Annotated in this window: 197 protein-coding genes and 1 pseudogene (2 of these 198 running past the window's edge); 99 read left to right on the top strand and 99 right to left on the bottom strand. The window is 68.2% G+C overall.

Going from position 1 to position 229,219, the window contains the following annotated elements; genetic code table 11:
* From pcaQ to U5A56_RS05825, 3 genes are all read left to right on the top strand, one after another.
* Positions 1 to 836, top strand: the 3' portion of a protein-coding gene (gene pcaQ, locus U5A56_RS05835) for a pca operon transcription factor PcaQ (RefSeq protein WP_321921317.1). It extends 178 nt beyond the left edge of the window; only the last 836 of its 1,014 coding nucleotides appear in the window; its start codon lies off the left edge, out of view; it ends in the stop codon at positions 834 to 836.
* 107 nt (positions 837 to 943) lie between these two features.
* Positions 944 to 1,303: a type II toxin-antitoxin system RelE/ParE family toxin gene (locus tag U5A56_RS05830; RefSeq protein WP_321811183.1), complete on the top strand. Its 360-nt coding sequence runs from the start codon at positions 944 to 946 to the stop codon at positions 1,301 to 1,303.
* A 70-nt stretch (positions 1,304 to 1,373) separates the two neighbouring features.
* Positions 1,374 to 1,670 carry an XRE family transcriptional regulator gene (locus tag U5A56_RS05825; RefSeq protein ID WP_044842919.1) on the top strand — a complete coding sequence of 99 codons (297 nt, stop codon included), beginning with the start codon at positions 1,374 to 1,376 and terminating at the stop codon, positions 1,668 to 1,670.
* Positions 1,671 to 1,766: 96 nt separating this feature from the next.
* Here U5A56_RS05825 and U5A56_RS05820 read toward each other — a convergent pair whose 3' ends face one another.
* The 3 genes from U5A56_RS05820 to U5A56_RS05810 all read right to left on the bottom strand — a co-directional run bounded on the left by U5A56_RS05820 (position 1,767) and on the right by U5A56_RS05810 (position 8,509).
* Positions 1,767 to 3,041 (bottom strand): APC family permease, encoded by a 1,275-nt coding sequence (locus tag U5A56_RS05820; protein ID WP_124484993.1) that lies wholly within the window; start codon positions 3,039 to 3,041, stop codon positions 1,767 to 1,769.
* A 138-nt stretch (positions 3,042 to 3,179) separates the two neighbouring features.
* Positions 3,180 to 7,685 (bottom strand): DEAD/DEAH box helicase, encoded by a 4,506-nt coding sequence (locus U5A56_RS05815; protein WP_321921315.1) that lies wholly within the window; start codon positions 7,683 to 7,685, stop codon positions 3,180 to 3,182.
* A 299-nt stretch (positions 7,686 to 7,984) separates the two neighbouring features.
* The gene (locus U5A56_RS05810; protein ID WP_044842922.1) at positions 7,985 to 8,509 is read right to left on the bottom strand and encodes a metal-dependent hydrolase; all 525 of its coding nucleotides are present in this window, start codon (positions 8,507 to 8,509) and stop codon (positions 7,985 to 7,987) included.
* Between the two features lie 401 nt (positions 8,510 to 8,910).
* Here U5A56_RS05810 and ggt point away from each other — a divergent pair, with 401 nt between their 5' ends.
* Positions 8,911 to 10,632 (top strand): gamma-glutamyltransferase, encoded by a 1,722-nt coding sequence (gene ggt / locus U5A56_RS05805; protein WP_321921312.1) that lies wholly within the window; start codon positions 8,911 to 8,913, stop codon positions 10,630 to 10,632.
* 125 nt (positions 10,633 to 10,757) lie between these two features.
* Here the strand turns inward: ggt and U5A56_RS05800 are convergent, their stop codons facing one another.
* Positions 10,758 to 11,681 (bottom strand): alpha/beta fold hydrolase, encoded by a 924-nt coding sequence (locus tag U5A56_RS05800; protein ID WP_321921310.1) that lies wholly within the window; start codon positions 11,679 to 11,681, stop codon positions 10,758 to 10,760.
* Positions 11,682 to 12,007: 326 nt separating this feature from the next.
* Here U5A56_RS05800 and U5A56_RS05795 point away from each other — a divergent pair, with 326 nt between their 5' ends.
* Positions 12,008 to 12,457, top strand: coding sequence for a helix-turn-helix domain-containing protein (locus tag U5A56_RS05795; protein ID WP_321921418.1), 450 nt, complete (start codon positions 12,008 to 12,010; stop codon positions 12,455 to 12,457).
* A 214-nt stretch (positions 12,458 to 12,671) separates the two neighbouring features.
* Entirely contained in the window at positions 12,672 to 13,622 is a 951-nt protein-coding gene (ppk2, locus tag U5A56_RS05790; protein WP_044842926.1) for a polyphosphate kinase 2, read from the top strand.
* Positions 13,623 to 13,677: 55 nt separating this feature from the next.
* On the opposite strand, the gene U5A56_RS05785 is transcribed toward ppk2, so the two are convergent.
* Together U5A56_RS05785 and U5A56_RS05780 are read right to left on the bottom strand one after the other, a co-directional pair.
* Entirely contained in the window at positions 13,678 to 13,965 is a 288-nt protein-coding gene (locus U5A56_RS05785) for an H-NS family nucleoid-associated regulatory protein (protein WP_044842927.1), read from the bottom strand.
* 221 nt (positions 13,966 to 14,186) lie between these two features.
* On the bottom strand, positions 14,187 to 14,774 hold the full coding sequence (locus U5A56_RS05780; RefSeq protein ID WP_321921308.1) for a YigZ family protein: 588 nt from the start codon (positions 14,772 to 14,774) through the stop codon (positions 14,187 to 14,189).
* A 735-nt stretch (positions 14,775 to 15,509) separates the two neighbouring features.
* Between U5A56_RS05780 and U5A56_RS05775 the strand changes: the two genes are divergently transcribed.
* Positions 15,510 to 16,607, top strand: coding sequence for a porin (locus tag U5A56_RS05775; RefSeq protein WP_321921306.1), 1,098 nt, complete (start codon positions 15,510 to 15,512; stop codon positions 16,605 to 16,607).
* 120 nt (positions 16,608 to 16,727) lie between these two features.
* A complete protein-coding gene (locus U5A56_RS05770; protein ID WP_044842930.1) occupies positions 16,728 to 17,648 on the top strand; it encodes a LysR family transcriptional regulator in 921 nt (306 codons plus the stop codon).
* Positions 17,649 to 17,804: 156 nt separating this feature from the next.
* Here U5A56_RS05770 and U5A56_RS05765 read toward each other — a convergent pair whose 3' ends face one another.
* From U5A56_RS05765 to U5A56_RS05730, 8 genes are all read right to left on the bottom strand, one after another.
* Positions 17,805 to 18,098 (bottom strand): putative quinol monooxygenase, encoded by a 294-nt coding sequence (locus U5A56_RS05765; protein ID WP_124484984.1) that lies wholly within the window; start codon positions 18,096 to 18,098, stop codon positions 17,805 to 17,807.
* Positions 18,099 to 18,231: 133 nt separating this feature from the next.
* Positions 18,232 to 19,404: a pyrroloquinoline quinone biosynthesis protein PqqE gene (gene pqqE, locus U5A56_RS05760; RefSeq protein ID WP_415749095.1), complete on the bottom strand. Its 1,173-nt coding sequence runs from the start codon at positions 19,402 to 19,404 to the stop codon at positions 18,232 to 18,234.
* Complete coding sequence (gene pqqD, locus U5A56_RS05755; protein ID WP_044842933.1) at positions 19,376 to 19,651, bottom strand: pyrroloquinoline quinone biosynthesis peptide chaperone PqqD; 276 nt, start codon at positions 19,649 to 19,651, stop codon at positions 19,376 to 19,378. The genes pqqE and pqqD overlap by 29 nt, the downstream gene beginning before the upstream one ends.
* Positions 19,648 to 20,400 (bottom strand): pyrroloquinoline-quinone synthase PqqC, encoded by a 753-nt coding sequence (gene pqqC, locus U5A56_RS05750; RefSeq protein WP_044843142.1) that lies wholly within the window; start codon positions 20,398 to 20,400, stop codon positions 19,648 to 19,650. The genes pqqD and pqqC overlap by 4 nt, the downstream gene beginning before the upstream one ends.
* 103 nt (positions 20,401 to 20,503) lie before the next feature.
* Positions 20,504 to 21,415: a pyrroloquinoline quinone biosynthesis protein PqqB gene (gene pqqB, locus U5A56_RS05745; protein ID WP_321921303.1), complete on the bottom strand. Its 912-nt coding sequence runs from the start codon at positions 21,413 to 21,415 to the stop codon at positions 20,504 to 20,506.
* 84 nt (positions 21,416 to 21,499) lie between these two features.
* Entirely contained in the window at positions 21,500 to 21,571 is a 72-nt protein-coding gene (gene pqqA / locus U5A56_RS05740) for a pyrroloquinoline quinone precursor peptide PqqA (RefSeq protein WP_124485082.1), read from the bottom strand.
* Positions 21,572 to 21,970: 399 nt separating this feature from the next.
* Positions 21,971 to 24,172: a glycoside hydrolase family 3 C-terminal domain-containing protein gene (locus U5A56_RS05735; RefSeq protein WP_321921301.1), complete on the bottom strand. Its 2,202-nt coding sequence runs from the start codon at positions 24,170 to 24,172 to the stop codon at positions 21,971 to 21,973.
* 504 nt (positions 24,173 to 24,676) lie between these two features.
* Positions 24,677 to 25,936, bottom strand: a complete 1,260-nt coding sequence (locus U5A56_RS05730; protein ID WP_124484981.1) for an oligosaccharide flippase family protein — start codon at positions 25,934 to 25,936, stop codon at positions 24,677 to 24,679.
* Between the two features lie 580 nt (positions 25,937 to 26,516).
* Between U5A56_RS05730 and U5A56_RS05725 the strand changes: the two genes are divergently transcribed.
* On the top strand, positions 26,517 to 28,373 hold the full coding sequence (locus U5A56_RS05725) for an alpha/beta hydrolase (RefSeq protein WP_321921298.1): 1,857 nt from the start codon (positions 26,517 to 26,519) through the stop codon (positions 28,371 to 28,373).
* 161 nt (positions 28,374 to 28,534) lie between these two features.
* Here the strand turns inward: U5A56_RS05725 and U5A56_RS05720 are convergent, their stop codons facing one another.
* On the bottom strand, positions 28,535 to 29,092 hold the full coding sequence (locus U5A56_RS05720) for a hypothetical protein (RefSeq protein WP_321921296.1): 558 nt from the start codon (positions 29,090 to 29,092) through the stop codon (positions 28,535 to 28,537).
* Here U5A56_RS05720 and U5A56_RS05715 point away from each other — a divergent pair.
* The 4 genes and pseudogenes from U5A56_RS05715 (at position 29,082) to U5A56_RS05700 (ending at position 35,295) form a co-directional block, all read left to right on the top strand.
* Positions 29,082 to 30,308: a polysaccharide biosynthesis/export family protein gene (locus tag U5A56_RS05715; protein ID WP_321921294.1), complete on the top strand. Its 1,227-nt coding sequence runs from the start codon at positions 29,082 to 29,084 to the stop codon at positions 30,306 to 30,308. The two genes, U5A56_RS05720 and U5A56_RS05715, sit on opposite strands and share 11 nt — an antisense overlap.
* Positions 30,309 to 30,366: 58 nt before the next feature.
* Positions 30,367 to 32,640: a polysaccharide biosynthesis tyrosine autokinase gene (locus U5A56_RS05710; protein WP_321921292.1), complete on the top strand. Its 2,274-nt coding sequence runs from the start codon at positions 30,367 to 30,369 to the stop codon at positions 32,638 to 32,640.
* A pseudogene (locus U5A56_RS05705) lies at positions 32,637 to 34,038 on the top strand (oligosaccharide repeat unit polymerase). Before U5A56_RS05710 ends, U5A56_RS05705 begins: the two are co-directional and overlap by 4 nt.
* A gap of 87 nt (positions 34,039 to 34,125) precedes the next feature.
* A complete protein-coding gene (locus U5A56_RS05700) occupies positions 34,126 to 35,295 on the top strand; it encodes an acyltransferase (protein WP_321921290.1) in 1,170 nt (389 codons plus the stop codon).
* Positions 35,296 to 35,354: 59 nt separating this feature from the next.
* Here the strand turns inward: U5A56_RS05700 and U5A56_RS05695 are convergent, their stop codons facing one another.
* The 3 genes from U5A56_RS05695 to U5A56_RS05685 form a co-directional block, all read right to left on the bottom strand.
* The gene (locus tag U5A56_RS05695; protein WP_321921288.1) at positions 35,355 to 36,434 is read right to left on the bottom strand and encodes a glycosyltransferase family 1 protein; all 1,080 of its coding nucleotides are present in this window, start codon (positions 36,432 to 36,434) and stop codon (positions 35,355 to 35,357) included.
* A 27-nt stretch (positions 36,435 to 36,461) separates the two neighbouring features.
* The gene (locus U5A56_RS05690) at positions 36,462 to 37,610 is read right to left on the bottom strand and encodes a glycosyltransferase (protein WP_321921286.1); all 1,149 of its coding nucleotides are present in this window, start codon (positions 37,608 to 37,610) and stop codon (positions 36,462 to 36,464) included.
* Positions 37,611 to 38,049: 439 nt separating this feature from the next.
* Complete coding sequence (locus tag U5A56_RS05685) at positions 38,050 to 39,099, bottom strand: glycosyltransferase family A protein (RefSeq protein ID WP_321921284.1); 1,050 nt, start codon at positions 39,097 to 39,099, stop codon at positions 38,050 to 38,052.
* 371 nt (positions 39,100 to 39,470) lie between these two features.
* On the opposite strand from U5A56_RS05685, the gene U5A56_RS05680 reads away from it, so the two are divergent.
* Positions 39,471 to 40,760, top strand: a complete 1,290-nt coding sequence (locus U5A56_RS05680; RefSeq protein WP_321921413.1) for a right-handed parallel beta-helix repeat-containing protein — start codon at positions 39,471 to 39,473, stop codon at positions 40,758 to 40,760.
* A 125-nt stretch (positions 40,761 to 40,885) separates the two neighbouring features.
* Here the strand turns inward: U5A56_RS05680 and U5A56_RS05675 are convergent, their stop codons facing one another.
* A complete protein-coding gene (locus U5A56_RS05675) occupies positions 40,886 to 42,460 on the bottom strand; it encodes a mannose-1-phosphate guanylyltransferase/mannose-6-phosphate isomerase (RefSeq protein WP_321921282.1) in 1,575 nt (524 codons plus the stop codon).
* Positions 42,457 to 43,041, bottom strand: a complete 585-nt coding sequence (locus U5A56_RS05670) for a drug:proton antiporter (protein ID WP_321795991.1) — start codon at positions 43,039 to 43,041, stop codon at positions 42,457 to 42,459. The genes U5A56_RS05675 and U5A56_RS05670 overlap by 4 nt, the downstream gene beginning before the upstream one ends.
* 1,296 nt (positions 43,042 to 44,337) lie before the next feature.
* Between U5A56_RS05670 and U5A56_RS05665 the strand changes: the two genes are divergently transcribed.
* Entirely contained in the window at positions 44,338 to 45,729 is a 1,392-nt protein-coding gene (locus U5A56_RS05665; protein WP_044842946.1) for a sigma-54 dependent transcriptional regulator, read from the top strand.
* A gap of 57 nt (positions 45,730 to 45,786) precedes the next feature.
* Here U5A56_RS05665 and U5A56_RS05660 read toward each other — a convergent pair whose 3' ends face one another.
* The 6 genes from U5A56_RS05660 to U5A56_RS05635 all read right to left on the bottom strand — a co-directional run bounded on the left by U5A56_RS05660 (position 45,787) and on the right by U5A56_RS05635 (position 52,673).
* Positions 45,787 to 48,261: a glycosyl hydrolase 2 galactose-binding domain-containing protein gene (locus U5A56_RS05660; protein WP_321921281.1), complete on the bottom strand. Its 2,475-nt coding sequence runs from the start codon at positions 48,259 to 48,261 to the stop codon at positions 45,787 to 45,789.
* Positions 48,258 to 49,313 (bottom strand): DUF1839 family protein, encoded by a 1,056-nt coding sequence (locus U5A56_RS05655; RefSeq protein ID WP_321795250.1) that lies wholly within the window; start codon positions 49,311 to 49,313, stop codon positions 48,258 to 48,260. Before U5A56_RS05655 ends, U5A56_RS05660 begins: the two co-directional genes overlap by 4 nt.
* The gene (locus U5A56_RS05650; protein ID WP_044842949.1) at positions 49,310 to 50,281 is read right to left on the bottom strand and encodes an amino acid--[acyl-carrier-protein] ligase; all 972 of its coding nucleotides are present in this window, start codon (positions 50,279 to 50,281) and stop codon (positions 49,310 to 49,312) included. The genes U5A56_RS05655 and U5A56_RS05650 overlap by 4 nt, the downstream gene beginning before the upstream one ends.
* Complete coding sequence (locus U5A56_RS05645; protein WP_124519607.1) at positions 50,278 to 51,474, bottom strand: acyl-CoA dehydrogenase family protein; 1,197 nt, start codon at positions 51,472 to 51,474, stop codon at positions 50,278 to 50,280. Before U5A56_RS05645 ends, U5A56_RS05650 begins: the two co-directional genes overlap by 4 nt.
* Positions 51,471 to 51,722, bottom strand: coding sequence for an acyl carrier protein (locus tag U5A56_RS05640; protein WP_044842951.1), 252 nt, complete (start codon positions 51,720 to 51,722; stop codon positions 51,471 to 51,473). The genes U5A56_RS05645 and U5A56_RS05640 overlap by 4 nt, the downstream gene beginning before the upstream one ends.
* A 168-nt stretch (positions 51,723 to 51,890) precedes the next feature.
* On the bottom strand, positions 51,891 to 52,673 hold the full coding sequence (locus U5A56_RS05635; protein ID WP_321921278.1) for a Crp/Fnr family transcriptional regulator: 783 nt from the start codon (positions 52,671 to 52,673) through the stop codon (positions 51,891 to 51,893).
* A gap of 904 nt (positions 52,674 to 53,577) precedes the next feature.
* Between U5A56_RS05635 and U5A56_RS05630 the strand changes: the two genes are divergently transcribed.
* Together U5A56_RS05630 and U5A56_RS05625 are read left to right on the top strand one after the other, a co-directional pair.
* Positions 53,578 to 54,360, top strand: coding sequence for a Crp/Fnr family transcriptional regulator (locus U5A56_RS05630; protein ID WP_044842952.1), 783 nt, complete (start codon positions 53,578 to 53,580; stop codon positions 54,358 to 54,360).
* Between the two features lie 32 nt (positions 54,361 to 54,392).
* A complete protein-coding gene (locus U5A56_RS05625) occupies positions 54,393 to 55,784 on the top strand; it encodes an undecaprenyl-phosphate glucose phosphotransferase (RefSeq protein WP_193759903.1) in 1,392 nt (463 codons plus the stop codon).
* A 73-nt stretch (positions 55,785 to 55,857) separates the two neighbouring features.
* On the opposite strand, the gene U5A56_RS05620 is transcribed toward U5A56_RS05625, so the two are convergent.
* Entirely contained in the window at positions 55,858 to 56,067 is a 210-nt protein-coding gene (locus U5A56_RS05620) for a hypothetical protein (RefSeq protein WP_044842953.1), read from the bottom strand.
* A 306-nt stretch (positions 56,068 to 56,373) separates the two neighbouring features.
* Between U5A56_RS05620 and U5A56_RS05615 the strand changes: the two genes are divergently transcribed.
* A complete protein-coding gene (locus tag U5A56_RS05615) occupies positions 56,374 to 56,766 on the top strand; it encodes a TraR/DksA family transcriptional regulator (RefSeq protein ID WP_044842954.1) in 393 nt (130 codons plus the stop codon).
* 167 nt (positions 56,767 to 56,933) lie between these two features.
* On the top strand, positions 56,934 to 58,718 hold the full coding sequence (gene polX / locus U5A56_RS05610; RefSeq protein WP_321921275.1) for a DNA polymerase/3'-5' exonuclease PolX: 1,785 nt from the start codon (positions 56,934 to 56,936) through the stop codon (positions 58,716 to 58,718).
* A gap of 33 nt (positions 58,719 to 58,751) precedes the next feature.
* On the opposite strand, the gene ald is transcribed toward polX, so the two are convergent.
* Positions 58,752 to 59,867, bottom strand: a complete 1,116-nt coding sequence (gene ald / locus U5A56_RS05605; RefSeq protein ID WP_321921274.1) for an alanine dehydrogenase — start codon at positions 59,865 to 59,867, stop codon at positions 58,752 to 58,754.
* A gap of 352 nt (positions 59,868 to 60,219) precedes the next feature.
* On the opposite strand from ald, the gene U5A56_RS05600 reads away from it, so the two are divergent.
* From U5A56_RS05600 to U5A56_RS05580, 5 genes are all read left to right on the top strand, one after another.
* Entirely contained in the window at positions 60,220 to 60,636 is a 417-nt protein-coding gene (locus U5A56_RS05600) for a DUF3995 domain-containing protein (protein WP_321921273.1), read from the top strand.
* 640 nt (positions 60,637 to 61,276) lie between these two features.
* Entirely contained in the window at positions 61,277 to 62,014 is a 738-nt protein-coding gene (locus U5A56_RS05595) for a gluconate 2-dehydrogenase subunit 3 family protein (RefSeq protein ID WP_321921271.1), read from the top strand.
* Entirely contained in the window at positions 62,014 to 63,792 is a 1,779-nt protein-coding gene (locus U5A56_RS05590) for a GMC family oxidoreductase (RefSeq protein ID WP_321820410.1), read from the top strand. Before U5A56_RS05595 ends, U5A56_RS05590 begins: the two co-directional genes overlap by 1 nt.
* Complete coding sequence (locus U5A56_RS05585) at positions 63,789 to 65,216, top strand: cytochrome c (RefSeq protein ID WP_321921269.1); 1,428 nt, start codon at positions 63,789 to 63,791, stop codon at positions 65,214 to 65,216. The genes U5A56_RS05590 and U5A56_RS05585 overlap by 4 nt, the downstream gene beginning before the upstream one ends.
* 209 nt (positions 65,217 to 65,425) lie before the next feature.
* The gene (locus U5A56_RS05580; RefSeq protein ID WP_321811220.1) at positions 65,426 to 67,141 is read left to right on the top strand and encodes a cation:proton antiporter; all 1,716 of its coding nucleotides are present in this window, start codon (positions 65,426 to 65,428) and stop codon (positions 67,139 to 67,141) included.
* 195 nt (positions 67,142 to 67,336) lie between these two features.
* Here U5A56_RS05580 and U5A56_RS05575 read toward each other — a convergent pair whose 3' ends face one another.
* Both U5A56_RS05575 and U5A56_RS05570 read right to left on the bottom strand, forming a co-directional pair.
* Positions 67,337 to 69,229, bottom strand: coding sequence for a peptidoglycan D,D-transpeptidase FtsI family protein (locus tag U5A56_RS05575; RefSeq protein ID WP_321921267.1), 1,893 nt, complete (start codon positions 69,227 to 69,229; stop codon positions 67,337 to 67,339).
* Between the two features lie 387 nt (positions 69,230 to 69,616).
* Positions 69,617 to 69,964: a DUF3564 family protein gene (locus tag U5A56_RS05570; protein WP_044842963.1), complete on the bottom strand. Its 348-nt coding sequence runs from the start codon at positions 69,962 to 69,964 to the stop codon at positions 69,617 to 69,619.
* Positions 69,965 to 70,604: 640 nt separating this feature from the next.
* Between U5A56_RS05570 and U5A56_RS05565 the strand changes: the two genes are divergently transcribed.
* Entirely contained in the window at positions 70,605 to 71,816 is a 1,212-nt protein-coding gene (locus U5A56_RS05565; protein ID WP_321921264.1) for an SDR family oxidoreductase, read from the top strand.
* An 82-nt stretch (positions 71,817 to 71,898) separates the two neighbouring features.
* Here the strand turns inward: U5A56_RS05565 and hpaR are convergent, their stop codons facing one another.
* Entirely contained in the window at positions 71,899 to 72,339 is a 441-nt protein-coding gene (gene hpaR, locus U5A56_RS05560; protein ID WP_124665820.1) for a homoprotocatechuate degradation operon regulator HpaR, read from the bottom strand.
* Between the two features lie 153 nt (positions 72,340 to 72,492).
* Between hpaR and U5A56_RS05555 the strand changes: the two genes are divergently transcribed.
* The 9 genes from U5A56_RS05555 (at position 72,493) to U5A56_RS05515 (ending at position 79,545) form a co-directional block, all read left to right on the top strand.
* Positions 72,493 to 73,182: a fumarylacetoacetate hydrolase family protein gene (locus U5A56_RS05555; RefSeq protein ID WP_044842966.1), complete on the top strand. Its 690-nt coding sequence runs from the start codon at positions 72,493 to 72,495 to the stop codon at positions 73,180 to 73,182.
* Positions 73,179 to 73,943, top strand: a complete 765-nt coding sequence (locus U5A56_RS05550) for a fumarylacetoacetate hydrolase family protein (protein WP_321921262.1) — start codon at positions 73,179 to 73,181, stop codon at positions 73,941 to 73,943. Before U5A56_RS05555 ends, U5A56_RS05550 begins: the two co-directional genes overlap by 4 nt.
* 22 nt (positions 73,944 to 73,965) lie before the next feature.
* Positions 73,966 to 75,429: a 5-carboxymethyl-2-hydroxymuconate semialdehyde dehydrogenase gene (gene hpaE, locus U5A56_RS05545; RefSeq protein ID WP_321921260.1), complete on the top strand. Its 1,464-nt coding sequence runs from the start codon at positions 73,966 to 73,968 to the stop codon at positions 75,427 to 75,429.
* Positions 75,430 to 75,483: 54 nt separating this feature from the next.
* Complete coding sequence (gene hpaD / locus U5A56_RS05540) at positions 75,484 to 76,332, top strand: 3,4-dihydroxyphenylacetate 2,3-dioxygenase (RefSeq protein ID WP_321921258.1); 849 nt, start codon at positions 75,484 to 75,486, stop codon at positions 76,330 to 76,332.
* Between the two features lie 29 nt (positions 76,333 to 76,361).
* The gene (locus U5A56_RS05535) at positions 76,362 to 76,754 is read left to right on the top strand and encodes a 5-carboxymethyl-2-hydroxymuconate Delta-isomerase (RefSeq protein ID WP_321921256.1); all 393 of its coding nucleotides are present in this window, start codon (positions 76,362 to 76,364) and stop codon (positions 76,752 to 76,754) included.
* Positions 76,755 to 76,774: 20 nt separating this feature from the next.
* Positions 76,775 to 77,578 carry a 2-oxo-hept-4-ene-1,7-dioate hydratase gene (gene hpaH / locus U5A56_RS05530; RefSeq protein ID WP_124484945.1) on the top strand — a complete coding sequence of 268 codons (804 nt, stop codon included), beginning with the start codon at positions 76,775 to 76,777 and terminating at the stop codon, positions 77,576 to 77,578.
* Between the two features lie 12 nt (positions 77,579 to 77,590).
* Positions 77,591 to 78,397: a 4-hydroxy-2-oxoheptanedioate aldolase gene (gene hpaI / locus U5A56_RS05525; protein WP_321921254.1), complete on the top strand. Its 807-nt coding sequence runs from the start codon at positions 77,591 to 77,593 to the stop codon at positions 78,395 to 78,397.
* A gap of 108 nt (positions 78,398 to 78,505) precedes the next feature.
* Complete coding sequence (locus U5A56_RS05520; RefSeq protein WP_257772489.1) at positions 78,506 to 78,973, top strand: helix-turn-helix domain-containing protein; 468 nt, start codon at positions 78,506 to 78,508, stop codon at positions 78,971 to 78,973.
* Positions 78,970 to 79,545, top strand: a complete 576-nt coding sequence (locus U5A56_RS05515) for a PIN domain-containing protein (RefSeq protein ID WP_321921251.1) — start codon at positions 78,970 to 78,972, stop codon at positions 79,543 to 79,545. The genes U5A56_RS05520 and U5A56_RS05515 overlap by 4 nt, the downstream gene beginning before the upstream one ends.
* 53 nt (positions 79,546 to 79,598) lie before the next feature.
* On the opposite strand, the gene U5A56_RS05510 is transcribed toward U5A56_RS05515, so the two are convergent.
* Positions 79,599 to 80,378, bottom strand: a complete 780-nt coding sequence (locus tag U5A56_RS05510) for a helix-turn-helix transcriptional regulator (RefSeq protein WP_321921249.1) — start codon at positions 80,376 to 80,378, stop codon at positions 79,599 to 79,601.
* Between the two features lie 95 nt (positions 80,379 to 80,473).
* On the opposite strand from U5A56_RS05510, the gene U5A56_RS05505 reads away from it, so the two are divergent.
* Together U5A56_RS05505 and U5A56_RS05500 are read left to right on the top strand one after the other, a co-directional pair.
* Positions 80,474 to 80,725, top strand: coding sequence for a hypothetical protein (locus U5A56_RS05505; protein ID WP_044842974.1), 252 nt, complete (start codon positions 80,474 to 80,476; stop codon positions 80,723 to 80,725).
* A gap of 46 nt (positions 80,726 to 80,771) precedes the next feature.
* Positions 80,772 to 81,734 carry a quinone oxidoreductase family protein gene (locus tag U5A56_RS05500; protein ID WP_044842975.1) on the top strand — a complete coding sequence of 321 codons (963 nt, stop codon included), beginning with the start codon at positions 80,772 to 80,774 and terminating at the stop codon, positions 81,732 to 81,734.
* Positions 81,735 to 81,909: 175 nt separating this feature from the next.
* Here U5A56_RS05500 and U5A56_RS05495 read toward each other — a convergent pair whose 3' ends face one another.
* The 4 genes from U5A56_RS05495 to U5A56_RS05480 all read right to left on the bottom strand — a co-directional run bounded on the left by U5A56_RS05495 (position 81,910) and on the right by U5A56_RS05480 (position 87,214).
* Complete coding sequence (locus U5A56_RS05495) at positions 81,910 to 83,004, bottom strand: porin (protein WP_321921246.1); 1,095 nt, start codon at positions 83,002 to 83,004, stop codon at positions 81,910 to 81,912.
* A 153-nt stretch (positions 83,005 to 83,157) separates the two neighbouring features.
* A complete protein-coding gene (locus tag U5A56_RS05490; protein WP_124484940.1) occupies positions 83,158 to 84,225 on the bottom strand; it encodes an ABC transporter ATP-binding protein in 1,068 nt (355 codons plus the stop codon).
* Positions 84,218 to 85,990, bottom strand: coding sequence for an iron ABC transporter permease (locus U5A56_RS05485; protein ID WP_321921243.1), 1,773 nt, complete (start codon positions 85,988 to 85,990; stop codon positions 84,218 to 84,220). Before U5A56_RS05485 ends, U5A56_RS05490 begins: the two co-directional genes overlap by 8 nt.
* A gap of 123 nt (positions 85,991 to 86,113) precedes the next feature.
* A complete protein-coding gene (locus U5A56_RS05480; RefSeq protein WP_044842979.1) occupies positions 86,114 to 87,214 on the bottom strand; it encodes an ABC transporter substrate-binding protein in 1,101 nt (366 codons plus the stop codon).
* Between the two features lie 125 nt (positions 87,215 to 87,339).
* On the opposite strand from U5A56_RS05480, the gene U5A56_RS05475 reads away from it, so the two are divergent.
* Both U5A56_RS05475 and U5A56_RS05470 read left to right on the top strand, forming a co-directional pair.
* Positions 87,340 to 88,014, top strand: a complete 675-nt coding sequence (locus U5A56_RS05475) for a response regulator (RefSeq protein WP_044842980.1) — start codon at positions 87,340 to 87,342, stop codon at positions 88,012 to 88,014.
* Between the two features lie 196 nt (positions 88,015 to 88,210).
* On the top strand, positions 88,211 to 89,611 hold the full coding sequence (locus tag U5A56_RS05470) for a sensor histidine kinase (RefSeq protein ID WP_321921241.1): 1,401 nt from the start codon (positions 88,211 to 88,213) through the stop codon (positions 89,609 to 89,611).
* Between the two features lie 173 nt (positions 89,612 to 89,784).
* On the opposite strand, the gene U5A56_RS05465 is transcribed toward U5A56_RS05470, so the two are convergent.
* From U5A56_RS05465 to U5A56_RS05430, 8 genes are all read right to left on the bottom strand, one after another.
* Positions 89,785 to 90,651, bottom strand: a complete 867-nt coding sequence (locus tag U5A56_RS05465) for an MOSC domain-containing protein (RefSeq protein WP_124485076.1) — start codon at positions 90,649 to 90,651, stop codon at positions 89,785 to 89,787.
* A 98-nt stretch (positions 90,652 to 90,749) separates the two neighbouring features.
* Entirely contained in the window at positions 90,750 to 91,709 is a 960-nt protein-coding gene (locus tag U5A56_RS05460; RefSeq protein WP_124665831.1) for an ABC transporter substrate-binding protein, read from the bottom strand.
* Between the two features lie 37 nt (positions 91,710 to 91,746).
* Positions 91,747 to 92,931: a cytochrome c gene (locus U5A56_RS05455; protein WP_321921238.1), complete on the bottom strand. Its 1,185-nt coding sequence runs from the start codon at positions 92,929 to 92,931 to the stop codon at positions 91,747 to 91,749.
* Between the two features lie 50 nt (positions 92,932 to 92,981).
* Positions 92,982 to 93,806: an ABC transporter ATP-binding protein gene (locus tag U5A56_RS05450; RefSeq protein WP_124484935.1), complete on the bottom strand. Its 825-nt coding sequence runs from the start codon at positions 93,804 to 93,806 to the stop codon at positions 92,982 to 92,984.
* Entirely contained in the window at positions 93,800 to 94,906 is a 1,107-nt protein-coding gene (locus U5A56_RS05445) for an ABC transporter permease (RefSeq protein WP_321921236.1), read from the bottom strand. The genes U5A56_RS05450 and U5A56_RS05445 overlap by 7 nt, the downstream gene beginning before the upstream one ends.
* 4 nt (positions 94,907 to 94,910) lie before the next feature.
* Positions 94,911 to 95,945, bottom strand: a complete 1,035-nt coding sequence (locus tag U5A56_RS05440; RefSeq protein WP_044842987.1) for an ABC transporter substrate-binding protein — start codon at positions 95,943 to 95,945, stop codon at positions 94,911 to 94,913.
* Between the two features lie 35 nt (positions 95,946 to 95,980).
* Positions 95,981 to 96,826 carry a class II aldolase/adducin family protein gene (locus tag U5A56_RS05435; protein WP_044843147.1) on the bottom strand — a complete coding sequence of 282 codons (846 nt, stop codon included), beginning with the start codon at positions 96,824 to 96,826 and terminating at the stop codon, positions 95,981 to 95,983.
* 20 nt (positions 96,827 to 96,846) lie between these two features.
* Positions 96,847 to 97,932: an LLM class flavin-dependent oxidoreductase gene (locus tag U5A56_RS05430; protein WP_044842988.1), complete on the bottom strand. Its 1,086-nt coding sequence runs from the start codon at positions 97,930 to 97,932 to the stop codon at positions 96,847 to 96,849.
* Between the two features lie 451 nt (positions 97,933 to 98,383).
* Between U5A56_RS05430 and U5A56_RS05425 the strand changes: the two genes are divergently transcribed.
* A complete protein-coding gene (locus tag U5A56_RS05425; protein WP_321921233.1) occupies positions 98,384 to 99,739 on the top strand; it encodes an acyl-CoA dehydrogenase family protein in 1,356 nt (451 codons plus the stop codon).
* A 79-nt stretch (positions 99,740 to 99,818) separates the two neighbouring features.
* On the opposite strand, the gene U5A56_RS05420 is transcribed toward U5A56_RS05425, so the two are convergent.
* Complete coding sequence (locus U5A56_RS05420) at positions 99,819 to 100,742, bottom strand: LysR family transcriptional regulator (RefSeq protein ID WP_321921232.1); 924 nt, start codon at positions 100,740 to 100,742, stop codon at positions 99,819 to 99,821.
* 74 nt (positions 100,743 to 100,816) lie between these two features.
* On the opposite strand from U5A56_RS05420, the gene U5A56_RS05415 reads away from it, so the two are divergent.
* Positions 100,817 to 101,383 (top strand): cysteine dioxygenase, encoded by a 567-nt coding sequence (locus U5A56_RS05415; protein ID WP_044842991.1) that lies wholly within the window; start codon positions 100,817 to 100,819, stop codon positions 101,381 to 101,383.
* A gap of 122 nt (positions 101,384 to 101,505) precedes the next feature.
* Entirely contained in the window at positions 101,506 to 103,131 is a 1,626-nt protein-coding gene (locus tag U5A56_RS05410; protein ID WP_321921230.1) for a rhodanese-related sulfurtransferase, read from the top strand.
* 92 nt (positions 103,132 to 103,223) lie between these two features.
* On the opposite strand, the gene U5A56_RS05405 is transcribed toward U5A56_RS05410, so the two are convergent.
* Positions 103,224 to 104,369, bottom strand: a complete 1,146-nt coding sequence (locus U5A56_RS05405) for a glycerophosphodiester phosphodiesterase (RefSeq protein WP_321921228.1) — start codon at positions 104,367 to 104,369, stop codon at positions 103,224 to 103,226.
* Positions 104,370 to 104,796: 427 nt separating this feature from the next.
* Here U5A56_RS05405 and U5A56_RS05400 point away from each other — a divergent pair, with 427 nt between their 5' ends.
* Positions 104,797 to 105,861 carry a phytoene/squalene synthase family protein gene (locus U5A56_RS05400; protein ID WP_321921226.1) on the top strand — a complete coding sequence of 355 codons (1,065 nt, stop codon included), beginning with the start codon at positions 104,797 to 104,799 and terminating at the stop codon, positions 105,859 to 105,861.
* 511 nt (positions 105,862 to 106,372) lie between these two features.
* Positions 106,373 to 107,593 carry a porin gene (locus U5A56_RS05395; protein WP_044842995.1) on the top strand — a complete coding sequence of 407 codons (1,221 nt, stop codon included), beginning with the start codon at positions 106,373 to 106,375 and terminating at the stop codon, positions 107,591 to 107,593.
* A 226-nt stretch (positions 107,594 to 107,819) separates the two neighbouring features.
* Here the strand turns inward: U5A56_RS05395 and U5A56_RS05390 are convergent, their stop codons facing one another.
* The 8 genes from U5A56_RS05390 to U5A56_RS05355 form a co-directional block, all read right to left on the bottom strand.
* Positions 107,820 to 109,310, bottom strand: coding sequence for an efflux transporter outer membrane subunit (locus U5A56_RS05390; RefSeq protein ID WP_321921224.1), 1,491 nt, complete (start codon positions 109,308 to 109,310; stop codon positions 107,820 to 107,822).
* A 10-nt stretch (positions 109,311 to 109,320) separates the two neighbouring features.
* Positions 109,321 to 110,475, bottom strand: a complete 1,155-nt coding sequence (locus U5A56_RS05385) for an ABC transporter permease (RefSeq protein ID WP_321921222.1) — start codon at positions 110,473 to 110,475, stop codon at positions 109,321 to 109,323.
* Entirely contained in the window at positions 110,472 to 111,443 is a 972-nt protein-coding gene (locus tag U5A56_RS05380) for an ABC transporter ATP-binding protein (protein ID WP_321921220.1), read from the bottom strand. Before U5A56_RS05380 ends, U5A56_RS05385 begins: the two co-directional genes overlap by 4 nt.
* On the bottom strand, positions 111,440 to 112,405 hold the full coding sequence (locus U5A56_RS05375) for an HlyD family secretion protein (protein WP_321921218.1): 966 nt from the start codon (positions 112,403 to 112,405) through the stop codon (positions 111,440 to 111,442). Before U5A56_RS05375 ends, U5A56_RS05380 begins: the two co-directional genes overlap by 4 nt.
* Entirely contained in the window at positions 112,402 to 113,100 is a 699-nt protein-coding gene (locus U5A56_RS05370) for a TetR/AcrR family transcriptional regulator (RefSeq protein ID WP_321921410.1), read from the bottom strand. The genes U5A56_RS05375 and U5A56_RS05370 overlap by 4 nt, the downstream gene beginning before the upstream one ends.
* Before the next feature lie 452 nt (positions 113,101 to 113,552).
* Entirely contained in the window at positions 113,553 to 113,984 is a 432-nt protein-coding gene (locus U5A56_RS05365) for a cupin domain-containing protein (protein WP_321921216.1), read from the bottom strand.
* Positions 113,985 to 113,996: 12 nt separating this feature from the next.
* On the bottom strand, positions 113,997 to 114,434 hold the full coding sequence (locus tag U5A56_RS05360; protein WP_044843002.1) for a carboxymuconolactone decarboxylase family protein: 438 nt from the start codon (positions 114,432 to 114,434) through the stop codon (positions 113,997 to 113,999).
* Between the two features lie 94 nt (positions 114,435 to 114,528).
* The gene (locus tag U5A56_RS05355) at positions 114,529 to 116,013 is read right to left on the bottom strand and encodes a PLP-dependent aminotransferase family protein (protein WP_321921214.1); all 1,485 of its coding nucleotides are present in this window, start codon (positions 116,011 to 116,013) and stop codon (positions 114,529 to 114,531) included.
* Between the two features lie 297 nt (positions 116,014 to 116,310).
* Between U5A56_RS05355 and U5A56_RS05350 the strand changes: the two genes are divergently transcribed.
* Positions 116,311 to 117,228: a LysR family transcriptional regulator gene (locus U5A56_RS05350; RefSeq protein ID WP_321921212.1), complete on the top strand. Its 918-nt coding sequence runs from the start codon at positions 116,311 to 116,313 to the stop codon at positions 117,226 to 117,228.
* A gap of 144 nt (positions 117,229 to 117,372) precedes the next feature.
* The gene (locus U5A56_RS05345) at positions 117,373 to 118,122 is read left to right on the top strand and encodes an SDR family oxidoreductase (RefSeq protein ID WP_321921210.1); all 750 of its coding nucleotides are present in this window, start codon (positions 117,373 to 117,375) and stop codon (positions 118,120 to 118,122) included.
* 70 nt (positions 118,123 to 118,192) lie between these two features.
* Here the strand turns inward: U5A56_RS05345 and U5A56_RS05340 are convergent, their stop codons facing one another.
* Positions 118,193 to 119,848 (bottom strand): glycoside hydrolase family 32 protein, encoded by a 1,656-nt coding sequence (locus U5A56_RS05340; RefSeq protein WP_321921206.1) that lies wholly within the window; start codon positions 119,846 to 119,848, stop codon positions 118,193 to 118,195.
* 204 nt (positions 119,849 to 120,052) lie between these two features.
* A complete protein-coding gene (locus tag U5A56_RS05335; RefSeq protein ID WP_321921204.1) occupies positions 120,053 to 121,615 on the bottom strand; it encodes a glycoside hydrolase family 68 protein in 1,563 nt (520 codons plus the stop codon).
* Between the two features lie 167 nt (positions 121,616 to 121,782).
* Between U5A56_RS05335 and U5A56_RS05330 the strand changes: the two genes are divergently transcribed.
* From U5A56_RS05330 to U5A56_RS05310, 5 genes are all read left to right on the top strand, one after another.
* Positions 121,783 to 122,817: a substrate-binding domain-containing protein gene (locus U5A56_RS05330; protein WP_321921408.1), complete on the top strand. Its 1,035-nt coding sequence runs from the start codon at positions 121,783 to 121,785 to the stop codon at positions 122,815 to 122,817.
* 375 nt (positions 122,818 to 123,192) lie between these two features.
* Positions 123,193 to 123,879 carry a type 1 glutamine amidotransferase domain-containing protein gene (locus U5A56_RS05325; protein ID WP_044843008.1) on the top strand — a complete coding sequence of 229 codons (687 nt, stop codon included), beginning with the start codon at positions 123,193 to 123,195 and terminating at the stop codon, positions 123,877 to 123,879.
* A gap of 145 nt (positions 123,880 to 124,024) precedes the next feature.
* On the top strand, positions 124,025 to 125,134 hold the full coding sequence (locus U5A56_RS05320; RefSeq protein ID WP_321795358.1) for an NADH:flavin oxidoreductase/NADH oxidase: 1,110 nt from the start codon (positions 124,025 to 124,027) through the stop codon (positions 125,132 to 125,134).
* Between the two features lie 159 nt (positions 125,135 to 125,293).
* Positions 125,294 to 126,364 carry an AI-2E family transporter gene (locus tag U5A56_RS05315; protein ID WP_321921202.1) on the top strand — a complete coding sequence of 357 codons (1,071 nt, stop codon included), beginning with the start codon at positions 125,294 to 125,296 and terminating at the stop codon, positions 126,362 to 126,364.
* 223 nt (positions 126,365 to 126,587) lie between these two features.
* Positions 126,588 to 126,962: a hypothetical protein gene (locus tag U5A56_RS05310; RefSeq protein ID WP_044843011.1), complete on the top strand. Its 375-nt coding sequence runs from the start codon at positions 126,588 to 126,590 to the stop codon at positions 126,960 to 126,962.
* A 39-nt stretch (positions 126,963 to 127,001) separates the two neighbouring features.
* Here U5A56_RS05310 and U5A56_RS05305 read toward each other — a convergent pair whose 3' ends face one another.
* The gene (locus U5A56_RS05305; protein WP_321921200.1) at positions 127,002 to 127,796 is read right to left on the bottom strand and encodes an SDR family NAD(P)-dependent oxidoreductase; all 795 of its coding nucleotides are present in this window, start codon (positions 127,794 to 127,796) and stop codon (positions 127,002 to 127,004) included.
* Positions 127,797 to 127,957: 161 nt separating this feature from the next.
* On the opposite strand from U5A56_RS05305, the gene U5A56_RS05300 reads away from it, so the two are divergent.
* Entirely contained in the window at positions 127,958 to 128,806 is an 849-nt protein-coding gene (locus U5A56_RS05300; protein WP_321921198.1) for an AraC family transcriptional regulator, read from the top strand.
* Positions 128,807 to 128,866: 60 nt separating this feature from the next.
* Here U5A56_RS05300 and U5A56_RS05295 read toward each other — a convergent pair whose 3' ends face one another.
* From U5A56_RS05295 to nthA, 4 genes are all read right to left on the bottom strand, one after another.
* Positions 128,867 to 129,472 (bottom strand): LysE family translocator, encoded by a 606-nt coding sequence (locus tag U5A56_RS05295; protein ID WP_321921196.1) that lies wholly within the window; start codon positions 129,470 to 129,472, stop codon positions 128,867 to 128,869.
* A 184-nt stretch (positions 129,473 to 129,656) separates the two neighbouring features.
* Entirely contained in the window at positions 129,657 to 130,919 is a 1,263-nt protein-coding gene (locus U5A56_RS05290) for a GTP-binding protein (protein ID WP_321921194.1), read from the bottom strand.
* Positions 130,916 to 131,569 carry a nitrile hydratase subunit beta gene (gene nthB, locus U5A56_RS05285; RefSeq protein WP_321795371.1) on the bottom strand — a complete coding sequence of 218 codons (654 nt, stop codon included), beginning with the start codon at positions 131,567 to 131,569 and terminating at the stop codon, positions 130,916 to 130,918. The genes U5A56_RS05290 and nthB overlap by 4 nt, the downstream gene beginning before the upstream one ends.
* A 47-nt stretch (positions 131,570 to 131,616) precedes the next feature.
* Entirely contained in the window at positions 131,617 to 132,216 is a 600-nt protein-coding gene (gene nthA / locus U5A56_RS05280; RefSeq protein ID WP_321921192.1) for a nitrile hydratase subunit alpha, read from the bottom strand.
* A gap of 512 nt (positions 132,217 to 132,728) precedes the next feature.
* Here nthA and U5A56_RS05275 point away from each other — a divergent pair.
* From U5A56_RS05275 to U5A56_RS05260, 4 genes are all read left to right on the top strand, one after another.
* A complete protein-coding gene (locus U5A56_RS05275) occupies positions 132,729 to 133,625 on the top strand; it encodes a transporter (protein WP_321921190.1) in 897 nt (298 codons plus the stop codon).
* Positions 133,626 to 133,720: 95 nt separating this feature from the next.
* Positions 133,721 to 134,779 carry a phenylacetaldoxime dehydratase family protein gene (locus U5A56_RS05270; RefSeq protein WP_321921188.1) on the top strand — a complete coding sequence of 353 codons (1,059 nt, stop codon included), beginning with the start codon at positions 133,721 to 133,723 and terminating at the stop codon, positions 134,777 to 134,779.
* 54 nt (positions 134,780 to 134,833) lie between these two features.
* Positions 134,834 to 136,360 carry an amidase gene (locus U5A56_RS05265; RefSeq protein WP_321921186.1) on the top strand — a complete coding sequence of 509 codons (1,527 nt, stop codon included), beginning with the start codon at positions 134,834 to 134,836 and terminating at the stop codon, positions 136,358 to 136,360.
* A gap of 143 nt (positions 136,361 to 136,503) precedes the next feature.
* Positions 136,504 to 137,544: a helix-turn-helix domain-containing protein gene (locus tag U5A56_RS05260; RefSeq protein WP_044843148.1), complete on the top strand. Its 1,041-nt coding sequence runs from the start codon at positions 136,504 to 136,506 to the stop codon at positions 137,542 to 137,544.
* A 72-nt stretch (positions 137,545 to 137,616) separates the two neighbouring features.
* On the opposite strand, the gene U5A56_RS05255 is transcribed toward U5A56_RS05260, so the two are convergent.
* The 6 genes from U5A56_RS05255 to U5A56_RS05230 form a co-directional block, all read right to left on the bottom strand.
* Positions 137,617 to 139,065: a heavy metal sensor histidine kinase gene (locus U5A56_RS05255; protein ID WP_321921184.1), complete on the bottom strand. Its 1,449-nt coding sequence runs from the start codon at positions 139,063 to 139,065 to the stop codon at positions 137,617 to 137,619.
* Positions 139,062 to 139,757: a heavy metal response regulator transcription factor gene (locus tag U5A56_RS05250; protein WP_044843022.1), complete on the bottom strand. Its 696-nt coding sequence runs from the start codon at positions 139,755 to 139,757 to the stop codon at positions 139,062 to 139,064. Before U5A56_RS05250 ends, U5A56_RS05255 begins: the two co-directional genes overlap by 4 nt.
* 21 nt (positions 139,758 to 139,778) lie before the next feature.
* The gene (locus tag U5A56_RS05245; protein ID WP_321921407.1) at positions 139,779 to 141,284 is read right to left on the bottom strand and encodes an efflux transporter outer membrane subunit; all 1,506 of its coding nucleotides are present in this window, start codon (positions 141,282 to 141,284) and stop codon (positions 139,779 to 139,781) included.
* Positions 141,285 to 141,289: 5 nt separating this feature from the next.
* Complete coding sequence (locus tag U5A56_RS05240) at positions 141,290 to 142,522, bottom strand: efflux RND transporter periplasmic adaptor subunit (protein ID WP_321921182.1); 1,233 nt, start codon at positions 142,520 to 142,522, stop codon at positions 141,290 to 141,292.
* 28 nt (positions 142,523 to 142,550) lie between these two features.
* Entirely contained in the window at positions 142,551 to 145,718 is a 3,168-nt protein-coding gene (locus U5A56_RS05235; protein ID WP_321921180.1) for an efflux RND transporter permease subunit, read from the bottom strand.
* A 238-nt stretch (positions 145,719 to 145,956) separates the two neighbouring features.
* Positions 145,957 to 146,733 (bottom strand): Crp/Fnr family transcriptional regulator, encoded by a 777-nt coding sequence (locus tag U5A56_RS05230; protein WP_124519520.1) that lies wholly within the window; start codon positions 146,731 to 146,733, stop codon positions 145,957 to 145,959.
* A gap of 196 nt (positions 146,734 to 146,929) precedes the next feature.
* On the opposite strand from U5A56_RS05230, the gene U5A56_RS05225 reads away from it, so the two are divergent.
* Entirely contained in the window at positions 146,930 to 148,582 is a 1,653-nt protein-coding gene (locus U5A56_RS05225) for an acyl-CoA synthetase (protein ID WP_321921178.1), read from the top strand.
* A 150-nt stretch (positions 148,583 to 148,732) separates the two neighbouring features.
* Here the strand turns inward: U5A56_RS05225 and U5A56_RS05220 are convergent, their stop codons facing one another.
* Positions 148,733 to 149,164, bottom strand: a complete 432-nt coding sequence (locus U5A56_RS05220; RefSeq protein WP_321921176.1) for a YqaA family protein — start codon at positions 149,162 to 149,164, stop codon at positions 148,733 to 148,735.
* An 89-nt stretch (positions 149,165 to 149,253) separates the two neighbouring features.
* Positions 149,254 to 149,901 (bottom strand): LysE family translocator, encoded by a 648-nt coding sequence (locus tag U5A56_RS05215; RefSeq protein ID WP_321921174.1) that lies wholly within the window; start codon positions 149,899 to 149,901, stop codon positions 149,254 to 149,256.
* Between the two features lie 283 nt (positions 149,902 to 150,184).
* Here U5A56_RS05215 and U5A56_RS05210 point away from each other — a divergent pair, with 283 nt between their 5' ends.
* The gene (locus U5A56_RS05210) at positions 150,185 to 150,667 is read left to right on the top strand and encodes an Lrp/AsnC family transcriptional regulator (protein WP_006755380.1); all 483 of its coding nucleotides are present in this window, start codon (positions 150,185 to 150,187) and stop codon (positions 150,665 to 150,667) included.
* An 846-nt stretch (positions 150,668 to 151,513) separates the two neighbouring features.
* Here U5A56_RS05210 and U5A56_RS05205 read toward each other — a convergent pair.
* Positions 151,514 to 153,166 (bottom strand): IclR family transcriptional regulator, encoded by a 1,653-nt coding sequence (locus tag U5A56_RS05205; RefSeq protein WP_321921172.1) that lies wholly within the window; start codon positions 153,164 to 153,166, stop codon positions 151,514 to 151,516.
* 177 nt (positions 153,167 to 153,343) lie between these two features.
* Between U5A56_RS05205 and U5A56_RS05200 the strand changes: the two genes are divergently transcribed.
* The 3 genes from U5A56_RS05200 to U5A56_RS05190 all read left to right on the top strand — a co-directional run bounded on the left by U5A56_RS05200 (position 153,344) and on the right by U5A56_RS05190 (position 157,303).
* Entirely contained in the window at positions 153,344 to 154,303 is a 960-nt protein-coding gene (locus U5A56_RS05200; RefSeq protein ID WP_044843030.1) for an MBL fold metallo-hydrolase, read from the top strand.
* Between the two features lie 182 nt (positions 154,304 to 154,485).
* Complete coding sequence (locus U5A56_RS05195; protein WP_321921170.1) at positions 154,486 to 155,859, top strand: MFS transporter; 1,374 nt, start codon at positions 154,486 to 154,488, stop codon at positions 155,857 to 155,859.
* An 88-nt stretch (positions 155,860 to 155,947) separates the two neighbouring features.
* On the top strand, positions 155,948 to 157,303 hold the full coding sequence (locus U5A56_RS05190) for an MFS transporter (RefSeq protein ID WP_321921168.1): 1,356 nt from the start codon (positions 155,948 to 155,950) through the stop codon (positions 157,301 to 157,303).
* Between the two features lie 83 nt (positions 157,304 to 157,386).
* On the opposite strand, the gene U5A56_RS05185 is transcribed toward U5A56_RS05190, so the two are convergent.
* From U5A56_RS05185 to U5A56_RS05175, 3 genes are all read right to left on the bottom strand, one after another.
* Entirely contained in the window at positions 157,387 to 159,177 is a 1,791-nt protein-coding gene (locus U5A56_RS05185) for a diguanylate cyclase (RefSeq protein WP_321921166.1), read from the bottom strand.
* A gap of 424 nt (positions 159,178 to 159,601) precedes the next feature.
* Positions 159,602 to 160,363, bottom strand: a complete 762-nt coding sequence (locus U5A56_RS05180; RefSeq protein ID WP_321921164.1) for an SDR family oxidoreductase — start codon at positions 160,361 to 160,363, stop codon at positions 159,602 to 159,604.
* Between the two features lie 11 nt (positions 160,364 to 160,374).
* The gene (locus tag U5A56_RS05175) at positions 160,375 to 161,175 is read right to left on the bottom strand and encodes an SDR family NAD(P)-dependent oxidoreductase (RefSeq protein WP_044843034.1); all 801 of its coding nucleotides are present in this window, start codon (positions 161,173 to 161,175) and stop codon (positions 160,375 to 160,377) included.
* Positions 161,176 to 161,310: 135 nt separating this feature from the next.
* On the opposite strand from U5A56_RS05175, the gene U5A56_RS05170 reads away from it, so the two are divergent.
* A complete protein-coding gene (locus U5A56_RS05170; RefSeq protein WP_321810880.1) occupies positions 161,311 to 162,270 on the top strand; it encodes a GlxA family transcriptional regulator in 960 nt (319 codons plus the stop codon).
* A 76-nt stretch (positions 162,271 to 162,346) separates the two neighbouring features.
* Positions 162,347 to 163,495, top strand: coding sequence for an epoxide hydrolase (locus U5A56_RS05165; protein WP_321810879.1), 1,149 nt, complete (start codon positions 162,347 to 162,349; stop codon positions 163,493 to 163,495).
* 125 nt (positions 163,496 to 163,620) lie between these two features.
* Here the strand turns inward: U5A56_RS05165 and U5A56_RS05160 are convergent, their stop codons facing one another.
* Both U5A56_RS05160 and U5A56_RS05155 read right to left on the bottom strand, forming a co-directional pair.
* On the bottom strand, positions 163,621 to 164,112 hold the full coding sequence (locus U5A56_RS05160) for a 2,4'-dihydroxyacetophenone dioxygenase family protein (RefSeq protein ID WP_044843036.1): 492 nt from the start codon (positions 164,110 to 164,112) through the stop codon (positions 163,621 to 163,623).
* A 105-nt stretch (positions 164,113 to 164,217) separates the two neighbouring features.
* Positions 164,218 to 165,183: a LysR family transcriptional regulator gene (locus U5A56_RS05155; protein WP_257772540.1), complete on the bottom strand. Its 966-nt coding sequence runs from the start codon at positions 165,181 to 165,183 to the stop codon at positions 164,218 to 164,220.
* 105 nt (positions 165,184 to 165,288) lie between these two features.
* Here U5A56_RS05155 and U5A56_RS05150 point away from each other — a divergent pair, with 105 nt between their 5' ends.
* Both U5A56_RS05150 and U5A56_RS05145 read left to right on the top strand, forming a co-directional pair.
* A complete protein-coding gene (locus tag U5A56_RS05150) occupies positions 165,289 to 166,647 on the top strand; it encodes an aspartate aminotransferase family protein (protein ID WP_321921162.1) in 1,359 nt (452 codons plus the stop codon).
* 49 nt (positions 166,648 to 166,696) lie between these two features.
* Positions 166,697 to 168,214 (top strand): CoA-acylating methylmalonate-semialdehyde dehydrogenase, encoded by a 1,518-nt coding sequence (locus U5A56_RS05145; protein ID WP_321921160.1) that lies wholly within the window; start codon positions 166,697 to 166,699, stop codon positions 168,212 to 168,214.
* Positions 168,215 to 168,375: 161 nt separating this feature from the next.
* On the opposite strand, the gene U5A56_RS05140 is transcribed toward U5A56_RS05145, so the two are convergent.
* The 3 genes from U5A56_RS05140 to U5A56_RS05130 form a co-directional block, all read right to left on the bottom strand.
* Entirely contained in the window at positions 168,376 to 168,750 is a 375-nt protein-coding gene (locus U5A56_RS05140; RefSeq protein WP_044843040.1) for a hypothetical protein, read from the bottom strand.
* 329 nt (positions 168,751 to 169,079) lie between these two features.
* On the bottom strand, positions 169,080 to 170,012 hold the full coding sequence (locus U5A56_RS05135) for an AEC family transporter (protein WP_321921158.1): 933 nt from the start codon (positions 170,010 to 170,012) through the stop codon (positions 169,080 to 169,082).
* A 164-nt stretch (positions 170,013 to 170,176) separates the two neighbouring features.
* Positions 170,177 to 171,061: a LysR substrate-binding domain-containing protein gene (locus U5A56_RS05130; RefSeq protein WP_044843041.1), complete on the bottom strand. Its 885-nt coding sequence runs from the start codon at positions 171,059 to 171,061 to the stop codon at positions 170,177 to 170,179.
* 412 nt (positions 171,062 to 171,473) lie between these two features.
* Here U5A56_RS05130 and U5A56_RS05125 point away from each other — a divergent pair, with 412 nt between their 5' ends.
* Positions 171,474 to 171,851 carry a nuclear transport factor 2 family protein gene (locus tag U5A56_RS05125; protein WP_321921156.1) on the top strand — a complete coding sequence of 126 codons (378 nt, stop codon included), beginning with the start codon at positions 171,474 to 171,476 and terminating at the stop codon, positions 171,849 to 171,851.
* Positions 171,852 to 171,872: 21 nt separating this feature from the next.
* Here the strand turns inward: U5A56_RS05125 and U5A56_RS05120 are convergent, their stop codons facing one another.
* Positions 171,873 to 172,811 (bottom strand): helix-turn-helix domain-containing protein, encoded by a 939-nt coding sequence (locus tag U5A56_RS05120; RefSeq protein ID WP_321921154.1) that lies wholly within the window; start codon positions 172,809 to 172,811, stop codon positions 171,873 to 171,875.
* 219 nt (positions 172,812 to 173,030) lie between these two features.
* Between U5A56_RS05120 and U5A56_RS05115 the strand changes: the two genes are divergently transcribed.
* A complete protein-coding gene (locus tag U5A56_RS05115) occupies positions 173,031 to 174,338 on the top strand; it encodes a cytochrome P450 (protein ID WP_415749098.1) in 1,308 nt (435 codons plus the stop codon).
* Between the two features lie 18 nt (positions 174,339 to 174,356).
* On the opposite strand, the gene U5A56_RS05110 is transcribed toward U5A56_RS05115, so the two are convergent.
* Positions 174,357 to 175,157 (bottom strand): helix-turn-helix transcriptional regulator, encoded by an 801-nt coding sequence (locus tag U5A56_RS05110; RefSeq protein WP_321921150.1) that lies wholly within the window; start codon positions 175,155 to 175,157, stop codon positions 174,357 to 174,359.
* 132 nt (positions 175,158 to 175,289) lie between these two features.
* Here U5A56_RS05110 and U5A56_RS05105 point away from each other — a divergent pair, with 132 nt between their 5' ends.
* Positions 175,290 to 176,696: an APC family permease gene (locus U5A56_RS05105; RefSeq protein ID WP_044843045.1), complete on the top strand. Its 1,407-nt coding sequence runs from the start codon at positions 175,290 to 175,292 to the stop codon at positions 176,694 to 176,696.
* A 44-nt stretch (positions 176,697 to 176,740) separates the two neighbouring features.
* Positions 176,741 to 177,850 (top strand): P1 family peptidase, encoded by a 1,110-nt coding sequence (locus tag U5A56_RS05100; RefSeq protein ID WP_321921148.1) that lies wholly within the window; start codon positions 176,741 to 176,743, stop codon positions 177,848 to 177,850.
* 147 nt (positions 177,851 to 177,997) lie between these two features.
* On the opposite strand, the gene U5A56_RS05095 is transcribed toward U5A56_RS05100, so the two are convergent.
* Positions 177,998 to 178,210 carry a hypothetical protein gene (locus U5A56_RS05095; RefSeq protein ID WP_044843047.1) on the bottom strand — a complete coding sequence of 71 codons (213 nt, stop codon included), beginning with the start codon at positions 178,208 to 178,210 and terminating at the stop codon, positions 177,998 to 178,000.
* Between the two features lie 158 nt (positions 178,211 to 178,368).
* Positions 178,369 to 180,552, bottom strand: coding sequence for an FUSC family protein (locus U5A56_RS05090; RefSeq protein WP_321921146.1), 2,184 nt, complete (start codon positions 180,550 to 180,552; stop codon positions 178,369 to 178,371).
* Positions 180,553 to 180,743: 191 nt separating this feature from the next.
* On the opposite strand from U5A56_RS05090, the gene U5A56_RS05085 reads away from it, so the two are divergent.
* Entirely contained in the window at positions 180,744 to 181,691 is a 948-nt protein-coding gene (locus U5A56_RS05085; RefSeq protein ID WP_044843049.1) for a LysR family transcriptional regulator, read from the top strand.
* Positions 181,692 to 181,840: 149 nt separating this feature from the next.
* Here the strand turns inward: U5A56_RS05085 and U5A56_RS05080 are convergent, their stop codons facing one another.
* The 3 genes from U5A56_RS05080 to U5A56_RS05070 form a co-directional block, all read right to left on the bottom strand.
* Positions 181,841 to 182,143 carry a DUF4148 domain-containing protein gene (locus U5A56_RS05080; RefSeq protein WP_321921144.1) on the bottom strand — a complete coding sequence of 101 codons (303 nt, stop codon included), beginning with the start codon at positions 182,141 to 182,143 and terminating at the stop codon, positions 181,841 to 181,843.
* 223 nt (positions 182,144 to 182,366) lie between these two features.
* Positions 182,367 to 183,518 carry a porin gene (locus U5A56_RS05075; RefSeq protein ID WP_321921142.1) on the bottom strand — a complete coding sequence of 384 codons (1,152 nt, stop codon included), beginning with the start codon at positions 183,516 to 183,518 and terminating at the stop codon, positions 182,367 to 182,369.
* 117 nt (positions 183,519 to 183,635) lie between these two features.
* Positions 183,636 to 183,806: a hypothetical protein gene (locus U5A56_RS05070; protein ID WP_321921141.1), complete on the bottom strand. Its 171-nt coding sequence runs from the start codon at positions 183,804 to 183,806 to the stop codon at positions 183,636 to 183,638.
* 21 nt (positions 183,807 to 183,827) lie between these two features.
* On the opposite strand from U5A56_RS05070, the gene U5A56_RS05065 reads away from it, so the two are divergent.
* The 4 genes from U5A56_RS05065 to U5A56_RS05050 all read left to right on the top strand — a co-directional run bounded on the left by U5A56_RS05065 (position 183,828) and on the right by U5A56_RS05050 (position 188,665).
* Positions 183,828 to 184,292, top strand: coding sequence for a VOC family protein (locus U5A56_RS05065; RefSeq protein WP_321921139.1), 465 nt, complete (start codon positions 183,828 to 183,830; stop codon positions 184,290 to 184,292).
* A 75-nt stretch (positions 184,293 to 184,367) separates the two neighbouring features.
* Positions 184,368 to 185,609, top strand: a complete 1,242-nt coding sequence (gene codA / locus U5A56_RS05060) for a cytosine deaminase (protein ID WP_321921137.1) — start codon at positions 184,368 to 184,370, stop codon at positions 185,607 to 185,609.
* Positions 185,610 to 185,807: 198 nt separating this feature from the next.
* Complete coding sequence (locus tag U5A56_RS05055; RefSeq protein ID WP_321921136.1) at positions 185,808 to 187,142, top strand: chloride channel protein; 1,335 nt, start codon at positions 185,808 to 185,810, stop codon at positions 187,140 to 187,142.
* A gap of 200 nt (positions 187,143 to 187,342) precedes the next feature.
* The gene (locus U5A56_RS05050; protein ID WP_321921134.1) at positions 187,343 to 188,665 is read left to right on the top strand and encodes a TIGR00366 family protein; all 1,323 of its coding nucleotides are present in this window, start codon (positions 187,343 to 187,345) and stop codon (positions 188,663 to 188,665) included.
* Positions 188,666 to 188,729: 64 nt separating this feature from the next.
* Here the strand turns inward: U5A56_RS05050 and U5A56_RS05045 are convergent, their stop codons facing one another.
* From U5A56_RS05045 to U5A56_RS05030, 4 genes are all read right to left on the bottom strand, one after another.
* A complete protein-coding gene (locus U5A56_RS05045; protein ID WP_321921132.1) occupies positions 188,730 to 190,058 on the bottom strand; it encodes an MFS transporter in 1,329 nt (442 codons plus the stop codon).
* Between the two features lie 231 nt (positions 190,059 to 190,289).
* Positions 190,290 to 191,222 carry a 3-keto-5-aminohexanoate cleavage protein gene (locus tag U5A56_RS05040; RefSeq protein ID WP_321921131.1) on the bottom strand — a complete coding sequence of 311 codons (933 nt, stop codon included), beginning with the start codon at positions 191,220 to 191,222 and terminating at the stop codon, positions 190,290 to 190,292.
* A gap of 35 nt (positions 191,223 to 191,257) precedes the next feature.
* Positions 191,258 to 192,064: an SDR family oxidoreductase gene (locus U5A56_RS05035; protein WP_321921129.1), complete on the bottom strand. Its 807-nt coding sequence runs from the start codon at positions 192,062 to 192,064 to the stop codon at positions 191,258 to 191,260.
* A gap of 72 nt (positions 192,065 to 192,136) precedes the next feature.
* Positions 192,137 to 192,847, bottom strand: coding sequence for a GntR family transcriptional regulator (locus U5A56_RS05030; protein WP_321921127.1), 711 nt, complete (start codon positions 192,845 to 192,847; stop codon positions 192,137 to 192,139).
* A gap of 299 nt (positions 192,848 to 193,146) precedes the next feature.
* Here U5A56_RS05030 and U5A56_RS05025 point away from each other — a divergent pair, with 299 nt between their 5' ends.
* The 3 genes from U5A56_RS05025 to U5A56_RS05015 all read left to right on the top strand — a co-directional run bounded on the left by U5A56_RS05025 (position 193,147) and on the right by U5A56_RS05015 (position 194,912).
* The gene (locus U5A56_RS05025; RefSeq protein ID WP_321921125.1) at positions 193,147 to 193,647 is read left to right on the top strand and encodes a type VI secretion system amidase effector protein Tae4; all 501 of its coding nucleotides are present in this window, start codon (positions 193,147 to 193,149) and stop codon (positions 193,645 to 193,647) included.
* On the top strand, positions 193,644 to 194,087 hold the full coding sequence (locus tag U5A56_RS05020; RefSeq protein ID WP_321921124.1) for a type VI secretion system amidase immunity protein Tai4: 444 nt from the start codon (positions 193,644 to 193,646) through the stop codon (positions 194,085 to 194,087). Before U5A56_RS05025 ends, U5A56_RS05020 begins: the two co-directional genes overlap by 4 nt.
* A gap of 93 nt (positions 194,088 to 194,180) precedes the next feature.
* A complete protein-coding gene (locus U5A56_RS05015; protein WP_321921122.1) occupies positions 194,181 to 194,912 on the top strand; it encodes a class I SAM-dependent methyltransferase in 732 nt (243 codons plus the stop codon).
* A gap of 24 nt (positions 194,913 to 194,936) precedes the next feature.
* Here the strand turns inward: U5A56_RS05015 and U5A56_RS05010 are convergent, their stop codons facing one another.
* Positions 194,937 to 196,355 (bottom strand): cytochrome-c peroxidase, encoded by a 1,419-nt coding sequence (locus U5A56_RS05010; protein ID WP_321921120.1) that lies wholly within the window; start codon positions 196,353 to 196,355, stop codon positions 194,937 to 194,939.
* A 111-nt stretch (positions 196,356 to 196,466) separates the two neighbouring features.
* Positions 196,467 to 198,140: an alkaline phosphatase family protein gene (locus tag U5A56_RS05005; protein ID WP_321921118.1), complete on the bottom strand. Its 1,674-nt coding sequence runs from the start codon at positions 198,138 to 198,140 to the stop codon at positions 196,467 to 196,469.
* 344 nt (positions 198,141 to 198,484) lie between these two features.
* Between U5A56_RS05005 and U5A56_RS05000 the strand changes: the two genes are divergently transcribed.
* Positions 198,485 to 199,396 (top strand): EamA family transporter, encoded by a 912-nt coding sequence (locus U5A56_RS05000; RefSeq protein WP_321921116.1) that lies wholly within the window; start codon positions 198,485 to 198,487, stop codon positions 199,394 to 199,396.
* Between the two features lie 48 nt (positions 199,397 to 199,444).
* Here the strand turns inward: U5A56_RS05000 and U5A56_RS04995 are convergent, their stop codons facing one another.
* Entirely contained in the window at positions 199,445 to 199,918 is a 474-nt protein-coding gene (locus tag U5A56_RS04995; protein ID WP_044843065.1) for an Lrp/AsnC family transcriptional regulator, read from the bottom strand.
* Between the two features lie 318 nt (positions 199,919 to 200,236).
* On the opposite strand from U5A56_RS04995, the gene U5A56_RS04990 reads away from it, so the two are divergent.
* The 6 genes from U5A56_RS04990 to U5A56_RS04965 all read left to right on the top strand — a co-directional run bounded on the left by U5A56_RS04990 (position 200,237) and on the right by U5A56_RS04965 (position 204,571).
* A complete protein-coding gene (locus U5A56_RS04990) occupies positions 200,237 to 201,622 on the top strand; it encodes an amino acid permease (RefSeq protein ID WP_124484873.1) in 1,386 nt (461 codons plus the stop codon).
* Positions 201,623 to 201,665: 43 nt separating this feature from the next.
* Entirely contained in the window at positions 201,666 to 202,868 is a 1,203-nt protein-coding gene (locus U5A56_RS04985; protein ID WP_124484872.1) for an amino acid aminotransferase, read from the top strand.
* 131 nt (positions 202,869 to 202,999) lie between these two features.
* Positions 203,000 to 203,398 carry a DUF488 domain-containing protein gene (locus tag U5A56_RS04980; RefSeq protein WP_124484871.1) on the top strand — a complete coding sequence of 133 codons (399 nt, stop codon included), beginning with the start codon at positions 203,000 to 203,002 and terminating at the stop codon, positions 203,396 to 203,398.
* 103 nt (positions 203,399 to 203,501) lie between these two features.
* On the top strand, positions 203,502 to 203,792 hold the full coding sequence (locus tag U5A56_RS04975) for a DUF1488 domain-containing protein (RefSeq protein WP_044843069.1): 291 nt from the start codon (positions 203,502 to 203,504) through the stop codon (positions 203,790 to 203,792).
* A 16-nt stretch (positions 203,793 to 203,808) separates the two neighbouring features.
* Entirely contained in the window at positions 203,809 to 204,048 is a 240-nt protein-coding gene (locus tag U5A56_RS04970) for a UDP-glucose 4-epimerase (protein ID WP_124519488.1), read from the top strand.
* A 169-nt stretch (positions 204,049 to 204,217) separates the two neighbouring features.
* Positions 204,218 to 204,571 (top strand): hypothetical protein, encoded by a 354-nt coding sequence (locus U5A56_RS04965; RefSeq protein ID WP_044843071.1) that lies wholly within the window; start codon positions 204,218 to 204,220, stop codon positions 204,569 to 204,571.
* Positions 204,572 to 204,591: 20 nt separating this feature from the next.
* Here U5A56_RS04965 and U5A56_RS04960 read toward each other — a convergent pair whose 3' ends face one another.
* From U5A56_RS04960 to lhpI, 3 genes are all read right to left on the bottom strand, one after another.
* Positions 204,592 to 205,371, bottom strand: a complete 780-nt coding sequence (locus U5A56_RS04960; RefSeq protein ID WP_321921113.1) for a helix-turn-helix domain-containing protein — start codon at positions 205,369 to 205,371, stop codon at positions 204,592 to 204,594.
* A 17-nt stretch (positions 205,372 to 205,388) separates the two neighbouring features.
* A complete protein-coding gene (locus tag U5A56_RS04955) occupies positions 205,389 to 205,796 on the bottom strand; it encodes a response regulator transcription factor (protein ID WP_124484869.1) in 408 nt (135 codons plus the stop codon).
* A 184-nt stretch (positions 205,797 to 205,980) separates the two neighbouring features.
* A complete protein-coding gene (lhpI, locus tag U5A56_RS04950; RefSeq protein ID WP_124551064.1) occupies positions 205,981 to 206,916 on the bottom strand; it encodes a bifunctional Delta(1)-pyrroline-2-carboxylate/Delta(1)-piperideine-2-carboxylate reductase in 936 nt (311 codons plus the stop codon).
* 261 nt (positions 206,917 to 207,177) lie between these two features.
* Here lhpI and U5A56_RS04945 point away from each other — a divergent pair, with 261 nt between their 5' ends.
* The 8 genes from U5A56_RS04945 to U5A56_RS04910 all read left to right on the top strand — a co-directional run bounded on the left by U5A56_RS04945 (position 207,178) and on the right by U5A56_RS04910 (position 216,097).
* Positions 207,178 to 207,915, top strand: a complete 738-nt coding sequence (locus U5A56_RS04945) for a FadR/GntR family transcriptional regulator (protein ID WP_044843075.1) — start codon at positions 207,178 to 207,180, stop codon at positions 207,913 to 207,915.
* 121 nt (positions 207,916 to 208,036) lie between these two features.
* The gene (locus U5A56_RS04940; protein WP_257772573.1) at positions 208,037 to 209,158 is read left to right on the top strand and encodes a branched-chain amino acid ABC transporter substrate-binding protein; all 1,122 of its coding nucleotides are present in this window, start codon (positions 208,037 to 208,039) and stop codon (positions 209,156 to 209,158) included.
* A gap of 60 nt (positions 209,159 to 209,218) precedes the next feature.
* Positions 209,219 to 210,226: a trans-3-hydroxy-L-proline dehydratase gene (gene lhpH / locus U5A56_RS04935; RefSeq protein WP_321921111.1), complete on the top strand. Its 1,008-nt coding sequence runs from the start codon at positions 209,219 to 209,221 to the stop codon at positions 210,224 to 210,226.
* Positions 210,227 to 210,421: 195 nt separating this feature from the next.
* On the top strand, positions 210,422 to 212,968 hold the full coding sequence (locus U5A56_RS04930) for a penicillin-binding protein 1A (RefSeq protein WP_321921109.1): 2,547 nt from the start codon (positions 210,422 to 210,424) through the stop codon (positions 212,966 to 212,968).
* A 78-nt stretch (positions 212,969 to 213,046) separates the two neighbouring features.
* Positions 213,047 to 213,922, top strand: a complete 876-nt coding sequence (locus U5A56_RS04925) for a PilZ domain-containing protein (protein ID WP_321921107.1) — start codon at positions 213,047 to 213,049, stop codon at positions 213,920 to 213,922.
* Between the two features lie 296 nt (positions 213,923 to 214,218).
* A complete protein-coding gene (locus tag U5A56_RS04920) occupies positions 214,219 to 214,548 on the top strand; it encodes a DUF4148 domain-containing protein (RefSeq protein WP_321795489.1) in 330 nt (109 codons plus the stop codon).
* A gap of 215 nt (positions 214,549 to 214,763) precedes the next feature.
* Positions 214,764 to 215,474, top strand: coding sequence for a hypothetical protein (locus U5A56_RS04915; RefSeq protein WP_321921106.1), 711 nt, complete (start codon positions 214,764 to 214,766; stop codon positions 215,472 to 215,474).
* 218 nt (positions 215,475 to 215,692) lie between these two features.
* A complete protein-coding gene (locus U5A56_RS04910; protein ID WP_321921105.1) occupies positions 215,693 to 216,097 on the top strand; it encodes a lysozyme inhibitor LprI family protein in 405 nt (134 codons plus the stop codon).
* A gap of 68 nt (positions 216,098 to 216,165) precedes the next feature.
* Here the strand turns inward: U5A56_RS04910 and U5A56_RS04905 are convergent, their stop codons facing one another.
* Together U5A56_RS04905 and U5A56_RS04900 are read right to left on the bottom strand one after the other, a co-directional pair.
* Positions 216,166 to 216,813, bottom strand: coding sequence for a response regulator transcription factor (locus tag U5A56_RS04905; protein ID WP_124484860.1), 648 nt, complete (start codon positions 216,811 to 216,813; stop codon positions 216,166 to 216,168).
* A complete protein-coding gene (locus U5A56_RS04900; protein ID WP_321921103.1) occupies positions 216,810 to 218,852 on the bottom strand; it encodes a PAS domain S-box protein in 2,043 nt (680 codons plus the stop codon). The genes U5A56_RS04905 and U5A56_RS04900 overlap by 4 nt, the downstream gene beginning before the upstream one ends.
* A gap of 63 nt (positions 218,853 to 218,915) precedes the next feature.
* Between U5A56_RS04900 and U5A56_RS04895 the strand changes: the two genes are divergently transcribed.
* The 6 genes from U5A56_RS04895 to U5A56_RS04870 all read left to right on the top strand — a co-directional run bounded on the left by U5A56_RS04895 (position 218,916) and on the right by U5A56_RS04870 (position 224,803).
* Positions 218,916 to 219,068, top strand: a complete 153-nt coding sequence (locus U5A56_RS04895; protein WP_321810853.1) for a hypothetical protein — start codon at positions 218,916 to 218,918, stop codon at positions 219,066 to 219,068.
* A 174-nt stretch (positions 219,069 to 219,242) separates the two neighbouring features.
* Entirely contained in the window at positions 219,243 to 219,713 is a 471-nt protein-coding gene (locus U5A56_RS04890; protein WP_044843084.1) for a universal stress protein, read from the top strand.
* Between the two features lie 350 nt (positions 219,714 to 220,063).
* Complete coding sequence (locus U5A56_RS04885; protein WP_124519479.1) at positions 220,064 to 220,570, top strand: cupin domain-containing protein; 507 nt, start codon at positions 220,064 to 220,066, stop codon at positions 220,568 to 220,570.
* Positions 220,571 to 220,758: 188 nt separating this feature from the next.
* Positions 220,759 to 221,784, top strand: a complete 1,026-nt coding sequence (locus U5A56_RS04880; RefSeq protein ID WP_044843086.1) for a DedA family protein/thiosulfate sulfurtransferase GlpE — start codon at positions 220,759 to 220,761, stop codon at positions 221,782 to 221,784.
* 442 nt (positions 221,785 to 222,226) lie between these two features.
* A complete protein-coding gene (locus U5A56_RS04875) occupies positions 222,227 to 223,609 on the top strand; it encodes an amino acid permease (protein ID WP_321795500.1) in 1,383 nt (460 codons plus the stop codon).
* Between the two features lie 258 nt (positions 223,610 to 223,867).
* The gene (locus U5A56_RS04870; RefSeq protein WP_321921101.1) at positions 223,868 to 224,803 is read left to right on the top strand and encodes a universal stress protein; all 936 of its coding nucleotides are present in this window, start codon (positions 223,868 to 223,870) and stop codon (positions 224,801 to 224,803) included.
* Between the two features lie 530 nt (positions 224,804 to 225,333).
* On the opposite strand, the gene U5A56_RS04865 is transcribed toward U5A56_RS04870, so the two are convergent.
* On the bottom strand, positions 225,334 to 225,744 hold the full coding sequence (locus tag U5A56_RS04865; protein WP_044843090.1) for a hypothetical protein: 411 nt from the start codon (positions 225,742 to 225,744) through the stop codon (positions 225,334 to 225,336).
* A 598-nt stretch (positions 225,745 to 226,342) separates the two neighbouring features.
* Between U5A56_RS04865 and U5A56_RS04860 the strand changes: the two genes are divergently transcribed.
* Together U5A56_RS04860 and U5A56_RS04855 are read left to right on the top strand one after the other, a co-directional pair.
* Positions 226,343 to 226,597 carry a DUF3562 domain-containing protein gene (locus U5A56_RS04860; protein ID WP_124484851.1) on the top strand — a complete coding sequence of 85 codons (255 nt, stop codon included), beginning with the start codon at positions 226,343 to 226,345 and terminating at the stop codon, positions 226,595 to 226,597.
* 242 nt (positions 226,598 to 226,839) lie between these two features.
* Positions 226,840 to 228,639, top strand: a complete 1,800-nt coding sequence (locus U5A56_RS04855) for a methyl-accepting chemotaxis protein (protein ID WP_124484850.1) — start codon at positions 226,840 to 226,842, stop codon at positions 228,637 to 228,639.
* Positions 228,640 to 228,673: 34 nt separating this feature from the next.
* Here U5A56_RS04855 and U5A56_RS04850 read toward each other — a convergent pair whose 3' ends face one another.
* Positions 228,674 to 229,219: the 3' portion of a sigma-54 dependent transcriptional regulator gene (locus U5A56_RS04850; RefSeq protein WP_321921405.1), read on the bottom strand. It continues 492 nt past the right edge of the window; the window shows 546 of its 1,038 coding nt (coding positions 493-1,038); the start codon falls outside the window, past its right edge — the gene reads right to left on this strand; the stop codon is at positions 228,674 to 228,676.

Below are 229,219 nucleotides of genomic sequence, written 5' to 3'. Positions count from 1 at the left end.
GGCGGCACGGCGCGCAGCCGACCCGCGAAGCGCAGCTGTTCATCCCGCACGCGAACGCGTGCGTGCTGGCGCTGCGGCAGGGTGTCGGGCTGCTCGCGCGCGAAGGCGGCGCGGCCGCGGCGACGCTCGAAATCGGCATGCTGCCGACGGTCGCGGCATCGCTCGCGCCCGCGCTGATGAAGGCGCTGACCGCACGCTGGCCGCGCATCGTGGTGCGGATCGCGACGGCTGCCAATACCGAGCTGCTGGAGCGTCTGAAGGCAGGGGCGATCGAATGCGCGATCGGGCGCCTGTCGGAGCCGGAACGGATGATCGGGCTCGCGTTCGAGCAGCTGTACAACGAACCGCTCGTCGCGGTCGTGCGCGCCGGCCATCCGCTGCTGGCGAGTGCCGCGCCGGCCGCCGAGCTCGCGCGCTATCCGGTCGTGCTGCCGCCGTTCGGCACGCTGATCCGCCAGTCGGCCGAGCAGCTGCTCGGCGCGTGCGGCGCGCCGCCGCTGGATTCGTTCATCGAGGTGCTGTCGGTGTCGGTCGCGCGTGCGCTCACGCTCGAGAACGACGCGGTCTGGTTCGTGCCGCTCTATGCGGCCGAATACGACTTGTCGGCCGGCGCGCTCGCGCGGCTGCCGCTGCCGTCCGCGGGCACCGACGAGCCGGTCGGGCTCGTGCTGCGCACCGATGCGCAACCGTCTCCCGTCGCCCGGACGCTGATCGACGCCGTGCGCGACATCGCGCAGGCGCGGTTCGGCGATGCGCACGCCCATCGCGCCCCCCGTGGCGCGCGCAAGCCGGCTCGCCGCCAGCGTCGAGACGCCGGGAAGGGCGTGGACGGATGACGTCCGGCTGCCGCTCTTTCACCGTCATTCGTTAGCCATTCGGTCAGTAGCGGGTGTCGTCGTGCTTGGCGTATCGTACCGTTTTTGATACACTCGATGACACGACGATGGCGAGACAGCAGATTCAGATCACGCTCGACGTGCGGTTCTTCCGCACCGCGCGTGGCAACGAGCCGGTGCGCGAATGGCTCAAGGCGCTCGGGCAGGTCGAGCGCAGGGTGATCGGCGAAGAGATCAAGACCGTTCAACTCGGCTGGCCGCTCGGCATGCCGCTGGTCCGGAAGATGTCGCAGGATCTGTGGGAAATCCGCGTGATGTTGCCGCAGCGAAGCGCGCGCGTGCTGTTCACGGTCGTCGGCGACACGATGGTGCTGCTGCACGCGTTCTTCAAGCAGTCGCAGGCCACGCCGTCCGACGATCTCGACGTGACCGTCGCGCGGCTGAAAGCGTTGACGCGCGCCATCTGAATTCCTCCGGCTGCGCCGGCACATGCGATCGGCGATGTGCCGGCCGGCCACGCCATGCACTGGAGTACCCATGACGACCACGAACAACCCGCATATCGGCAGCGATTTCGACAGCTTCCTCGAGGACGAAGGCCATCTCGAAGCGGCCACCGCCACCGCGATCAAGCGCGTGATCGCGTGGCAGATCGGCCAGGAAATGAAGGCGCAGCACATTACGAAGACCGCGATGGCCGCGCGGATGAAGACCAGCCGCGCCGCGCTCAACCGGCTGCTCGACGAAACCGACACCAGCCTCACGCTCGCGACGCTCGCGAGCGCGGCCACCGCACTCGGCAAGCGGCTCAGCTTCGAACTGGTGCCGGCCTGACACCCGCGGCGCAGCGGTGCGCGGCCGGTTCGCGGTGTGCCGGCGCAGCGCGGCGAGCGCCCGTTTGCTCGTCCGCACACGGGCGCCGGCACGCGTTCACGTGCGTCGCCCGGCCATCCGCAGATAAAGCAGCGCACCGCCCGCAAGCAGCAGCGGGCACAAGATGAACCACCCCGTCGTCAGGAACAGCCCGGCGACGGCGACCAGCGAAATCCACGCGCAGCGATATGCGATGCCGCCGCGCGGCAGCAGTTTCAGCGCGGCCGCCGCGCCGAGTCCGTACACCATCACGAAGCATCCGGACGTGACGAGCACGAGCGGCTTCGGCCCGACGTCCGAGAGCGTCGTCGCGGCCAGCGCGACGACGGCCAGCACCGCGATCACGCCAAGACTTCGGCGCGGCACGCCGCCGACCTGGCTGCCTTGTGCGAGCCACGCAGGCAGTGCGCCGTCGCGCCCGAGCGCTGCGCCGAGCTTCGCCGCGCCCGCGAAATACGCATTCATCGTGCCGAGCGTGAGCAGCAGCGCGGCCGCTGCCGCCAGCACCTGCGCGTGACCGCCGATGCCGCCCGCGATCAGTTCCGCGAGCGGCGCACCCGACGCGCCGGCCGAAGGCCCGAGCACCGTGACGCTCGCGGCCGCGACCGACAGATACAGAAAGCCGACGACCACGACCGCGATCCCGGCCGAGCGCGGCATGTCGTGCGCGGGCCGGCGGAACTCTGCCGCGAGGTGCGTGATCGCTTCCCAGCCCGCGAAGCTCCACACGAGCAGTGCGGCAGCCTGGCCGACCGCGAGCCAGCCATGCGGCGCGAACGGATGCAGGTTCACCGTGCTTGCATGCGGCGCGGACGCGAGCACGGCGGCCAGCAGCAGCGTGACGAGCAGCGCCGACAGCACGAGCTGCATGCGGCCCGACACCGTGACGCCGAACGCATTCGCGGCCGACACCGTGGCGATCAGCGCGGCAGCCGTGACGATCACCGTGACGTGTCCGCCGCCCGTGACGGCGGCGACGTACGCGCCGCCGAACATCGCGGCGGCCGGCGCGCCGGCCGGCACCGCGAAATAGAAACACCAGCCGACGATTGCCGCGGCCTTCGGCCCGAATGCGCGTCGCGCGTAGGTCGATACGCCGCCCGCGTCCGGATAGCGCGCGCCGAGTGCGGCGAAGGTGGCGGCAAGCGGCCCCGACAGCACGACGAGCGCGGCCCACGCCAGCAGCGACGCAGGGCCTGCAACCTCGGCCGCGAGCGCGGGCAACGCAATGACGCCGGTGCCGAGCACCGCGCCGATATACAGCGCGGCGCCCTGGAAAATCGTCAGCGAGCCCGCGTGATGAACGGCGGGCGAATCGGCATGCGAGGGCATGAAAGGCAGTCTCCTGAAGGCTCGTTATGGTCACGCTCGGGCGCGCAATGAATCGTTCGATGCTACCCGAACGTACGCGGTGCTGCCGCGCGGCGTTTAGTAGTCCGCGATGTGCCGTGTGTCAGCCGATGTCAGGAGTCAGTGGCGGCGTGCGAGCCGCAGGCGTGCATCCTCGCGCGCGACGGGCGACAGCTCGGGCGCGTAATGGAACGTGCCCGCCACGAGCGACGCGACCGGCACGCCGTCGCGGAACAGCACGCGATTGCCGGCCAGCGCGGGCACCTTGTCGCCGGGCAACAGCGTGCCGGCAAGGTTCAGCGGATCGGCGCCCGTCACGCATACGTACTGGCCGTCGCCCGGTTGGCGACGCAGCTCGCGCAGGACCGGGATCGCTTCCGGCAGCGCGAACTGCTCGCCCGCGAGCCCCGCGACGAAGCGGCCGCCGCGAATCTCGCCGCGCGCTTCGAGACGTTGCAGCACCCGCACGAGTTCGCGCCAGCTCGGCAGCCAGTCGGCTTCGCGTTCGAGCAGCCGCCAGAACACCACGCCATAGCGGCGCAGCAGCGTCCACGCGATGTGTTCGAGCGCATCGGGATCGGTCGCGGGCGCACCGCGCTTCGGTGCCGCGGTTGGCGCATCGTCCGGTGGCGACATGCGTTGCACGAGCGCCCAGCGGCCGGCGTCGTCCATCCCGCCGATCAGTGCGCCACCGCGCCGCGTGCGCGGCGCATAGGTCGCGCTGCGCTTGACCGCGGGCTTCAACAGCGCGCGCAACCCGGCGAAGCTGTCTGCATTCACGAGGCCGGCCGACACGAGTTCTCCGAGCGCCTGCTCGAGTTCGACCGGCAGCATGTGCAGTTCGTCGAGCAGCGCGTCGAAGAACATCGCGCCGTGTGCGGCAAGTGCATCGCGCACCTGCGTCGCACGCGCGGATAGCGCCGGCTGCGCGTCCGGGTCGCGCAGCGCCTGCCATGCGCCGAGGTGGCGGCGCGGCAGCAGCACGACCGGCGTCGTTTTCACGGGCGTGCCGGCCGCGCGCGCCGGCGCGCCGATGCGGGTCCACACGAGTTTGCCCGAGCGGCACAGCTCGTCGAGGCCGCCGGCCGTGTAGTCGGTCAGGCGCGCGGGCAGCAGCGCGTCTTCCCATGCGCTCGCCGCGGCTTCGTAGCCTTCGAGCTGCTCGACGACGGCCGCGAGCGCGTCGCGGCCCGCGCCGCGCGTGTCGGGTGTCAGGTGCTGCCAGTGGAACAGGAAGCGCATGAAATCGGCGCGCTCGACCGGTTCGATCTCGCGGCGCAGCCGCTTGACCGTGTAGCGATGAATGCGCGCGAGCAGGTGGCGTTCGCACCATTCGTCGGTCGTGGCGCCCGGCGTGAAGCGGCCATGCATCACGTAGCCTTCGCGCTCCAGTGCGGCGAGCGCGGTCGCGATCGCCGCGGACGGCAGGCCGAGCGGCCGCGCGATGGCGTCGAGCGTCGATGGCCCGAAGCCGGTGAGCCGCGCGCGGATCACGTCGACGAGCGCGGCATCGGCTTCCCAGGGTTGCGCGCACGCGGCCGGCACCTTCAGCGCGGGCGCGACGCGTGCGTCGGGATGCAGCGCGCGCATGCAGACCAGCCGTTCGACCGGCACCCACAGCACGGCGCCGTCCGGCGTGACGAATTGCGTCGCACGACGGCGCTCGGCCAGTTCCGCGAGCCGTTCGGGCCAGCCTTCGTGCGCGTGCGCTTCGCCGTCGGCGACGCACGCGAGCGTGAGCAGGGCGTCGTGCATTTCGTCGGCATCGCGTACGAGCGGCCACGCTTCGTCGCGCACCGCATCGATGGCATCGGCGTCGAGCGCGCCGAGATCGTCGGCCGATTCGGGATCGCTCCAGCGGCGCGACTGCACGGCCTGCGTGCGGCGCTCCTCGAGCGGCGCGTCGTCGAGGAACGCATAGGGCTTCGCGTTCAGGATCTCGGCCGCGAGCGGCGACGGCGCGGGCAGGTCGCGCGCGATCAGTTCGATCGCGCCGCTTTCGATCCGGCGCAGCAGCGCGAGCCAGCCGTCGGTATCCATCGCGTCGTGCAGGCAATCGTCGAGCGTCTGGTCGACGAGCGGATGGTGCGGAATCTCGCGTTCGCCGACGACGTTCTCGACGCACGCGACCTGGTCGGGGAACACGGTCGCGAGCAGGTCGTCGCTCTTCATCCGCTGCAGTTGCGGCGCGGTGCGCCGGCCGCCGGTGAAGCGCGGCAGCGCGAGCGAGGTCGTCGCGTTCCAGCGCCAGCGCACGCCGAACATCGGCGCGTCGAGCAGCGCCTGCACCAGCACGTGCTCGGCGCTCGCCGAGCGCAGGTAGCGCCACACTTCGTCGAGCGCGAAGCTGTGCGCGAGCGACAGCGAAAGAATGATCGCGTCGTCGGTCGCGGCGGCCTGCAGCTCGAAGTTGAACGTGCGGCAGAAGCGCTTGCGCAGCGCGAGCCCCCACGCGCGGTTGATGCGGCTGCCGAACGGCGAATGGATCACCAGCTGCGTGCCGCCCGATTCGTCGAAGAAGCGCTCCATCACGAGCGTGTCCTGCGTCGGCAGGGCGCCGAGTGCTGCGCGCGTGCGCGCGAGGTAGTCGGCGATCTGGCGGGCCGCATCGGGCGACAGGCGGAGATCGTCGACGAGCCAGCGCAGCGCCGGCGCAAGGCGGCTTGCGGGCGGGGCGATCGCGGTGCCGGCGGGATCGCGTCGCGAGTCGGCCAACGCGTCGGCTTCGGCGGCCGCCTTGCCGGTTTTGCCGCGCGTGCCCGTCTTGCCCGCTGCGTCGTCGTTCGCGCGTTTGCGTGCTCCGGCCTCGGAGTGCCGATCGCCTTCGGCGAACAGCCCATCGAGCCGCGCCCGCAGCCGGCCGACCGCCGCCGACAGCTCGTCGCTGCGCCCAAGCCCCTCGCCGAGCCAGAACGGAATGCCCGGCGCTTGACCTTGCGCGTCCTCGACGCGAACACGGCCGGTTTCCACGCGAATGATCCGGTAAGACTGATTGCCGAGCTGGAACACGTCGCCCGCGAGGCTCTCGACCGCGAAATCCTCGTTGACGGTGCCGACCTGGATACCCTGCGGTTCGAGCAGCACCGCGTAGTCGGCCATGTCGGGAATCGTGCCGCCCGACGTCGTCGCGGTCATCATCGCGTTGCGGCGCCCGCGCACCGTGCCGCCGACCACGTCGCGATGCAGGTACGCACCGCGCACGCCGCGGCGGCTCGTGAAGCCTTCGGCGAGCATCTTCATCACGTCGTCGAAGCGTTCGCGCGACAGGCGTGCGTAGGGCGCCGCGCGCGTGAAGCTCGCGTACAGCGCGTCCTCCTGCCATTCCGCACAGGCGACTTCGGCGACGATCTGCTGCGCGAGCACGTCGAGCGGTGCCTCGGGAATCCGCAACGCGTCGAGCTCGCCGCGTTGCACGCAATCGAGCAGCGCCGCGCATTCGACCAGCTCGTCGCGCGACAGCGGGAACAGGCGGCCCTTCGGCACGCCGCCGACATGGTGCCCCGAGCGGCCGACGCGCTGCAGGAACGGTGCGATCCCGCGCGGCGAACCGACCTGGCACACGAGATCGACGTCGCCGATGTCGATGCCGAGTTCGAGCGACGCGGTCGCGACGAGCAGCTTCAGCTCGCCGCGCTTGAGCCGCTGTTCGGCGTCGAAGCGATGCTCCTTCGCGAGACTGCCGTGGTGGGCGGCGATCGCGTCCTTGCCGAGACGGTCGGCGAGATGGCGCGCCATGCGTTCCGCGGTGCGCCGCGTGTTCACGAACACGAGCGTCGTGCGATGCGCGGCGGCAAGCGCGGCGATCCGGTCGTACACCTGTTCCCACACGTCGGTCGCCATCACCGGCTCGAGCGGCACGTTCGGCAGTTCGAGCGCGAGGTCGCGTTCGCGCGTGTGACCGGTGTCGACGATCGTGCATTCGCGCGGCGCATCGGCCGGGCCGCCGACCAGGAAGCGCGCGACCGCGTCGATCGGTTTCTGCGTGGCCGACAACCCGATGCGCGGCAACGCGCGGCCCGTCAACGCGTCGAGGCGTTCGAGCGACAACGCGAGGTGGCTGCCGCGCTTGGACGACGCAAGCGCGTGGATCTCGTCGACGATCACCGAACGCACGTTCGACAGCATCTGCCGCCCCGACGTGGACGACAGCAGCACGTACAGCGACTCGGGCGTCGTCACGAGGATGTGCGGCGCGCGCTTGCGCAGCGCCGCGCGTTCGGCCTGCGTGGTGTCGCCGGTGCGCACGGCGGTGCGGATCGCCGGCACCGGCAGGCCGAGCTGCGCGAGCGAGTCGGCGATGCCGGCGAGCGGCGCGTCGAGGTTCACGTGGATGTCGTTCGACAGCGCCTTCAGCGGCGACACATAGACGACGAGCGTCGCGTCGGGCAGCGCGCCGTCGTGCGCGAGCGCATCGCGCACGAGGTCGTCGAGCGCGCACAGGAACGCGGTGAGCGTTTTGCCGGAGCCGGTCGGTGCGGCGACGAGCGTCGACCGGCCGGCCTTGATGTGCGGCCATGCGAGTGCCTGCGCGCCGGTCGGCGCGGCAAACGTGCGGCGGAACCACGCGGCGACGGCCGGGTGGAACACGTCGAGCGCGTGGGCGGGGCGGGTGGCTGTGACGTCCATCGGAGCGTTGAAATGGGGTGCGAGCGCGCGGGCGGCCGCGCGCGAATCGTCAGTGTGCCAGACGTCGCGTGCGCGTGCCGGGCACCGCGCGCGCGGGGGACCGCGCGCCGGAGATTCAGATGAGGCGCGGCGCCGGCATTTCAACGGGCGTGCGTGAGGACCGGCACGCGTGCGTTCGCGGGTGCCGGATCGGGAGAGGGAAGGAGTCGGGTTCGACGTGGGCGGGGCGGGTGCGGCGCCCGGCCGCGACGACATGCAACGACAAGCAAAGATACGCGCCTGCGCGCCACGACGTGTCACTACACGCGATGCAGCCAGCCGAGCCAGTGTTCGAGGAACGGCGCGCGCGTCCACAGCGATTGCGCGAGCCACAGCGTGCCGCCCCAGGCGGCGGCCACGACGATCAGGTCGCAATGTCCGCTGTTCCACAGGTTCAGCGAATGGCGCCGCCAGATCCACGGCACGCCGAGCGGATTCGGCCAGTCGGCGAGCAGGTGCATCACGCCGCCGCACGCGAAGCCGAACAGCGGCGCGGCCCACAGCGGATGCGGATGATGCGTGAGCCCGTGCCAGCCCAGCGCAAGCAGCGCGATCCAGCCGATGCCCCAGTGCGTGATGGTGCGGTGCGTGATCCACAAGCGGCGCTTGCGGGTCCACCACGCGACTTCGAGCCAGTCGGGCGCGGTGCCGCCCGCGACGCCGGCCGCGAACGCGGCGAGCAGGCCCGCGTGCCAGGGGCCGGTCGCGCCGGTTTGCGCGACGAGGACGGCGGCGGCGACGCCGGCCGCGAAGCCGGACGCGTGATGCGCATTGTGTGATGCCATAGGAAACGAGACGAAGAAGCGTGAAGCGGCCGCGGACGAGCGCGAACGATCGGGCGCGAAAGCGGGGCGCTATCTTCTCAGATCGGCCTGCGCAGCGGGCGGTTCGATCGCATTTTTTTACATGTGCCGGAGCCGCGCAAGCGGCGCGTGCAGTGAATCTCCGATTGCGCGGTGCGCTGCGAATCCGCCGCATGCCATTTCGACTGATCCGTCGGCCCATTTTTTGCTCCGCCGTGTGACCGACCGCACACGATCCACGGCAATTCGTAGTGTGCGGCGAGTTTTCCGGCCGCATTCCCCGATTCACTACGAAACCGGCATAGGGCCGACCGTGCGTCAGCGGCTATAAGCGGATCAGGGGCTATTTCCAGCCCGCCGGAGACCTACATGGGGGACATGCAATGACTATGCTGAATCGCTTCAAATCATCCGCCGTCATGCTCGCGACGGTGGCCGGCATCGGCTTCCTGCCGAACTCGCCGGCCTATGCGAAAGGGCCGCAGCCGGCGGTCCTGACGAGCTCGGCGGTCGCGGTGGCCGACAAGTACAGCGCGGATGCCGCCGAGCGGATCTTCAAGGAGGGCGGCAACGCGATCGACGCGGCTGTCGCGATCGCGTTCACGCTCGCCGTCACGTACCCGGAAGCCGGCAACATCGGCGGCGGTGGCTTCATGACGATCTACAAGGACGGCAAGCCGTATTTCATCGACTATCGCGAGCGCGCGCCGCTCGCCGCGACGAAGGACATGTATCTCGACAAGGACGGCAACGTCGTCAAGGGCATGAGCCTGTACGGCCCGCGCGCGGCCGGCGTGCCGGGTACGGTCGCCGGCATGTGGGAAGCGCAGAAGCGTTTCGGCAAGCTGAAGTGGAAGCAGGTGCTCGCGCCGGCGATCCACTATGCACGCGACGGCTTCGTCGTCGACGAGCAGCTGGCGCAGCGCGGCGTCGACGCGTCGAAGGAATTCGGCGGCAAGACCAATTTCGACAAGTACTTCGCGTCGATGAAGGCCGGCGCGAACTTCAAGCAGCCCGATCTCGCCGACGTGCTCACGCGCATCGCGAACGACGGCGCGAACGGCTTCTACAAGGGCAAGACGGCGCAGCTGATCGCCGCGTCGATGAAGACCGGCGACGGCAACGGGCTGATCACCACCGAGGATCTCGCGCAATACCGCGCGGTGTGGCGCCAGCCGGTGCAGGCGAAGTGGAACGGTTACGACGTGATCACCGCGCCGCCGCCGAGCTCGGGCGGCATCGGCCTCGTGCAGCTGCTGAAGATGAAGGCCGATCTCAAGCAGGACTTCGACGGCGTGAAGCTCAACTCGCCGCAATACATCCACCTCGTCGCCGAAATCGAGAAACGCGTATTCGCGGATCGCGCGCAGTATCTCGGCGACCCCGACTTTTACAAGGTGCCGGTCGCGCAGCTGACCGATGACGCGTACATCGCGAGGCGCGCAGCCGAAGTGAGCCCGACGCAGATCGCCGACACCAAGAGCGTGCAGCCGGGCCTCGGCACGTCGATGCCGGAGAAGGCGGAGACGACCCACTTCTCGGTCGTCGACAAGTGGGGCAACGCGGTGTCGAACACGTACACGATCAACGGCTATTTCGGCTCGGGGGTGATCGCCGACGGCACCGGGATCGTGCTGAACGACGAGATGGACGACTTCTCCGCGAAGCCGGGCGTCGCGAACATGTTCGGCGTGGTCGGCAGCGACGCGAACGCGATCGAGCCGAAGAAGCGTCCGCTGTCGTCGATGTCGCCGACGATCATGACGAAGGACGGCAAGGTGTCGCTCGTGATCGGCACGCCGGGCGGCTCGCGGATCTTCACGTCGATCTTCCAGGTGATCAACAACATCTACGACTTCAGGATGCCGTTGAAGGAGGCTGTCGGCGCGATGCGTTTCCACCATCAGCTGCTGCCGCCGAACACGATTTTCTGGGAACCGTACCACCCGATCGAAGGCGAACTCGCGAAGCAGATCGAGGCACGCGGCTACACGCTGACGGGGCAGGACTTCAGCGGCGACATCCAGGTGATCAAGATCGACGGCAGGACGCCGGAGGCGATGGCCGATCCGCGTGGGCGCGGGGTCACGCGGATCATTCGGTGACGTCGAGTAGCGGGTGAGTGAACGCGTGCGCGAAAGCGGTCGCGCACGCGGTTGCGCGGCCGGCATGCAGTCCGGTGCCGGCCGGGCAGCCGCGTCGGATGGCTCGGACGCGCGGTGCAACGCGCTCAGGCGGTGGCGCGGATGAATCCGGCGATCCGGTCGGTCACCGCGTCGGGCGCATCCTCGAAGCAATAGTGCCCGACGCCGGCCAGCCGCTCGACGGGCGCCGACGGAAACAGCGCAGTGAACAGCGGCAGGAAGTGCTCGGCGCCGAGGGTGCGATCGGCGTCTCCCCAGATCGCGAGCGCGGGCTTGTCGCGTATCGCGCGTACCGCTGCCGCATCGGGCTCCTCGAATCGACGCGTGCCGTCGGCAAATCCGCGCGCCCATCCGATTGCGCCCAGACAATCGGCCGGCCGCGCGAACGGCGCGCCGTACGCGGCAATCCATGTCTCGGTGACGATCGCGTGATTCTCGAAACCGTTGAGCTTCAGCGTACTCAAGATGTTGAAGCCTAGCTGCCCGAGCACCGTTTCGAGCGTGTCGTCTGCCGCCGCGCGCACGATCCACTGGAACCACGGTGCGTCGCGACCGTTCGCGGTCAGGCGCTCGACGAGGTCGGGCTGACCGAACGGCGTCGGCCCGTTCGCCGACACGATGCGCCGGATCCGGTCCGGATGTCGGGCCGCGAGCCCCATGCCGACCGGGCCGCCGAAGTCGTGCATCACGAGCGTCACGCGCTCGAGGTCGAGCGCGTGAACGAAGCGCTCCAGGTTGTCGATATGGTCCTGCAACCCGTAGCTGCGATCCTGCGGCGTCGCGCTTTTGCCGAATCCCATGTGGTCGGGCACGACGATGCGGTGTGTCGGGCTCAGTGCCGCGATCAGGTGGCGGAACAGGTAACCCCAGGTGGGCTCGCCATGCAGGCACAGGACCGTTTCGCCGTCGCGCGGGCCTTCATCCACGTAGTGCATCCGGAAACCGGGTGCGTCGCTGAAGTGCGGAGCGAATGGAAAGGTGCCGTCGAACGTGGCATCGGATGAAATCATCGGGCGCTCCTTCGTATGGTCGTGAATGGTGGTTTCATGTTGAAACCATTTCGGAGCGTAGGCGACGAGGTTTCAAGTTGCAACTGAATGAGTGATCAGGATACGCTCGAACGCCTCGGCGACGGGATGACTTCAGATAAGAAAAATTGGAAATTCGGCAGTTTTTAGCCTCGAGGTGCGTGAGCCGACAAACCAATTCCGATGACGAACCCGGTTTCGCTCGCGCTCCTCGAACAGTGGATGCAGGGCGATTGATTCTCAGTATTGTTGGTTTTATAGTGAAACCTTATTTGTCAACCGAGCCCTCCGCGGTTCAACCTGCATCGATGACCAGACGAACCACCCACGAAGATTCCCCTTGCGGCGTTGCCCGCCCGCTGGATGCGATTGGCGACTGGTGGTCGCTGCTGATCGTCCGCGATGCGTTCGACGGGCTGCGCCGTTTCGGCGAATTCCAGAAAAATCTCGGCCTGGCGAAGAACATCCTGGCCGCGCGTTTGCGCAACCTCGTCGCGCACGGAATCATGGACATGGTGCCGGCCGCGGACGGCGGCGCGCATCACGAGTACGTACTGACCGAAAAGGGGCGAGGCCTGTTTCCGCTGCTCGTCGCGCTGCGGCAGTGGGGCGAGGATTTCTTCTTCGAACCGGACGAGGCGCACGTGCTTCTCGTCGACCGCAAGACCGGCTTGCCCGTCAGGAAACTGGAGCTTCGCGCGCAGGACGGCCGCGTGCTCGGGCCCGAGGACACGGTCGTGCTGCCGCCGCCCGGTTGATGCATCGCCAGCGGGCGGGCGTCACCGCCCCAGTGGCGTATGTGCGCGCCCGTTCTGCTCGGGAGCGGTTAGACCGCGTTCGAGTACGATCTCGGCGAGCGCGCGGCCCGGATTCCGCTTCAGAGGGGCGGATCGACCCCTTTTTCATCAAATTGACGCGAGACGCTGGGATAATGGTGGTGTTTAGCTGCGTCAATTGAAGGAAGGAGGCCCCATGGGCGATAACGATACCCGCACCGAGACCGACGACTTCACCGATACGGCATCGCTCGAATCGCGCCAGCGCCGTTTTGAGGAAGACCTCGTCGACGCGTACGACGAAGAGCTCGAAATGGAGCTCGACGACCGCCGCTTCGACAACGACGAGGATCTGCTGTTCTCGCCGGAGCGCCGCGAAGCGCGCAAGCAGTATTTCCGCGAGCTGTTCCGGCTGCAGGGCGAACTCGTGAAGCTGCAGGACTGGGTCGTGAGCACGGGGCACCGGCTCGTCGTGATTTTCGAGGGGCGCGACGCGGCAGGCAAGGGCGGTGCGATCAAGCGCATCACGCAGCGCCTGAACCCGCGCGTGTGCCGCGTGGCGGCGCTGCCGGCACCGAACAATCGCGAACGCACGCAATGGTATTTCCAGCGCTATGTCGCGCATCTGCCGGCCGGCGGCGAGATCGTGCTGTTCGATCGCAGCTGGTACAACCGCGCAGGCGTCGAGCGCGTGATGAATTTCTGCACCGACGACGAATACGAGGAGTTTTTCCGCTCGGTGCCCGAGTTCGAGAAAATGCTCGTGCGCAGCGGGATCCAGATCGTCAAGTACTGGTTCTCGATCACCGACCACGAGCAGGAGCTGCGCTTCCAGAGCCGGATCGAGGATCCGTTGAAGCAGTGGAAGCTGAGCCCGATGGATCTCGAGAGCCGCCGCCGCTGGGAAGCGTATACGGCCGCGAAGGAAGAGATGATGCTGCGCACGCACATCCCCGAGGCGCCGTGGTGGGTCGTGCAGGCGGTCGACAAGAAGCGCGCGCGCCTGAACTGCATCCATCACCTGCTGACCCAGGTGCCGTATCACGAGGTGCCGCGGCCGACGATCGACCTGCCGCAGCGCGAGCATCACGAGGACTACATTCGCCGTCCGACGCCGGACAGCATGATCGTCCCGGACGTTTATTGAGCGGTTCGGGTCGACTGCATCGACCACGGAGGCGCGCCGTGCAATGCGGCGCGCGTTACTCCCGGATCAGGAACGCGGCGCGGTCGCGCCCGGCGATCCAGGCGGGCGCACGGCCGCGGCCGCTCCAGGTGGCGCCCGTCGCCGGATCGCGATATTTCGTGCCCATCGTGAACAGCTTTGCGCGATCGCTGTAACCCTGCCCGAAGATTTCCCGCGCGGTCAGCGCATGGTCCGTCACGAGCTGGCGTACCTGCACCAGTGCCGCTTGGCGTTCATGGCGGCGCGCCGCCCGGATGCGTCGATCGAGTTCCGCGAGCTGGGCTTGCAGTTTTTGCAGTTGCATGCGTCCGATATCCCCGTAGCTGAATTCTGATTGTTGGCGATCGTTGGCGACGCGCGGTGTGCCGCATGTCTGCACGCCCGGCCAGGCGTTTGCAGGACGCGTCGCGAGGAACACGGGGGAGATTAAGTTTCGGCGCGCGGGTTTTCTATCGGACGCATCTGAATTTTCACGGGAATCTGTGTGAAACCCGTGGCGACGAGGCCGGGCGGGTTGCCCGATCCTCACAGGCCGGGGAAGCCCGAGCGCCCCTGCGTCAGGTCGAACAGTTCGGTCTTCGCCGCCGCCTCGGCCGTTTCCGGCAGCTTGATCACGAGCTTCACCGTCATCCCGTACGCGCTGTCCACCAGCGCGTAACCCGCCTGCTCGATCCAGCGGCGCACGCGCGCCTCGTCCGGGTAGCCGATTTCGATCGCGAACCGCGTGTGGCGAATGCGTTCGACGCGCTCGGCATCGAGCAGCGCCGACGCGATCGCGTCCGTATAGGCGCGCACCAGGCCGCCCGCGCCGAGCTTCACGCCGCCGTAGTAGCGGACCACCGCGCCGAGCACGCCGTCGAGATCGTGATGACGCAGCACTTCGAGGATCGGTCGGCCGGCAGTGCCCGACGGTTCGCCGTCGTCGGACATGCCGGACTGGCCGCCGGCGAGCAGGGCCCAGCACACGTGGGTGGCCGTCGGGTGTTCGTCGCGCAGGCGCTGCAGCGCCTGCATCGCGGCATCGCGGTCCTCGACGGGGATCGCGAACGCGATGAAGCGGCTCTTGCGGATCTCGAGTTCCCGGGTGTAGAGGGTGGCAAGCGAGTAAGTCATGTTCCGGGAAACGGTGAATGTATAAGAATCAAGGAGATAGGGGCTCCTGTGCGGCGCGCTTCCGATGGCAGGCGATGCATGCCGCAGTCAGGCCCGGCAGGGCGCCTGAACGGGATGAGCAACGGGTCACGACGGAATTTTACCGTGGCGCGTGTCGAGAGATTCGGCGCGGTTGCCGCGCCGGCCGCTCCGGAGCGTGAAAACGCGTGCGACGAACGCGACCGCCGGGTGACGATCGATCAATGGAGCGCTTCGCCCCGGGTTCAAACATCGGACGTGAAGCGCGGTCTGGACTTTCCGGAGGACGAAAGCGGAAAATCCGGAAGAAGGGGTTCCGTGCCTGGCAAGGGGGGACCTCGCGTGCGCCGGTTGGCTCGACGTGAGCGCGAAGCATCGTGCGCGGCGGAGGGTGTCGCGATCGCATGCGCAATCGATTCTCGTCGGCCACGGATGGCGGCTCGAATCGCGGCTCGAATCGCGGCGCATCTGCCGATGCACCGAACGAGTGTAGGCGAACCGCGATGCGTTGCGTAGCCGGGAGATGCAGAACATTGTGTTCTCGCAGGCCGAACGTCGAAGCGTCATTCCGTGCGCTAGACTCGTGCCGTCGATGCGTGCCGCCTGTCGCGCGATCGGGCATGACGGCGGCGTGCGTGTGCGTACCTGCATTGCGCGGGATGATTGGAAGGTCCGGTCGTTGTGATTCGGATTGCGAAGCAATGAAGAAGGCGGTTCATGTTCGGAAAGCGTTTGTATGCCCCGGCCCTGTTGATGGTTGCGCATGTGCCGATCGCATGCGCGCAGAGCAGCGTCACGTTGTTCGGCGCGCTTGACGTGGGACTGAGTTACGTCAGTAACGAAGGTGGCCACGGCAACGCGAAATTCGACGACGGGATTTTTACGCCGAGCCTGCTCGGCTTGCGCGGAAGCGAAGATGTCGGCGGCGGCTCAAAGGTCATTTTCCAGCTGGTCAGCCAGATTTCACCGGGTACCGGCGCGCTGATCGGCAATGGCCTGTTCGCGCGTACCGCTTACGTCGGTGTGCAGAACGACCGGCTGGGCACGCTGACGTTCGGCAACCAGTATGAATTCATGGCCGATACGCTGTTCTTCAGCGGCACCGACGCGGCGGCCGATGTCGCCGGACTGTACAACCTGCGCAACGGACCCTTTCGCAAGCTCGCGCTGCCCGGCAACCCGACCGGCGCGTTCGACTGGGACCGGATGGCGGGCAGTCAGCGTGTGGCGAACGCCGTCAAGTTCGTGAGCCCTGTCATCCATGGGCTGAAGGCGGGCGCGCTTTATGCGTTCGGCGGCGTGCCGGGCTCGATCGGCGCGGGCAATACGGTGAGCGCCAGTCTCGACTACGAGGCCGGACTGTTCGGCGCCGCCGCCGCGTACACCAACGAGAAATATGGCGCACAGCCGGGCTCCGTCGCGACGAGTGTGCGTAACTGGGGCGCAGGGGCGCACTACCGGATCGGACGGGCGAACCTGAGCGCGCTGGTGACGACCGTTCACAACGCTGCGTCCGGTGGCTCGGTGTGGATGGCCGAGTCGGGCGGTACCTGGCAACTCTCCGGTCCGGTCAGGATCGGCGCGGATTACATGTACATGAAGGGCAATGCGGCGCTCGACAACGACCACGCTCACCAGGTCACGGCGACGGTGCAGTACACGCTGTCGAAGCGAACGATGGTGTACGCGACCGGTGTGTGGCAGCGGGCAAGCAGCGGTGCCCGGGCGCAAATCAACGGTGTGATGGATCCGGATGGCGCGTCGTCCGGCGCGAACCAGGCCATTGCCCGCATCGGCCTTCATACGCTTTTCTAGCGGTGTGCACATCGCGCAGCCGGTATCGGCGGCGGTGCTCATGCAGCGCGAACGCTGCAGGGCGCGGCACCGGTATCGGCAGGAACGGGCCGGATCGGCCAACCGGAGGCTTGCTGTCTGATGCAGATACTTCCTGACCTCGAGGCGTGGGCGATTTTCGCGCACGTGCTCGAAACGGGCTCTTTCGTCAGGGCCGCGGAGGCGCTCGACCTCTCGCAGCCGACCGTGTCGAAAGCCATTTCCCGACTCGAGCGCCGGCTCGGCACGGCGCTCTTTTATCGAAACTCGCGTCAGGTTTCGCTGACGGCCGCCGGCGAAATCGCCAAATCGCGAGCGATTCGCATTCTCAGCGAAGCCGCGGCGGCGGAGAACGAGGCGTCGTCGCACGCGACGGAACTGCGCGGTCTGGTGCGCGTTGCCGTGCCGATGTCGTTCGCGAGCCGCCACGTCGCGCCGCTGATCCCTGCCTTTCTCGAACGCTATCCGCAGGTGGAGATCGACCTTTGCGTCACCGACCGCATCGTCGATGTGGTCGGCGGCGGGTTCGACGTGGCGGTGCTCATCGCGGAACTCGCCGACTCGTCGCTGCGGGCGCGCCGGCTCTGTGCGGTGAATCATCCACTGGTGGCTTCGCCGGCCTATCTGAAACGTTGGGGGCGACCGACGCATCCTCGCGACCTGGCCCGGCATGCGTGTCTCGTCTACACGGGGTTGGCGACGCCCGAGTTATGGCAATTCCGTCATGCGTGCGGAGACGCGTTCGCGGTCACGGTGCGCGGCATCATCCGCAGCAACAGCGCCGACGTGATCGTTCCAGCGCTGCTGGCTGGCCGGGGCGTCGCGTTGCAACCCGAGTTCGTCGTCAGGGACGCGTTGATGCGAGGCGAACTGGTGGACGTATTGCCCGAGTGGCGGATCGATCCGGTGGGCGTGAATCTCGTGACGCCGCCGAGCAGCTTGCGGCCGTTGCGCGTGACCGCGTTCCTGGACTATCTGGCGGAGCGCCTCGCTGCCGCGCCATGGGCGGTAGCCGGCGCGTGACGGGTCGTCGGTGCGGAACGTTGCAAAAACGGATTCGATGGGTTGCCGGACACCGCGTCGCTCCCCGCTGAATCCGGGGCGACGACGCGGCGCGCGGCGAGATGTCCGGCGTCGCGCGCACGCGCATGAAACGGTGGTCAGCGCGGGAAGGGAGGGTCAGGCGAGGCGAGACAGTTTGAAGACTTCCGAGCGCTCGACATTCTTCACGCCGTTGGCGTGGAAATTCAGGATGTGTGCGCCTTGCGTGTGATGCTTTTCGCGCAGGGCGGGATCTGCCCAATGTTCGACAAAAACGAACCGGCGCGGATCTTCGCTGTCGACATGCACCTCGTAGCGCAGATTGCCTTCTTCATTCTGCGACGGACCGGCAAGGGCGATCAGGTCTTCGCGCAATTGCGCCTCCTGCCCCGCCTTGGCGTACAGCACGGCGACGATATGAAGGTCGTTCATGGTCTGCTCCGGTAATGGGTCTGACGATCGGATCCGATCGAACGAATTATAGTGAGCCGGCCCGGCGCGATGCGCGAACATTGCGTTCCAAATCAGGAAACACCGGCGATCGGCGGCGAGCGCGCGGCGCCGTTCAGGTCTTTGTCAATTCACGCGAATTGCGTACGTTGCGAAACACGAGTTGCGTCATGGGTTGCAGCGGCGCGAGCGCGGCCTCGCGTGCTTTCTCGATCAGGCCGTGATGAGGCGACTTGCCGCAGACAGGATCGGTGAGGCTTGCATCGCCCGTCATCAGATACGCCTGGCATCGGCACCCGCCGAAGTCCTTCTTCTTCTCGTCGCACGACCTGCAGGGTTCGGGCATCCAGTCGTCGCCGCGGAAGCGGTTGAAGCCGAACGATTCGTACCAGATGTGTCGCAGGTCGTGATCGCGCACGTTCGGAAAGGCGATCGGCAGTTGCCGCGCGCCGTGGCACGGCAGTGCGGTGCCGTCCGGCGTGACGATCAGGAACAGGCTGCCCCAGCCGCTCATGCAGGGCTTCGGCCGCTCCTCGTAGTAGTCGGGCGTGACGAAGATCAGCCTGCATGGGTTGTTCGCAGCGGCGAGCTTCGCCCGATACGCGTTCGTGATGCGCTCCGCGCGCTCGAGCTGCGCGCGGGTGGGGAGCAGCGCCTGACGGTTCAGGTAGGCCCATCCGTAATACTGGCACGTCGCGAGCTCGACGTAGTCCGCGTCGAGCGCGATGCACAGCTCGATGATGCGGTCGATGTCGTCGATGTTGTGCCGGTGCGTGACGAAGTTCAGCACCATCGGATAGCCGTGCGCCTTGACCGCGCGGGCCATCGCGAGCTTGTGGGCGAATGCCTTTTCCGATCCGGCCAGCATGTCGTTGACCGTCGCGTCGCTCGCCTGGAAGCTGATCTGGATGTGATCGAGGCCGGCGCGGCGAAACGCCTCGATCTTCTGCTCGGTCAGGCCGATACCCGACGTGATCAGGTTCGTGTAGTAACCGAGGCGGCGCGCCTCGCCGATCAGTGCGGCAAGATCCGGACGGACGAGCGGTTCGCCGCCCGAGAAGCCGATCTGCACGGCGCCCATCTCGCGCGCTTCGGCCATGACCCTGAACCATTGTGCCGTGTCGAGCTCCGCGCCCTGGCTCGAGAAATCGAGCGGATTCGAGCAGTATGGGCACTGCAGCGGGCACCGGTACGTCAGTTCGGCCAGCAGCCACAGCGGCAATCCGGTTGCCGGCCGCGCGGCGTCGGGCGTCACCGGTTCACGCGAGTTCGATCCAGTGTTGGGCACGGGCGGTCTCCATGAAGTCCTCGACGTCGGTACCGAGTTCGGGCACGTCGGGGAATTGCCGTTCGAGATGCGCAACGATGTCCGCGACGGTGCGCGTGCCATCGATCAGCCCGCCGATCGCACTCGCGCTTTCGTTGAATCTGACCATGCCTTCGGGGTACAGCAGCACGTGCGCATGCTGGGCCGGCTCGAACTGGAAGCGAAAACCCGGCCGCCAGCGCGGCACGCGATTCCTGTCGAAATTCATGGTGCGATTCCCTTGTGCCAGACCGGCTGGTCGGTGACGGTGTGATAAGGCGGCCGATGCAGTTCGTAGGCCATCGACATCGCGTCGAGCATCGTCCACAGCACGTCGAGCTTGAACTGCAGGATGTCCAGCATCCGCTGCTGGCTCTCGTAGGTCGTGTAATGCCGCAGCGTGATGTCGAGCCCGTGCTCGACGTCGCGGCGCGCCTGACCGAGGCGCGTGCGGAAATACGCGTAGCCGTCCGGATCGATCCACGGGTAGTGGCGCGGCCAGGTGTCGAGGCGCGACTGGTGAATCTGCGGCGCAAACAGCTCCGTGAGCGAGCTGCTCGCAGCTTCCTGCCAGTTCGCGCGGCGCGCGAAATTCACGTAGGCGTCCACGGCGAAACGCACGCCGGGCAGCACGCGTTCCTGCGAGCGCAACTGCGCGCGGTCCAGCCCGACCGCTTCACCGAGCCTCAGCCACGCCTCGATACCGCCTTCGTCGCCGGCGGTTCCGTCATGATCGATCAGGCGCTGGACCCACTGGCGGCGAACCTCGCGGTCCGGGCAATTCGCGAGTATCGCCGCGTCCTTCAGCGGAATGCTGACCTGATAGTAGAAGCGGTTCGCGACCCAGCCCTGGATCTGCTCCCGGGTCGCGCGGCCTTCGAACATCGCGACGTGGTACGGGTGGTGGATGTGATAGAAGGCGCCCTTGGCACGCAGCGCCTGTTCGAACTGGGCGGGAGTGAGAGCGGGTTGGCTCATCGACGGTTCCATGACGTTGGGGACAGTGGAAGGGCGTGCGTCGTACCGCAATCGACGTCGTATGCATCACGATGCGCGTCGCGGCAGCGGGACCATGCGTTTTTTATAGCACGATGTCCATCCCGTCAAAGGCGACCTCGATCCCGCGCTGCCGCAATTCCGCGCGTTCGGGAGAACCTTCGTCGAGGATCGGATTGGTGTTGTTGACGTGAATCAATACCTTGCGCGGGCCCGACACCCGGGCCAGCACGTCGAGCATGCCGCCCGGACCGTTCAGTGCGAGATGACCCATTTCGCGGCCGGTGCGTACACCGACGCCGCGTCGCAGCATCTCGTCGTCGTCCCACAGCGTGCCGTCCACGAGCACGCAGTCCGCGTCGTTCATCCGTTGCAGCAGCGCGTCGTCCACCGTGCCGAGCCCGGGTGCATGGAACAGCGTGCCGCCGGTGCGGCGATCCTCGACGAGCAGGCCGATGTTGTCGCCGGGATGCGGATCGAAGCGATGCGGCGAGTAGGGTGGCGCCGCACTGCTCAGCGGCAGCGGCGTGAAGCGCAGGTTCGGGCAGGCCGGCACGGTGAAGCTGTCGCCGAGCACGATGCGGTTCCAGACCAGCCCGCCGTTCCAGTGCGCGAGCATGTTGAACAGCGGAAAGCCGCTGATGAGGTCATGGTGGACCATGTCGGTACACCACAGCTGCAGCGGACAGCCTTCGCGCAGGCTGAGCAGGCCGGCGGTATGGTCGATCTGGCTGTCCATCAGCACGACGGCGGCGATGCCGGTGTCGCGCAGCGCACGGCCCGGCTGCAACGGCGGGAAGGCTTGCAGTTGCGCGCGAATGTCGGGGGACGCGTTGCACAACACCCAGTTCGCGCCGTCGTCGGACAGCGCGATCGACGACTGGGTGCGGGCCTGCGCGTCGATCGTGCCCGCGCGAAAACCCGCGCAGTTCGCACAGTTGCAGTTCCATTGCGGAAAGCCGCCGCCCGCGGCGGATCCGAGGATGTGTATGAGCATGACGGTGCGACGAGGGGCCGGGGGGCGAAGCAAAGAAAAAGCCTCGGCAGGCCGAGGCTTTCCTTACCGGATGGCGTGCCCGAATCAGCGATTCGACACGTACATCGTGACTTCGAAACCGAGTCGCAGATCAGTGTAGGCAGGTTTGGTCCACATAGGAGAACTCCTTTGCAATGACGACTGACGACGAAGCGCGCCCGCGGACCTGCCGACATGTTCTACCCCAACCATCGGCGACGAGACCGTGCTGCGGCTTCACTACGCTATCACATTCGTGCGGTGGGCGGCCGGTACGAAGTCCGGTAAATCGCACGTTCACATCCTACCCGAACGGGTCGCACGAGCAAGTCAATCCGGGCATCGATGGCATTCCCGGTTTTCATTCATGTGCGCATCGCGCACGCATTGCCGACACCTGGTCGACAATGCGAACGAAACACCGCGATTGCGCATTGTTTGCCGGCCGGTGGCGCCTCTTTAATCGTACGAATCGACGCGTTGTGCGTGGGTGCCGGGCGGCGTTCCACCCGACACCGGCATCGTCAGGCCGGCTGCCTAGCTGCCCTGCAGCCGGATATCGCGCGACGACGCGCCGACATACACCGTCCCGCCCTGGACGACCTTCCAGCCGTTGCGCGACGTATCCCACACGCTCTGCATCCGCGGCGACACGATCACGCGGACATGCCGTGCCTCGCCCGGGTTCAGCCGGATCTTTTCCCAGCCGACCAGCCGCTTCGGCGGCTCGTCCTTGTACGGCACGCCGAGATAGACCTGCGGCGTTTCCGCGCCGGCGACGCGGCCGTCGTTGCGCACGGTAAACGCGACGCTCAGCGAGCCGTCCCGTTGCCGCGACACCGACAACCCGGAATACGCGAAGTGCGTGTACGACAGCCCGTGGCCGAATTCGAACATCGGCTTGATGTTGCGCGCGTCGTACCAGCGGTAGCCCATGTTCAGCTTCTCCGCGTAGACGGGGTCGTTGTCGAATGCGCCGCCTTGCCCCCACGTCGGCGAATCCTGGTCGCGCGCCGGGAACGTGACGGGCAGCTTGCCGGACGGATTGACCGCGCCGAACAGCACGTTCGCGATGGCCTTGCCGCCGCCTTCGCCCGGATACCACGCCTCGACGATCGCCGACACGTTGTCCTTCCACGGCATCAGCACCGGATTACCGCTCTGGACGACGACGATCGTGTGCGGGTTCGCCCGCGCGACCGCTTCGACGAGCGCATCCTGATTCGACGGATTCGCGAGGCTCAGGCTTTGCAGATCGCCGAAATCCTCGCCGGCCGGCTGCGCGACCACGACGATCGCGACGTCCGAGCGGCCCGCGAGCGCCGCGGCCTGGTCGATTTCCTGCTGCGTGTACGCGCGGAACGGCGACTGCTGGTCGCTGTTGCCCGCGAACGTGACCTGTGCCGCCGGCGCGAGCGCGCGGATCGCCGCGACGATCGGCACGTCGACCTTGAGCCACGGATTGCGCCACCAGCTGCAGCCGGTCGACGCCCCGAACGTCAGGCCGGCGCAGCCCGCGAACGAACCGGTGACCGGATCGCGCGTGTTGCCCGAGCCGCCGCCGGAAAGCACGGCCGCGTCGGCGTGGCCGCCGATCACCGCGATGCGCGACAAGGCCGCGGCTGCCAACGGCAACTGGTTGCCGTCGTTCTTCAGCAGTACGATCGACTGCTCGGCGACGCTCTGCGCGAACCGGTTCGCGGCCGCGAAATCGATCGTGCCGCCGCCCTTGGCCGGATCGTCCATCACGCCGACGCGGATCATCACCGCGAGCTTGCGGCGCACCATGTCGTCGAGGCGCGCGGTCGATACCGAGCCGTTCGCGATCGCCTGCTTGACGGCCGCCGGCGTCAGGTAGACCGACGGGCCGACGTCTTCTTCCTCGTCGAGCCCGGCGTTGATCGCGGCGGCCGTGCTGTGCGTGGCACCCCAGTCGGATTGCACCTGGCCCTGGAAGCCCCATTCGTTCTTCAGCACGTCGTTCAGCAGATGCGTGTTCTCGCACGCGTACGCGCCGTTCAGGCGGTTGTAGCTGCACATCACGCTGCCTGGCTGCCCGCGCTTCGCGGCGATCTCGAACGGCAGCAGGTAGAGCTCGCGCAGCGTGCGTTCGTCGATCTGCGTGTTGCCGCCCATCCGGCCATGCTCCTGTTCGTTGCCGGCATAGTGCTTGATGGTCGCGATGACCTTCTGCCGCTGCGTGGCGAGCGTGCGCTCCGCGAGCAGGTCGCCTGCGAGCAGCGGATCCTCGCCGAGATACTCGAACAGCCGGCCGCCGCGCGGCTCGCGCGCGAGGTTGGTGCCGCCGCCGAGACCCATGCCGAACCCTTGCGCGCGCAACTGGATCGCGACCTGCTTGCCGTAGTCGTACGACAGGCGGCGATCCCAGCTCGCGGCGACGGCGATCGTGGCGGGGAAGGTCGTGCTCGCGAGCGACGTGCTGCCGGAGCCGGTCGCGGAGTCGACCATGTTGAGATCGGGAATGCCGAGCCGCGGCACGCCCTGGATGTAGCCGGCACCGCCGTTCGGCACCTTCGACATTTCGTATTGCGAATGGATGAACTGCAGTTTCTCGTCGAGCGTCATCTTGCGCACGAGGAGGTCGGCGCGCCGCTGCGCGGCGGACGACGCGAATGCGTCGGCGGCGTCGCCCTGCGAATTGAAATCGGCGTTGCCTGCGTAGGCGGTGGTGCAGAGGGTCGCTGCCAGCACGACGGCCGGCCAGTGTTTGTCCCGCATGTTGCTCTCCATGATCGTATTGCCGGTTGTTCGGATGATGTCTGGAGCTGCGCACGTCCGGTGGATTCGCACCGGACGCATTCGGGTGGCGATGCAGGGTGGTTGCGCGTCGGCATGCCAGGCCAGGCGGGGAATCGTTACGGCCGGTTGGGCCCGATCGAACAACGCGGACGGCGACGCGGACCGTCCGACACTGCTGAATCGGATGTAGCGATTCTCTGCAGTGGCCAATCGTACGAATGTAGTTTGACTACAGCATCGGTGTTTCTACTGATACGTATGATCTTTTTCCGATGCGGCTGTGCGGTGCGGGGAAAAGGCGGTAAGCGTTCCTGATTGTGCGTGTGCAGCAGGGTAAGAAGTACCCGCGGGCGGTCGTTTCGAGGGGAGGCGGATCGGTGCTGGCGACGGGGCGTGTGGGGGAGTCGTTGCGTGTGCATCGAATGGAACCCCGTCGAATTCCGGTCGCCTCGGGGAAAACCGGCAGCACGGACGCTGCGCCAGCTAACCGCGCCGAGCGACAGGACTGCCCGGCAGCGGAATCCCGGCACGATAGACGACGGTCGCGAGCGCCGCTGCGACCGCAGCCTCGGCCGTCAGCACGGCGGCGGCGGCGCCCAGTTCGGCGAAGTACTTCGCGAGCACCGGCACGAGCACGATATTCAGAATGCCCGATGACATCAGGACACGCGTGAATTCGGACTTCATTCCGAGCGGCAGCATCGTCTGCACACCGAAGAGGTCGGTCATCCCGGCCATGAATGGAATGAAGGCCATCCAGCGCAGCACCTGGACCGTCGGTTCGTACGAAGGGCCGTACAGGATGCGCACGGCGAGCGGCGCGCCGAAGAAGATCGCGAGCGAGATGCCGAGCACCATCGCGACCTGCACCACGAACAGCTTGCGCAGGAACGAGAACGCGTCGTTTCGCGCATGCCGCATCAGATAGCTGATGCGAGGATAGGTGGCGGCCTTCAGCGGCTGGAGCATGCTGAGCGCCGCGCGGATCAGCTTGTCGCCGGCGGCGAAGTAGCCGGCCGCGACGTTGCCCGACACGAAGCCGAGCAGCACGGTGTTGGTCGACGCATAGAACGCGATCGACGTCGATGCGAGGAACACCTGCCAGCCGCCTTTCAGCGATTCGGCGATGTCGGCGAAACCTACGCGAACGAAGTCGATTTCGCGCTGGGCATACAGATAGACGGCCAGTACGAGCGCTGACAGCGTCGGGACGGCCGCGTTGACGATCATCGCGCGGTCGATGTCCGCGGGGCTGTGCACGAGCGCGAACATCGCGGGCAGGCTCAGGATGCGGCCAACGAACAGGATCACGCTCAGCGCGCGCAACTTCTCCATGCCCTGGAAATACCAGCCCGGCGTGAACGCCACGCCGGCCACCATCCCGAAGCCGATCAGCAGCAGGTCGCGGTCTTCGCCGAAGCGGCCGACCAGCACGATCAGCCCGACCAGCACGATGAAACAGATCACCGCGATGCCGATCTGCGCATACAGCGTCGCCCAGAAGATGCGGGAGCGTTCGGCGCGGTCGTCGCGCGCGAGCGCGATGCGCGGCGTGGCAGTCAGGTCGAAGCTGTAGCTCGTGCAGTTGGTGAGGTACGCGATGACCGCGAGCGAGAACGCGAGCTGCCCGTAGCCTTCCGGGCCCAGCGCGTGCGTGAGCAACGGTGCGATCAGCAGCGGCACCGCATACATCGAAATCTGCAGCGTCAGCAGCAGCAGGAAATTCTTCTTGAGGTTTGACATTCGCTTGGTCGGCGCCGTGGGTGTCGCAGGGCGGCGAGGTGCGGGCCGCCGTGCGCTCGCGCGGCCGGTCGGCGCTGACCCGGCTGCGTGGGTTCGCGGCCCGTTCCGGCACGCGCCGGTTTCGTCCGGCGATGCCGGACACGGCCACATCGCATGGCGGTCATGATACGGGGCGAGCGGGACGACTGTGTTCGCGAGCCTACCTTTCGCGGATTCGGCGCACACGCGCGGCGCGAATCGGAACAGCGGGCGCCTCGTTGTATCGCCACGGTAATGAATGCATTTGTAAGCTGGCGCACCGAAGGGCGCTCGGACCGAGTGCTCTAATCGAACGACTGTTTGGGTGTGCGGAGGAAATGGCTTGACGATGACTCGGGCCGGCGACCTGCCGCCGCCAGGCAGCGGGGGCAGGACAACGCATCGCGAAGGGCGGACGGGTTGCGCAGGGGCGCGGCGGAGGTCCGTTGCGTGAAGGCCGTGCGTCGTGGAGCAGTCACATGACCGTGGAGTGGCCGATTCCGGTGGAGCCGCCGGACGCGTGTCCGCATCCGATAACAAATACCGAGCCGAGGAGTACCGATTGAAGCCGATAACGTTCGGCAGCTGCGTGGGGTGGCTGCACGAAGGACATACGACACAAGGCGTGATCCTGTGCGAATCGCTGGGTCACGAGGCATCGTGGACGCACAAGCTCATGCGGGCGATCGCGGAGCGGCTGGCCCGCGAGGGTGTCACGGTATTGCGATTCAACTACCCGTGCACCGGCGACTCGGCGGGCGACGATCGCGACGCCGGTCGGTATGTCGCGAGCATCGCCAGCATTCATGACGCGATCGACCTGTTGCGCGATCAGGTTGGCGTAACCACGCTGACGCTCGTCGGGATCCGCGCGGGCGCGTTGTTCGCGATGCTGGCCGCCGCGGGCGTGGGCCCGCGCCCGGCGCCGCGCGTCGACGCACTGGTGGCGCTGGCGCCGGTCGTGCGCGGTCGCGCCTACCTGCGCGAGCTGTCGTTCGTGCATCGCCAGTGGCTCGATATCACGTCGCCCGCGATCCGCGCCGCGCATCGCGACGAACCGTGCATGAACGTGCTCGGACACCGGTTTCCCGACGACTTCGTCGATGCGTTGAAGGCGGTCGATCTGTGCGACGTCGTGCGCGATGCGCCGACGTTGCCTGGCGCGATGCTGCTGATCCAGCCCGATCAGGGCGACGGGCCGGCATTGCGCGAAGCGCTGTTCGAGCGCGGTGTGGACGTGGCGAGCGATGCATTCCGCGAATGGCCGACGACGATGCTGGACGGCACGCGCTCGCGCTTGCCGCTCGCGGCGATCGACACGCTCGCGAACTGGATCGCCGAACGCGCGCCGCGTATGTCGGCTGGCGCCGAAACCCCGATGCAAACGGATTCGGCGTGGAATGGCGAGTCGGCCGTCGCGCTGGACCTGCACGACATGACCGAGCAGGTCGTCGCGGTCGGTCCGGACCGGCTCGTCGGCGTGCTGTGCCGTCCCGCCGACACGCGGCCGGCGAATCCGGTCGGCCCGGCGCTCGTGATCGCGAACACGTCGACGAACCCGCGCAGCGGCGAAGGGCGCTTCAGCGTGCGCCTCGCGCGCGCACTGGCACGCACCGGCGTGACGACACTGCGGATCGACGTGCATGGCGTCGGCGATAGCGGGCCCGCCGCGCTGGACGACCAGTCGGGCGTCGTGTATTCGGCGCGGTCGAGCGACGACGTGGCCGCTGCCGCGGACTGGCTGCGCGCGCTCGGTCACCCGGAGGTGGCCGCGGCGGGCATTTGTTCCGGCGCCTATGCGGCGTTGCATGCGGCCGTGAAGACGCCGTCGCTCGGCGGCGTGATCGCGATCAATCTCGCCCGCTTCGTGTGGCCGGCCGGACTCTCGCTCGAGGCAGTGCAGAAGCAGCGGAACAACTCGGTGCGCGGTTACTGGCTGTCGGTGCGCGACTGGCAGAAATGGAAGCGCCTCGTGCGGGATCGGCGCGACCTGCGGCCGATCGTGCGGGCGGTGGCCGCGAATGCGATCGCGCGGGTCAGCGTGCCGGCGAAGGCGCTTGCAGCACGCGCCGGCTGGAAGGCCGGCATCGGCACGCCGCGCGGCGTGATGCACGAGCTTGCGCAGCGCAACGTATGGACGACGCTGGTGTACGGCGCGCTCGATCCCGGCATCGACGATGTCCGGCGTCACTTCGGTGCGATCGAGCGCGCGTTCCGGTGCTCGCGTCACGTGCGTCTGTACCTCGAGCCGCAGGTCGACCATGCGGTGTACGGCGCGGTGGGCACGGACATCGTGATCGACCGGTGCATGCAGGCGCTCGGTCGCGACTCGATCCGGCCGGTCGCGCGCGTCGCCGATCCGGCCGCACCCGAAGCGGCCGCGCGATCGTACACGAGCGTGTCCGTCGGCCGGTCGTGATGCGCGCCGCGTCGCACGCGGCGGCGCATCGGGGTGCGATCCCCTCTACGCATGAAGATCGGCGTTCGGTGGGGTCCCTCACAGACGTGCCGTTCGCCGTGGTGTCCAATTCCGTATCGGTGCATCGCCGGTCATGCCGTGGCATGACCGGCCGGGATGCTTCAGTCCGGATCGTCCGGTTGCTCATAGGGCGACTTCGCGTAGGGCGACGCATACAACCTGTCGCTGCGCCATACGTCGTCGGCGGGTGCACTGGCCGCTTGCGGGCGATGCGGCCGCCCCGGCACGAGCGGCCGGCGCAGCGCGCCGCGGGCGCGCGTTTCGGGCTGGACGGCGGTGCTGGCGACGGGACGCGCGGAAGCTGACATCGCGACTCCGGAGGCGGCTGCAGCGGGTTCGACGGCGTCGCTTGTCGCGGCGACTTGCGCCGACCGCTGCAACGGTACGGGCGGGAGCGCCGCCGCCGATGCGAACGTCGGCGCGTCGGCCTGGACGGCGGGCAACGTCTGCGCATGGACGGCGCAGACGATGCCGGCCGAGGCGATGCAGACGAGTAACGAAAGCGACGAAGAGCAGTTCATGACGAATCGTACGGTTTGACGTGCGGTGTAGAGGGAGGCGCGGCACCGTGATGCGAGCCGCGCCGGCAAGCGTAATGCCGGAATTCGCCGCGTTCGGCGGGTTACCGCACAGTTTTGGAAGGGCACGATGTCAATCACCACGCAATCCGAATCGACGCACGGAGCGCTGCAGCCACGCACGGCCGGCACCCGTCGCGCACCGTGGCTGTCGCGCATGGCGATCGTGGCGGCCGCGTGCGCATTGAGCGCATGTGCGTTGTCGCCGGGCATGACGTACCGGGCGCCTGCCGACCGTGACGCGAATGCGCGCGTGAGCGCCGATGCATCGGGCGCGGGCGGCCTCGACGGTGTACAGAACGTGTCGAGCGAGGAGCTGATCGAAATCACGCCGGCGTTCGTCGCGCAGCAGCATGCGAGCCGGCCGCCCGATGTCGATGCGGAAATCCGCCAGCTGTTCGGCAAGCCGAAGCCGTACACGATCGGCCCCGGCGACGTGCTCGGCATCGTCGTATGGGACCACCCCGAACTGAACCTGCCGACGACGCAGACGACGGCGGGCGGCGACGGTGTCGGTGCCAGTTCGGTCGCGACCGGCTACACGGTCGACGCAAACGGCAACGTGCAGTTCGCGTATGCCGGCCTCGTGCACGTGGCGGGGCTGACCGAGGCGCAGGCGCGCGCGCTGCTGACGAAGCGGCTCGGCGAATACGTGCGCAAGCCGCAGATCGCGCTGCGCGTGCAGACCTATCGCAGCAAGCGTGTCTATCTCGATGGCGAGGTGCGCACGCCGGGTCTGCAGATCGTCAACGACATGCCGATGACGCTGCCCGAGGCGATCGACCGCGCGGGCGGCTTTACCCCGACGGCCGATCGCTCGCAGGTCTCGGTGACGCGCGGCGACAAGACCGTGAACGTGAGCCTGCCGGCGCTGATCGCCGCGGGCGTGAACCCGTCGAACATCCTGCTGCGCGACGGCGATCTCGTGCGCGTGCGCGCGGCGAGCGACGCGAAGGTGTTCGTGCTCGGCGAGGTGTCGCGGCCCGCGACGCTGACGCTGACCGACGGCCGGATGAGCCTCGGCGAAGCACTCGGCGACACGGGCGGCGCGAGCCAGTACACGTCGGACGCGCGCCAGGTGTTCGTCGTGCGTCGTGGCCCGGACAACCGCCCGCGGGTGTACCACCTCGACGGCAGTTCGCCCGCGTCGTTCGCGCTGGCCGACCAGTTTCCGCTCGAGCGTCGCGACGTCGTGTTCGTCGATGCGTCGTCGCTGGTGCGCTGGAGCCGCGTCGTCAACCTGCTGATTCCGTCGTCCGCGCAGGGTGCGCTGACGGCCAAGGCGATTTCGCCGTGACCCTCATGACCCATTTCGTCATCGCGACCGCGCGTCGCGCCTACGGGACTGATGCCGTATGACTTCCTCGACCCTGCCCGACCCGCACAGCGGGCCCGCCCTGCGGCCGTCCTATCCGGTGCGCCGCTACTGGGGCATGCTGTACGGCGGCCGGCGCCTGATCCTTGGCACGGCGCTCGCGGGCGCGCTCGTTGGCGCCGTGTATGCGCTGTGTGCGGCCCCCGTCTACCGGACCGACATCCTGTTCCAGGTCGAGCAAAGCCCGACCGACTCGAAATCGACGTCGCCGACCGGTGATCCGTCGTCGGTATTCGACCTGAAGACGGATGCGTCGACCGAGATCGAAGTGTTGAAATCCCGCGCGGTGCTCGATCGCGCGATCGACAGCACCAATCTGGCCGTCGACGCCAGGCCGCATTACCTGCCGCTGATCGGCTGGCGGTTCGTGAACGCGGCCGACGGGCTGTCGTCGCCGTTGCCGGGCGGCTATGTGTACGGCACCGAGCGCATCGACGTGCCGACCTTCGACGTGCCGAAGCGCCTGCTCGGCAAGCGGTTCGCGCTGACCGTCGGCGACGATGGCGCCTACACGCTGCAGCGTACGGGCTGGTTCGGCCGCAAGGGGCCGGCATGGCAGGGCCGCATCGGGCAGCCGCTACATGTCGAGACGCCGCAGGGGCCGCTCGACATATTCGTGCGCGGCGTGGCCGGCAAGGCCGGCGCACGCTTCGACCTGACGCGCTACAGCGACGAGGAGGCGACGGCCTGGCTGCAGAAGAACGCGCTGATCTCGGAGCGCGGCAAGCAGTCGAACATGGTCGGCGTGACGCTTGACGGCACCGATCCCGTGCACGACAGCCGTGTGCTGAACGCGATCGGCGACGCATACCTGGCGCAGAACACGCAGCGCAAGTCCGAGGCGGCCGACAAGCTGATCCGCTTCATGGACGCCCAGTTGCCGCAGCTCAAGGCGCAGCTCGAAAAGGCGGAAAGCCGCTTCAACGCGTTCCGGGCCTCGCACGGGACGGTCAATACGAGCGACGAGGCGCTGGCGTTGCGCCAGCAGTCGGTCGACATCGAGACGCGCGTGCAGACGCTGCAGCAGCGGCGCGAGGAATTGCTGACGCGCTTCATGCCGAAGCATCCGGCCGTGGTGGCCGTCGATGCTCAGCTCTCCGACGCGCAGCGTTCGCTCGACACGACACGCAAGCAGATCCAGCAACTGCCGACCGTCGAACAGGGCGTGCTGCAGTTGCAGCGCGACGTGGCCGTCGACACGGCGCTGTACACGAACCTGCTCAACACGCGCCAGCAGATGATCCTCGCGCGGGCCAGCAAGACCGGCACCGTGCGGATCGTCGATACGGCGAAGGTCGCCGAGCAGCCGATCGGCCCGCATCGCGGGGTCGCCGTGATCGCCCTGCTGATGGTGGGCCTGCTGGCAGGCGCGGCAATCGTGATCGTCCGGCAGCGCATCGTCGGCACGATCGGCGATGCCGAGGAAATCGAATGGACGACGGGACTGCCGGTGTTCGCGACCGTGCCGCACAGCCCGGGCGTGGCGCAAGCGGAGCTGGGCCCGAAAGCCGGACGGCGCGGCGCGCGCGCGCCGGTGCCGCCCGTCGCCGTGCAGGACGCGGCGCTCGAAAGCCTGCGCAATTTCCGTGCGGCACTGCAACTGTCGATGCCGCACGCGTCGAATCCCGTCGTGTTGATTTCCGGGCCGACGACGGGTGTCGGCAAGTCGTTCGTCGCCGCGAATATCGCGTCGCTCGTCGGCGCGGCGAAGCGGCGAGTCCTGCTGATCGATGCGGACCTGCGCAAGGGGTCGCTGCACGAACGATTCCGCTACAGCCGCGCACCGGGCCTGTCGGACGTAGTGGCTGGCACCCACCGGCTCGACGAGGCGATCAAGCGCGGCATCGTGCCGGGCCTCGATTTCATCGCGATGGGCAGCGTCGTGCCCGATCCGGGCGAGCTGCTGCTGCAGCCCGCGCTCGCCGAACTGATCGAGCAGGTCGCATCGCGCTACGACATGGTCGTGATCGACGGCCCGCCGTTGCTGCCGGTGGCCGATGCGCTGGTGCTCGGCCGCCTCGCGGGAACCGTGTTCCTCGTCGCGCGCAGCGGCGTGACGACACTGGCGGAACTCGACGAAAGCGCACGACGGCTCGAACACGCGCATATCGACGTGCGCGGCGTGGTCCTGAACGATTACAAGGGCGCGCCGGGACGGTACGACTACGGCTATGCGGATATGAACACGCATCAGGCCGCGTCCGGATATACAGAGGCGATGGCGCCGCGGCAACGGGTGGAACGGGCGTCATGAACTGGCGAGCGGGCGGAGCAGGGGCCGGGCCGCGACAGGGCCCGGCGACGATGCGCCGGATGGCGCGCGTGCGCGGTCCCGCGGGCGGGTATACGGGATATTGGTGGGAGGACCCGGCACGCCTCGTGCTGATGTTCATCCTGCCGCTGTATGGATTGCTGTCGCTCAGCCTGCTGGGCGACCAGAAGTCGATTGCGCGGATCTACTTCGACGGCTACTACGCGTTCGTCGGCGCGCTGTTCCTGGTGGTGGTGATGGCCACGGCATGGCTCGCGACGACCGAAGTGCAGACGCGGCGGGGTCCGCCGCCCGCCACAGTCGAACTGTCGCCTCGCGTGCTCGATTTCGTGTTCGCGCTCGCTCTGTTCGGCTATGCCCTGTTGTTGAGCGGCATCGTCACGCATCCGGCACTGCTGGTCGCGTTCGTCCGGGGCGAAGCGAATGCGTACGACATGCTCGATCTGAAAGGGCGCATTACGGGCCTCAGCACGTTCACGCAGGCGACCGCACCGTACGTCGTACTGTATTTCTATGTGTTCAGGACACCGGTAAAGGGACTGAATCGCTACAAGATCTACTTTGCCGTGCTCGCGGCGCTGACGCTGCTGCGCAGCTTCATCTTCGCCGAGCGGCTTGCGCTGATTGAAATGATGATGCCGCTTGCGCTCATGGTCGTTCGATTCCGGCTCGGCGGCAGGTATTCGAGGTTGTTGACGCTCGGTCCGTATGCGGCGATCCCGCTGTTGTTCGGGCTGTTCATCGCCAACGAGTACAACCGGTCGTGGGAAGCCTACTACGTCAACATCTACGACAACCTGTTCGATTTCGCGCTCGAACGCCTGGGTCTGTACTACTCGACGTCGTTGAACAACGGCGCGGGAATACTGAGTGTGCTGGGCTGGGACCAGGGCCACCCGATGTTCACGTTCGACTGGCTGCTGCGCTTCCCGATCATCGGAGCGACGTTGCAGCCGTGGCTCGACTCGGGCGGCAGCATCAACCTGTTCCTGAACGGCTACGCCGATCCGGAGTTCAATAACCCGTCGGGGATTTTCGTCCACTTCTACGAGTGGGGCTGGTTCGGCCTGTTCGACGCACTCGTGCTCGGCTGGGTGGTCGGTCGCAGTTATGCGGGCTGGCGGAGCGGGAACGGGTTCTGGTGCTGCGCACACGCGGTGTTGTTCGTGTCGGTAATGGAAATCATGCGGACCCCGAATCTGTTCAGCGGGCGGAATTTCGTGCCGGTCGTACTGCTGATCGCCGTGTTCCACTGGTTCTCAAAAGCTCGGGCATGTGCTGCGCCCGATGCCGCCGGCGGCGGATCCGGTGGAGATGGAGGCGGGCGTGCCGTCGCCTGAGCATCGGGCCACGGACGTCGATCCGGTCTTGTCGCGATAACAGCAAGGGTCGTGCGGTACGGGGCATGCGACCACTTTGTAGATTGCCGGGTCCCAAAAATCAATATTCCCGGAGCCACTACCTTTCATGGCTACTCACAAGCAGAAGTTCGAAATTCTGGACGGGTTGCGCGGCATTGCAGCCATCAGCGTGATGTTCATGCATTTCCTTCAGGACCTGCCGATTCCGATATTGCAGAGTGCATATCTTTCGGTAGACGTTTTTTTCATGCTGAGTGGATTCATCCTGACCTACTCTTATGGCGAAAGACTGCGTCAGGAGTCGTGGTGGGGCGAGTATTTGAAGCGACGCGTGATGCGCCTGTATCCGATGATATGCATCGGGTTCACGATCGGGTTCGCGAGCCTCGTCGTCATGCGTATGCACTCGTCGGCGGCCTTTTCGCTGGGTAACCTGGCAGCAGCCACCGGCCAGAACTACTTTCTAGTTCCGTATCTCGGTCGTTTTTCAGTGGCAGGCTTTGTCGGCGCAGCGAATCACGGCTTGCCGGCAGTCGACGACCCGGGCGTGTTTCCTCTGAACCCTCCCGCATGGTCGCTCTTCTTCGAGCTGTTCGCGAGTGTGGTCCTGATCGCGGCGATCAAGATGGCGACGCAGAGTCTGCTGCGACTGGCATATGCGAGCCTCGGTGCCTTCGTCGTGTATGGATGGCTCGTGGGCCTCGACAACGACAAGTTGACGGTGATCCTGAATCAGGGTTGGTCGGCCGATAATTTCATCGGCGGATTCTTCAGGGTCGGCTACGGGTTCCTGCTGGGAGTGGCGATCGGGAAGATGCATGACGCTAGTGTCTCGGCCAGGCCGCATTGGTTCGTCGCCGGGCTCGTGAAGAACGACTACATGCTGTTTGTCGTTTTCCTGATGGTCGTCGCGTTTCCGTCGTCGATCAAGGGGATGTATTCAGTGGCTATCCTGCTGTTCGTCGCACCTGCGCTGGTTTACCGGGGGGCCATGCTCGCGCCCAGTGGCAAGACGATTGCAAGGCTCAGCGCGTTCCTCGGCTGGATCTCGTATCCGCTTTATTGCGTGCACTATCCGATCGGAAGGCTGGTGTTCGCGTATGCGCCACAGGCCGACATCCACGTTGTCCGAACCGCGATGATCGCCGCGTTTCTTTCGATCGTGTCCGCCGCCATCCTGGCGAAATTTGTTGAAGAACCGATCAGGTCGTATCTGGGCAAGCGCATGTTCGGAAATCATCGGGCCGCGACCGGCAACCCGGTCAACGTCGGGTAACCGGAGCAGTTCGCGGAGCACACCGGCGTCGTTGCGGCGCCGGAGCGCGGGAGTCGCTTTTACAGCCCCTCGAAGATCTCCGTCATCATCTCGGCGCTTCGGCTCCAGCGATATTTCTCCGCGTGCAGGCTTCCCTTGCGTTTGAGCTCGGCCCTGAGCTCGGCGGAATCGAGCAGGCTCCGCAATTTCTGCGCGATGTCGTCCTGCGAATACGGATCGCAGTACAGCGCCGCATCGGCACAGACTTCCGGCAGTGCGGCCGATTTGCCGACAACCGCCGGACAGCCGTAGCGCATCGCCTCGAGAGGCGGTATGCCGAACCCTTCGTAGATCGACGGATAAAGGAAGCACGCTGCGTTCTGATACAGCGCCTTCAATTGCTCGTCGCTGATGTAGCCCACGTACTTGATGTTCGGCTCGGATGCCGAGAGATGATCCTGCTTGCCGAACACGGTGGCGTTCTGCATGCCGACGATGACGAGATCGACCGACGGATCGTCGATCTGCCGGAATGCCGCGATCAGCCGCCCGAAGTTCTTGGTCGGATTCATGCTGCTGACCGCGAGCACGAAGCGGCCGGGCGTCAGCGCATGCTTGTCGAGCACGCTCGTGTCCGCTTCCAGGGCATCGAGATGATCCGCACCGAGCGGCACGACGCTGATTTTCTCCGCGGAGACGCCGCAGTGATGCGCGAGGCGATCCCGCGAGAAATAGGAGTTGGTCAGCACGCAAACGGAGGTTCGCGCCAGGATCCAGAACATGATCCGGTACCACACGCGAAATGGCCGGGAGAAATGCGCGGGCGTGTCGAACACCGCCGCATCGTGCATGTAGATGATCTGGTTGCCGATGAAAATGGATGCCGAATTGCTGAGATTCACGATGCGGCCGCGGCGTGAGAATAACGGGAGGACCAGCTGCTCCCAGACCACGCCCTTGTAAAAACCGACCTTGACCGTCCTCGCACCGCTTACCTCGACGCCGGGCTGCGGAGGCACCAGCACGGTCACCGGATCCTGCGGTTGAAACTTGATCAATGCGGCGATCAGCTCGCGCGCGACGCGCTGCACGCCGGTTGTCTTCTGCGTGGTGAAGCGGCCGTTGTATACGAGTTTCTTCGGTTTCTTGAAAGCGATCATGTCAATAAGGAGATATCGAAATCGGAGTCAGGCTTTGACGTGATCCGGTGCAACCGGCTTGAAGTCACGCGTGTCGACGCGCGGCTCTTCGGTATCGAGTCCGTAAAGGGCATTCCACTGCCGGAAAATCGCGCTCATCGAAAACCGCTGAATCGCCCGTTTTCGGGCTGCCGCGCCCATTTGCTCGCGAAGCTGCCGGTCATCACGGAGCGTCGTCAGATACGTGGCCATCTCGTCGGCGTTCGACGCGACATAGCCGGTCACGCCGTGAATCACCACGTCGCGATTGCCCACGACGTCCGTCACCACGGCCGGTATGCCGGCGACCTGCGCTTCGATCAACGCGACCGGCATGCCTTCCCATCGGGAGGTCTGGACGTAGATATCCAGTTCCGACGTCAGCTCGAGCGCGCGTGCGCGGGTGACCCAGCCGCTGCAGACGACTGGCCGGCGCTGGCCGGGGTCCGGAATCTCGGCGGCGTCGCCGCCGATCCAGAGAAACTCGACGTCTGCGCCGTGCAGCGTGTCGGCAAGGCGCACGAATGCTTCATGATTTTTCTGGAACGACGCCCGGCCGCTCATCCCGATGACGACTTTGCGATCGTCGCGCGTTCGACGCGGTGGGATCTCAGCCGCATTGACGCCGTTTTCCACCAGGACTGCCGACTTTGCCCGGACCTTTCCCCGGATCTCGGCGAGTTCGCTGCCGGAGCACGCGACGATGGTTCCGCCGATGTGCGCCGCGATGCGCTCGAAGCTCAGATAGGCGTACTGCTTCATGCGCGACACGTCGCGGCGCAGGAACGAGAGTCCGTGCGGCGAGTAGAGGACCTTCGCATTCGGCGCGGCGATCCGGGCGGCGATTCGCCCCAGCACGCCGGCCTTCGACGAGTGCAGATGAATCGCGGTCGGCTTGCAGTCGCGCAGGTTCCGGACCAGCGCACGCAAGCTCCTCAGATCCTGTTTGACGCTCACCTCGCGCGCCATGTCGACGTAAACGAGCTTCACGTCAGGCAGGAATAGCGTTGAAAAATCGGTCGGGGTTTCCGGTCGGATCGAATGCAGAACCGTCACGTCGACGCCGGTCGCCGCGGCATGGTTGGCGAGATGGGTCAGCATCGAAAGCACGCCGCCACCAAACGCTTCGGCGATATGAACGATCTTTTCTTGGGTCATCTTTCGGTCTAGCGATCCGATCGCACATTCATCGCCCGTCGTGACGATGAGCCGCCCGCGAATCGTGTTGTCTCGGTGTCGAGTTCGTTAAACTATGCATTCCTGATTGATAAATGCATGGCTGCCGTGGCCATTGGATCCTGCTGTCGCAGTCGCTTGTTCGAGCTGACGAGGCAGCCGGATGGTTTCCGCCGATGGAATATCGGGTCGACGTTGTCGGAGCGTGCCGAACACGACGCAGCGTGACGAATCAATGCCGCGTTCTACGTGTCGGCTCGATTCCTCCGAACATCGGATACCGGCGTTCGACTACGACGACTGGAGACGAGACAACGACGAAATCCGGTCAGTGCGCGTGAATCCACTGGTCCGGATCATTGTGCAGCGCATGCGCGACCCGCTGGGTGCGATGGCTTACCGAAGGCGCGACTCGGCGACGCTATCGAGCGTCGGCGTGATGGCCGGACGACTTCCGCACGCGCGCGAGCGGATTGGAGATATAGCGAATCGCACGGTTGCTGAGCGTTGCCGACGGCAGCAAGCATGCGAGCGACAGCCCGGCCACGGCCGCTTTCTTGGCGGGCCCCCAGAACGGGTTGCGCAGCACGGTTTGCCAGTAGCGTCCGGATTCGCACAGGAACCAGCGCCAGCGCCGCACGAGTGGGGCGTGATAGAGCGTGCTTGCGAAGCGGGCCTTCTCGATCGCGAAGTCGAGCGGCGCGATCGGCAATGTTTCGTGCAGCCGTGTGCCGGCAAGCATGCGCAGCGTCGCCCATCGGCGTTCGGCTTTCAGCGCGCCCGTCGCGGCGTCTTCCGAATTGGTGAGGGCGAGGGCCGGCGTGTCGGCGGACGAGCGCGTCTCCGGCTGCTGATGGACGCGATAGCCGCCGAGCGTTGCATCGATCATGTGTACGGCACCGAGCAACGCGATACCGTAGATCGCATAGAAATCCGCGCCATGCAGGTTGTCCGGGGTGACGGGTACCGGAAAGATGCGCTTGAGCGCATCGACCCGATACGCGTTGCCCGATGCGGGCGGCGACGGGTACAGCCAGCCCGCGCGCAACAGGCGGCCGCAATCGGTGTCGACGGCCGACTGCGGCACGCTGGCCCCGGTCATCGCACCGTCCCGCGCGATCACGTCGAGCCGGAAATGCACCTTCACGAAGTCGCCGGACGCGAACGCGGCGAGCACGCGGGCCGCGGCGTCGGCATAGAGCAGGTCGTCGGCGTCGAGCAGGATCACGTAGCGCGTCGTGACATGTTCGAGCGCGCGGTTGTATGCGGCGACCTGACCGCGATTCTCCTGGAACACCGCCGTCACGCGCTCGCCGTACGAGCGAATGATGTCGCGCGAATCGTCGGTCGAACCGTCGTCGACGACCAGCACGCGTACACCGTGCGCGCCCTGCGCGAGCGCCGAATCGATCGCGTCGCGCAGGTATGCGCCGTGGTTGTAGTTGCAGATTGCGATGGTCAGGTCGGTCATGAACGGATTCTGGACGAGCGAAGTGCGGACGATCCGGGGGCCCGGCCCGCAGGGTGCGGTGCCCCGGCGCACGGTCGCGTCGCATGGTGGCCATGATACGTGTCGCAGACCGGCACTCGGTTCGCGAGCCTACCGTTCCGCGATTCGCTTCATTGGAAGCGCGATGAATCGTCAACGGCATGTCGGATCCGCCGCGCAGGCGGGATGTATTGGTCTGTTGACGCACTGAAACGCGGCGGGTTCGAATGATCCAATCGAACGTAGTACACCGCCTGTTTCGTCGGTATCGCGGGCCGACAACTCGGCCGGCATGCAGCGATTCGGGCGCGCCGGCGGACGCGCGCGAAGTCATTCCAGGGAGTCGACTCGACATGCATAGATCACACCGCCCGTTTCTTGCGCGTGTGGCGCTTGCCGCGATGTGCGTGGCAGGCGGGCTGGCCTGGCCGGGCAGTGCCGCGGCGGCATCCGGCACGCCTGCGCCTGGTGCGTTTCATTCGGCTGTACCGGATGCGTACGTTCGTCCCGCTGCGGACGCGGCCGATCAGGCCGACATGCTACAACATGCGCTGGACGCGTTGCAGCCTGGCCAGCGACTGGTGTTCGCGCCGGGGCGGTATGTGGTCGGCCGGTCGCTGGTCGTGCGGCAGCGGAATGTGGTGTTGTCGGGCTACGGCGCGACGCTGATCGCGACAACCCCGGGCGACCAGACGGTCGAGATGCGCGGCGAGGGTACGACGCTCGTCGGCTTTCGGCTCACCGGAACCGGCACGACACGCCTCACGACGCCGGAGTCTTCGAAGGTCGAGGTGACGGGGCGCGGCGTGCAGGTGCTCGACAACGTCATCGACGGTGGCGCGGGCGGCGGGATCTTCGTGTTCGGCGGCGCTGACGTCGCGATCGTCGGCAACGAGGTGCTGTCGACGCTGGCCGACGGCATTCACATGACGCACGGCTCGCACAACGTGCTCGTGCAGGGCAACGTCGTGCGCGGGACCGGCGACGACATGATCGCCGTGGTGAGTTACCAGGCGGAAGGCGTGCTGACGCGCAACGTGCTGATTACCGGCAACTCGCTGGAGGGCAACCCGTGGGGCCGGGGCATCACGGTGGTCGGCGGCGCGAACGTCACCATCTCGAACAATATCGTGCGCAACGTACAGGTGAGCTCGGGCATTCTCGTCGCGCAGGAGGACAGCAATCGAACTGCCGGCTCGTCCGACATCCGCATCGAGGGCAACTCGATCGCGGATATCCAGACAGCGACGGGCCGGGCCGATCCTCGTCCGGTCACGCAGCAGGCGGCGATCGAGGTCAGCACGTGGTCGGGTTCGGTGTCGCGCGTGACCGTGATCGGCAACCGTGTGTCGCATGCGCGATTCGACGGCATTCGCCTGTGGGGAAACGTGTCGGGCGTGCGGCTCGCGGACAATCAACTGTCGGGGATCGGCGGAATGCCGGTCCGGGTCGACCCCGCGCACGATTGCGCGACCGGCCGACCGGCGGGGGCGTCGGGAGGGCCGGCGAGGGGCGCGCCGTGTGCGGCCGCGCGTCAGCCGTTGTCGGCGGCAGGTGACGCGATCGGCGCGGATACGTCGTTGTTGCCGCGCGTGCGCGAATCGGTCAGGCAAGCGCGCTGGTCGCAAGGCGGCATCGACTGATCGTGCGTCGCGTGGGCCGCCGGTCGGCGACGCCATGCGGTGAACAGGCGGCGAACAGGCGGCCACCCCTTGTTCGCGCGGCGGCGCGCATCGCCACCGCGCACGCCGCCTCGATCCGCATGCGCTTACCGGATGACGTTGCGTTCCGCGGTTTCCTCGTCCGGTTCGCGCGAGGCGATCGACGGGCGCTGCCGCACGCTCTCGACGACCGGCCTTCCATACTGATCATCAAACCGCACGATATCGTCTTCGCCGAGATAATCACCCGACTGCACCTCGATGATCTCGAGCGGAATCCGGCCGGGATTCTCGAGGCGGTGGACCTCGCCGACGGCGATATAAGTCGATTCGTTTTCACTGAGCAGGAAGGTCTCGTTGCCGCGTGTGACCTTCGCGGTGCCGCGCACGACGATCCAGTGCTCGGCGCGGTGATAGTGCATCTGCAGCGACAGCCGCTTGCCGGGTTCGACGACGATCCGCTTCACCTGGAACCGCTCGCCGAGATCGATCGAATCGTAGTGGCCCCACGGCCGCTGCACCTTGCGGTGTTCGCTTGCCTGCGGGCGCTGCTCGGTCTTCAGGCGCGCGACGATGTTCTTCACGCGCTGCACGTCGTGCTTGTTCGCGACCAGCACCGCATCGGGCGTCTCGATGACGACGACGTCCTTCATCCCGACGCACGCGATCAGCCGGCCCTCCGAGCGCACGAGACTGTCCTGCGTGTCCTCGAACACGATCGGGCCGCGCGCGACGTTGCCCTGATCGTCCTTCGGCATGATTTCCCAGATCGCATCCCAGGTGCCGACGTCCGACCAGCCTGCGGACAGCGGTACCACGATCCCTTCGATGCCGAGTTCGGGGTGCTCCGCGAGGCGCTCCATGACCGCGTAGTCGATCGAGTCGGACGGGCACGCATCGAAGGCCGCCGCGTCGATCCGGAAGAACGGATGCTCGGCGGTGCCCGCGCGCCATGCCGCGTCGCAGGCCGCATGGATGTCGGGTGCGAGCGCGCGGATCGCCTTCAGCCAGGTCGATGCGCGCGTGACGAAAATCCCGCTGTTCCACCAGTAATCGCCTGAATGCAGGTAGCGCTCGGCGAGCGCCGCGTTCGGCTTCTCGACGAAGCGCCCGATCGCATAGCCGCCTTGTCCGCCGAGGCGGCCGGCGCGCGGCTCGCCGACCTGGATGTAGCCGTAGCCGGTTTCCGCGCGGCGCGGCAGCACGCCGAGCGTGACGATCGCGCCTTCCTGCGCGTAGCGCGCCGCGCGCCCGACCGCTTCCTGGAATGCGGCGACGTCGCCGATCACGTGATCGGCCGGCATGACCGCGAGGATGGGATCGTCCGCGAGCACGCTGGCGTCGAGCGCCGCGAGCGTCAGCGCAGGCGCCGTATTGCGCGCGGCCGGTTCGAGCAGGATGCGGGCGGGGGCCGCGCGCCCGAGCACCTGCGCGGCGCTCATGATGCGATGCTGTTCGCCGCACACCAGCAGCAGTGTGTCGCCGAGCGCCGCGTTCGCGATGCCGTTCAGGCGGCGCGCGGTCGCCGACAGCGGCGATTCGTTCGAGGTCAGCTCGATCAGCTGTTTCGGATACTGCTCGCGCGACAGCGGCCAGAGGCGCGTGCCGGAACCACCGGCGAGTATGACGGGCAGGACACAGGGCAGCTCGGGATCGGGAACCGGGCGAAGGTTGGCGTTCATCGATTGGCTCCGGTATCGGCAGGCAGCCGGTTGTGTGCGCGGCCGTCGACGCGCGTGTCCTCGTTGCGCGATCGCGGCGGCGAGACGGTCCGGGACAGCAGCTGACGCAGCGCGCCGGCGGCGCGGTCGGCGGGCCGGACGAGACCGACGAACGGCGCGCCCTGTTCGAGATAGGGACCGTATGCCTTTCGGAATCCGAAACGCTTATAGAAGTCCTGGCGTTGTGCGGGAACGTGCGTGCGAACCGCCACGTCGGGCCATGCGGCCTGCGCGGCCGTGAGCGCGCGCTGCATGAGTTGCTCGAGGGTGCGGTCGTCGCGACATGCCTCGCTCGTCAGCACCTTGTCGATCACGACGTCCGGATCGGCGTCGTCGCCGGGCAGCACGCGCGCGTAGGCGACGACTTCCGTCGTGTCACCTTTGTGCATGCACGCGAACACGTGCAGCGCATGCGCATCCTTGCCGTCGATGTCGAGATGCGTATGCGCATCCTCGACCACCAGCACTGCGTTGCGCGAGCGCAGGATTGCATAGAGATCGACGGCGCTCAGATGTTCGAATTCACAACAATGCCATTCCATGATGCGGTCCTCGTGTGAAGCCTTCAGCACGCCGAGCCGCATGAACGCGTTCGTCCGGTGCGGCTCGCCGATGTCCATGATGCGGATGCGGGGCGCGCCGGTCTGTTCGAAAGCATACTCACACTCTCGTTATGCCCGTTTCGTGCGGCCGATACCGGCAGCGCGAAACGGGCCGTGACGTGAGCGGGGCACTGTGCGGTATCACACAGTGGCCGCATGCCGGCTTTCCCATAATTGATTCGTCGCGACTGTCCGCTGCGAACCGCGCAGCGGGCAGTCTGCATCGAACGCGATTGAAGAATCGGGGGCTGTACTTGAGATTGCGATCGTTCACGGCGGGTCGGCCGCGCATCGCGACCGGTTGCTCGCAGGCCAGCATCTGCCGCATCGTCGATGTCCTCGCGATGCGCGCATCCTTCATCCGGACGCGATCGTTTCGACGCGCCGGCCAACACGCGCATACTTGCGACGGTGCGCTGCCCGATGCTTTCGCGCTGCATGCGGCCCTGCACCAGCACAGTGCCCGTCGCGCCGGCCTGTCGGCAGCGATCGTTGGCGCCGCGACACGCATGGACGCCATGCTGCATCGCGTCAGGAGACGGACGGTACGACCGGTTGCTTCGTTACGATGTTGTAACGAACACGCGCGGTTCGCCCGCGTTCGATGCGTGATGGAGGCGTCGCAGGGGCGCGCGATTATCCACGGATGCAAAACGCTTCCCGGATTATTTGCGCGATTCAAGCGAGAATCGCGGGCAATGGAAGGCGCCGATCTTGCAGAAAAGTGGTATTTGGCACTGATTGACGGGAATGGTCGTGGATAATCAAATCTGAGGCGCTAAACGCGCGCCGCGCGCGCCGGGGCGGCAGCGTAATCGGCTGAATCGATTTTATCTTTTGGTAACAAGGCCATCTCGATACGGGGTGTAGATTCAGGAACGGATGAAATGAGGCCACCATTCCGAAAGCGGGTTGGCGGCCATCCGGTTCAGCATCGGGCGCGGCTGTCGTGTACGACGCGACGCAAATGCGGACGGAAATCCCGTTTGCCGACGCGCTCCGCCTGACGGCGCGTCGTATGAAAGCCGGAACGCCGCGGCTCCCGCGGCCGCGCGTTCCCTTCGAGTTCGATGACAACGAGGCCGGATGACATCCGGCTCGACCTCCGGGGGCTCTCGCCGTGTGCAGTTTCGATCTTCGCCAAAGCTGCGGAAACGCGGCGCGGACAGGTGGCCATGCGCCGCCGGCCGCAGCGCACGCGAACGGTTCGCGGAGTGGAGAAAGTGATGGTTCGCTATGAATATGCCAATAACGCGCGATAAGAGCGCCGGCGGGGAGAGGATTACCGGGCAGCGTCCTCTGATTTACTGGACCCAGACGCCGTCCGTCATGCTGCGCAAGGAACTCGCGCGACGCGACTGGAAAGTGACGGTCGTCGCGCACGCGAGCGAATTGCGCGATACCTCCGGCGAAATCACCTGCGGCATCCTCGACCTGAGCGGCGGTCACGCCGACGCGATCGGCAGCATCGCTTCGACCTGCGCGTCGATGCGCGACGTCGTGTGGGTCGCGCTCGTCGAGACCGGCCAGACCGCCTCGCCGAACGTGCGCGCGCTGTTGCGCGACTATTGCTTCGACTACATCACGTTGCCCGCGTCGCACCAACGCATTGCCGATACGGTCGGCCATGCGTACGGAATGGAATGCCTGTTCGCGCGCGATCGGGAACGCCTCGAATCGCAGGAGAACGGCATCGTCGGCACCTGCAGCGCGATGTTGCGGCTGTTCGATACGGTGCGGCGCTTCGCGCGCACCGACGCGCCCGTGTTCGTGTTCGGCGAGACGGGAACCGGCAAGGAACTGACGGCCGTCGCGATCCATCGTCATTCGGAACGGCGTAGCGGCCCGTTCGTCGCGGTCAACTGCGGAGCGATTCCGCCCCACCTGCTGCAATCGGAACTGTTCGGTTATGAGCGCGGCGCGTTTACCGGCGCGAACGCGCGCAAGATCGGCTACGTCGAGGCCGCAAACGGCGGCACGCTGCTGCTCGACGAAATCGGCGACCTGCCGCACGAGAGCCAGGCGAGCCTGCTGCGCTTCCTGCAAGAGCGCGCGATTCATCGCCTCGGCGGCAGCGACCCGGTGCCGGTCGACGTGCGGATCGTCTCCGCGACGCACGTCGACCTGCGCGAAGCGATGGAAGAAGGGCGTTTCCGCGCGGACCTGTTCCACCGTCTTTGCGTGATGCGCATCGACCAGCCGCCGCTGCGCGCGCGCGGCAAGGACATCGAGCTGCTCGCGCATCACATGCTCGAACGCTTTCGCGGCGACGCGCGCCATCGCGTGCGCGGCTTTTCGACGGATGCGATCACGGCGCTCTACAAGCATGACTGGCCGGGCAACGTGCGCGAACTGATCAACCGCGTGCGGCGCGCGGTCGTGATGACGGAAGGGCGCCTGATCACCGCGCAGGACCTCGAGCTCGAATACTGTCTCGACGCGGCGTCGCCGTCGGTGGCCGACATCCGCAAGTCGATCGAGCGCGAAGCGATCGAAACCGCGCTGCTGCGCACGCGTGGACGCGTCGCCGCATCCGCGCGCGAGCTCGGCGTGTCGCGCGCAACGCTCTATCGCTGGATGGAAGCGTACGGCATCGAGCGGCCGCGCGGCACGGGGTCGTCGGACTGACGCGCGCGGTGCGGCCGTGCGAGCGTGTGCGTGATCCGGGTCCCGCGCCCGCTCGCGTCAGCCGGTCAACGCCGCACGCACGGTTCGCGCGGCATTGACCGCGCGGATTTCGACGGTCGGCGGCGCGCCGGCGGCAGCATGGCCGCCGGTGTTCGCGAGCGGCACGAGCGCGACACGCGCCGGCGTGCCGGGCGCGAGATCGAACCAGTCGTCGCGCGGCACGAAGCCCGGTGCATCGATCTGCACGTGACGTGCGACGTGGCGCGTGCCGATGTCGACGTGCCACGTGTCGCCCGTGCGCGACACGCATGCGTCGATGCCGGGTTCGCGGCGGGCGAACACGGCCGGGTGCGTGCGGGACGGGAAGTAGAACGCCTGCGACAGCAGCGTGCCGTCGTCGGCGCGCAGTGTCGCGACGACGGTATCGTGCTCGCACGGGCCGAAGCGATACGCGTAGGTCCAGTCGAAGAAGCGGCCGAGCAATTCGGCCGAATCGAGCCGCACCGTGTCGTGCGCGGCGATCCGGACCGGAGCGCCGGCACGCGCGAGCGGCGTGCGGCCGTCGCGCAGCGCGACCAGCTCGACGGCCGCCGACAGCGGCGCCGGCCGCTCGTTGATCACGTGCACGTCGAGCCCGTTCAGCCCTTCGTCGACGAGCAGGACCTGCACGGGCTGAAGTACCTGGCGCAGCGCATACCACGCCGATTTCGGCCGATGCGCCGCATCGAGCAAGCCCCATCCGGCGCCCGCCATCACATCCTGGAACTGCCAGACGAGCGCACCCGCGCAGCGTGAGCCGGTGCGCCGCCACTCCGAGAACGTGTCCCGCATCAGGTCCGCGATCACCGCGCGCGACAGCTCGAAGTAGCGCGACGGATCCTCGCGCCGCAGGCGGTCGGGCGCCACGTCGTACAACGTCTGCAGATAATGATCGCGAATATCGTCGAAATCCCACGACGTGCCGGGGTCGCGCGGCACGGCCGCTTTCCACCGCGGCTCGTGCACGCCCGGCCAGCCTAGGCTGGCGAGCATCGCATCGCACGGCACGTTCGCGAACGCGAGGCATTCGCTCGCGAAGCGCACGTCGGCGCGACGCGCGTCGTCGAGCGGACGAAGGTACGCGCCGACACCGTAATAGTGCGACACACGCTCGCGCGGCATGAACGGCAGCACGCCGCCGTCGGGCGAGTCGGGGACGTACAGCGCGTCGGGCCGCCGTGCCGCCGCGTGATCGGCGAGGCGCTCGGCGGTCAGTTCGAGGAAGCGCTGCTTCGGCCCGAGCCCCGACATCGCGGCCTGCTGCGCGATCTCGCTGCCGCCGCACAGCACCGCGAGCGACGGCGACGCGCGCACGCGCGTGAGGAACTGTTCGGCCTCGCGACCGACGGCGTCCGCGAAGGCGCGATCGTCGAGCGCATAGTCGAAGTTCGCGAACATGAAGTCCTGCCAGACGAGCAGTCCGAGCCGGTCGCACCACGCATGGAATGCGTCGGCCTCGTAGGTCATCGTGCCGCCGACGCGGATCATGTTGAAGCCGGCGTCGCGCGCGTATCCGAGCAGGCGGCCATAGGTCGCGTCGTCCGCGTGCAGCGCGAGCGGTGCGGCGCTGCTCCAGCATGCGCCGCGCGCGAATACGCGCACGCCGTTGACGCGCAACCCGAATCCCTTGCCGTCGTCGCCCGCGTCCGGTTCGATCGTGCGAAAGCCCGTCGCGCCGAGCGGCCGCCGTTCGGCGCCGATGTGCAATGCGACCTCGTAGAGCACCGGTTCGCCATGCGTGTGCGGCCACCAGCGGCGCACGTTCGGCACCGCGACGGTCGCATGGAGCCGGTCGGCGCCGCGGCGTTCGAGCGTCGCGTGGTGCTCGCCGCACGACAGCCGGGCTGCAAACGCATCGGGCAGCGGCCCGGCGAACGCGAGTGCCGCATCGAGCCAGCCGGTATCGCCGTCGATGCGGGCGTGCAGGTCGCAATGGACGAGAACGGGACCGTCGGCAGGGTCGAGCACGTCGACGGGCCGCCACGGACCGGTCGGCACGCAGCGCGGAAACCAGCCGGGCATATGCCCGAGCAGCGACGTGCGAACGGTGCGCAACGTCGCCGGTTCGGCGAGCCGCGTGCGCCAGCGTGCGCGGCGCGGTGCGCGCACATCGCGCAGGTGCGGCGCGAGGGCGCGGAAGCAGACGGTCAGCCGGTGCGTGCCGTCGAGCGACACGGGCACGTCGTGCGCGACGAACATGCTGTGCGAACGCAGGATCGGCGTGTCGTCGAGCCATGCCTCGGCGAGCGTCGCGAGGCCGTGAAAGCGCAGCACGCGCGGCCCGTGCCCGTGCAGTTCGACGCGATACCAGTGGTCGCGCTCGTCGAGCGACGCGGTATCGTCGGCCCGGCCGGCCAGCGCGAGCGCCTGCGCGACCGTGCCGGGGACGGGGGCGGCGATCCAGCCGTCGGCCGGAAGATCGAGCGGCCCGCGCGCGGCACCCGCGGGCGTGGCGAGCAGCGACCACGCGAGCGCGGCATGCGCGCGCGTCACCGCAGCAACGGCACGGCGGCCGCGTCGACGCGCACGGGCGCCGCGTGCTGCAGCGGCGGGGCGATCTGCCGTGCGCAGTCGATCAGGTCGGCGTAAGCCGCTTCGATCGCTTCGAGCGTCGCGTCGCCGCGCTCTTCCTTGCCGCGCGCACACGCCCGCGCCAGCCGGAACTCCAGCACCATCGCCTCGGATGCGATGCGGTCGCAGGCGGTACGAATCTCGGCGAACGGCCCGACGCAGCCGCTCGCCTGCAGCCAGCGCGCGTAATGGCCGAACAGTTCGAAGTTCGCGCCGAGTTGCCGCACCGAATTGAACGAGTACGCGTGGAAGCGTTCGAGCGGGGAATCGGCGAGCGATTTCGCATCGAGCTGCAGCTGGCGCCGGAACGCCGTGACCGGATTGACGACCGGCAGCCGGCGCAGATGCCGCTGCAGCGACGCGAGCGAGACCTCGCACAGCGCGCGCTCGTCGAGCGGTGCGAAACGCCGCTTCGCGCATTCGACGTACGGCGGCAGCGGCATCGGCGAACAGCCGCCGACGAGCCCGTTGTAGTCGAAGTCCTCGGCCACGTAATAGCCGCTGTTGTGGAAGTAGCCGATCTGGCGGCGCGTGCGATCGATCGAGTCGATGCCGATCGTCGTCTTCGTATGCTGCGTGCGGTAGCTGCTGCCGCGCGTGTCCGGCAGGAACCACGCGTCGACCTCGACGATCATCAGGTGACCGCGCGCGACCTGCGTCTCGATGTGCTGGTCGAGCGGCTCGTAGATCGAGTGTTCCTGCACGACGATGCCGTACAGCCGCTCCAGTTCGTCGTGCGGAAACTTGAAGAACGTGAACTGGTCGCCCTCGAAGTCGAGCGCGATCGTAAACGGCAGCGCCGCGTACGGGTTGAGGCCCCACCAGCGGAGCACCTCGAGCCACATGTCGACATAGCAGTTGGTCTGTTTCCAGACCATCTCCTGACTGTGCAGCGGGTGCGGCCGATAGTGGCGTGCGCGGTGGCGCACGTCCTCGAATGACGCGTCCTCGCCGTCGCGGGACACGAATTTCATCGCGTACCCCACAGCACGTCGCGAACGTCGGCCGGCCATGCGTCGAGGTCGAAACCGTGATGACGGAACAGCGCGAGCGTCAGCCGCTCGAGGCCGAAGCCGACGCAGCCCGTGTGCGCGACGTCGCCTGTCGCGGTGCGGATGTCCCACAGCAGCCCGAAGTGATCCATGTGGTAGTTGAAGCTCAGGCACGCGGTCTGGCGGTCGTCGTGCTCGATCGGGATCAGCAGCTCGAACTTCAGGTTCTGCTCGCGCTGGCTGTTCGCGACGATCTTGCCGCCGCGCCCGAAGAACGGATCGTTCGCGAGATCGATCGCGTTCGGCAGTTGCAGCGCCTCGATCATCCGTGTGCCGCGCTCCATCCACGTCGCGCGGAACGCGACGATCTGCTCGGGCGTGCCGATGCGTATGTATTCGCGCATCCGGAACAGCTGCATGCGGGTCGGGTCGAGCGACGGCTCGTGGCGGAAGCAATACGAGAACACGTCGACGATGCGGCCGTCGCCGGGCAGCGCACCGGCGCGCGCGACGACCGGATAGACCGGATAGCAGGCGGCCGGCGTCATCACGACGTAGGTCGGCTTCTGGCTTTCGGTCCAGTCCTCGCCGCGGTCGAGGCACTGCAGCACGCGCTGGTGCCGCTGTTCGTCGCCGCAGAACGCATGCACGCTGCCCGCGAGTTGCGGGAAGCTCTTCATGTATTCGCTGCGCTCGAATTCGGTGCGGCTCATCGCCGGCGGGAAGCGCAGCACTTCGGCCTGCTGGTCGGCGCCGAGGCGCGTGACGAACGCGTCGAGTGCTTCGACGACGCGCTCGAACCGCTCGCTGCGGCCGAACAGGCCCTGGATGCCGGTCGACACGAGCAGGCCCGCATCGATCAGCTCGTCGCGCAGCGGATTGACGCCCGCGCGGTCGAGCGGCGCGTCGGACGGGGTGGCGGCGGAAGGCACGGAGAGGCGATCGTTCACGAATGTTTCTCCAGCGTCGCGGGACGCAGTGCGAGCAGCAGGCTCGAGGTATTGGCGGCAATGCGGTCGTTGCTGATCATCAGCGGCGCCGCGTGCAGGTCGCGCAGGTGGCGGCCGATGCTGAACGGCGTGCCGTGCTTGTAGCCGGCCATCCCGCAGATCATCATCGCCTGCTGGGCGACTTCGAGCGCGGTCGACGACACATAGGTCTTCAGCGTGTTGATCTCGGCGGCCCAGGCCATGCCGGCCGACCACGAGCGGGGCGACGCGCTGGCATAGAGGCGCAGCACGCTGTCGACGCGGGCCTGCATCGCCTGCATCAGCGCCAGCGATTCGGCGATGCGCCGCGACGCGGGCGACGGCGCACCGTCGGTCTGGCGCGCCTGCGTGCGGAAGAACTGGTGCGCGCGATGGAACGCGTCGCCGGCCACGCCGATCCACACCGCCGCCCACAGGATGTGCGAAACCGGCACCATCGTCTGTTCCGCGATCTGCGCGAACGGCACGGGCAGGCATTGCACGGTCGTGCCCTGTGCATCGAGCACGAAGCCGTTGCTGCACGTGCCACGCATGCCGAGCGTGTCCCATTCGCCGCGGCGCGTGAGCGTATAGCCGTCGCGCAGCACCGTGACGAGCACCTGCTCGGACGCCGGCGCGTCGGCGTCGCGCCGCGCGGTCGCGAGGATGCCGTCCGCGTAGTCGCCGTACGAGATCGTCGGCGCGGATTTGTGCAGCCGGAATTCGCCGCCGTTGGTCTCGAGCGCGCACTGGCTCGCGCGCAGGTTGCCGCCGACGCCGTCCTCCGACGTCGCCGACGCGAGCAGCCACTGATGGCGCACGAGCTGTTGCAGGAACAGCTTGTGCCAGCCCTGGTCGGCCGCGTGATTGACGATGCAGGCCACCTGGATCTGGTGCATCGCGAACACCATCGCCGACGATGCGCAGGCCTGGCCGAGGATCGAGCATGCCGATGCGACGTCGGCCAGCGACGCGCCGGCGCCGCCGAGCCGGGTCGGGACCATTGCGCTCAGCAGGCGGCGCGCACGCATGGCCTCGATCGCCTCGACGGGGCAGCGTGCGTCCCGGTCGACCGCATCCGCGTGCTGGGCGGCGATTTGCGCGACGGCGTGCGCGGCCTCGTCGAGCCGGCGTGGTTCGTCGTCGGCCGCGAGTTCGGGAAGCAGCGCGCTCATGCGGAATGCTCGGCGCGTTGCAGGGTCGCGATGGTGTCCGCGAGCGCGTCGACGCTGCGGAACAGATTGCGGTTCAGCATCTCGTCGGGAATCTCGATGTTGAACTGCTTCTCGATCGCGAGCATCAGCTGGATCGTATCGAGCGAGGAGAGGCCCGCTTCGTAGAGGTCATCCCCGTCACCGATCGAGTCGATCGCGGCTTCGAGGTGGGCGACGTGCTTGAGGATGGTTCTGATTTCGTTTTTCACGTGCTGCTCCGGCGTGTGAGGTGTCGTCCGCAAGGGCGGACGCGCGCAGCGCGCTGACATCCCCCCGGCAGTCCGGCATCAGTAGACCATTCGCACGCCTGGCGTTCTGTTCGCCACCCTACAATCGGCTGACTCGGGTCGCACGCGTGCGCCGGCACGCCGTGCGCATCACGCGCGTGCCGCGGCGCTCACGCCCGAGTCGGCCGACAGGATGCGCTTCATCTCGTCGCGCACGATCGCGCGGCAGCCGCACGACATTTTCTCGAGGCCCGCAAGGTCGGCAAGCTCGATCGAGCTCCGGTACTGACGGATCAAGCCGAGTTTCTGGATCTCCCCGGCCGCATCCGTGACCGTCTCGCGCCGCACGCCGAGCATCTGCGCGAGCATGCTGTGGGTGATCTGGATCTCGATGCTGCGCGACCGGTCGTACGCGAGCAGGAACCATCTGCATAACTGATGTTTGAGCACGTGATGTCGGCTGCAGAACGTGATCTGCGAGACCTGGGCCATCAACAGCCGCACGCAGACGAACACCAGATGGCGAATCACCGGCGACGCGTCGAACGCGGCGGCGAAGATGCGCCGGTCGAGCCGGTAGACGAAGCCGTCGCGGCAGGCGACGGCACGGCACGGCATCCGGCCGCTGCCGCCGATCACGTCGTCGCAGACGACGCTCTCGCTGCCGATCTCGGCCACTTCCAGCGTCATGCCGCCGGACGACACGTACTGCAGCGAAATCGCCGTCGTGACGGGCAGGTAGACCGCGGTGAGCATTTCACCCGGTTCGCACAGCACCTGGCCCGATTTCAGGTGAACGAGTTGGAGGTTGGCAATCAGCGTCGCGCGTTCGTCGCGGTCGAGGGCCGCGACGAACCGGTTGGCGTCGAAGCTGTGGGAAAGCTCGATCATGCCGCTCGCGTGGGCGACGGCGTCATTGGCCTGGTGGGTCACGGCGGATCCTCGTAGGGAGCGATCGCACATCGCGCGGCGCCATCCACGGGGATTTAGCACGCACGTGCGGATTCGTGTTCATAGAAATTCGAATGCCGATGGCGGAAAAGGCTAGCACGCAATTCAATTCGATAAATTGCGCATTACGTCACTTCACAATGTTTGACGATTCGAGGTAAATGAAAAGGTTATAGGTATTTGAAGATCGTCTTCGTATGAATTAATTGTACTGGAGGGTGAATCGCGAATTCGGTGCTGATCGAGAATCAATCCGGCAACGAAGTGCATCGTACAAGAAAATTATCTAGAATGCATTGAACATTATTTGACAATTGAGATTTGCAGGTATGATTTATTAATTGAATCATGGAGTTGCGTGAGATATGTGCGTTTGATTACAGTGTTGTAAATTAATCCCGCGATTCATATTTGAGACAGTTTCAAACGACCATTCGAGCGTGCGGCACGCGACTCTGGCCCGTTTGAGACATCACGGAAACAATTGAAAACCGGCTGTAAGTTATTGAACGATAAGACTCCCGCGCCGCCACCGGTTCCACTGCCGGCCCCGCGCCCAATGATCAGTCGAATTGCCGGCTGCGTCCGCGACGCAAGCGGGTGTCCGGAAATGAGACGTTTTTTGCGGTTTTCGACCGGCTATTCGGGGGCGCTAAATCGCAAGTCATTTATATATTAAGGATGGAGCGGGTATTGGCACGTAAATCGCTTATCGAAACGGGCGTGTCGAAACGGGACTGCCGATTCGATCCAGCGGCGAGACGCTGTGGGTCGATTGGATCGAGGGTTGTGGGCCGCAACCCGCGTCGCCGTCCGGGCGCGCATCGCGATAACGAATTCCGCTGACGCGGCTGCATGCGGCGCGGACGATAAAAGGGATACAGACATGCTTCATCTTCACTCGAGCTATTCGGCGAATGCCATCCTCGATGCCCTTCCGGAGGACAGCATCCGTGCCATCGCACCGCACCTCGAACTGGTCCGGATCAAGGCCGGCATGCTCGACCGTGTCGGGGAACCGATGCGCCACCTGCATTTCCCGACCACCGCCATGATGTCGGTGCAGCACCTGATGGAGGACGGAGCGATGGTCGAGGTCGCCGTGGTCGGCCGCGAAGGTGTGGTCGGCCTGGCGACGCTCGTCGGCGGCACCGCGGTATCGAATCGCGTCGAAGTCCGGATCGGCGGGATGGCCTACCGCGTGCCGACCTGCGTGATGCGCTCGGAATTCGAACGTTCGCCGGCGACGTATCGGCTGCTGCTGAACTACTGCCAGGCGACGATGGCGCAGATTTCGCGCAGCGCGTTGTGCAACCGGCATCACTCGGTCAGCGAGCAGTTGAGCCGCTGGCTGCTGCTCGCGCATGACCGGATCGACGGCGACGAACTGGCCGTCACGCAGCAGACGATCGCGAACATGCTCGGCGTGCGTCGCGAAGGCGTGACGGAAGCGGCCGGCAACCTGCAGGAAGCCGGGCTGATCCGTCAGCGTCGCGGCCGCATCACCGTGCTCGATCGCGACGGTCTCGAGCGCCAGGCATGCGAGTGCTACGAGCTGATTCGCGCGGACTATCGCCGGCTGCTCGGCACGCGGGCCGGCGCGCGTGCGGTGCCGGTGCGGCCGCGCATGCAGGACCTGCACGGCGGTTTCCCCGCGCACGGTGTGTGACGATGCATGCGATGGCGGGTGGAACGAATGCGATGCGACGCGCCGCGATCGCCGCGGTCGATGTTGCGCTGGTGCTGGCAGGTGCGCTCGCCGCGCAGGCTGCGATGGGGCTCGCGTGGCACGATCTGTCGGACGCGCAGCGCGGCACGGTCGCATTGCTGTGCGTGCTGACCGTCGCGCTGTTGCCGCGCAGCGTGCGCGTGACGCGCGGCGCGGCGTCGCCGCACGACGGCGGTGCCGTGCTGACGCGCACGGTGGTGGCCGTCGTGTGCGTGGGTACGCTGACGGTGGCCGGCACGATGTGGATCATGAACCGCGGCGGCACGGTCACGACGCGCTGGATCGCGCGGACGGTGCTGTCCGGCGACGCGGCACTGCTGCTCGGCAGGCTGGCACTCTGCGCGCTGGCGATGAAGCGTGGCGATCCGCGCGCGCGGCAGCGGCGGGTTGCGGTCGTCGGGGCGACCGCTTACGGACGGGTGGCGATCGAGCGCATGCAGCTCGAACCGGCCGGGCCGTTCGCGGCTGCCTGCGTATTCGACGACGATGCACCGGCCGCGGCCACGGCTGACGGGATCGGCGGCGTGCCGGTGATCGACGACTGGGTCGCGTTGCGGCGCATGATCCGCGGCGGCGAGATCGACGAAGTGTGGCTCACGCTGCCGATGTCGCACGAGTCACGCATCCAGCGCATCGTGCGCGAACTGCGCGACGAGTTCGTCGAGCTGCGGCTGTTGCCGGACGTGCGGCAGATGGCGGTCGTCGAGCGATCCGCGACCGATGTGCTCGGCATGCCGGCCATCAACCTCGCGACCACGCCGCGTTCCGCGCCGGAACTGTGGGCGAAGTTCGCGTTCGACCGGCTGTTCGCCGGCGCCGTACTGATTCCGCTGCTGCCGCTGCTCGCGGCGCTGGCGATCGCGGTGAAGCTGTCGTCGCCGGGGCCCGTCTTGTTCAGGCAGCGCCGCAAGGGCGCCGACGGGCGCGAGTTCCATATCCTCAAGTTCAGGACGATGCGCGTGCATCGCGTACAGCCCGGTGTCGTGCGACAGGCCTCGCGCAACGATGCGCGCATCACGCCGGTCGGCGCGTTCCTGCGACGCACGTCGCTCGACGAGTTGCCGCAGTTCTTCAACGTGCTGTTCGGCCAGATGTCGGTGGTCGGCCCGCGTCCGCACGCGATCGAACACGACGACTTCTACCGGCAACTGATCGACTGCTACATGTATCGCTATCGCGTCCGGCCGGGGATCACGGGATGGGCGCAGGTGAACGGCTATCGCGGCGAGACACGCAAGGTCGAGGCGATGGCCGCGCGCGTGAAGTTCGACCTGTTCTACATGCAGAACTGGAGCTTCTGGTTCGACATGAAGATCATCCTGATGACGGTCGTGCGCGGCTTCGTCGGACGCAACGCGTTTTGATGAAGAGGATTGCGAAGTATCGAGCGTCGACTCGTGCTTCCGGCCTCGATACGACGCGTCCCGCAACCGCGCTTCAGCTGTGCGCCGGCGGCTGAGCGGCTGCCGGCAACGCAGCGGGCGAGACGGCGGGGCTGGCGTCGGGCGCGGCTTGCGCGCTCGACGGCTGGATGGCGTGCTGGATCGTCGGCACGACCATCGTCGGGAACAGGGCCGCAAGGGCCACCCAGATGACGACGCCGAACAACATGACGTTCTCCCGGAAAGCCGCGGATTCGCCGCGCATGCTCTCAATCTACGACGCAACTTTTTACAGGGGATTGATCGACCTCAACGGGGGCTGCGTCAGACGAATGCTGCCCCGCGAGGTTTTCGCATCAGTCCCCGGTTTCTGATGCGCGATGGGGGCGCTGACGCCGGTCAACACATGCGTGTGCATTGGGTTTATGCTGCGTCGAATGCGTCCCGCACTTCATGTGGCCGGACGCGCATCCGGGCACGACGAGCCGGGCATCCCGGCCCGCCGTGCACCGGCGCGACAACCGCGCGCCGCATGCCTCATTGCGCGGAACCCGGAAAAGGAGGGACGGCGATGGCGCTCGATCGAGAACAACGGCAGACGCTGCAGCGACGGCTGACCGAGAGCGAGCAGGCGTTGCGTGCGGAGATCCGGACGAGCGAGGACCAGCGCGCGTCGGAGTCCTATGCGGAGCTTGCCGGCGCGGCGCCGGACGAGGGCGACGAGGCCAATGCCGATCTGTTCGTCGACATGGATCACGCGCTGATCGGGATGAAGCTGGCCGAGTTGCGCGCGATCGGGCGCGCGCAGCAGCGCATGCGCGACGGCAGCTACGGCGAGTGCATCGATTGCGATGCGCCGGTCGGCTACGAGCGACTGCTCGCGCGCCCGACCGCCGAGCGTTGCACGCATTGCCAGTCGATATACGAGCGGCGCTACGCGACGACACCGCGCGCATCGCTGTGACGTCGGTGCAGGGGCCACGCAAGCAGCGAGCCCCGCGCGGCACGACACGGGCGATCGGCGCAGGATGACCAACGGGCACCCGCCGCCGTCGACATGCGGCGCCGGGCGGGCCGACGCCGGCACGCCGGCGCACGGCGCCATCCACGTGGAAGGGAGCCACGCCGATCATGCCGATCCACAATGCCGAGTGCGCGGCCGTCTTCACCGAAATCGCCGACATGCTCGAGATCCAGGGCGCCAACCCGTTCCGCGTGCGTGCCTACCGCAACGCGGCCCGTACGATCGCCGACTACGGGCGCGACATTCCGGCGATGATCGAGAGCGGCAGCGATCTCGGCCGGATTCCATCGATCGGTGCCGATCTCGCGGCGAAGCTGCGCGAGATCGCCGCGACCGGTACCTGCGAACTGCAGCAAACGCTGCGCCATGCGTTGCCGGGCGCGATCGTCGAACTGCTCGACGTGCCGGGGCTCGGCGCGAAACGCGTCAAGGCGCTGCATGACGCACTGCACGTGGACTCGCTCGAGCAGCTGCGCGTCGAAGCGAAGAGCGGGCACGTGCGCGCGCTGCCGGGTTTCGGCGCGAAGACCGAAGCGCACCTGCTCGACGCGCTCGACGAGCGCCTGAAGCGCGAGCCGCAGCGCTTTCTGCTGCCGGATGCCGCGCAATCGCTGATGCCGTTGCTCGAGCGCTTGCGCAAGGTGGGCGGCGTCGGCGAAGCGGTGCCGGCCGGCAGCTTTCGCCGCTGCCGCGAGACGGTCGGCGATCTCGACATCCTCGTGACCGCACGCGATCCGGCCGCCGTGGCCGACGCGTTCGTCGGCTACGGCGAGGTCGCACGCGTGCTCGCGAACGGCAAGACGCGTTCGAGCGTCGTGCTCGGCAACGGGCTGCAGGTCGACCTGCGCGTCGTCGACGCCGACGCGTTCGGCGCGGCGCTCGTCTACTTCACGGGATCGAAGGCGCACAACATCGCGCTGCGCCGGATCGCGCAGGCCGGCGGGCTGAAGATCAACGAATACGGCGTATTCCGCGGCGACGAGCGGATCGCGGGCGCGACGGAGGCATCCGTCTACGAGGCGATCGGCCTTCACTGGGTGCCGCCCGAGTTGCGCGAGGGCCGCGGCGAGATCGACGCGTCGCGCGTCGGCGCGCTGCCGGCGCTGGTCGAACGCAAGCACGTACATGGCGATCTGCATGCGCATACCGACGCGTCGGCAGGGCGCGACAGCCTGCGCGCGATGGCGGACGCGGCGCGTGCGCGCGGGCTCGCGTATCTGGCCGTCACCGATCGCATGCCGGAGTCCGGCGGCGGCCGTACCGATGCCGACTGGCTCGTACGGCAGATCGACGAGATCGACCGCCTCAATGCGTCATTCGACGACTTCGTGCTGCTGAAGGGCGTCGAGGCGGGCATTCGCGAGGACGGCAGCCTCGATGTGGCCGACGACGTGCTCGGCCGGCTCGATCTCGTGGTCGGCGCGGTACGTGACCGCTTCGACCTGCCGGGCGACGCGCAGACCGAGCGGCTGCTGCGCGCGATCGATCACCCGTATTTCACGATCCTCGCGCATCCGACCGGCCGGCTGCTCGGCGAACGCGACGCATGCGAACTCGACGTGCCGCGCGTGCTCGCCGCGGCCGCCGCGCGCCACTGCTTCGTCGAACTCGACGGCGACTCGCGGCGGCTCGACCTGCCGGACGTCTGGTGCCGCGAGGCCGCCAAGGCCGGCGTCGCGGTGGCGATCGGCTCGGACGCGCGGTGCGCGGACGATCTGGACAATCTTGGATACGGTATCGGCCAGGCGCGGCGCGGGTGGCTCACGCGACAGGACGTGCTCAACACGCGCACGCTCGCCCAACTGAGGCCGCTGCTGGCGCGCACGATGGGTGCAAGCGGCACAAGCGGCACAAGCATCGCGTCGAAGCGCGGCCGCCCGAAGCGCGCGTGACGGCGCACGTGCGCGCCGTCACGCATGCCGAAGTCAGGCCAGCACGTCTTCCGCCGGTACGTACGGTAGCCCGAGCGCCAGCGCGACGGCCTCGTACGTGATGTGGCCGTCGCACACGTTCAGGCCCGCGCGCAGATGCGGGTCGTCGGCCATCGCGCGTTTCCAGCCCTTGTCGGCGAGCGCGAGCGCATGGCCGAGCGTCGCGTTGTTCAGCGCGAACGTCGACGTGCGCGCGACCGCGCCAGGCATGTTCGCGACGCAGTAATGCACGACGCCGTCGACGACGAAGGTCGGCTGCGCATGCGTCGTTGCATGCGAGGTCTCGAAGCAGCCGCCCTGGTCGATCGCGACGTCGACGACGACGGCGCCCGTGCGCATCGTCGCGATCATGTCGCGCGTGACGAGCCGCGGCGCCGACGCGCCCGGCACGAGCACCGCGCCGATCACGACGTCGGCGTCGCGCACGGCTTCGTCGATCGTATGCGCGTTCGAGCAGACGGTCGCGATCCGGTTCGCGAAGACCAGATCGAGCTGGCGCAACCGGCCCACGTTCGTGTCGAGCACGGTGACGCGCGCGCCGAGGCCGACCGCCATCTGCAGCGCACCGGTGCCCACCACGCCCGCGCCGAGCACCACGACGTGCGCGGCCGGCACGCCGGGCACGCCGGCCATCAGCACCCCGCGGCCGCCGCGCGGGCTTTCGAGGTGCGTCGCGGCGACCTGGATCGACATGCGCCCCGCGACCTCGCTCATCGGCGCGAGCAGCGGCAGTCCGCCGCCCGGGCCCGTCACGGTTTCGTACGCGATGCAGACCGCGCCGGACTTCACGAGCGCGGCCGCCTGCCCGGGATCGGGCGCGAGATGCAGATATGTATAGAGAATCTGTCCGCGCCGCAGCATCGCGCACTCGGCCGCCTGCGGCTCCTTGACCTTGATGATCATGTCGGCGCGCGCGAAGAGGTCGCGCGCGTCGTCGCACAGTGCGGCGCCTGCTGCCGTGTAGTCGTCGTCGAGCAGACCGATGGCCGTGCCCGCGCCGCGCTGCACGAGCACGCGATGGCCGTGTCGCGTGAGCTCACGTGCGCCGGCCGGCGTGAGGCCGACGCGGTATTCGTGATTCTTGATCTCCTTCGGCACACCGATCAGCATGAGTCGCCTCCATGGGTATTCGTCATGGTTGTCGTGCCCGGGCGTGCCGCGATCGTCCGATCGTGCGTGCCGGCGAACGGCACGTGTGCGACGGTTGCGCATGCACGGTTCGCGTGCCGTACTGGAATAAGAGGGTAGCGGTGGCCGGAGGGAAGTCAAGCGGCGGCCCGATGCGACGGTGCGCGCGCACTGCACCGCAACACGCGGCATGGCGTATTGCGACCGGACGTCGCACTGTATGCGGCACGCGGTTTGGGTATCGTCTCGGGTGGCGCGGAGCGGGGCCGCGCGCCGGATTCCTTCCGGCTGGATCACGACACGACGACACGATGAGACAAGGAAGCTTACCGACATGACGGGCGCGTATTTCAGCGTGCCGACGCTTTGTGCGATCGCACTCGTTCACGTCTATTGGGCGTTCGGTGGACGGCTCGGCAAGCATGCGGCCATTCCGGAACAGGACGGCGTACCGCTGCTGCGGCCGACCGTGCCCGGCACGCTCGCTGTCGCGGCGGCGTTGCTGGCCGGCGCAAGCGCGGTGGCGTCGCGCGCGGGCTGGCTGGGGCCGACTCTGTATCCCGGCGCGATCGCGTTCGCGATCGTTGCGCTCGCACTGATCTTCGCGGTGCGCGCCGTCGGCGATTTCCGCTACGTCGGCTTCTTCAAACGGGTTCGCGGGTCGCGTTTCGCGCGCATGGACAGCCTCTGTTACTCGCCGCTGTGCGCGGCACTTTCGTTGTCGATCGCATCGATGCTGTGGCCGTGGTGAGCACCGCGTCGAGCGGGACGGCCGTTTTGCCGAGAGTGAGGCGGTAACGCGCGTCGCAGGCGCCGCATCGGAAAGCGCCGAGCGGCGCGGGCAGGGCAACCCTGAAAAACGACGGGTGCCAGTCAGGCGACGCCCGCGCGTGCGTCCGGCCCTGCGACCGACGCCGCGGCCGCGCCACGGCTCTTGCGTATTCCGGAAAACGATTTCCTCATTATTGCGATTTTCGATGTAATGAATTGCACCGAACCCTTTGGAAATGGAACCGGTTCCATTTATAATTCGCGGCATTTGTCGCCGGGCCCGAATTGAGGGTCGTGCACGTTGCGCTTGCCGTCGGCCGGCGCGGCGTCTAAGTTGAATAGGCCATGGCGATGAGGGGCAGATGCGGGCGGCAAGCTCGTATTTGTCCGACGATAAGACCCGCGAAGAGGTCGACCCCGCGCGGCTGCCGGAACCGGCGCGCCGCGCGGCTGCATGACGGGCGTCACCGCGCAGTGCGCGGGCCGGCGCCTGCATCGAGCTTGCTCGCAACATCGCAAGAAAGGACGGCCGGCCGCGCGCGGCATGGCTGCCGTGTCGGGCATGCCGCATCCGGAATGCGGGTTCCCGAATCACGCTCCCCAACGATCAACATCCGACCATGTCCACGCCACCCGACAAACCCAACTCGCGTCGCCGCTTCCTGCGCACGTCGGTCGCGCTCGTGCCGATCGCGTCGGTCGCCGGTTGCGACCTGCGCTCGTCGTCGTCCTCGACCGCGGCCGGCAATGCCTCCACCGCGTCGGCCGGCGCTGAACGCGCGCCGTACAAGCCGACCTTCTTCGATGCGAAGGAGTGGTCGTTCGTCCAGGCCGCCGTCGACCGGCTGATCCCGGCCGATGCCGAAGGCCCCGGCGCGCTCGAATCGGGCGTGCCCGAATTCATCGACCGCCAGATGGAAACCCCGTACGCGCACGGCGCGACGTGGTACATGCAGGGGCCGTTCCAGCAGGGCGTGCCCGAGCTCGGCTACCAGCTCAAGCTCGTGCCGCGCGACATCTACCGGCTCGGCATCGCGGCGGTCAACCGCTATTGCGAAAAGGCCCACGGCAAGGCGTTCGCCGACCTCGACGCGCCGACCCGCGACACCGTGCTCGGCGAACTGGAAAAAGGCGGCGCGCAGATCGACGACGTGCCGTCGGCGGTGTTCTTCGGCCTGTTGCTGCAGAACACGCGCGAAGGCTACTTCTGCGATCCGGTGCATGGCGGCAATCACGACATGGCCGCGTGGAAGATGATCGGTTTTCCGGGCGCGCGCGCCGACTTCATGGATTTCGTCAACCAGAACGGCAAGCCCTATCCGTACGGCCCCGTCTCGATCAACGGGGAGCGCACCTGATGGCCGCAGAAAAGAAGCCGCACGTCGATGCGGTGATCGTCGGCTTCGGCTGGACCGGCGCGATTCTCGCGAAGGAACTGACCGAAGCGGGCCTGAACGTCGTCGCGCTCGAGCGTGGCGAGTATCGCGACACCTATCCGGACGGCGCGTATCCGAACACGATCGACGAGCTGACCTACAACGTCCGCAAGAAGCTGTTCCTCGACCTGTCGAAGACGACCGTGTCGATCCGCCACGGCGTGCAGGACACCGCGCTGCCGTACCGGCAACTCGCCGCGTTCCTGCCGGGCGAGGGCGTCGGCGGCGCGGGGCTGCACTGGTCGGGCGTGCATTTCCGGATCACGCCGGAAGAACTGCGCCTGCGCAGCCACTACGAAGAGCGCTACGGCAAGAAGTTCATCCCCGAAGGGATGACGATCCAGGACACGGGCGTCACCTACGACGAACTCGAGCCGTATTTCGACTTCGCCGAGAAGGTGTTCGGCACGTCGGGGCAGGCGTACAAGGTCGGCGGCAAGGTGGTCGGCGACGGCAACGTGTTCGAGGCGAACCGCAGCGACAACTTCCCGCTGCCCGCGCAGCTCAATACGTATTCGGCGCAGCGCTTCTCCGATGCCGCGAAGTCGCTCGGGCTGCATCCGTACCGGCTGCCGTCGGCGAACACGTCGGGTCCGTACACGAACCCGTACGGCGTGCAGATGGGGCCGTGCAACTTCTGCGGCTACTGCAGCGGCTACGCGTGCTACATGTATTCGAAGGCATCGCCGAACCTGAACATCCTGCCCGCGCTGAAACAGGTGCCGAACTTCGAGCTGCGCTCGAAGTGCCACGTGCTGCGCGTGGACCTCGACGACACGAAGAAGCGCGCGACGGGCGTCACCTACGTCGACCCGGCCGGCCGTGAAGTGCACCAGCCGGCCGATCTCGTGATCGTCGCCGCGTTCCAGTATCACAACGTGCATCTGCTGCTGCTGTCGGGCATCGGCAAGCCGTACGACCCAATCTCGGGCGAAGGCGTGGTGGGCCGCAATTTCGCGTACCAGAACCTGTCGACGATCAAGGCGTTCTTCGACAAGGACACCTACACGAACCCGTTCATCGGCGCGGGCGGCAACGGCGTCGCGGTGGACGACTTCAACGCCGACAACTTCGACCACGGCCCGCTCGGCTTCGTCGGCGGCTCGCCGCTGTGGGTGAACCAGGCCGGCGTGAAGCCGATCAGCGGCATCGCGACGCCGCCGGGCACGCCGCAGTGGGGCTCGGCGTGGAAGAAGGCCGTGAAGGACAACTACGCGCACACGATCTCGATGGACGCGCACGGCACGAACATGTCGTACCGCGACGTGTATCTCGACCTCGATCCGACCTATCGCGATTCGTACGGCCAGCCGCTGTTGCGGATGACGTTCGACTGGAAGGACAACGACATCAGGATGGCGCAATACGTGACCGGGCAGATGAAGAAGATCGCGGAGGCGATGGGGCCGAAGGCGATCGGCGTGTCGACGCGCGAGTTCGGCAAGCACTTCGATTCGCGCGCGTACCAGACGACCCACCTGGTCGGCGGCGCGATCATGGGCACCGATCCGAAGACGAGCGTGCTGAACCGCTACCTGCAGTGCTGGGACGTGCACAACGTGTTCGTGATGGGCGCGTCGGCGCTGCCGCAGGGCATCGGCTACAACCCGACCGGGATCATCGCGGCGCTGGCCTACTGGTCGGCACGCGCGATCCGCGAGCAATACCTGAAAAATCCCGCCCCGCTGGTGACCGTATGAAGAGGACGATGAACCACCACAACGCCGCGCGCCGGATTTCCCCGCTGCGGCGCGCCCTGGCGATCGGCACGGCCTGGGCGGCGTTCGGTCTCGCGGGCGGCACCGCGTTCGCGCAGCCGGCATCCGCGCCCGCCGCGGCTTCGGGCCCGGCAGCCGCACCGGTCGCACAGTCTGCCGACGCGAACCTCGTCAAGCGCGGCGAATATCTGGCCCGCGCGGGCGACTGTATCGCGTGCCACACCGCGAGCGGCGGCAAGCCGTTCGCGGGCGGGCTGAAGTTCGACACGCCGATCGGCGCGATCTATTCCACCAACATCACGCCGGACCCGAAGACGGGCCTCGGCGGCTGGACGTATGAGGACTTCACCCGCGCGGTGCGCGAGGGCGTGCGCAAGAACGGCGACACGATGTACCCGGCGATGCCGTACCCGTCCTATGCGCGCCTGACCGACGACGACATGAAGGCGCTGTACGCGTACTTCATGCACGGCGTCGCGCCGGTCGAGCACGAGAACCGCAAGGTGGACATCGTGTGGCCACTGTCGATGCGCTGGCCGCTGACGTTCTGGCGCAAGATGTTCGCGCCGACGCCGAAGCCGTTCGATGCGGCGCCGTACACCGATCCGGTGGTCGCGCGCGGCGCGTATCTCGTGCAGGGGCTCGGCCATTGCGGCGCGTGCCACACGCCGCGCGCGGCGACGATGCAGGAACGCGCGCTGACCGACGCGGGCGGCCTCGACTTCCTGGCCGGCGGCGCGGCGATCGACGGCTGGGTGCCGACCAGCCTGCGCGGCGAGCCGCGCACCGGGTTCGGCACGTGGAACGAAACCGAGATCGTGCAGTTCCTGAAGACCGGCCGCACGCTGCGCACGGCCGCGTTCGGCGGGATGACGGACGTGGTCGGCCACAGCATGCAGCACATGAGCGACGACGATCTCACGGCGATCGCACGCTACCTGAAGACGCTGCCGCCAAAGGTGCAGGGCGAGACACCGTACGCGTACGACGCGACGGCCGCGCACGCGCTGCAGACCGGTGACGCGAGCAAGCCGGGCGCGGCGGTCTATCGCGACAACTGCATGGCCTGCCACCGCAGCGACGGCCACGGCTACGCGCGGGTGTTCCCGGCGCTCGCCGGCAACCCGGTCCTGCAGGGCGACGATCCGACTTCGGTGATCCACGTCGTGCTGTCGGGCAGCGCGCTGAAGGGCACGCACACCGCGCCGTCGACCTTCACGATGCCGCCGTTCGGCTGGCGCCTGTCGGACCAGGAAGTCGCGGACGTGTCGAACTTCGTGCGCACGAGCTGGGGCAATACGGGGACGGCGATCACGGCCGCGCAGGTCGCGAAGGTGCGCAAGAGCGTGCCGTCGACGCGGCCGGAGCCGCCGCCGGGCGCGCGGTTCCCGCAAGCGTCGCGCTGACCCACGCGGCGGGGCATCCGGCCCCGCCCACCTGCTCCGCCTCGCGGCGCCCGTCGGCCCGCGGGGCGCGTTCCGCCCGATCGGGGTTGCACCCCGCAATGGCGTGCCGACGCGTGAATTTTTCGCCGTGGCGCGCCAATTTTTCGCCTCATCCCTTATCCTTCCATTCTTGAACCTTACTAAATCGTTACAAGAACTCGGGAGGGGGGATGCCTCATGACATCAGCCTGATTGCGTTGCTCGCGGCCGGTTTCGGTCTCGCGATGATCTTCGGTTACCTCGCGTCGCTGCTGAAAATGCCGCCGCTCGTCGGCTATCTGCTCGCCGGGATCGTGATCGGCCCCGGCACGCCCGGTTTCGTCGGCGACCTGTCGCTCGCGCAGCAGCTCGCGGAAGTCGGCGTGATGCTGCTGATGTTCGGCGTCGGCCTCCATTTTTCGCTCGGCGACCTGCTCGCGGTGCGCAAGATCGCGCTGCCGGGGGCCGTCGTCCAGATTACCGTCGCGACGCTGCTCGGCGGCGGGCTCGCGCTCACCTGGGGCTGGAGTCTCGGCGCGGCGCTCGTGTTCGGGCTCGCGCTGTCGGTCGCGAGCACGGTCGTGCTGTTGCGGGCGCTCGAGGGGCGGGGGCTCGTCGAGACCGTGAACGGACGCATCGCGGTCGGCTGGCTCGTCGTCGAGGATCTCGTGATGGTGCTCGTGCTCGTGCTGCTGCCGCCCGTCGCGGGGCTGCTCGGCGGCACGCCGCCCGGCGACGCGCACGCGGCCGGCGGCAGCGTGTGGGGCACGCTCGGCGTCACGATGCTGAAGGTCGCCGCGTTCATCGCGCTGATGCTCGTGGTCGGCAAGCGCGTGTTCCCGCGCATCCTGTGGCTCGTCGCCCGTACCGGTTCGCGCGAACTGTTCACGCTGTGCATGATCGCCGCGGCGGTCGGCATCGCGTTCGGCGCGGCAAAGCTGTTCGACGTGTCGTTCGCGCTCGGCGCGTTCTTCGCCGGGATGATGATGCGCGAGTCGGAGTTCAGCCGGCGTGCCGCCGACGAGACGCTGCCGCTGCGCGACGCGTTCTCGGTGCTGTTCTTCATTTCGGTCGGGATGCTGTTCGACCCGAAGGTGCTGCTCGCCGAGCCGCTGCATGTGATCGAGGTCGCGGCGATCGTGCTGATCGGCAAGACGCTCGCGGCGGTCGCGCTCGTGATCGCGTTCCGCTATCCGCTGAACACCGCGCTGACGGTCGGCGCCGGTCTCGCCCAGATCGGCGAGTTCTCGTTCATCCTCGCGGGGCTCGGCCGTGCGCTCGGGTTGCTGTCGGCCGAGGGGCAAAGCCTGATTCTCGCGGTCGCGCTGATCTCGATCGCGATGAACACGCTGCTGTTCGCGATGATCGATCCGGCGCTCGCATGGATCCGCAAGCATTCGGCGTTCGCGCGCAAGCTCGAGGCACGCGACGATCCGCTCGCCGCGCTGCCGATGTCGACGCCGCAGACGCACCTGACCGGCCAGGTCGTGATCGTCGGCTACGGCAAGGTCGGCACGCGGATCGCGCATGCGCTGGACGAGCGCGGGATCGCCTATGTCGTCGTCGAGCAGAATCGCGAGCTCGTCGAGAAGCTGCGCGCGGACGGCGTCGCGGCCGTGTCGGGCGACGCGATCGAGCCGATCGTGCTCGTGCAGGCGCATATCGCGCGCGCCGGGATGCTGGTCGTCACGCTGCCGGACGTATTCGACGTGCGGCAGATCGTCGAGATCTCGCGCACGCTCAATCCGGCGCTGGAGGTCGTGCTGTGCACGAACAGCAGCGACGAGGCCGACCTGCTGTCGAGCGAGGGAATCGGCACCGTGTTCATGGGCGAGAGCGAACTCGCGCGCGGGATGACCGAGCACGTGCTCGGCAGGATGGCGAAGCCGGTGGCGGCCGCGCATTGATGGTTAGCGGCTGGGATCGCTCGGATCGATAGGATCGCCGCGACTGCGCGGATCGCCGGGATTACAGGATTGCGCCGGCCTTTCGGAGCGGCGCGTGAGGCGGGTTCTACGTAGCGAATAATCGATCCCGATCTGTCAGCCGACCTGTTCGCCGCCGCGCCACGCCCCGGCGACTTCACCAACACCCAGGCGGCTTCAGCCCGCCGCCTTCGTCTCTACGGCCGCGCCGGATTGCGCGGCCGTTTTCACAGGTGCCGACGCCTGTTGCCCGGCTGCCGTCTTCGGTTGCACGGCGGCCTTCGGCGCCGCGACCGTCTTTTGCGGCACGGCAGCCTTGAGCGGCGCATTCGGCGTCGGCTCGACCGGCGCGTCCGGCGGCACGCCGAGCAGCTGCAGCGAGCCGCTCGTGACCGACGAGAACACCGGGCCGGCCACCGTGCCGCCGTAATAACCCTTGCCGCGCGGCTCGTCGATCATCACCGCGACGATCAGGCGGGGGTTGCTCATCGGCGCCATCCCCGCGAACAGGGCGCGGTACTTGCCCTTCGCATAGGTTGCGCCGACCTGCTTGCGCGCCGTGCCCGTCTTGCCGCCGATCCGGTAGCCGTCGACGCGCGCGCGGCGCCCCGTGCCGCCTTCGCCGACGGCCGACTCGAGCATCGAACGGATCGCCGCCGCGGTCTGCGGCGACGTCACGCGATGGCCGCGATGGGCCTCGATCGTCTGCGGGTCGGAACCGTTCCTCAGCAGCGACACCGGGTGCAGCGTGCCGTCGCCCGCATAGGCGGTGTAGGTCTGCGCGATCTGCAGCAGCGACATCGACAGCCCGTAGCCGTACGCCATCGTCGCCTGCTCGATCGGCCGCCAGCGCTTGTAGCCGCGCAGGCGGCCCGACGCGACGCCCGGGAACGTCAGTTCCGGCGCGCGGCCGATCCCGTATTCCTGGTACTTGTTCCAGATCGTTTCGGCGGGCAGGTTCAGCGCCAGCTTCGCGAGCGCGACGTTGCTCGACTTCTGCAGTGCCTGCGAGACGGTCAGCGAGCCGTGGTTCGACGTGTCGTGGATCACGGCCGGGCCGATCTTGTAGGTGCCCGGCGACGTGTTGATGATCGTGTTCGGCGTGACCTTGCGCTCGTCGATCGACAGCGCGACGACGAGCGGCTTGATCGTCGAGCCCGGCTCGAACGTGTCGATCACCGCGCGGTTGCGCAGCTGCTGGCCCGTGAGGCGTGCACGGTCGTTCGGGTCGAAGGTCGGATAGTTCGCGAGCGCGAGGATTTCGCCGTTCTGCGCGTCGAGCACGACGACGCTGCCGGCCACCGCGTTGTTCTCGAGCACCGCGGCCTTGAGCTGGCTGAACGCGAGCTGCTGGATCCGCCGGTCGATCGTCAGTTCGATCGTCGCGCCGTGCTGCGCGGGCACGAGCGGGCGCGTGTCGGACACGATGCGGCCGAGCCGGTCGCGGATCACCTCGCGCTGCCCGGACGTACCCGACAGCCGCCCGTTCGCCGCGAGCTCGACGCCTTCCTGGCCCTTGTCCTCGACGTTGGTGAAGCCGACCACGTGCGCGGCCGATTCGCCCTCCGGATAGAAGCGCTTCGAATCGGCGATCTGCGTGATGCCGTCGATCTCGAGCTTGCCGAGCCGGCTTGCGGTCTCGGCGTCGATCTGCCGCTTGAGCAGCACGAACGTACGGTCGTTGCGCAGGCGGCGCTTCACCTCCGCGAGCGGCATGTCGAGCAGCTTCGCGATCTGCGGATAGTCGATTTCGGCGACCTGTTTCGGGTTCGCCCAGATTTCATAGGTCGACAGGCTGACCGCGAGCATCGCGCCGTTGCGGTCGACGATGCGCCCGCGCATCGCGTCGAGCTCGATCGTGCGCTGGTAGCGCTTCTGGCCCTCACCGACATAGAAATCCTGGTTCGCGACCTGCACCCAGAACGCGCGTCCGATCAGCGCGGCGAAACCGAGGGACACCATGATCACGACCAGCTTCGAGCGCCACATCGGCAAGCGCGACGCGAGCATCGGGTGCTTGGTCGCGGCGGCGTACGGATCGGCGGGGTGGGTCTTCTTTTTCACGCGCATGCAAGGGCCGGGTCGGGCCGCCGGACGGCGGCAAGTCAATCGGAATAATGTGATTGTAATAAATGAGTAAACGTCGTGTGGGGAAACTGTGCTTCGGCCCCGTAAAAGATGCGCGTCGGCGACCGGGCTTCGGGCGGAAAAGGCGGGATGAAGGCGGGGACGAAGGCGGGAACGGCGGCGCGGGCATTGCCCGATGTCGCCGACGAATCGGAAGGACGCGGCGGGTCGTGACCGGGGAGGCGACTCAATCAACCCGGCCCCGATTATTTTCGGGACGGAAAAATAAAAACGCCTCGAAGAGAGGCGCCGTTATTTATGAATATCGAAATGAATATCACGGAAACCGGAATAAACCCGAAAACCGCAGAGGATTGCCGTCAAAAATACCTATCGCGCGACGGAAATGAATTCGTGGTATTCCGGCTCCGCCGTGGAGCGATCGACCGCCTGCAGGCGCCACGCGCCGTCGGGGTGCTCGCCGGCGAGCACCGCGGGACCTTGTTCGCGCTGCATCGCGCTGAACGACAGGCCCTTCAACTGGCACACGGCATTCCCGCTGTCGGCGGCGCAGAGGGCCATCGCGCCTTCCACGTCCCGAACCTTGCCCCAGGCCGGGAGATCGATGCCCTGGTGTGCCTCGCGCGACCACAGCCGCTCGTCGGTATCGACCCACAACACCGCGTACGAGTGCCGGGTTGCCGATTCGCTGCCATTAATCCGGATAGTGAGGCGCATTGGAACGTCTCCTGGAAAGTAGAAAATGACACATTCGACCGATTTGGTTTGGATAGTCTAGATAGACTGCAGTGAAACGCAAGCGATAATCCTCAATAAATCCGCATTGTGTCTATTGGTGTTTCGGATGAAAGGACGTCTGACGATACGCGCGGATTCCGGCCCCGCGTGCAAACGCCGACGACACCGCGATCTGCGTGCCGCGGCCTCGCTCCGGGTCGGCCCGCGACATGCGATGACTAGGCCGGGGCGCGTCGATGTGTCGCGCCGAAGCGCTGGCCCGCAGCACGCCGGCGAACCTCCGTCGCAAGCTGCCCGACCGGGCGTTTCACCGAGTTGACGACCCGGCCGGCACGACACACCCCGACATTCGTGCACAAATCCACACACTTTCACGAAACTTTCAGGACAGACTTCCGGGCGATCCGGCCCCACACTTGGATTTTCCCGATCCTGCGCCGCGGACGTCCGTCCGTGGCGGGCCGCCGCCTTGTGTCAGAGACGCGATCGACGCGATCGCGGGCCGCAGCCGGTCGGGACTGCCGGGGCGAGCGTCGGCCCCGGCCCGGCCGACCGCCGTGCGCAGCGCCGCGATCCGGGGCTGCCGCGCCGTCCGGCCGATTCTTCGAAGGAGACTATCGTGCTGATCTGGAAAACCGCGTTGTCGCTCAACTGGCGCACGAGCCTCGTGTCGCCGGCCAGCGCGCCGGTCGCGGCGGCCAACGTCGGGCGGCTGGTGCTCACCGGCGCCACCGGCTTCATCGGCAGTACCGTGCTGACGGCGCTCGTCAACGCAGGCTTGCTCGAGCGCATCGTGTGTGTCGTGCGCGCCGGGAATCGCGGCCACGCGGTCGCGCGTTTGCGTGAAGCGGCGCTGCGCGCAGGGCTCGCGCCGTACTGGGCATCGCGTCTCGGCGACGCGAACGTGGTCGTCGGTACACTCGGCGACGTGTGGCAGGGCGCCGACGCGCCGCGTCTCGCCGGCGCGACGCACGTGATTCACTGCGCGGGCCACGCGTCGCCGGCCAACGGTTCGCATCTGCGGGCTGACCTCGCCGATTCGCTGCGCTTTGCCGAGCGGTTCGCGCACGCACCGCAACTGCAGCGTTTCGTGTACGTCGGCACCGCTTACGCGCATGCGGGCCGCGGCGGGATCGTTTACGAGGAAATGGCGGGTGCGGCGGCGAGCGACGCGGCGCAGGCCGGCGACGGGCTGCACGGCGCGGTGCTCGCGGCCGGCTACCTGCAGGCGAAGGCGGAAACGGAGCAGCGCCTGCGCGCGCTCGGGCTGCCGCTCGTCGTCGTGCGTCCGTCGCACGTCGTCGGTCACACGGTGCTCGGCACGCGGCCCGCGCCGAATTCGTTCTGGATGTTCCGCGTCGCGCACGCGGCGCGCCGCTTCACGGCACGGCCGATGACGCGCATCGACATCGTGTCGGTCGACGACGTCGCACGCGCGACGATGCTGCTGGCCGTGAAGCCGACGCTGATGCACGACGTGTACCACGTGTCGGCCGGCGACGAGGCGCCGCAGGTCGCGCAGATCGTACGCGCGATGGACGAGGCGGCCGGCATGACGGGCGCGCCGCGTTACGCCGCGTGCGCGCCGGCCGACCTGCCGCTCGTGGTGCGCGACGTGCTCGGGCGGTCCGATCCGGCGCTCGAGCGCGTGATCGGCCGGGCGTTGCAGCGTGGCGCGGAGTTCGCGACGGTCGATCGCGTGTTCGACAACCGCCGCGTGCGCGACGAAATCGATTTCGAGCCGCTGCCGTTCATCGATTACGTCGAGGAATGCATGCGCACGTCCCGCGGCGTCGCGGTGACCGAACTGATGCGCGGGGCGCTGCACTGACGGCCCGCGCGATCCGCGGCTTGCCGGTTCCCGGGTTCGGGTTCGCCCGCCGCCGCTCGCTGCGGTCCGGCCGCGGCAGGCCCTACGACGCGCTGCCGAGTTCGATCAGCCGGTCGAGCGCACGGTAGATGTCGTCCAGGCCGTCCTGGCCGAAACGCGCTTCGAGCTGGCGATACTGCTCGTCGATGCGCGGGCCGATTTCGGTCACCAGCTTCCTGCTTTGCGGCGTCAGGCTCACCAGCAGCCGGCGCTGATCTTCCTGCGCGCGTGTGCGCGTAATCAGGCCGTCGCGCTCCATCCGTTCCAGCACGCCGGTGAGGCTCGGGCTGAGGATGCAGCAGCGGCGCGCGATCTGTCCCGCTTCGAGCGCATTCGCCGGCTCGCCGTCGAGCACGCGGATGATCCGCCATTGCTGTTCGGTCAGCGCGAATTCCTTGAGAATGGGGCGGAACAGGCCCATCAGCGTTTCGCGGGCCTCGAGCAGCAGCATGGCCAGGTTGCGATGGTCGAGCGTACGGTTCATCGGGGGTGGGGAATGGACGGGGACGCATCAATCTTAACAGCCGACGGTGCTGAATTTCATGTATCAGGGTAATCGCGGTTGCCAGCGTCCGATTGTTTACTTAAGATGTTAACTATTGACGATGCGCCGCGACGCGCGGCAGGGGAATGACGCATGGAGCTGTCTTGCAGGACCGCCGCGGCGCCGCCGCTGCCGGTCGCCATCGGTACCGTCTACGGTGCGCTGCTCAACGAGCGCGCCGCACTCGACGCGCTCGGCGATGCCGTGCACGCACCGCCTTACGGCCGTCCGCCGCAGGCGCCGATCCTTTACATCAAACCGGCCAACACGCATGCGGCGGACGGCGCGGCCGTCGTGGTGCCCGCGGGCGTCGATGCGCTGGAGATCGGCGCGTCGCTGGCCGTCGTGTTCTCGCGGCGCGCGACGCGCGTGCCGGCCGCGCAGGCGCTCGATTACGTGCACGGCTTCACGCTCGCGAGCGACGTGTCGGTTCCGCATCCCGATTACTACCGTCCGGCCGTGCGCTTCAAGTGTCGCGACGGCTTCTGCCCGCTGGGCCCGGCGATCGTGCCGGCGGCCGCGCTTGGCGATGTCGACGCGATCGGCCTGACCGTGCGGATCGACGGCGATGCCGTGGTGTCCGCGTCGACCGCCACGCTGATCCGCCCGGTGCGGGAACTGATCGCCGACGTGACGGCATTCATGTCGTTCGACGCGGGCGACGTGCTGCTGCTCGGCGTCGCGGGTGGCGCACCGCGTGCCCGCGCGGGCAGCACGATCGAGATTGCCGCCGCCGGCATCGGCACGTTGCGGCATACGCTGATTGCGGAGGAAGCACGATGAAGACGGCGCGCGTGATCTACAACGGCGCACTGCATGCGGCCGAACCGGCCGGCGACGGCGCGATCCGCCTCGACACGGGCCGCGTGGTCGCCGAGGACGTGGTGACGTGGCTGCCGCCCGTCGCGCCGCGCACGACGTTCGCGCTCGGCCTCAACTACGCGGACCACGCGAAGGAACTCGCGTTCAACGCGCCGAGCGAGCCGCTGATCTTCCTGAAGGGGCCGAACACGTTCATCGGTCACCGCTCGCGCACCGTGCGCCCGGCGGACGCGACGCACATGCACTACGAGTGCGAGCTGGCCGTCGTGATCGGCCGCCCGGCGCGCAACGTGAGCCGCGCGCAGGCGCTCGACCACGTCGCCGGCTACACGGTCGCGAACGACTACGCGATCCGCGATTACCTCGAAAACTACTACCGCCCGAACCTGCGCGTGAAGAACCGCGATACCTGCACGCCGCTCGGGCCGTGGTTCGTCAGCCGCGACGAGATCGGCGACGCGGGCGACCTGACGCTGTGCACGACGGTGAACGGCCGGGAGACCCAGCGCGGTAGCACGCGCGACATGATCTTCGACGTGCCCGCGCTGATCGAGCACATCAGCAGTTTCATGACGCTCGCGCCGGGCGACCTGATCCTGACCGGCACGCCGGAAGGGCTGGCCGACACGCAGCCGGGCGACGAGGTCGTGACCGAAATCGAAGGAATCGGCCGGCTCGTGAACACGATCGTCGGCGAAGCAGACTACTATCGCGCCGGCTGAGCCCGTCGCCCAAGGAGAGCACATGACCATCAAGCACTGGATCGGCGGCCGTGAGGTCGAGAGCCGCGAGACCTTCACGACGCTGAATCCCGCGACGGGCGACGCGATCACCGACGTCGCGTCGGCCGGCGAGGCCGAAGTCGACGCGGCCGTGCGCGCGGCGAAGGACGCATTCCCGAAGTGGGCGAACACGCCCGCGAAGGAGCGCGCGAAGCTGATGCGCAAGCTCGGCGAGCTGATCGAGAAGAACGTGCCGATGCTCGCCGCGCTCGAGACGCAGGACACCGGCCTGCCGATCGCGCAGACGAGCAAGCAGCTGATTCCGCGCGCGTCCGAGAACTTCAACTTCTTCGCGGAAGTGTGCGTGCAGATGAACGGCCGCACGTATCCGGTCGACGACCAGATGCTGAACTACACGCTGTACCAGCCGGTCGGCGTGTGCGCGCTGGTGTCGCCGTGGAACGTGCCGTTCATGACCGCGACGTGGAAGACGGCGCCGTGTCTCGCGCTCGGCAACACGGCCGTGCTGAAGATGTCGGAGCTGTCGCCGCTGACGGCCGACCAGCTCGGCCGGCTCGCGCTCGAAGCCGGCATTCCGGCGGGCGTGTTGAACGTCGTGCAGGGATACGGCGCGACGGCCGGCGACGCGCTGGTGCGCCATCCGGACGTGCGCGCGGTGTCGTTCACGGGCGGCACGGTCACGGGCAAGCGAATCATGGAGCGCGCGGGCCTGAAGAAATACTCGATGGAGCTCGGCGGCAAGTCGCCCGTGCTGATTTTCGACGATGCCGATTTCGACCGCGCGCTCGACGCGTCGCTGTTCACGATCTTCTCGATCAACGGCGAGCGCTGTACCGCGGGCTCGCGGATCTTCGTGCAGCGCACGATCTACGACCGCTTCGTGCAGGAATTCGCGCGCCGTGCGAACAACCTGGTGGTCGGCGACCCGTCGGATCACGCGACGCAGCTCGGCGCGATGATCACGCGCCAGCACTGGGAGAAGGTGACCGGCTATATCCGGATCGGCGAGCAGGAAGGCGCGCGCGTGGTGGCAGGCGGCGCGGACAAGCCGGCCGGCCTCGCCGACCATCTGCGCAACGGCAATTTCGTGCGCCCGACCGTGTTCGCCGACGTCGACAACCGGATGCGCATCGCGCAGGAAGAGATCTTCGGGCCGGTCGCGTGCCTGATTCCGTTCGAGAACGAGGAGGAAGGGCTGCGGCTTGCGAACGACACGTCCTACGGGCTCGCGTCGTACATCTGGACGCAGGACGTCGGCAAGGTGCATCGCCTCGCGCGCGGGATCGAGGCCGGGATGGTGTTCGTGAACAGCCAGAACGTGCGCGACCTGCGCCAGCCGTTCGGCGGCGTGAAGGAGTCGGGCACCGGGCGCGAAGGCGGCGAGTACAGCTTCGAGGTGTTCGCGGAGATCAAGAACGTGTGCATCTCGATGGGTTCGCATCACATTCCCCGCTGGGGCGTGTGACGGGCGCGGGTCGTGGCGCTGCCAGCAAGAACGAACGATACGGAGACTTGAACGATGGGCAAACTGTCCCTCGCCGCGAAGATCACGCACGTGCCGTCGATGTACCTGTCGGAGTTGCCCGGCAGGCATCACGGCTGCCGCGAAGCGGCGATCCGCGGCCACCAGCTGATCGGCGAGCGCTGCCGCGCGCTCGGCGTCGATACGATCGTCGTGTCGGACGTGCACTGGCTCGTCAACGCCGGCTATCACGTGAACTGCAATGCGCGGTTCGCGGGTACGTACACGAGCAACGAGCTGCCGCACTTCATCCGCGACATGCAGTACGCGTATCCGGGCAACCCCGAACTCGGCCGCCTGATCGCGGAGACGGCCAGCGCACGCGGCATCGCGACGCGCGCACACGAGATCGACAGCCTCGAACTCGAATACGGCACGCTCGTGCCGATGCGCTACATGAACGCCGACCAGCACTTCAAGGTCGTGTCGATCGCGGGCTGGTGCATGTGGCATCAGCTCGACGAAAGCCGGCGCTTCGGCGAGGCGCTGCTCGAGGCGATCGAAAAGAGCGATTCGAACGTCGCGTTCCTCGCGAGCGGCTCGCTGTCGCATCGCTTCAACGACAACGGCAGCCCGGAGGAATCGATCCACCAGATCAGCCGCGAGTTCTTCCGGCAGGTCGACCTGCGCGTGGTCGAGCTGTGGAAGCAGGGCGATTTCAGGACCTTCTGCGCGATGCTGCCCGAGTACAACACGCATTGTCACGGCGAAGGCGGCATGCACGACACCGCGATGCTGCTCGGCCTGCTCGGCTGGGATCGTTACGACAAGCCGGTCGAGATCGTCACCGACTATTTCGCGAGCTCGGGCACCGGGCAGATCAACGCGATCTTCCCGCTCGCCTGAGCGCCGCATCACCTATCCGGAGCGTTGCCATGCCACACATCGTCGTCGAATACACCGCGAACATCCGCGACGACGCGCGCATTCCCGCGCTGCTGCGCACGATCAACGCGACGCTGATCGCGCAGGGCGGCGTGTTTCCGACCGGCGGCATCCGCTCGCGCGCGATCGAGCTGCAGGATTACTGCGTCGCCGACGGCACGGAGGACGACGCGTTCGTCCACGTGACGCTGAAGATCGGCTCGGGCCGCAGCGACGAGACCAAGCAGGCCGCGTGCGACGCGCTGTTCGACGCGATCAACGTGCATTTCGCGGAGCTGTACGCGAAGCGTTATCTCGCGCTGTCGATGGAGCTGACCGAGTTCAGCGAAAGCGGCTCGTACAAGCACAACAACATTCACGCCCGCTACAAGCGGGCCGGCTGAACCCCTTTCCCGATCCGACCATGCTCGAACCCGCCATCATCGACCAGCTCGCGCAGCGTCTGCACGACGCCGAGCGCGAGCGCAAACAGATCCGCCAGATCTCGCTCGACCATCCCGACATCACGATCGACGACGCGTATGCGATCCAGCGCGCGTGGGTCGCCCTCAAGCTCGCGGAAGGCCGCACGCTGAAGGGGCACAAGATCGGCCTCACGTCGAAGGCGATGCAGAACACGTCGCAGATCGACGAGCCCGATTACGGCGCGCTGCTCGACGACATGTTCTTCGACGACGGCGGCACGATCCCGGCCGGGCGCTTCATCGTGCCGCGCGTCGAGGTCGAACTCGCGTTCGTGCTCGGCAAGCGGCTCACCGGCCCGAACTGCACGATCTTCGACGTGTACGACGCGGTCGATTACGTGGTGCCCGCGCTCGAGATCATCGACGCGCGCAGCCAGTCGATCGACCCCGATACGAAGCGGCCGCGCAAGGTGTTCGACACGATCGCCGACAATGCGGCGAACGCGGGCGTCGTGATCGGCGGGCGGCCGGTGCGGCCGCAGGACGTCGACTTGCGCTGGGTCGCGGCGATCATGTCGCGCAACGGCGTGGTCGAGGAAACGGGCGTCGCGGCCGGCGTGCTGAACCATCCGGCCAATGGCGTCGCGTGGCTGGCGAATCGGCTGTCGCGCTTCGACGTCGCGCTGGAGCCGGGGCAGGTCGTGCTCGGCGGCTCGTTCACGCGGCCGTGCGCGGCGCGCTCGGGCGACACGTTCAGCGTCGACTACGGCCCGCTCGGGACGATCCAGTGCTATTTCGCATGAGGTGAGCGAGCGATGCAGATTCCGTCGAATGTCTTCAAGGCCGCGCTCGCGCGTGGCGACGCGCAGGTCGGGTTGTGGCTCGGCCTGGCGAATCCGTACAGCGCCGAAGTCGTCGCGGGCGCCGGTTTCGACTGGCTGCTGATCGACGGCGAACATGCGCCGAACACGGTGCCGACGATCCTCGCGCAGTTGCAGGCGATCGCACCGTATCCGTCGCAGCCGGTCGTGCGCGTGCCGTGGAACGATCCGGTGATCGTCAAGCAGGTGCTCGATCTCGGCGCGCAGACGCTGCTCGTGCCGATGGTGCAGAGCGCCGACGAAGCGCGCGCGGCGGTGGCCGCGACGCGTTATCCGCCGCACGGGATTCGCGGCGTCGGCAGTGCGCTCGCGCGCGCGTCGCGGTGGAACCGCGTCGGCGACTATCTGCATCGCGCGAACGACGAGATGGCCGTGCTCGTGCAGGTCGAGACGCATGCCGGACTCGACGCGATCGATGCGATTGCACGGGTGGACGGCGTCGATGGTGTGTTCATCGGGCCGGCCGATCTGGCGGCCGATCTCGGGCACCTCGGCAATCCGGGGCATCCGGACGTGCAGGCGGCGATCGACGGCGCGATCCGGGCGATCAAGGCGGCAGGCAAGGCGCCGGGCATTCTCAGCGCGGATGAGGCGGCGGCGCGGCGGTATCTGGAAGCGGGGGCGTTGTTTGTTGCGGTGGGGGTCGATACGACACTGCTGGCGAGAAGTGCGGAGCGGTTGGCGGCGCAGTTCAAGGGGAACGGTGGGAGCGCGGTGAAGAAGGGGGATGGGACGTATTGAGCGAAGCGGATGGGATCTTTTATAAGGGGCGCATTATGTTTCGTTTATTGCGAGTTTCGATTGTTTCGAATAAAATCGCGCCATCAACAAACCTCCTTGGAGCGCGCGATGCCTCATTCCACGATGTCCGAGACGATCTTGCCCGTCGAGCGCGAGATGCGGGCGGCTGTCGAAGGGCAGCGCGCGCTCGCAGCGTATCTGGCCACGCGAACGGAAATACAACGCATCCAGATTTTCGATGACGAGAATCGCGCACATCAGGTCGAGCTTCCGACTTCCGCATTACGTTTGCTGGTCGATATCCTCGCCGAGTTGGCCGACGGCAATGCCGTCAAGGTCGTGCCGGTCCATGCGGAACTGACGACGCAGGAAGCTGCCGATCTGCTCAACGTTTCTCGCCCGCATTTGATCAAGCTGCTTGAATCGAATGCGCTGCCGCATCACAAGACGGGCAAGCATCGCCGCGTGCGATTTTCCGATTTGATGCGCTACAAAACCGAGCGCGATCAGGCGAGCGCGGCCGCGATGGAGGAACTGAGCCGACTGGCGCAGGAGCACGGGATGGGCTACGAATGACGAGTTCGCCATTCACGGCGGTCTACGATGCGTGTGTGCTTTATCCCGCGCCGCTGCGCGATTTCCTGATGTGGCTTGCGTTGAGCGGATGTTTCAGGGCCCGCTGGAGTGTCGATATCCACGACGAATGGAAGCGGAATCTGCTGCGGAATCGGGCAGACCTGACCGCTGCGCAACTCGACCGGACAGCCGCCCTGATGGATCGGGCGATACCCGATGCGGTCGTGACCGGCTATGAAGCACTGATTGAAGGGCTGACCCTGCCGGACGCAGGAGATCGACACGTGCTCGCTGCCGCGATCCGTTGCAACGCCAGCGTGATCGTGACGTTCAATCAGAAGGATTTCCCGGAAGAAGTGCTGTCGACCTACGGTGTCGAAGCACAGCACCCTGACGTGTTCGTCGACAATCTCTTCGATCTCGAGCCGGCAGCAGTGATTGCTGCCGCGCGGCGGCAGCGCGAAACACTCAGGCATCCGCCGATGTTGGCGGAGCGCTATCTCGAAATATTGCAGCGCCTGGGTATGGTTCAGACCTGCAAGATACTCGATGCCTATCGAACGATTATTTGAATCGTACGGGATACGGGAATCGGTTTGCGTCATCGCCGCGCATCGCGCCGACCTTATCGTCCCGCTTCCATATACCTTCCCGGCGTCGTCCCCGTCGCCCGCCGGAACATGTCGATGAACGCGCTCACGTTGTCATACCCGAGATCGAGCGCGATCGTCGTGACCGGCACGCCGTCGGCGATTTTCTCCAGCGCCCGCAACAGCCGTGCCTGCTGACGCCACTGCGCGAACGTCAGCCCTGTCTCGGCGACGAAGCGGCGGCTCATCGTCCGGGCACCGATGCCGGCCCATGCTGCCCATTCCTCCAGTCGCCGGTTGTTCGCGAGGTTCGTGGCGAGCGCATCGGTGATCTTCATGAGCCGCGGATCCTGCGGCCGCACCAGCCCCAGCGCCTCTACCTGTGACGACGCGATTTCGTCGAGGATCACGTCGGCAATGCGCGCCTGCGCGGCATCGAGTTCCGCATCGCCCCAGCTTGCCGCGCGCTGCACGGCTTCGCGAAGCAGCGGCGTGGTGCGGATCGCGCGCGGCGCGTCAGGCAACCCCGCGCAGCGCGCTTCGGCGACGAACGCGGACCATCCGGAAATCGGCCCGAACGAGCGCAGCGAATGCCGACAACGCGGCGGAATCCAGATCGCATGAATCGCCGGTACGACCCAGTCCTGGTCGTCGAGGCCGATCGACACCACGCCGCTCAGTGCGCCGACGAGCTGGCCGCGCGCGTGCGCATGCGGCGGCGTGATGCGCGGGTCGCGCTGCGACAGCACGGCGGCGACGACGAACGGGCCGTCGTCGGACGTGACGAATCGGGCGGGCAGGAGTGGATCGGTCATGGCCGGATTTCAGTATCGAACGACTGTTATACCGGAGATCGGCCGGCTGCGCACGCCTAAACTGCGTCCATCGATGACAACCGGAGTACGACGCGATGCGAGCCGAACAGATGCTTCCCGACCATGCCGACCGGATCGAGGCCGGCGGAACGACGATCCGCAAGGGCACCGTCGGCGCGTTCCTGGTCAACGCGCGCGTGCTGACCGATCCGGATGCGGCGCCCGCCGAGCGCGCCCGTGCCGAAGCCGACGCGCTCGACGCATTGCCCGCGCTGCGTGCGCTCGGCCTGTTCGACGTGCTGGAAGTGCGCGATCCAGCACTGCGCGCGTGGCTCGACGCACGCTGATACACGACGGAACCGTCGATCGAGATCCATCAATCAAGGAGTCGGCATGAAAGCAGCAGTCGTGACGGGCGCCGGCGAGCGCCCCGTTCATATGGAGTTCGAAGCGCCGCATGCGATACCCGGCCACCGTCTGATCGACGTGACGGCGTCCGCGTTGAGCCGTCTTGCGCAGGCGCGCGCGGCGGGCACGCACTATTCGTCCGGCGGCGGCTATCCGTTCGTCGTCGGCGTCGACGGCGTGGGGCGCGGCGACGACGGCCGGCGCGTCTATTTCTTCGGCGCGCCCGCGCCGTTCGGTGCGATGGCCGAACGCACGATCGTGCCCGACGCGCAGTGCGTGCCGCTGCCGGACGACCTCGACGACGTGACGGCCGCCGCGATCGCGATTCCCGGCATGTCGTCGTGGGCCGCGCTGACCGAGCGCGCGCGGCTGGTCGCGGGCGAAACGGTGCTGGTCAACGGCGCGACGGGCGCCTCGGGCGGGCTCGCGGTGCGGATCGCGAAGCATCTGGGCGCCGCGAAGGTGATCGCGACGGGCCGCAACGCGGCCGTGCTGGAAGCGTTGCTGAACGCCGGCGCGGACGCCGTCGTGTCGCTGCAGCAGGACGACGCGCATCTGGCCCGCGCGCTCGAACCGCATTTCCGCGCGGGTGTGGACATCGTGCTCGACTATCTTTGGGGGGCGAGCGCGCTCGCACTGCTGATTTCCGCCGCGAAGGCGACGCCCGACGGCCGTCGGTTGCGCTTCGTGCAGATCGGCTCGATCGGCGGCGCGGACGTGCTGCTGCCGGGCGCCGTATTGCGTGCCACCGCGATCGAATTGCTGGGCAGCGGTATCGGCAGCGTGTCGCTGCCGGGGTTGCTGGCTTCGGTGCGTGGCGTATTCGACGCGGCAGGCCCGGCGGGGCTGACGCTCGAAACGCGCACGGTGCCGCTGTCGGCGGTCGGCGAGCACTGGGGCGATGCGAACAGTCGGGTGCGCCCGGTATTCACGATGCGCGGCGATTGACCGGCCGCAGGCCGTGGCCATGACGCGATCGGTGCGCGCACCGGCGGCAGCCGGGCATCCACCGTCGCGTCGAGCCGTCAGACGATTGCGAACGCGCGGTGCGAAGCAGGGCGGTGGTGTGTACCGACAACGGGCGGCGCGACATGAAAGTCACCCGCCGCCCGCATCGTCACACTCAGAACCGCTGCTGAATCCCCGCGGTCACGCCGACCTGCGTGGTGCCATACCCGGCGAAATCGCGCGACACGCCGACCTTCTGGTCGTGCTTCGCGATCGCGAACGCGCCGGCCGCGTACAGCACCGTGCGCTTCGACAGCGCGTATTGCGCCCGAACCGATACCAGCGTCGGGTCGGCATCCGTGCCGCCCTTGATGTCCTGGTGATAGACGGCCGCGATCAGCGAGAACGTCGGCGTGAACTGGTACGACCCGCCGAGCCAGTACATATCGCTCAACTGGTTCGCCGCCGCGGTGCGAAACGTGCGCTTGTAGTTGCGATAGCCGGCCATCGTCTTCAGGTTGCCGAAGTCGTAGCTCAGGCCCGCGTGAATCCCCTGGATGTAGTTGACGGTATCGGCCGGCGTGACGCTGTCGGCCGCGCCGTTCTGCCGGTCGAACGTGAGCACCGCCGCGAACGGGCCGGTCTCGTAGCCGAGCGCGAAGTCGTATTTCGAGCTGGTCTTCACGCTGCCCGGCACGTTGCCGAAGCCATACAGCGCGCCGAACTTGAAGCCGCTGAATTCACCGTCGTAACGCACCGCATTCGACGAGCGCGTGAACATGCCGTCCTTGCGCCCGCCGGTCGCCATCGACGACGACGCCCACGAATAGTTTTGCGAGTAACCCATCGGGTCGAACGGCATCATGTAGTCGTACGTGACGGTGAAGTTGCGGCCAAGCGTCAGTTCGCCCCATTTGCCTTTCAGGCCCACCGTCGCACGGCGCGCGAAGATCGAGTCGGGGCCGTCGTCGGACGCGCCATTCGCGAGATCGATGCCGCTTTCGAGGCGAAACACCGCCTTCAAACCGCCGCCGAGATCCTCGACGCCGCGCAAGCCCCAGCGCGACGTGTTCTTGTTGCCCGACTTCAGCTTGAACGAATTGCCGCCATCCGGTGCCGCATGGTTCGTGTATTCGATGCCGGCGTCCATGATCCCGTAGATCGTGACCGACGACTGCGCGTGCGCGACCGGCGCGGCGAGAGAGGCTACTGCCGCGGCTGAACTGGTGAGGACTACTGTTCGAATAGAACGTTCTGCACGTGACTTCATTTTGACGGTGTCTCCTTGGTTGTTGTGGGTTGGTCGAAACGTAAAACGCGTATTCGACACGCCATCGGCGGACGCCATGAAGCGTCCGCCGATTCGAGTCGCAAAAGCATGTTGAATGCACGCGCGGCGGCACACGAGCCGCCGCGAAGCGGGTCAGCCCGCTTTCGCGAACGCCCAGCAGTCGTTGGTCGGGAATTCGATCCAGTGCTTGCCGGCCGCGCGCGGCACGTGGCCGAACGCGCGCAGGCGCATCTCGCCGCAATGGAACAGGTATTCCCAGCGGTCGCCGAGATACATCGACGTGACGAGGTCGGCCTGCAGCCGGTTCGCGCCCGGGCCGTCGGCGACCTGCACGCGTTCGAGGCGGATCACGGCCTGCGCGTCCTGGCCCGGCGCGAACGTGTCGCGGGCGAGCGCCTGCAGCTCCCAGCCGTCGCCGGCGAGCGTCACGCGTTCGCCGTCGACGGCCGAGACGCGCGCGTCGATGCGGTTGTTGCTGCCCATGAATTCGGCCGTGTACAGCGAGCGCGGCGCGCCGTACAGCTCGGCCGGCGTGCCTTCCTGTTCGATGCGGCCGTTGCGCAGCAGCAGGATGCGGTCGGACATCGCCATCGCTTCGGTCTGGTCGTGCGTCACGCAGAGCGCCGACAGCCCGAGCGACACGATCAGCTCGCGCAGCCACGCACGCGCTTCCTCGCGCAGCTTCGCGTCGAGGTTCGACAGCGGCTCGTCGAGCAGGATCACCGGCGGGTTGTAGACGAGCGCACGCGCGATCGCGACACGCTGCTGCTGGCCGCCCGACAGCTGATGCGGAAAGCGCTCGGCGAGGTGGCCGAGGCCGAGCTGGTCGAGCGCGGTCTGCACGCGGCGCTTCTGTTCGGCCGGCGCCACGCGGCGCAGCTTGAGCCCGTAGCCGACGTTGTCGGCGACGGTGCGGTGCGGCCACAGCGCGTAGGACTGGAACACGAGGCCGAGCGAACGCTGTTCGACCGGCAGGTCGACGTGCCGCGCGCCGTCGAAGAACACGCGGTCGTCGAGCTGGATGCGCCCGTCGGACGGCTGTTCGAGGCCGGCCACCGCGCGCAGCAGCGTGGTCTTGCCGCTGCCCGACGCGCCGAGCAGGCACACGACTTCGCCGGCCTTCAGTTCGAACGACACGCCCTTGAGGATGGGGTTGGCGCCATAGCTGAGATGCAGGTCGTCGACGATGAGCTTATCCATGAAGTTTCACTCCGAAGCGCAGGGCCACGCCGAGACCGGCGCCGACCATCGCGATGTTGATGACAGAGAGCGCGGCAACCTGGTCGACGGCGCCGGTCGCCCACAGCGACACGAGCAGCGCGCCGATCACTTCGGTGCCGGGCGACAGCAGATAGACGGCGGTCGAGTATTCGCGCTCGAAGATCATGAAGATCAGCAGCCACGCGGCGAGCAGGCCGAAGCGCACGAGCGGCAGCGTCACGTCGAGCGACACGCGGCTGCGCGTCGCGCCGACGCTGCGGCCGGCTTCCTCGAGTTCCGGGCCGACCTGCAGCAGCGCGCTCTGGATGAGCCGCATCCCGTATGCGAGCCACACGACCGTGTATGCGATCCAGATGCTCCACATCGAGTTCTTCAGCTCACGCAGGCCCGGCACGAACAGGAAGATCCACAGGAACGCGAGACCGGCGAGCAGGCCCGGCACCGCGCGCGGCAGCAGCACGAGGTAGTCGAGCAGTTTCGTCGCCCAGTCGTTGCGGCGATGGCCGGCGAAGGCGACGAGCGAGTAGAAGCCGATCGCGAGCGCACCGCCGATCACGCCGATGCCGAGCGTGTTGACGATCGCGCGCACGAGGTTGTCCTGCTCGAACAGCTCGACGAAGTTCGAAAGCGTCAGCGCTTCGCCGAGCGCGACGCCTTCGCCCCAGTTGCTCACGAACGCGCGCAGCACGATGCCCGAGATCGGCACGATCACCGTCAGCATCAGCCACAGCGCGACGATCGCGAGCGCGACCCAGCGCCATACGCCGAGCGGCAGCACCGTCGCACGGCCGGCCTTGCCCTTCACCGTGACGAAGCGGTTCGCGGTCTTCAGCAGGCGGCGCTGCAGCAGCACGAGCGGGAACGTGATCGCGACGATGCACACCGCGACCGCGGCCATCAGGTGATACGAGGGCACGCCGAGCTTGTTGGTCAGCTTGTACAGGTAGGTCGCGAGCACGAGGTGGCCTTCCGGATCGCCGAGCACGAGCGGCAGCCCGAACACCTCGAAGCCGAGGAAGAACACGAGCACGCCGGCGAACAGCAGCGCGGGCATCGTCATCGGCAGGCTCACGTCGAGCGCGACGCGGAACGGCCGCGCACCCGTCACGCGCGCCGCTTCCTCGACGTCCGAGCCGAGGTTGCGCAGCGCGGCCGACGAGTACAGGTACACGTGCGGCACGTGCGTGAGGCCGACGATCATCGTGATCGCGAAGATCGAGTACACGTTCCAGGGCACGTTCTGCACCCCGAACAGTTCCTTGAACCACACGGAATAGAAGCCGACCGGGCCGGCCGCGACCACGTAGCCGAACGCGAGCACCATCGGCGACACGAACACGGGCGTGAGCAGCAGCGGCTCGAGCCAGCGACGGCCGGGCAGGTCGGTGCGCACCATCAGGAACGCGAGGATGCCGCCGAGCGGGATCGAGATGAACAGCATCCCGCCGGCGATGATGAACGAGTTCTTCACGGCCGACCAGAAGTCCGGGTCGGTGAAGATGAAGCGGAAGCCTTCGACGCCGAGCGTCTTGTTCGCGTCGAAGAACGGCGCGGAAAGCAGGCTCTGGAACAGGATGAAGCCGAGCGGCAGCGCGACCGCGACGGTGAGCACCGCGACGACGATCCAGCGCAGCATGCCGGCGAGCGGCTGCAGGTTGCTGACCTGCAGCGCGGGAATCGCGCCACCCTGGCCGGTGGAGGGCGGAACGGCCGGCGCCGCTCCGCGTGTGCTGGTTGAAAGCATGAGTTCGCCCCTGCGGCCATCCGGATGGCCGCCTCTAGGAAGTCGGTAAGGGGAAGGGGGCCGCCCGCGCGGCGTGCGGCGGGCGGCCGTCGGTCGGCCGAAGCCGATCAGCGAATCAGCGGATCAGCTCTTGATCGCCTGCTGCCATTGCTTCAGGAACGCGAGCCGCTTCGACTGGTCCAGATAGACGAGCAGGCCGGTGCCGATCGGGATCGGCTTCAGCGAATCGCCGAGTTCCTTCGTGAGGCTCGCGGCCGACGTTTCGCCGGTCACGTCCGTGCGAATCGCGTACAGGTTCGCCTGGTTCGCGATCAGCGTCTGGCCGCGCTTCGACAGCAGGTAGTCGACCCACAGCTTCGCGGCGTTCGGGTTCTTCGCCTTCTTCGAGATCGTGGCCAGGCGGCTCACGACTTGTGTGTAGTCCTTCGGGAATACGTAGCCGATCGACTTGTCCTTCTTCGCCTTCGCGTACGCATACGAGCCGATGATGTTGTAGCCGATCAGGTTCTCGCCCGACGAGATGCGCTCCATCATCGCGCCGGTGCTCGACTGCAGCTTCGGACCGGTCGCGCCGATCGCCTTCACGAGCTCCCACGTGACCTTCTCGTTCAGGTGCGCGTCCTGCGTCAGCGCGTTGAAGCCGACGCCGGATTTCTCGACGTCGTACGTCGTCAGCTTGCCTTTGAACTTGTCGGGTTGCGACGTGAGCAGCTTGATCAGGTCGGTGCGCGTCTTCGGCACCTCGTTCTCGGGAATCAGCCGCTTGTTGTAGACGATCGCGAGCGGTTCGAACGTCGTGCCGTACGCCTGCTTCTGGTATTGCGCCCATTGCGGCACGTTCGCGCTTTCCGGCGAATCGTACGACGTCATCAGGCCGTCGTTGACGAGCTTGACCTGCAGGTCCATCGCCGAGCTCCACAGCACGTCGGCGCTGGTGCTGCTCGCGGCGTTCTCGCTGATGTAGCGGTTGTACAGCTCGGTGCTGTTCATGTCGTTGTACTCGACCTTCACGCCATACAGGCTTTCGAAGTCCTTGATCAGCGGGCGCACGAGGCCCGTGTCGGTCGTCGAGTAGACGATCAGCTTGCCTTCCTTCTTCGCGGCGTCGACGACACCTTGGTAGTTACCCGGATACCCGGCCGGAACCTGCGCGGTGGCGGCGCCGGCGGCGGTGCCCAGGACGATCGCCAGCGCGGCGGCGAGCTGCTTCGGTGCAAACGGCATGTCTTCCTCCAGTTATGCGTGTGTGTTGTTCGAGTGACGCGGATGTTAATTGCGAGGCACTTTCAGCCTGCTTTCATTTCGGTTCACAATAGTGTCCTTTGTGTCATGGATTTCCCGAGGTCCCCATGCGTGTGCTGCTGGTCGAAGACAACCCGAACCTTGCGCAGTCGTTGAACGACGCGCTGAGTGCCGCGCGCTTCGCGGTCGATCACATGGCGGACGGGGAGGCGGCGGATCACGTGCTGCGCACGCAGGACTACGCGCTGGTGATCCTCGATCTCGGGCTGCCGAAGCTCGACGGGCTCGAAGTGCTGCGGCGGCTGCGCGCGCGCCGCAATCCGGTGCCGGTGCTGATCCTCACCGCGCACGGCTCGGTCGAGGACCGCGTGAAGGGGCTCGATCTCGGCGCCGACGACTACCTCGCGAAGCCGTTCGAGCTGACCGAGCTGGAGGCGCGCGCCCGCGCGCTGATCCGGCGCAGCCTCGGCCACGAGCATTCGCGGGTCGAGTGCGGGCCGCTTTCGTATGACAGTATCGACCGCAGCTTCCACCTCGCCGGCGAACCGCTGCCGCTCACGCCGCGCGAGCGCTCGGTGCTGGAGGTGCTGATCCTGCGCAACGGCCGCGCGATCAACAAGGAGACGCTGTCGGAGAAGATCTTCGGGCTCGACGAGTCGGTCAACGCGGATGCGATCGAGATCTACGTGTACCGGCTGCGCAAGAAGCTGGAGAACACCGGCGTCGCGATCGTCACGCTGCGCGGCCTCGGATACTTGCTCGAAGCGAAGGCGGCCGGATGAACCGCCGCCGGGCTTGCCTTCTTTGCATGGCGCCGCGGTACGCGCCAAAGCGCTGCTCGGGATCGACACGTTCGCGGCCTGCCGGGGGCGCGTCTGCCATCCGCGGCCGGCCTGGCAAAGCCGGCCGGCTGCACGGGCGCGGAGCGAGGCCGCACGCGTTTTCCGCCACGCTGGTCGGTGCAGCCCGGCGGGCAGCATGGTGACACGCCCGAACCTGCGCGCACAGGTCGCGCTGTGGCTGCTGCTGCCGCTGCTCGGGCTGCTCGCGCTCGACTCGTGGCTCACGTACCAGCGCGCGATGAGCGCCGCGCACGTCGCGTTCGACCGCACGCTGTCGTCGTCGCTGAAGTCGATCCGCGAAGGCGTGCGGTTCAACGAGGGCGAGATCGAGGTCGACCTGCCGTATCTCGCGCTCGAGATGTTCGAGTCGGGCGACGGCGGCAAGATCTATTACCTGATCCGCGAGGACAACGGCCGCACGATCACCGGCTATCCGGACCTGCCGCTGCCGCAGGGCGACGGCACGCTGTTCGTCACGCGCTACTACAACGTCGTCTATCGCGGCGAGCAATTGCGCATGGCCGCGCTGCGCGTGCCGGTGCACGACGTGCCGACCGCGCAGACGCGCATCGTGTGGGTGATGGTCGGCGAGACGATCGAGGCGCGCCAGGCGCTCGCGCGCGAGATCCTGATGGGCTCGCTGCTGCAGGAGGGGCTGCTCGTCGTGCTCGCGCTCGGGATCGTGTGGCTCGGCGTCGGGCGCGGGCTGCGGCCGCTGAACCGGCTGTCGGCGACGGTCGCCGCGCGCAGCGACGGCGATCCGACGCCGCTCGATACCGGCGGCATGCCGAGCGAACTCGCGCCGCTCGTCGAGTCGATCAACCAGTACATCGGCCGCACGCAGCGGATGCAGTTCGCGCGGCGGCGTTTCTTCGCGGACGCGGCCCATCAGCTGAAGACCCCGCTCGCGGCGGTGCAGGCCGGCGTCGAGCTGGCGTTGCGGCCGGACGAGCAGCCGCGCGTGAACGTGCATCTGCGGCGCGTGAACGGTGCGGTGCGGCAGGCCGTGAAGATCGTCCAGCAGCTGCTGTCGCTGTCGCGGCTCGATTCGGACAGCGGCCAGGCGGTCGCGCACCAGCCGGTCGCGCTGCACCGGCTCGCGCGCAGCGTGACGCTCGACTGGTCGCCGGTCGCGCGCGCGCGCGACATCGATCTCGGCTTCGAGCACGAGGCGGATGTCGACGTGCTCGGCCAACCGGACCTGCTCGGCGAATTGATCGGCAACCTGATCGACAACGCGATTCGTTATTCGGGCGACCGCGCGGTGATCACGGTGCGCGTGTCGCGCGATGGCGACCATGCGCGGCTCGACGTGATCGACAACGGGCCGGGCATTCCGGCCGGCGAGCGCGACGCGGTGTTCGAGCGCTTCCATCGCGGCAGCAAGACGCAGACGGTCGAAGGCACGGGGCTCGGGCTGTCGATCGTGCGGGAGATCGCGCGCGTGCATCAGGGCAGCGTGACGCTGGCCGATGCGGCGGGAGGCGGGTTGATCGTGACGGTGATGTTGCCGACGGTGCCGGCGGCGGCGCAGTAGAAGGGCCGGTTCGCTTGGTCGCGGAGAATCGCGGCGAATGTGAGCGAATGGCGGCGAGCGGCATCTCCGAGGGAGGGAGGTGGGCGCGCCGGCAACGTCGCGGCGGATGTCTTCGACGCATCGCCCTCGGCGGCGATGCATACGACGCGCCGTCCGCCGCCCCGCTCAGTCGCTCAATCGCCGAATCCGATCTCCGCCTCGAGCGATTGCCCGACCTCCAGCCAGGCTCCCGCGCCTTCGACCACGATCGCATTGATGCCGAACGTCAGCGCGTCGTCGTAGTTCGGATTCGCGCGATACGTCTGCATCGTGTCGGTCGGCTCGTGCGGCCACGCCGGGTTCGGCGCGCCGGTCACCTGGTCGATCGTCGGCATCGGGCAACGCGTGCACAGCTTCACGAGGCGCAGCCGCACGGGTGTGTCGCCTTCGGCGTCGAGATGCTCGACGAAATCCTCTTCATACGCATCGAGATCCGACACGACGATGTTCGGGCGGAAGCGGTTCATCGGAATCGCCGGCGCGCCTTTCGCGACGAGCTTCGCGTTCAGGTCGTCGAGCGACGACTGGCCGATCACGAGCAGCGGATAGCCGTCCGCGAACTGCGTGTGCGTGTCGATGTCGCCGGTCCATTTGCGGTTGCAGCCGCGCCGCGCATCCGCGCCGAAGCGCGCGAGCTTCAGCGGCGTGCCGAGGAATTCGGTGAGCCATGCGGCTGTCGCGGCGCCCGTGTCGATTGCGTCGACGGTGTCGCGCCAGACGGTCGCGGCCATCTTCGGAGTGGCCGGCGTCGCGTCGCCGTCGAGCGGCGTGCGGATCTCGGGCATGCCCGGCGCGTTCAGCACGAGCGCGTCGTGCTCGAGCGCGGTGCGGATCAGCGCGAGGCGCGGGTGCGTGCGCTGCGTGATCATCATCCCGTCCGGGGTGGTGATCAGCCAGTGGCGATCGTACGCGAGGCCCGTTTCGAGCAGTTGCGCGCGCGACAGCGCGATGCCGGCGCAGGATTTGATCGGATAGACGAAGAGTTCGGAGATGGCTGGCATGACGCTGGCTGACACGGGCAGGATGGTCGAATCGCGATTGTGCCAGATCGTGCGAAAGCCGTTTGGGCGGTTGCAGGCCGCCGCACGGCCGCGGCCGGTCACGCCAGCGGAAAGCCGAGGTCGAAGGTCGTGCGCACGTCGAGCGGCTGGCGCAGCAGCCCGGCCTTCAGGTAGAAGTCGGCCGTACGCTGCTGCCCGGCGATCACCGTCGCGTCGATCGGCTGCCAGCGCGTGTTGCGGCGCTCGAACTGCAGCTTCGCGGCCGCCGGCGGGATGCCGATGATGCGCGCGAGTGCCGCGGAATACGCGTCGACGTGCCGGTACGACCAGACCTGCGCGCGCACCACCCGTTGCAGGAAGTCGTGCAGCACGTCGCGCTTCGACGCGATCGCCGCGTCGGTCGCCGCGATGTAGCTGAAGCCCGACCACAGGCCGCGGCCGTTGACGAGCACGCGCGCGCGGCCGCTCGTTTCCGCGAGGGCCGTATAGGGTTCCCACGTCGCCCACGCATCGATCGAACCGGTTGCGAGCGCAAGCATCGTGTCGGCCGGCGGCAGGAAGCGGAACGAAACGGCGTCGGGCGGCAGGCCGGCCGCGTCGAGCGCCTTCAACGTGACGAAATGGCCGATCGAGCCGCGCGTGGTGCCGATGCGCTTGCCTTTCAGGTCGGCGGCGTCCTTCAGCGTCGCGTCGGGCCGCACGAGCACGGCGGTGCCGTACGGGTCGGACCGGTTCGCGCCGATCACCTTGATGCGGGCGCCCGAGGCGAGCGCGAAGATCACCGGCGCGTCGCCGATCGGCCCGCAGTCGACGGCCGCCGCGTTCAATGCTTCGGCCAGGGGTGCGGCGGCCGGGAATTCGGTCCATGCGATGTCGTACGCGAGGCCGTTCAGTTCGCCGGCCGCTTCGAGCAGCGCGCGCAGGCCGCCTTTCTGGTCGCCGGCACGCAGCAGCGGCCGCGCGTCCGATTGCGCATGCAGCGTGGTCGGCGCGGCGGCGAGGGTGGCGGCGGCGAGGGCGCTCGCTTGCGCGAGGAAGTGGCGTCGGGTCGGATTCATCGTGAAGTTCGGTTCGTCGGGAAAACGGTTCAGGGATTCAATGCGGGAGCCCGGCCTGCACGTCGCGTACGGGTTCGGCGTCCACGCGCAGCAGCAGCGCGGTCAGCGGATCGACGTTCGCGGCGTCGGCCGGCGCTCGCGCCGCGGCATCGGAGCGGCACAGCAAGTCGTCGGCCGACCAGCCCGCGCTGCCCGGCAACGCGCGCGCCCGCAGCCAGCCGCGCCGGTCGGCAAGCAGTTGCGTGCCGCCGAACGCAGCGGGCGGCACGCCGGCAATCGTCGCGAACGCTTGCCATGCATCGGCCGTCGATGCGACGCAGTTCGCGCGCGTGCCGACCGGCGGTGGCGGCGTGGACGGATCGCCGGCGGTGACGAGCAGCGTCTGCCAGCGCGGGTCTTCCCGCGGCGGCGTGCCGCCCGGCGCGAGCGCGACGATGCGCACGCGCTGGCCTTCGCGCCAGCGCTCGAGCGGTTGCGGCGCGGCGCTGCCGCAGCGCACGTCGAGCGCCGGCAGCGGAACGGGCACGGGCCACGCTCCTTCCGCCTGCGCGCCGCTGCCGGCCGACAGCGCTTTCAGGTAATCGAGCACGGCCCAGGTGTCGGCCGGGCCGAGCGTCGCGGCAAAGCCCGGCATCGACGCCGCGCCGCGCGCGTCGCGCGTACCGTGCCGCATGCGCCAATACAGTTCGCCGTCGAGCCGGCGGGCAAGCAGTGCGCCCGCGAAGGTCGGCGGCCAATGCGCGAGGCTGGCCGCGAGCGGGCCTTCGCCGCGGCCGTCCGCGCCGTGACAGGCCGCGCAATGCTGCGCATACAGATGCGCGCCGCGCATCAGGTTCGCGACGGAAAACGCGGCGGGACTGCGCTGGAAGCTCGTGGGCACCGCCGGCGCGAGCCACAGCGACGCCGGCGGCCACGGCGCGAACCACGCGACGGCCAGCGCGGCGATGACCGCTGCCGCCCGCCACTTGCGCGACACGAGTGCGATGCAGCCGAGCGCCGCGGCGAGCGTGGTCATCGCGACGGCGAATGCAAGCTGTCGCGTGAGCCCCGCGTCGATGCGCAGCGTTTCGAGCGCGATGCGGTGTGCCCAGGGCCACGCGGCCTGTCCGTCGGCATCGCCGGTCAGGCCGAGCGCATGCAGCACCCGGGCCAACGCGATCTGTGCGCGATACAGCAGTTGCAGGAACAGGAGCGCCCAGTCGGCGAACGGCGGCGCGTTCATCGGCGCGGCCCTTGCCGCGCACCGGCCATCCTGCGAAAGGTACTGCGCATCTACCAGCTCGCATCGAGTCCGAGATGCCGCAGCGCTTCGTGACGCAGTTCGGCGAGACGCGGGTCGCCGCGATGGCGCGGATACGGCAGGTCGACACGTAGTTCCGCGACGATGCGTGCGGGCCGCGGCCCGAACACGATCACGCGCTGCGCGAGAAACAGCGCTTCCTCGACATCGTGCGTGACGAGCAGCGCGGAGAACCCGTCGCGTTGCCACAGCGCGGTCAACTCGGCCTGCATCGTCAGCCGCGTCAATGAATCGAGCTTGCCGAGCGGCTCGTCGAGGATCAGCAGGCGCGGATCGTTGACGAGCGCGCGGGCGAGCGCGACACGCTGCGCCATCCCGCCCGACAGCTGATGCGGAAACACGTTCGAGAATTCCTGCAACCCGACGCGCGCGAGCGCATCGTCGACGCGATGCTGCGACGTGCGGGCCACGCCGCGCGCCTCGAGGCCGAGCGCGACGTTCGCGCGCACGCGGCGCCACGGGTAGAGCGTCGGATCCTGGAACACGACGATGCGCGACGGATCGGGCCGCTCGATCGGCGTGCCGTCCTGCGCGATCGTGCCTTGCCGCGCGGCGTCGAGGCCCGCGACGAGCCGCAGCAGCGTCGATTTTCCGCAGCCGCTCGGGCCGAGCAGCGCGACGAATTCGCCGGCCGCGACCGACAGCGTGACGTCGTCGAGCACCGGCAGCGGGCCGCCGGGGCCGTCGAACGCGTGGCTCACGCGGCGGATGTCGATGCGCGCGCCGCGCGGCGCCGTGGCGTCGAGCGCGGCGGGCGGCGTGGCAACGGACGATTCGAGAACGGCGGCGCTTACCATTTGACGGTTCCTTTCTGCCACGCGAGCACACGGTCGCGCACCGCGAACAGCAGCGCGATCAGCCCGGAAAACAGCAGCGCCATCACGATCAGCGCCGCATACATGTTCACGTACGATGCCCAGCCCTGCGCCCAGCTCAGGTACCAGCCGAGCCCCGACTTGACGCCCATCATCTCGGCGACGACCAGCACCGTGAACGACGCGCTCAGCCCCATGAAGATGCCGACGAACACGTGCGGCAGCGCGGCCGGAATCGCGACGCGCAACACGAGGAAGCGCGCGTTCGCGCCGAGCGTGCGCGCGACGTCGTAGTACTGCCGGTTCACGCTCGCGACGCCCGACCACGTCAGCACCGCGACCGGGAAGCCGGTCGACAGCGCGATCAGGAACGCGGCGGCCGAATAGCTCGTCGGGAAGAAGTAGAACGTGAGCGGCAGCAGCGCGGTGGCCGGCACGGGGCCGAGCACGCGCAGCACCGGATGCACCCAGTAGCCGATGCGGCGCGACCAGCCGATCGATACGCCGGCCGCGAACCCGACCGCGACGCCGTACGCGAACCCGAGGGAAAGCAGCTTCAGCGTGTTGCCGGCGCTGCCGGCAAGGCGCGGCCAGTCGTCGGCGTAGACCTCGATCAGCGCCTGCGGCGGCGCGAAGAACGGCGTCGGCAGCCAGCCGGTCTTGGCCGTGACGATTTCCCACACGGCGAGCACGAGCGGCAGCGCGACGAGCCACGGGCCGGCCGGGCGCACGCGGGCGAGCCGCGCGCGCGTGGCCGGCACGCGATGGCCGAGCGTCGCGGCGGCCAGCAGCAGCGCGCCGATCGCCCACGCGGCGATGCCGAACGTGTCGGTGTACGCCCAGTCGGTGAAACCCACGACGCGGTTCGGCCACACGTAGGTCACCGCGCCGAGCGCGGCCCACGCGAGCGCCGCGACGACGCCGGTCGGCCAGGTGTGTGCGCGGCGGGCTTCGGCCGCGAGCGTCGCGTCGCAGGCCGTGCACGCGGTGCGGGACGTGGCAGTCGCGGGCGGCGCCGCGGTGGCGGCATTGCCCGAGGTGGACGCGGTGCGCGCGGCGGACGCGTGTTCGATCGTCGACATCGCGTCACCCCAGCACGTTCGCATAGACCTGCTGCGCGAAGCGCTGCGGGTCGGTGCTCTTCTTCAGCACGCTGATGCGGCGGAAATCGTCCGCGTAGAACGCGATTTCCTGCTGCAGGTCGACGTTGGTCGGATGGTGCGTGTAGGTCAGCGTCGCGTACAGCTTGCGCAGGTCGTCGGGGTTGATCTTCGGCGAATACTTCGCGAATGCCTTCGCGGCTTCGTTCGGGTTGTCGTGCGTGTACTCGGTGGCCTGCACGATCGAGCGCGCGAGTGCGGCGGCCGCCGGGCGGTCGTTGCGCACGAGGTCGCCGCGCGCGCCGATCACGCAGCACACCTTGCGCGCGTATTCGCCGGACAGGTTCGTCGCGAGTTCGGTGTACGCGCCGTTGCTGCGCTTCTCGAGCAGATAGAGGTTCGGGTCGCCGTCGGCGATGGCCTGGATCTCGCCCTTGTCGACCGCGACGCCGAGCAGGTCGGCCGGATACTGCCGCCATGTGATGTCGCGTTCGGGATCGATGCCGTTCTTCGCGAGCAGGATCGAGAAGAAATGCTTGCCGGGCGCCGCGAGATCGCTGACGCCGACCGTCTTGCCCTTCAGCGCCTGCAGGGTCGTCACGCCCGCCGTCTTCGACCCGAGCAGCCGCACGCAGCCGCCGTGCGAGCTGCCGATGATCTTCACGTCGAAGCCGGCTTCGAGCGGCTTCAGCCAGCGGTGGATCATCCCGACCGCGGCATCGGCCTTGCCGGTCGCGATCGATTCGAGCAGCTGGTCGGTCGATCCGCTGTAGTTGATCAGTTCGACCTTCAGCCCGTTCTTCTCGAAGAAGCCGTTCTCCTGCGCGACGACGATCGGCGTCAGGCAGAACGCGTTCTGGTTCCACGCGAACGTGAGCTTCTTCAGCGGCGGCGCCGACCAGGCCTTGCGGCCGAGCGTGATCGCCGGTGCGGCGAGCGCGGCGGCGCCGGCCGCGCGCAGCAGCCGGCGGCGCTTGTCGTCATGGGCGCCGGTCGGCGCGGGTGCGGTGGTTTTGGTCATGGTGTGGTCTCCGGTTCCGGTCGTGCGGCGGGCGCTCAGTCGAGCAGGTCGGGTTCGTCGGCGACGACGCGCGCGAACAGGCTGTCGAACGCGTGCAATGCGCCGTCGGGGCCGCCGATCTGGCCGTGCGTGTGTCGCGCGGTCGCCTGATCGATCGGTTGCGGCGTGCCGGCCGCTTCGGCCAGCAGCTGCGTGTGCGCGGCGTTGTCGAGCGCGATGTACCACCACGCGGCGGCCTCGACCGTCGGGCCGGCCGTCAGGATGCCGTGGTTCTTCAGGATCACGCCCTTGTGCGTGGTGCCGTCGGGCTTCGCGAGCGCATCCGCGATCCGCGCGCCTTCGCTCGTATCGACGACCATCCCGGTGAAGTCGTCGAACAGCGCGTGGTCCTCGTAGAACACGCACGCGTCCTGCGTCAGCGGGTCGAGCGGGCGGCCGAGCGTCGACCACGCCTTGCCGTAGGTCGAATGCGTGTGCGCGGCCGCGACGAGGTGCGGATGCGCGTCGTGAATCGCCGCGTGGATCGCGAACGCGGCCTTGTTCAGCGGCCGGTTGCCGATCGCGGTTTCGCCGCGCGAATTGACGAGCAGCAGGTCCGACACCTTGATCTGCGAGAAATGCACGCCGAGCGGATTCACCCAGAAGTGGTCGGGCAGTTCCGGGTCGCGCGCGGTGATGTGGCCCGCGAGGCCCGACGCGAAGCCGAAGCGCGCGAACAGGCGGAACGCGGCCGCGAGCCGCTCCTGCCGGTGGCGGCGCTCGGCGGCGACGTCGAAGCGCGGCGCGGGCGGATCGAACCAGAAATGCTGGCGCGGCGTGTCGGCGAGGACGAGGCCCGACGCGGTGCGCACGGGCGAGGACGAAGACAGGACGGCGGACATGGTCGGCATCTCCCCGTGCGTCAGGCCGCGCGGCGCGCCGCGTCGCGTGCCGCGACGGCGCTGCGCACGCGCGGAATCAGTTCGCGGCCGTAGTCGATCGCGTCTTCGAGCGGATCGAAGCCGCGAATCAGGAACGTCGTCACGCCGAGGTCGTAGTAGTCGAGCAGCGCGTCGGCGACCTGTTCGGGCGTGCCGACCAGCGCGGTCGAATTCGAGCGCGCGCCGGTGAGCTTCGCGATCTCGGTCCACAGCCGCTTGTCGACGCGCGCGCCGCGTTCGGCCGCGGCGAGCAGGCGCCGCGCGCCTTCGCTCTGCTGCGGGCCGCCGGTGGCGAGGCCGGCCGCTTCGCGCAGCCGGCGGGTTTCGTCGAGGATCCGGTGCGCGCGCGCCCACGCTTCGTCTTCGGTTGCCGCGAGGATCGGCCGGAACGACACGGAGAAGCGCACCTGCCGACCGTGCTTCGCGGCTTCGGCGCGCACGCGCGTCGTCAGGTCGCGCACCTGGTCGAGCGATTCGCCCCACAGCGCATAGACGTCCGCGTGCTTGCCGGCGACTTCCAGCGCCGCTTCCGAGGCACCGCCGAAGTAGATCGGCACGTGCGGCTTCTGGAACGGCTTCACTTCCGAAAAACCCTGCGTGAAGCGGTAGTGCGCGCCGTCGTGATCGAACGGCTGCGTGTCGGTCCAGATGCGGCGCAGGATGCCGAGGTATTCGTCGGTGCGCGCGTAGCGTGCATCGTGGTCGAGGAAATCGCCGTCGCGCTGCTGCTCGCTGTCCGAGCCGCCGGAGATGAAGTGCACGGCGAGCCGGCCGCGGCTGAACTGGTCGAGCGTCGCGATCTGCCGCGCGGCGAGCGTCGGCGCGGTGAAGCCGGGGCGATGCGCGAGCATGAAGTGGATGCGCTCGGTCGCCGCGGCCGCGAACGCGATCGTCAGCGTCGCCGACGGGCCGGTCGAGTGGTGCGGGACGAGGATCCGGTCGAAGCCGGCCGTTTCGTGGGCGCGGGCGAAGTCGCGCACGTAGTCGGGGTCGACGACGGGGCCGGCAGGCGGATGGATTTCCGACTGCTTCTGGCTCTGGATCATGCCGATGAATTCGACGCTCATCTGGGTCTCCGATGCAAGGACGGCCCGGCGCGGCCAGCGATGGCCGGCCGGGCGGGAATGGAGCGCAGATTACCGCCGGGATCATGCGGAACGGAAATAATCAATCCCGAATTGAATATCAGATTTGCATGGTTTGGGCGCGTGTGCGTTGCGCATACGCTATGGGCTCACGATCGGGCCGAACGGGGCGCCGGCTGCGTGTCGAGCGGGGCTTGCTCGCCGGATCAACACGACGTGAGCCGGATCGGCATCGGGTTCGGAAGCGGGGGATCGGGTCGAAGGCAGAGGTGTGCGGCGGATGCGTGCGCGAGCGCCCCGGATCCACGCCACGCGCCCCCGGCGAATCCAGCGCCGATCGCCGCCGGCTCCGCGAGCCACCGCCGCCATTCGCCGACCGATCTTCGCCACGACGTTTTATCCCGTTACCCAGTCACCGAGGGAATCCGTACCGATGTCCGCCAGCCTTGCCGCTTCCTCGCCGCTATCGCCGCTATCGCCGCTATCGCCGCAGTCGTCCCAGTCGTCGCTGCGCCACCTGCCTGCCGACGATGCGCGCGTTACCGCGCTGCTCGCGCGTCTCGCGCCCGAACTCGCGGCTGACGCCGCCCGCAACGACGTCGACGGCCGTTTCCCGCACGAGAACTTCGCACGGCTGCATCGCGCCGGGCTGATCGCGCAGGTCGTGCCGCGCGAGCACGGCGGCGCGGGCGCGACGCTCGCGCAGGCGAGCCGGATCGTGGCCGCGGTCGCGCGCGCCGATCCGGCGACCGCGCTGGTGCTGACGATGACCTACCTGCAGCATCGCGCGCTCGGCCGCGCGGACAACCGCTGGCCCGCGCGCCTGCGGCGTGCGGTGTTCGACAGCGCGGTTGCCGACGGCGCGCTGATCAACGCGCTGCGCGTCGAGCCGGCGCTCGGTTCGCCGTCGCGCGGCGGCCTGCCCGAAACGATCGCGCGTCGCGACGGCGACGGCTGGCGGCTGTCCGGCCACAAGCTGTACAGCACCGGCATTCCGGCGCTGCGCTGGCTGGCCGTGTGGGCCCGCACGGACGAACCCGAGCCGCGCGTCGGCGTGTTCCTCGTGCGGCGCGAGCGCGACACGGAAGTCGATGCGCGCATCCGCGTGATCGAAAGCTGGAATCACCTGGGCCTGCGCGCATCGGGCAGTCACGAGGTGGTGTTCGACGACGTGCGGCTGCCCGCCGATCATGCGGTGGACGTGCGCGCGCCCGATGCGTGGGCCGTGTCGGCCGCGAGTCATGCGGATGTCGATGCGCAGGCCGACCAGCAGGCCTGGATGGTCGCGCTGCTCGGCAGCCTCTACGACGCGGTCGCCCGCGCGTCGCGCGACTGGCTGCTCGATTTCGCGACGACGCGCGCGCCGAGCGGGCTCGGTGCGCCGCTCGCGACGCTGCCGCGCGTGCAGGAGGCCGTCGGCGAGATCGAAGGGTGGCTGCACGCGAACCGCGTGCTGCTCGACGAGCACATCGCGCGCACCGATGCGGGCGACCCGCCGACGGTGACGACGAGCGGCCTCGTCAAGCGGACCGTGACGGAACAGGCGATCCGCACGGTCGAGCATGCGGTGAAGCTGTCGGGCAATCACGGGCTGAGCCGCCACAATCCGCTCGAACGCCACTATCGCGACGTGCTGTGCAGCCGCGTGCATACGCCGCAGGACGATGCGATCGCGGTGGCCGCCGGACGGGCCGTGCTCGACGCGGCGGCGCGACGCGTTGCCACGAACGCGGATGCGGGCGGAACGTCACGCGACGTGCCGGTATCCGGTCGCAACAGCGATGCGTGAGCGGGGCGGCGGGATGGTGGGTGCAAAAGCCAACGCAAACGCAAACGAGACGCCGCCGCGCCGGCGCCGTCGCGCGTGGTCAAGCGGCTTCGTCGTGCCCGGCCGCATCCGCCGGCAGCGCGAACGCGGTGCGCGCATGCGCGGCCACGGCCGTGAGCGGTGCCCTGAAGCGCGCGGCGTCCTGCCGGTGCAGCAGCCACAGATCGATCTGCGGCTTGAAATCGGCGAGCGGGACGATGTCGACCGCGTCGCGCAGCGGGCTGCCTTCGACGAGCGGCAGCGGCATCAGCCCGATCCCGAAGCCGTTCGCGATGCTCTGCAATTGCAGGTCGCGGCCGTAGGCGTCGAGCGTGACCGGCATCGGCAGCCCCTGCGCGTCGAGCGCGCGGCGCAGCCCCGCACGAAAGCCGCAGCCGTCGGGATTGAGCACCCAGCCGCGCGCCTGGCAGTCGGCGAGCCGGTAGCTGCGGCGCGGCCAGTCGCCCCTGCGGCCGACCGCGACGAGCCGCGTGGCCAGCAGCCGCTCGCCTTCGACCTGCGGCGGCAGCACCATCTCGCGGGCCAGAAACACCAGCGCGGCGTCGAGTTCGCGGTGCGCGACGCGTTCGACGAGCATGCCGCCCCACGCGGTCGTGACCTGCGTGGCGAGCGCCGGCCATTGCGCGGCGAGCTGCGCGATCAGGCCGGGCAGCATCAACTCGCCGAGCCCTTGCGTGAGGCCGACGCGGAATTCGCCGGCGGGCGGCCGCTGGCCGGCCGTCAGTTCGCGCAGCGCGTCGACTTCGCGCAGGATCGCGCGGCACTGCTCGAACACCTGCAGGCCGATGTCGGTCGGGCGCGGCGGCTTCGTGTTGCGGTCGAGCAGCGTGACGCCGAGCGCCTCCTCGAGGTTCTGCACGCGCCGCGTGATCGCGGGCTGCGTCATGCCGAGCTCGGCCGCGGCCTGGCTCAGCGTCTGGCCGCGAACGACCGCTGCAAAAGCATCGATATCGCTAATTTTCATGTTTGTTCTGCATGGTATTTCGGGTGCATCATGACGATCCATCATATTCGGCATCATATTCGAGGAGGCAGCCGATGAGTACGCTTTCGTTGCAGCAGACGCCGCTGCGTCCGTTCGTCGACGGGCTGGGCGCGCTGCTCGCGTCCGGCGCGAACGAGGCGCGCATCCTCGACGAGGGCGGCGCGCTGCTGGCCGCGCTCGTCGCGCACGACGACTGGCTGCCCGACGCGTTCGCGCAGCCCGATCCCGAGCGTTACCGCCAGTACCTGCTGCATCTCGATCCCGACGCGCGGTTTTCTGTCGTCAGCTTCGTGTGGGGGCCCGGCCAGACGACGCCGATCCACAACCACACGGTGTGGGGGCTGATCGGGATGCTGCGCGGCGGCGAGTTTTCGCAACCGTACCGGTTCGACGCGGCCGGCAGGCCGGTGCCGGCGGGCGACGCGGTACGGCTGCAGCCGGGCGACGTCGAGGCCGTGTCGCCGCGCATCGGCGACGTCCATCGCGTGACCAACGCGTTCGACGACCAGGTGTCGATCAGCATCCACGTGTACGGCGCGAACATCGGCCAGGTCGAACGTGCGGTGTTCCTGGACGACGGCACCGTGAAGCCGTTCGTGTCCGGCTATTCGAACGCGTGACCGGACGCGTGACGCCGCAAGTCGCGGGCGCCCCGTTGCGACGGCGTGCCCGCGGGCATCGAGCTGCAGCCGTTTTCAGTGTGCTTTCTTCACCGACTCCAACAGAATCCGACAGAGACATCGTGACGCAATCCGTTGATTCCACTTCCCGTTTCCCCGTCGCGTCGTACCATGACGTACGCACGCGCCTGCTGGCCCGCGACGAAATCGCGCTGATCGACGTGCGCGAGGAAGATCCCTACGCGCAGGGCCACCCGCTGTGGGCCGCCAATTTTCCGCTGTCGAAGCTCGAACTCGACGCATGGACGCGCATTCCGCGCCGCGACACGCCGATCGTCGTGTTCGGCGAAGCCGGCGGCGAGGATCTCGCGCCGCGCGCGGCCGAGAAACTCGCGCAGCTCGGCTATACCGACGTGCGGCTGCTCGACGGCGGCCTCGCGGGCTGGCTCGCCGCGGGCGGCGAACTGTTCATCGACGTGAACGTGCCGAGCAAGTCGTTCGGCGAATGGGTCGAGGCCGAGCGCCATACGCCGTCGCTGTCCGCGCAGGAGGTGCAGGCGCTGATCGATGAAAAGGCCGACGTCGTGATCGTCGACGCGCGCCGCTTCGACGAATACCAGACGATGAACATCCCGACGTCGACGAGCGTGCCGGGCGCGGAACTCGTGCTGCGCGTGCGCGCGCTCGCGCCGAATCCGGCAACGCAGGTGGTGGTGAACTGCGCGGGCCGCACGCGCAGCATCATCGGCACGCAGTCGCTCGTCAACGCGGGGTTGCCGAACCCGGTCGCGGCACTGCGCAACGGCACGATCGGCTGGACGCTCGCCGGCCAGACGCTCGAGCACGGCGCCGCGCGACGCTTTCCGGACGAGATCGCACCCGCGCAGCGTGAGGAAGCACGCCGCGCCGCGCGCGCGGTGGCCGAGCGCGCGGGCGTGCCGCGCATCGCGCTCGCGGAGCTCGCCGCGCTCGACGAACCGGGCCGCACGCTGTACCGCTTCGACGTGCGCACGCCGGAGGAATACGAGGCCGGCCATCTGCCGGGCTTCCTGGGCACGCCGGGCGGCCAGCTCGTGCAGGAGACCGACCATCACGCGGCCGTGCGCGGCGCGCGGATCGTGCTCGCCGACGACGACGGCGTGCGCGCGGACATGACCGCGTCGTGGCTCGCGCAGATGGGCTGGGACGTGCGGGTGCTCGAGCCGGCCGGCACGGCGGCGTTCACCGAGCGCGGCCAGCCGCCGCGCGACGTGCCCGCGACGCCGCAGGTGAGCGAGGTGTCGCCCGCGACGCTCGCGGGCTGGCTGAAGGAGGCGGCCGCGGGCGAGCTCGCGATCGTCGACGTGACGGCCAGCGCGAACTACGTGAAGCGCCATATCCCCGGCGCGTGGTTCGTCGTGCGCGCGCAGTTGCGCGACGCGCTCGCCGCGATTCCGCCGGCGCGGCGCTATGTGTTCACGTGCGGATCGAGCCTGCTCGCGCGGTTCGCGGCCGACGACGCGCGCGCGTGGCTGCCGGCTTCCGCGGCGATCTCGGTGCTGACCGGCGGCACGGCCGCGTGGATCGACGCGGGGTTGCCGCTCGAGCACGGCGAGACACGCCTCGCGTCGCCGCGCGTCGACCGCTACCGGCGCCCGTACGAAGGCACCGACAACGCGGCCGCCGCGATGCAGGCGTATCTGGACTGGGAATACGGGCTGGTCGACCAGCTGAAGCGGGACGGCACGCACCACTTCCGCGTGATCTGACCACCGCGCGGCAACCGGCGTGCGGCATGCGATGCGCCGCGCCCGGTTGCCGCATGTTCAGCGGCTCATCGTATGCGGCACGTTCAGCGCGCTCAACGCTTGAACGTATCGACGGCCGTGCGGCCGACGGCCGGATCGTCGGTGAAGAAGCCGTCGATGCCCGCGCGCAGGTAGGCCTGGATCTCGCGCACCGAGCCCGCGGGGTTGCGCGTGGCCGGCGTGCCGCCATCCTTCAGCGACGCGGGCAGGAAGTTGTTCTCCGGACGGAACGTATACGGATGCACGACGAGGCCGGCTGCGTGCGCGTCACGCACGTACGACGTCGGCTGCTGCAGCGTGCCGTCCGCGGCCACCGCGATGATCGACGTCTTGTACGGGCCGACGCCGTTCGCATAGGACGCGATCTCGCGCATCCCGTCGCGCGTCGACAGGTCGCCGTAGGTGCGCTTGTCGCTCGCCTTCACGAAGTCGTACGGACGCTGGCCGGCTTCGTCCATCAACTGCACGAGCTTCCAGTTCGGCTGGCTCGACTTGATCCGGTTGCGGATCGCCTTCAGGTTCGCGACCTCGAACGACTGGATGTAGACGGTCGCCGTGCGCGCCGTGTACGGATCCTTCAGCAGCGCGTCGACGAGACGATCCTCGAGCGGCAGGCCGATCGACTGGAAGTAGGTCGGGTGCTTGGTTTCCGGATACAGGTGGATCGTGCGGCCGGTCTGCGCGGACATCTGTTTCGCGAGCGCGACGATCTCGTCGAAGGTCGGAATCTCGAACTGGTCGTTGTACGCGGTGTTCGCCGGGCGCACCTGCGGAATGCGCTCGCGGGCACGCAGCGTCTTGAGCTCGGCGAGCGTGAAGTCCTCGGTGAACCAGCCGGTCAGCTGCGTGCCGTCGATCGTCCTGGTCGCCTTGCGGCTCGCGAACTGTGGCAGCGTCGACACGTTCGTCGTGCCGGAGATCTCGTTCTCGTGGCGCGCGACGAGCACGCCGTCGCGGGTCGCGACGAGGTCGGGCTCGATCACGTCCGCGCCGTCCTCGATCGCCTTGCGGTACGACGCGAGCGTGTGCTCGGGGCGCAGCGCGCTCGCGCCGCGATGGCCGACGACCTGGACCTTCGCGGAGATCGGGCGAGCGGGATCGGACGCCGAGACGTCGTCGCCGCCGCAGGCGGCAAGCAGGACGGCAGCGGCACAGGCGAACGGGATGCAGCGCAGGGCGGTCGGGCGCGGGAAGAGCATGTCGATGAACCTTCGGAACGGAAGTCGGGTGAAAGGGCAAGCGGTCCGGCGATGCGGGGCCGCGTGAGCGAACGGGACGCGATCGTCGCACCGGATCATTACATATGTATTACTTGCGCCTTTCTGTTTTGTTGTCGTGTCAGGCGCGAGAATTGCGGGAACATGTCGCGGTCGAGACGGTGCGATCCGCCCGTCGCCGCCAGCCGGCGCCGCGATCGTCGCGCCGACGCGGTTCGGCGGTCGCGCGCCCACTTCGTCGGACGGATCGCGAGCGTGGTCGCCGGATGCACTAAACTTGCGGGACTTTTGCATCGCCGCGCCGGGCCGACACCCGCCCGCGCACGGCGATGCGGCGACTCGCGGGCCGGCGCGGGCGCCCGGCGCCCGCGTGCGTCCGGGGCCCGCGCCGGCCGATTTTTACCGACCCATGACGACGCATACCGATCCCGCCTACCTGCTCGGCGACCTGCTGAAGAACGTTTCCCGCTCCTTCTACCTGACGCTGCGCGTGCTGCCCGACGGCATGCGCGACCCGGTCGGCCTGGCCTACCTGCTCGCGCGCGCGGCCGACACGATCGCCGACACGGCGCTGGTCGCGCCCGATCGCCGCGCGGCGCTGCTGACCGACCTGCGGAACGAAGTCGAGCGGCTCGGCGACGGCGCGGCGCTGTCGCGCTCGCTCGAGGACGTGACGCGGATGCAGACGGATTCGCACGAACACGTGCTGCTCGGCTCGATGGAGCCGATGCTCGCGCTGCTGCGCGCGCAGCCGGATGCGGACCGCGCGTCGATCCGCAAGGTCGTCGCGACGCTGACGTCGGGGATGGAATTCGACCTGCGCACGTTCCCCGACGAACAGTCGGGCCGCGTCGCGTCGCTGCCGAACCGTGCCGAGCTCGATCGCTACACGTACCTGGTCGCCGGCTGCGTCGGCGAATTCTGGACCGACATGACCGGCGCGCACACGCGCGCCGCGCGCGGCTGGGACGTGCCGGACATGCGCGAGAAGGGCATCCGTTTCGGCAAGGCGCTGCAGATGACCAACATCCTGCGCGACTGCGCGAAGGATCTGCGGATCGGCCGCTGCTATCTGCCGGAGGACGTGCTGGCCGCATACGGCGTCGGCGTCACCGACCTGATGACACCCGATGCGTCGGCGCGCGCGCGCGGCGTGCTGGTCGACCTGCTGCGCGTGACGCTCGACCAGTATCGCGACGCGTGCCGCTACACGCTCGCGATTCCGCGCCGCTTCGTGCGGCTGCGGCTCGCGTGCCTGTGGCCGATCATGATCGGCCTCGAAACGCTCGAACTGCTGGCCGGCCACGATGCGTGGCTCGATCCGGCGACGCCGGCGAAGGTGCCGCGCAAGCGGATCTACCGGATCATGGCGTCGTCGCTCGCGCTCGTCGGTTCGAACGCCGCGATCCGTGCGCGGATCACCGCGCTCGTCGACGCGGTGAACGCGCGGATCGCGCAGCCGTCCGCGCGCTGAATCGCTGAATCGCGCTGAACGATGCCGGCGCGTGACGCGACCAGCGTCGGCATCGCCCCTCGGCCCGCGTTCGCCGGGCCGCTCACGTCTCCCGTCCGATTGTCCGCACGCGGACTGAAACGTTTTCACGATTTCGCTTCCCGAAACGTGGGTGTCATGAATGTCAGCGATCCTGCGCGGCGGCGTGAATCGCGGCGTCAGCCGCGGTCGCGCATTCGTAGGAAGGTTGTTGCCGAGGGCGTCTGACGACATCCGGCGGTCGCGATGCACCAGTAAAAATGTAAAGCTAGGGTTTTCACCGGGAAATGCCGGCAAGGCCCGCCGCGTAAGCGTTTTCAGGTGTTATGTAACCGTTTGGTGAACCCCCGCGTTGCGTCGATCATACGATGACCGACCGCACATGTTGGGAAACGATTGGTAATCCGTCAGAATCGCACCGGCATGTACTCGCACATGTGTCAGTCATAAAACCACACCAGAAAAGAAATCATTCTTTGAGGACGGAGAATCAATGAAAAAGCGCGTCGCTTTCGCCATGACGGCAGCGGGTCTCGCAGCCGCTACCGCAGCCCACGCCCAGAGCAGCGTGACCCTGTACGGTATCGTCGATAACGCTATCGCCTGGCAGAACAACTCGTCGGCCACCAGCGCGGTTTCGGGCGGTCACTCGAAGGTACAGATGGCCACCGGCATTTGGGCAGGCAGCCGCTTCGGCCTGAAGGGTAGCGAAGACCTCGGCGGCGGCACGAAGGCGATTTTCCAGTTGGAAGCCGGCTTCAACGCGAACAACGGCTCGTCGCAATGGACGAACGGCATCTTCACGCGTCAGGCGTGGGTTGGTCTGACCAACGCGACGTACGGTACGCTGACGGCCGGCCGCCAGTACACCGCGTACTACACGCTGCTGTCGCCGTATAGCCCGACGACCTGGCTGACCGGTTACTACGGCGCGCACCCGGGCGATATCGACTCGCTCGACACCAGCTACCGCGCGAACAACTCGCTCGTCTACATGTCGCCGAAGTTCTACGGCTTCACGGTCGGCGGTTCGTACTCGCTCGGCGGCGTGGCAGGCAGCTTCAACCGCGGCTCGACCTGGAGCGCGGCGGTCCAGTACCTGAACGGCCCGGCAGGCATCGCGGTTGGCTATCAGCGCATCAACAACGCGACGCTCGGCGGCGGCGTGTGGGGCGCGAACTCGACCGCGCAAAACGGTCTGGATTCGAGCGGCAACGGTGCGGAGCAGGCCGTGTCGTCGATCAACGGCGGCTACAAGACGGCACAGTCGCAGCAACGTGTCGCCGTGACGGCCGGTTACCAGTTCACGCCGGCGTGGGACATCTCGGTGTCGTACTCGAACGTCCAGTACATCCCGGGCAACCTGTCGGCATTCCACAATACGGCGATCTTCAACACGGCGGGCGCAGTGCTGCACTGGAAGGCAGCGCCGCAGTGGGACTTCGCGGCAGGCTACTCGTACACGCGTGCGACCCAGTCGAACGGCATCTCGAGCTCGGCCAAGTACCATCAGGTCACGCTGTCGCAGTACTACAGCCTGTCGAAGCGCACGGGCCTGTACGCGGTTGAAGCGTATCAGCACGCTACCGGCAACACGATCAGCGGCCTGACCGGCGGCATCGTCAATGCAACGACGTCGATCGGCGACGGCGTGGGCGCAGGCTCGAAGCAGAACCAGATCGCGGCCGGCGTCGGCCTGATCCACCGCTTCTGATGCCGCGCGGCGCGCGAGCGCCGCTCACGGCTTGCGGTACGAAAACCGGCCTTCGGGCCGGTTTTTCCATTTGCGGCACGTGTTGTGCGTATTGCGGGTTCGGTCATGGATGGTCGTCGAATGGAAGCGCGCGGCGACGGCTGTCGAGCCCGACAAGTGTGCCGCTCATGCGGTGCATGACGTGCAGGCCGGCAATGCCCGGTCGGCGCCGACGCCGTCGTGTCGCTCACCGCGCCGCATCATCCATCCAGTTCCCCGCCAGCGCCTGGAACAGCGCCGCCGTGTCGGCCAGCCGGTCGGCCTGCGCGCGCGTGCGGTCGAGCGCGGTCTGCAATGCCTGCCGCTGGGCGTCGAGCAGCGCGAACGCGCTGATCCCGCCCGCCGCGTAACGGTCGCCGGCGATCGCGTTGCCTGCCGCCGCTTCCCGTGCGGCCGTGTCGCGCGCTTGCAGCGCCGTCGCATCGTGTTCGACCGCGCGCATCGCGTCGGCGACCTGCTGGAGCGCCAGCAGCACGGTTTCCCGATAGCTCGCGAACGCGGCGTCGTACGCGGCTTCGGCCGCCCGCTTCCTCGCGCGCAGCTCGCCGCCATGAAAGAGCGGCTGCGTCAGGCCGAGGCCGACATTCCACACATTCAGCCCGCTGACGATATCCGCGATGCGCGTGCGTTCCGAACCGATCCCCGCCGAAATCGAAAAACGCGGATACAGGTTCGCGGTCGCCACGCCGACGTTCGCGCTCGCCTGATGCAACACGGCCTCCGCCGCGCGGATATCGGGGCGTTCGCGCGCGAGCGTCGACGGCAGCGCGACCGGCAGCGTGCGCGGCAGCGTGAGCGCGTCGAGCGCGAGGTCGGGCAGCTCGGCACCGGACGGTGGCGCGCCCAGCAGGATCGCGAGCCGGTGACCGGCCTGCGCGTAGCGGGCTGCGAGCGGTGGCAGCGAGGCCTGCGTCTGCGCGAGCAGCGTGCGCTGCGCATGCACGTCGGCCTGCGATACGCCGCCCGCCGCGAAGCGCGCGTCGACGATCCGCAACTGCCGGGCTTGCGCGTCGACGAGCTGCCGCGTGAGCGCGATCTGCTGCGCGAGCGACGCGCGCAGGATTGCAGTCGCGACGACGTTGCCCGCGAGCGTCAGGCGTGCGGCGTCGAGCAGGTACGCCTGATAGTCGACCTGGGCGCGCAACGCCTCGAGCGCGCGCCGGTTGCCGCCGAACACGTCGAGCGCGTACGACACGCTCACCGACGCGTCGTACAGCGTGAACGGCCCGGGATTCGGCACGTTGGCGGGCAGGCCGAAGGCGGCGATGTCGACCTTCTCGCGGGTGGCGGACAGGTTCGCATCGACGCGCGGCAGCATCGTCGCGCCGGCTTCGGCCGCGTGGTTCTGTCGCGCTTCGTCGAGCCGCGCGCGGGCTTCGGCGAGCGTCGGGCTGTTGCGCCACGCGGTATCGACGAGCCGGTTCAGCGGTGCCGAGCCGAACGCGGTCCACCACTGCTGCGGCGTGTGCGCGGCCGATGCGAACGTCTGCGCGTCGCCGGCCGGGCCGCCGGCGGCGGCCGTCGTGACCGGCGAGTCATCGCGCGTGTATTGCCGTGTGGCCGGCGCGTCGGGCGTGCGGAAATCCGGCCCGACCGTGCAACCGGCGACGAGCAGCGCAACGGCTGCCCATGCGCTGCGGCGGGCGGCGGGGCGGGCGCGACGCGAAGCCGGTTTCATCGTGCGGCTCCTAGTCGAGCGTGCGCCGGTAGAAGCGCAGCGCGACGCCCATCACGACGAGCGTGAACAGCGCGACGGGCCACACGGACGGCCACAGGTCGGCCCAGCCGTTGCCTTTCAGCAGGATGCCGCGCACCAGGCGGTTGAAGTAGGTGAGCGGCAGCAGGTTGCCGATGAACTGCGCCCACTTCGGCATCCCGGCGAACGGAAACATGAAGCCCGACAGCAGGATGTTCGGCAGGAAGTAGAACACCGCGAGCTGCATCGCCTGCAACTGGTTCTGCGCGAGCGACGACAGCGTGATGCCGACCGTCAGGTTCGCGGCGATGAAGAGCAGCGCGGACAGGTAGATCGCGACTAGGCCGCCGACGAACGGCACGTGGAACACGAAGCGCGCGGCCACGAGGATGATCGACACCTGGATCAGCCCGATGAACACGTACGGGACGATCTTGCCCGTCATCACCTCCAGCGGCCGCACGGGCGTCGCCAGCAGGTTCTCCATCGTGCCGCGCTCGCGTTCGCGCGTGATCGCGAGGCCTGTCATCATCACCATCGTCATCGTCAGGATCACGCCCATCAGGCCCGGCACGACGTTGTACTGCGTGATGCCTTCCGGGTTGTACAGGCGGTGCAGCACGATGTCGAACGCGGCCGGGCGGCCGTTCAGGTGCGCGAGCGGGCCCGTCAGGTCCTTGTCGGCGACGGGTTGCACGAGGCCCGGCAGCGCGCCGAGCGCCGATGCGGTCGCGACGGGGTCGGTCGCGTCGGCCTCGACGAGCAGCGACGGGCGCTCGCCGCGCAGCAGCCGCTTCGAGAAGTCGGCCGGCACGCTCAGCACGAACTGCACGTCGCCGCGTGCGAGCGCATGCCGGCCGGCCGCTTCGTCGGGCAGCGTCGCGACGATGTCGAAATACGCGGAATTGCGCATCGCGGCGATGAAGCTGCGCGCGAAGGGGCTCGAGTCGGCGACGATCACCGCGGTCGGCAGGTGCTTCGGATCGGTGTTGATCGCGAAGCCGAACAGCGCGAGCTGGATGATCGGCACGCCGACGATCATTGCGAACGTCACGCGGTCGCGGCGCAGCTGCAGGAATTCCTTCAACACGATGCTCCACCAGCGCGCGACCGAGAACGCGTCGCGCAGGCCCGTCCACGTGCTCATGTCGCCGCTCCGGCGGGCGGCCCGGATGCGCGGCCCATCATGTAGATGAAGACGTCTTCGAGCCCGGTGTCGATCGGCGCGACCTGCAGCGGCGCGTGACCGTTCTCCTGCGCGCCGGGCTGCGCCGCGACCTGCGCGAGCGTCGCGTCGAGCAGCGCTCGATCGCGGCCGCTCACGTGCAGCGTCGAGCCGAACACGACCGTCTGGTCGACGCCCGGCATCGTGCGCAGGCGCGCGGACAGTTCCGCCAGGTGCCCGCCGGTGACCGTGCGCGTCGACAGGTGCTGCGACGCGACGATTTCCGCGGCCGTGCCCTGCGCGAGCAGTTCGCCGGACGCGATGTACGCGAGCTTGTGACAGCGCTCGGCCTCGTCCATGTAGTGCGTGCTGACGAGTACCGAGATGCCTTGCGCGGCCAGCCGGTGCAGCTCTTCCCAGAAGTCGCGGCGCGCGGCCGGATCGACGCCGGCGGTCGGTTCGTCGAGCAGCAGCAGTTCCGGCTCGTGCAGCATGCATGCGGCGAGCGCGAGACGCTGCTTCCAGCCGCCCGACAACGCGCCCGTGAGCTGGTCCGCGCGGCTCGCGAGACCGAGCCCGTCGAGCGCGCGCGCGACGGCTGCCTGACGATCGGGCATCCCGTACACGCGTGCGACGAAATCGAGGTTCTCGCGGATCGACAGGTCTTCCCAGTACGAGAAGCGCTGCGTCATGTAGCCGACGCGGCGCTTGATCTGCGCGCTGTCGCGCACGATGTCGTAGCCGAGGCAGGTGCCGCTGCCCGAGTCGGGCGTGAGCAGGCCGCACATCATGCGGATCGACGTCGTCTTGCCGCTGCCGTTCGGCCCGAGAAAGCCGAAGATCTCCCCGCGCGCGACGCGCAGCGAGACGTCCTTCACGACGTGCTTGTCGCCGAAGCGCTTGTTCAGGCGGTCGACGTCGATCGCATACGGGGCGGGCGGCGCGTTCATCGCATCCTCACGGCGACGGGCTGGCCCGGGTGCAGCTTCGGCGCGTCGGCGACGGCGGGGCGCGCCTCGACCATGAACACGAGTTTGGTCCGGCTCTCGTTGCTGTAGATCACGGGCGGCGTGTACTCGGCCGCGCGCGACACGTAGGTGACGCGCGCGGGGACGTCGGCCGGGCAGCCGTCGCAGCGGATCGCGACCGTGCGCCCCGGCGCGATCGACGCGACGGCGGCCTCCGGCACGAAGAACCGCACTTTCAGGTTCTGCGGCGGCAGCATCTGCACGACCGGATTGCCGGCCTGCACCCATTCGCCGACGCGGTACAGCGTGTCGTACACGCGCCCGGCGGCGGGCGCGGCGACGCGCTTCTGGTCGAGTTTCCATTGCGCTTCGGTGACGGCCGCCTGCGCGGCATCGACCTGTGCGGCCTGGGCCGCCACCTGCTGCGCGCGGCCCGGCAGGCGCGCAACGTCGACCTGGTTCTGCAGCTCGCGCACCTGCGCGGCGGTGGTCTGTGCGGACGTGCGCGAATCGTCGAGCTGCTGCCTCGACAGGCCGCCGGCCGCGTACTGGCGTTCGTCGCGCGCGAATTGCGCGGCGGCCCGCGCGGCCTGTGCCGTGGCCTGCGCGAGCTGGGCCCGCGTGACCGCGACTTCCGGCGGGCGCTTGCCGGTCTGCAGGTCGGCAAGCTGCGCGCGCGCGGCCTCGAGCTGGTGTTGCGCCTGCCGCAGCGCGGCCGTTTCGTTGACGGCTTCGAGCGAGAACACCGGCGCGCCGGCCGCGACGGCCTCGCCGCGTTCGACCGACAGCTGCGTCAGCGTGCCCGCCTGCGACGACGACAGGTACACGAATTCGCCTTCGACATAGCCCTGGAAGGTCGTGACGTCGTCCGCCGGCCGTCCGCAAGCGGCGAGCAACGCGACGGCGGCGGCCAGCGCGAGCGGCAGCGGGCGGGGCGCGTTCACGACGGCCTCCGTCGCGAATGCGCGTCGGGATCCGGCGCGGCGGCGGGCGGCTGCATGCCGGACCCGAGCAGCGCGCGGACGTGGCGCTGCAGCACGTCGCGATCGATCGGCGGCAGGCCGCGCGCGCTCTGCCACAGCTTCGCGGTGGCGAGCGGCAGCATCACCAGCGCGATGATCGAATGGAACAGGAACGCGGGTTCGAGCGCGGGGTTCAGCGTGCCGGCCTGCTGCGCGGCGCGGATGCGCTCGGCAAACCGCCCGACATGCTCGAGCGGAATGCGCCGGATCATCCGTTCGCGCAGCAGCCCGCCCTCGTGGACGATCTCGCGCAGCCAGATCGACGGCAGCCAGGGCATGCGATGCGTGACGTCGAAGAAGCGGTCGACGAGCTCGGCGACGAGCGCGAACGGATCGTTTTCGGTGTGCGGCGCGGTCGGCCGCCACACGAACGCGATGACCTGCGCGAGCCGCTCCTCGACGATCGCGTCGAGCAACTGCTCGCGATTCGTGAAGTAGTAATGGACCATCGCCGACGTGACGCCGGCGGCCGCGGCGATCTGCGCGACCGTCGTCGCGGCGATGCCGCGCTCGGCGAACAGCTGGATCGCGACGTCGAGCATGTGGTCGCGCAAGTCGAAGTCGTCCACCGACGGGCGGCGCCCGCGCGGCCTGGCGACGGTGGATTTCGCGTTCATGAAATCGACGCTAATTGATGAGTTAGTTAATTTCAAGCAAGGGTTTTCGCCCGCGTTGATCGCGATCAGGCGAGTAGCGAATGGCGGGGCGGACGGGCGGGGCGGCGGCGTGGCGAAGGGGCGGGCGCCGGCGGTGGAGTGTAGGGAGCGGCTAATGCGGAAGACGCGGGAACTCGCGGGGAACTGGCGGGTGATCGACGGGGGAAATGGCGGGTGAAACGTTGATCGAAACGTGGGTGAAACGGCCGGCGAAACGGCGGCGAAACGGCGGCGAAACGGCGGCGAAACGGCGGCGAAACGGCGGCGAAACGGCGGGCGAAACAGCGGCGAAACAGCGGCGAAACAGCTGGCGAAACGGCCGCGCCCGACGCCGGCGAGGAAGTCGCGCGGCACGGGGCGGGACGCCGGCCGTGCAGCACGGCGGCGCGCCCGACGCGGCACGGCCTCCTAAATCACTGATCGATCGGCGACTTCAGCGGCACATGCTCGCCCGTCAGCCCGAACACGACGAGTTGCGCGGGTTCGGTCGCGCTCGCATTGCGCGACACCCGGTGGCGCGAACCGGGCGGCTCGTACCAGCCTTCGCCGGCGCGATAGCGGCGCACCGGGCCGTCGTTCACCTGCGACAGCACTTCACCTTTCGACACGACCGCGAACACCGAGCCGAGGTGCTTGTGTGCGTCGGACGCCTGGCCGGGCGCATATTCGACGGTCGCGACGACGGCGAGCTTGCCGGGCGCTTCGGGCACGGCCTGTTGCATGATCGCGTGCACGCTGTCGCCGGTATCGTGCGCGTGGGCGGCGGCCGGCAGCGCGGCGCTGAGCGCGAGCGACGTGCACATCATGGCGCGGCGGAGCGTGGAGCTGGAGCTGGAGCGCATCATCACCGTCTCCCCTTACTCGGGCATCTTGCGGAACGCGATCGCGAAGCGGTTCCACGTGTTGATCGTCGCGATCAGCATCGACAGCTCGAACAACTCCGTGTCGCTGAAATGGGGCTTCACGGCTTCCCACACGGCATCGGGCACGTGGTTGTCGGCGACGAGCGTCAGCGCTTCGGTCCATTCGAGCGCCGCACGTTCGCGCTCGGTGAAGAACGGCGTTTCGCGCCAGACCACGACCGTCGCCAGGCGGCGATCGGTTTCGCCGCCGTTGCGCGCATCGGTGGTGTGCATGTCGACGCAGAACGCACAGCCGTTGATCTGCGACGCGCGCAGCCGGACGAGTTCGGCGAGCGGCTTCTCGATCGAGCTTTTCGCGAGGAATTCCTCGGCGTTGCGCATCACCTTGATGGCGTTCGGGCTGGCGGTATAGAAGTTCAGACGCGGTTGCATGGCAGGTCCTGTTCGGTTGGATGCGCCCGGTGGCGCGACAGGACCCACTTTAAGCGTGCCACTGGCCTGCTTGAATGGCCAATTCCTGGAAAATTCAGGTAACCAGTGGCGGGCCGCCGACACGGCCTGAATCCAGCAGCGCGGCCAGCTTCGCGAGCGCGGTGTCGATGCGCAGCGCGTCGATCCCGCCATAGCCGAACAGCAGCCCCGCGCGGGCCGCCGAGCCGACGTGGAACGCGGTGATCCCGTACAGGCCGATGTCGTGCTCACGCGCCGCGCGGACCAGCGCGGCTTCGTCGAGCCCCGGTTTCAGGTGCGCGGCGAGGTGGATGCCGGCGGTCGGCACGATCGTGTCGAACCACGGCGCGAGGCCGCCGCGCAGATGCGCGAGCAGCATCTTGCGGCGCGCGTCGTAGTGTTTCTGCACGCGCCGCAGGTGCCGCGCGAAATCGCCTTCGAGCATGAAGCGCGCGAGCGCCGCCTGCGTCAGCGTGCAGGTGTGCCAGTCGACGATCTGCTTCGCCTTGGCGAGCGCGTCGCGCAGCGCGCGCGGCGGAATCGCGTAGCCGATCCGCAGTTCGGGAAAGATCGTCTTCGAGAAGGTGCCGACGTACGCGACCAGACCCGCGCGGTCGAGGCTCTTCAGCGATTCCACCGGCCGGCCTTCGAAGCGGAACTCGCCGTCGTAGTCGTCCTCGATGATCACCGCGCGGCGGCGCTGCGCCCATTCGAGCAGAGCGACGCGCCGCTCCAGCGTCATCGGCATCCCGAGCGGGAACTGGTGCGACGGTGTCACGTAGACGAGGCGCGCGTCGTCGGGCAGCCGCCCGGTGACGAGGCCGTGCGCATCGACCGGCACGCCGATCACCGTCGCGCCGAGCGACGCGAACGCCGCGCGCGCCGGCGGATAACCGGGATTCTCGACCGCGACGACGTCGCCGGGCCGCACGACCACGCGTGCGATCAGGTCGAGCGCCTGTTGCGCGCCTTGCGTGACGAGCACGTCGTCCCAGCCGCACGCGACCGCGCGGCTGAACGCGACGTAGCGCGCGATCGCGCCGCGCAGCTGCGGATCGCCGGCCGGCGCATGGTACTGGCCGGGGCCGCGCGCCTGCTGGCGCAACGCGTGATGCAGGCAGCGGCGCCATGCGTCGAACGGAAACAGTGCCTTGTCGGTCACGCCGCCGCGGAAGTCGAACGCGGGCGTGTCCTGCGGCGTGGGCATCGCGAGCGCGTCGGGCAGTTCGTCCCACAGCGCGCGTGCGTCGACGGCATGGACGGGCGGCGCGTCCTCGACGAGCGACGGCGTTGCGGCCGCCGCCGCGTGCGGGACCCGCGCGAGGCCGCCGGCGACGAACGTGCCGTCGCCCGCGCGCGTGTTCAGGTAACCCTCGGCGATGAGACGTTCGAACGCGTCGAGCGTCGTCTTGCGCGACACGCCGAGCTGCTTCGCGAGATCGCGCGTCGACGGCAGCCGGGCGCCGCCTTCGAGCCGTCCGTCGACGATCGCGGTGCGCAACTGCCGGAAGATTTGCCCGGTCAGGTCGTGACGGCCTTCGATGCGGATCGCGATGTCCATCGCAGTGGTTACCTCGAATGAGGAAATATGACGTCGATCAGCATACCGGAAGTTCATGGCCGGATCGGCGTTCGCGCATGCGCGGGCGGCGTCGTTCGGCCGGGGGGCGCGCGTGGCGTCGAGGGGGCACGGAACGGCGGCACGTGGCACGCAACGCCCGCCGGATGCGGCAAATGGCACGGCGCGCTGCGGCGCCCCGGCCGACTGGGCATCCGCCCGCTGCCGGCAGCGCCATTCGATTGCGCCGGCGCCCGCCGCTGCCTTACGATCCACCAGACCCCTGACCGGAGTGCGCTCATGCTGTCCGAAGACGAACTCGCGCTGCTCGATGCGATCCGCGCCACCGGCAGCCTGTCGCGGGCGGCCGCGCGGCTCGGCAAGGCGCCGTCGACCGTGTCGCACGCCGCGCGGCAGCTCGAAGCGCGCTTCGACGCGCTGCTGTTCGACCGGCGCGGCTACCGGCTGCAGCTCACGCCGGCCGGCCAGCTGCTGACCGACGAGGCATCGCGCCTCGCGCTGGACGTCGCGCGGCTCACGCAGCGCGTGCGGCAGGTCGCGAGCGGCTGGGAGGACCGGCTATGGATCGTCAGCGACGAGGTGCTGGAATTCGATACGCTGCTGCCGGTCGTCCGCGCATTCGATGCGCTCGATTCGGGCGTGTCGCTGCGTTTCACGCACGAAGTGCTCGGCGGCACCTGGGAAGCGCTGCGCGACGGTCGCGCGGACCTGATCGTCGGCGCGACCAACGAGCCGCCGGCGATTCCGGGCTTCAAATGGTTCGAACTCGGCGCGATGGAGTGGGTGTTCGCCGTCGCGTCGCGCCATCCGCTGGCGTCGGCGGGCGCGCCGCTGACCCGGGACGCGATCGGCGCGCATCGCGCGGTGGTCGTCGCCGACTCGTCGCGGCAGGCCGTCGGCCGCGCGTACGGGCTGCTCGGCGGGCAGGCGGTGCTCGCGGTGCCGTCGATGCGCGCGAAGATCCTCGCGCAGCGCGACGGGCTCGGCGTCGGCTGGGTGCCGCGCCGGCGGGTCGCGTCGCTGCTGGCGCGCGGCGAGCTGGTCGAGAAGGAAACGGCCGATCCGCGCGAGCCGAACGTGCTGTATGTCGCGTGGCGCGGCGACCGCGACGGCCGCGCGCTGCAATGGTGGCTGGAGCAACTGCGCGAACCGCGGCTCGCGCAGCGTCTGCTCGACGGGATCGACGTGTCGGGCTGAGCGCGCCGGGCCGGCACGCGCCGGACGGCCGGGGCAAACACGTTCGAAGATTTCGCACATGTCTGCCGCGCCGGTCGTACGGCAAGGCCGGGCGCCGCGCGCATCCTGTGTTCACGGTCAACTCACCGGTTCAAGGAGAACATCATGCAACGCTTCGAAGGAAAAACGGTCCTCGTCACGGGCGGCAACAGCGGCATCGGCCTGGCGGCCGCACGGGCATTCGCGGCCGAAGGCGCGCGGGTCGTCATCACCGGTCGCGACGAGCAGACGCTTGCCGCCGCGCGCGAGTCGCTCGGCGACGGCGCGCTCGCGATCCGCAACGAGGCCGGCAGCGTCGCGTCGGCGCGGGCGCTGGCGGACGCGATCGCGGCCGCCGGTGCGCGCCTCGACGCCGTGTTCATCAACGCGGGCGTCGCGAAACTCGCACCGTTCGCGGATATCGACGAGGCGTTGTGGGACCTCGTGTTCGACACGAACGTGAAGGGCGCGTATTTCCAGATCCAGGCGCTCGTCCCGCTGCTGAACCGCGGCGCGTCGATCGTGATCAACGGCTCGATCAACGCGCACATCGGGATGCCGGGTTCGTCCGTGTATGCGGCGAGCAAGGCGGCCGTCAACTCGTTCGCGAAGACGCTGTCGACGGAACTGCTGCCGCACGGCGTGCGGGTGAACGTGGTGAGCCCCGGGCCGGTCCAGACGCCGCTGTACGGCAAGCTCGGCCTCGATGCGGCGACGCTCGACGAGACGGCCGAGAAGATCAGGGGGCTCGTGCCGATCGGCCGGTTCGGCACGCCGGACGAAATCGCGTCGACGGTGCTGCACCTGAGTGCGCCCGAGTCGGCGTTCATCGTCGGCGCGGAAATCATTGCGTCGGGCGGGATGGGCTTGCTTTGAGCGGAGAACCGGCGGGGCTGCACGGCCTGACGCGAGTCAGGCGCTGCAGCCCCGCCGTGCCATCGCATCGCTAGCGCGATGCACAGGCGTCACGGACGTCGCCGGCCTGATCGCGTCCGTGGAGCTGCGTGACCGTCAACCCAGAGAACGTCGCGCTGCCGTGCTCGGCGAACACGGCGACGCGGTCCGCATCGGGCGGCGGGAAGATCAGGTCCGTCAGCGCGACGCGGCCGCCGTTCGCGAACACCTCGACCGAACCGCGATCGACGACGATTTCGAGCCGCAGTTGCCCGTGCTCGAGCGGCAGATCGACGATGTGCTCGCGGCTGAACGTGCCCGCGAAATCCGTGGCGCCGGAGCGCGAGCGGTCGAGCGTCAGCGTGCGCTTCGCCGTGTCGTACACGATCCGGGTGCCGATCGAGCCATCCGCGGAGCCCTGCACGATCAAACCCGCGCGGGCCGCGCGCCGCGGCGCGATCGTCACCGTGATGCGCTGGACGGTGCCGCGCGTGGCGTCCGACAGCGTGCGCGTGGCGGACTCGACGTTCAGGTTGCCTTCATGCACGGCGGGCCGCCCGTCGGCCCACGCATCGAACGCGGCTGCCGGCGTCACGATGAGCGTCGGTTCACCGCCGATCGTCTTCAGCGCGAGTTCGCGCGGCAACGTCGTCGCGCCGCGCCACGGCGCCGTCGGCGCTTTCGCCGCGTAGTCCCAGTTGCTCATCCATGCAATCGCGACAGGGCGCGCGCCCGGCGCGCCGGAGAATGTGCCGGCCGCATAGAAGTCGGCGCCGTGATCGACCCAGCGGAATCGCGCGGGATCGGAGCCGGCCGGTGCGACCCGGTCGGGGACGAACGTGCGGCCGTCGAAGTCGCCGACGAAATACATCGCGCCGGAACCGCCGGCGATCGACCACGGGTTGACGTTGACGATCATGACCCACTTGATGTGCCGCGGATCGTCGTCGACGGGCAGCGGCACGAGGTCGGGCATTTCCCACAACGCGCCCGCATGCGGCACGTCCGGCAGCGTGAAATCGCTCAGGAACGACCAGTGAATCAGGTCGTCGGAACGATAGAGCTTCACGACCTGCGCATCGGCGACGACGGTCGTCATCAGCCAGTAGCGTCCCGGCGCGTACCACGCCACCTTCGGGTCGCGGAACTGCTTCGATTCCGGATCGAGCGTGAGCACCGGATTGCGCGCGTAGGGCCGCCAGGTCGCGCCGTGGTCGAGGCTGTACGCGAGCGACTGCGCCTGCGTGCCGGCTGCGTGACCCGAGCCGTCCTTGTAGACGCTCGTGTAAAGCGCAACCAGCGGCGTCTCGCCCGGCGCGCCGAGGCCGGACGTATTGTGCGTGTCGGCGACGATCGAGCCGGAGAAGATTTCTTCCGTCGCGTTCGCGCGCATCGCGACCGGCTGCTCGCGCCAGTGGACGAGGTCGGTGCTGGTCGCATGGCCCCACGACATGTTGCCCCAGTCGTGGCCGAGCGGGTTGTATTGGTAGAACAGGTGATAGCGGCCGTTCTCGTACACGAGGCCGTTCGGATCGTTCATCCAGTTGCGTTGCGGCGTGTAATGCACGGCCGGTCGCCATTGTGGCGTGCCGTTTTCGGGCGGCGTGCCGCAGGGCGCGGCGATGGCGTGCGTGCAGGCCGCGCTTGCCGCACACGCGAACAGCAGCCGGGCGATCCAGCGGGAAAAGCGAAAAAACGTCGATTTCATGCGGGGTTCCGTGCTTCGGCGCGCGAAGCGGGAAAGGAGCGCGCATGCCGCTTGCGACGGCGGCATGCGCGATTTCTGCGAAGGAGGGAGGCGGCGCGCCCGCGACACGCGCGACGTGCGCCGCCTCGACGCGGGCGGGCGGTGCCCGCCGCGTCCGTAGCGAGCCCTTTACGGACTCGTCACGGGCGGGTGCCCGCGTCGCCGTCAGTGACCGGCGCCCGTCGCCGGCAGGTTCGTCGGGATGTCGCCGTAACCGCCGAGGCCGCCACGTCCGTACGTGCGGTCGACCGCCGTCGACGTGCCGTTGATGTTGACCTTCACCGTCGGCGCGAGCGTGCCGCCGCGACGCGGGCCGATCGCATCGATGAACGACTCGACGAGCCCGCCCGGCATCACGAAGTGCGAATACGACTGGAATTCGCGCGGGTTCTGGTTCGGGTCCTGCGAATACGGCGCGCCGGCCGGTGCGGAGAAGTCGGTCGGGTTGCCGAGCACGAGGCCGCTGCCGCCGTTCAGCGGCAGGAAGTCGCTGCGGATGCCGTTGCCGACGAAGCCGTAGACGCCGTCCGGCCCGTCGACGCCCGCGGCCATCGTCGTGCGGTGGCTGATCGTGAACAGGTAGTACTTGCCGTCCTTCAGATAGATCTGCGGACGCTCGGTCTGGTCGTCGACGCAGTTCGCCGACAGGATAGGCGGCAGGAACTTCCATTCGGTCAGTTGCGGGTTCGTCGCGACCGCCAGGCCGACGTTGGCCTTTTGATACACTGCGCCCGAGTTCATCACGGCGTTGAGGTCTTCGCGGTACGGATCGTTCGGCGCGTAGCCGAGGTCGGCCTCGGTGCAGGTCCGGGCGCCGCGCTGGCCGCCCGTGTTGCCTTCGAACACCATGTAGGTCTTGCCCGGATGCGCGGGGTCGGTGAACACGAACGGATCGCGGAACGAGAAGTAGGTGTTCTGCTGGCCGGTCTGGTAGTAGTTGCCGTCCGGCTGCAGCAGCGCCTTGTGATCGTCGAAGCCGCTGAACCACACGTGCTTGTCGTCGGCATGGATATGACCGTCGGCGCGCGTGATGATCGCCTGCGGCGGCGTGATGTCGGCGCCGCCGGGCGCCGAGCGGTTGAACGACGTCGCGGTGTAGTACAGGCTGACGTTGTCGCCCTGCGTGAGGCGCGCGGAGCCCGACCATTCGGCGTTGTTGGTCATCGGCGACGTGCCGAACACCTTGACGCTCGCACCGTCCGGGAACAGGTGGCCGCCCCAGGTCCAGCCGCCGTTCGCGGGCCGCTGCGACGCGGGAATGCCGGCGCGGCGGTAGAAGAAGCCGATGCGCGCGTGGACGTGACGATCGTCGAACGTGTAGCCGGCATGCGGGTCGGCCGTGAGCGAGAAGATCACCTCCCAGCCCTTGTAGCTGAGCTGGTTCGCGCGCAGGTCGGCGAGCGGCCAGGTATCCCAGACCCATACGTTCGAGTTGATCAGCGGGAAATCCTGCGGGATGTCCGGCATCGTCAGCGCCTGCGGCAGCGAGTTCCTGTCGGCGCCGGCCGTGTGCGACTGCGCGACGATCTGGCGGATGTCCGCGCGGGTCCAGCGCATCGTGAAGTTGCCTTCGGGGTCGTAGGCCTGCTGCGTATGCGGCGTGGGCGCGGGGGCGCCGGTGCTCTGTGCATGGGCGACGCTCGACGCGGACGCGAAGGCGGCCAGTGCCGCGCCAGCGAACAGCAAACGCTTGGCCGCGGTCGCGCGGCAAAAAGGAAAGTAAGTCATGTAGGCGTAGTTTCCGTTGACGGTGAGAAGGAACTGCTGACGGGATATCGATATCCAAACCGGTTTGGATGCTAATTCAAACCGGTTTGGACGTCAAAAGATTAATTTTTGACGGTAATAACTACCATTCGGCAATAATTGCTGCGCGAGCGGCGCGGCCGAATGGCATGCACAACGCGAGGAGCGACGTGAAGGTGAATCTGAAGGCACTGTCGGATGCGCTCGGGCTGTCGCGCACGACGGTCAGTCGGGCGCTGAACGGCTATGACGATGTGAGCGAGGCGACCCGCGAGCGCGTGATGAAGGCCGCGCGCGACCTCGGCTATGTCGCGGATCCGACCGCGCGCCGGCTGGCGACGGGGCGCTCGGATGCGATCGGCATCGTGTACCCGTTCGGCGCGGGAGATCTCGGCGATCCGCGCTTCGGCGAGGTCGTCGCGGGCATCACCGAACGGCTCGCCGAGCGCAATCTCGACTTCATCATCGCGGCCGCGCGGCCGAACGCCGAACTGGACACGTATCGCCGGCTCGTCGACGGGAAGCTCGTCGACGGGCTGATCGTCGCGCGCACGCTGGTCGACGATCCGCGCCTCGCGTACCTGCGTTCGCATGCGTTTCCGTATGTCGCGTACGGTCGCACGCAAGCTGCCGAGCCCTACGCGTGGTTCGATTTCGACAACGAGGCGGGCGCGCGCGATGCGGTGCGGCGCCTGATCGGCTTCGGTCATCGCCGTATCGCGATGATCAGTGCGCCGCTGTCGCTCAATTTCGCGATGCAGCGTCGCGCCGGGTATCTTGCGGCGCTGCGCGAGGCCGGTATCGCGCCTGATCCGGCACTGCTCGTCGAGTGTCCGTTTACGCGCGACGGCGGGCAGCAGGGCGTGCAGGCGCTGCTCACCCGGGCCGAACGGCCGACCGCGCTGCTGGTCGACAACAACATCGTGGGCGGCGGCGCGTTCCGGGCGCTGATCGACGGCGGCTTGCAGCTGGGGCGGGACATGTCGCTGATCGTCTACGACGGCGTGCCGCCGGACGTCGCGCATCCGCATCGCGTGACGGCGGTGGTGCAGCCGACCGGACATGCGACCGGGCGTGCGCTCGCGGACCTGATGCTGGCGTTGCTCACGGACGGCGTTCGCGGCCATCGGCTCGAGATGCCGGTGATCGACGCCGGCGATACGGACGGGCCGCTGCACGGGTAGCCGACGCGGCGCGAACCGGGGAGCGGGGCGCGCTCCGCAACGGACGTTGCGGCACGCGCTCCGTCGCAAAAGCCATGACGGCGGCAGGGCCGAATGCCGGGTTTCTAGACGACCGGTCTAATTCGACGCTATCATCCAGCCTCATGAATGCGACGTCGCGAAAATGCCATATCGCGCTGCGATGCTGGGCGCGCAGGTGATGCCGTCGCTTTTTTTCGAGCCATTTCTAGACGACTGGTCTATTAGGCCTGGCAATATTTTTGGTACGGAGCCGGCACGTTGACGCGCGCCAGCGGCCTAACCCGCAGGCGCGCCGTCGCCGTCGCCGCCGCCGCGACGCGGCCCCGTTCCCCCATTTCTAAGGAGTGTCCGATCATGAAGATTCTGGTTGTCCTGACCTCGCACGACACGCTCGGCGACACCGGCAAGAAAACCGGCTTCTGGCTCGAGGAACTGGCCGCGCCGTATTACACGTTCAAGGATGCGGGCGTCGAGTTGACGCTCGCGTCGCCGCAGGGCGGCCAGCCGCCGCTCGATCCGAAAAGCAGCGATCCGTCCGCGCAGACCGACGCGACGCGCCGCTTCGACGCGGATCCGGCGGCCAAGGCCGAACTCGCCGCCACGCGCAAGCTGGCCGAGGTGTCGGTCGACGATTACGACGCGGTGTTCTATCCGGGCGGGCATGGCCCGCTGTGGGATCTCGCCGAGGACCTGCATTCGATCGGCCTGATCGAGCGCGCGCTGGCGGCCGGCAAGCCGGTCGCGGCCGTGTGCCACGCGCCGGGCGTGCTGCGCCACGTGAAGGACCCGAAGACCGGCGAGTCGGTCGTGCGCGGCAAGCGTGTGACGGGCTTCACCAACAGCGAGGAAGCGGCCGTCGAGCTGACGGAAGTGGTGCCGTTCCTCGTCGAGGACATGCTGAAGACCAACGGTGCGCAGTTCGAGCGCAGCGCCGACTGGGCGCCGCATGTCGTCACCGACGGGCTGCTGATCACGGGGCAGAACCCCGCGTCGTCGGAGCCGGCAGCCGAGGCGCTGCTCGCGAAGCTCGGCCGTCAGTAAGCCGAGCCTGGCGCCGGCATGACCGGCGCCGGATGGTTTCCGTCGTCGGGCGCGACCGTCCCGGCGACGGCTCGCATCGTTCCGCCGTGCGCACCGCGCGGCGGCTCATCCAGTCGTTTCGCAGAACCAAGCAAAGGAGTGGTGGATGTCTGCCCTGTTCGAACCGTTCAAACTCAAGGATGTCACGCTGCGCAACCGCATCGCGGTGCCGCCGATGTGCCAGTACGTCGCCGAAGACGGCGTCGTCAACGACTGGCATCACGTGCATCTGGCCGGTATCGCGCGCGGCGGCGCGGGCCTCGTGATCGCGGAGGCGACGGCCGTGTCGCCGGAAGGCCGCATCACGCCGGGCTGTGCCGGGCTGTGGACCGATGCGCAGGCCGCGGCGTTCGCGCCGTCGGTCGCGGCGATCAAGGCGGCCGGCGCGGTGCCCGGCATCCAGATCGCGCATGCGGGCCGCAAGGCGAGCGCGAACCGTCCGTGGGAAGGCGACGACCACATCGCCGACGGCGATCCGCGCGGCTGGCAGACCATCGCACCGTCGGCGGTGCCGTTCGGCGCGCACCTGCCGAAGACGCCGCGCGCGATGACGCACGACGACATCGCCCGCGTGCAGGCCGACTTCGTCGCGTCGGCGAAGCGTGCCCGCGACCTCGGCTTCGAATGGCTCGAACTGCACTTCGCGCACGGCTACCTCGGCCAGAGCTTCTTCTCCGTGCATTCGAACCAGCGCGACGACGAGTACGGCGGTTCGGCGGAAAACCGCGGCCGTTTTCTCGTCGACACGCTGAAGGCCGTCCGCCAGGTCTGGCCGGAGCACCTGCCGCTGACCGCGCGTCTCGGCGTGATCGAATACGACGGGCGCGATGAAGCAACGCTCGCCGAATCGATCGCGCTCACGCAGCGGATGAAGCAGGAAGGCCTCGACATGCTGAGCGTGTCGGTCGGTTTCTCGACGCCCGACGCGCGCATTCCGTGGGGCCCGGCGTTCCTCGCGCCGATCGCGGAACGCGTGCGCCGCGAGGCCGGCTTGCCGGTGTCGTCCGCCTGGGGGATCGATACGCCGCAACTGGCCGAGCGTGTCGTCGCCGAGCAGCAGCTCGATCTCGTGATGGTCGGCCGCGCGCATCTTGCCGATCCGCACTGGCCGTACTACGCGGCCAAGCAGCTCGGGGTCGAGCGGCCGTCGTGGACGCTGCCCGCGCCGTACGCGCACTGGCTCGAACGCTACCGCGTCGCCGACAAGGCGGCCTGAGCACGCGTTGCACCGCGCGGCGCTGCGGCGTTCGCGGCACGCATTTGACGATGCTTGGCAGTGCGTGCGCATGCCGTTGCGGCGTCGATGGATAGAATGGCGGTTCGTACAGGCTCGCGGCCTGCACGACCGCCATTTTTTCATTTCGACCGAGGTGCCATGCGCGCACATGTCTCGCCTTCCCAGGATTCCGCCACGCGGCCGCGTGCCCAGCAGATCGCCCGCGCCGTGCTGTATGCGGCGCTGCTGGTGCTCGCGCTGTGGGTGATCCGAGATTTCCTGCCCGCCATCGCGTGGGCCTGCGTGATCGCGATCGCGTTGTGGCCGCTGCTGAAACGCTTCGAATCCGACCGCTGGTTTCGCGACCGGCCGACCCTGATCGCGACCGTGATCACCGCGGGCGTGTCGCTGCTGGTCGTGCTGCCGGTCGCGATCGCGCTCGCGCAGGCGATCTCGCAGGCGCACGACCTGCGCCTCTGGCTGCATTCGATCCAGGACAACGGCATTCCGCTTCCGGACGTCGTCGGCCGGTTGCCGTACGGTGCCGCGCAGGTCACCGAGTGGTGGCAGGCCAATCTCGGTCATCCGCTGCACGCGGGCAGCGCGATGCATGGCGCGAGCGGCGAGAAGTTCATCGCGTTCGGCCGGCAGTTCGGCACGAAGCTCGCGCATGCGCTGTTCGAGTTCGGCTTCATGCTGGTCACGCTGTTCGTGATCATGCGGGCCGGCCACAAGCTGTCGGGCGCATTGCTGCAGGGCGCGCGGCGCGCGTTCGGCCGCGGCGGCGCGGATCTGATCGAACGGATGGTCGCGGCCGTGTACGGCACGGTGACCGGGCTGGTCGTCGTCGGGCTGGGCGAGGGCGCCATACTCGGCGTCGCGTATGCGCTCGCCGGGGTTCCGCACGCGGCGCTGCTCGGCCTCGTCACGGCCGTCGCCGCGATGCTGCCGTTCTGCGCGCCGATCGTGTTCTGCGGCGCGGCGCTCTGGCTGTTCGTGCAGGGCGCGACCGCGTGGGCCGTCGTGGTGCTGGTGCTCGGCTTCGTGGTCGTGTTCGTCGCCGAGCATTTCGTGCGGCCGGTGCTGATCGGCAGCTCGACCCGCCTGCCGTTCCTGCTCGTGCTGTTCGGCATCCTCGGCGGGGCCGAGACGTTCGGGCTGATCGGCCTGTTCGTCGGCCCCGCGCTGATGACGGTGCTGACGATGCTGTGGGCGGAATGGGTCGCTTGACGATGCCGCCCGTCGCGCCGACTCGACGCATCGACGTCAGAAGGCGGCTGGGCGCGCGAACGCGTCGGCCACGGCCACGATTCGTGACGATCGGGCACGCGCCGGACTGCGTCGGGCAGCGCATCGGACACAAGTCTCTACATTTCTTTTCGATCCGGACCCAAAGGTCGAGTAGCATGGGGCTTTCGATCACGCCGGCATGGCGCAGCAGATTTCACCAAGCATGCGATTGATTCCGATGTCCCGCCCCGCAGCGACGCTGTCCCTGGCCGCCAGCTGCCTGATGCTGCACGGTTGCGCGTGGTTCGACTCGTGGCTGCCGTTCTCGTATTCGCGCACGCCGCTGGCGAGGGCCGCGTCGCGGCACGGCGCGACGCGCGCCGACGTCGTTCGCGCCGGCGGCAACCCGCGCAGCGTGTGGATGGTCCGCAACGGCAGCGGCGTCTGCTACAACTACTTCATCGAGCACGACAACGATCACCGGGCTTTCTTCGTCGTGTTCGACAAGGCCGGCGCCGTCACGCAACACGGCTTCGATACCTGCATGGACGCCGATCGCAAGGGCACGCTTCAGTCGGACAAGGCCGCCTCGCGCTAGCGCGGCCGCCATGCGCCGCGCGAGCGTGTCACGCCGTCGTCACGCTATCGTGTCGACCACGCCGCCATCGACGCGCAACGCCGCGCCCGTCGTCGCCGAGGCCTGCGGCGAGCACACGTACACAACGAGATTCGCGACTTCCTCCGTCGTCGCCGGCCGCTGGATGATCGAGCTCGCGCGCTCGCTGCGCACGAAATCCACCGCGACGTCGTCGATGCTGCGGCCCGTGGCGTCGGCCGTTTCCTTCAGCAGCGCGCGCACGCCTTCCGACATCGTCGGCCCCGGCAGCACCGAATTGACCGTCACGCGGGTCCCGGCCGCGAGTTTCGCGAGGCCGCGCGCGATCGCGAGCTGCGCGGTTTTCGTGAACCCGTAGTGAATCATGTCGACCGGGATGTTCAGCCCGGACTCCGACGAAATGAACACGATGCGGCCCGTGTTCCGCGCGAGCATCCCTTTCAGGTAGTGCCGCGCGAGACGCACGCCCGACATCACGTTCATCTGGAAGTAGTGGGCCCATTCGTCGTCGTCGATGTCGAAGAACGCCTTCAGCCCGTAGATGCCCGCGTTGTTGACGAGGATGTCGGCCTCCGGCGTGTGCTGCGTGATGCGCGTGACGCCGGCGGCGTCGGACAGGTCGGCCGCGACGCCGTCGAGGTCCGCGCCGGGTACGGCGCTGCGCAGCTGCGCGAGCGCGGCGTCGACCGACTTGTCGCTGCGTCCGTTGACGACGACGCGTGCGCCCGCCTGCGCGAGCCCTTCGGCGATCGCCAGCCCGATGCCGGCGGTGGAAGCGGTGACGACCGCGGTCTTGCCTGTCAGATCGATGTGCATGAGCGTACCGGTTGGAAGAGGGAACGGAACCCGCCGGGCGTGCCGCGGCGGCCGGAAATCAAAGCTTAGGCGATCCGGCCGCGAAGCGTCGGGTCGCGGTTGCATCGCGCCGCGCAGTCTTGTACGGTGTGCGTTCGCCATCCGATCCGGGAGCCCGTCGCGTGAGCCGTTCCGCCAACCCCTGCGCCATGCCGTCGCCGTTCTGGCGCGACGCCGCGCTGCCGTTCATCGAGGCGCGCACCGTCGACGACGGGCGGACGATCTGCTACGCGAAGCACACGCACGACACGTTTTCGCTCGGCGCGATCGTCGGCGGCACGAGCACCTACCTGAACGGCGCGACGAAGGAGCACGTCGGGCGCGGCGTGCTCGTGATCATCGATCCGGAGCAGGTGCATGCGTGCAATCCGTACGGCCCCGACGCATGGGCGTACCGGATGGTCTACGTGGACGTGCCGTGGCTCACCCGCCTGCAGCATTCGCTCGGGCGCGACCCGAACCGCGATTTTCACGGCTTTTCGCCGAAGTTGACGGAACGGCGCGACCTGTTCGCACAATTCGGCGGCTTTTACCGCACGCTCGTGGCGCCCGGCGTCGATCCGCTCGGCAAGGAGAGCGCGGCGGTCGAGTTCTTCACACGGCTGCACGGCGCGCTTGATCGCGAACTGCCCGACGCCGCCCGGCGCGGGGCCGACAACGCGAAGCTCGCGCGCGCGGCCGACTACATCGCCGCGCATTGCCGTCAGGCCGTCTCGCTCGATGCGATCTGCGCGGCCGCCGACTTGTCGCCGTCCTACCTGATCCGCGCGTTCAACGCCCGCTACGGGATGACGCCGCATGCGTTCCTGATCGACCGCCGCGTGCAGTACGGGCGGGCTGAGTTGCGCCGCGGCCGGCCGATCGCCGACGTCGCGCTCGATGCGGGCTTCGCGGACCAGGCGCATTTCCAGCGCGCATTCCGGCGCATCGCGGCCGCCACGCCGGGGCAGTATCGAAGCGCCGCGAGCTGACCGGCGAACCGTGGGGCGGTGCCGGCGCCGGCGCCGCGACCACACACCGAAACAACGGCGCTAAACGTCGAGCAGATAAAGCGCGCTGCCCGCGAGCAGCAGCGCCATCGCGCGGTTGAACAGCCGCATCCGCCGCGCATTCGCGAGCTGGTGCCGCAGCGACGCACCCGCGTACGCCCAGCACGCGATCGACGCAAAGCAGATCACCAAATACAACGCCGCGAATTGCCACACCTGCGCGGGCTCGCCGTCGGCCGCATACGCGCCCATCGCAGCCACGCACGCGAGCCACGCCTTCGGATTCAGCCATTGCATCGCCGCGCCGGCCGCCGCCGACGGGCCGGCGACGTTCGGCGCAGCCGGATCGTCCGGATCGGCCGACAGCCGGCCGTCGTCGAGCGCGAGCCGCAGCGCGAGGTAAAGCAGGAACGCGATTCCCGACCATTGGGTGGCGGTGGTCAGCATCGGCCAGCGCGCGAGCGCCGCGTGCAGCCCGAGGCCGATCAGCAGGAACAGCGCGACGAAGCCGAGCGTCGCACCGGCCGCATAGCGCAGGCTCGCGCCAAGGCCGTGGCGTGCGCCCGCGCTGAGCGCGACGATGTTGACGGGACCGGGCGTGATCGACGACGCCAGCGCGAACGCGGCCATCGAAACCAGCATGCTCATTGATTGCCTCCATGCGAATGTCAAAGTCGCATCGAGACTAAAGACGCCGTGCGGGTCCGTATTGAAGAAAACTGCCCTCGGCGGCGCTGTCGGGATTCACGTCACGCTGAACCGGGCGCAGCGCTCACCGGCGACCGAAAGCCACTGGACGCAGGCGGCGCAGCCAAAGTCATCGAGTCTCGCGTCACGGACGGGCGGCGGTCGCGAGCGCGTCGAACGCATCGGCTTCCGGAAGCTGGAGCCACGACTCCGGGCCTGCGTCGATTTCTTCGACCGTCAGCAGACAGGCATCGAGTTCGCGACGCAACCGGACGTGATCGATCGACTGCCCGATGAACACGATTTCCTGCCGGCAATCACCGGTCGGCTCTTGCCATTTTTGCAGCACGCCATCGCGCCGATAGTCGTCGTGCGGCCAGTCCGACCGAGAAACGAATCGCCACCATCGCCCGACGTAACCCCACTGGAACGCTCCGCCCGTCTGCACGAGCATGGCGATGTCCGCATATCGGTGCGCAGCCCAGACATATCCCTTGCAGCGAAGCAGTCGGCCGTTGGTCCAGGGGCGACGCAGCAACGCGAGCAGGCGCGCCGGATGAAACGGCGCACGTTCGCGATAGGTCCACGACGCGATCCCGTACGCATCCGATTCCGAGGGGCGCTCGTCGACCTGCATGCGTTGCATCCATCCCGGCGATTCGACGAGCGCCGGGAGATCGAAGCGCCGCGTATCCAGGACGTCTGGCGGATCGACCTTGCCGTGCTGCATCGGCAGGATTCGCGCAGAGGGATTCAGCGACGCCAGAATGGCGCGCAGCCGGTCGAAACCCGCATGGCCGATCCGGTCGAGTCGGCTCACGAGAATCACGTTCGCGTATTCGACTTGTTCGATCAGCAGGTCCGACAGCTTGCGCGGCGGACCGGAATCGCTGCCGTCCGCGAGCGAGGCATCGCGCGTGACCGGTTCGGCCGACGCGATCATGTCCTCGAACGTCTCGCCGTCGACCACCGTGACGAGCGTGTCCAGCCGCGCGAGCTCGCTGAGGCTGAAACCGTCCCGGTCGAGAAACGCGAACGTCTCCGCGACCGGCATCGGCTCCGAGATGCCGGTCGACTCGATCAGCAGATAGTCGAAGCGATGCTGCCGCGCCAGCGTGCTGATCTGCTCGAGCAGATCGGCACGCAGCGTGCAGCAGATGCAGCCGTTGCTCATTTCGACCAGTTCGTCCTCGCCGCGATGCAGCTCGACGTTGCGCCGCACATCGTCGGCGTCGACGTTTACTTCGCTCATGTCGTTGACGATCACGGCGACCTTCAGGCCGGCGCGGTTGCGCAGGATGTGGTTCAGCAACGTCGTTTTCCCGGCGCCGAGGAAGCCGGACAGCACGGTGACCGGAATCCTCGGCGGCGCGGCGGCCGGCGCTCGCCTGTTTCCCGGCGTCGTCATGCGTTCTGCCCGGACGCGCGATCCAGGTAGCCTTCGAACAGGTCGACCACGACGTAGCCGTCGTCGGCGGCGTCGCCCCACAGATCCTTCACGCGGAACTCGACATGATAGGTCGGCTGATGCGCGGCGCCGGTGTCGCCGTGGCCGATCGCGTCCGGGAATGGCCACGATTCGGTCGTCCGGTGCAGCACGATGCCTTCCTTGCCGCGAACGTAGCCCGGCGCGCGGATGTGTCCGCTGACGTATTCGTCGCGCACGACGACGCGATCGCCGACCTCGAACCGCGTCGAGTCGGGTGGCGCCGCCCGGCCGCCGGATCGCGGCGGGTTCGCGAGCCGGAAATGCGAACCGAGCGCGCGGTCGAGTTCATCCTGCGTGAGCACGCCGGTTTCGACGAGCAAGGTTGCGGTCGCGATCACGTAGCGCTCGTAGTAGCGCGTGCCGACGTGCTGGCGCACGTCGATGCGTTCGACTGCATGACGTACCTCGTCGACGCTGAATTTTTTCAGTGGGTCCACGCCGACGAACATCAGGCTGTACGCGAGATGCTCCCAGTCTTCCTTGAAGACCGGCTTGTAGCCGAGACTGTTGATCGTGTGCGGCACCGGGCCGAAACCCTGGAATCCGCCGAGGTCGTGAAAGCCGTCCATATGAGGTGATCTCCGAGATGAAGGTCGAGAGCGAAACGGGGGGCGCGTCAGTGCGCGCGCGGCAGTGCAACGCCGATCAGCACGTCCTTCGTGACGAGCGTGCGCAGTTGTTCCTCGGTCATGTGCTCGCTGCCTGCCGGCCGCACGGGCAGCACGAGATAGCGGCTTTCGGCGGTCGTATCCCAGACCTTCACGACGACGTCGTCGGGCAGGTCGGTGCCGAGCTCCCGCAGCACCGTGCGCCCTTCGCGGACGAGCCGCGCACGATATTCGAAGCCCTTGTACCACTCGGGCGGGAGCCCGAGCACCGGCCAGTTCGTGCATGAGCACAGGCTGCAGACGATCACGTTCTTCAGCGTCGGCGTGTCCTCGAGCGCGACGATGTATTCGCCCTGCGGGCCGGTGTAGCCGAACTGCGCACACGCGGCCGTGCCGTCCTTCAGCAGCAGTTCGCGAAATGCCGGGTCGACCCACGCACGCGCGACGATGCGCGCGCCGTTGGCCGGATCCCACGTCGTGGACATCAGCTCGGTCAGGCCTTCGATATAGCCGTCGGGGATCAGGTTCTTTTCTTTCATCACGCGAAACAGCGCCCAGGCACGTTCGCCGGGCGTCGAGGCTGTTTCCGTGGAAGGGGTCGCGCTCATCGTGGGGCTCCTTGTGGTGGTTCGGGTTGACCGCCGCCGTGGCGTTGCGGCTGCCGTGACGGGGTGCAAAGGCGTGGTGTCGGCCACGCTCGACGAGCAGGGTAAGAAGAGAAAAAGCGCGGTTCTTTGCCGGCACGGATCGGAAACTATGCTGAGACGGTCCCGCCGCGCGGCAGGGGCCGGCGCGCATCGGATGCACGGCGATTCGCGGCCTCGACGGGGCGCCCGGCACGCGATACCGGCCGCCTGCGCACGTTTTGCGACCGCCGAATGGCACTGGCAGCACAGGTCCGCCACAGCCAATTTCTTGTTCCGCCGGAAAACAGAAATGCGGATTTTGCCTTTCTATTCTCACCCTCAAGCGACGGCCGTTCGATGTCGCGAATCGCCGGCACTCACCCGAGTACCGGCGGAACAACAGTCAGCCAGCACCCCGCGATTTGATCGTCCGGCAACGGTTCCCGTTCGTCGTACGTCGAGCGTGACGGTGTCTGCGCATCCAGGTGAGGAGCATGATGGACAACGTCAACAGAATGAAACTGAAGCGAATCGCGCGCTGGATCGGCTTGTCGCTGATGGTCGTCGCGTCGCATTACGCGGGCGCGGTCGAGGTCGATCCCGGCGACTACGAGCAGTATCCGGTCGGCGCGACGATCGGCGTGCTGTACTACAACTATTCGGCGACGAACGCGTACTATGCGAACGGCCACCGGACGTCGGATTTCGACCTGCAGTCCAATGTCGGCATCGCCCGTCTGCTGCATGTGTTCCAGCTCACCGACAGGCTCACGATCGATCCGCAGGTGTTGCTGCCGTTCGGTCACGTCAGCAGCTTCGGCAACGCCGGCACGCTTGGCAGTACGAACGGTGTCGGCGACGTGATCCTGACCGCGCCGTTGAAATTCCGCCTGAACGACGCGAAGGACGTCGTCGCCGCGACGGTCTACGTTTACGCGCCGACGGGGAGCTACGACCAGAACCGCGGTCTCAATCTCGGCGCCAACCGCTGGTCGCTCGATTTCCAGGCGGCCTACATCAAGCACTTTTCGCCGCAGTGGGCGCTCGATCTCGTCGGCGACGCGATCTGGTACGGCAACAACACGTCGTACGGCGCGAGCGGCACGACGCTGCATCAGCGGATGAGCTACAGCGCACAGGCGATGGTGCGTTACATGCCCGATCCGGGCACGTCGCTCGGGATCGGCATCACGCAGCTCTGGGGCGGTGAAACGAGCGTCGGCGGCGCGGACAACAACGACGCGCTTCGCACGACGCGCATGCGGATCACCGCGGCGAAATTCGTGACGAAGGCCGATCAGGTGCAAATCCAGCTCGGCACCGACCTGAGCGTGCGCAACGGCCCGAAGAACAGCCTGCTCGCCGGCCTGCGTTACGCGCACATCTTCTGACGACCCGCCTGCGCCGGGATACGCCCGGCGCAGGCCGCTCCTTGTCCCCCACGTCGATACCTCGACATCCGATTCCCTTTCCAGAGAGGTCACGCATGGAATCCGCCATCGACAAACACCTGATCTGCCCGCGGACGCTGTCGCGCCGCGTCGCCGACGATTACCAGCCGCCGTTCCCGATGTACGTCGCCCGGGCCGCCGAAGACCTGAGCCAGGTCGTGATGGGCTATTTCGGCGTGCAGTATCGCGGCGCCGACAAGCGCGCCACGGCACTGGCCGCGTTGCGCCGGATCGTCGCCGATTTCGGTGCGCAGGACGGGCCGAATAACTTCGATCTCACGCAACACACCGACGACCAGGGCTACGAGAACCTGATTGCCGTCGGCTACTGGCGCGATCCGACCGCGTATGCGCGCTGGATCGCGTCGCCGGCACTCGTCGAATGGTGGGCCTCCGACGCGCGCCTCGCGGACGGGATCGGCTACTTCCGGGAAATCGTCGCGCCGCGCGCCGAGCAGTTCGAGACGCTGTACGCATTCACGAGCGATTTCCCCGGCGTCGGCGCGATCATGGACGGCGTCAGCGGCGAGATCGAGGAGCACGGCTACTGGGGATCGATGCGCGACCGGTTCCCGATCTCGCAGACGGACTGGATGCGCGCGGACGGCGAGCTGCGCATCGTCGAGGGCGATCCGGCCCGCGGCGGCCGCGTGATCGTACTGGCCCACGACAACATCGCGCTGATTCGCTCCGGTCAGGACTGGCGTGCGGCCGAGCACGACGAGCGCCGACTGTATCTCGAGGAGATCGAGCCGACGCTGCGCAGCGGAATGGAATTCCTGCGCGACAACGGCACGGACGTCGGCTGCTACAGCAATCGCTACGTGCGCTCGATCGATCTCGACGGCAACGTGCTCGACGAGAGCTACAACATCGGCCACTGGCGCTCGCTCGACCGCCTCGAGCGCTGGGCCGAATCCCATCCGACGCACCTGCGGATCTTCGTCACGTTCTTCCGCGTCGTCACCGGGCTGTCGAAACTGCGGCTGTATCACGAGGTTTCCGTCTTCGACGCCAGGGATCAGGTCTACGAATACGTGAACTGCCATCCGCGCACCGGGCTGATGCGCGACGCCGTCGCCATCGCCCGCTGAATCCCGCCGGCACCGCCGGGCCGGCGGTGCCGCTTACCGAACTGGAGAACGTCGATGGCCATCAAACGCCCGACCCGCGAACAACTGTCCGACATTGCAGCCGGTTTCGGCTTTCATGTCGATTCCCGCCAACTCGCCGAATACGACGAGGCGCTGCAGGCGAACTTCGACGCGTACGACGCGATCGACGCGCTGCCCGACTATCTGCCCGTCGTCGCGTATCCGCGCACGCCCGGCTACCGCCCGGAAGGCGACGAGAACCGTTACGGCGCGTGGGCGCGCAAGAGCACGATCCACGGCGCCGCCGACGGCAAGCTGCGCGGCAAGACGGTGGCCGTGAAAGACAACATCTGCGTCGCCGGCGTGCCGATGCGCAATGGCGCGAGCACGTTCGAGGGCTACGTGCCCGATATCGATGCGACCGTCGTCACGCGCGTACTCGACGCCGGCGGCACGATCGCCGGCAAGGCGACCTGCGAGTACTACTGTTTTTCCGGCGGCTCGCACACGAGCGCGTCGGGGCCCGTGCACAATCCGCGCAAGGCCGGGCACTCGTCCGGCGGCTCGTCGTCCGGCAGCGGCGCGCTGGTCGCGAGCGGCGAGGTCGACATGGCGCTCGGCGGCGACCAGGGCGGCTCGGTCAGGATCCCGTCCGCCTATTGCGGCGTCTACGGGATGAAGCCGACGCACGGGCTCGTGCCCTACACCGGCGCGATGCCGATCGAGGCGACCGTCGATCATCTGGGGCCGATGACGAGCACCGTGCTCGACAACGCGCTGCTGCTCGATGTCATCGCGGGCGACGACGGGCTCGATCCGCGCCAGCGGGCGTTGCCGCCGCGCAGCGACTATCTCGGAGGGATCCGCGACGGCATCGCAGGCCTGCGGATCGGCATTCTGCGCGAGGCGTTCGGGCTCGCGAATGCGGAGAAAGTGGTCGACGAGGCCGTGCTGGTCGCCGCGCACCGGTTGCGCAAGCTGGGCGCGAGCGTCGAAGAGGTGTCGGTGCCGCTGCATGCGGCCGGCACCGCGATCTGGCTGCCGATCGCGGCCGAGGGGGCGACGCAGCAGATGATGAAGGGCAACAGCCACGGTTTCAACTGGGGCGGCCTGTACGTGACCGGCATGATCGATCATCACGCGGGCTGGCGCGAGCGCGCCGACGAGTTGCCGGATACCGTGAAGGTGACGATGCTGCTCGGCGAATATTTCACGAGCCGGTATCGCGGGCGCTACTACGCGAAGTGCCAGAACCTCGCGCGGCGCTTGCGATCGGCTTACGACGCGGCGCTGCAGTCGTACGACGTATTGGTGATGCCGACCGTACCGATGCGCGCGTCGAAACTGCCGGAGCCCGGTTGTGCGATGTCCGAGTCGCTGACGCGGGCGTTCGAGATGCTCGCGAATACCGCGCCGTTCGACGTGTCCGGGCATCCGGCCATGTCGCTGCCGTGCGGGGTGGCCGACGAACTGCCGATCGGGCTGCAACTGGTCGGGCGCCGCTTCGACGAGGCGACGCTTTACCGCTGTGCCTATGCGTACGAACAGTCTTCCGACTGGCGGCAGACGACATTCGCATGACAAGTCCGGAGCGGTAGCGCATCGCCGCCGCGCCGCGTGCCGGTCCGACCGGCACGCGGCGTACACGGCGATCGATTGGACAATGCGCTTTTGAACGGGCACGCTACCGGTTGCGTGTTTGCTAACCCATGTGGGGCACGACCATGACGATGCGTCCTATCGCGCGCGCCGCAAGCGGCGACGCGCCCGGCCCGGCGTCCGACAGCCCGCCGGACGAGCGGACGAATTCGGCCATCGAGGTGGCGACCGAAGGCTCGCTCAGCCAGCGTATCGAATTCTGGCGCGAGACGATTCTGCGACTGTTCGCGGACGTGCAGATCGCGGCCGTGCAGAAAGACGATTTCTTCGGCCAGGTGCGGCAGCGCAAATGCGAAAAGATGCGAATCTCGGAAATCCACGCGAGCGAGCAGGCCGTGATCCGGCGCTATCGGCAGGCGCGCAGCGAGTATGAGGACAAGTATTTCGGCGTGTTGATGCTCGAGGGCAGCCAATCGGTCGAGCAGGACGGCAAGATCGTCACGCTGCACCCCGGGGATTTCGCGATCTACGACGCGACACGGCCGCACCACCTGCAGTTCGGCCAGTCGTGGCGCGAGATCGTCGTCAGCATTCCCCGCACGACGCTGAACCAGCTCGTCGTCGGGATGGAACACCGCACGGCCAGCCCGACGCAAACCGGCGAGGGCGTCGGCAGCGTCATGCGCGCGTTTCTCGAGCAGATGTCGTCGCAGATCGGTAGCGTGACCGAGGACGAGATGCGGCAGTTGTCGGATACCGCGATCTCGCTGATCGCGATGACGCTCGGGGGCATGCAGCGCAACGACCTCGCGCAGTCGAGGATGAAGGCGTTGACGCTGACGCGTGTGAAGCGGCATCTGCTCGAGCACCTGCACGACCCGGAGCTGAACCCGCTGATGATCGAGCGGTCGATCGGGATTTCGTCGCGGTACATCAACAAGCTGTTCGAGGCCGAGAACACGTCGCTGATGCGTTACGTATGGAACCTGCGGCTCGAACGGTGCGCGCAGGATCTCGTGAATCCGCAATGCGCGGTGCTGCGCGTGTCCGACATCGCGCTGCGCTGGGGATTCAACGACATGTCGCATTTCAGTCGCGTGTTTCGCGAGCGGTTCGCGATGTCGCCGCGGGCATGGCGCGAGCAGGGCAGCAAGCCACGCGCGTGACGCGTCCCGGGGCGCGTCCGTGGCGGGCACGCGGCGATCGGAAGCGGCTGGACTTCGACGGCGCGGCCGCCGTCAATGCATTGCGCGCGGCGCGTGCGCCGGCCGCAGCGCGTGCGGGTCGCCGGCGTCGGCCGCGCGCAGCGGGCCGCTGCTTCCCGGTTGCGTCGACACCGAGAAGCCGAACGTGTTGACGCGGCCCGCGCATGCGACGAACACGCTGCCGCCATGCATCTCCGCGACTGCCTTGACGATCGACAGCCCGAGTCCGTGATTCTCCTTGCTGTTCGCGCGCGCTTCCTCGAGCCGGTAGAAGCGCTCGAACACGTGCGCGCGCTGCGCCGGGTCGATCGGCTCGCCGGGGTTGGCGACCGACACGTCGACGAGCGTATCGCGCGGCGTGATCGTCACGTTCAGCGTCGCGCCGGGCGCCGAATGCTGGATCGCGTTGATCAGCAGGTTGGTCATCGCGCGGCGGAACAGCGACGGGTCGACGGCCGCGCGCGCATCGCCGTGCAGTTCGGCGCGCAACTGCGCTTCGTCGAGCGGAATCTCGAGGAAGTCGAGCATGCGCCGCACTTCGTCGGCGAGCGACACGTGCTTCAGGTCGGTCGCGCGTTCGCCGCGATCGCTGCGCGACAGGAACAGCATGTCGTTGATGATCACGCGCAACCGTTCGAACTCCTCGAGGTTCGACTGCAGCGTCTGGCGCATCCGGTCGACCGAGCGGTCGCGGCTCGTCAGCGCGACCTGGGTCTGTCCGATCAGGATGCTGATCGGCGTGCGCAGCTCGTGCGCGACGTCCGCATTGAACGCCTCGAGCCGCGCGTAGGTCTGCTGGATGCGTTCGAGCGCACCGTTGAACGACGCGGCGAGATCGCGCAGCTCGGTGGGCAGCGCGTCGGTGTGCAGCCGCTGGCGGCGGTCGGTGGCGCCGATGGCCGCGGCGTCCTGCGACATCCGTTCGAGCGGCGCGAGCCCGAAGCGCGCGACCGCGCGGCTCAGCAGCAGCGTGATGACGGTGGCGATCGCGATCAGCGCGGCGAGCGTCCACGCGAAACGACGCAGCATGCGCTGCGTGCGCTCGCACGACGACGCGACGATCAGCTTCAGGTCGGGGCGCTCGCCGCTGCCTGCGATCGGGACGGTCTTCGTCATCACGTCGTAGCTGCTGTGGTTCAGCGCGTACTGCTGGAACGCGCCGAACGGTTCGCCGACGGGCACGCCGTCGACCGGACGGCCGAAGCGGAAGTCGGCGTCGGGGCCGTCGACCTGGTAGCGCGTCGACCCGTCGGGCGGTTCGAGGTCGGCGAGCTTTTCCTGCATCAGGCGGCCGCGCGCGGCCGTGGTCGCGTGCGACACGATCATCTGCGCGACCTTCGCGCGCGTGTCGATCGTCGCACGCAGTTCGGCGAGCAGCTGGCGCTCCATCATCACGAACAGCCCGCAGCCGACCAGCGTGAACACGAGCAGCGACACGATGCCGAACATCGCCGACAGGCGCAGGGTGATCGAGCGTTTCATGCGTGCCGCTCCGCGTCGCCGTCCTCGCGCGCCTCGAGCACGTAGCCCATGCCGCGGATCGTATGCAGCAGCTTCTCCGCGAACGGGCCGTCGAGTTTCGCGCGCAGGCGCTTGATCGCCGTCTCGACGACGTTCGCGTTGCTGTCGAAGTTCACGTCCCACACGAGTTCGGCGATCGTCGTTTTCGACAGCACCTCGCCGCTGCGCCGCGCGAGCACGCCGAGCAGCTGGAATTCCTGCGCGGTCAGGTCGAGGCGCGTGCCGTCGCGGGTCGCGCGCCGGCCGATCAGGTCGACGCGCAGGTCGCCGATCGAGATCAGCGTCGATTCCTGCACGCGCGCGCGGCGCGTCAGCGCGCGCAGCCGCTCGATCAGCTCGAGGAACGAGAAGGGCTTGGTCAGGTAGTCGTCGGCGCCGCCGCGCAAGCCCCGCACGCGATCGTCGACGCGGTCGCGCGCGGTCAGCATGATCACGGGCGTCTGCTTCTGCGCGCGCAACGCGCGCAGCACGCCGAAGCCGTCGAGCTTCGGCAGCATCACGTCGAGCACGACCACGTCGTAGTCGAATTCGACGGCCTTCCACGCGCCGTCCTCGCCGTCGAGCGCGGTGTCGACGACCCAGCCTTCCTCGCTCAGGCCGCTCTTCAGGTATTCGACGACTTTCGGTTCGTCTTCGACGATCAGGACTTTCATGGGCGGGTCCGCGTAACCGGGTTAGGGGGTGACGCTCGTGGCGGGGCGCGGGCCGGCCGCCGCGACGTCGGTCGGCGCGGCGCCGCCGGGTGTGCCGCCGTCCCAGCCGCCGCCGAGCGCCTTCGCAAGAAACACCACGAGCGCCGCGCGCTGGCCCTGGATCTGCACGGCCTGGCGCTCGCTCGTCAGCAACTGCTGCTGGGCCGTCAGCACGTCGATGAACGGCGTCAGGCCGCCCGCATAGCGGTCTTGCGCGAGCGACACGAGCTTGCGCGCGTCGTCGACGGCCGCCGACGCCTGCTGCGCGGCTTCGGCCAGCACCGACAGGCCCGTCACCGCATTCTGCACCTCCTGGAACGCGGTGAGCACGGTCTGCCGGTAATTGGCCTGCGCGGCAACGTAGCCCGCCTGCGCGAAATCGACGCCGGCCTTCAGCTTGCCGCCTTCGAACAGCGGCTGGCTGACCGACGCGCCGATCGACCACAGCAGCGCCGGCACGGTGAACAGGCCGGAGAAGCGCGTCGCGTCCCAGCCGAGGTCCGGCGACAGCGCGATGCGCGGGAAATACGCGGCGCGCGCGACGCCGATCTGCGCGTTCGCCGCGGCCATCGCGCGCTCGGCCGATGCAACGTCGGGCCGGCGCTGCAGCAGGTCGCTCGGCATCCCGGTCGGCAGGGCGGGCGCGTTGATCGGCGCCACGCGCGGCGGCAGCGAAAACGCGGGGGCCGGCGTGCCGACCAGCGTCGCGATCGCCGTCTCGACCTGGGCGCGCTGCTGGATCAGCAACTGCGCCTGCGTGCGCGTCGCGTCGAGCTGCGCGCGTTGCTGCAGCAGGTCGAGGCCGGACACCGCGCCGAGGTCGTGGCGCGCGCTCACGTAGTCGAGCGCCTTTTGCTGCAGATCGATCGAACGCCTGACGACGTCGATCTCGGTGTCGAGCTCGCGCAGCGCGAAGTAGCTCGATGCGAGATCGGCGCTCAGCACCAGGCGCGCGTTCGCGAAATCGTCGCGCGCCTGCTCGGAGCTGGCCTGCGCGGATTCGACGCTGCGCCGCACGCGGCCGAACAGGTCGAGTTCGTAGCTGACGCTCGCGGCGACCTGGATGTCGTTCTGCACGGTCGACATGCTCTTCGTCGCGTAGTTGGTCTGCGGCCGGTCGGCGGAGATCTTGAAGCGCTGGCCGCTCGCGTTCAGGCCGACGGCCGGATACTGCGCGGACGCGACCGATGCGAGCGTCGCCTTCGCCTGATCGTAGCGCGCGGCGACGGCCTTCAGGTTCTGGTTGTTGCGCAGCGCGTCGGTTTCGAGCGCGTCGAGCTGCGCGTCGCCGAACGCGGTCCACCACGCCGGGTCGAGCGGCGCACGGGCCGGCGCGGCCGGGTGCCAGTATGCATCGGCCGGGTCGAGCCGCCACGCGGCGGGCGTCTCGACGGCGGGGCGCCGGTAGTCGGGGCCGACCGTACAGCCGGCGAGCGTCACGACCGCGACGACGGCCACGACCGCCGCGGGGCGCAGGCAGGCGCGCAGCGCGCTCACGACTGCGCTCCCGCGGCCGCGGAGGCCGGCTTCACGACCGGCGGCGCCTGCACGATCACGGTGTCGCCGTTCGCGAGCGCATCGCTCGGGTTCGCGACGAGGCGGTCGTTCGGCGTCAGCGGGCCGTCGACTTCGAGCGTCTGCCCGATTGTGCGCGCGACCGTCACCGCCTTCAGGCGCACCTGGCCGTTCGCGTCGACGGTCGCGACCGTCGGCCCTTCGGCGCGGAACAGCAGCGTGTTGGCCGGAATCTGCAGGCGGCCGACCGGCGTCATCGGCAGGGTCGCCTGCACGTATGCGCCGGGCAGCAGCCGCCCGTCCGGGTTCGGCAGCGTGATCTCGATTTGCAGCGAGCGCGTCGCGACGTCGATCGCCTGGGACGTGCGCGTGATGGTGCCGTCGAAGGTCTGGCCGGGCAGTTCTGCCTGCGCGACGCTCACGCGCTGGCCGACCTTCACCTGCTGCGCATAAGCCTGCGGCACCTGCACGTACAGGCGCAGCCGGTCGGCCTGCACGACCGTGAACAGCGCGCGGCCCGCGTTGCCCGAATTGACGAGGTCGCCGACGTCGACGTTGCGCTGCGTGACGATCCCGTCGATCGGCGCGACGATGCGCTGGAAGCCTTTCAGCTCGGTGAGCCGGCGCATGTTCGCATCGGCCGCCGCGAGGTTCGCGGTGCCCTGGCTGAACGCGCCTTGCCGGTCGTCGAGTTCCTGCTGCGACACCGCATCGCGCTGGCGCAGCTGCTGCGCGCGGTCGAACGACGTCTTCGCGAGCGCGAGCGCGGCCTGCGCCTGCTGGCGCTGCGCGGTGGCCTGCGCGAGTTCCTGGTTCAGCTCGGGCGTGTCGAGTTCGGCGAGCAGCTGCCCCTGCTTCACGTGCGCGCCGATGTCGGCCTGCCAGCGCAGCACGTAGCCGCTCGCACGCGCGTAGATCGGCGCTTCGACGAAGCCGCGCAGCGTGCCGGGCAGCGCCAGCTTGCCGCCGGTGGCCGCATCGACCGGATGCACGACGTTCACGTACTGGCGCGTGTTCTGCTCGGCCACCGCGTCGAGGTGATTCCGGTTCAGCACGTTGACGACGATCGTGCGCGCGGCGCCCGCGGCGAGCAGCACGCCGATCACGATCAGGACGACCCGCCCGCGCCGCGACACCGACGTGCGCGTCGGCAGGTGCATGCCGTGTTCGTCCACCTGGATGCCGACGGAGCTGTGATGTTTCTCTTCCATGAATTGACCGGGTCGATAGGCTAGAAAGTCAGTGTCCGGCCGGGCGCGCGCGCCGGCGGGCCAGCCGCGCATGCACGCCGCCGAACACGAGCGGCACGAACAGCAGCGTCGAAACGGTGGCGAACAGCAGGCCGCCGATCACCGCGCGGCCGAGCGGCGCGTTCTGCTCGGCGCCTTCGCCGAGACCGAGCGCCATCGGCACCATCCCGATGATCATCGCGAGCGCCGTCATCAGCACCGGGCGGATCCGCGTCGCGCCGGCCTCCAGCGCGGCCGTGAGCGGCGGCGCGCCGGCCGCGAGGCGCTGGCGCGCGAACGACACGACCAGGATGCTGTTGGCGGTCGCGACGCCCACCGTCATGATCGCGCCCGTCAGCGCGGGCACGCTCAGGTGCGTGCCGGTGATGAACAGCATCCACGCGATGCCGGCGAGCGCGGCCGGCATCGCGCTGATGATGATCAGCGGATCGAGCCACGACTGGAAATTCACGACGATCAGCAGGTAGACGAGCACGATCGCCATCGCGACGCCCGCGCCGAGGCCGAGGTACGACGTGCGCATCGTCTCGACCTGGCCGCGCACCGTCAGGTCGGTGCCGCGCGGCAGCGTCGCGCGCGCGTCGGACACGATGCGGTCGATCGCGCCCGCGACCGAGCCGAGGTCGCGGCCCTCGACGCTCACGTACAGGTCGATCGCCGGGCGGATGTTGTAGTGCGTGATCACCGCCGGGTTCGCGACGGGATGGATCTGCACGAGGTTGCCGAGCAATTGCAGCGGCATGCCGGTGCGCCCGCTCGCGGAAATCGGCGTGCCGAGCAGGTCGTCGATCGACGCGATGTTGTATTGCGGGGTCTGGATCTGCAGCGGGTACTGGACGCCCGAGCGCGGATTGATCCAGAACGACGGGGTCGTCTGGGAACTGCCGGACAGCGAGATCAGCATGTTCTGCGCGACGTTCTGCGCGGAGAGGCTGAGCTGCTGCATGCGCGTACGGTCCATGTCGGCCACCAGGGTCGGTTCGTCGTTGCGCTGCAGTACGTGCACGTCGACGGTGCCGGGGATTTGCCTGATCTTCTTCATCAGGCTGCTCGCGATAGCCATGTTACTCGCGAGATCGTTGCCGAGCACCTGCACGTCGATCGCGGCCGGCTGACCGAAGTTGAGGATCTGCGTGATGATGTCCGACGGCTGGAAGAAGAATTCGACGCCCGGGAAGCGCTGCGGCAGCAGCGTGCGCAGCGTCTGCACGTAGTGCGCGGTCGCGCGGTGCCCCGGCTTCAACGCGATCATCAGTTCGCCGTCGAGCGTGCCGATCGTGCCGCTGTTGCTGTACGACAGGTTGATGCCGCTCACCGGCAGCCCGAGGTTGTCGACGATCGCGCCGAGCTCGTCCGCCGGCACGGTTTCGCGGATCACGCGCTCGACCTGGTCGGCAAGGCGCGCGGTCTCCTCGATCCGGTAGCCGGTCGGCGCGCGCATGTGCAGCCGCAGGTTGCCGGAATCGGCGTTCGGGAAGAAGTCGCGGCCGAGCACGAACACGAGGCCGGTCGACAGCACGCAGAAGCCGAGGAAGCACGTCGCGTAGAAGCGGCGGCGCACCAGCAGCATGCTGAGCAGCACGATGTACCACGCGCGCAGTCGCTCGAACGCGGCGTTGAACGCGTGATGGATACGCGCGAAACGCGACGTCGAATGATCTGCGCCGCCGGTGGCCTGCTGCGGGCGGAACAGCAGCATCGCCAGCGTCGGCACGAGCGTGCGCGACAGCACGTAGGACGCGAGCATCGCGAACACCACGGCTTCGGCGAGCGGCACGAACAGGAAGCGCGCGACGCCCGTCAGGAAGAACATCGGCACGAACACGATGCAGATGCACAGCGTCGACACGAACGCGGGCACCGCGATCTCGCCCGCGCCTTCGAGGATCGCGTCGTGCAGATTCGTACCGAGATGCAGGTGTCGCTCGATGTTCTCGATCGTGACGGTCGCGTCGTCGACCAGGATCCCGACCGCGAGCGCGAGGCCGCCGAGCGTCATGATGTTGATCGTCTCGCCGAGCGCGGAGAGTGCGATCAGCGACGTGAAGATCGACAGCGGAATCGAGATCGCGATGATCAGCGTGCTGCGCCAGTTGCCGAGGAACAGCAGGATCATCATCGCGGTCAGCACGGCGGCGATCAGCGCCTCGTGGATCACGCCCTGCACGGCGGCGTTGACGAACACCGACTGGTCGAACAGCGGCGTGATCGTGAGTCCTTCGGGCAGCGTCGGGATCACCTTCGGCAGCAGTGCCTTCAGGTCCGACACGACCTTCAGCGTCGACGCGTCGCCGGTCTTCAGGATCGACATCAGCACGCCGCGCTGGCCGTTCTGCCGCACGACGTTGGTTTGCGGCGCGAAGCCGTCGCGCACCGACGCGACCTCGCGCAGGTAGGTCGTCGCGCCGTTGACGGTCTGGACCGGCAGGCCGTTGATGTCCGCGACCGTGTCGGCAGACGCGTTCGTGTCGATCCGGTATTCGGTCTGACCCATCTTCGCGGTGCCGGTCGGCAGCACGAGGTTCTGCGTGTTGACCGCGTTGACGATGTCGGCGGGCGTGAGGCCCTTCGCGAGCAGCGCCTGCGGATCGAGGTCGATCGCGACCACGCGCGTGCGGCCGCCGTACGGAAACGGGATCTGCGCGCCCGGGATCGTGATCAGTTGCGGCCGCAGGAAGTTGAGCGCGATGTCGGCGAGCGACTGTTCGCTGAGCGTCTTGCTCGACAGCCCGAGTTGGATCACCGGGATGCTCGACGCCGAATAGGTGATCACGAGCGGCGGCGTCGCGCCCTGCGGCATCTGCCGCACGATCGCCTGCGCGGACGAGACCGTCTGCGCGATCGCGGTCTGCACGTTCGCGCCGGGCTGCAGGAACACCTTCACGACCGCGATGCCCGGCAGCGACGTCGACTCGATGTGCTGGATGTTGTTGACGGTCGTCGTCAGGATCCGTTCATGGACGGCCGTGATGCGGTTGGTCATCTCCTTCGCGGAGAAGCCGGTGTAATTCCAGATCACGCTGATGACGGGAATGTTGACCGCCGGCAGGACGTCGACAGGCGTGCGCATCAGCGCAAGCGGGGTGGCCAGCACGATCATGATGGCCATCACGATGAACGTGTAGGGGCGCCTGAGCGCGAGATTGACGATCCACATGGAGGCGGCGGGACAGGCGGTGCTCAGGCGGCGGTGAGGGGAACCCGAATGATAGGCGTCGGGGCTGAACGAGTCACTGACACGAAACTGGCGGATTTGTCAGGTTCGGCGCGCGGCGACCGAGGCGACTTCAGGTCGATTGATCGGATGAAACGCGCACGGACGCCGATGCCCGAAAAAGGCCGCCGCACCGCACGCGCATGCCGCAGCAGCGACGCTTCCGTTCATCGGGCGTCGCTCAGATCTGTTCCATCCCGACCCGCGCGAGCGCGGCCAGGTCGACGACTTCGATCTGGTTGTACGCGAGCCGCAGCACGCCGAGTTTCTCGAGTTGCTGCAACGCCTGGTTGATCCGCTGCCGCGACACGCCGACGAGCATTCCCAGTTCCTCCTGCGAGATCGCGAGCGACGGGCCGGTGTCCGGATACAGCGCGGGGTTGAACAGCTGCGCGAGCGCCTGTGCGACGCGCGCGTCGACATCGAGCAGCCGGCTGTTCTGGATCGACGCGATGAACTCGCCCATCCGGTTGTTCAACTGGTGGATCACGAAGCGCGTGAACGGCAGGCTCGTGTCGAGCAGCGCATGGAACGTGTCGACCGGGACGAACAGCACGATCGAGCGCTGGACGGCGACGACTTCGTACTTGCGCAGCTCGCGCTTGATCACGCTGCCTTCGCCGAACCAGCCGCCCGACGGCACGCCGGAAAACGTGCAGCCGCGCCCCGACGCGTTGAAGATCGCGAGCTTCAGCAACCCGCGATGCACGCCGATCCAGTATTCGGACGGTGCGAGCCGCTGCGCGATCACGTCGCCGGCCTCGTGCTGCTCGGCGCGCGACTGCGCGAGCACGAGCGCCTGGTGTTCCGGCGCGAGCGCGCGGAACCACGCGCACTGGCCGAACAGCACGGACAGGGCGGGCAACGGGCCCGGTTCGAGCGGCGTGTCGGCCGGCGGGCTGGCCGGCGGGCTGACAGCGGCGGCCGCGTCGGGCGGCGCAACGAGGTGGTCGTGCATGGTTGCGGGTTTGCGAGGATAGGGATAACGCGCAGCGCTCGTGAGGCACTCTGTCGTTTCGATGACAGACGGCTCACAATAGCGCCCGTTAGGCTAGCGGCAATTGAACCACATCAAGACCGGTCGGGGTGCATGCACACTTGCCGGATACGAGGCCGACGCACGCGCCGGTCGACAGAAAACGGGAGACAGGATCATGACGCAGATGTTCGAGGCCGGACTCGGCCGCCGCGATGCCAACTACGTGCCGCTCACGCCGATCGACTTTCTGGTCCGTGCGGCCGAAGTCTACGGCGCGCGCCTCGCGATCGTGCACGGCGACGTGCGGCGCACGTGGGGCGAGACCTACACGCGGGCGAAGCAGCTCGCGAGCGCGCTCGCGCGGGCCGGCGTCGCGCGCGGCGAGACGGTGGCCGCGCTGCTGCCGAACATCCCGGCGATGGTCGAGGCGCACTTCGGCGTGCCGATGGCCGGCGCCGTGCTCAACACCATCAACACGCGGCTCGACATTTCATCGGTGCTGTTCATGCTGCGTCACGGCGAGGCGAAGGTGCTGATCGTCGACACCGAATACGCGGAGCTCGCGCATCGCGCGGCGCTCGAAGTGCCGGGCCTGAAGATCGTCAGCGTCGCCGATGCGATGCCGGCCGACCCCGCGCGCTTCGCGGGCGCGACCGACTACGAGGCGTTCGTCGCGGGCGGCGACCCCGACTACGCATGGACGCCGCCCGCCGACGAGTGGGAGGCGATCGCGCTGAACTACACGTCCGGCACGACGGGCGACCCGAAGGGCGTCGTGTATCACCATCGCGGCGCGTATCTCGCGGCGATCAGCAACCTCCTCGAATGGGACATGCCGAAGCACGCGGTGTATCTGTGGACGCTGCCGATGTTCCACTGCAACGGCTGGTGCTTCCCGTGGGCCGTCGCGGCGCGCGCGGGCGTGAACGTGTGCCTGCGCAAGTTCGACGCGAAGACGGTGTTCGACCTGATCCGCCGCGAGCGCATCACGCATTACTGCGGCGCGCCGATCGTACAGAGCGCGATCGCGAATGCGCCGGCCGAGTTGCGCGCCGGCATCGATCACACGGTGCACGCGATGGTCGCCGGTGCCGCGCCCGCGCCGGCCGTGATCGCGAAGATGAAGGAGATCGGCTTCGACCTGCTGCACGTGTACGGATTGACCGAGGTCTATGGCCCGGCGACCGTCTGCGCGAAGCAGGCGCACTGGGACGAGCTGCCCGACGACGAGCGCGCGCGGCTCAATGCGCGGCAGGGCGTGCGCTATCACCTGGAAGCGGGCGCGACGGTGCTCGATCCGGACACGATGGCGCCGGTGCCGGCCGACGGCGAGACGCTCGGCGAAATCATGTTCCGCGGCAACATCTGCATGAAGGGCTACCTGAAGAACCCGCACGCGACGGAGGAAGCGTTCCACGGCGGCTGGTTCCATACGGGCGATCTCGGCGTGCTGACGCCGGACGGCTACATCCGCATCAAGGATCGCCGCAAGGACATCATCATTTCGGGCGGCGAGAACATCTCGAGCATCGAGGTCGAGGATGCGCTGTACCGGCATCCGGCCGTCGCGGTCGCGGCGGTCGTCGCGATGCCCGACCCGAAGTGGGGCGAGGTGCCGTGCGCGTTCGTCGAGCTGCGCGAAGGCGCAAGCGCGACCGAGGCGGAGATCGTCGCGCACTGCCGGCAGTTGCTCGCGGGGTTCAAGGTGCCGAAGGTCGTGCGCTTCGGCGAGCTGCCGAAGACGTCGACCGGCAAGATCCAGAAATTCCAGCTGCGCAACGCGGTCGGATCGGACAAGGCGATCGACCTGGCGGGAGACAAGAAGTAACGGCGACGGGGCGTCGTGCGGGCGGACGCCTTGATGCGTGAATGCGTGAATGCGTGAATGCGTCAAGGCGCCAAGGCGCCAAGGCATCAAGGCATCAAGGCATCAAGGCATCAAGGCATCAAGGCATCAAGGCATCAAGGCGCCGATGCCTCAAGGCACGACGAGCCACGCGATCGCCAGATACCGCCCGACCTTCGCGATCGTCACGATCGCGACGAAGGTCGGCAGCGGCTCGCGCAGCACGCCGGCGATCATCGTCAGCGGGTCGCCGATCACCGGCGCCCAGCTCAGCAGCAGCGACCAGCGGCCATAGCGCCGATACCAGCCCTCGGCGCGCGCGAGCGCGGCCGGCTTCACCGGAAACCAGCGGCGGTCGCGGAAGTGCTCGATGCCGCGGCCGAGCGCCCAGTTGATCGCCGCGCCCGCGACGTTGCCGACGCTCGCCACCAGCACCAGCGCCCACAGGGGTTCGCGCCCGGCAAGCAGCAGGCCGGCAAGCACGGCTTCGGACTGGAGCGGCAACAGGGTCGCGGCGACCATCGACACGGCGAACAGGCCGCCGTAAGTGAGCAGTTCGGACATCGCGCGATTGTACTGGTCGTACCGGCCGCGCGTCGGCCGGCGTGGGGTGGTGCGCCGCAGCGCGCCACGTCACGCGCGCAGGCGGCCGCTCAATTCCAGCCGACCATGATCGCGCCCATCCCGACCAGCAGCCCGCCCGTCACGCGATTCATCGCGCGCATCCGCGCCGGCCGCTGCAGCGCGCGGCTCAGCCGGTGCGAGAACAGCGCCATCGACGCGACGCCGCCGGCGAACAGCAGCGCGAAGCTCGCCGCGAGCAGCAGGAATTGCGCGTTCAGGCTCCAGTCGGGATCCGGGACGATGAACTGCGGAAAGAACGACGGAAAGAACAGCAGCGTCTTCGGGTTCAGGCCGGAGGTGGCGACGCCGCGCCAGAACAGCGCGCGTCCGGCGTCGGTGTCGTCGGGTGCCGTGCTGCCGGCGTCCGGCGACGCGGCGGGCGGGTTGGCCGGTGCGCGGCTGAGCCATTGCTTGCAGCCGAGCCATACGAGATAGGCGGCGCCGGCCCAGCGCAGCACGGTCAGCGCGTGCTCGTCGAGGTGGACCAGCGAATTCAGGCACAGCGCAGTCAGCGCGAGCTGCAGCAGCACGGCGAGCGTGCCGCCCCAGACGCACGGCAGCGCGCGGCGCCAGCCGGCGCGCAATGCCTGGTTCATCGTGAGGAGGTTGACGGGGCCGGGGGCGTAGATGAGGACGGCAGACGCAGCGAGGAACGACAGATAAAGCCTGAACGACATGACGGGAGTGCGGAAACGGAGGATCAGGCGCCGGCCCGTGCGACCGGGTAGGCGCGCGGGGGGCGGGACGTTGCATGCCTGCGTGTCCTGCGCCGCAACTCGTGATTGCGGCCAGGCGTCCCGGTGCGAAGGGGTTGTCGCGGGGAGCGTGCCGGACACCAGGCATGGAGAAAATGTATCAAGCGGGCCGGTTAAAAGGCTTCCTGTTTTCCGGCAAAACGCCCCCGAAACCGGAAGACTGTTCAGATAGAATGCGGATTTTCAGTAGAAGATTCTTCATATCATGGCTACCCGCGAACGCACGCCGAAAACCCTCGACAACCAGGACCGCAAGATCCTCGGTGCACTGCAAAAAAATGCGCGCCTGTCGAACGCCGAACTGGCCGAACAGATCGGCATGTCGACCACCGCCTGCTGGAACCGCACGCGGCAGCTCGAACTCGACGGTTACATCGACGGCTACGTCGCGCTGGTCAACCAGCGCATGCTCGGCTACGCGGACATCGTGATCCTCGAAGTCACCCTCGATCGCCACGAGGACGATGCGCTCGCGCGTTTCGGCGCCGAACTCGCGGCACTGCCCGAAGTGCTCGAGGCCTACCTCGTATCGGGCGAATACGACTACTGGATCAAGGTCGCGGTGGACGGCACGGCCGGCTACGAACGCTTCCTGCGCGAGAAGCTGTACAGGATTTCGAGCATTCGCCACAGCCGCTCGATGTTCGCGCTGCGGTGCATGAAAGATGTGCCGTCGATTCAGGTGTGAAGACGGGGGCGACGCGTCGCGCGGCGTCGTGACGACGCGGTTCGCGGCGGTGCTGGAGAAGGGCGGGAATCGGGCTGTCGCGCCCGTTGCGCGTGGCCCGGAGCCGGATACCGGCAGGCCATGCCCGCGCGGCGGGAAAACGGATGAATCTTCCGTGACGGCCAGGCCCGGCGCATGGTGCGCAGCGGGCATGCATCGGCTACGCAGCGGCCGGACATTCCGGGAAGCTGCGATCAACACCGTGTCGACAAGTTCGTCGGCACCGGCATCCGCGTATCGACATCGCTACGACCGTGCTCACAGCGCGTGAGCACCATGCCATCGAGGGCATTCGCCCTTTTTGCGCCTTCCGTCAGGCGCCCCATGCCGGACGCGGCGGCCTTTCGGCGCGCGTCCCGGCGAGGCGCATCAGACGGATGGAGATGGCGTGCGGCCGGCTGGCGGCCGGTCGCCGCGCTTAGCGCGGCAGGCGTGCGTGCGCTTCAGCGATGACTGCGCAGTTCTCGAGGTGCAGTGCCCATGCTTCTGCAAGCAGCTCGCCAACACGTGCGAGCCAGCCAGCGGATTGGGTGGAACGATCGGAGACATTAGACGTTTGCATGACGAAGCCCCATGTAGGTGGCGAGTTAGGGATAACCCTAATCATAAAGAAACGTCACCGTCTTGTGAAATGCGATTTCGTTATATGAGAATTACTGACAATTTATGTTGCTGCCGCGCAACATGAGCTACACCACCTTCTGCGCGGCGGGCAGGCGTGACGAGACCGCGGCGAGCGCGGCCTCGCATTGACGGGCGAAAACGGAAAGCGGGGCGACGAGAACGGGCGCGGCAGCGCGGCGGCGATTACCCGCCGATCCACCCGAAGCGCCACGACAGGCGGCGCGCCGCGGCGAGCAGCGTATGCGCGAGTTCGCTGTGCGGCCCGCGCGGGAAGCCGCGCGACGAGCCGATGATCGCAATCACGAGCCGGATGCTGCCGGTGTGATCGAACACGGGCGCGGCGATCGTCCCGATGCCCGGCACCGGCGCATCGAAGGCGAAATCGAGTTCGTCCGCGCGGATCGCCGCGAGCCGCGCGCGGAATGCGTCGTCGACCTGCGTCGCGCGGCCTGCGAGGCGCACCGGCTCGTCGGCCAGCAGGCCGGCCAGCACGTCGTCGGACATGCCGGCCGCGAACATCCGCCCGATCGCCGTATTCACGAGCGACATCACCGTGCCGACCTGAAGGCTCACGTGCTGCGGCCGCGCCGATTCCTCGAGACGGATCACGGTCGGCCCGAGCGGCCCGAGCGTCGCCGCGGCCACGCTCAGGTCGGTCGCGGCCGCCAGCGCGACGATTTCGGCTTCCGCATCGCGCGTCGGCGACACGCGTTGCATCGCGATCAGGCCGAGCGCCTGCGCGAGCGGCCCGCCGCCGAAGCAGCCCGCGTCGTCGCGGCTCAGCAGGCCGATCTTCTGCAGGCTCACGAGGTGCGGAAACGCCTTCGCGGCCGGCATGCCGGCGGCTGCCGCGAGATCGCGCAATGGCAGCGCACGGCCCGCCGAGACGAGCGCGAGCAGCAGTTCGCCCGTGCTGTCGAGCGCGTTGATGCCGCGCTGCGCCTTCGTGTCGTCGGCGAGCGCGGGCGGCATGCGCTGCGTGGCCGGCGGCATGCCCGGCGCGACCGGCGGTGCGTCGCGTCCCGCGTCGAGCGCCGCGGTGGCTTGCCGTGCCGCATCGCGCAGCGCCGTCGCGATCGGGCCGTCCCAGCCGACATCGATCGAGCCGCTCGAACCGATCACCGTCAACGCGAGTTGCAGGCGGCCGTCCGCGTCCAGCACCGGCACGCACATCGCGCTGACGCCGGGGCTCGGACGATCCACGCCGCGCTCGATCCCGCGCGCGCGGATCGCGTCGAGTTCGGCCTGCCACGCGCGGGCGTCGGACGGGGGCTGGTCGCCTTCCGCGCCGGCGAGCGTGGCGCCGGCGCCGGCCTGGCTGGCCGCCATCGCGTCGAGCTGGGCGGGGTCGCCGAACGCGCGGAACACCCGGCCGGTCGCCGTCGTGTCGAGCGACATGACGGACCCGACGTGCAGGTTCACGTGCAGCGGATAGCCGCCGTGCTCGATGCGCACGATCGTGGGCCCGAGCGCGCCCGGCACCGACAGCGCGACGCTCAGGCCGACCGCTTCCGCGAGCCGCGCCGCGTGCGGCAGCGCCGCGCGATAGGCCGGCTGGCGCTCGATCGACATCAGCCCGAGCCGCAGCGACAGCGGCCCCGGCTCGTAGTTGCCGGTGAGCGCGTCGCGCTTCACGAGCGCGAGCCGCGTCAGGCTGACGAGATAGGTGTGCGCCTGCGCGGTCGACAGGTCGGCCGCGGCCGCCAGCTCCGACAGCCCGAGCGGCTTGCGCCGGCGCGCGAGCGCGTCGAGCAGCCGGCCGCCGACCTCGACGCTCTGGATCCCGCGCTGCGCCTTGGGCGGCGCGTCGTCTGCGCTGACTTCGTGGTTCTGCACGCGATGATTCTTCCGTTGACGAAACCCCGCATGGTATCTGACGCCATTTGACGCGCCAGCCCGCAGGTTTACCCGTATTAGACAATAGCAAGCGACTTTGTCATTGACAAATATTCGGCGCGGGAAGATGATCCGCTCATTCCCCTCAACACATGGCTCGCAGCCACGGAACGCAACATGGCCAAAGCATTCGCCTCCCAAGCCGATCTGGAAGAGAAGAAAGTCACCTGGACGCAGCTGTCCGAGAACGCGTACGCATACACCGCCGAAGGCGACCCGAACTCGGGCGTGATCATCGGCGACGACAGCGTGCTGATCGTCGACACGACCGCGACGCCCGCGATGGCGCAGGACCTGATCGCGAAGATCCGCAGCGTGACCGACAAGCCGATCAAGCACGTCGTGCTGTCGCATTACCACGCGGTGCGCGTGCTCGGCGCGTCCGCGTATTTCGACGAAGGCGCGCAGCACGTGATCGCGAGCCGCGGCACCTACGAAATGATCGTCGAGCGCGGCGAGGCCGACATGAAGTCGGAGATCGAGCGGTTCCCGCGGCTGTTCGCGGGCGTCGAGACGGTGCCGGGCCTGACCTGGCCGACGCTCGTGTTCGAGCGCGAGATTACGCTGTTCCTCGGCAAGCTCGAGGTGAAGATCATGCACGTCGGCTCGGGCCACACGAAGGGCGACACGATCGTCTGGCTGCCGTCGCAGAAGGTGCTGTTCTCGGGCGACCTGGTCGAGTACGACGCGGCCTGCTATTGCGGCGACGCGCAGCTCGAACAGTGGCCGGCCACGCTCGAGGCGCTGCGCGCGCTCGGCGCGGAAAAGCTCGTGCCGGGCCGCGGCCCCGCGCTGCTGAATCCGGCCGAAGTGAACAAGGGCCTCGACTACACGAAGGACTTCGTGACGACGCTGCTCGCGCAGGGCCGCAAGGCCGTCGAGCGCAAGCTCGACCTGAAGGCGTCGATGGCGCTCACGCGCGAAGCGATGGATCCGAAGTTCGGCCACGTGTTCATCTACGAGCACTGTCTGCCGTTCGACGTGTCGCGCGCGTACGACGAGGCGAGCGGCATCACGCATCCGCGCATCTGGACCGCGCAGCGCGACAAGGAAATGTGGGACGCGCTGCAGGACTGAGCGGGTCACCGCGGCGGGGCGTCCGGGCGGGCGCCGCGCCGCGTTCCTGACGGCGCCTGAGCGGCGGCCGCATCGCGCGGCGGTTCAGGGAGCCGACTTCCGTTCTCACAAGAAAGCCGGGCGCATGCACGCCCGCGGAGACTGCTGCGCGCCCGAATCGCGCGGCCCGTTTGGAGAGAGACATGCCCCAATCGCTTCCCGCCGAAGCGACGATCGCGCACGCGAGTGCCGCGTCGTCTTCCGTCCACGAATCCGCGTCGGCACTGGCTGCCGGCGACGCGCTGCTGTTCCGCAAGATCGCGTGGCGGATCGTGCCGTTCCTGTTCCTCTGCTACGTCGTGTCGTTCCTCGACCGCATCAACATCGGCTTCGCGCAACTGCAGATGAAGCACGACCTCGGCTTCAGCGATGCGATGTACGGCCTCGGCGCCGCGGCGTTCTACGTCGGCTACGTGTTCTGCGAGGTGCCGAGCAACCTGCTGCTCGCGCGCTTCGGCGCGCGCCGCACGTTCACGCGGATCATGCTGCTGTGGGGCATCGCGTCGACCGCGATGATGTTCGTGTCGCAGCCGTCGCATTTCTACGTGCTGCGTTTCCTGCTCGGCGTGTTCGAGGCCGGTTTCTTTCCGGGCATCGTGCTGTACCTGACCTACTGGTTCCCGGCGAACCGCCGCGCGGCGGCGATCTCGGTGTTCTTCGCGGGCGTCGCGGTGGCGGGCGTGCTCGGCGGCCTGATGTCGGGCTGGATCATGCGCGACATGAGCGGCGTGCTTGGGCTGCACGGCTGGCAATGGATGTTCGCGATCGAAGGCGCGCCGGCGATCGTGCTCGCATGCTTCGCGTTCACGTACCTGGTCGACCGGCCGCAGGACGCCGCGTGGCTCACGTCCGACGAAAAGGCGCGCGTCGCCGCGCTGTGCAGCGACGGCGGTGCGCATGGCGCGCACAGTGCGCACGACAAACGCAGCCTGGTCGCCGCGCTCGCGAACCCGCGCGTCTACCTGTTCGCGTTCATCTATTTCTCGCTGACCTGCGCATCGCTGACGCTCAACTTCTGGATGCCGCTGATGATCCGCGATTTCGGCGTGACCGACGTCGTGTCGGTGAGCCTCTACACGGTCGTGCCGAACGCGGTCGGCGCGGTCGGGCTGATCCTGATCGCCCGCCATTCCGACCGCACCGGCGAGCGCCGCAAGCACTTCGCGTGCTGCACGATCGGCGGCGGGCTGGCACTCGCGGCGCTGACGCTGCACCTGCACAGCTTCGCGGCGATGCTCGCGTGCCTGTCGATCGCGGCGACGCTGATCTTCGCCGCGTTGCCGATCTTCTGGGCCGTGCCGACCCGCTACCTGTCCGGCAACGCGGCCGCGGCCGGGATCGCGCTGATCAGCAGCATCGGGATCACGAGCGGCATCGTCAGCCCGTGGGTGATCGGGCTGATCCGCACGCGCACCGGCAGCATGGATCTCGCCGTGTACCTGCTGGCCGCGCTGCTCGCGCTGAGCGGCGCCGCGCTGATGCTCGGCGTGAAGGGCGAACCCGCACGCCGCGCCTGAATCGCGGCCGGGCGCTGCCGGCGGGCGGCGGCGACCGGCGCCGAATTTCCTGTCAGCACCGTATCCGCATCCATCGAGGAGACGATCGATGTCAGCCCATCTTCAAGCGAACGCCGCGCAGGCGGTTGCGTCCGGTTCCCGTGCGCCGGCGTCGGACAACGACGCGCTGTACCGCCGCATCGGCATGCGGATCGTGCCGTTCCTGTTCATCTGCTACATCGTGTCGATCCTCGACCGCAGCAACATCGGCTTCGCGCAGCTGCAGATGCGGCAGGATCTCGGCCTGACCGATGCGATGTACAGCCTCGGCGCGGTGCTGTTCTTCGTCGGCTACGTGCTGTTCGAGGTGCCGAGCAACGCGCTGCTGCGCCGCTTCGGCGCGCGCCGCACGTTTGCGCGGATCATGGTCCTGTGGGGCGCGGTGTCGGTCGCGATGATCACCGTCGACAGCGCGAAGCACTTCTACGTGCTGCGCTTCCTGCTCGGGCTGTTCGAGGCCGGCTTCTTCCCGGGCGTCGTGTTCTACCTGACCTACTGGTATCCGGCGCGCCGGCGCGCGTCGGTGCTGTCGATCTTCTATGCGGGCGTCGCGGTGGCCGGGATGGTCGGCGGGCTGCTGTCGGGCTGGCTGATGCGGTCGATGTCGGGCGTGCTCGGGCTGCACGGCTGGCAGTGGATGTTCGCGATCGAGGGCGCGCCCGCGATCCTGCTCGGCGTGATCGCGTGGTTCTGGCTGTGCGACCGCCCCGAACAGGCGCGCTGGCTGTCCGACGACGACCGCCAGCGGCTCGCGGCCGACCTGGCCGCCGACCGGGCAGAGGCGCCCGCGGATGCGGCGTCGTCGCTGCGGCAGGTGCTCGCCGCGCCGCGCACCTGGCTGTTCGCATTCATCTATTTTTCGCTGACGACGGCGCTGTTGATGCTGCTGTTCTGGATGCCGCTGATGATTCGCGAATTCGGCATTCACGACGTCGTGCACATCAGCCTGCTGTCGATCGTGCCGAACGCGATCGGCGCGGCCGGCCTGATCGCGATCGCGCGGCGCTCCGACCGCAAGCGCGAGCGTCGCCGGCACTTCGCCGCGTGCGCATTCGGCGGTGCGGTGGCGCTCGCGTTGCTGACGCTGCACTTGCCGAGCATCGTCGCGATGATGGCGCTGCTGTCGATCGCGGCGATGCTGATCTTCGCCGCGCACCCGGTGTTCTGGGCCGTGCCGTCCGCGTATTTCTCGGGCGCCGGCGCGGCGGGCGGGATCGCGCTGATCAGCAGCATCGGCGTATCGAGCGGGATGATCACGCCGTGGATCGTCGGGGTGATCCGCACCCGTACCGGCAGCATGGATGCGGCGATGCTGATGATCGCGGGATTGCTGGCCGCGTGCGCGGTCGCGATGCTGCTCGGTGTGCGGGCGACCTCGCGCGACGCGGCGCCCGTGGCGCGTTGATCGCGTGATGCGTCGACGCGGCGCGCGTACGACGGGGTGGGCGGCCAGGACGGGCGCGAGCCCGTTGTCGGCGGGAACGCGCGCTAGGCCCGATACACCTCGATCCGGTTGCGGCCGCGCTCCTTCGCGACATACAGCGCCTTGTCGGCCCGCGACAGCGCCTGGTACGCGCCGAAGTCGGACGTCCGCATCGCGTCGATGCCGATGCTGACGGTCAGCACGAGCGGCTGATCCTCGTGCACGAGCCGCGAATCGGCCACGCGCTGCTGCACGCGCAGCGCGAGCGCGCACGCCGCGTCGATCCCGGTGTGCGGCAGCACGATCGCGAATTCCTCGCCGCCGATGCGCCCGACGATGCCGTCCGTCCCGATCTCCGCGAGCAGCAGCCGCGCGAAATGCCGGAGCGCGCGATCGCCGAGCGGATGGCCCCAGCGGTCGTTCAGCGCCTTGAAGTGATCGAGGTCGAGCATCAGCACCGCGGCGTCCTGGCCGGTCGCGCGCACGCCGCGCAACGCGGCTTCGCTATGCCGCATGAACGCGTGGCGGTTGGACAGCTGGGTCAGGTGATCGGTCGTCGCCATCCGGTGCAGTTCGGTCTCGATGTGCTTGCGCTCGGTCGCATCCGTGATGAAGCCGTGCCAGACCGTGCCGCCGTCCGGCGTGCGTTGCGGGCGCGCGTCGCCTTCGCGCCAGCGCATTCCCTGGTCCGGCAGCAGCACGCGGTATTCGAGCCGCCACGGCGCCAGGCGCTCCGCCGACACCCGCAGCGACTGACGGTAGGCAACCAGGTCGGCAGGATGAATCCGGGTTTCGACCGCATCCGCGTCGCGGGCGATCTGCTCGGGCGTCAGTTCGTAGATGTCGCGTGCGCCCGCGCTCGCGTACGAAAAGAACCGGCGGCCGTCGGCGGTCTGCCGCAGCTGGAACACGAGGCCCGGCACCCGGTCGGTCAGGCTCGTCACGAGCGTGACGGAGTCGCTCAAGCGGCCGGCGAGTTCGCGCAGCGCGGTGATGTCCGTGGTCGTGCCGACCATGCGCAGCGCGCGCCCGTGGCGGTCGCGGGCGATGACCTTGCCGCGGCTGCAGATCCATTTGTACGTGCCGTTCTTGCAGCGGATGCGGTGTTCGACCGCATAGCTGTCGGTCCGGCTTTCGAAGTGCGCGAGCATCGCGGCTTTCACGCCGGCGACGTCGTCCGGGTGCAGCCGTTCGTATGCATCCTCGATCCGGCTCGTCAGTTCATCGGGCGCATATCCGAGCAGCGCCTTCCAGGCTGCCGAGTAATGGATCTCGCCGGTTTCGACGTTGCGATCCCATACGCCGGTGCCGCTTTCGTTCAGCGCCAGCGTGGTCAGCGCGCTGTGTTCCTCGACGACGCCGAGCCGTTCGCGCAGCGCGGCATGCGCGTTCGCGCGGCCGATCGCGCGTTCCGCCAGTGTCGCCAGGTCGTGCAGGAAAGCGCGCTGCGCGGCGTCGAGCGTCAGGCCGGTGCTGCCGGCGACGCATAGCGCGCCCAGCGCGGTGCCGTCGGGCGCGAGCAACTCGCAGGCCGCGACGACGTGCGGCGCGTCATTCGGGAGGTCGCCCGCGGCGGGCGCGATGAAGCGTCGGCCGGCCGCCGCAGCGGGCGCGGCGCGCGACGGGAAACGCATGGCAGGAAGCGTGGCGGGCAGCGTGCCGTCGGACGCCGCCACGCGCTGCGCGCCGGTTTCGGCGGACGCGATGAACGCACCGGCCGTGCCGAAATGCGCGCGGGCGAGACGGCACACGGTGTCGAGTTCGGGCAACGGCGCAAGCGCCGGTCGATCGTCGGCGGGAGCGCGACAGGAGCCGGGCGTGTCGCCGGTCCCGGTGGTGAACATACGGAACCGCATGGTCGAAATCCGCGACGGTCGATTGCGCCGATGATCGGACGAATGCCGGAGGGCGCTGCTTCGGGGGCTGGGATCGTAGAGCTTATCGTCGCGAGGAATGCGTGGCAAGCAAGGGCGAAACGGGTTGGTTGGCGGCGAGTTTGGGGCATGGAGAAGGGACGTGGAGAAGCAGCGTGGAGAAGGGTCGCGGAGAAGCAGCGTAGAGAGGCCGCGTAGAGAAGCGTTGCAGAGAAGCAGTGCAGAGAAGCAGCGCAGAGAAGCAGCGCAGAGAAGCAGCGCAGAGAAGCAGCGCAGAGAAGGGCCGCTTCAGGCATCCTGAATGAATGCGCGGGAAAACCGGCAAGCGCCGGCTTCGCAGTCCGATCGTGCGGAAGCCGGCGCCTTTCGGCAGATCAATGCGTGCGCGGGATTGCGCTGCGCGACGTCACGCGACGGGAATCGGGTTGTCGACAACGAAGCGGTTGAACTCGCCGACGAACGCGTGCTCGTTCGGCCCGGTATTGTCGCGCAACGGCTTCGCCGCTTCGACGACGACTTCGGTGGTGGCGGTCTCGAGCAGCGCCAGCGTCTCGGCGACGAACGCGTCGACCGGCATCGCGCGCGGATCGCCGCTCTTGTGCACGAGGTCGGTGTCGACCCACGGCGGCGCGATTTCCAGCACGCGCACGCTCGTGTCGCGCAGCATGAAACGCTGCGACAGCGTGTACGAATGGATCGCAGCCTTCGTCGCCGAATACAGCGCGGCCGACGCGAGCGGCACGTACGCGAGCACCGAGCTGTTGTTGATGATCGTCGCGTCCGGCTGCCGCTTCAGGTGTTCGACGAACGCCGCGCTGACGCGCACCGGGCCGAGCAGGTTCGTCTCGACGAGGCGCACGGCCTGTTCGTCGTCGAGCGGCCCGGCCGCATCGTCGAACGGCATGATGCCCGCGTTGTTGATCACGACGTTCAGCGCCGGGTAGCGGTCGATCAACCGCGCCGCGACCGCGCGGATCTGCGCGGCATCGCCGACGTCGAGCTCGATCGTGTCGATGTTCGGATACTGCCGCGCGATCTCGTCGAGCAGCTTCGTGCGCCGGCCGGCGACGACGACCTTGTTGCCCAGGTCGTCGAGCGCGATCGCCAGCGCACGGCCGATCCCGGACGTGCCGCCGGTGATGAGGATGGTATTGCCGTCGAGTTTCATGACGATGCACCTCAGCGGGCGGCCGCATAGCGCGGCGCCGGCGAATCGGTCGACAGATGCGGCGCCATCGTGCGGCGCGCGGCCTCGAACGCATCCCATTCGTCGGCCGCGTGCAGCGACGGAATCGTCACGAGCTCGCGGCGGTCGAAGCCGACCAGCGCCGCGTCGACCAGGTCGGACGCCGGCATCACGATCTCCTTCGGCAGATGTTCGAGCGGCAGGCCGCCGGTCTGCCAGAAGTCGGTGGCCGTCGCGCCGGGCAGCACGGCCTGCACCTGCACGCCGTGGTCCGCGAGTTCGTGATGCAGCGACTGGCTGAACGCGAGCACGAATGCCTTGCTGCCGCCGTAGACGCCATTGAGCGTTTCCGGCGACAGCGCGACGATCGACGAGATGTTGATCACGGCACCGCGGCCGCGCGCGACGAAGCCGGGCACGGCTGCATAGGTCAGGCGCGTGAGCGCGGTCACGTTCAGGTCGAGCAGCCGCGTCATCGCGTCGACGTCGCTGTCGAGCAGCGGCGTGTGCGTGCCGACGCCCGCGTTGTTGACGAGCAGCGTGATGCTCGCGTCCTGCTTCAGCTTCGCTTCGACGGCGGCGAGCGCCGCGCGGTCGTTGAGGTCGGCGCCGACGATCTCGACGCTGCGCTGCGTGTCGTTCGTGATGCGCTCGGCGAGCGCGGCCAGCCGGTCGCGGTTGCGCGCGACCAGGATCAGGTCGTAGCCGCGGCGCGCGAGGCGGTCCGCATAGATCGCGCCGATGCCGGACGATGCGCCGGTGATGACGGCGGTACCGCGATGTGCTTCAGTCATGATGTCGCTCCGTGTCGAGGAAAGGGTGAGTGCGTGAAGGCATTCTGGCCTCGAATCGCGGCGACACAAATGACGTAGATGGGTATGATTCAGGACATCGGGTGCCGATCGTGCCGCCCGCCACCGGAGACACGCATGCACCGCATCGGCTTTCTGATCAGCGACGGCTTCCAGATCATGGCGCTCGCCACGCAATCGGTGTTCGAGTACGCGAACCTGGCCGCGGGCGAACCGTTCTACGTGATGGACAACTATTCCGTCGAGGGTGGCGACGTGCGCTCGTCGCTCGGGTTGTCGGTCGCGACGCGCGCGCTCAGCGGCCGGGTCGACGTCGATACGTGGATCGTCGCGGGCGTCAACGATCCGCTCGCGTCGCCGGCGCCGGCCGGCGTCGTCGCGTTCCTGCGGCGCGCGAACGCGCGCGCGCGGCGGGTCGCCGGCATCTGCACGGGCGCGTTCGTGCTCGCCGAGGCCGGGCTGCTCGCGCAGCGCCGCGCGACGACGCACTGGGCGTACGGCCGCGAGATGCAGAAGCACTTTCCGGACATTCGTGTCGAGGAGGACCGGATCTACATCGTCGACGGCCCGATCTGGACGTCGGCCGGGATGACGGCCGGCCTCGACCTGACGCTCGCGATGGTGGAGAAGGATCTCGGCGCGGACGCCGCGCGCTCGGTCGCGCGCAAGCTCGTGATGCACCAGCGCCGCTCGGGCGGGCAGTCGCAGCATTCGGAAATGCTGGAGCTCGCGCCGAAATCGGACCGGATCCAGAACGCGCTCAACTATGCGCGGCAGAACCTCGGCCGCGCGCTGACCGTCGAGGAACTGGCCGACGCCGTCCACCTGAGTCCGCGCCAGTTCAGCCGCGTGTTCACGCTGGAAACCGGGCAGTCGCCGGCGAAGGCGATCGAGCGGCTGCGGCTCGAGGCCGCGCGACTGATGATCGAGCAGAGCCGGCACTCGCTCGACGTGATCGCGAAGGAGAACGGTTTTCGCGACCGGCGTCACCTGCGCGACGCGTTCGTGCGCGGTTTCGGCGTGCCGCCGCAGGCGGTGCGACGCGACGCGCGGGTGGACGAGCGCGAATCGACCTGACGTTCGCGGGTGCGAGCCGCCAGCGCGCGTCCGGGAAATCGCGCAGAATCTCCCGCATTCCTCGCGAGGAGACACCATGCACGCCGCCCCGTTCAACATTGCGATTCCCGATCGCGCGCTCGACGACCTGCGTCGGCGCCTGCGCGACATGCGCGCACCGCTGCTGACGCCCGCCGACCCGTGGCAGCAGGGTGTGGATGGCGCGTGGCTGCGCGAACTGGTCGCGTACTGGGCCGAGCGCTTCGACTGGCGTGCGGCGGAGCGCGCGCTGAACAGGCTGCCGCAGTTCGTCGCGGACGCGGGCGGGCAACGCGTGCATTTCATCCATCGGCGCGGGGCGGGGCCGAAGCCGTATCCGCTCGTCATCACGCACGGCTGGCCGGGCTCCGTATTCGAGTTCGACGCGCTGATCGATCGCCTGTGCGATCCGGCCGCATTCGGCGGCGATCCGCACGACGCGTTCGACGTCGTCGCGCCGTCGCTTCCGGGCTTCGCGTTCTCGCCCGCGCCCGCGGCGCCCGGCATGTCGGCATTTCAGGTCGCCGACAGTTGGGCGGCGTTGATGTCCGGGCTCGGATATCGCCGCTTCGGCGCGCAAGGCGGCGATCTCGGCGCAGGCGTGTCGATTGCGCTCGGCGCGCGACATCCCGGCGTGGTGGACGGCATTCATCTGAACTACCTGCCCGGCAGCTACGAGCCTCCGGCCGACGCGGCTTCGCCGCTCACCGAGGACGAACGGGCCTTCGTGACGCAGCGCGGAGAGTGGGCCGCGCTGGAGGGCGCATACGCGCATGTGCACATGACGAAGCCGCAGACGCTGGCTGTCGCGCTCAACGACTCGCCGGCCGGGCTGGCCGCGTGGATCGCCGAGAAATTCCGCGCGTGGAGCGATTGCGACGGCGACGTCGCGCGGCGGTTTTCGCACGACACGCTGCTGACCGGCATCTCGCTCTACTGGTTTACCGGCAGCATCGGCTCGGCAATGCAGATGTATTGGGAAAACCGGCTGCAGCCGATGCGCTTCGCGGCCGGGGAACGCGTGGCGGTGCCCGTCGCGTTCGCGCGCTTTCCGAAGGAAATCAGCCGCCCGCCGCGCAGCTGGCTCGAACGGGTGTTCGACGTCGTGCAGTGGGCCGACATGCCGAGCGGCGGGCATTTTGCCGCGATGGAAGAACCGGACCTGCTGGCCAGCGATATTCGCCGATTTTTCCGGCGTTTTCGGTAAGGCACCGGGAGGCGGCGTCGCTGGCGAAGTGCGCCGGCGGCCATCCGCGCGCTGGCGCGTGCCGGCACCGTGCGGATCGTGACGCGACGATTCCGCCTGTCTTATCGCCTGTCTTATCGCATGACTTACCGCGTAACAAACGGCGCCGCATCGTGCGGCGCAGTACGCGCATGCTTGCGCTGGCGCAGCAGCGCGACGCGGCAATTCTCGCGTGCGGTCTCGCGGCCGTCGTCGTCGAGCAGCACCAGGTCGCCGCGCATCACGTTGAGCGTGATCACGTCGTCGCCGGGCGCGCCGAGCGTTTCCGGCGTGTGCACCGACCCCGCCGGTTCGAGCACTGTCGAGCCGGCCTGCGCGACCCATTCGTACTCGCGGTAGCGCCACGCACCCTGCAGCGTATGGACGAACACCTCGCCGTCGTGGCGATGGCGCGGCAGCGTGCCGCCGGCCGGCATCTTCAGCAGCGCGGTCAGCGTGTCTTCCGCCGCATTGATATGCAGATACTTGATCGCGAGCCCCGGCAGGTCGGCGCTCATCGGCAGCCACGGCAGCGCGTCGCCGGGCAGGCACGAAATCGGCGGCAGGTCGGTGGAGAGCGGGGCGGACGGCTGCGTCATGGCGGAGGGAGAGCGGAAACGGGGAAGTGCGCATTATCGCAGAGCGCGAGCGGGCGGCTGCCACGGTCGCGGCCTGACGCCAGCGCGGGCGAAGCCTGAACCGGGCTACGCGGCGGCGCTGTCGTCGCCCGGTCGCGGCGCCGCATGCGCGGCTTCCAGGCAAGACTGGAACAGCAGCGCCGCCCGCGACGGCCGCGGCGAGCGCCGCAGCAGGCTCACGAATCGGCACCGGTAGTTGAAGCGGTGCGGCGCGATCGGCTGCATCAGCCCCTTGTTTTCGAAGCTCTCCGCGTAATGGTCGGGCAGGAAGCCGAGATAGCGGCCGGACAGGATCAGCGTCGCGATCGATTCCTGGTCCGACGCCGTCGCGCTGCGCGTGAGCTTCGCGCGATGGCTCAGTTCCATGTTCGGCGAATGGAAGCCGAGCCCGGCGAACGCATGGTTGCGGATCGTCGTCCACGTGAGCTTGCCGTGCGGCGCGTCGAACAGCGGGTGCTGGCGGCCGCAGTACAGCAGCATCCGCTCGTCGAACAGTTCCGAATACACGAGGCTGCCCGAGCTGCGGTGCGCGGGGATGATCCCGACCTGATAGCTGCCGTCGATGATCCCGCGCTCGACCTCGTTGATCGACGCGACATGCAGGTTCAGCGCGACGTCGGGCGCCTCGTCCGCGAACTGGCGGATCGCGTCGCCGAGCCGCGCCTGCGGGTTGGTGGCGGTCTTGTCGAACACGGCGACGTGCAGTTCTCCGCCCATCTTGTCGTGAATACCGTCGATCCTGCTGCGAAATGCCTCCATCGACGCGAGTAGGCGCAGGGTTTCCTCGTACACCGTCTGCCCCTCGGCGGTCAGCGTGAAGCCGGCGCGGCCGCGCCGGCACAGCACGAGGCCGAGGCGCGTTTCCAGATCCTTCACGTGCCGGCTGATCGTCGAGATGCCGATATTCAGCTCGAGTTCGGCCGCCGCCATCCCGCCGCACTGCACGACGCCCTTGAAGACCCGCAGCAGCCGCAGATCCATGTCGCTGAGCTGCCCGAGCAGCGCGCGGCTCTTCGGTTTCTTTGCTTGCATAGATGAGCAAGTGAACATTGATATTGCGATATTGAAGAGACTAATTGTCGTCCCGACAATGCGCAACATCAACACAAGAAGGAGGGGCGCGCCGCGCCGACCGACATGACCGATACGACCATCGCCAAGCAGCAGGAAGAGACGAACCTCCGCACCGACGCCGCATGGCTCGACGCCCACTGGATGCCGTTCACGGCGAACCGCCAGTTCAAGTCCGATCCGCGCATGATCGTGTCGGCGAAGGACGCGTATTACACGGATGGCGAAGGCCGCAAGATCTTCGACGGCCTGTCGGGCCTGTGGTGCACGGGCCTCGGTCACGGCCGCACGGAAATCACGGAAGCCGTGAGCCGCCAGGTCGCGCAGCTCGACTACGCGCCGGCGTTCCAGTTCGGTCATCCGAAGTCGTTCGAGCTCGCGAACAAGATCAAGGACCTGACGCCGGCCGGCCTCGACTACGTGTTCTTCACCGGCTCGGGCTCGGAAGCGGCCGACACGTCGCTGAAAATGGCCCGCGCGTACTGGCGCGCCAAGGGCAAGGGCACGAAAACGCGCCTGATTGGCCGCGAGAAGGGTTATCACGGCGTGAACTTCGGCGGCATCTCGGTCGGCGGGATCGGCGCGAACCGCAAGCTGTTCGGCCAGGGCATCGACGCCGATTTCCTGCCGCACACGCAGCTCGCGGAAAACCGGTTCTCGCGCGGGATGCCGGAAAACGGCGCCGACCTGGCCGACCGCCTGCTCGACCTGATCACGCTGCACGACGCGTCGAACATCGCGGCCGCGATCGTCGAGCCGTTCTCCGGCTCGGCTGGCGTGGTGATCCCGCCGAAGGGCTATCTGAAGCGCCTGCGCGACATCTGTACCGCGCACGACATCCTGCTGATCTTCGATGAAGTCATCACGGGCTTCGGCCGTGCCGGCGCGATGACGGGCGCCGACGCGTTCGGCGTGGTGCCGGACATCATGAACTTCGCGAAACAGGTGACGAACGGCGTGCAGCCGCTCGGCGGCGTGATCGCGACGAAGGAAATCTACGACACGTTCATGGCCGCGGGCGGCCCCGAGTACATGCTCGAGTTCCCGCACGGCTACACGTATTCGGCGCACCCGGTCGCGTGCGCGGCCGGCGTCGCGGCGCTCGACCTGCTCGTGAAGGAAGACGCGGTGGCCCGCGTGCGCGATCTCGCGCCGCATTTCGAGGCGGCCGTGCACGGGCTGAAGGGCCAGCGCCATATCACCGACATCCGCAACTACGGGCTGGCGGCCGGCCTGACGATCGCGGCGCTGCCGGGCGAGCCGGCACGGCGCCCGTACGAGATCGCGATGCGCTGCTGGGCGAAGGGCTTCTACGTGCGCTACGGCGGCGACACGATCCAGCTCGCGCCGCCGTTCATCGCCGAGAAGCGCGAGATCGACAACCTCGTGAACGCGCTGTCCGACGCGCTGAACGAAGTGGACTGAGCCGCGGCCCTTTTCCCGCGACAACCGAATTCACGAAAGAGCCTGAACGATGAAACACGACAGCAATGTGACCTCCACCCTCGGCCACCTGATCGACGGCAAGCGCGTCGACGGCGGCAGCCGCGTCCAGCCGGTGTTCGACCCGGCTACCGGCGAATCGCACAAGAGCGTTGCGCTCGCCGACAAGCTGACCGTCGAAGCCGCGATCGCGTCCGCGCAGGCCGCGTTCCCGGCGTGGCGCAATACGCCGCCGCTGAAGCGCGCGCGCGTGATGAGCCGCTTCAAGACGCTGCTCGAGGAGCATGCGGACGAACTGTGCGCGCTGATTACCGCCGAGCACGGCAAGGTGCTCGCCGACGCAATGGGCGAACTGCAGCGCGGGATCGAGAACGTCGAATACGCGTCCTACGTGCCCGAGCTGCTGAAGGGCGAGCACAGCAAGAACGTCGGCCCCGCGATCGATTCGTGGAGCGAATTCCAGGCGCTCGGCGTGGCCGCCGGCATCACGCCGTTCAACTTCCCGGTGATGGTGCCGCTGTGGATGTGGCCGATGGCCGTCGCGTGCGGCAACGCGTTCGTGCTGAAGCCGTCCGAGCGCACGCCGTCGTCGACGCTGCGCATGGCCGAGCTCGCGCTCGAGGCCGGCCTGCCGCCGGGCGTGCTGAACGTCGTGAACGGCGACAAGGAAGCCGTCGACACGCTCCTGACCGACCCGCGCGTGAAGGCGGTGAGCTTCGTCGGCTCGACGCCGATCGCCGAATACATCTACTCGACCGGCTGTGCGCACGGCAAGCGCGTGCAGGCGCTCGGCGGCGCGAAGAACTTCGCGGTCGTGATGCCCGACGCCGACATCGGCAACGCGGTGAACGCGCTGATGGGCGCCGCGTACGGCTCGTGCGGCGAGCGCTGCATGGCGATTCCGCTGGTCGTCGCGATCGGCGAGGAAACCGGCGACAAGGTGGTCGAAGGCCTGCAGGCCGAGATCGCGAAGATGAAGGTCGGCCCGGGCAACGGGGCCGGCGTCGACATGGGGCCGCTCGTCACGCAGCAGCATTTCGAGAAGGTGACGGGTTTCGTCGAGGCGGGTGTGGCGGCCGGCGCGACGCTCGTCGTCGACGGCCGCAGCGTGAAGGTCGACGGCCACGACGGCGGCTACTACCTCGGCCCGTGCCTGTTCGACAACGTGAAGCCCGGCATGCCGATCTATCAGCACGAGATCTTCGGGCCGGTGCTGGGCGTGATCCGCCTGAAGTCGCTCGACGAGGCGATGGCGCTGATCGACGCGCACGAATACGGCAACGGCACGTGCCTGTTCACGCGTGACGGCGAAGCGGCGCGCTACTTCAGCGACAACATCCAGATCGGCATGGTGGGCATCAACGTGCCGCTGCCGGTGCCGGTCGCGTACCACTCGTTCGGCGGCTGGAAGCGCTCGCTGTTCGGTGATCTCCACGCGTACGGCCCGGATGCGGTGCGGTTCTATACGAAGCGCAAGACGATCACGCAGCGCTGGCCGTCGGCCGGCGTGCGCGAAGGGACGGTGTTCAGCTTCCCGTCGAACCGCTGACGCGCTGACGCGTGATCGGGCCGCAACGCGACGCGCGCCGCTCGGCGTGTGTCGCCACGCGGCCGGCGCAAGGACGCACGAGCCCGCCCCGGTCGCCGATCGGGGCGGGCCTTTTTACATGTGCGGCGGTCGTGCCGACGCTGAAGACGGGGAAAGAACGCTTACGGCGCGACCACGTGCCACATGTTCTTGAAGTTGTCGCCGTTGCGGTCGCCCTGTTTCATGTCCTTCGCGAAGAAGTACAGCGGCTTGCCCTTGTAGGCCCATTGCGGGCTGCCGTCGTCGCGCTTGACGATCGTATAGGGGCCGACCGGAACGTCGGTCGCGCTGGCCTTGTACGGCGGCCAGAAGGACTCGCATTGGCCCTTGCATGCGCTGGTGCCGGCGTTGGGCTTGTCCTGGTCGAAGGTGTAGACGGTCATTCCGTTCGCGGCGACGAGCGCGCCGTTTTCGACCTTGGTGATCGAGCCTTGAGCCGAGGCCGAAACGGACGCCATGGCGAGCAGGGCGGAGCTGACGAGCAGCACGGCTTTCATGATTACCTCCTTGTAGTCCGGTGGGCGGCGCGCTCGCGCGCACGGCCGGGCGTGCGCGCGAGCGCGGGGAATGGTGCCGGAACGCGGCGCCGTGGCCGCCGGTGCGAGCGACGCGAAGTCGAATGACGGCGGAACGGACCCGCTTCATTCACCATAGGCGGTTTTTCGCGGGGCTGCGAGAAGAACCGGGGGCGCATCGGCGGCGCGTAGGCGTCGCGCGACGTCGCGGCGGTCGTGCGCGCGCAGCAGTATTTGCTATCCGTCCCCGCAGCAGCGCGAAGCGGGACCGCATGTGCTGCCTCGTTGCATTCGGCAACGGTGCCACGCCGTCAGCGAAACACCGGCGCCGACGCGAGCGCCGTCAGCACGGCCGGCATCGCGAGCGCGGCGGCGATCGTCTGGAACGCGGTGATGCCGGCCATCAGCGGCGCGTCGCCGCCGAGCTGGCGCGCCATGATGTACGACGAGGACGAAGTCGGCAGCGCCTGGAACAGCAGCGCGATGGTCAGCGCGGCATCGCCGAGCCCGAACAGGCGGCTGGCCGCGAGCGTGGCGAGCGGCATCGCCATGAACTTGAACGCCGACGCGATGCACATCGGCTGCATCCATCCGCGCGCCGCGTCGAACTTCAGTGCCGCGCCCACGCACAGCAGGCCGAGCGGCATCGATGCGGCGCCGAGCGCGCGCACGGCCGGTTCGACGGCGGCCGGAAACGCGAGGCCGGCGGCCTGCATCGCGATCCCCAGCGCGCACCCGACGACGAGCGGATTCGACAGGATCTGGCGCACGAGCGCCCACGCGCCGAGCCGCGTGTCGCCGTAGCGCGCGAACACCAGCACGCACATCAGGTTCACGGTCGGCACGATCGCCGCGACGCACACGGCCGCGAGCGCGATGCCGTGCGCGCCGAACAGTCCGGCGGCGAGGGCGGTGCCGACATAGTTGTTGAAGCGCACCGCGCCCTGGAACACCGACGTGAACCCGGCGCCGTCGACCTGCACGAACCGGCGGACCAGCAGAAGCAGCGCCGCGACGAGCACGGTCGAGCCGACCAGCGCCGCCGCGAGCGGCAAGACGGGCAGCGCTTGCAGCCGCGCAGTCGCGAGACCGTGCGCGAACAGCGCGGGCAGCAGCACGTAATAGCAAAGCCGCTCGGCGTGCGGCCAGAACGCATCGGCGATGAAGCCCGTGCGCCGCAGGCCGTGGCCGAGCGCGACCAGCAGCGCAACCGGCGCGAGCGCGAGCACGATCGGGCCGATCATCGACGCGCCTTCAGGCGACGCGGGCCGAACGGCCGGCGGGCGGCGCGGCGGAACGAAGCGGGAATCCATCCGGCGGGCAACATGGCGGCACGCAAGCGAAAGAGTGACGATGCCACCAAGTTAACACGCGCAAGCAGCAGGAATAATGGTGAATTATCGGGTGTTCAATGAGAAATTCTCATCGATGATGCGCTGACTTCGGCGGCCAGCGCACGTGCGAAACGCTCGGCCGGACGCGACTGGTGTTCGAGCAGCACGACCGCGCGGCCCATCTGCGGCTGGCCGAACGGCAAGCGCGTGACGGGCGGCAGCCGCGCGAGCGTCGCGTCGGGGAGCGCGACGATCGCCGCGCCGAGCCCGCGCGCCACCATCCGCGCGATCGTCTCCGCGCTGTCGAGCACCATCTCCTCGCGCACTCGCACGCCGATGCGGCGCAGCTCGGCGGCGATCATCCGGCCGGCCCACGCCTGCGCGTCGAAGCGGATGAACGGCAGCGCCTCGAGCAGCGTGCCCGCGTCGCGCTCCGCGTAGTGCGGCGGCGCGAGCAGCCAGAAGCGGTCTTCGTACAGCGTGGTCCACGTCAGTTCCGCCGGATGCGGGCGCACCGGGCGCGTCGTGATCGCCGCGTCGAGTTCGCCGGCCGCGACGCGGTTCGCCAGTTCGGCCGACATGCCGGCCGATACGTGCACGCGCAACGACGGGTGCGCATCGCGCAGCGCGAGCAGCGCATCGGGCAGCGGGCCGGACAGCGCGGTATGGATCGCGCCGATCCGCAGGCGGCCGACGAGCTTCTTCTCGTCGCTGAGCGCATCGGGAATCCGGTCGACCATCGCGAGCACCTGCTCGGCCTGCGCGACGAGGATCTTGCCGGCTTCGGTGAGTACCGGCTGGCGGCGCGAACGGTCGAACAGCCGGACGTCGTATTCGTTTTCGAGCGTCTTGACCTGCAGGCTCACGGCGGACTGCGTGAGCCCGATCGCTTCGCCGGCGCGCGCGAAGGTGCGGTAGCGGGCGATCGCGACCAGGGTTCTGAATGCGCGTAGTGACATGGGCTCGGTGAGAGGGGCGGCCGGGACCGGCACGCGGATTGCTCGATGATGCCGGAGGCGGCAGGGGCGACGTGCCGATTGCGCCGCCGACGCCGCCGACGGCCGCCGAAGCGGACGGGTGCGGCCGGCACGCTGCCGGACATCATGCCCGCGCGTGCGAAAACGGGCAACCGCGGCAGCGGGGGCATCGGCTGCCTACGGCTGAATGCGGCTGCCTGCGGCAGAACGCGCGGTGCGTCGCGTGCGGACCGGCCGGTGCGGGTTTTCGCGAATGGCATCGCGCCGGGCGGGCGCGCTCATCTGTGAACGCAGGATGGGCCGCGCTCGCGCGTGCCGCCCGCCCGCGTTTCATCGATGCCTCGGGGCGACGCGTGCCGTCGCGTCGCCCCGACTCTTTGCGGAGGTAACGACGATGCCAGAGGACCCCGGTGAGGTTGCGCGCGCCAGCTATCGCGCGTATGTCGACAAGGACCGCGATGCGATCGAAGCGCTGATCGCGCCGGACTTCCATTTCACGAGCCCGCTCGACAACCGGCTCGATCGCGACGCGTATCTCGCGCGCTGCTGGCCGAACAGCGCGATGCTCGCCGGTTTCGAGTTCGTCGACGTCGCCGTGCACGGCGAATACGTGTTCGTCGTGTACGAAGCCGCGACGACCGCCGGCAGGCGGTTCCGGAATGCGGAGCGGTTGCGGGTGCGCGACGGCCGGATCGTCGAGGCCGAGGTGTATTTCGGCTGGTACGTGCCGCATCAGGCGCCCGATGGCGGGTTCATCGAATCAGGCTGTTGACGCGCGACGTGCAGCGGCAGGTCACACCCAGAGCCGGTACATCCAGAACGATTCGTCCTCGGCGAAGCGCCGCACGAACTCGGTTGGCGAGAAGCCCGTGATGCGCCGCGTCGCGCGGCTCAGGTGCGCCTGGTCGGCGAACCCTTCGTCCAGCGCGAGCGCGGCCCAGTCGACCGGTTGTCCGGCGTCCTGCCGGTCGCGCGCGGCGAAGAACACGCCTTCGGTGCGCACCAGCACTTGCCAGTCGCGCAACGAGCGCCCGCTGTACGCCTTGATGCGCCGTTCCACCTGGCGCGGGCTGTGGGTGTGCCGCCATTCGCGCGCGATCGACGCGAGACGCCCGACCCAGCTGCGCCCGGCATCGCGCAGCGACCACAGCGGCGACACGCTGCCGCGCAGCGCATGCCAGCGCGGCGCGAGGTGTCGGTCGAGCGCGGCCAGCGCGTCGTCGTCGTGCTCGGCATCGGCGAGCGCATCGAGCAGCGGCCGCCAGCTGTCGTCGAGGCATGCATGTGCGTCGACGAAAGTGTCGTGGATCGCCGGCAGCGCGACGCCGAACAGCGCGCGCGCAGCATCGGCATGCAGGCAGACGATGCCGCCTTGTCCGCCCGTCGGCGCCCAGCTCGCGACCGGCATCGACTGGCTGCCCGACAGCGTCGCCGATGCGCCGAACGGCCGCCATACGGGGCCGTCGCCCGTGGGCCGGACGAGCCCGACGTCGAAGCCGCGATACCACGACAGGCAGACGATCGGCGACGCGGGGAAATGCGTGAGCCGCTGCGCGTCGCTCAACGTGAAGCCGCGCGTGTCGCGGCAGACGATCGCGACGACCGCGCCTTGCAGCGCGGCCGGCGGCGGATACAGCCGCGTGGGCGGCGACCGGCCGTCGCACCGCACGCGCGGCGCACGCGCGTGCGGATCGGGACACGGCGACGGATTCGGAGACGGACCGGAGGGCATGACGCCGGAGTATAGGGACCGGCGCCGCACGTGTCGATGTCGTTTGCGTTCAAGACCGGCAGCGTGTCGATCCGGACAATTCGGAGCATGAACCCACGATCCTCTTCCCGATGCCCGTTTCATGCGGACGCCGCTGATGCGTCGCCCGTGCTTCACCCGCCCGGCGTATGGCCGCCGGGGCCGCGTGTCGGCCTGACGGGGTGGCCGCTGCTGCGCGCGATGTCGCGCGACCTGACCGGCGCGCTCGCCGGCTGGCAGCGTGCGCATGGCGACGTCGTGCACCTGCGCATGTGGCCCGAACATGCGGTGGTCGTGACCGATCCCGCGCTCGTGCGCGAGCTGCTGGTCACGCATCACGATGCGTTCGTGCGCTGGGAACGCGGCATCCGCGTGTTCTCGCGGGTTCACGGGCACAGCGTGCTGGTCGCCGAGGGCGACGCATGGCGCGACAAGCGGCACGCGCTGCAGGCGAACTTCGCGCCGAAGCCGGTGCAGGCGTTCGTGCCGTCGATCGCCGCGACAGCCGGTCGTGCGCTCGCGCAGTGGCCCGCGTGCGACGCACACTGGCCGGTCGAGAGCGCGCTGACGTCGCTGGCGATGGACGTGATCATGCGCACGATGTTCTCGGATTCGATCGGCGCACACGCGCGCGTTGCCGAAGAGGCCGTGCGCACGGTCGGCGCGGCGGCGAACGCGGAGTTCTACCAGCCGGCCAGCGCGCCGGACTGGATGCCGTGGAAGCGCGGCAAGGCGCGGGCGCTGGCGGTGCTGAACGGACTGATCGACCGGCAACTGCATGCGCGTCTCGACATGCCGGAGCACGGCTGGCCGGACGACCTGCTGTCGCGCCTGTTGCGGCTGCACCGTGCCGACGGGCACGCATGGCCGCTGCGGGCCGTGCACGACGAGTGCATGACGGCATTCCTGGCCGGCCACGAGACGGCCGCGGCCACGCTGACCTGGTGGGTGTGGAACATGGCCGCGAATCCGGCCGCGCAGGCCGCCGCGCGCGACGAGGTCGTGCGCGTGCTGGGCGGCCGTGCGCCGACCGCCGACACGCGCCCCGCATTGCGCTACCTGACGCAGACGCTCGAGGAAACGATGCGCCTGTATCCGGCGGCACCGATCCTGATCAGCCGTCGCGCATTGCGGCCGGTCGCGCTGGGCGCATGGCGGTTTCCCGCGCGGACGCTGTTCATGCTGCCGATTCAGCTGATGCATCACGATGCACGATGGTTTCCGGAACCGCGGGCCTTCCGGCCCGAGCGCTTCGCCGACGACGCACCGGCGATTCCGCGCGGCGCTTACATGCCGTTCGGCACGGGGCCGCGCGTGTGCCTCGGGCAGCATCTGGCGATGACGGAGATGACGGTGGTGGCGGCGATGATCCTGCAGCGCCATGAATTGTCCGTGCCGCCCGGCATGGCGGCGCCGCGCGCGGCGCTGAACGTGACGTTGCGGCCCGAGCGCGCCCTGCACGTGGCGATCGCGCCGACCGGGCTGGCGGCGGACGTCGCATTGTCGTAACGCGGCGGCGTGTCGCGCTTACCCCGCCGCATCCTCTCCAAGCGCCTGAATGAACCGCGAAAACAGCTCCGGCTGCGACGAGATCCCGAGCTTCGCGTAAAGATGCCGCCGATGCACCTTCACCGTTTCCGGTGAAATCGCCAGCCGCTCGGCGATCGCCTTCGACGAATTGCCGCGCAGCACCATTCGCGCGATCGACATCTCGCGATCGGTCAGCACGCCCGCGCCGAAGCGCGCGAGCGCTTGCTCGACGCGCGCGCCGAGATCGTCGTCGGGCGTCGCGCGCGCGGCGTCGCCCACCAGCCGCCAGTGCTGCCGGATCGTCGCGAGCACCCACGGCATCGCGGCCGTCAGCTTGCCGAGCGGTTCGACGTCGAAGCGCGCGGCCGCGCCGAGCGACAGCGACAGCAGCAGGTCGGGGTTCGGCCGCAGCAGGATCTGGATTTCATCGTCGCCGACCGCGTGGCGGAAGTAGTTCAGGAAATACTCGCTCTGCCGGAACAGGTCGGGCGCGACCTCCTCGAGCCGGTAGCAGCCGTCGGCGAGCCCGTCGTGCGCGGCCTGCAGGAACGGATCGAGCAGATACAACCCGTTGAGGTAAAGCGGCACCGGCGACGCACTGTCGGTGCCGCCCGTGTCGTATTCGTCGAGCACGAGCGGCACGCCGTCGCGGCCGATCGCGGTCGCGAGCGCGTTGTCGAACGGCACCATTTCGTTGAGCAGCAGCACCAGGAAACGCCAGAAGCGCGGCTGGCCGAGATGATCGATCGCGCGGCCGAGCGCCTGGTGCATCGCGATTTCGGAGAAGAGTCGATCCATATCACCACCGAAGGGTGTAACACGAAGGGGGAATAGCGGTCCTGAAATTGGCTTCCTAGACTGCCACGCAATCAATCGGGCCCGAGTATGGGTGTTCAAAAAAGCGCAGGACAGAAGCAACAGGAGAACGAAATGGCGATGATGTCGGAATCGACGGGCACGCTGCAAGCGACGCCTGCCACGGAAGGCGCGCCGCGCGCGTTGTCGCAGACGCTCAGCGTGCGCGACGCGGTGATGATCACCGTGTCGGGCGTGACGCCTGCCAGCTCGATCTTCGTGATCGCGCCGTTCGCGATCCAGCAGGCCGGCAGCGGCGCGGTGCTGTCGTTCCTGCTCGGCGGCGTGCTCGCGCTCGCGTTCGCGCTCTGCTACGCGGAGCTCAGCGCCGCGCACCGCAGCGCGGGCGGCGAATACGTGATGGCCAAACGCGTGTTCGGCACGCTGCCCGGCTATCTGACCTTCATCACGGTGCTGTCCGTCAGCGTGTTCATTCCCGCGGTGCTCGCGAGCGGTGCCGCGCCCTACCTGAACAACGCGCTCGGCACGCACTTCAGCAACCAGTCGGTCGCGTTGACGATCGTGTTGCTCAGCTACGTGCTCGGCATGCTGAACATCAAGACGAACGCATGGATCACCGGCGCGTTTCTCGTCGTCGAGATCGGCGTGCTGATGCTGATTGCGGGGCTCGGCTTCGGCTCGCCGCATCGCGGCGCGGACGCACTGGTCGCGCCGGTCGTCGCGAGCGGCAATGCGCTGGTGCCGGCCACGCTCGCGGCGATCGTGCCCGCGATCGGCACGGCGATCTTCTGCTACAACGGCTTCGGCTCCGCCGCCTATCTCGCGGAAGACCTGCGCGGCGGCAACCGCAACGTCGCGAAGGCGGTGATCTACTCGCTGCTGGTGATCCTCGTCGTCGAACTGATTCCGCTCACCGCGATCGTGCTCGGCGCGCCGTCGCTGACGGAACTGACGAAGAGCGCCGACCCGATCGGCTATGTCGTGCGCTCGCTGAGCAACCCGGCGGTGTCGCGCGCGGTCAGCGGCGGGATCTTCCTGTCGGTATTCAACGCGATCATCGCGATCGTGATCACGATGGGGCGCCTGCTGTACAGCAGCGGCCGCCATGCGCTCTGGTCGCGCACCTGCAACCGCGCGTTCTCGACGATCCATCCGCGCTTCGAATCGCCGTGGCTCGCGACGCTCGCGCTCGCCGTGCCGTCGTCGGGGCTGGTGTTCGTGTCGAGCCTCGACGAGCTGACCGCGTTCACGGTCGACCTGCTGCTGCTGATCTACCTGGTCGTCGGGCTGGCCGCGCTCGCGAGCCGGCTCGTGCGCCGCGACGTCGAGCATCATTACCGGATGCCGCTGTGGCCCGTGACGCCGCTCGTCGCGGTCGCGGGTGCCGCATACACGCTCTACACGACGCTCGCGACGGCGACGAAGCCGACCGACCTGATCATCATCGGCGCGCTGCTGGTGGCCGCACTCGCGATGTATGCGGTCTGGGCGCGCCACAGCGATGCGTTCCGCTCGCTCTGAACCACTCGCACACCGAACCATTGAAAGACTGGAGGAATTACATCATGCGCACGAGGGATCTCGGCATCCGCATCGGACTCGGCACGCCGGGCCGCTTCAACGCGATCACGGACGTACCGGGCGTGCGGGTCGGACATTGCACGCTGAACGTCGAGAACGGCGATGCATCGATCCGCACCGGCGTGACTGTCATCGAGCCGCGCGCGGGCGCCGCGCACGCTTCGCCGTGCTTCGCGGGCGTCCATGTGCTGAACGGCAACGGCGACGCGACCGGGCTCGAATGGATCCGCGAAGCCGGCCTGCTGACGACGCCGATCGCCTATACGAACACGCACAGCGTCGGCGCGGTGCGCGATGCGCTGGTCGCGAACGAACGCGAGGCGGCGGCCGGGCGCGTGTACTGGTGCATGCCGGTCGTGATGGAAACCTACGACGGCCTGCTCAACGACATCTGGGGGCAGCACGTGCGCGCCGAGCACGTGCTGCGCGCGCTGGCCGCCGCGCAGTCGGGGCCGGTCGCCGAAGGCGGCGTGGGCGGCGGCACCGGCATGATCTGCCACGAGTTCAAGGGCGGCATCGGCACCGCGTCGCGGGTGGTGGCGGCCGACGCGGGCGGCTGGACCGTCGGCGCGCTCGTGCAGGCGAACTACGGCGTGCGCGAGATGCTGCGCGTGGCCGGTTATCCGGTCGGCGACGTGCTGCGGCACGTGCCTTCGCCGTTTCGCGCGCCCGACGCGCAAGGCGAGGCCGGGATGGGTTCGATCGTCGTCACGATCGCGACCGACGCGCCGCTGCTGCCGCATCAATGCACGCGCCTCGCGCAGCGTGCGAGCGTCGGGCTGGCACGCGTCGGCGGCGGCACCGAGGATTCGAGCGGCGACATTTTCCTTGCGTTCGCAACGGGGAACGACGGCTTGCCCGCCGCGAACTACGGCAGCAAGGGCGCGCCGACGACGGCCGTGAAGATGGTGAACAACGACCACATCTCCGCACTGTTCGTGGCCGCGGCGGAAGCGGTGGAGGAAGCGATCGTGAATGCGCTGGTCGCGGGGAGCGACGTCGAGTCGCGCGGCGCGCGGGTCGAAGGGCTGGGGCAGGCGCGCTTGCTGGATGCGTTGCGCGAAGTGGGGTGGCGGCCGGGGCGCGGCGCCTGAAACGGCATGCGCCGCTTCAATCGAAGCGGCGTGGCGGGCAGGGTCGTTGCGGCGATCGGCCGGCTCGTCGTGCACGCGCGCAGGCGATACGTGCGATGCGTGCGATGTGCGCGCGGCGGGCCCGGCCGTGACGACGCGGCGTCATGTTCAGCTGCCGAAGTAGACGTTGCAGAAGCTGACGGGGCCCACGCATGCGTTCGGGTCTTCCTGCTTCGATTGCGCACGATCGACGCGGCCCGAGGCCTGGACGGCTTCGGCGCGGTTCGCCGGTTGTTGCGCGACGTCGGCCGGCGCGCTCTGGGCGTGCGCGACGGCGGCGGTGAGCGACAGGGCAACGAGGGCGAGGTGCAGCGGCTTCATTTCGGTTTCTCCTGGGTCAGTGCCAGTCTCGCTGGCAGTGAGGAAACTATAGGCTCGCACTGCCTGGAAATTAATCACCGCGGGTGCAGAGCTTATTTCCAATCGGAACAAGGGTGACGTTGCGTACGCATCGATCTCCCGCCGACCGTCATCGGCGCTCAATGACGATGGCGGTTGAACGGCGCATCCTTGTCCAGCAGCGCGCTGCGGATGAAGTGCAGGCAGCCGACGATGCGCTGCATGCGGTGGCGTTCATCGGGCACCGCGTACCATGCGTGCAGCGTGTGCTGTGCGGCGCGAATCGCCAGGTTCACCGACTTGAGCGTGCGCGCGTGATGGCCCGGCGTCGGATCGTCGAAGAAGCGCGGCAGCTCGTGCAGCACCGCGTCGACCGAGGCGGTCCAGCGCAGCGTCTGCGGCGGTTTCGATTCGCAGAACCCGTGCAGCTCGTCGCGCAGGTCGATCACCGCATGGCCGACTTCGAGCGTCGAGAGCATCCAGCGCAGTGCGTCGCGATGCTGCCGCGTGCGCTTGACGAGCAGCGTGCGCAGCTGCGCCATCAGGTCGTGCGTGCTCGACTGGAAGCGCGCGGCGAGCCCGTCGCGCGCGCCTTCGCACGCGAACGTGACCTGGCGGCGCAGGTCGTGCGCGATCCGCGACGTGAGCCACGGCATGTGGGTCGGAAACACCACGGCGAACACGATCGAGCACGCGAGCATCGCGACGACGACGGCGAAGCCGTTGTTGATCAGCACCTCGGGCGTATACGCGATCGCGTTGTCGGGGCCCGCGAGCAGGCAGAAGAACACCGCGAAGCCGATCCCGTAGCCCGACAGGCCCGGGCGCATCGCGAGAAACGCGCCGATGCCGAGCACCGGCGCGAGTGCCGCGCACAGCAGCGGAAAACCGTCGATGTTCGGATAGACGTAACAGAGGAACACGTAGCCGACGGCCGTCGCGAACGCCGCGCCGACGCTCATCTGCGCGACGAACTTCGGTGCGCGCGGCGACGTCGAGCTCAGCGCGCACGCGATCGCGGTGGCAATCACGGCGAGTGAGCCGCTCGGCCATTCGGACGCGAGCCAGAACGCGCTCATCGCGCCGACGGCGACGAGCGTGCGCAGGAACGCGAAGCCGACGAAGAACGAATTGGTCTTCACCGCGTAGTGCGTGACCGAGCGTTCGAACGCGTGATCGTCGCGATCGAGCGACGCGTTGGTGTCGGCGTAGCCGAGATACTCGCCGATGAAGCGATACATCAGCTCGACCGCGGTATCGAAGTCGAGCAGGCCGCCGGCCGCGTGATCCTCGATCGCACGGCGCGACGCGCGCGCGGCCTTCGGCAACGCGGCGTGAAAGCGGCGCAGTTCGAGCAGTGCGCCGGTGGTCGACGCGATGCCGCGCTGCCGCTCGTCGCGCAATGCGGTGATCCGCTGCGCGAGCGCATCGATGTGCGGTGCGAGTGCGTCGAGCACCGCGTCCGACCGGTTCGCGCGCAGGCGTTTGACGAGCTGGTGCAGCGCATGCAGGCGCGTGCATGCATTCATGAACTCGCTGTTGAGCCGCGCGAGCCGGCGGCTGCGCGCGCGAATGTGCGGATCCTCGAACGACGCGAACGCGCGGTTGGCCTCGAACCCGACGATCTCGTCGACGAAATCGGCGAAGCGCCGCTCGAAGTCGCCGCGCGCGAGGTCGCCCGACAGCGCGCCGGCCGCGAACGCCGCGAACTTCACATGACGCGCGCTCAGCGAGCGCATCAGCGCTTTCGCGGAGCTGAGCGGCAGGATCAGCGCGCTGACCGCGCCGGAGCATGCGATGCCGAGCGCGACTTCCGCGGCGCGCGTGAGCGCGGACTGGAACAGCGTCTGCGGCGTCATCACCGCGGGCAGGCCGATCAGTGCGGCGGTGTAGCCGGCGAGCACGAACCCGTACCAGCGGAAATGGCGGTTGCGCACCGCGAGCGCGATGCAGCCGCCGACCCACAGCGTGATGCCGGCCATGTACAGCTCAGGCTGCTGCGCGAACAGCCCGCCGAGCGCGAGCGCGGCGACGAGGCCGGCCGCCGTGCCGAGCATGCGGTAGAAGCTCTTCGCGAACACCATCCCCGACAGCGGCTGCATCAGCACGAACACGGTCGTCATCGCCGTGCGCGGCTGCGACATCTCGAGGCGCATCGCGATCCCCATCGCGAGCAGCGCGGCGAGCACGGTCTTGGCGAGGTGCAGCCAGATCAGCCCGTCGGTCGCGGCCCAGTCGCGCGCGGTGCCGCCGAGCGGATCGAGCCAGGTTCTCCATCGTGCCGGTTCGATGGCAGGTCGCTCGATCGCAGGTTGTGGCTTCATGAAAAAAAGCGGGGCGCGTGCGGTGCCGCGGCGCGTCCGGACGGGTCCGTTCGACTGGTGAGGCGCCGATTGTAGGAGTGCGGCGCGCGGGCATTAACGCAGCTACGGGGAAACGATAGTTGCAGGCCGCGTAACAATCTGTCGCACCCGCTGGAGGAAAATGGCGGCTCCGCTACAGGTGGCTCACAGGAATGGATACCCTACAAAACATGCGGGTGTTTACGCGCGTCGTCGAGACGGGCAGTTTCACCGCGGCCGCGCAATCGCTGAATTCGACGACCGGCGCGATGTCGCGCGCGGTGTCGGAACTCGAGGCGCGCCTGCGCACCCGTCTGATGAATCGCTCGACGCGCCGCCTCGCGCTGACGTCGGCCGGCGAAAGCTATCTGCGGCGCTGCCGCCAGATTCTTGCCGACGTCGATCGCGCCGAGGAGGAGGCGAGTTGCGCGCACGAACGGCCGGCCGGCGTGCTGCGCATGCACAGCTTCGCGAGCGTCGGCCATCACTATGTGATGCCCGCGCTCACGCGCTACCACACGCAATATCCGGACGTGTCGATCGAGCTGTCGCTGTCGCAGCGCATGCCCGACCTGTTCGACGGCACGAGCGACATGGCGGTCGTGACCGCATCGTCGCTGCCCGATTCGGAGCTCGTGTCGCACCTGCTCGGCTCGACCTTCAGCATCCTGTGCGCGTCGCCCGAGTACGTGAAGCGCCACGGCGCGCCGGTCCGCCCGCAGGATCTCGGCGCGCACGCGTGCCTGACACTTTGCACGCCGGCGTTCCCGACCCACGAATGGGTGCTCGAAGGCGCCGACGGCATCGAGCAGATCCATGTCACCGGGCCGGTGCAGACCAATACGGCCGAGTCGCTCGCGCTCGCGATCCGCGACGGTATCGGGATCGGCATGCTGCCGCTGTATGCGGCGATCGACGCGCTGCAGGACGGTACGCTCGTGCGCGTGCTGCCCGGGCACATCCTGCAGAAGATGAACGTGTATGCGCTGTATCCGTCACGCCGCTTCATCGACGCGAAGGTGCGCACCTGGGTCGAGATGCTGCGTGCGCAGGTGCCGGGGATGATTGCTCGCGACGTCGAGATGCTGAACGCGATCGACCGCGAGCCGCAGGCTGCCTGATCAGGCAGCCCGAGCGCGAATCCAAGACGAGATGGCCGCGTGCCGGACGGCACGCTGTCCGGCCGCATCCATCGTGCCGGACCGGTTCGCGCGATTTCCGCCGCGCCCGCGCGACGCATGTCACGCGGGTGCGGCGTTGCTGCGTGTCTTCACAGCGCGGGCTTTGCCGCCACGCCCGATTCCGTTGCGCCCGCACCGGCCGGGCCATATGCGCGTTGCGCGGCCTTGTGCTCGGCGAGCCGTTTTGCTGCCAGGCGTTCCTGCGCGGCCATGATGTCGTCCGGATAGTTGCCGGCGTCGCCGAGCGACGGGTTGTAGCCGACCGATTCGAGGTCGTAGAGCTCCTGCAGCACCTGGGCGCGCGTGACGGGCGCGTTGGCGGACTGAGCGAACGACAGGGCCGGTGCGGCAAGCAGGACGGCAGCGGCGGCGGTAACGACGAGCGATTTCACGATGTTCTCCAGTAGACGGGGTGTGAGGCCGGTCCGGTGATCGACGCGCGATCCGAACCGTCGATGCCAGTCTATGCAGCACACGCGCGCACAAAAACCCCGATTCCGGGCAGGCAGCTTTCCAGATGGAACAACATTGGTGCAGGTCGCCCACAGCGCGCGAACCCGTCCGCCAGGACAGGGTCCCGGCGGACGGGCGACGGGCGCTCACGCGGCGCGGAACTCAGAACCGCGTGCGCATGCCGATCGTGCCGACGATCTGGTTCGCGGTGCTCGAGGCGCCGCCCGACGTGTTGATGAAGGCCTGGTAGCCGCGGCCCGACGCGTGCTGGTACATCGCTTCCGCGTACAGGTCGGTGCGGCGCGACAGCTTGTACACGGCCTGCAGGTCGACCTGGTGCCACTTCGGATCGGTGCCGTGCTTGCTGTCCGGGTTCGACACGCTGGCGTCCGTGTACACGTAGGCCGCGCCGAGGCTGACGGCCGGCGTCACCGCATAGCGCGCGTTCACGTCGTAGTTGTTGAACGCGACCTGGCCGGTGGAACCGAACGAGCCCGAGTTGTCGTACTGGGAGCGCGTATAGACGAAGCCGACCGTCGCCGGACCGAACACGTAGCTGACACCGCCGCCGTACGAGCGCATGCGGTCCGCGCCCACCGACCAGCCGCCCTGGCTCACGCTCTTCGCTTCGGCCACGTCGGTCGCGCCCGGGCTCGCGCTCGTCGAGCCCTTCGTGCCGTTCATCTGCAGGTACGCGCCGGCCAGCTTCAGCGGGCCGTTCGTGTAGCTTGCCGCGACGCTGTACGCGCGATTGCCGGCGAAGTTCGTGGAGTTCGAGAAGCCGTACAGCGCGCCGACCTTGAAGCCCGCGATCGTGTCGCTCGTGTACTTCACCGCGTTGTTGATGCGCACCGAGTGGTTCAGGTTGTCGTTGTCGAACGGATGCGCGAAGCCGGTATCGCCGAAGTCGCCGGCCGTCGCGGACAGCGGCGCGACGAAGTCGACCATCGTGTCGTACTGGCGGCCGAGCGTCAGCGTGCCGTAGCCGCTGCTGGTCAGGCCGACATACGCGTGGCGGCCGAACAGCTTGCCGTCCTGCCCGAGCGCGCCGTTGTTCACGTTGAAGCCGTTCTCCAGGACGAACAGCGCCTTCAGGCCGCCGCCGAGATCTTCCGTGCCGCGCAGGCCGAAGCGGCTGCCGTTGACCGTGCCGGAGGTCATGCGCCACAGCGATGCGCCGCCGGCGTTGTTGGTGTAAGCGATGCCGGCATCGATCAGGCCGTACAGCGTGACCGAGCTCTGGGCGTGCGCGAGCGGGGCGAAGAGTGCGGCGGCGGATGCGGCGGCAATCAGGGTTTTGTTCGTTTTGTGCATGTAACAGCTCCTGCGTGTGGGACGGGTGACCAAAGTTCGGCGCAAGTGTAGGGGCGCGGTCGCGCGATTCCGGCCGCAGGCGCGCGAGTACACCGTTGCGAGCTGCGCAAGAGTGCGTCACACGGCGTTCACAAATCGGTCCGCAGGCCGGACGGCGTGCGTTTTCGCCGGCGGCGCGACGCGAGCGGTCGGGCGGCCGCGCATGCCGTGTCGCGCATTGACAACACGCGCGTCGCGGGCGCGGGAGTTGATCGCCGCGCCGCGCGCGTGGAGAATGGGCAGACCCATTGCCGAGATCCGGAGCCCCCGATGACCACGCCGCGCCGTCCTTCCTTGAGTGCCGCGCTGTGCTACCGCGACCCGAAAGCCGCGCTCGCATGGCTCGAACGCGCATTCGGCTTCGAGCGCGCGCTGGTCGTCACCACGCCGGAAGGCGACATCGCGCATGCCGAAATGAGATTCGGCGACGGGCTCGTCATGATCGGCGGCGCGTGGGCCGACTTCATCGCGTCGCCGCAGGACACGGGCGACCGGAACACGCAGCACGTCCACGTGCATCTTCCCGACGACGCCGACATCGACGCGCACTGCGAACGCGCGCGTGCGGCCGGCGCGGAGATCCTGCAGGCGCCGGCCGACCAGTTCTACGGCGATCGCATGTATCGCGCGCGCGATCCCGGCCGGCATGTGTGGACGTTCGGCAAGCACGTGCGCGACGTGACGAACGACGAGATGAGTGCGGCGACCGGCCTGACGATCGAGGCTTTCAAATAGGCGCGGCACGCATCGCAGGAGCCGGTTTTTCCCCACCACGCGGCGCGCTGACGCCGCATGACGCCTGGACCCACCATGAACCTCTTCAATGCACGCCTGCGCGGCCGCGACGGGCTGTTTACGATCGGCATCGACGGCGACCGGATCGCGCGGATCGACGCGCAAGCAGCGCCGGTCGCATCGGTCGGCGCCGGCGACGTCGATGCGGGCGGCCGTCTCGCGATTGCCCCGCTCGTCGAACCGCATATCCATCTCGATGCCGTGCTCACGGCCGGCGAGCCGGCCTGGAACATGAGCGGCACGCTGTTCGAGGGCATCGAGCGCTGGTCCGAGCGCAAGGCGACGATCACGCACGAGGACACGAAGGCGCGCGCGCATGCGGCGATCGGCATGCTGCGCGATCACGGCATCCAGCACGTGCGCACCCACGTCGACGTCACCGATCCGACGCTGGCCGCGCTGAAGGCGATGCTCGAAGTGAAGGACGAGGCGCGCGGGGTGATCGACCTGCAGATCGTCGCGTTTCCGCAGGAAGGCATCGAGTCGTTCGACGGCGGCCGCGCGCTGATGGCGCAGGCGATCGAACTCGGCGCGGACGTCGTCGGCGGGATCCCGCATTTCGAGAACACGCGCGAGCAGGGCGTCAGCTCGATCCGCTTCCTGATGGAGCTGGCCGAGCGCACCGGCTGCCTCGTCGACGTGCACTGCGACGAGACCGACGATCCGCATTCGCGCTTTCTGGAAGTCCTCGCGGAAGAGGCGCGCGTGCGCGGCATGGGCGCGCGCGTGACCGCGAGCCACACGACCGCGATGGGCTCGTACGACAACGCGTATTGCTCGAAGCTGTTCCGGCTGCTGAAGCGTGCGGGCCTGAACTTCGTGTCGTGCCCGACCGAGAGCATCCATCTGCAGGGGCGCTTCGACACGTTTCCGAAGCGGCGCGGGCTCACGCGCGTCGCGGAACTCGATCGCGCGGGCCTGAACGTGTGCTTCGGACAGGATTCGATCAAGGATCCGTGGTATCCGCTCGGCAACGGCAACATCCTGCGCGTGCTCGACGCGGGCCTGCACATCTGCCACATGATGGGCTACCAGGACCTGCAGCGCTGCCTCGACTTCGTGACCGATCACAGCGCGACGACGATGCATCTCGGCGACGGCTACGGGATCGCGGTCGGGCGGCCGGCGAACCTGGTCGTGCTCGATGCCGACAGCGACTATGAAGCCGTGCGCCGGCAGGTGAAGGCCACGCTGTCGGTGCGCCACGGGAAGGTGATCATGCGGCGCGAGCCGGAGCGCGTCACGTATCCGGAGTGACGCGGACGCGGCGACGGCGGCGGACGGCGGCGCACGGCGGCACGCCCCGTCGGGAACTGCCGTCTTTCTTGTATGCGCTGAATGCATGAGTTGATCAGAAAAATACGTTTGTCTCATGAGAGATCGACGCCTACGATGCGGTCCTGACGGCGGCGTGCATGGTGCGCGCCGTCTTGTCGATCATCGTCCGCCGACCTCATGCGCCTCGATCTCCCGTCTGCTCCCGCGTCTTCCTCGCCGTCCGTCAGCCCGTTTGCGCGGATGGCTGCCGTCACGATCCTGACCGGCATCGGCGCTGGCGTCGGCGGGATGCTGCTCGCGCTGCTGCTGCACGCGATCCAGCACGTCGCGTACGACTACAGCCTCGCGCACGTGGTCGGCACCGAGAGCTTCCTTACCGGCGTGAGCCAGGCCGACCCGCAGCGCCGGCTCGCGGTACTCGTCGTCTGCGGGCTCGTCGCGGGCGGCGGCTGGTGGGCGCTGTACCGCTATGGCCGGCCGCTCGTCAGCATCCGCCGTGCGGTGCGTGCCGCCGATCCGCGGATGCCGTTCGTCAGCACGACGGTGCACGCGCTGCTGCAGATCGTCACCGTCGCGCTTGGTTCGCCGCTCGGCCGCGAAGTCGCGCCGCGCGAGATCGGCTCGCTGCTGGCCGGGCAGCTCGCGCACCGCGCGGGGTTGACGCCCGCCGACTGCCGGCTGATGGTCGCGTGCGGTGCGGGTGCCGGGCTCGCGGCCGTCTACAACGTGCCGCTCGGCGGTGCGGTGTTCGTGCTCGAAGTGCTGCTCGGCACGTTCGAACTGCGCGCGCTGGTGGTCGCCGTCGTCACGTCGGCGATTGCGGCGGCCGTCGCATGGATCGGCCTCGGCAACGAACATCAGTACAAGGTGCCTGCGTTCGTGCTGAGCACGCCGCTCGTCGCGTGGTCGATCGTCTGCGGGCCGCTGTTCGGTTTCGCCGCGTACGGCTTCGTGCGGCTCACGAGCCGCGCGCGGGCGGATGCACCGAAGGGCCGGCTGCTGCCGGTGCTCGCGCTGATCAATTTTGCGGTGATCGGCGTGCTCGCGATGCGCTTTCCGCAACTGCTCGGCAACGGCAAGGGGCCGGCTTCGATGGGCTTCGACGGCACGCTGACGATCGGGCTCGCGGCGACGCTGCTCGTGCTGAAGGTGGCGATCGAGGCGGGCAGCCTGCGCGCGGGGGCGGAGGGCGGGCTGCTGACGCCCGGTCTCGCGAACGGCGCGCTGCTCGGCGTCGTGCTCGGCGGGATGTGGAGCCTCGTGTGGCCGGGCGCGTCGATCGGCGGATGCGCGCTGGTCGGCGCGACCGCGTTCCTTGCCGCGTCGATGCAGATGCCGATCACGGCCGTCGTGCTGCTGCTCGAATTCACGCGCGCGAATCACGACAGCCTGGTGCCGATGCTGCTGGCCGTCGCGGGCTCGCTGGTTGCGTACCGGTTCGCGCAGTGGGTGGTGGAGGGGCGGATGGGGGCGGTCGCGGCCGTCGCCACGCCAGTGACGGCGACCCGGTAGCCCTCCTCGGCACAGGCTGCGGCGCCCGGGCTGCCTGTCATCGCTTTTTCCCGTTTCCTTGCCGGTTTCCAGCCCGTATCGCGACCGGATCACGCCGAAGCGCGTCTGCCGGTTCTGTGCAAGAATCCGCGCGTTTCCGCGCCACCGAACAACGAACCATATGTGCGCGGACGTCCCTATCAGGAAACGAGGAGCACAACTTGATTCAACGCATTTCCCGCTTTTTCACCCAGGTCGTCCACCGCGTATTGCCCGACCCGTTGATTTTCGCGATCCTGCTGACCGTCGCCACGTTCGCGCTCGCGTTCGGCCTCACGCCGAATACCCCCGTGCAGCTCACGACGATGTGGGGTGCCGGCTTCTGGAACCTGCTCGCGTTCTCGATGCAGATGGTGATGATTCTCGTGACCGGCCATGCGCTGGCGAGTTCGCCGCCGGTGCGGCGGCTGTTGGTTGCGCTTGCAAGCACCGCGCGCACGCCGGGGCAGGGCGTGATGCTCGTCGCGTTCGTCGGCGCGCTCGCGTGTGCGATCAACTGGGGCTTCGGCCTCGTGCTCGGCGCGATGCTCGCGCGCGAGGTCGCGCGGCGCGTGGCCGGCAGCGACTACCGGCTGCTCGTTGCGTCCGCGTACATGGGCTTCCTGAGCTGGCACGGCGGGCTGTCGGGTTCGGTCCCGCTCGTCGCCGCGACGAAAGGCAATCCGATGGAAAAGACCATCGGGCTGATTCCGGTATCGGACACGATCTTCACCGGCTACAACGCGTTCATCACGATCGGGCTGATCGTGATGCTGCCGTTTCTCGCGCGGATGATGATGCCGAAGCCCGGCGACGTCGTGAGCGTCGATCCGGCGCTGCTCGCGGAGCCGCCGAGCGTCGAGCGCCAGCTCGGACCCGATGCGACGTTCGCCGAGCGGCTCGAGGAGAGCCGCGCGCTGTCGGTCGTCGTCGCGGCGCTGTGCGCGGCGTTCCTCGTGCTGCGTTTCATGCAGAAGGGCTTCGCGCTCGACATCGACACCGTGAACCTCGCGTTTCTCGCGGCCGGCATCCTGCTGCACCGCACGCCGATGGCGTATGCGCGCGCGGTGGCCGGTGCGGCGCGCGGTGCGTCGGGAATCATGATCCAGTTCCCGTTCTATGCGGGGATCCAGGCGCTGATGGATCACTCGGGGCTCGCGGGCGTGATCACGAAGTGGTTCGTCGATATCGCGAACGTGCACACGTTTCCGCTACTCGCGTTCCTCAGTTCCGCCGTGATCAATTTCGCGGTGCCGTCGGGTGGCGGCCACTGGGTCGTGCAAGGTCCGTTCGTGATGCCGGCCGCGCAGGCGCTCGGCGCCGATCTCGGCAAGGCTGCGATGGCGATCGCGTACGGCGAGGCGTGGACCAACATGGCGCAACCGTTCTGGGCGCTGCCCGCGCTCGCAATCGCGGGGCTCGGCGTGCGCGACATCATGGGCTACTGCGTGACGACGCTGCTGTTCTCGGGCGTGGTGTTCATCGCGGGGATGTATCTGTTCTGACGAAGTGACGCGAGATGCGGGCGGGGCGAAGCCCGCATTTCGCCGGCCTGGATTTCGTCTGTCCTCAATCGCGCGACCGTGCGTCGGCGCGCTCGTGTCCGTGACGCAACGCGAGGCTCGCGAACGCTGCGACGACGAGCGCCGCCGCCAGCAGCGTCAGCCCGTTCTTCGCGTTGCCGGTCGTCTGTTCGATCGCGCCGACGACGGTTGGCCCGACGAAGCCGCCCAGCAGCCCGCACGTATTCACGAGCCCGAGCCCGCCGGCCAGTGCGCTGCCCGCGAGCCGCGACGCCGGAAACGTGAACACGATCGACTGGACGACGAAGAACATGGACGCGGCCACGCACACGCAAGCGAGACCGGCCACTGGCGACGCATGCGCGGCACCTACCATTCCCGCGGCCATTACGATGAGCCCGGCGCACAGTATCCGGCGCGAATGATGCGACTCGCGCGCGAAGCGCGGCAGTGTGGACGCGCCGAGGGCGGCAGCGAGCCAGGGCAACGCGGTCAGCAATCCCACCGCGAACGGTGAAAAGCGTCCGGATGCGCCGATGATGCCCGGCAGGAAGAAAATCACCGTGTAGATGGTCAACTGGTGGCAGAAGTACACGAAGATCGCGAGCCAGATCTGCGGATCGCGCAGCGCGGCACCGAACGCGTGGCCGCCGTGGGTTGCAACGCCTGCATCCTGTTCCGCCGCCAGCGTGCGTTCGAGCGCGCGGCCGGTTTCGGGGGACAGCCACGGCGCGCTGCTCGGGCGGTCCGGCAGGCGTGTCCACACGACGAAGGCGAGCAGGACGGCCGGAATTCCCTCGACGACGAACAGCCATTGCCAGCCGTGGAAGCCGAGCCTTCCATCGAGTTCGATCAGCGCGCCGGCCAGCGGACCACCGACGATGTTCGCGATGCACACGCCGAGGAGGAAATAGCCGGTCGCCCGCGCACGTTCCTCGCGACCGAACCAGTACGTGAGGTACAGCATCACGCCCGGAAACAGCCCGGCTTCGGCGGCGCCGAGCAGCAGGCGCATCACGTAAAACGACGTCGGGCCGGCAACGAACGCCATCGCGATCGACAACGCACCCCACGTAATCATGATTCGCGTGATCCAGAAGCGCGCGCCCACCCGGTGCATGATCAGGTTGCTCGGGATTTCGAACAGCGCGTAGGTGAGAAAGAACAGGCCCGCGCCGAGTCCGTAGGCGGCCGATGAAATGCCGAGATCGACACCCATCGAGTGTTTTGCGAATGCGATGTTGGTGCGGTCAAGGAAGCTGATTACGTAGGCGGCGATCAGCAGCGGCATCAGTTTGCGAAACAGCAGCCGGTTCAGCGACGCACTTGCGTCGCCGGCGGCGGAAGGCAGGGCCTGGGCGTGATGAGTGGACATGCGGACGACTCCGGTAATGGCGAACGGGCGCACACGGCAAGCACGGCGTGCCGCGTTCGGCTGAGGCCGCTGCGTCGCGCGCAGCGGAGGGGCAGACGACGGAGCCGCGCCGGCGGCGCTCGACGGGAGCGGGGCGATGGAAGGCATCCTGGCACCGGCCGGCTCGGGCCGGCGCCTTGTCTCTGCGCTTGCGGGTTCTGGTGTTGCGTGATGTCGGGCGCAACCCGGCGATCAGAACTTGACCGCGTCGCCGCCCTTGAGCTTGAGCATCGCGCGCGCGTCGGCCGGCGTCGCGATCTCCAGCGACAGGCCTTCGAGCACCTGCCGCATCTTCAGTACCTGCGCGGCGCTCGATTCCGCGAGCTTGCCGGGCGCGATCCACAGCGAATCCTCGAGCCCGACGCGCACATTCGCGCCTTGCGCGGCACCGATCGTCGCGAGCGGAATCTGGTTGCGCCCGGCGCCGAGTATCGACCACACGTAATCGTCGCCGAACAGACGGTCGGCCGTACGGCGCATGTGCATCAGGTCCTCCGGGTGCGCGCCGATCCCGCCGAGCAAGCCGAACACGCTCTGCACGAAGAACGGCGGCTTTGCGAGCCCGCGGTCGACGAAGTGCGCGAGGTTGTACAGGTGCGAGATGTCGTAGCACTCGAATTCGAATCGCGTGCCGTTCGCGCCGCAGCGCGTGAGGATCGTCTCGATGTCGGCGAACGTGTTCTTGAACACGAGATCGCGGCTTTTCTCGAGATGTTCGCGCTCCCACGGATGCTTCAGTTCGCGAAAGCGCTCGAGCATCGGATAGAGTCCGAAATTCATCGAGCCCATGTTCAACGAGGCGACCTCGGGCTGGAAATGCAGCGCGGGTTGCAACCGTTCGTCGACCGTCATGTGCGGGCTGCCGCCTGACGTGAGGTTGATCACCGCGTCGGTCTGCGCTTTGATGCGCGGCAGGAATTCGGCGAACACGGCCGGATCCTGCGTCGGCTTGCCGTCGGACGGGTTGCGTGCGTGCAGGTGCAGGATCGCCGCGCCGGCCTGCGCGGCCGCGACCGCCGCCGCTTCGATTTCGTGCGGTGTCACGGGCAGGTACGGCGACATCGACGGCGTATGGATCGCGCCGGTCGGCGCACACGTGATGATGACTTTGCGAGCGTTTGCCACGGATGGATTCCTTTCGATGAACGATGCGGGGGGCGTCAGAGCACTTCGACGTTGCCGCAGACGGAGATCGCCTGCCCGGTAATGCCATGCCCGCCCGGCGAGCACAGGAACAGCGCGGTCGCCGCAATTTCGGCCGGCTCGGTCATGCGCCGCAGCGAGATCTTCTCGAGATAGCGCTTCTCCATCTCGTCGTAGCCGATGCCGAGCTGCTGCGCGCGCGCCTCGATCACGCGGCGCATCCGCGGGCCGCGCACGATGCCGGGCTGGATCGCGTTCACGCGAATGCCGAGCGGCCCGAGTTCGATCGCGAGGCTTTTCACGAGGCCGACCACCGCCCATTTCGTGGCCGCGTAGGGCGTACGAAACGCGTAACCGAGCCGGCCGGCGACCGATGACAGCGCGATGATCGCGCCGCCGTGTTTCGAGTCGCGCAGCAGCGGCACCGCGCGGCGGGCGAACTGAAATTGCGCGTTCAGATTGATCGCGACGGTCTGCTCCCACTGCACGGGGTCGATTTCGTCGATGCCGCCGGTCGGGCCGGCGATGCCCGCGTTGTTGACCAGCACGTCGAGGCCGCCGAGCGTCGTTGCGACGTCCGCGAATACGCGATCGACCGCGGCGGGATCGGATACGTCGGCAAGCGTCGCACTGATCGCGCCGGTTGCGGCGCGCGGCGGCCGGTCGGCGAGCGCCGCGATCGCGGCTTGCGACGCGTCGCACACGTGCACGCGCGCGCCGCATTCGGCGAACGCGCAGGCGATTTCGAGGCCGAGGCCCGATGCGCCGCCCGTCACGAGGACGCGCAGGCCGTCATAGGGTTTCAGCAGGTCGGAAGCTGTCATGCCGGGTTGTCTCCATCGTTGGTGTAGTCGGATGCGGCCGCTCGCGATTCGTCCGGTCGCGGCGGGCGGCCGCTACGGTTTCGCGTTCACGGTTCGCGGTGTCTGTTCGGCTCGCAGCGTCTCGGCGAGGTCGTGCGCGGCGCCGCCGATGTCGAGCGCGATGCCGGCTCGCACGCCCGCGCCGTCGCGCCGCTCGAGGGCATCGACGATCGCGCGGTGCGCATCCATCGAGCGCCGCATGTGCGGAATGTCGAGCGCGACCATGTTGAGGAACGGACCGACGCGCATCCACAGGTTCTCGACGATCGCAAGCGTGCTTTCACTGGCACCGTGCACGTAGATGGCGCTGTGAAACGCGAAATTGCTTTGCAGGTAGGCGCGCGAGCGGCCGGCCTCGACGTGCGCCTGCATCGTCTCGCAGGTCTTGCGCACGGTAGCGATCTGCGCGGCGGTCATCCGTGCGCACGCGCGCTCGGCGATGCAGCCTTCGAGTGCGATCCGCACGTCGCGCAGTTCGTCGAGCATGTCGAGCGTCATCGGCGGCACGACGAGCGCGCGGTTCGGGCCGTCGACCAGCGCACGTTCTGCGCGCAGCCGCGTGAGCGCGGCGCGCACCGGCATCGTCGACGAGCCCACGGCCTCGGCGACGCTGCGCAGGCTCAGCGCCTGGCCAGGCGCGAATCGGCCGCTCATCAGCGCTTCGCGCAGTTGCTGGTAGACCTTGTCGGCCATCGTTTCAGATTCGATGGCTTTCAGTGCGGGCGGGACGATACGGGGCGTCAAGGCAGGGTTCTCCGGGGTTTGATCTGCGATCTGTGATCACACTTGAGATGTGTGAAGTTTTGACGATTGGGCGGGCGGAGTCAAGGCGATTCGGGTTGGGGAAAACGAGGGGGAAGCACGGCAATCTGCCGGATGTACCCCTGCCGCCGTCACGGCATTGGTATTACAAAAACCTTTCGATCAATGCATCATGATGCATGCGGCGAATGCCCCCAAGGCTGTCAGGAAACCACGCGGGGCCGTGATTTTTCCGACGCACGCCAGCCGATTCGACTTCATTCCAATGACAAGGAGCCAAAGTGAAACGACCGTCGTTTGCCGTTGCGTGGGCGGCATCCCAGCGAATTTATGATCCGGCCAATTCCGGCGAACGGGTCGCGAAAATGATCGGTGGATACGTCGAGAAGAACGTGAACAATCCGAGCCCTTCGGAACAGTGGAGCAATACCTGCGCGGTGAGAATGAGCTACATCCTCGGCGAGGCCGGCATGGTGATTCCCCGAATTTCCGGGCAAACGGTATCGGGCGGAGACAATCGGCAATACTTTTTTCGCGTTCGTGACTTGAATCGCTTTCTCGAGCAGCGGTGGGGGAAGGCGGAGGTAGTCACGTTTCCGCCGTCGAACGGTGGACCCTTGTCGGGGCGACAAGGCGTCATCCTGTTCGAGGTCTCCGGCTGGAGCGACGCGCAGGGTCACGCAACGTTGTTCAATGGAAATACATGTTACGACCGCTGCTACTTCAATGAGCCGAGCGCACGGTATCGTACGGATCGTGCGAATTTCTGGAGCCTGTCATGAGGGAAGCCTGGATCGCGATCGCGCTGATGTGTGCGGCACTTCATCCTGCAACGGTGTCGGCGAAGGAAGCGGCGCAAACCTCGCCGGAGGCCGGTTCACGGACGTACATCCAGAACTTCAAGGACATGGCGCTCGCACAGTGTCTGGCCACTGCGTATCGGCAGGAGTCCGCCGTAAGCAAGGACATCGGCAGCAGCACGAACGCGCTGCGCGACTGGACTTACTACGACCTGGAGCGCGCGCCGGACGTCGTTCGAGCGCTGGTCGCGAAGTATCTGGCGCGCGATTACCGGAATCCGGTCGTTGAGTCGGAAATCAAGGACGTCAAATTCGACTTCCTGAAATGCATGGACCTGTATCACGGCAAGGAGCTCGACGCGGCGGCGAAGCGGCTCGTCCTGCGGCCCAACAGCACATACCGGGCCGAGAACCCGCGATAGTCCTGAAGCGCCGCAGCGGCGGCGCCCCGACCATCGCCATGCGCGCCCCGATCGTGCAGAATCGATCTTCCAATCCTAGCCCAAGGATGCCGCATGCCCGATTCGAACGAACCGTCCGCCCGCAGCGCCTATGCGAGCTTCGCGCAACGCTACGCGGACATCGCGCCGACCAAGGCGCACAACGCACTCTACGAGCGTCCGACAACGATGGCGCTGCTCGGCGACGTCGACGGCCTGACGGTGCTCCACGCCGGCTGCGGGCCCGGCATCTGCAGTGCGCATCTCGCGCGCCACGGCGCGACCGTCCACGCATTCGACATCACGCCCGAGATGGTCGCGCTCGCGCAAACGCGCTGCGCAGGCCTCACGGTCGACGTCGTCGAGGGCGACCTGGAGGCGCCGCTCGCGTGGCTGCCCGACGCGTCGGTCGACAAGGTGCTGTGCTCGCTCGCGCTCGACTACGTGCGCGACCTCGCACCGACGCTGCGTGAATTCAGACGCGTCGCACGGCCCGGCGGGACGCTCGTGTTCTCGATGGCGCACCCGATGCGCGACTGGATGGACGAGCGTACACGCGGGGACGCCACGTACTTCGATACGAGCCGTTTCGGCTTCCACTGGTCGGGTTTCGGCGAACCGAAGCCCTATGTCGAAGCGTGGCGCCGGCCGCTTGCCGACATCCTGAACGCGCTCGCCGACGCCGGCTGGCGGCTCGACCGGTTCGTCGAACCGACGCCGCTGCCCGAGATGAAGGCCGTGTCGGAGCGGCTCCATGCGGAGCTGTCGCTGGCGCCGGCGTTCCTCTGCATCCGCGCGCAGCGCTGACCAAAAGCGGCGGCGGGCCAGCCGTCAGCGTGCCGGCTCGTCGGTCAGCGTGCCGAGAAACGCTTCGATATCCTTGATGTCCTGCTCGGTCATCGCGGGCTGGTCGCCGGGCTTGCGATCGAACGGCGCGTCCGTCACGTCGACGTTCGCGCGGTACTTCGCCGGGATGTCGTCGTACACGTCGACCTTGCCGTCCGCGCCGCGCGGATAGAACTTCTGCGGCGAGATGCTGCGTTCGTTGTAGAACGCCATCACCTGGTCGAGCGTATGGAACACGCCGTTGTGGAAGAACACGTGGCGCGTCGCCGCGTTGCGCAGCGTCGGCGTGAGGAACATCGCGCAGTATTGCGTCTGGTCCTTCAGGTCCGCGCGGAACGGCCCGCACACGCCGAGATCGAAGAACGCCGGGTTGCGGTTCTGCGCGAGCGCCTTGTTGCGCGGCGCGCCGAGCGCCTCGTACTGGTAGTCGGTAAACATCGGCGGCAAGCCGTCCTTGCCGGGCTTCGACAGGTGGCAGCCCGCGCAATTCGCCTTGTCAGGATCGTTGAAGAGCTTCAGCCCGCGCAACTCGGCCTGCGTGAGGCGCGCGCGGCCTTCGAGCCAGCGATCGTACTTGCTGTTGTACGGATGGAACGACGGATCCTCGACCTGATAGCGCGCGATCGCGAACATCGCCTCCGACACCGCGAGTTGCGGCGTGGCGAACACGCGCGGCCCGAACAGCTGCTCGAACTGCGCGCGATGCGGCGACTGCGCGAGCTTGCGCGCGACGTCGTCGATGCTCGCGTTCGCCATCTCGACCGGATTCAGCAGCGGCCCGAACGCTTGCTGCTGCAACGTATCGGCGCGGCCGTCCCAGAACATCCCGCCTTGCGGCACGAGTTGCGGCGCGGCCGACGTGCCGGCCACCTTCTGCGCCTTGACTGCGCCGGCCGCGGATGCCGCCTGCTGCGCGACGCTCGGCGCGGCGTCGTTTTCGCCGGCATCGGGGCCGATGCTGAAGTTGGGCTGGCGATACAGGTACATCAGCGACGGCGGCGGGCGGTAGCCCTGCTGCGTCATCGCGAGGCCGCCCGGCTGCACGTCGAGCCCGTTCGGCGGGCCGTACGCATGATCGGGGCTGTGGCACGACGCGCACGACTGCTTGCCGGATGCCGACAGCGACGGATCGGCGAACAGCGCGCGCCCGAGCTGCGCGACCGCGGACAACGGCTGCGCGGCTGGGCGCTGCAGCACGACCGGATGCGGATTCGCACCCGTCCAGTCGGCGACGACGTCGCCGATCGCCGCCGGCGTGCGGGCCGGAAACGCGATCGCGAATGCGCCATAAGCGAACACGGCCGCGCCGAGCGCGAACGCCGCGCGGCGCAGCACGCGGGCAGGGGAACGCGGCGCGGCGGCGCCGGATGCGTCGGGAGACGGGAACGCGGGACGAGCTGTCATGCTGTCGGTCGAAAATCGGGCACCGTGTGAAAGCGGCGCGTTAAACGGAAACGGCCGGCGCACGATGCGCCGGCCTGCTGTTGCCTGCTGCGACCGGTTACGCGATGCCGGTCAGATCGACGGCGCCGCGCTCAGCACGGTGCCTTGCGCCGGATCGAGATACAGCGGCGCCGTGTTCGGCTTCGACGAGAAGTCGAACAGCCCGCGCAGGTCGCCGGCCGTCGCATCGAACGAACCGCCGCCGATGCGCTGGCCGCCGAGCCAGTTGTCCTCGATGAAGCGCACGACGGACGCCTGGTCGATCAACGTGTGGTCGACGTAGTTCTGCTTCGCGTACGGCGAGATCACGACCAGCGGGATGCGCACACCCGGGCCGCAGCGGCCATTCACCGTGCCGCCGTTCACGCCGGTGGTGCCGCCCGAGCCGCACTTGCCGTTGCCGTTCACCTGGTCGACCGCGTCGGACGACGCGCGGGTCGGTGCCGTGTACGCGTGGTCGTACCAGCCGTCCGAGTCGTCATAGGTGACGATCACGGCCGTGTTCTGCCAGTCGGGCTGCTGCTGCAGGAAGTTGACGACCTTCGTCACGAACGCCTGCTCGTCGAGCGGATCCGAGTAGCCGGCGTGCGCATCCTGCGCGGCCGGCGCCTTCAGGAAGCTGACCGACGGGAAGTCGCCGGCCTTCACGGCCGCGAAGAAGTCGTCGGTGTCGTACTGGTGGTTCGCCGGTTCGGCCGTCTTGCCGTCGGCTTCGAGGCTCGAACCGATCGCCGCGACCGCGCTCGGGCGCGTGTGCTGCGGGTTCGCGGTCGACGCGTAGTACTGGAACCAGTTGTGGTGCGGGATGTAGTCGGTCGTCGCGGCGTTCACGGCGGTGGCCACGGTGCTGCGGTTGCAGCCGGTCGTGCCGTTGCTGTTGGTCGTCGACAGGTTGAAGCCGCCCATGAAGCCGCCCCACGTGATCTTCGCGCCGTTCAGCAGGTCGCCGATGTTCTTGCCGCTCATCATCGCCTGGTCGGTCGTGCTCGAGCACACGTCGAAGCCCGGGTCGACGTCGTTGATCATCGTGAAGCCGCCCTGGCCGTCGTTGATGTAGTAGGAGGTGGCGGCGAGCGTCGACGGCTGCTTCGACGTCTTGACGATCTGCATCCCGTTGGTCTGGCCCGACACGACGTTCAGCGCGCCCGGCGTCGACGGGCCGTAGACCGTCGTGTACGCGTTGTCGCTCATTGCGAAGCGCTGCGCGTAGTTCCACAGCGCGGTCACGGTGTTGCCGTCGAAGTAGCCCATCACCTGGCCCTTCGTGCCGAACGCGCCGGCGCCGCCGGACGAACCCTTGCCGGTGTACTTCGGGAACAGGTCGGCGAGGCCGTTGTCCTCGGCCTGCTGCTCGGCCGTGTACGCATGGTTCTGGTCGGCGGTCGCGGCCTGCGTGCGGTCGAGGCGGAACGGGTTCGCGGCGTCGGTGCCGTTGGCCGTGTTCGTGAAGTTCGGGTTCGCGGTGAGCAGCGTGCCCGTCAGCCCGTTGATCGCCGGCGTGCCGGGCTTCGCGTTGAAGGCCGGTTCGCCGGACGGGTTCGACGCGTTCGGGTAGGTACCGAAGTAGTGGTCGAACGACACGTTTTCGCCGTAGATCACGACGACGTGCTTGATCGGCGTGGCGGTCTGCAGCGCGTCCTGCGACGACACGGCGGGCGTCGACGTGGGATCGTCGCTGCCGCCGCAGGCGAACAGCGCAAGCGCCGCGGCTGCGCAGGCGGTGACGAGCAAGGCTTGACGGAACATCGGGAAACTCCAGGTAGGCTTTCGACGGTGAAGATCGGCCCCGTCGCCGTGTCGGTCCGGCGCGGAACGCGATAAAGCACCGGCATTGAAGCAGTTCGGTATGAAGATATGGGGGCGGACCGGTTTCGCGACGGTTGCGCCGCGGTATCGATTCCATTACGGCGCGACGCGGCGCGAAAGAAAGCGGAAAGGGGCCACGCGGATGCAACCTGGGCGACACATTGGGCGGTGGGCACGGTCACGGCCGCGCATGCCGCGCGGGGCGGGCGGCAGCGCGCGGCGGGCCGGTTCGTGGGGTGCCGGGCCGCGTTCTTTTTTTGACAATCGTGTGACGCATTCATACGATGGTTGGCCCGCGGCGACGATTTCGCGTTGCCGGCCGTCAGCGAGTGCTCAACGTGCCGATTCCCGTTCTGTTTGCGGTCCTGTGCGCGGCCTTCCTGCATGCGTCGTGGAATGCGCTCGTGCGCAGCAGCGACGACCGGTTGCGCTCGGCCACGGTGCTGCAGATCGCGATCGGGCTGTTCGCGCTGCTGTTCCTGCCGGCCGCCGCGCCGATCACGCCCGCGAGCTGGGCCTGCGTCGTCGCGTCGGCGGTGCTCCACGTCGTCTATACGCTGCTGCTGGTGCGCGCTTACGAGCACGGCGACCTGAGCGTCGCCTATCCGGTCGCACGCGGCACCGCGCCGCTGCTCGTCACGCTGGGCGCCGCGGCGTTCGCGGGCGAGCGCCTGAACGCGGGTGCGCAAGGCGGGCTCGTGCTGATCTGCGCCGGCATCATGGCGATCGGGCTGGAGCGCGGCCGCGGCGCGCGGCACCGGATGACGCAGGTGCTGCCGACTGCGTTCGCCACCGGCGTATCGATCGCCGCGTACAGCGTGGTCGACGGGATCGGCGTGCGGGAAAGCGGCAGCACGGTCGGCTATACGGCGTGGATGTTCGTGCTGACCGGCTTGCTGATGGCCGCGTACTACCGGCTGCGGGCGGGGCCGCTGCGGCTCGCGCAGGATGTCGGTGAAACGGCGAAGGCCGCATGCGGCGGCGTGTGCGCGGCGCTCGCATACGGGATCGTGATCTGGGCGATGGAGCGTGCGCCGATGGGCCCGGTGTCGGCGCTGCGCGAAACGAGCGTGGTGTTCGCGGCGCTGATCGCGCGCGTCTATCTCGGCGAGCGGCTGACGCCGCGTCGCGCCGGCGGGTGTCTGGTGATTGCGTGCGGGGCGTTGCTGATCAGCGCGTCCGAAGCGGTGCGCTGAGCGCGGCTGCCGAACCGGGCATCGCCCGGCCGGTCGCGCGGCGCCGCATCAGCCTTCCACCGGCATCGCACTCGTGCACTTGATCTCGTCGAGGCACACGCTCGAATGCACGCCGCTCACGCCGGGAATCCGCATCAGCGTTTCGAGCAGGAACGTGGACAGCCCCTTCAGGTCGCGCGCGACGACCTTCAGCACGTAGTCGATATCGCCCGTCACCGAGAAACACTCCTGGATCTGCGCGAGATCCGACACGAGTTTCTGGAACTTCGACAGGTCGCGGATATGCCCGCGCTCCATCGTCACGTGTACGAACGCGGTGACGCCGAACCCGAGCGTGTCGGGGCACAGACGGGTTTCGTAACGGCGGATCGCGCCGATCTCCTCCAGCCGGCGGTGGCGTCGCAGCGTCTGCGCGGGCGACAGGCCGACGGCCTTCGCCAGGTCGAGGTTCGACGCACGGCCGTTCTCCTGCAGCACCGACAGCAAATGGCGATCGATGCGATCGAGAACCGGTTCAGGCATTTTTGTTTCCTCATCTGTCTCCCGCGTGCAATCTTATCTCATAATGTAGGGTTTGCATGAGCCGGTTACGCAACCCGATTTCGCTGTCGCGACGCTAAACTGACGCCGGATTTTCGTGTGCGCCTGCAGCAAGGCGGAAAGAGCGACGGTCGGTGGCCGGTCTGGTGGGCCTGCCGACAGGAATCGGGGGTCGCCACGCGAAGATTGCAGTCCCCAACCCGGCGGCTCCACGAACGGCCGCCGGCACAGCAAAACAGCGCCCGGCACACCGAGGCGCGCCGCACCGCTTCCGGCGGAGGCGGGCAAAATGGAGAAGACATGGTTTCTGGAAACGAGAAGGACGGCCTGAAGCGGGGGCTGAAGAACCGGCACATCCAGCTGATCGCGCTCGGCGGCGCGCTCGGCACGGGGTTGTTCCTCGGCATCGCGCAGACGATCAAGATGGCCGGCCCGTCCGTGCTGCTCGGCTACGCGGTGGCCGGCGTCGTCGCGTTCTTCATCATGCGCCAGCTCGGCGAGATGGTGGTCGACGAGCCGGTCGCCGGCTCGTTCAGCTACTTCGCCGACAAGTACGTCGGCCACTTCACCGGCTTCCTGTCCGGCTGGAACTACTGGGTGCTGTACATCCTCGTCAGCATGGCCGAGCTGTCGGCCGTCGGGATCTACGTGCAGTACTGGTGGCCCGGCGTGCCGACCTGGGTGTCGGCGCTGGTGTTCTTCGTCGCGATCAACCTGCTGAACCTGGCGAGCGTGAAGTCGTACGGCGAGACGGAATTCTGGTTCTCGATCATCAAGGTCGCCGCGATCGTCGGGATGATCGGCTTCGGCGGCTGGCTGCTCGCGAGCGGCCATGCGGGGCCGGAAGCGAGCGTCGCGAACCTGTGGCAGCACGGCGGCTTCTTCCCGAACGGCGTGTCGGGGCTGGTGATGTCGATGGCGGCGATCATGTTCTCGTTCGGCGGGCTGGAGCTGATCGGCATCACCGCAGCCGAGGCCGACGATCCGAAGCACAGCATTCCGCGCGCGACCAACCAGGTGATCTACCGGATCCTGATTTTCTACATCGGCGCGCTCGCCGTGCTGCTGTCGCTGTATCCGTGGGAGAAGGTCGTCACCGGCGGCAGCCCGTTCGTGCTGATCTTCCACGCGCTGAGCAGCAACCTGGTCGCGAACGTGCTGAACGTGGTCGTGCTGACGGCCGCGCTGTCGGTCTACAACAGCGGCGTGTACAGCAACAGCCGGATGCTGTTCGGCCTCGCGAAGCAGGGCAACGCGCCGAAGGTGCTGTGCTCGGTGAACAAGCGCGGCATTCCGCTCGCCGCGCTCGGCGCGTCGGCGCTCGCCACCGGCGCGTGCGTGCTGGTCAACTACTTCATGCCGGGCAAGGCGTTCGAGGTGCTGATGGGCCTCGTCGTGTCGGCGCTGATCATCAACTGGGCGATGATCACGCTGATCCACCTGAAGTTCCGCCAGGCCAAGCGCATCGCCGGAGAGCAGACTTCGTTCCGCAGTCTGGGCTATCCTTTCACGAATTACCTGTGCCTGGCGTTCATGGCCGGCATTCTCGTCGTGATGTACCTGACGCCGGATCTCCGCCTGTCGGTGTACCTGATTCCCGTATGGCTCGCGGTGCTCGCGGTCGGGTATCGCTTCCGTCAGAAGAATGCGGACTATGTGATGCGCGACGGCGCGTCCGCGCGCTGACACGGGCATCCCGACCATTCTTCCAAACGAGACCGACATAGCCATGTTCGAACACATCGACGCGTACCCGGGCGATCCGATCCTGACGCTCAACGAGAACTTCCAGAAAGATCCGCGCGATCAGAAGGTCAACCTGAGCATCGGCATCTATTTCGATGCCGAAGGCCGGATTCCCGTGATGGGGGCCGTGCGCGAAGCCGAAACCGCGCTGCAGCGCGACCTCGGCCCGAAGCCTTACCTGCCGATGGTCGGCCTCGCCGCGTATCGCGACGCCGTGCAGGCGCTGGTGTTCGGCGCCGATCATCCGGCGCGTGCGGCCGGCCGCATCGCGACCGTGCAGACGCTGGGCGGCTCGGGCGCGCTGAAAGTGGGCGCCGATTTCCTGAAGCGCTACTTCCCGGACGCGCAGGTGTGGCTCAGCGACCCGAGCTGGGAAAACCACCGCTTCATCTTCGAGCGCGCGGGCTTCACGGTGAACACGTACCCGTATTACGACGAGGCGACGGGCGGCCTGAAGTTCGACGCGATGCTCGCGGCGATCGACGCGCTGCCGGCGCGCAGCATCGTATTGCTGCACGCGTGCTGCCATAACCCGACCGGCGTCGATCTCGACGAAGGCCAGTGGGAGAAGCTGATCGACGTGATCGAGGCGCGCGGGCTGCTGCCGTTCGTCGACATGGCGTACCAGGGCTTCGGCGCGGGCCTCGACGCGGACGCGTTCGCCGTGCGCGAACTGGCCCGCCGCGGCGTGCCGGCACTCGTCGCGAACTCGTTCTCGAAGAACTTCTCGCTGTATGGCGAGCGCGTCGGCGGCCTGAGCGTCGTCTGCGACGATGCGGCCGCGGCCGAGCGCGTGCTGGGCCAGCTGGCCGGCGCGGTGCGCTCGAACTACAGCAACCCGCAAACCTACGGCGCGAAGGTCGTCGCGACCGTGCTGAACACGCCCGCGCTGCGCAAGCAGTGGGAAGAGGAGCTCGCCGCGATGTGCCGCCGGATCGCGCGGATGCGCCAGTCGATCCACGACGGCCTGCGCGACTACGTCAGCGGCGAAGCCCTCACGCGCTACGTGAAGCAGCGCGGGATGTTCACGTACACGGGCCTGACCGAATCGCAGGTCGATGCGCTGCGCGAAGTGCACGGCGTGTACATCCTGCGTTCGGGCCGCATGTGCGTCGCGGGGCTGAACGATTCGAACGTCGGCATCGTCGCGGATGCGATCGGCAAGGTGCTGAAGAGCGGCGTCTGACCGGTGCGCCCCCGGGCGCCCGATCGCATCGCATGAACCGGCTGTCTCCCTCGCGGAGGCAGCCGGTTTTTTCTTGCGCGGCGGCGGCGCGGCGGTACGATGGCGGATCGAACGCAAGACGAAGGAGCGGCATGGCAATTCGAATCGTACGGCTCGGCACGCCGCGCGCGGCCGGCGAGGGCCTGAGGATCGGCACGGTGCGGCGGCCGCCGCGCGGGGTACCCAAGGCGGAATTCGCATCGCGCAACTACTATGATGTGTGGCTGCCGACGCTGTCGCCGAGCCCCGAGCTGGTCGCGCAGGCGCAGGCTGCCGAAACCGACGCCGAATGGCGTGCGTTCACGCGCCACTTCCGCGCGGAAATGGCGCACGGCGACGCACCGAAGGTGCTGGACCTGCTCGCCGCGCTGTCGGCAACGAGCGCGTTCTCGATCGGCTGCTACTGCGAGGACGAGCGCCGCTGCCATCGCAGCGTGCTGCGCGAACTGCTGGCGGAACGCGGCGCGGCGATCGACGCGGAAGCGGGCTGAGCGCCCGTCGGGCGTTGCTTCGTGCGGCGCAGCGAACCGGTTGACGTGGGTCAAGCGTGCGGTGCCGCGGGCCGCTATGCTCATGTCATGAATTGCCCCGACGATGACAGGCGGACAGATGCAGATTGCCTTTCCACCCGAACCGCCCGAATATTGCGCGCGCGATCTGGTCGTCGCGTTTTCGGCGCTGGTCGACGGCCGCTGCGTGCAGTGCGCGATCACGGCCGAAGCACTGGAAGACCATTTCGGTGCGCCGTCGCTGCTGGAACGGGATTTGCTGGATGCGTTCGATGCGCACCGGTCGGCGATCGAGGCGAAGGCACGACAAATGCTCGACGAAATCGGCGGCCGGCCGGTGTTGCTGCACAGTGGTCACTTCCGGATGGACGGCTGATTCCGCAGGAGGACGCATGACACTGCAAGGCACGATTCATGAACGCGACTGGTCGGTCGAGATCGAGACGCGACAGTGCGAATCCGGCGAGTTCCGCTGCCGTGTGTCGGTCGAGCACGGCACCGGGCCGGCGCGCTTTCACCACACGTTCGAGCACAGTCATGCGTATCCCACGGAGCACGAGGCCGCGATCGAAGGGTTGCGGGCCGGGATGACGTGGATCGAAATGAAGGCGTCGCAGACGTTCAGCATGTGAACCGCCTCGCGCCGACGGCGCGCGGAGGCAATGCTGCCACGGCAGTGATCGCCGCATCGGTCGTCGCGCCGCGCGACATGCGTGCGGGCGGATTCCGCGGCGGGCAGGGCAGGGAAACATGGGGCAGGCAATCCGGTCGACGAGCGGCGACCGCGTCAGGAGGAACGACATGGGCGTGGGCATGCAGATCGTCTGCGTCGGATTCGCGGGTTCCGCCGCGCTCGAAGGCGAAGCGGGGGCGCAGCTGGTGCGGCTCGAACGATTCCGCGCGCGGCTCGACGATTGCCTGCTGGCGATCGAGTCGCGCACGACCGGCGACGGCGGCCGGACCTACGACGTGCACCTCGAACTGCTCATGCATGATCGCGCGCCGGCGGTGCTGCCGGGCAGCAGCGGCGACGACGTGAACGAGACGATCCGGCGCGTGTTCGCGCAAGCCGAACAGGCGCTGTCCGCCTGGCAGGCCGGCGAACCCGAAGCGGTCGCGCGGCATGCGGCCACGACGGGCGCGGCCGCGCAATGACGCCGGCCGCGCGTCGGGCGTCAGACCTGCGCGAGCGCCTGCGCGTCGAGGATCCGCACGCGCTTGCCGCGCGTTTCGACGAGCGAATCCCGATGGAACCGCGAGAACATCCGGCTGACGGTCTCGAGCTTCATGCCGAGATAGCAGCCGATTTCCTCGCGCGTCATCCGCAGGTTGAATTCCGATGCCGAATAGCCGCGCGCCTCGAAGCGCGCCGACAGGTTCAGCAGGAACTGCGCGACGCGCTGCTCGGCCGACATCGTGCCGAGCAGCAGCATCTGGCTCGATTCACGGACGATCTCGCTGCTCAGCATCTGGTAGAGGAAATGCTGCATCGGCTTCATCTCGCGGCACGCCGCCTCGAGCGCGCCGAACGGGATGATGCACACGACGCTGTCCTCGAGCGCGATCGCGTCGCAGCAGTGCTGGCCGCTGCCGATGCCGTCCATGCCGAGCGTTTCGCCGGCGATCTGGAAGCCGGTCACGTGCTCGCGGCCGTCGCGATGCATCATCACCGTCTTGAACGAGCCCGCACGGACTGCATAGATGCTGTGGAACGGGTCGTCGATGCGGAACAGCGCGTCGCCCTGGCGAACCTGCCGGGTCGTGCAGATGATCGCGTCGAGGCGGCCGTACTCGTCCGCAGTCAGGTCGGGCGGCAGGCACATCGAGCGCATCGCGCAGCCCGAGCAGCGCGCGGCCGGGGTTTTGACGGCGTCGGTGCGCGCGACCGCACGAAGCGGAGTCGTTGGCCGAGGCGCGACGGGCGGGGCGGTGGCGCAGGCAGTGGCGGTAGACATGAGTCACTCCGGCTCGATCAGGGGTGGTGCGCGCGAGCGTGCACCAGGGATTCGATGACGCGGCATGCGGCGTCGAATTCGGCGGTCTTGTCGAAGAAATAATCGGCGCCGGCCGCCGCGCATGCCTCTCTGAATGCCGCCGCCGAGTGGTTCGTCAGCACGATCGTGACGACGCGCGGCGTGGCCTTCGACAGCATCCCGATCAGGTCGAGACCGCTGCCGTCCGCGAGCCGCAGGTCGACGATCACGACGTCCGCGTGGCTGCTGCGGATGTGCATCCACGCGTCCTGGCCGTCTTCCGCTTCGCCGACGACCGCGACGCCGCGGATCGCGCCGACGAGCAGCGCGATCCGTTGCCGGACGGCGATGGCGTGATCGACGAGAAACACCCTGAGCGCGACGGCGGGTGACAGGCTGGCATTCATGCCGGCAGTATCGTGTTGCGCCGCCAAAAATGAAATCGGCCGAACTGGAAGTTTGTGTAGGCCGCTTCGACGTGTTGTAGGGCGATTCCTACAACGCGTACGGGAAGGCGGCGGCGACGCCCGAGCCGCGCTGGCTGGCGTGCGTGGTGCAACCGGCAGGTTGCCGGTCGCCGCCGCCGTCGAATCAGCCGTGCCGGCGCGCGGCCAGCGCGTCGCGTGCCGTGCGGCACGCGGCCAGATCCCATGCGGCGCAGCCGACGGTCTTGAACAGCAGCGGGCCGCCGCGCGCGAAGGCGCCGCGCAGCACGTCGGCGAGCGACGCGACCTGCTGCCAGTCGACCTGCGCGACGATCAGGTCGCCGGCCTCGTGGCGCGCGCCGGCCGGATCGTCGACGACGAGCCGGCTGTGGCGCACGGTATCGGCGTCGATTTCGGCGGCATCCGCGGTGAACGCGCCGACCCCGACCACGAGGCGGCCTTCGCGTGCCGCTTCGCGATAGACTGGTGTGCGGCTCGTCGTCAGCGTGACCACGACATCGATCGCATCGGGAATCGCATCGCCGTCGAGCGGCGCGAGCTGCGGCGCCTGCGCGCGATGCGCGGCGCAGAACGCGGCCGCGCTGTCGGCGCGCGAGCCGCGCACGTGCAGGCGCGCGTCCGGAAAGATCGCCGCGAGCGCTTCCGCGTGATTGGCCGCCTGCTTGCCGGTGCCGATCAGCAGGATGTCACGCGGCGCGGCGCCGTGCAGCGCCTGGATGCCCAGCGCGGTAACGGCCGCCGTGCGGCGCCCGGTGACCGTCGGGCCGTCGAGCACGAAGCGCAGCTCGCCGGTCGTCGCATCGTATGCGCTCACCTGCCCGAGGATCGTCGGCAGCCCGCGCGCGCCGTTGCCGGGGCACACGTTCACGAGCTTGTGGCTCGCGAGGTCGCGCGCGCTCGACGGCATCGACAGCATCACGCCGCCGGCCTGCAGCGGCACGACCAGGCGTTCGGGACTGACGATCTCGCCCGCCGCGTATTCGGCGACGGTGTGCCTGAGCGTCGCGAGCAGCGCGGGGTAGTCGAGCAGCGCGGCCGTTTCGGCGGCGTCGAAAGAGGGAATCCGGGAGAGGGCGGTCATCGTGTCGGTCGGTTGGGGCGGTGGGCGTGGGAGACGGGCGCATCGCGCGCTCGCCACGGAGGCGGCCGGCTGTCGCGGTGGCAGGCGGTCTGGATCAAATCTATACCAGTTTCCGGCCACCCGGCAAGCCGGAAAAGCCAGCGGACGGCCGATTTTGGTTCTAATATCCGTCCAGATGGGCGTCGCGCGCACCGGCGCCGGTACCGCTCCGGTATAGTGCGACGCATTCCCGATCCCCACCCGACCGGGCAGGAGCCCCAGATGATGTCCGCACGTCCCGAATCGCTCGAAGCCGGTTTCCGGCCGCTGCAGATCTACGAACAGGTCGCCGAAAGGATTCGCGACGAGATTCGCGCGGGGCGCTACGCGGCCGATTCGAGGCTGCCGTCGGAGCGCGAGCTCGCGGCGCTGTTCCAGGTTGGCCGGCCGGCCGTGCGCGAGGCGCTGGGCGCGTTGCAGAACGAAGGGCTGGTGTTCACGAAGCGCAATTCGGGCACCTATGTCGTGCCGGCGCCGCTCGACGTACTCGCGCAGCGCGGCGACCCGCAAGGCGCGCCCGATGCCGACTTCAGCCCGACGTCGACGCTCGACGTGCGGCTCATCCTCGAGCCCGCGATCGCGCGCCTCGCGGCCGCGCACGGTCGCGCCGATCCTGTCGCCGAAGGCTATCTCGCACAGATGGAAACCGTCTCCGACATCGACGATCCGCAGCAGCGCGCGCTGTGGAACGAGAGCGACCGGCTGTTCCACCGGCAGCTCGCGCTGATGACCGGCGACGCGCTGATCGTGAAGATCGCGGACGAAGTCGCGAAGACGATGGACCAGCCGCTGTGGAAGCGGCTGAAGGACGACGGCATCTACGACGCGGGCCGGATCCGGCTCTACGTGTCCGAGCACCGGCTGATCTACGAGGCGATCGTGTCCGGCGACGCCGATGCGGCCGCGTTCTATGTCGAGCAGCACATTCTTCGCGTGCGTCGCGACATCACGCCGAAGTAATGCGCGCCACCTCGCTCTGGTCTAAAAAATGACCAGAATCGCAAAAAACTTTTTGAAATTGCTTGCATGGTGACCACATGTGTCCTACATTGGTTTCACACAAAACCAATCAGGAGACACCATGCGACACTTCGTTACCGCGCTCTCGGTGGCCGTTGCCGCCGGCGCGCTGAGCGCCGCGCACGCGCAGGAAGTCGTGATGATCGGCCATTCCGCGCCGCTCACCGGCCCGCAGGCCGCGAACGGCAAGGACAATGAAAACGGCGCGCGCCTCGCCGTCGACGAGCTCAACAAGGCGGGCGTGAAGGTGGCCGGCAAGACGGTCACGTTCAAGCTGGTGTCGGACGACGACCAGGCCGACCCGAAAGCGGGCGTGCAGGTCGCGCAGAACCTGGTCGACAAGGGCGTGGTCGCGGTGCTCGGGCCGTACAACTCGGGCGTCGCCATCCCGGCATCGCGTGTGTACAGCAACGCAGGCGTCCCGATGCTGCCGGTCGCGTCGAATCCGGCACTCACGCGGCAGGGCTTCAAGAACATCTTCCGGATCGGCGCGAGCGACGAACAGCTCGGCGGCACGATGGCGACCTTCGCCGCGAAGACGCTGAACGCGAAAACCGCCGCGGTCATCGACGATCGCACCGCGTACGGGCAGGGCGTCGCCGAGCAGTTCATGAACGTCGCGAAGGCGAACGGGATCAAGATCGTCGACCAGGAGTACACGAACTCGTCGGCCACCGATTTCCTCGGCATTCTCACCAAGATCAAGGCCAGCAATCCCGACGTGATCTTCCTCGGCGGCTATGCGGCGCAGGGCGCGCCGATGGCGAAGCAGATGAAGCAGCGCGGCTTGCGCGCGAAGCTGCTCGGCGGCGACGGCATCTGCTCGGCCGACATGGGCAAGGTCGCGGGCGAGGCCGCGTCGATCGTCTATTGCGCGCAGGGCGGCGTCGCGCTCGAGAAGACGCCGGCCGGCCGCGAATTCCTGAAGAAGTACCACGACACCTATCACACGGATACGCAGGTCTACGGCGTCAACTACTACGACGGCATGAAGCTGCTCGCCGACGCGATGGTCAAGGCCGGCACGACCACCGACAAGGCGAAGCTGATCGCGCAGCTGGCGAAGTCGAACTATGCGGGCGTCGCGGGCACCTATTCGTTCGACGAACGCGGCGACCTGAAGGGCGCGCCGACCAGCGTCTACGTGATCCGCAACGGGCTGCCCGAACCGTACGCGAAGTAAAACCGTTACCGGAACGACGGCGCCGGTGCGCCGTCGTTCGTCTTCACGCTTTCGATCTTCATGAAAATTTCCCGATCCCTTTCCACCGTCGAAGTCCATACCGGCGGCGAAGCGTTCCGCATCGTCACGAGCGGGTTGCCGCGCCTGCCCGGCGACACGATCGTCCAGCGCCGCGCATGGCTCAAGGACAACGCGGACGAGATCCGCCGCGCGCTGATGTTCGAGCCGCGCGGCCACGCCGACATGTACGGCGGCTACCTGACCGAGCCGGTGTCGCCGAACGCGGATTTCGGCGTGATCTTCGTGCACAACGAAGGCTACAGCGACCATTGCGGGCACGGCGTGATCGCGTTGTCGACCGCCGCGGTCGAGCTCGGCTGGGTGCAGCGCACGGTGCCCGAGACGCGCGTCGGCATCGACGCGCCATGCGGCTTCATCGAGGCGTTCGTGAAATGGGACGGCGAGCACGCGGGGCCGGTGCGCTTCGTCAACGTGCCGTCGTTCATCTGGCAGCGCGACGTGTCGGTCGACACGCCGTCGTTCGGCACCGTGACCGGCGACATCGCGTATGGCGGCGCGTTCTATTTCTACGTCGACGGCGCGCCGTTCGACCTGCCGGTGCGCGAGGCGGCCGTGGAGAAGCTGATCCGCTTCGGCGCCGAAGTGAAAGCCGCCGCGAACGCAAAATATCCGGTCGTGCATCCGGAGATTCCGGAGATCAACCATATCTACGGCACGATCATCGCGAACGCGCCGCGCCATCCGGGCTCGACGCAGGCAAATTGCTGCGTGTTCGCGGATCGCGAGGTCGACCGCTCGCCGACCGGCTCCGGCACCGGCGGCCGCGTCGCGCAGTTGTACCTGCGCGGCCGGCTCGCGGCCGGCGACACGCTCGTCAACGAGTCGATCGTCGGCACCGTGTTCAAGGGGCGCGTGCTGCGCGAGACGACGGTCGGCGACATCCCGGCCGTGATCCCGGAAGTGGAGGGCAGCGCGCACATCTGCGGATTCGCGAACTGGATCGTCGACGAGCGCGATCCGCTGACGTACGGTTTTCTCGTGCGCTGAGCAGCGGCGCACGGCACCGTTGTACCAGGCTTGGCGCGCGGCCCCGTTGCGGGGCGCGCGCTTTTTTTGTTGTAAAAACGCACGCCCGGACGCCGTTCGCGCAGGCCCGGGACGGCCGCCGGCCGGTGGGCGGCGCGAGTTTTGGTACGATGCAGCCTTTCCAGCAGATCCCCCACCCGCGTGAATCGCCGAAACGTGTCGTCAGTGCGTGACCTCAGTGCCAAATGGGTCGCGCGCGCCCAACCCGTCGCGGCCGCTGCCGCCGTGCTCGTCAAGCGTGTCCTGGCCAGCGCCTGGCACCATCTCCGTCATCCGACGCGCCGCGGCGTGCTGCGCGCGGCTGCCGCCGTGCCCGCGCTGTTCCTGCTGTACGTGCTGGTGCTGATTCCGTTCACGCCGGGCATCGGCGACATCCGCAAGGCGCGCGTCGACCAGCCGGCGCAGGTGCTGTCCGCCGACGGCAAGGTGCTGGCGGAATTCAAGCCGTCGAACCGCGAATGGGTGTCGCTCAAGCAGATCTCGCCGCACATGGTCGACGCGCTGATCGCCACCGAGGACCATCGTTTCTACGAGCATCACGGTCTCGACTGGAAGCGCACGGCGTCGGCCGCGCTCCATACGTTCTCCGGCAGCCGCCAGGGCGGCTCGACGATCACGCAACAGCTCGCGCGCAACCTGTATCCGGACGAGATCGGCCGCGCGCCGACGCTCACGCGCAAGGTGAAGGAGGCGATCACCGCGCTGAAGATCGAGGCCGTCTACAGCAAGGACCAGATCCTCGAGACCTACCTGAACACGGTGCCGTTCCTGTACAACGCGTACGGCGTCGAGATGGCCGCGCGCACCTATTTCGACAAGTCGGCCGACGAGCTCGACGTGCTCGACAGCGCGACGCTCGTCGGGATGCTGAAGGGCAACAGCTACTACAACCCGGTGCTGAATCCCGAGCGCGCGCTGCAGCGGCGCAACACGGTGCTCGGCCAGATGGTGAAGTACGGCAAGCTGTCGCCGGCGCAGTTCGCGCAGTTGCAGCGCCGGCCGCTGCGCATCGACTTCGAGCGCCAGAAGGAGCCGCCGGGGCCCGCGCCGCACTTCGCGCAGCAACTGCGTAAATGGCTGATCGGCTGGGCCGACCGCAACGACTACAACATCTATTCGGACGGGCTGATCGTGCGCACCACGATCGATTCGCGTCTGCAGCAGATGGCGACCCAGGCGCTGACGCTGCAGGCGAACCAGCTGCAGGGCATCGCGAACAATGCGTGGAGCGGCCGCGACGGCTGCGGCACCGACAACGAGGTGTTTCGCACCTTCATGCGCGAGTCGCCCGAATACAAGGCCGCGCAGGACGCCGGCAAGAACGATGCGGCCGCGATGAAGCAGCTCGCCGCCGACCGCGGCTTCATGCGCGCGCTGTGCAAGGCGAAGACCGACGTGCAGGCCGGCTTCGTCGCGATCGATCCGCGCGACGGGCAGATTCGCGCGTGGGTCGGCAGCCGCGACTTCACGAACGAGCCGTTCGATCACGTCGCGCAGGCGCGGCGTCAGCCGGGCTCGACCTTCAAGCCGTTCGTCTATGGCGTCGCGTTCGCGAACGGGATGAAGCCGGACGACACCTTCATCGACCAGGCGGTCGAGATTCCGCTGAAGGGCGGCGAGATCTGGCGGCCGAGCGACGACGCGCCGCCGACGGGCAAGCCGATGACGCTGCGCGACGCGGTCGCGCTGTCGCGCAACCGGATCACCGCGCAGGTGATGGAGAAGGTCGGTCCGGCGGCCGTGGCGCGGTTCGCGCGCGACATGGGCGTGCGCGAAAGCCCGCTCGAGCGCGTGCCGTCGCTTGCGCTCGGCACGAGCCCCGTGACGCTGAAGGAGATGGTCGCGTCGTACGCGACGATCGCGAACGGCGGGCTGTACGTCGAGCCGCAAATGGTGACGCGCATCGAGAACCGCCGGGGCGAGGTGCTCGCCGAATACGCGCCGGCGCCGCCCGAGCGCGCGCTCGACGCCGAAACCGACAAGACGCTGCTCGACGTGATGCGCGGCGTCGTGACGCGCGGCACCGGCAGCAGCATCCGTACGCGCTTCGGCATTCGCGGCGACGTGGCCGGCAAGACCGGCACCACGCAGGACAACGCGGACGGCTGGTTCATCCTGATGCAGCCCGGGCTGGTGGCCGGCGCGTGGGTCGGTTTCGACGATGGCCGCGTGACGCTGCGCAGCGACTACTGGGGGCAAGGCGCGCACAGCGCGCTGCCGATCGTCGGCGACTTCTTCCAGCGCGCGCAACGCGCCCGGATCGTCGACACGAAGCTGAAATTCGACACCGAACCGTCGCCCGGCTGGTTCGCGTCGGTGCGCGAACGGGTGACGGATCTGGTCGACGGCTGGTTCGGGCCCGAGCCGAAGCAGGCGGCGGCGCCCGTCAGGACGCAGCGTATCGAGCGCGAGCCGGAGGCGGACGCAGCCGCGGCGTCGGCCGCATCCGGCGCGTCGGCGCCCGAGGCGGCATCCGGCGGCATCGTCGAGGAATGGGTGCCCGCGTCCGAGGTGGCGGCATCGGCCGCTGCGTTGTCGGCGTCGCAACCGCCGGTCGCGCAGCCGCCAGCGACGGGCGGCAATGCGACGAGCCCGGGCAACGCCGGGGGCGGCCTCGGCTCCGCCCCGGCCGTCGCGCCTTCCGCTACGCCGGCGCCGGCGCCGACACCGGCTTCACCCGACGCGACCAGCGGTTCGGAGTAACGAGCCGTTCAGATTTCGCGCGAGGCTGCCGTAATAACGTTGTCACGACAGCTCGCGCGGTCGCTCCGCGCCTTTCCGATGCGGCTCATCACCGATCACGTCGCGCTCGCGCGCGATGACATCTCCGCCGGCGTCCCGCTCGGCTTCGATCTCTACGATGCCGGCGGCGCCGCGCTGCTGCCCGCCGGCACGACGCTGCGCGATCCCGCGCAGCATGACTTCCTGTTCGATCACTTCCGGCCCGTGCGCCGGCGCGATGACGCCGAGCCTGCCGCGCCGGCGCACGACGCCGTGCCGGCGGCCATGCGCATGGGGCTGTCGGCCGGCGCCGCGATCGGCATCCGGCGGCGGGTCGGCGCGACCCGCGTGCTGCAGCGCTGCCGGTTGATCGGGGTCGGCGCATCGGGCGCGCTGTTCGTCGAGCCGCAGCCGGCGGTCGTGCTCGAGTTTGCCCGCGGCGACGACGTCGAGGCGGTCGCGATCGGCCGGTCGGCCGTGTCGCGCTTCGGTGCGACCGTCGAAGCGGTGCAGGCAGCGGGCGCCGCGCCGTTCATGGTGCTGTCGCCGCCGGGCTTTGTCGACCGGTTGCGCACGCGCGCGGAGCCGCGCGTGCCGGTACGGATCGCGGCCCGCTGCACCGGCGGGCCGGCGCAGGCCGACGGCATCGGGATCGTGCGCGATCTCAGCCTGAACGGACTGTCGATCGCGCTCGACCGGCCGCTCGCGGCGGCCGGCGAGCCGTTGCGCGTGCAGTTGCCGTATGCGGACGAGGACCGTGTCGCGCTGCTGACGCTCGACGGGACGGTGCGTGCGGTGCATGCCGATCCGGCCGGGTCGGGCTGGACGCTTCACCACGCGGCGTTCGACGAAGTCGCTGCCGCCGACCGGATGCGCGTCAAGGCGCTGCTGTTCGACCTGTCGTCGGGGGCGGTGGAGGCGGATCAGGTCCGCTGATGTGTCGAACGGAGAAGCGGGGCAAACGTGGCAACCGCTGGGCGGTCGTCCACGGCCCGATGAATCGATCCGCACTGCGCGAGCCGGGCGAGAGCGCGCCGCAGCCTATTGGCTGCGGATGCGGCCATAATCATCTGATGATTCGATCGAATGCGCGGCAATTGTACGGTTTCGGTCAACAGTGAATTTGCGATTTAAGTATTTACCCTGATAGCCGTGCCGCCTAGACTTTCACTCATGCGCAACGACTGCCCAGTCCGAAGCGCCTGACAAGACAAATCTGGAGGTAACGCATCATGAAATCGCTGATCAAGGCAGTTGCACTGGCCGCTCTGGTGGCCGCACCGGTCGTCTCGTTCGCTCAATCGAACCAGCAGCCGCTGACGCGCGCGCAAGTGCGTGCCGAACTGGCCCAGCTGGAAAAGGCCGGCTACAACCCGAACGACTGGATCAACTATCCGGAAAACATCCAGGCCGCACAGGCGAAGATCGCGGCAGCCCAGAACACCGGTGCGCAGGCTGATGCAACGGGCTACGGCGCGAACCCGGTGGCGACGTCGCAGTCGGGCCAGCGCGTGACCGTGCCGGCCGCAGCCGATCGTTCGTCGGTGTACTTCGGTCACTGAGCTTGTCGCGCCGCGGCGGCCTTTGCTACCGCCAGCGAAGCCGCAATAAAAAACCCGCACTCGGCTCGAGGGCGGGTTTTTTCATTGGGGCACGACGGCGTTCCCCTTTCGATCATCAAGAGGACGCGGGAGTCGGTCCCGTGCCAAACCCTGTCGAATGCGATGCCTGACAGGGATCTTTTCACGTTGCATCGGTAGAGTAAGATTCCTGCGGAATGGACGAGACGGCTTCAATCAACGGGAAAGCGATGCGCTTGTATTCGGTCAGCGGAACGGTATCAAATTTGCGCTACTCGATCGAGAAGTATTCGCCATCGAAGTTGCGCAAGTTCGAGGAAAGGGCAACGGAGCTCGCTCCTGTGTTGCTTGCGTCCATTGGCGAAGGCGGTATGGCACTAGCCAGTGCAACGGTGCACGATTCCGACCGAAATCGCCCCGAACCGGCCGAAGGCTACTGGATCGAGATGGAGGTCGGCGGGCGAGCGCTCAAAGGCTGGTTCGACACTCTCTCGTTCGAGAATGGCGGGCATGTGGACGCTGTTTTCGATAAAAGCGGATCGCTGATGGCGGTCAATAATCCGCAGGCGAGACTGGTCGTATTCAGGCCGCCTTGCCCTGAAGGCCTGAAACCCGTTTTCAACAAGTCCATGCTTTACGTTTGCCTCGGGGTGACTTTGTTTTTATTTTTTGGACAAGCCGTACTTTATGCATTCGCACTGCCCGCTTGGGGCGAGTTTTTCGAGTTGATGCCGTTCGTGCTGATAATGTCGGCGCTGGTTGTCGCTCTGCTGGTGTTGCTGGCCTACCGGGACGAATTGATTAGCGGGCGTCGCACCAGAAAGATCCTCAAACTGCTCGGCCTGCCGGGTAGTGTGAGCGCGTTGAAGGCGGAACGCATCGGAACCGGCTACGCGTACCGTTACTGACCGCTTTTGTCCGCATCGCCGAACGGCGCTTGAACCATTGATTTCGGTGCGTGCACCGTCGTTCCGTCAAACGAATCCCACGCTTCAGTCCGACACCCGCTGACAACCATTCGCGCGTGCGCTAGCATCGCGATCGGTGTTGCCGTGGCGCAGCGGCCGATGCGCGACCAACCCGGCATCACGTTCCACGACTTCAACGAAAACAAACAGGAGCATCCATGCGTGTCTTGACCGGTCTGCTGTGCGCGCTGGCGCTGACGGCGAACGTCGCCCATGCACAGGCAAATTGCGCGGACGCGACGGATCAGGCGGCGATGACGGCATGTGCCGATCGCGCGTACAAGAAATCCGACGCGGAGCTGAACCGCACCTACCAGGCCGTCACCGCGCGCCTGCGCGATGCGAAGCCGCTCGCAGAGAAACTCGTGAACGCGCAGCGCGCGTGGATCGCCTACCGCGATGCCGAATGCAACTTCTCCAGCGCGAATGCCGAAGGCGGCAGCGCCTATCCGATGGTCGTGTCGACCTGCCTCGACGATCTGACCAGGACCCGCACCGACACGCTGAAGGGCTATCTGTCCTGCGAGGAAGGCGATCTCGCGTGCCCGGTGCCGGCGAAGTAACGGCTGCGCGACGTCCGGCCAACTCGCAGCCCGCGTCGCGCGGCCGGCAGGTTCGCCGGCCCGTTCGCCTAGACGTCGTCCGTTTCGTCGAGCAGCTTGTGCCGCAGCGCGTAGCGGACCAGCGCCGCTTCGTGCGGCATCTGCATCTTTTCCAGGATCCGGGTCTTGTAGGTGCTGACCGTCTTCGCGCTGACGCACAGCGCCTGCGCGATCTCGGTCAGCGTCTGCCCGGCGGCGATGCGGCGGAACACGTCGAACTCGCGATCGGACAGCCGCTGGTGCGGCAGCGTCTCGGCCGGCTCGTTCAGGCTCTGCGCGAACTGTTCGGCCATCGCGAGGCTCACGTAGACGCCGCCCGACGCCACCTTGGTCACCGCGCCGACCAGTTCGGCGCTCGCGCTTTCCTTGGTCAGATAACCCGACGCTCCGGCGCGGAACGCACGCACCGCGTATTGCTGTTCCGCGTGCATGGTCAGCACGAGCACGCGCAGCGCGGGCTTCTCGTCCTTGATCTGCTTGATCAGTTCGACGCCGTTGCGGCCCGGCATCGACAGGTCGAGCACCAGCACCTGCGCAGGCGTCGACCGGATGAGCGCGATCGTCGACGCTCCGTCGCATGCTTCGCCGGCTACTTCGAATCCGGTGGCGTTCTGGAGGATGTGCCGCAGACCGTCGCGCACGAGCGTATGGTCGTCGGCGATGAGCACCTTGATCATGTGAGGGTGGTTTCCTGTTGTACGGAACCGAGCGGGAATGCGACGGTGATCGAGAAGCCGCGCGCGAGCGCGGTGTCGATCGTCACGCTGCCGCCCAGCATGTGTGCGCGTTCGCGAATGCCAATCAGGCCGAAAGATTTGTCCTCATGGGCGGTGCCGACCGGTGCCGCGCCGCGGCCATTGTCCGCGACGCGCAGCACGCAAAAGCCTTCCTCGATGTCGAGGCGCAGCGCGACGCGCGTCGCGTCCGCATGGCGCGCGACGTTCGTCAGCGCTTCCTGGACGATCCGGAACAGCGTGGTCGCCCCCGCGCTGGTGAACGTGAGGCCGCCCGTTTCGATGTGGCGCTCGACGTCGATGCCGTAGCGGTTCGTGAAGTCGTTCGCGAGCCACTCGATCGCCGGCACGAGGCCGAGATCGTCGAGCATCACCGGGCGCAGGTCGGCCGCGATGCGCCGCACCGACGCGACGGTCGCGTCGATCAGCCGGCGCATGCCCTGCAGGTGCGACAGCACGCCGACTTCGGGTTGCGCATGGCCCGGCATGCGCAGTTGCTGCTCGATGACCGACAGGTCCATCTTCAGCGCGGTGAGTTGCTGGCCGAGGTCGTCGTGCAGTTCGCGCGCGATGCGGGTTTTTTCCTCTTCGCGCACGTTCTGCAGGTTCGCCGAGAGTTCGCGCAGCTCCTGGCGCGACTGCTTCAGCGCATTCTCGGCGCGCTGCCGCTCGGTGATGTCGCGCAGCATCACCGTATAGAGCTTGCCCGACGCATCGCGGATCTGCGAGATCGACGCCTCGAGCGGGAACTCCTCGCCGTTGCCGCGCAGCCCGAACAGCACGCGCTGGCGGCCCATCTGCCGCTCCGACACGCCCGTCACGCCGAACTGGTCGACGTGCTTCGCATGCGCGGCACGAAACCGCTCGGGGATGAAGCGCGACAGCGGCGCGCCGATCGCTTCCATCGCCGACACGCCGAAGACCTGTTCGGCCATCGGGTTGAAGATCACCACCGTCTGCTTCTCGTCGATCGTGATGATCGCTTCCATCGACGAACGGATGATGCCCATCATCCGCGCCTCGTTCAGGATGCCGCGGCTGCTGGCGCCCGTATCGGCGTGGCCGGCGCGGCCGCGCAGCAGCGCATGGACGAGCGCCGCGAACGCGAACGACGCGATCAGCCCCGCGGCGAGCACCGTGCCGGCCGCGCGCTGCGCGCCGGTCGCGCTCGGGCGGCCGTCCGCGGAATAGGCGAGCTTCAGCACGGTTCCGCCGAAATTCAGCTGGTCGGTGCGCCGCATCAGGTCGGGCGACGCGGAGGCTTCGTCGGTCGTCGTCTCGGCGCTCGCGATCGGGTGCGGATCGTCGCCCGCGCTCATCCGCAGGTCGAGCCCGCGTTCCGCGTCCAGCGCGCGCTCGACCAGGCGATTCGGGCTCACTTCCGCGAACAGCACGCCGTCGGCGCCGGCGTCATGGGCGACGGCCGTGCGCGACGAAGCCGTCGCGGGGACGAACAGCGTGAGGGTGCGCGCATCGCGGGACGTATCGTTGTCGGCCGGATGGATGCCGAGTGCGATATCGCCGGTCCGTAGCGCGTGCGCCAGCGGAGCCTGGTCCGGCGCGCCGAAGCGCACGCCGGCCGAGCTCGATGCCGGCGCAACGAGCGTGGCCACCGCGAGCGGGCCGGCCGGCATCGGCGCGTGGCCGGCGAGGGCGCTGCGCGTCGCGGTCGACAGCGGCGCATAGCCGAGCTGCCGGATCGGCGAACGCCCGCTGTCGAGATCGAGCGTATCGGCATACCGGCGCCATTGCTCGGCGGTGATCTGCGGCGCAAGCGCGAATGCGCCGCGCGCGCTTTCGAGCACGGCGACGCTGCCTTGCAGCTCGTGGCGCAGCATCGCCGTCACGTGCGTCGTGCGGCGTTCGAAGCGCGTATGGACGGCGCCTTGCCACTGCTCGCGCACGAGCAGCGCGACGCCGAGCGACAGCGCCGCGCCGGCGAACAGCGTAACGACGCCAGCCGCGAGCGGCTGGCGTAACATGATCTGGAAACGCGCGGGCCCTCGGGCGTCACGCGACGGGGTTCCACTGGCGGTGGTCATTCGATGGCCATTCTGGTGTCGGGGCCGCCCGTGGCACGCGGGCAGCGCGGCAAAACCGGGAAAAACCGGGAAAAACTCGCACCGGCCGCGTGCGACGTCTATTTTCAAGATGAAATTGTGCGCGTTTTACGCGTTTTTTGTAATAGGGTCAGCTAAAAATGAGATAGCCGGGCGGTGTAGCGGGCGTCCCGGCCGCATTTGACGCGCGTCAACGGGCGCGTCGGCACGTGGGGCAGACTGTTCGGCAGGCGAGCCGGCATCGGGCCGGCTTGCGGTGACGGGGACGCCGTTTGCGCGATGCGCGACGGGTGCTCGGTCGGAGGGTGGACCATGTACAAGCGGATTTTCGTCGGGCTCGATGGCAGCCCGAGTGCGCGTCTCGCGCTGAACGAGGCAATCCGGATCGCGGCGGCATCCGGCGGCGAGGTCACGTGCGCGTATGTCGTCGAGCACCGGCCGCAGCTCGTCGACGTCGATGCGGGTTTTGCGGCCGAACGCGATGGCGACGCGGCGGCAACCGCTGCGGCGACGCCCGTGCTCGACGACGCGAAAGCGGCGCTCGCGCAGCGGCAAGTGGCGGGCACCGTGCGCGCGATCGACGCGTACGGCGAGGATATCGCCGCGGTGCTGATGCGCACGGCGGCCGAGGTCGGCGCGGATCTGATCGTGATGGGGACGAGCGGGCGCCACGGCCTGCGCCGGCTGCTGCTCGGCAGCGTCGCGGAATCGCTGCTGCGCGCGGCCGACCGGCCCGTGCTGCTGGTGCGGCACGACGAGCCGGCCGCGGCGGCGACCGCGTGACGGGGCGGTACGGCACCGACGCGTGAGCGGCGGCGGGCAGGGGCTGCCGCGCGGACGCCGGCGTGATGGCGGGCTCGAGGGTTCGTCCGTTGCATCGATCGCCATGCCGCGCATACGCTGCGCCGCAACGGCGGTGTCACGTCGCGCCGGTTGCATCGTGGCCCGCACTTCTGGCAGCATCGACCGGCGTTCGCTTCATCGTCGCGCGCCGCGTTCCGCGCGCAACCCGGTCGCCGCGTGCATGGCCGCGGCGATCGACGCAGCGGCACGCGACGTCGGCCGATCGCATCATCGATCGGACGGGCCGCGCGTTGCGTGTCCGGTTCACTCCTTCACCGACGTCATCCGCCATGCCGATCTCCGCCGCCGACCTGATTCAACAGTTCGATCTGCAACCGCACCCCGAGGGCGGCTATTTCCGCGAAACCTACCGCGCGGCCGATACGGTCGTGCGTCCGGCCGACGGCGCGTCGCGTGCGGCGTCGACCGCGATCTACTACCTGTTGTGCGACGGCGCGTATTCGTCGTGGCACCGGATCCGTTCCGACGAGGTCTGGCATTTCTACGCGGGCGATCCGCTCGAAGTATGGGTGCTCGACGAGCGCGACGGCCTGACGATCCACCGGCTCGGCAACCCGCTCACGCACCCGGGTACCGTATTCCAGGCGGTCGTGCCGGCCGGGCGCTGGTTCGGCGCGCGCTGCGCGTCGCCGGAGCACGTCGCGCTCGTCGGCTGCACGGTTGCGCCGGGGTTCGAGTTTGCGGAATTCGAGCTCGCGGACGCGACGGCGCTGGCCGCCGCATTCCCCGAGTATGCGGAATACGTCGCGGGGCTCGCGCAGCGCTCCGACGCATGAGTGTGCCGGCGGCCATGCCGGCCGCACCGAGCCGCCTTCGACGGCAGCCGTTCCGCGCGGCCGCGGCCAAACCCGTTTAGAATGCACGGTGGTGCAGGATCGGCCGCGGACGTGCCGCGGCGATCGCTGCTTGCCGTATCGACGGCCGCCCCCGTCGCACGGTCCGCATGTCTTCCAGGAGCGCCGCCGTGTGGCACTTTCCCATCGCGATTCCCTCGTCGCTCGGCCCGTGGGCCGTGTTCGCGAGCGTACTGATCACGCAGCTCGGCGTGCCGGTGCCGGCCGTGCCGATGCTGATCCTCGGCGGTACGATGGCGGCGATGGGGCAGGCGTCCTGGGCGAGCATGTTCGTGGCGGCGATCGGCGCGGCGATGCTCGCCGATTCGCTGTGGTTCTTCATGGGCCGCACGCGCGGCCGGCGCTTGCTGAACGGGCTCGTGCGATTCTCGCTGTCGCTCGACACGACGCTGCGCTTCGCGCGTAACGTATTCGAAAGATACGGCGCGCCGCTGCTCGTCCTCTCCAAATTCCTGCCGGGCCTCGGCCTCGTGTCGGCGCCGCTGCTCGGCACGACCGCGATCGGCGTCGGCGTGTTCCTGTTCTGGGATCTGGCCGGCGCGTCGCTGTGGGCCGCGTTCTGGCTCGTCGGCGGCGCGGCCGTGCACGACCAGATCGTCCAGTTCGTGCTGTGGGTGCGCGCGAGCGGCGGCACGATCCTCGACGCGTTCCTCGCGATCTTCATCACGTTCCTGCTGTACCGCTGGGTGCGCCGCTTGCAGTTCCGCCGCTACCTCGCGCAGGTGCGCATCTCCCCGCCGCAACTCGTCGAGATGATGACGTCGAACGAGCCGCCACTGATCTTCGATGCGCGGCCGCGCGCGATTCGCGAACGCGAGCCGTACCGGATTGCCGGTGCGGTGCCGGTCGATCTCGATTCGCCGGACCTGCTGGATCCGGAGCTGCTGAAGCGGCCGATCGTCGTGTATTGCGTGTGCCCGAACGAGGCGACCGCGAAGCGCCTGATCGCGAAGATGCAGCGCAAGAAGATGCTGCACAACATCAAGGCGCTGAAGGGCGGCCTCGACGCGTGGGAGAAGCACGGCTATCCGGTCGAGCCGCTGCCGGCCGATCTCGATTCATCGAGGTATTTCGTGCGGCCGGAACATGCGGCGCTCGCAGGCGAATATACGGTGCGCGCGACGTTGTCGAAGTAAATCGCGCGCGGAATGCCGCGCACGTGCCGATTTCGCCTCCGATTTCACGCTTCCCGTTTCCGGGAAAATCGGCTGGCGCGAAACCTCCGATTATTCTTATAATCCCGCCTGCATATTGCGTGCGCTTGATTGCGCACATTCGACGCGCGTTCGTTCGCGCCGAAAGCGATTGATCCCGTTGCCGCCCGCCACGCGCACAGCCGTGTCGCGCGGGCCGCACGGGCGTATTCCGTGAAAGGCCCGATCCGTTTTTCCGGATTGTTCCGGAAAATACCGATAATCAACGGTAATTCCAATCGGAGTGACGCAGTATCCGCAGCGTTTTTCATCCGGAAAACGGCGGCAGGGATTTTTCGTTTTCGGTTTGCCGGTATCGGCATGAACGGTCGCGCATTGACATCGACAATGACGGCGGCCCGTTCGCGGCTGCCAGGAGACGGACTTGAAACAACCAGAAGACCAGCTGCACCGCGGGCTGGAAGAGCGGCACATCAACCTGATGGCGCTCGGCGCGACGATCGGCGTCGGCCTGTTCCTCGGCTCGGCCGCCGCGATCCGCACGGCCGGCCCGGCCATCCTGCTGACCTACCTGCTGGGCGGCATCGCGATTTTCCTGATCATGCGCGCACTCGGTGAAATGGCGATCACCAATCCGGTCGCCGGCGCCTTCAGCCGCTATGCGCGCGACTACCTCGGCCCGCTCGCGGGCTACCTGACCGGCTGGACCTACTGGTTCGTGTGGATCGTCACCTGCATGGCGGAAATCACCGCGGTGGGCGTCTACATGCACATGTGGTTCCCCGGCGTGCCGAATTGGGTCTGGGCGCTCGCGGCGCTCACGGCGATGGGCGCGGTGAACTTCATCGCGGTCAAGCTGTACGGCGAATTCGAGTTCTGGTTCGCGCTGATCAAGATCGTCACGATCGTGCTGATGATCGTCGGCGGCGGCCTCATGATCGCGTTCGGCATCGGTAACGGCGGCGTCGCGACGGGCATCTCGAACCTGTGGGCCCACGGCGGCTTCATGCCGAACGGCATCGGCGGCGTGATCGGCGCGCTGCCGATCGTGATGTTCGCGTATCTCGGCGTCGAGATGCTCGGCCTCACGGCCGGCGAGGCGCGCAATCCGGAGAAGTCGCTGACGAAGGCGGTGAACTCGGTGTTCTGGCGCGTGCTGATCTTCTACATCGGCGCGCTGTTCGTGATCATGTCGCTCTATCCGTGGGACCAGATCGGCACGCAGGGCAGCCCGTTCGTGATGACGTTCTCGCGGCTCGGGATCCCGGCCGCCGCCGGCATCATCAACTTCGTCGTGTTGACCGCGGCGCTGTCGTCGTGCAACAGCGGCCTGTTCAGCACCGCGCGGATGCTCTACAACCTCGCGCAGCAGGGCCAGGCGCCGGCCATGCTCGGCCGCGTGAATCGCAACGGCGTGCCGGTGTACGGCGTGATCGTGTCGGTCGCGCTGCTGCTGATCGGCGTGCTGCTCAACTATCTCGCGCCGCAGCACGTATTCACGTGGCTGACGTCGGTGTCGACGTTCGGCGCGATCTGGACGTGGTGCGTGATCCTGATCGCGCAGATGCGCTTTCGCCGCACGCTGTCGGCCGACAGGATCGCGCGCCTGCCGATCCGCGTGCCGTTCTATCCGCTCGGCTCGTTCGTCGCACTCGGGTTTCTCGCGCTGGTCGTCGTGCTGATGGCGTTCTCGCCGGATACGCGCGTCGCACTCGTGATCGGCCCGGTCTGGATCGTGCTGCTCGGCATCGCATACGCGGTGTTCCATGCGAACCGGGCGAGCGCGCCCGCGTCGACGAAGTCGTAAGCCAAGCGGCCGAAAGTCGCCGCGCCGCGCGCCGCACAGGCGTGCGCGGCGCATCGCGGCCCGCACGGGTATTGATCGCGATCATGCACGTGCGGGCCGGACGACATATGCTGTCTGAATCGCTTGTCCGCGCTTCGCGTGGCCGTCCGCCGATCCGCGCGACCGCGTCGGCCGTCCGTCCGCCGTTCGTCGTTCGCCGCAGCCCGCGCGAAGCTCCGGTCGTCGTTCCGACGACGCGTCCGCAAGGAGGCTTTCGCCATGCAGTCCACCCCGACCATCCCGCCGCTCGCGCGGATCTCGCTGGCCGTCGATCTGACGCCGGAGTCGCTGTCCGCCGCGCGCTACACGCGCACGCTGCTGCGTCCCGGCATGCAGGTGCGCATCGTCTGCGCGATCGACAATCCGCGTCTCGTTCTGTCGGACATCCCGCGCGTCGATGCGCTGCTGACCTCCGCGCGCGAGGAGATGACGCGTGAAGCGCAGGCGACGCTCGAACGCATCGCGGAACTGTTCGCCGGCAGCGGCGTGGGGATCGAGCAGATGATCATCGATACGTCGCTCACGGGCGGCACGGTGGCCGATGCGCTCGCGAACGACACGTCGGCATGGCACGCCGACGTGCTCGTGGTCGGCGCCAATCCGCACCATGGGTTGCTGCGGCTCGTCGAGGGGGCGGTGTCCGACACGCTGGCCGCGCGCGCGCGCTGCGCGCTGCTGATCGTGCCCGCCGACTATGCGCGGCCGTCGGACGGGCCGCTGCAGCGCCTGATGTTCGCGGTCGATGGCAGCGAGCCGTCGCTGCACGCGGTGCGCGTCGGGCTCGGCTTCGCGGTGCCGACGACGCTGCTGTACGCGGTCTATGTCGTCGATCGCGCGGTTCGTCTGACGGATCTCGTGCCGGTGCGCGCGCTCGAGGATGCGTATCGCGCGGAGGGCGAGGATGCGCTGGCGCGGATCGGCCCGCTGTTCCATGCAACGGGGAACCCGACCAAGCGCGGCATCGTCGAGACCCGTCCGACCAGCGACGACGTCGCCCATGCGCTGATGCGCGACGCGGTGCACTGGCATGCGGAACTGCTGGTGGTCGGCACGCACGGCCGGCGCGGCATCGCGGCCTGGCTGATCGGCAGCGTGGCGCGCCGGGTCGCGCATCTCGCGCAGGTGCCGGTGCTGCTCGTGCGCGAGGCCGCGTGAGGATTGCGCTGCGACGAATGCGAAGCGGACTTTCATTGACCTGCATCAGAAACGTCGCGCGTTTTGCATGAGATAGTCGCACGACGTGCGTGTGCATGCGGCGGATGGTCCGTCGTCCGTACCCGACGTCGCGATTCGACACGTCGGTCCGGAACCGCGCGAACCGGCCTGTCCGACGCCGTTGCGATTCAGCCGATTTCCGGAGCCGTGCCGCGCAGCGCATCGCGCATCGGCCGATCACGAACTCTCTGGCACGAGGGTAGGCAGCCGGCGGCTGCCTTGGATAACGGACGGGGTGCATTGCACCCCGTCCGCTTTCCTGGCCCCGTGCTGACTCTTTTCCTCGCAGGTATTGTCTTCGTCGATGTCGCCGTGTGGAACGGCGCGTGATGCCACGCGATCGCGCGATCGCGGATTCGGTCTGGATCGCGGCATGCGCTGCGCGCCCGGCGCGGTGCCGCAGCCTTCACGCGGCCGCGTGCGGCGTCGGCTGCGTGAAGGCCCCGCGTTCAGGCCCAGCGTTCAGGCCTTTACGCGGCGCGAGGCGCTCGCAGGTCGCGCTGGCGGTGCGCGTCGCGGCATACGCATGCACCGCGACGCACGCCATGCAGTCGGCCTCGTCCGCCAGGCGTGCGATTGCGCAGCCGCGGCCAGCCGGGGCGCGTCTTGCGGCGCTGCCTCACGACGACCGTTGCGCCGGCACCGGCCCGCGCGCGGAGCGCCGCGGCGAACCGCTGCAGCGCGAGCACCGATCCCGCGACGCTCTGGTACTTTTCGCGGCCGATCTGCCCGTCGAGCGTGACGAGCAAGCCCGATTCGCGCGCGAGTGCGAGCAACGCGTCGAGATCTTCCGGCGGGCGGATTGCGGCCGGCACGGCGGTCGCGGCCAGCATGCGCGTGCGCCGCTGTCCGTCCCGCGCCGGGAAGTTGCGATGAATCATGATGGGTCTCCCTGCGCCCGACCCCGCGTGCCGGCTCGAGGGCCGGCTGAGCGATGACCGGGTATGAACGCGTCGTTCATGACATCAGTATCCGCCGAGGAGACCGCGCTGCCAATCGGTGCGTGCTGAAGTCGCTGTCAGACGTTGCGTGCGAGGTATCGGAATCCGCTGACACGCCGGACCGGCGAGCCGCCGCTGCGGCGCGAGGCGGGCAGGCGGGCAGGCGCGATGTGCGGCGCCCCGATCCGGTGCATTCGAACAGACGAATCGCGGCCGTCGCGCGTCGCTTGACGCAGGACTTTCGCGGGTCTAAGGTCCCACACTGCATCGGCATCGCGCGACGGTTCATCGTCCGAGCGATCGCACGGTGCCGCGCCTCGGGGTGGCGTGACAATCCTTCCAGTCGTTCGCGGGCCTTGGGCGCCGCGAATCCTGCGCGCGGGCCGGTTCGGCGACGGATCGGCGCGGCGGCACGCAAGGTGCCGTTGATCGCGCGCAACCACGCTTCGGCGCATCGTACGCCGGGCGGCCGTTTAGCCTTTAATCTTCCGGTAGCGTCATTTTTTCCTTTCGTTCCTCGACCGTCAGGAGCCCGTCGATGTCACAGGACAATTTGCTTGATGCCTTGAAGGCCGTCGCCGCAGAGCGCGCGATCGGCGCCGATCAGTTGCGCACGATGCTCGACGATGAAGTGCGAGCGTTGTCGTCCGATGCCCGCGTGCACGATTACATCCACGTGTTCGCGATCCGCCACCTGCGCGAACGGATGCGCAGGCAGGACGAACTCGAGCGCGACACGCCGGCCAGTACGCCGCGCGACGAGCCGGATACGCGTACCGGCCGCCGTCTGTAACGGACGATCGGCGCGACCGGCGCCGCGGTGCCTCATGACAGCGGAAGGCCCCTGAGCGCCGCGCGCCTCCGGCACCGGCACCGCTGCACGCCTGCATGCCGACAACGCGCCTGCCTGCCGGTCGCGCCTTTCTTCATATATTTGACCGAATCGACACAACGGCCTCAAGTAAGCGGCGCGGATGCCGTATACCCGGTGAATTCGTCCACCGGGCGTTCGCGCTCCCTTACCGAGTCGTTGCCATGTTCTCGTCCATCCGCACCCGCATCCTCGCCGCGTGCGTCGCCATCGTCGTGTTCGCGCTCGTCGCCACCACGCTGATCAATTACTTCATCGCACGCGCGTACAACAACGACGCGATAGACCGCAACCTGACCTCCGTCGCGAGCGGCCACGTGGTCGGCATCGGCGACTGGGTCGCGACGAAAAGCCGGATGATCGCGTCGTTGCAGGACGCCGCGCTGTCGCCCGATCCGCTGCCGGTGTTCAAGCAGATGGCCGCGGCGGGCGGCTTCACGAACGTCTACGCGGGCTATGCCGACAAGGTGTTCCATTTCTCCGACCCGACCGGCATCCCGCCCGACTACGACCCGACCGGCCGTCCGTGGTACAAGCAGGCCGCCCAGGCCGGCAAGCCGGTCGTCACGCCGCCGTACGTCGATGCGGGCACCGGCAACCTGGTCGTCACGTTCGCGGTGCCGATCCTGCGCGACGGTGCGCTGAAGGGCGTCGTCGCTGCCGACGTCGCGATGGACAGCGTGATCGCGAACGTGAAGTCGATCCACCCGACGCCCGCGAGCTTCGGGATGTTGATCGACAGCAGCGGCCACGTCGTCGCGCATCCTGACGCGAAGCTCACGCTGAAGCCGGTCGCCGACGTGTCGCCCGACCTCGGCGGCATCGGCGCCGCGACGCTGGCGGCGTCGAGCGCGCCGGTCGAAGTGCACGTCGGCGGCGACGCGAAGCTGGTGCGCGCGCAAGCCGTGCCGGGCACCGACTGGTACGCGCTGGTCCTGCTCGACAAATCGGAAGCGACGGCCGGGATGCGCTCGCTGCTGACCGCGTCGCTGATCACGCTGGTGGTGATCGTCGGCGTCGCGTCGCTGATCGTCGGCGCGATCACGACGACCGCGTTCCGCCGCCTGTCGCAGGTGCGTCAGGCGATGGCGTCGATCGGCTCGGGCACGGGCGACCTGACGCAGCGCCTGCCGGCCGACGGCCGCGACGAGGTGGCCGATATCGCGCGCTCGTTCAACAGCTTCGTCGACAAGCTGAACGACGTGATGCGGCAGATCCGCGACGCGAGCGAATCGGTGCGCACGGCCGCGAACGAAATCGCCGCGGGCAACCAGGACCTGTCGTCGCGCACCGAATCGGCGGCGGCGAGCCTCGAGGAAACGGCCGCGTCGATGGAAGAAATCACCGCGACGGTCGGCCAGTCGGCGGCCGCTGCAGGCCAGGCCGACGAACGCGCGGCCGCGGCGTCGCGGATCGCGTCGCACGGCGGCGTGGTCGTATCGGACGTCGTGTCGACGATGGAGAAGATCGAGGAAGCGTCGGGCCGGATCGGCGACATCATCGGCGTGATCGACGGGATCGCGTTCCAGACCAACATCCTCGCGCTGAACGCGGCCGTCGAAGCGGCGCGTGCCGGCGAGCAGGGCCGTGGGTTCGCGGTCGTCGCGCAGGAAGTGCGCAGTCTCGCGCAACGCAGCGCGCAGGCCGCGCGCGAGGTGAAGGTGCTGGTCGAATCGACGGTGGCGAGCGTGTCGGCCGGGTCGGGGCAGGTGCGCCAGGCCGGCGAGACGATGCGCGAGATCGTGTCGAACGTCGCCAACGTGACGACGATCATCTCCGAGATCACGCACGCGGCGAACGAGCAGACGCGCGGCATCCAGGAAGTGAACCGCGCGGTCACCCAGCTCGACGAAATGGTGCAGCAGAACGCGGCGCTCGTCGAACAGTCGACCGCGGCCGCGACCGCGCTGCAGACGCAGGCGAACGCGCTTGCGACGACGGTCGGGCAGTTCAAGGTCGCATGACCTGCGCCGGTTGACGCAGGGCCCGCGGCGGCGCTCAGGGGCGGCCGTCGTCGCGCATCAGCGCGAGCCGGTTGTAGAGCGTCTTCAGGCTGATGCCGAGCGCTTTCGCGGCTTGCGGCTTGTTGCCGTCGAAGTGCTGCAGCGTGGCCGCGATGAAACGTTGCTGCGCATGGTGCAGCGTTGCGCCGAGCGGCAGCGCCATCGCGTCGTCCGACGTGTGGTCGGGCGGCGCTGCCGGCCTCGGCAACGCGACGTCGATGCCGTCGTCCGCGAGGATGTACGCGCGCTCGATCGTGTTGTGCAGCTCGCGCACGTTGCCGGGCCACGAATAAGCGCGCAGCGCGGCGATCGCCGCGTCGGTCAGCCGCTTGTGCGAGCGGTGCCGCGCGTTGAGCGCATCGACGAACTCATGCGCGATCGCCTCGACGTCGCCGCTGCGCTGGCGCAGCGGCGGCACATACAGCGCGAATGCGGCGAGACGGTAGAACAGGTCCTCGCGCAGCCGGCCGTCGCGCACGGCATCGGCCGGATTGTGACGGGTCGCCGACAGGATGCGCACGTCGAGCGGAATCGAGTCGGT

Source organism: Burkholderia sp. BCC1998, assembly GCF_905339875.1.
Classification (GTDB): domain Bacteria; phylum Pseudomonadota; class Gammaproteobacteria; order Burkholderiales; family Burkholderiaceae; genus Burkholderia.
The sequence above is the reverse complement of the archived record's forward strand: the minus strand, read 5'-3'. Positions and strand labels throughout refer to the sequence as shown.

Bases quoted from the DNA above. Each gene is read 5' to 3' on its own strand.
- U5A56_RS05830 (WP_321811183.1), top strand. From the start codon at position 944: ATGGCGAGACAGCAGATTCAGATCACGCTCGACGTGCGGTTCTTCCGC.
- U5A56_RS05825 (WP_044842919.1), top strand. From the start codon at position 1,374: ATGACGACCACGAACAACCCGCATATCGGCAGCGATTTCGACAGCTTC.
- U5A56_RS05820 (WP_124484993.1), bottom strand. From the start codon at position 3,041: ATGCCCTCGCATGCCGATTCGCCCGCCGTTCATCACGCGGGCTCGCTG.
- U5A56_RS05815 (WP_321921315.1), bottom strand. From the start codon at position 7,685: ATGGACGTCACAGCCACCCGCCCCGCCCACGCGCTCGACGTGTTCCAC.
- U5A56_RS05810 (WP_044842922.1), bottom strand. From the start codon at position 8,509: ATGGCATCACACAATGCGCATCACGCGTCCGGCTTCGCGGCCGGCGTC.
- ggt (WP_321921312.1), top strand. From the start codon at position 8,911: ATGACTATGCTGAATCGCTTCAAATCATCCGCCGTCATGCTCGCGACG.
- U5A56_RS05800 (WP_321921310.1), bottom strand. From the start codon at position 11,681: ATGATTTCATCCGATGCCACGTTCGACGGCACCTTTCCATTCGCTCCG.
- U5A56_RS05795 (WP_321921418.1), top strand. From the start codon at position 12,008: ATGACCAGACGAACCACCCACGAAGATTCCCCTTGCGGCGTTGCCCGC.
- ppk2 (WP_044842926.1), top strand. From the start codon at position 12,672: ATGGGCGATAACGATACCCGCACCGAGACCGACGACTTCACCGATACG.
- U5A56_RS05785 (WP_044842927.1), bottom strand. From the start codon at position 13,965: ATGCAACTGCAAAAACTGCAAGCCCAGCTCGCGGAACTCGATCGACGC.
- U5A56_RS05780 (WP_321921308.1), bottom strand. From the start codon at position 14,774: ATGACTTACTCGCTTGCCACCCTCTACACCCGGGAACTCGAGATCCGC.
- U5A56_RS05775 (WP_321921306.1), top strand. From the start codon at position 15,510: ATGTTCGGAAAGCGTTTGTATGCCCCGGCCCTGTTGATGGTTGCGCAT.
- U5A56_RS05770 (WP_044842930.1), top strand. From the start codon at position 16,728: ATGCAGATACTTCCTGACCTCGAGGCGTGGGCGATTTTCGCGCACGTG.
- U5A56_RS05765 (WP_124484984.1), bottom strand. From the start codon at position 18,098: ATGAACGACCTTCATATCGTCGCCGTGCTGTACGCCAAGGCGGGGCAG.
- pqqD (WP_044842933.1), bottom strand. From the start codon at position 19,651: ATGAATTTCGACAGGAATCGCGTGCCGCGCTGGCGGCCGGGTTTTCGC.
- pqqC (WP_044843142.1), bottom strand. From the start codon at position 20,400: ATGAGCCAACCCGCTCTCACTCCCGCCCAGTTCGAACAGGCGCTGCGT.
- pqqB (WP_321921303.1), bottom strand. From the start codon at position 21,415: ATGCTCATACACATCCTCGGATCCGCCGCGGGCGGCGGCTTTCCGCAA.
- U5A56_RS05735 (WP_321921301.1), bottom strand. From the start codon at position 24,172: ATGCGGGACAAACACTGGCCGGCCGTCGTGCTGGCAGCGACCCTCTGC.
- U5A56_RS05730 (WP_124484981.1), bottom strand. From the start codon at position 25,936: ATGTCAAACCTCAAGAAGAATTTCCTGCTGCTGCTGACGCTGCAGATT.
- U5A56_RS05715 (WP_321921294.1), top strand. From the start codon at position 29,082: ATGTCAATCACCACGCAATCCGAATCGACGCACGGAGCGCTGCAGCCA.
- U5A56_RS05710 (WP_321921292.1), top strand. From the start codon at position 30,367: ATGACTTCCTCGACCCTGCCCGACCCGCACAGCGGGCCCGCCCTGCGG.
- U5A56_RS05700 (WP_321921290.1), top strand. From the start codon at position 34,126: ATGGCTACTCACAAGCAGAAGTTCGAAATTCTGGACGGGTTGCGCGGC.
- U5A56_RS05695 (WP_321921288.1), bottom strand. From the start codon at position 36,434: ATGATCGCTTTCAAGAAACCGAAGAAACTCGTATACAACGGCCGCTTC.
- U5A56_RS05690 (WP_321921286.1), bottom strand. From the start codon at position 37,610: ATGACCCAAGAAAAGATCGTTCATATCGCCGAAGCGTTTGGTGGCGGC.
- U5A56_RS05685 (WP_321921284.1), bottom strand. From the start codon at position 39,099: ATGACCGACCTGACCATCGCAATCTGCAACTACAACCACGGCGCATAC.
- U5A56_RS05680 (WP_321921413.1), top strand. From the start codon at position 39,471: ATGCATAGATCACACCGCCCGTTTCTTGCGCGTGTGGCGCTTGCCGCG.
- U5A56_RS05675 (WP_321921282.1), bottom strand. From the start codon at position 42,460: ATGAACGCCAACCTTCGCCCGGTTCCCGATCCCGAGCTGCCCTGTGTC.
- U5A56_RS05670 (WP_321795991.1), bottom strand. From the start codon at position 43,041: ATGGAATGGCATTGTTGTGAATTCGAACATCTGAGCGCCGTCGATCTC.
- U5A56_RS05665 (WP_044842946.1), top strand. From the start codon at position 44,338: ATGAATATGCCAATAACGCGCGATAAGAGCGCCGGCGGGGAGAGGATT.
- U5A56_RS05655 (WP_321795250.1), bottom strand. From the start codon at position 49,313: ATGAAATTCGTGTCCCGCGACGGCGAGGACGCGTCATTCGAGGACGTG.
- U5A56_RS05645 (WP_124519607.1), bottom strand. From the start codon at position 51,474: ATGAGCGCGCTGCTTCCCGAACTCGCGGCCGACGACGAACCACGCCGG.
- U5A56_RS05630 (WP_044842952.1), top strand. From the start codon at position 53,578: ATGCTTCATCTTCACTCGAGCTATTCGGCGAATGCCATCCTCGATGCC.
- U5A56_RS05625 (WP_193759903.1), top strand. From the start codon at position 54,393: ATGCGACGCGCCGCGATCGCCGCGGTCGATGTTGCGCTGGTGCTGGCA.
- U5A56_RS05620 (WP_044842953.1), bottom strand. From the start codon at position 56,067: ATGCGCGGCGAATCCGCGGCTTTCCGGGAGAACGTCATGTTGTTCGGC.
- U5A56_RS05615 (WP_044842954.1), top strand. From the start codon at position 56,374: ATGGCGCTCGATCGAGAACAACGGCAGACGCTGCAGCGACGGCTGACC.
- polX (WP_321921275.1), top strand. From the start codon at position 56,934: ATGCCGATCCACAATGCCGAGTGCGCGGCCGTCTTCACCGAAATCGCC.
- ald (WP_321921274.1), bottom strand. From the start codon at position 59,867: ATGCTGATCGGTGTGCCGAAGGAGATCAAGAATCACGAATACCGCGTC.
- U5A56_RS05600 (WP_321921273.1), top strand. From the start codon at position 60,220: ATGACGGGCGCGTATTTCAGCGTGCCGACGCTTTGTGCGATCGCACTC.
- U5A56_RS05595 (WP_321921271.1), top strand. From the start codon at position 61,277: ATGTCCACGCCACCCGACAAACCCAACTCGCGTCGCCGCTTCCTGCGC.
- U5A56_RS05590 (WP_321820410.1), top strand. From the start codon at position 62,014: ATGGCCGCAGAAAAGAAGCCGCACGTCGATGCGGTGATCGTCGGCTTC.
- U5A56_RS05585 (WP_321921269.1), top strand. From the start codon at position 63,789: ATGAAGAGGACGATGAACCACCACAACGCCGCGCGCCGGATTTCCCCG.
- U5A56_RS05580 (WP_321811220.1), top strand. From the start codon at position 65,426: ATGCCTCATGACATCAGCCTGATTGCGTTGCTCGCGGCCGGTTTCGGT.
- U5A56_RS05575 (WP_321921267.1), bottom strand. From the start codon at position 69,229: ATGCGCGTGAAAAAGAAGACCCACCCCGCCGATCCGTACGCCGCCGCG.
- U5A56_RS05570 (WP_044842963.1), bottom strand. From the start codon at position 69,964: ATGCGCCTCACTATCCGGATTAATGGCAGCGAATCGGCAACCCGGCAC.
- hpaR (WP_124665820.1), bottom strand. From the start codon at position 72,339: ATGAACCGTACGCTCGACCATCGCAACCTGGCCATGCTGCTGCTCGAG.
- U5A56_RS05555 (WP_044842966.1), top strand. From the start codon at position 72,493: ATGGAGCTGTCTTGCAGGACCGCCGCGGCGCCGCCGCTGCCGGTCGCC.
- U5A56_RS05550 (WP_321921262.1), top strand. From the start codon at position 73,179: ATGAAGACGGCGCGCGTGATCTACAACGGCGCACTGCATGCGGCCGAA.
- hpaE (WP_321921260.1), top strand. From the start codon at position 73,966: ATGACCATCAAGCACTGGATCGGCGGCCGTGAGGTCGAGAGCCGCGAG.
- hpaD (WP_321921258.1), top strand. From the start codon at position 75,484: ATGGGCAAACTGTCCCTCGCCGCGAAGATCACGCACGTGCCGTCGATG.
- U5A56_RS05535 (WP_321921256.1), top strand. From the start codon at position 76,362: ATGCCACACATCGTCGTCGAATACACCGCGAACATCCGCGACGACGCG.
- hpaH (WP_124484945.1), top strand. From the start codon at position 76,775: ATGCTCGAACCCGCCATCATCGACCAGCTCGCGCAGCGTCTGCACGAC.
- hpaI (WP_321921254.1), top strand. From the start codon at position 77,591: ATGCAGATTCCGTCGAATGTCTTCAAGGCCGCGCTCGCGCGTGGCGAC.
- U5A56_RS05520 (WP_257772489.1), top strand. From the start codon at position 78,506: ATGCCTCATTCCACGATGTCCGAGACGATCTTGCCCGTCGAGCGCGAG.
- U5A56_RS05515 (WP_321921251.1), top strand. From the start codon at position 78,970: ATGACGAGTTCGCCATTCACGGCGGTCTACGATGCGTGTGTGCTTTAT.
- U5A56_RS05510 (WP_321921249.1), bottom strand. From the start codon at position 80,378: ATGACCGATCCACTCCTGCCCGCCCGATTCGTCACGTCCGACGACGGC.
- U5A56_RS05505 (WP_044842974.1), top strand. From the start codon at position 80,474: ATGCGAGCCGAACAGATGCTTCCCGACCATGCCGACCGGATCGAGGCC.
- U5A56_RS05500 (WP_044842975.1), top strand. From the start codon at position 80,772: ATGAAAGCAGCAGTCGTGACGGGCGCCGGCGAGCGCCCCGTTCATATG.
- U5A56_RS05495 (WP_321921246.1), bottom strand. From the start codon at position 83,004: ATGAAGTCACGTGCAGAACGTTCTATTCGAACAGTAGTCCTCACCAGT.
- U5A56_RS05490 (WP_124484940.1), bottom strand. From the start codon at position 84,225: ATGGATAAGCTCATCGTCGACGACCTGCATCTCAGCTATGGCGCCAAC.
- U5A56_RS05485 (WP_321921243.1), bottom strand. From the start codon at position 85,990: ATGCTTTCAACCAGCACACGCGGAGCGGCGCCGGCCGTTCCGCCCTCC.
- U5A56_RS05480 (WP_044842979.1), bottom strand. From the start codon at position 87,214: ATGCCGTTTGCACCGAAGCAGCTCGCCGCCGCGCTGGCGATCGTCCTG.
- U5A56_RS05475 (WP_044842980.1), top strand. From the start codon at position 87,340: ATGCGTGTGCTGCTGGTCGAAGACAACCCGAACCTTGCGCAGTCGTTG.
- U5A56_RS05470 (WP_321921241.1), top strand. From the start codon at position 88,211: ATGGTGACACGCCCGAACCTGCGCGCACAGGTCGCGCTGTGGCTGCTG.
- U5A56_RS05465 (WP_124485076.1), bottom strand. From the start codon at position 90,651: ATGCCAGCCATCTCCGAACTCTTCGTCTATCCGATCAAATCCTGCGCC.
- U5A56_RS05460 (WP_124665831.1), bottom strand. From the start codon at position 91,709: ATGAATCCGACCCGACGCCACTTCCTCGCGCAAGCGAGCGCCCTCGCC.
- U5A56_RS05455 (WP_321921238.1), bottom strand. From the start codon at position 92,931: ATGAACGCGCCGCCGTTCGCCGACTGGGCGCTCCTGTTCCTGCAACTG.
- U5A56_RS05450 (WP_124484935.1), bottom strand. From the start codon at position 93,806: ATGGTAAGCGCCGCCGTTCTCGAATCGTCCGTTGCCACGCCGCCCGCC.
- U5A56_RS05445 (WP_321921236.1), bottom strand. From the start codon at position 94,906: ATGTCGACGATCGAACACGCGTCCGCCGCGCGCACCGCGTCCACCTCG.
- U5A56_RS05440 (WP_044842987.1), bottom strand. From the start codon at position 95,945: ATGACCAAAACCACCGCACCCGCGCCGACCGGCGCCCATGACGACAAG.
- U5A56_RS05435 (WP_044843147.1), bottom strand. From the start codon at position 96,826: ATGTCCGCCGTCCTGTCTTCGTCCTCGCCCGTGCGCACCGCGTCGGGC.
- U5A56_RS05430 (WP_044842988.1), bottom strand. From the start codon at position 97,932: ATGAGCGTCGAATTCATCGGCATGATCCAGAGCCAGAAGCAGTCGGAA.
- U5A56_RS05425 (WP_321921233.1), top strand. From the start codon at position 98,384: ATGTCCGCCAGCCTTGCCGCTTCCTCGCCGCTATCGCCGCTATCGCCG.
- U5A56_RS05420 (WP_321921232.1), bottom strand. From the start codon at position 100,742: ATGAAAATTAGCGATATCGATGCTTTTGCAGCGGTCGTTCGCGGCCAG.
- U5A56_RS05415 (WP_044842991.1), top strand. From the start codon at position 100,817: ATGAGTACGCTTTCGTTGCAGCAGACGCCGCTGCGTCCGTTCGTCGAC.
- U5A56_RS05405 (WP_321921228.1), bottom strand. From the start codon at position 104,369: ATGCTCTTCCCGCGCCCGACCGCCCTGCGCTGCATCCCGTTCGCCTGT.
- U5A56_RS05400 (WP_321921226.1), top strand. From the start codon at position 104,797: ATGACGACGCATACCGATCCCGCCTACCTGCTCGGCGACCTGCTGAAG.
- U5A56_RS05395 (WP_044842995.1), top strand. From the start codon at position 106,373: ATGAAAAAGCGCGTCGCTTTCGCCATGACGGCAGCGGGTCTCGCAGCC.
- U5A56_RS05390 (WP_321921224.1), bottom strand. From the start codon at position 109,310: ATGAAACCGGCTTCGCGTCGCGCCCGCCCCGCCGCCCGCCGCAGCGCA.
- U5A56_RS05385 (WP_321921222.1), bottom strand. From the start codon at position 110,475: ATGAGCACGTGGACGGGCCTGCGCGACGCGTTCTCGGTCGCGCGCTGG.
- U5A56_RS05380 (WP_321921220.1), bottom strand. From the start codon at position 111,443: ATGAACGCGCCGCCCGCCCCGTATGCGATCGACGTCGACCGCCTGAAC.
- U5A56_RS05370 (WP_321921410.1), bottom strand. From the start codon at position 113,100: ATGAACGCGAAATCCACCGTCGCCAGGCCGCGCGGGCGCCGCCCGTCG.
- U5A56_RS05365 (WP_321921216.1), bottom strand. From the start codon at position 113,984: ATGATGCGCTCCAGCTCCAGCTCCACGCTCCGCCGCGCCATGATGTGC.
- U5A56_RS05360 (WP_044843002.1), bottom strand. From the start codon at position 114,434: ATGCAACCGCGTCTGAACTTCTATACCGCCAGCCCGAACGCCATCAAG.
- U5A56_RS05355 (WP_321921214.1), bottom strand. From the start codon at position 116,013: ATGGACATCGCGATCCGCATCGAAGGCCGTCACGACCTGACCGGGCAA.
- U5A56_RS05350 (WP_321921212.1), top strand. From the start codon at position 116,311: ATGCTGTCCGAAGACGAACTCGCGCTGCTCGATGCGATCCGCGCCACC.
- U5A56_RS05345 (WP_321921210.1), top strand. From the start codon at position 117,373: ATGCAACGCTTCGAAGGAAAAACGGTCCTCGTCACGGGCGGCAACAGC.
- U5A56_RS05340 (WP_321921206.1), bottom strand. From the start codon at position 119,848: ATGAAATCGACGTTTTTTCGCTTTTCCCGCTGGATCGCCCGGCTGCTG.
- U5A56_RS05335 (WP_321921204.1), bottom strand. From the start codon at position 121,615: ATGACTTACTTTCCTTTTTGCCGCGCGACCGCGGCCAAGCGTTTGCTG.
- U5A56_RS05330 (WP_321921408.1), top strand. From the start codon at position 121,783: ATGCACAACGCGAGGAGCGACGTGAAGGTGAATCTGAAGGCACTGTCG.
- U5A56_RS05325 (WP_044843008.1), top strand. From the start codon at position 123,193: ATGAAGATTCTGGTTGTCCTGACCTCGCACGACACGCTCGGCGACACC.
- U5A56_RS05320 (WP_321795358.1), top strand. From the start codon at position 124,025: ATGTCTGCCCTGTTCGAACCGTTCAAACTCAAGGATGTCACGCTGCGC.
- U5A56_RS05315 (WP_321921202.1), top strand. From the start codon at position 125,294: ATGCGCGCACATGTCTCGCCTTCCCAGGATTCCGCCACGCGGCCGCGT.
- U5A56_RS05310 (WP_044843011.1), top strand. From the start codon at position 126,588: ATGCGATTGATTCCGATGTCCCGCCCCGCAGCGACGCTGTCCCTGGCC.
- U5A56_RS05305 (WP_321921200.1), bottom strand. From the start codon at position 127,796: ATGCACATCGATCTGACAGGCAAGACCGCGGTCGTCACCGCTTCCACC.
- U5A56_RS05295 (WP_321921196.1), bottom strand. From the start codon at position 129,472: ATGAGCATGCTGGTTTCGATGGCCGCGTTCGCGCTGGCGTCGTCGATC.
- U5A56_RS05290 (WP_321921194.1), bottom strand. From the start codon at position 130,919: ATGACGACGCCGGGAAACAGGCGAGCGCCGGCCGCCGCGCCGCCGAGG.
- nthB (WP_321795371.1), bottom strand. From the start codon at position 131,569: ATGGACGGCTTTCACGACCTCGGCGGATTCCAGGGTTTCGGCCCGGTG.
- nthA (WP_321921192.1), bottom strand. From the start codon at position 132,216: ATGAGCGCGACCCCTTCCACGGAAACAGCCTCGACGCCCGGCGAACGT.
- U5A56_RS05275 (WP_321921190.1), top strand. From the start codon at position 132,729: ATGATGGACAACGTCAACAGAATGAAACTGAAGCGAATCGCGCGCTGG.
- U5A56_RS05270 (WP_321921188.1), top strand. From the start codon at position 133,721: ATGGAATCCGCCATCGACAAACACCTGATCTGCCCGCGGACGCTGTCG.
- U5A56_RS05265 (WP_321921186.1), top strand. From the start codon at position 134,834: ATGGCCATCAAACGCCCGACCCGCGAACAACTGTCCGACATTGCAGCC.
- U5A56_RS05260 (WP_044843148.1), top strand. From the start codon at position 136,504: ATGACGATGCGTCCTATCGCGCGCGCCGCAAGCGGCGACGCGCCCGGC.
- U5A56_RS05255 (WP_321921184.1), bottom strand. From the start codon at position 139,065: ATGAAACGCTCGATCACCCTGCGCCTGTCGGCGATGTTCGGCATCGTG.
- U5A56_RS05250 (WP_044843022.1), bottom strand. From the start codon at position 139,757: ATGAAAGTCCTGATCGTCGAAGACGAACCGAAAGTCGTCGAATACCTG.
- U5A56_RS05240 (WP_321921182.1), bottom strand. From the start codon at position 142,522: ATGGAAGAGAAACATCACAGCTCCGTCGGCATCCAGGTGGACGAACAC.
- U5A56_RS05235 (WP_321921180.1), bottom strand. From the start codon at position 145,718: ATGTGGATCGTCAATCTCGCGCTCAGGCGCCCCTACACGTTCATCGTG.
- U5A56_RS05230 (WP_124519520.1), bottom strand. From the start codon at position 146,733: ATGCACGACCACCTCGTTGCGCCGCCCGACGCGGCCGCCGCTGTCAGC.
- U5A56_RS05225 (WP_321921178.1), top strand. From the start codon at position 146,930: ATGACGCAGATGTTCGAGGCCGGACTCGGCCGCCGCGATGCCAACTAC.
- U5A56_RS05220 (WP_321921176.1), bottom strand. From the start codon at position 149,164: ATGTCCGAACTGCTCACTTACGGCGGCCTGTTCGCCGTGTCGATGGTC.
- U5A56_RS05215 (WP_321921174.1), bottom strand. From the start codon at position 149,901: ATGTCGTTCAGGCTTTATCTGTCGTTCCTCGCTGCGTCTGCCGTCCTC.
- U5A56_RS05210 (WP_006755380.1), top strand. From the start codon at position 150,185: ATGGCTACCCGCGAACGCACGCCGAAAACCCTCGACAACCAGGACCGC.
- U5A56_RS05200 (WP_044843030.1), top strand. From the start codon at position 153,344: ATGGCCAAAGCATTCGCCTCCCAAGCCGATCTGGAAGAGAAGAAAGTC.
- U5A56_RS05195 (WP_321921170.1), top strand. From the start codon at position 154,486: ATGCCCCAATCGCTTCCCGCCGAAGCGACGATCGCGCACGCGAGTGCC.
- U5A56_RS05190 (WP_321921168.1), top strand. From the start codon at position 155,948: ATGTCAGCCCATCTTCAAGCGAACGCCGCGCAGGCGGTTGCGTCCGGT.
- U5A56_RS05185 (WP_321921166.1), bottom strand. From the start codon at position 159,177: ATGCGGTTCCGTATGTTCACCACCGGGACCGGCGACACGCCCGGCTCC.
- U5A56_RS05180 (WP_321921164.1), bottom strand. From the start codon at position 160,363: ATGAAACTCGACGGCAATACCATCCTCATCACCGGCGGCACGTCCGGG.
- U5A56_RS05175 (WP_044843034.1), bottom strand. From the start codon at position 161,175: ATGACTGAAGCACATCGCGGTACCGCCGTCATCACCGGCGCATCGTCC.
- U5A56_RS05170 (WP_321810880.1), top strand. From the start codon at position 161,311: ATGCACCGCATCGGCTTTCTGATCAGCGACGGCTTCCAGATCATGGCG.
- U5A56_RS05165 (WP_321810879.1), top strand. From the start codon at position 162,347: ATGCACGCCGCCCCGTTCAACATTGCGATTCCCGATCGCGCGCTCGAC.
- U5A56_RS05160 (WP_044843036.1), bottom strand. From the start codon at position 164,112: ATGACGCAGCCGTCCGCCCCGCTCTCCACCGACCTGCCGCCGATTTCG.
- U5A56_RS05155 (WP_257772540.1), bottom strand. From the start codon at position 165,183: ATGCAAGCAAAGAAACCGAAGAGCCGCGCGCTGCTCGGGCAGCTCAGC.
- U5A56_RS05150 (WP_321921162.1), top strand. From the start codon at position 165,289: ATGACCGATACGACCATCGCCAAGCAGCAGGAAGAGACGAACCTCCGC.
- U5A56_RS05145 (WP_321921160.1), top strand. From the start codon at position 166,697: ATGAAACACGACAGCAATGTGACCTCCACCCTCGGCCACCTGATCGAC.
- U5A56_RS05140 (WP_044843040.1), bottom strand. From the start codon at position 168,750: ATGAAAGCCGTGCTGCTCGTCAGCTCCGCCCTGCTCGCCATGGCGTCC.
- U5A56_RS05135 (WP_321921158.1), bottom strand. From the start codon at position 170,012: ATGATCGGCCCGATCGTGCTCGCGCTCGCGCCGGTTGCGCTGCTGGTC.
- U5A56_RS05130 (WP_044843041.1), bottom strand. From the start codon at position 171,061: ATGTCACTACGCGCATTCAGAACCCTGGTCGCGATCGCCCGCTACCGC.
- U5A56_RS05125 (WP_321921156.1), top strand. From the start codon at position 171,474: ATGCCAGAGGACCCCGGTGAGGTTGCGCGCGCCAGCTATCGCGCGTAT.
- U5A56_RS05120 (WP_321921154.1), bottom strand. From the start codon at position 172,811: ATGCCCTCCGGTCCGTCTCCGAATCCGTCGCCGTGTCCCGATCCGCAC.
- U5A56_RS05115 (WP_415749098.1), top strand. From the start codon at position 173,031: ATGTCGCGCGACCTGACCGGCGCGCTCGCCGGCTGGCAGCGTGCGCAT.
- U5A56_RS05110 (WP_321921150.1), bottom strand. From the start codon at position 175,157: ATGGATCGACTCTTCTCCGAAATCGCGATGCACCAGGCGCTCGGCCGC.
- U5A56_RS05105 (WP_044843045.1), top strand. From the start codon at position 175,290: ATGGCGATGATGTCGGAATCGACGGGCACGCTGCAAGCGACGCCTGCC.
- U5A56_RS05100 (WP_321921148.1), top strand. From the start codon at position 176,741: ATGCGCACGAGGGATCTCGGCATCCGCATCGGACTCGGCACGCCGGGC.
- U5A56_RS05095 (WP_044843047.1), bottom strand. From the start codon at position 178,210: ATGAAGCCGCTGCACCTCGCCCTCGTTGCCCTGTCGCTCACCGCCGCC.
- U5A56_RS05090 (WP_321921146.1), bottom strand. From the start codon at position 180,552: ATGAAGCCACAACCTGCGATCGAGCGACCTGCCATCGAACCGGCACGA.
- U5A56_RS05085 (WP_044843049.1), top strand. From the start codon at position 180,744: ATGGATACCCTACAAAACATGCGGGTGTTTACGCGCGTCGTCGAGACG.
- U5A56_RS05075 (WP_321921142.1), bottom strand. From the start codon at position 183,518: ATGCACAAAACGAACAAAACCCTGATTGCCGCCGCATCCGCCGCCGCA.
- U5A56_RS05070 (WP_321921141.1), bottom strand. From the start codon at position 183,806: ATGGGTCTGCCCATTCTCCACGCGCGCGGCGCGGCGATCAACTCCCGC.
- U5A56_RS05065 (WP_321921139.1), top strand. From the start codon at position 183,828: ATGACCACGCCGCGCCGTCCTTCCTTGAGTGCCGCGCTGTGCTACCGC.
- codA (WP_321921137.1), top strand. From the start codon at position 184,368: ATGAACCTCTTCAATGCACGCCTGCGCGGCCGCGACGGGCTGTTTACG.
- U5A56_RS05055 (WP_321921136.1), top strand. From the start codon at position 185,808: ATGCGCCTCGATCTCCCGTCTGCTCCCGCGTCTTCCTCGCCGTCCGTC.
- U5A56_RS05045 (WP_321921132.1), bottom strand. From the start codon at position 190,058: ATGTCCACTCATCACGCCCAGGCCCTGCCTTCCGCCGCCGGCGACGCA.
- U5A56_RS05035 (WP_321921129.1), bottom strand. From the start codon at position 192,064: ATGACAGCTTCCGACCTGCTGAAACCCTATGACGGCCTGCGCGTCCTC.
- U5A56_RS05020 (WP_321921124.1), top strand. From the start codon at position 193,644: ATGAGGGAAGCCTGGATCGCGATCGCGCTGATGTGTGCGGCACTTCAT.
- U5A56_RS05015 (WP_321921122.1), top strand. From the start codon at position 194,181: ATGCCCGATTCGAACGAACCGTCCGCCCGCAGCGCCTATGCGAGCTTC.
- U5A56_RS05010 (WP_321921120.1), bottom strand. From the start codon at position 196,355: ATGACAGCTCGTCCCGCGTTCCCGTCTCCCGACGCATCCGGCGCCGCC.
- U5A56_RS05005 (WP_321921118.1), bottom strand. From the start codon at position 198,140: ATGTTCCGTCAAGCCTTGCTCGTCACCGCCTGCGCAGCCGCGGCGCTT.
- U5A56_RS05000 (WP_321921116.1), top strand. From the start codon at position 198,485: ATGGTTGGCCCGCGGCGACGATTTCGCGTTGCCGGCCGTCAGCGAGTG.
- U5A56_RS04995 (WP_044843065.1), bottom strand. From the start codon at position 199,918: ATGCCTGAACCGGTTCTCGATCGCATCGATCGCCATTTGCTGTCGGTG.
- U5A56_RS04990 (WP_124484873.1), top strand. From the start codon at position 200,237: ATGGTTTCTGGAAACGAGAAGGACGGCCTGAAGCGGGGGCTGAAGAAC.
- U5A56_RS04985 (WP_124484872.1), top strand. From the start codon at position 201,666: ATGTTCGAACACATCGACGCGTACCCGGGCGATCCGATCCTGACGCTC.
- U5A56_RS04980 (WP_124484871.1), top strand. From the start codon at position 203,000: ATGGCAATTCGAATCGTACGGCTCGGCACGCCGCGCGCGGCCGGCGAG.
- U5A56_RS04975 (WP_044843069.1), top strand. From the start codon at position 203,502: ATGACAGGCGGACAGATGCAGATTGCCTTTCCACCCGAACCGCCCGAA.
- U5A56_RS04970 (WP_124519488.1), top strand. From the start codon at position 203,809: ATGACACTGCAAGGCACGATTCATGAACGCGACTGGTCGGTCGAGATC.
- U5A56_RS04965 (WP_044843071.1), top strand. From the start codon at position 204,218: ATGGGCGTGGGCATGCAGATCGTCTGCGTCGGATTCGCGGGTTCCGCC.
- U5A56_RS04960 (WP_321921113.1), bottom strand. From the start codon at position 205,371: ATGTCTACCGCCACTGCCTGCGCCACCGCCCCGCCCGTCGCGCCTCGG.
- U5A56_RS04955 (WP_124484869.1), bottom strand. From the start codon at position 205,796: ATGAATGCCAGCCTGTCACCCGCCGTCGCGCTCAGGGTGTTTCTCGTC.
- lhpI (WP_124551064.1), bottom strand. From the start codon at position 206,916: ATGACCGCCCTCTCCCGGATTCCCTCTTTCGACGCCGCCGAAACGGCC.
- U5A56_RS04945 (WP_044843075.1), top strand. From the start codon at position 207,178: ATGATGTCCGCACGTCCCGAATCGCTCGAAGCCGGTTTCCGGCCGCTG.
- U5A56_RS04940 (WP_257772573.1), top strand. From the start codon at position 208,037: ATGCGACACTTCGTTACCGCGCTCTCGGTGGCCGTTGCCGCCGGCGCG.
- lhpH (WP_321921111.1), top strand. From the start codon at position 209,219: ATGAAAATTTCCCGATCCCTTTCCACCGTCGAAGTCCATACCGGCGGC.
- U5A56_RS04925 (WP_321921107.1), top strand. From the start codon at position 213,047: ATGCGGCTCATCACCGATCACGTCGCGCTCGCGCGCGATGACATCTCC.
- U5A56_RS04920 (WP_321795489.1), top strand. From the start codon at position 214,219: ATGAAATCGCTGATCAAGGCAGTTGCACTGGCCGCTCTGGTGGCCGCA.
- U5A56_RS04915 (WP_321921106.1), top strand. From the start codon at position 214,764: ATGGACGAGACGGCTTCAATCAACGGGAAAGCGATGCGCTTGTATTCG.
- U5A56_RS04910 (WP_321921105.1), top strand. From the start codon at position 215,693: ATGCGTGTCTTGACCGGTCTGCTGTGCGCGCTGGCGCTGACGGCGAAC.
- U5A56_RS04905 (WP_124484860.1), bottom strand. From the start codon at position 216,813: ATGATCAAGGTGCTCATCGCCGACGACCATACGCTCGTGCGCGACGGT.
- U5A56_RS04900 (WP_321921103.1), bottom strand. From the start codon at position 218,852: ATGTTACGCCAGCCGCTCGCGGCTGGCGTCGTTACGCTGTTCGCCGGC.
- U5A56_RS04895 (WP_321810853.1), top strand. From the start codon at position 218,916: ATGGCCATTCTGGTGTCGGGGCCGCCCGTGGCACGCGGGCAGCGCGGC.
- U5A56_RS04890 (WP_044843084.1), top strand. From the start codon at position 219,243: ATGTACAAGCGGATTTTCGTCGGGCTCGATGGCAGCCCGAGTGCGCGT.
- U5A56_RS04885 (WP_124519479.1), top strand. From the start codon at position 220,064: ATGCCGATCTCCGCCGCCGACCTGATTCAACAGTTCGATCTGCAACCG.
- U5A56_RS04870 (WP_321921101.1), top strand. From the start codon at position 223,868: ATGCAGTCCACCCCGACCATCCCGCCGCTCGCGCGGATCTCGCTGGCC.
- U5A56_RS04865 (WP_044843090.1), bottom strand. From the start codon at position 225,744: ATGATTCATCGCAACTTCCCGGCGCGGGACGGACAGCGGCGCACGCGC.
- U5A56_RS04860 (WP_124484851.1), top strand. From the start codon at position 226,343: ATGTCACAGGACAATTTGCTTGATGCCTTGAAGGCCGTCGCCGCAGAG.
- U5A56_RS04855 (WP_124484850.1), top strand. From the start codon at position 226,840: ATGTTCTCGTCCATCCGCACCCGCATCCTCGCCGCGTGCGTCGCCATC.